This is a genomic window from Thauera chlorobenzoica (genome assembly GCF_001922305.1).
Lineage (GTDB): Bacteria > Pseudomonadota > Gammaproteobacteria > Burkholderiales > Rhodocyclaceae > Thauera > Thauera chlorobenzoica.
Map to the genome: position 1 here is coordinate 168017 of NZ_CP018839.1, position 228810 is coordinate 396826.

212 protein-coding genes, 1 tRNA gene and 7 pseudogenes (2 of these 220 only partly in view) are annotated in these 228810 nt (G+C 64.2%); 136 read left to right on the forward strand and 84 right to left on the reverse strand.

From position 1 onward, the window contains the following. From Tchl_RS00775 to Tchl_RS00795, 5 genes are all read left to right on the forward strand, one after another. On the forward strand, nucleotides 1–564 hold the final stretch of the coding sequence (locus tag Tchl_RS00775) for an Arm DNA-binding domain-containing protein (RefSeq protein ID WP_075146723.1). It extends 741 nt beyond the left edge of the window; only the last 564 of its 1305 coding nucleotides appear in the window; its start codon lies off the left edge, out of view; it ends in the stop codon at nucleotides 562–564. After that, entirely contained in the window at nucleotides 557–1519 is a 963-nt protein-coding gene (locus Tchl_RS00780) for an HD domain-containing protein (protein WP_075146724.1), read from the forward strand. The genes Tchl_RS00775 and Tchl_RS00780 overlap by 8 nt, the downstream gene beginning before the upstream one ends. Before the next feature lie 58 nt (nucleotides 1520–1577). Beyond that, nucleotides 1578–1916: a hypothetical protein gene (locus Tchl_RS00785; protein WP_146060797.1), complete on the forward strand. Its 339-nt coding sequence runs from the start codon at nucleotides 1578–1580 to the stop codon at nucleotides 1914–1916. Nucleotides 1917–2341: 425 nt separating this feature from the next. Beyond that, entirely contained in the window at nucleotides 2342–5008 is a 2667-nt protein-coding gene (locus Tchl_RS00790; protein ID WP_075146726.1) for a PD-(D/E)XK nuclease family protein, read from the forward strand. After that, entirely contained in the window at nucleotides 5005–7443 is a 2439-nt protein-coding gene (locus tag Tchl_RS00795; RefSeq protein WP_075146727.1) for a UvrD-helicase domain-containing protein, read from the forward strand. The genes Tchl_RS00790 and Tchl_RS00795 overlap by 4 nt, the downstream gene beginning before the upstream one ends. A 150-nt stretch (nucleotides 7444–7593) precedes the next feature. Here the strand turns inward: Tchl_RS00795 and Tchl_RS00800 are convergent, their stop codons facing one another. From Tchl_RS00800 to Tchl_RS00810, 3 genes are all read right to left on the reverse strand, one after another. After that, nucleotides 7594–8037 (reverse strand): DUF411 domain-containing protein, encoded by a 444-nt coding sequence (locus Tchl_RS00800; protein WP_075146728.1) that lies wholly within the window; start codon nucleotides 8035–8037, stop codon nucleotides 7594–7596. Between the two features lie 116 nt (nucleotides 8038–8153). After that, nucleotides 8154–9557: a heavy metal sensor histidine kinase gene (locus tag Tchl_RS00805; protein WP_075146729.1), complete on the reverse strand. Its 1404-nt coding sequence runs from the start codon at nucleotides 9555–9557 to the stop codon at nucleotides 8154–8156. Nucleotides 9558–9559: 2 nt separating this feature from the next. Continuing rightward, nucleotides 9560–10240, reverse strand: coding sequence for a heavy metal response regulator transcription factor (locus Tchl_RS00810; protein ID WP_002943434.1), 681 nt, complete (start codon nucleotides 10238–10240; stop codon nucleotides 9560–9562). 186 nt (nucleotides 10241–10426) lie between these two features. On the opposite strand from Tchl_RS00810, the gene Tchl_RS00815 reads away from it, so the two are divergent. From Tchl_RS00815 to Tchl_RS00880, 13 genes and pseudogenes are all read left to right on the forward strand, one after another. Beyond that, entirely contained in the window at nucleotides 10427–10876 is a 450-nt protein-coding gene (locus Tchl_RS00815) for a hypothetical protein (protein WP_012586273.1), read from the forward strand. A 371-nt stretch (nucleotides 10877–11247) separates the two neighbouring features. Then, nucleotides 11248–12660 (forward strand): TolC family protein, encoded by a 1413-nt coding sequence (locus tag Tchl_RS00825; protein ID WP_075146731.1) that lies wholly within the window; start codon nucleotides 11248–11250, stop codon nucleotides 12658–12660. A 17-nt stretch (nucleotides 12661–12677) separates the two neighbouring features. Next, nucleotides 12678–14081, forward strand: a complete 1404-nt coding sequence (locus Tchl_RS00830) for a multicopper oxidase family protein (protein WP_075146732.1) — start codon at nucleotides 12678–12680, stop codon at nucleotides 14079–14081. Between the two features lie 70 nt (nucleotides 14082–14151). After that, nucleotides 14152–14682: pseudogene (locus tag Tchl_RS18310) on the forward strand (cupredoxin domain-containing protein). Between the two features lie 63 nt (nucleotides 14683–14745). Next, a pseudogene (locus Tchl_RS00840) lies at nucleotides 14746–15092 on the forward strand (copper-binding protein). A gap of 135 nt (nucleotides 15093–15227) precedes the next feature. Beyond that, on the forward strand, nucleotides 15228–16535 hold the full coding sequence (locus tag Tchl_RS00845) for a TolC family protein (protein WP_075146733.1): 1308 nt from the start codon (nucleotides 15228–15230) through the stop codon (nucleotides 16533–16535). Nucleotides 16536–16549: 14 nt separating this feature from the next. Beyond that, a complete protein-coding gene (locus Tchl_RS00850) occupies nucleotides 16550–18088 on the forward strand; it encodes an efflux RND transporter periplasmic adaptor subunit (RefSeq protein WP_004357706.1) in 1539 nt (512 codons plus the stop codon). 1 nt (nucleotide 18089) lies between these two features. Then, the gene (locus Tchl_RS00855) at nucleotides 18090–21329 is read left to right on the forward strand and encodes an efflux RND transporter permease subunit (protein WP_269745430.1); all 3240 of its coding nucleotides are present in this window, start codon (nucleotides 18090–18092) and stop codon (nucleotides 21327–21329) included. A gap of 242 nt (nucleotides 21330–21571) precedes the next feature. Next, entirely contained in the window at nucleotides 21572–21820 is a 249-nt protein-coding gene (locus tag Tchl_RS00860; RefSeq protein ID WP_012586265.1) for a DUF2933 domain-containing protein, read from the forward strand. A gap of 1 nt (nucleotide 21821) precedes the next feature. Beyond that, on the forward strand, nucleotides 21822–22220 hold the full coding sequence (locus tag Tchl_RS00865) for a c-type cytochrome (RefSeq protein ID WP_004265696.1): 399 nt from the start codon (nucleotides 21822–21824) through the stop codon (nucleotides 22218–22220). Between the two features lie 24 nt (nucleotides 22221–22244). Beyond that, complete coding sequence (locus tag Tchl_RS00870; protein ID WP_075146735.1) at nucleotides 22245–24593, forward strand: heavy metal translocating P-type ATPase; 2349 nt, start codon at nucleotides 22245–22247, stop codon at nucleotides 24591–24593. 117 nt (nucleotides 24594–24710) lie between these two features. Further along, nucleotides 24711–24965, forward strand: a complete 255-nt coding sequence (locus Tchl_RS00875; RefSeq protein WP_002943399.1) for a DUF2933 domain-containing protein — start codon at nucleotides 24711–24713, stop codon at nucleotides 24963–24965. Nucleotides 24966–24982: 17 nt separating this feature from the next. Then, on the forward strand, nucleotides 24983–25612 hold the full coding sequence (locus Tchl_RS00880) for a methyltransferase family protein (protein ID WP_198158973.1): 630 nt from the start codon (nucleotides 24983–24985) through the stop codon (nucleotides 25610–25612). Between the two features lie 227 nt (nucleotides 25613–25839). Here Tchl_RS00880 and copK read toward each other — a convergent pair whose 3' ends face one another. Both copK and Tchl_RS00890 read right to left on the reverse strand, forming a co-directional pair. Then, the gene (gene copK, locus Tchl_RS00885) at nucleotides 25840–26118 is read right to left on the reverse strand and encodes a periplasmic Cu(I)/Cu(II)-binding protein CopK (RefSeq protein WP_075146737.1); all 279 of its coding nucleotides are present in this window, start codon (nucleotides 26116–26118) and stop codon (nucleotides 25840–25842) included. 112 nt (nucleotides 26119–26230) lie between these two features. After that, nucleotides 26231–26626 (reverse strand): CzcE family metal-binding protein, encoded by a 396-nt coding sequence (locus tag Tchl_RS00890; RefSeq protein ID WP_002943394.1) that lies wholly within the window; start codon nucleotides 26624–26626, stop codon nucleotides 26231–26233. A gap of 586 nt (nucleotides 26627–27212) precedes the next feature. Between Tchl_RS00890 and Tchl_RS00895 the strand changes: the two genes are divergently transcribed. From Tchl_RS00895 to Tchl_RS00935, 9 genes are all read left to right on the forward strand, one after another. Then, complete coding sequence (locus tag Tchl_RS00895) at nucleotides 27213–27566, forward strand: hypothetical protein (protein WP_075146738.1); 354 nt, start codon at nucleotides 27213–27215, stop codon at nucleotides 27564–27566. A 129-nt stretch (nucleotides 27567–27695) separates the two neighbouring features. Next, complete coding sequence (locus tag Tchl_RS00900; protein ID WP_075146739.1) at nucleotides 27696–28979, forward strand: TolC family protein; 1284 nt, start codon at nucleotides 27696–27698, stop codon at nucleotides 28977–28979. Then, nucleotides 28976–29605 (forward strand): hypothetical protein, encoded by a 630-nt coding sequence (locus Tchl_RS00905; RefSeq protein WP_075146740.1) that lies wholly within the window; start codon nucleotides 28976–28978, stop codon nucleotides 29603–29605. The genes Tchl_RS00900 and Tchl_RS00905 overlap by 4 nt, the downstream gene beginning before the upstream one ends. After that, the gene (locus Tchl_RS00910) at nucleotides 29605–30756 is read left to right on the forward strand and encodes an efflux RND transporter periplasmic adaptor subunit (protein WP_198158974.1); all 1152 of its coding nucleotides are present in this window, start codon (nucleotides 29605–29607) and stop codon (nucleotides 30754–30756) included. Before Tchl_RS00905 ends, Tchl_RS00910 begins: the two co-directional genes overlap by 1 nt. Nucleotides 30757–30771: 15 nt before the next feature. Continuing rightward, nucleotides 30772–33915, forward strand: a complete 3144-nt coding sequence (locus Tchl_RS00915) for an efflux RND transporter permease subunit (RefSeq protein WP_075146741.1) — start codon at nucleotides 30772–30774, stop codon at nucleotides 33913–33915. 78 nt (nucleotides 33916–33993) lie between these two features. Continuing rightward, the gene (locus Tchl_RS00920) at nucleotides 33994–34368 is read left to right on the forward strand and encodes a hypothetical protein (RefSeq protein ID WP_002937770.1); all 375 of its coding nucleotides are present in this window, start codon (nucleotides 33994–33996) and stop codon (nucleotides 34366–34368) included. A 212-nt stretch (nucleotides 34369–34580) separates the two neighbouring features. Next, nucleotides 34581–37289, forward strand: coding sequence for a cation-transporting P-type ATPase (locus tag Tchl_RS00925; protein WP_075146742.1), 2709 nt, complete (start codon nucleotides 34581–34583; stop codon nucleotides 37287–37289). Between the two features lie 75 nt (nucleotides 37290–37364). Further along, nucleotides 37365–37850: a phosphate-starvation-inducible PsiE family protein gene (locus tag Tchl_RS00930; RefSeq protein WP_002931390.1), complete on the forward strand. Its 486-nt coding sequence runs from the start codon at nucleotides 37365–37367 to the stop codon at nucleotides 37848–37850. Between the two features lie 3 nt (nucleotides 37851–37853). Then, nucleotides 37854–38744, forward strand: coding sequence for a mechanosensitive ion channel family protein (locus tag Tchl_RS00935; RefSeq protein ID WP_075146743.1), 891 nt, complete (start codon nucleotides 37854–37856; stop codon nucleotides 38742–38744). On the opposite strand, the gene Tchl_RS00940 is transcribed toward Tchl_RS00935, so the two are convergent. The 4 genes from Tchl_RS00940 to hpf form a co-directional block, all read right to left on the reverse strand. Next, the gene (locus Tchl_RS00940; RefSeq protein ID WP_031347445.1) at nucleotides 38741–39616 is read right to left on the reverse strand and encodes a universal stress protein; all 876 of its coding nucleotides are present in this window, start codon (nucleotides 39614–39616) and stop codon (nucleotides 38741–38743) included. The genes Tchl_RS00935 and Tchl_RS00940 overlap by 4 nt on opposite strands. 69 nt (nucleotides 39617–39685) lie before the next feature. Then, entirely contained in the window at nucleotides 39686–39994 is a 309-nt protein-coding gene (locus tag Tchl_RS00945; protein WP_002931382.1) for a P-II family nitrogen regulator, read from the reverse strand. Between the two features lie 76 nt (nucleotides 39995–40070). Further along, a complete protein-coding gene (locus Tchl_RS00950; RefSeq protein WP_002937764.1) occupies nucleotides 40071–40691 on the reverse strand; it encodes a hypothetical protein in 621 nt (206 codons plus the stop codon). Between the two features lie 16 nt (nucleotides 40692–40707). Further along, entirely contained in the window at nucleotides 40708–41067 is a 360-nt protein-coding gene (gene hpf / locus Tchl_RS00955; RefSeq protein ID WP_075146744.1) for a ribosome hibernation-promoting factor, HPF/YfiA family, read from the reverse strand. Nucleotides 41068–41100: 33 nt separating this feature from the next. Between hpf and nhaR (Tchl_RS00960) the strand changes: the two genes are divergently transcribed. Next, nucleotides 41101–42087: a transcriptional activator NhaR gene (gene nhaR / locus Tchl_RS00960; RefSeq protein WP_002937762.1), complete on the forward strand. Its 987-nt coding sequence runs from the start codon at nucleotides 41101–41103 to the stop codon at nucleotides 42085–42087. 269 nt (nucleotides 42088–42356) lie between these two features. Here nhaR (Tchl_RS00960) and dmeF read toward each other — a convergent pair whose 3' ends face one another. The 5 genes from dmeF to Tchl_RS00985 form a co-directional block, all read right to left on the reverse strand. Further along, nucleotides 42357–43349: a CDF family Co(II)/Ni(II) efflux transporter DmeF gene (gene dmeF / locus Tchl_RS00965; RefSeq protein ID WP_002937760.1), complete on the reverse strand. Its 993-nt coding sequence runs from the start codon at nucleotides 43347–43349 to the stop codon at nucleotides 42357–42359. A gap of 8 nt (nucleotides 43350–43357) precedes the next feature. Beyond that, nucleotides 43358–43636, reverse strand: a complete 279-nt coding sequence (locus Tchl_RS00970) for a metal/formaldehyde-sensitive transcriptional repressor (protein WP_002931374.1) — start codon at nucleotides 43634–43636, stop codon at nucleotides 43358–43360. A 113-nt stretch (nucleotides 43637–43749) separates the two neighbouring features. Then, complete coding sequence (locus tag Tchl_RS00975) at nucleotides 43750–45000, reverse strand: MFS transporter (RefSeq protein ID WP_002937759.1); 1251 nt, start codon at nucleotides 44998–45000, stop codon at nucleotides 43750–43752. Between the two features lie 39 nt (nucleotides 45001–45039). Continuing rightward, entirely contained in the window at nucleotides 45040–46386 is a 1347-nt protein-coding gene (gene chrA / locus Tchl_RS00980; RefSeq protein WP_002937755.1) for a chromate efflux transporter, read from the reverse strand. Further along, nucleotides 46383–47327: a chromate resistance protein ChrB domain-containing protein gene (locus Tchl_RS00985; protein WP_002931369.1), complete on the reverse strand. Its 945-nt coding sequence runs from the start codon at nucleotides 47325–47327 to the stop codon at nucleotides 46383–46385. Before Tchl_RS00985 ends, chrA begins: the two co-directional genes overlap by 4 nt. Nucleotides 47328–47384: 57 nt before the next feature. Here Tchl_RS00985 and Tchl_RS18215 point away from each other — a divergent pair, with 57 nt between their 5' ends. The 5 genes from Tchl_RS18215 to Tchl_RS01015 all read left to right on the forward strand — a co-directional run bounded on the left by Tchl_RS18215 (nucleotide 47385) and on the right by Tchl_RS01015 (nucleotide 52410). After that, nucleotides 47385–47756 (forward strand): HupE/UreJ family protein, encoded by a 372-nt coding sequence (locus Tchl_RS18215; protein WP_269745236.1) that lies wholly within the window; start codon nucleotides 47385–47387, stop codon nucleotides 47754–47756. Between the two features lie 674 nt (nucleotides 47757–48430). Further along, nucleotides 48431–49153 carry a UPF0149 family protein gene (locus Tchl_RS01000; protein WP_075146745.1) on the forward strand — a complete coding sequence of 241 codons (723 nt, stop codon included), beginning with the start codon at nucleotides 48431–48433 and terminating at the stop codon, nucleotides 49151–49153. 222 nt (nucleotides 49154–49375) lie between these two features. After that, a complete protein-coding gene (locus tag Tchl_RS01005) occupies nucleotides 49376–51076 on the forward strand; it encodes an IS1634 family transposase (RefSeq protein WP_075146746.1) in 1701 nt (566 codons plus the stop codon). 213 nt (nucleotides 51077–51289) lie between these two features. Continuing rightward, nucleotides 51290–51625 (forward strand): hypothetical protein, encoded by a 336-nt coding sequence (locus tag Tchl_RS17885; protein WP_075146747.1) that lies wholly within the window; start codon nucleotides 51290–51292, stop codon nucleotides 51623–51625. 293 nt (nucleotides 51626–51918) lie between these two features. Next, entirely contained in the window at nucleotides 51919–52410 is a 492-nt protein-coding gene (locus Tchl_RS01015; RefSeq protein ID WP_083945083.1) for a DUF6398 domain-containing protein, read from the forward strand. 60 nt (nucleotides 52411–52470) lie between these two features. On the opposite strand, the gene Tchl_RS01020 is transcribed toward Tchl_RS01015, so the two are convergent. From Tchl_RS01020 to Tchl_RS01050, 7 genes are all read right to left on the reverse strand, one after another. After that, nucleotides 52471–52794 carry a helix-turn-helix domain-containing protein gene (locus tag Tchl_RS01020; protein ID WP_075146749.1) on the reverse strand — a complete coding sequence of 108 codons (324 nt, stop codon included), beginning with the start codon at nucleotides 52792–52794 and terminating at the stop codon, nucleotides 52471–52473. Next, on the reverse strand, nucleotides 52772–53041 hold the full coding sequence (locus Tchl_RS18315; RefSeq protein WP_332307142.1) for a type II toxin-antitoxin system RelE/ParE family toxin: 270 nt from the start codon (nucleotides 53039–53041) through the stop codon (nucleotides 52772–52774). Before Tchl_RS18315 ends, Tchl_RS01020 begins: the two co-directional genes overlap by 23 nt. Continuing rightward, nucleotides 52938–56078: a site-specific integrase gene (locus tag Tchl_RS01030; protein WP_083945084.1), complete on the reverse strand. Its 3141-nt coding sequence runs from the start codon at nucleotides 56076–56078 to the stop codon at nucleotides 52938–52940. Before Tchl_RS01030 ends, Tchl_RS18315 begins: the two co-directional genes overlap by 104 nt. A 3-nt stretch (nucleotides 56079–56081) precedes the next feature. Next, the gene (locus tag Tchl_RS01035) at nucleotides 56082–58802 is read right to left on the reverse strand and encodes a hypothetical protein (RefSeq protein WP_075146751.1); all 2721 of its coding nucleotides are present in this window, start codon (nucleotides 58800–58802) and stop codon (nucleotides 56082–56084) included. Next, a complete protein-coding gene (locus Tchl_RS01040) occupies nucleotides 58799–59356 on the reverse strand; it encodes a hypothetical protein (protein WP_075146752.1) in 558 nt (185 codons plus the stop codon). Before Tchl_RS01040 ends, Tchl_RS01035 begins: the two co-directional genes overlap by 4 nt. Nucleotides 59357–59457: 101 nt before the next feature. Continuing rightward, entirely contained in the window at nucleotides 59458–59874 is a 417-nt protein-coding gene (locus Tchl_RS01045) for a DUF2442 domain-containing protein (protein ID WP_075146753.1), read from the reverse strand. Beyond that, nucleotides 59861–60073 (reverse strand): DUF4160 domain-containing protein, encoded by a 213-nt coding sequence (locus Tchl_RS01050; RefSeq protein WP_232311631.1) that lies wholly within the window; start codon nucleotides 60071–60073, stop codon nucleotides 59861–59863. Before Tchl_RS01050 ends, Tchl_RS01045 begins: the two co-directional genes overlap by 14 nt. A 662-nt stretch (nucleotides 60074–60735) precedes the next feature. On the opposite strand from Tchl_RS01050, the gene Tchl_RS01055 reads away from it, so the two are divergent. After that, a complete protein-coding gene (locus tag Tchl_RS01055) occupies nucleotides 60736–62118 on the forward strand; it encodes an FAD-binding oxidoreductase (RefSeq protein WP_075146755.1) in 1383 nt (460 codons plus the stop codon). A gap of 153 nt (nucleotides 62119–62271) precedes the next feature. After that, entirely contained in the window at nucleotides 62272–64536 is a 2265-nt protein-coding gene (locus tag Tchl_RS01060) for an OsmC domain/YcaO domain-containing protein (protein WP_075146756.1), read from the forward strand. Nucleotides 64537–64550: 14 nt separating this feature from the next. On the opposite strand, the gene Tchl_RS01065 is transcribed toward Tchl_RS01060, so the two are convergent. The 4 genes from Tchl_RS01065 to Tchl_RS01080 all read right to left on the reverse strand — a co-directional run bounded on the left by Tchl_RS01065 (nucleotide 64551) and on the right by Tchl_RS01080 (nucleotide 66123). Next, complete coding sequence (locus Tchl_RS01065) at nucleotides 64551–64931, reverse strand: type II toxin-antitoxin system PemK/MazF family toxin (RefSeq protein ID WP_198158976.1); 381 nt, start codon at nucleotides 64929–64931, stop codon at nucleotides 64551–64553. Further along, entirely contained in the window at nucleotides 64928–65179 is a 252-nt protein-coding gene (locus tag Tchl_RS01070) for an AbrB/MazE/SpoVT family DNA-binding domain-containing protein (RefSeq protein WP_075146758.1), read from the reverse strand. Before Tchl_RS01070 ends, Tchl_RS01065 begins: the two co-directional genes overlap by 4 nt. 353 nt (nucleotides 65180–65532) lie before the next feature. Beyond that, nucleotides 65533–65820: an addiction module antidote protein gene (locus Tchl_RS01075; protein ID WP_075146759.1), complete on the reverse strand. Its 288-nt coding sequence runs from the start codon at nucleotides 65818–65820 to the stop codon at nucleotides 65533–65535. A gap of 3 nt (nucleotides 65821–65823) precedes the next feature. After that, nucleotides 65824–66123, reverse strand: a complete 300-nt coding sequence (locus Tchl_RS01080; protein WP_075146760.1) for a type II toxin-antitoxin system RelE/ParE family toxin — start codon at nucleotides 66121–66123, stop codon at nucleotides 65824–65826. Between the two features lie 442 nt (nucleotides 66124–66565). Here Tchl_RS01080 and Tchl_RS01090 point away from each other — a divergent pair, with 442 nt between their 5' ends. From Tchl_RS01090 to Tchl_RS01100, 3 genes are all read left to right on the forward strand, one after another. Next, nucleotides 66566–66769 (forward strand): putative motility protein, encoded by a 204-nt coding sequence (locus tag Tchl_RS01090; RefSeq protein WP_075146762.1) that lies wholly within the window; start codon nucleotides 66566–66568, stop codon nucleotides 66767–66769. A gap of 100 nt (nucleotides 66770–66869) precedes the next feature. Further along, entirely contained in the window at nucleotides 66870–67214 is a 345-nt protein-coding gene (locus Tchl_RS01095; protein WP_075146763.1) for a hypothetical protein, read from the forward strand. A 20-nt stretch (nucleotides 67215–67234) separates the two neighbouring features. Next, the gene (locus Tchl_RS01100; RefSeq protein WP_075146764.1) at nucleotides 67235–67471 is read left to right on the forward strand and encodes a hypothetical protein; all 237 of its coding nucleotides are present in this window, start codon (nucleotides 67235–67237) and stop codon (nucleotides 67469–67471) included. 156 nt (nucleotides 67472–67627) lie between these two features. Here Tchl_RS01100 and Tchl_RS01105 read toward each other — a convergent pair whose 3' ends face one another. The 3 genes from Tchl_RS01105 to Tchl_RS01115 form a co-directional block, all read right to left on the reverse strand. Next, a complete protein-coding gene (locus Tchl_RS01105; RefSeq protein WP_075146765.1) occupies nucleotides 67628–68062 on the reverse strand; it encodes an Rrf2 family transcriptional regulator in 435 nt (144 codons plus the stop codon). Nucleotides 68063–68284: 222 nt separating this feature from the next. Continuing rightward, complete coding sequence (norV, locus tag Tchl_RS18350) at nucleotides 68285–70936, reverse strand: anaerobic nitric oxide reductase flavorubredoxin (RefSeq protein ID WP_075146766.1); 2652 nt, start codon at nucleotides 70934–70936, stop codon at nucleotides 68285–68287. Between the two features lie 408 nt (nucleotides 70937–71344). Then, entirely contained in the window at nucleotides 71345–72262 is a 918-nt protein-coding gene (locus Tchl_RS01115) for a LysR family transcriptional regulator (protein ID WP_075146767.1), read from the reverse strand. A 138-nt stretch (nucleotides 72263–72400) separates the two neighbouring features. Between Tchl_RS01115 and Tchl_RS01120 the strand changes: the two genes are divergently transcribed. The 9 genes from Tchl_RS01120 (at nucleotide 72401) to Tchl_RS01160 (ending at nucleotide 82640) form a co-directional block, all read left to right on the forward strand. Next, nucleotides 72401–72952, forward strand: a complete 552-nt coding sequence (locus Tchl_RS01120; protein WP_075146768.1) for a VOC family protein — start codon at nucleotides 72401–72403, stop codon at nucleotides 72950–72952. Further along, nucleotides 72949–73959: a fumarylacetoacetate hydrolase family protein gene (locus tag Tchl_RS01125; RefSeq protein ID WP_075146769.1), complete on the forward strand. Its 1011-nt coding sequence runs from the start codon at nucleotides 72949–72951 to the stop codon at nucleotides 73957–73959. The genes Tchl_RS01120 and Tchl_RS01125 overlap by 4 nt, the downstream gene beginning before the upstream one ends. Nucleotides 73960–73963: 4 nt before the next feature. Beyond that, nucleotides 73964–74608, forward strand: coding sequence for a maleylacetoacetate isomerase (maiA, locus tag Tchl_RS01130; protein WP_075146770.1), 645 nt, complete (start codon nucleotides 73964–73966; stop codon nucleotides 74606–74608). A 90-nt stretch (nucleotides 74609–74698) separates the two neighbouring features. Next, a complete protein-coding gene (locus Tchl_RS01135) occupies nucleotides 74699–76690 on the forward strand; it encodes an acetoacetate--CoA ligase (protein ID WP_075146771.1) in 1992 nt (663 codons plus the stop codon). A 150-nt stretch (nucleotides 76691–76840) separates the two neighbouring features. Then, nucleotides 76841–79093 carry a cytochrome P450/oxidoreductase gene (locus Tchl_RS01140; protein WP_075146772.1) on the forward strand — a complete coding sequence of 751 codons (2253 nt, stop codon included), beginning with the start codon at nucleotides 76841–76843 and terminating at the stop codon, nucleotides 79091–79093. A 42-nt stretch (nucleotides 79094–79135) separates the two neighbouring features. Next, entirely contained in the window at nucleotides 79136–80182 is a 1047-nt protein-coding gene (locus tag Tchl_RS01145; RefSeq protein ID WP_075146773.1) for a TRAP transporter substrate-binding protein, read from the forward strand. A 73-nt stretch (nucleotides 80183–80255) separates the two neighbouring features. After that, on the forward strand, nucleotides 80256–80744 hold the full coding sequence (locus Tchl_RS01150) for a TRAP transporter small permease (RefSeq protein ID WP_075146774.1): 489 nt from the start codon (nucleotides 80256–80258) through the stop codon (nucleotides 80742–80744). After that, nucleotides 80737–82038, forward strand: coding sequence for a TRAP transporter large permease (locus tag Tchl_RS01155; protein WP_075146775.1), 1302 nt, complete (start codon nucleotides 80737–80739; stop codon nucleotides 82036–82038). The genes Tchl_RS01150 and Tchl_RS01155 overlap by 8 nt, the downstream gene beginning before the upstream one ends. Nucleotides 82039–82136: 98 nt before the next feature. Continuing rightward, a complete protein-coding gene (locus Tchl_RS01160) occupies nucleotides 82137–82640 on the forward strand; it encodes a hemerythrin domain-containing protein (RefSeq protein ID WP_075146776.1) in 504 nt (167 codons plus the stop codon). Nucleotides 82641–82665: 25 nt separating this feature from the next. Here the strand turns inward: Tchl_RS01160 and Tchl_RS01165 are convergent, their stop codons facing one another. Continuing rightward, a complete protein-coding gene (locus Tchl_RS01165; RefSeq protein WP_075146777.1) occupies nucleotides 82666–83214 on the reverse strand; it encodes a chromate transporter in 549 nt (182 codons plus the stop codon). Beyond that, nucleotides 83211–83930, reverse strand: a complete 720-nt coding sequence (locus tag Tchl_RS01170; RefSeq protein WP_083945086.1) for a chromate transporter — start codon at nucleotides 83928–83930, stop codon at nucleotides 83211–83213. Before Tchl_RS01170 ends, Tchl_RS01165 begins: the two co-directional genes overlap by 4 nt. Before the next feature lie 251 nt (nucleotides 83931–84181). Between Tchl_RS01170 and Tchl_RS01175 the strand changes: the two genes are divergently transcribed. From Tchl_RS01175 to Tchl_RS01205, 7 genes are all read left to right on the forward strand, one after another. After that, entirely contained in the window at nucleotides 84182–85063 is an 882-nt protein-coding gene (locus Tchl_RS01175; RefSeq protein WP_075146778.1) for an alpha/beta fold hydrolase, read from the forward strand. After that, nucleotides 85060–86262 (forward strand): FIST signal transduction protein, encoded by a 1203-nt coding sequence (locus Tchl_RS01180; protein WP_075146779.1) that lies wholly within the window; start codon nucleotides 85060–85062, stop codon nucleotides 86260–86262. Before Tchl_RS01175 ends, Tchl_RS01180 begins: the two co-directional genes overlap by 4 nt. 103 nt (nucleotides 86263–86365) lie before the next feature. Beyond that, the gene (gene gmk / locus Tchl_RS01185) at nucleotides 86366–86980 is read left to right on the forward strand and encodes a guanylate kinase (RefSeq protein WP_075146780.1); all 615 of its coding nucleotides are present in this window, start codon (nucleotides 86366–86368) and stop codon (nucleotides 86978–86980) included. A 2-nt stretch (nucleotides 86981–86982) separates the two neighbouring features. Continuing rightward, nucleotides 86983–87198 carry a DNA-directed RNA polymerase subunit omega gene (gene rpoZ / locus Tchl_RS01190; protein ID WP_075146781.1) on the forward strand — a complete coding sequence of 72 codons (216 nt, stop codon included), beginning with the start codon at nucleotides 86983–86985 and terminating at the stop codon, nucleotides 87196–87198. Nucleotides 87199–87217: 19 nt separating this feature from the next. After that, nucleotides 87218–89425, forward strand: coding sequence for a RelA/SpoT family protein (locus Tchl_RS01195; protein WP_075146782.1), 2208 nt, complete (start codon nucleotides 87218–87220; stop codon nucleotides 89423–89425). Between the two features lie 59 nt (nucleotides 89426–89484). After that, nucleotides 89485–89676 carry a DUF3460 family protein gene (locus tag Tchl_RS01200; protein WP_075146783.1) on the forward strand — a complete coding sequence of 64 codons (192 nt, stop codon included), beginning with the start codon at nucleotides 89485–89487 and terminating at the stop codon, nucleotides 89674–89676. 82 nt (nucleotides 89677–89758) lie between these two features. Beyond that, entirely contained in the window at nucleotides 89759–91183 is a 1425-nt protein-coding gene (locus tag Tchl_RS01205) for an exonuclease domain-containing protein (protein ID WP_075146784.1), read from the forward strand. 28 nt (nucleotides 91184–91211) lie between these two features. On the opposite strand, the gene Tchl_RS01210 is transcribed toward Tchl_RS01205, so the two are convergent. After that, nucleotides 91212–91901, reverse strand: coding sequence for a Crp/Fnr family transcriptional regulator (locus Tchl_RS01210; protein ID WP_075146785.1), 690 nt, complete (start codon nucleotides 91899–91901; stop codon nucleotides 91212–91214). Nucleotides 91902–92161: 260 nt separating this feature from the next. Here Tchl_RS01210 and Tchl_RS01215 point away from each other — a divergent pair, with 260 nt between their 5' ends. The 11 genes from Tchl_RS01215 (at nucleotide 92162) to ccmI (ending at nucleotide 102043) form a co-directional block, all read left to right on the forward strand. Beyond that, nucleotides 92162–94057 (forward strand): HAMP domain-containing protein, encoded by a 1896-nt coding sequence (locus Tchl_RS01215; RefSeq protein WP_075146786.1) that lies wholly within the window; start codon nucleotides 92162–92164, stop codon nucleotides 94055–94057. A gap of 83 nt (nucleotides 94058–94140) precedes the next feature. Beyond that, a complete protein-coding gene (gene narL, locus Tchl_RS01220) occupies nucleotides 94141–94785 on the forward strand; it encodes a two-component system response regulator NarL (RefSeq protein ID WP_075146787.1) in 645 nt (214 codons plus the stop codon). Between the two features lie 79 nt (nucleotides 94786–94864). Continuing rightward, complete coding sequence (gene ccmA, locus Tchl_RS01225) at nucleotides 94865–95491, forward strand: cytochrome c biogenesis heme-transporting ATPase CcmA (protein WP_075146788.1); 627 nt, start codon at nucleotides 94865–94867, stop codon at nucleotides 95489–95491. Next, nucleotides 95485–96153, forward strand: a complete 669-nt coding sequence (gene ccmB, locus Tchl_RS01230) for a heme exporter protein CcmB (RefSeq protein WP_075146789.1) — start codon at nucleotides 95485–95487, stop codon at nucleotides 96151–96153. The genes ccmA and ccmB overlap by 7 nt, the downstream gene beginning before the upstream one ends. Before the next feature lie 63 nt (nucleotides 96154–96216). Then, the gene (ccmC, locus tag Tchl_RS01235) at nucleotides 96217–96993 is read left to right on the forward strand and encodes a heme ABC transporter permease CcmC (protein ID WP_075146790.1); all 777 of its coding nucleotides are present in this window, start codon (nucleotides 96217–96219) and stop codon (nucleotides 96991–96993) included. Continuing rightward, entirely contained in the window at nucleotides 96993–97220 is a 228-nt protein-coding gene (gene ccmD / locus Tchl_RS01240) for a heme exporter protein CcmD (RefSeq protein WP_075146791.1), read from the forward strand. Before ccmC ends, ccmD begins: the two co-directional genes overlap by 1 nt. Continuing rightward, a complete protein-coding gene (gene ccmE, locus Tchl_RS01245) occupies nucleotides 97217–97660 on the forward strand; it encodes a cytochrome c maturation protein CcmE (RefSeq protein ID WP_075146792.1) in 444 nt (147 codons plus the stop codon). Before ccmD ends, ccmE begins: the two co-directional genes overlap by 4 nt. 1 nt (nucleotide 97661) lies before the next feature. After that, nucleotides 97662–99644, forward strand: a complete 1983-nt coding sequence (locus Tchl_RS01250) for a heme lyase CcmF/NrfE family subunit (RefSeq protein WP_075146793.1) — start codon at nucleotides 97662–97664, stop codon at nucleotides 99642–99644. Between the two features lie 20 nt (nucleotides 99645–99664). Then, the gene (locus Tchl_RS01255) at nucleotides 99665–100258 is read left to right on the forward strand and encodes a DsbE family thiol:disulfide interchange protein (protein WP_075146794.1); all 594 of its coding nucleotides are present in this window, start codon (nucleotides 99665–99667) and stop codon (nucleotides 100256–100258) included. Between the two features lie 46 nt (nucleotides 100259–100304). Continuing rightward, nucleotides 100305–100826, forward strand: a complete 522-nt coding sequence (locus Tchl_RS01260; RefSeq protein WP_083945279.1) for a cytochrome c-type biogenesis protein — start codon at nucleotides 100305–100307, stop codon at nucleotides 100824–100826. Further along, nucleotides 100823–102043 carry a c-type cytochrome biogenesis protein CcmI gene (gene ccmI / locus Tchl_RS01265; RefSeq protein WP_075146795.1) on the forward strand — a complete coding sequence of 407 codons (1221 nt, stop codon included), beginning with the start codon at nucleotides 100823–100825 and terminating at the stop codon, nucleotides 102041–102043. Before Tchl_RS01260 ends, ccmI begins: the two co-directional genes overlap by 4 nt. Nucleotides 102044–102078: 35 nt before the next feature. Here the strand turns inward: ccmI and alr are convergent, their stop codons facing one another. Continuing rightward, nucleotides 102079–103140, reverse strand: coding sequence for an alanine racemase (gene alr, locus Tchl_RS01270; RefSeq protein WP_075146796.1), 1062 nt, complete (start codon nucleotides 103138–103140; stop codon nucleotides 102079–102081). A gap of 202 nt (nucleotides 103141–103342) precedes the next feature. Here alr and Tchl_RS01275 point away from each other — a divergent pair, with 202 nt between their 5' ends. After that, complete coding sequence (locus tag Tchl_RS01275) at nucleotides 103343–103615, forward strand: hypothetical protein (protein WP_075146797.1); 273 nt, start codon at nucleotides 103343–103345, stop codon at nucleotides 103613–103615. A 150-nt stretch (nucleotides 103616–103765) separates the two neighbouring features. On the opposite strand, the gene Tchl_RS01280 is transcribed toward Tchl_RS01275, so the two are convergent. Together Tchl_RS01280 and Tchl_RS01285 are read right to left on the reverse strand one after the other, a co-directional pair. Beyond that, nucleotides 103766–105037 carry a type II toxin-antitoxin system HipA family toxin gene (locus Tchl_RS01280; protein ID WP_075146798.1) on the reverse strand — a complete coding sequence of 424 codons (1272 nt, stop codon included), beginning with the start codon at nucleotides 105035–105037 and terminating at the stop codon, nucleotides 103766–103768. 17 nt (nucleotides 105038–105054) lie between these two features. After that, entirely contained in the window at nucleotides 105055–105378 is a 324-nt protein-coding gene (locus tag Tchl_RS01285; RefSeq protein ID WP_075146799.1) for a helix-turn-helix domain-containing protein, read from the reverse strand. Between the two features lie 235 nt (nucleotides 105379–105613). On the opposite strand from Tchl_RS01285, the pseudogene Tchl_RS01290 reads away from it, so the two are divergent. From Tchl_RS01290 to Tchl_RS01340, 12 genes and pseudogenes are all read left to right on the forward strand, one after another. Further along, a pseudogene (locus Tchl_RS01290) lies at nucleotides 105614–106203 on the forward strand (AbiEi antitoxin N-terminal domain-containing protein). Continuing rightward, nucleotides 106196–106429 (forward strand): annotated as a pseudogene (locus Tchl_RS01295) (nucleotidyl transferase AbiEii/AbiGii toxin family protein); the annotation flags it as partial. The pseudogenes Tchl_RS01290 and Tchl_RS01295, both read left to right, overlap by 8 nt. A 389-nt stretch (nucleotides 106430–106818) precedes the next feature. Beyond that, on the forward strand, nucleotides 106819–107598 hold the full coding sequence (locus Tchl_RS01300) for a type IV toxin-antitoxin system AbiEi family antitoxin domain-containing protein (RefSeq protein ID WP_232311634.1): 780 nt from the start codon (nucleotides 106819–106821) through the stop codon (nucleotides 107596–107598). Further along, the gene (locus Tchl_RS01305; protein ID WP_075146800.1) at nucleotides 107591–108517 is read left to right on the forward strand and encodes a nucleotidyl transferase AbiEii/AbiGii toxin family protein; all 927 of its coding nucleotides are present in this window, start codon (nucleotides 107591–107593) and stop codon (nucleotides 108515–108517) included. The genes Tchl_RS01300 and Tchl_RS01305 overlap by 8 nt, the downstream gene beginning before the upstream one ends. 512 nt (nucleotides 108518–109029) lie before the next feature. Continuing rightward, complete coding sequence (locus Tchl_RS01310; protein ID WP_075146801.1) at nucleotides 109030–109797, forward strand: hypothetical protein; 768 nt, start codon at nucleotides 109030–109032, stop codon at nucleotides 109795–109797. Nucleotides 109798–109816: 19 nt separating this feature from the next. Continuing rightward, a pseudogene (locus Tchl_RS18415) lies at nucleotides 109817–109867 on the forward strand (hypothetical protein); the annotation flags it as partial. A gap of 52 nt (nucleotides 109868–109919) precedes the next feature. Then, nucleotides 109920–110168 (forward strand): tyrosine-type recombinase/integrase, encoded by a 249-nt coding sequence (locus Tchl_RS01320; RefSeq protein ID WP_456300372.1) that lies wholly within the window; start codon nucleotides 109920–109922, stop codon nucleotides 110166–110168. A gap of 139 nt (nucleotides 110169–110307) precedes the next feature. Beyond that, a pseudogene (locus Tchl_RS18420) lies at nucleotides 110308–110493 on the forward strand (type II toxin-antitoxin system RelE/ParE family toxin); the annotation flags it as partial. Between the two features lie 20 nt (nucleotides 110494–110513). After that, a complete protein-coding gene (locus tag Tchl_RS18425; RefSeq protein WP_456300376.1) occupies nucleotides 110514–110696 on the forward strand; it encodes a type II toxin-antitoxin system RelE/ParE family toxin in 183 nt (60 codons plus the stop codon). Further along, the gene (locus Tchl_RS01330) at nucleotides 110680–110982 is read left to right on the forward strand and encodes a helix-turn-helix domain-containing protein (protein WP_075146802.1); all 303 of its coding nucleotides are present in this window, start codon (nucleotides 110680–110682) and stop codon (nucleotides 110980–110982) included. The genes Tchl_RS18425 and Tchl_RS01330 overlap by 17 nt, the downstream gene beginning before the upstream one ends. A gap of 76 nt (nucleotides 110983–111058) precedes the next feature. After that, nucleotides 111059–111823 carry a TIGR02391 family protein gene (locus Tchl_RS01335; protein ID WP_232311635.1) on the forward strand — a complete coding sequence of 255 codons (765 nt, stop codon included), beginning with the start codon at nucleotides 111059–111061 and terminating at the stop codon, nucleotides 111821–111823. A 13-nt stretch (nucleotides 111824–111836) separates the two neighbouring features. Next, nucleotides 111837–113120, forward strand: coding sequence for a hypothetical protein (locus Tchl_RS01340; protein ID WP_075146804.1), 1284 nt, complete (start codon nucleotides 111837–111839; stop codon nucleotides 113118–113120). 338 nt (nucleotides 113121–113458) lie between these two features. On the opposite strand, the gene Tchl_RS01345 is transcribed toward Tchl_RS01340, so the two are convergent. The 3 genes from Tchl_RS01345 to Tchl_RS17640 form a co-directional block, all read right to left on the reverse strand. Next, nucleotides 113459–115354, reverse strand: coding sequence for a nuclease-related domain-containing DEAD/DEAH box helicase (locus Tchl_RS01345; RefSeq protein ID WP_075146805.1), 1896 nt, complete (start codon nucleotides 115352–115354; stop codon nucleotides 113459–113461). Between the two features lie 68 nt (nucleotides 115355–115422). After that, a complete protein-coding gene (locus Tchl_RS01350; RefSeq protein ID WP_075146806.1) occupies nucleotides 115423–117036 on the reverse strand; it encodes a DUF4435 domain-containing protein in 1614 nt (537 codons plus the stop codon). Between the two features lie 94 nt (nucleotides 117037–117130). Continuing rightward, a complete protein-coding gene (locus Tchl_RS17640; RefSeq protein ID WP_146060814.1) occupies nucleotides 117131–117379 on the reverse strand; it encodes a hypothetical protein in 249 nt (82 codons plus the stop codon). A gap of 155 nt (nucleotides 117380–117534) precedes the next feature. On the opposite strand from Tchl_RS17640, the gene intI1 reads away from it, so the two are divergent. The 5 genes and pseudogenes from intI1 (at nucleotide 117535) to Tchl_RS01385 (ending at nucleotide 121766) form a co-directional block, all read left to right on the forward strand. Next, complete coding sequence (intI1, locus tag Tchl_RS01360) at nucleotides 117535–118548, forward strand: class 1 integron integrase IntI1 (protein WP_060920707.1); 1014 nt, start codon at nucleotides 117535–117537, stop codon at nucleotides 118546–118548. A 533-nt stretch (nucleotides 118549–119081) separates the two neighbouring features. Then, nucleotides 119082–119354 (forward strand): annotated as a pseudogene (locus Tchl_RS01370) (integration host factor subunit beta); the annotation flags it as partial. A gap of 431 nt (nucleotides 119355–119785) precedes the next feature. Further along, nucleotides 119786–120256: a hypothetical protein gene (locus tag Tchl_RS01375; RefSeq protein ID WP_200813025.1), complete on the forward strand. Its 471-nt coding sequence runs from the start codon at nucleotides 119786–119788 to the stop codon at nucleotides 120254–120256. Nucleotides 120257–120261: 5 nt separating this feature from the next. Beyond that, nucleotides 120262–121113 (forward strand): hypothetical protein, encoded by an 852-nt coding sequence (locus tag Tchl_RS01380; protein WP_075146807.1) that lies wholly within the window; start codon nucleotides 120262–120264, stop codon nucleotides 121111–121113. Further along, nucleotides 121110–121766, forward strand: coding sequence for a hypothetical protein (locus Tchl_RS01385; RefSeq protein ID WP_075146808.1), 657 nt, complete (start codon nucleotides 121110–121112; stop codon nucleotides 121764–121766). Before Tchl_RS01380 ends, Tchl_RS01385 begins: the two co-directional genes overlap by 4 nt. Nucleotides 121767–122185: 419 nt before the next feature. Here Tchl_RS01385 and ppk2 read toward each other — a convergent pair whose 3' ends face one another. Beyond that, the gene (gene ppk2 / locus Tchl_RS01390) at nucleotides 122186–123100 is read right to left on the reverse strand and encodes a polyphosphate kinase 2 (RefSeq protein WP_075146809.1); all 915 of its coding nucleotides are present in this window, start codon (nucleotides 123098–123100) and stop codon (nucleotides 122186–122188) included. Nucleotides 123101–123158: 58 nt separating this feature from the next. Next, entirely contained in the window at nucleotides 123159–123800 is a 642-nt protein-coding gene (locus Tchl_RS01395) for a hypothetical protein (RefSeq protein WP_075146810.1), read from the reverse strand. A 117-nt stretch (nucleotides 123801–123917) separates the two neighbouring features. Here Tchl_RS01395 and nhaR (Tchl_RS01400) point away from each other — a divergent pair, with 117 nt between their 5' ends. The 6 genes from nhaR (Tchl_RS01400) to Tchl_RS01425 all read left to right on the forward strand — a co-directional run bounded on the left by nhaR (Tchl_RS01400) (nucleotide 123918) and on the right by Tchl_RS01425 (nucleotide 129406). After that, nucleotides 123918–124835 (forward strand): transcriptional activator NhaR, encoded by a 918-nt coding sequence (gene nhaR, locus Tchl_RS01400; RefSeq protein WP_075146811.1) that lies wholly within the window; start codon nucleotides 123918–123920, stop codon nucleotides 124833–124835. A 132-nt stretch (nucleotides 124836–124967) separates the two neighbouring features. Beyond that, on the forward strand, nucleotides 124968–126341 hold the full coding sequence (locus tag Tchl_RS01405) for a metallophosphoesterase family protein (RefSeq protein WP_146060816.1): 1374 nt from the start codon (nucleotides 124968–124970) through the stop codon (nucleotides 126339–126341). A gap of 84 nt (nucleotides 126342–126425) precedes the next feature. Next, complete coding sequence (gene tnpA, locus Tchl_RS01410; RefSeq protein ID WP_075146703.1) at nucleotides 126426–126737, forward strand: IS66 family insertion sequence element accessory protein TnpA; 312 nt, start codon at nucleotides 126426–126428, stop codon at nucleotides 126735–126737. Further along, nucleotides 126737–127096, forward strand: coding sequence for an IS66 family insertion sequence element accessory protein TnpB (gene tnpB / locus Tchl_RS01415; RefSeq protein WP_083945075.1), 360 nt, complete (start codon nucleotides 126737–126739; stop codon nucleotides 127094–127096). The genes tnpA and tnpB overlap by 1 nt, the downstream gene beginning before the upstream one ends. A 29-nt stretch (nucleotides 127097–127125) precedes the next feature. After that, on the forward strand, nucleotides 127126–128742 hold the full coding sequence (tnpC, locus tag Tchl_RS01420; protein ID WP_075146702.1) for an IS66 family transposase: 1617 nt from the start codon (nucleotides 127126–127128) through the stop codon (nucleotides 128740–128742). Nucleotides 128743–128848: 106 nt separating this feature from the next. Then, nucleotides 128849–129406, forward strand: coding sequence for a metallophosphoesterase family protein (locus tag Tchl_RS01425; protein WP_075146813.1), 558 nt, complete (start codon nucleotides 128849–128851; stop codon nucleotides 129404–129406). 153 nt (nucleotides 129407–129559) lie between these two features. Here the strand turns inward: Tchl_RS01425 and Tchl_RS17645 are convergent, their stop codons facing one another. The 7 genes from Tchl_RS17645 to nhaR (Tchl_RS01450) all read right to left on the reverse strand — a co-directional run bounded on the left by Tchl_RS17645 (nucleotide 129560) and on the right by nhaR (Tchl_RS01450) (nucleotide 138877). Next, entirely contained in the window at nucleotides 129560–130171 is a 612-nt protein-coding gene (locus tag Tchl_RS17645; RefSeq protein ID WP_143069539.1) for a hypothetical protein, read from the reverse strand. A 34-nt stretch (nucleotides 130172–130205) separates the two neighbouring features. Next, nucleotides 130206–131021 carry an ion transporter gene (locus tag Tchl_RS01430; RefSeq protein WP_075146814.1) on the reverse strand — a complete coding sequence of 272 codons (816 nt, stop codon included), beginning with the start codon at nucleotides 131019–131021 and terminating at the stop codon, nucleotides 130206–130208. A gap of 849 nt (nucleotides 131022–131870) precedes the next feature. Next, the gene (locus tag Tchl_RS17650; RefSeq protein ID WP_146060771.1) at nucleotides 131871–133640 is read right to left on the reverse strand and encodes a cytochrome P450 family protein; all 1770 of its coding nucleotides are present in this window, start codon (nucleotides 133638–133640) and stop codon (nucleotides 131871–131873) included. Nucleotides 133641–134054: 414 nt separating this feature from the next. After that, the gene (locus Tchl_RS01435; RefSeq protein WP_075146815.1) at nucleotides 134055–134669 is read right to left on the reverse strand and encodes a tyrosine-type recombinase/integrase; all 615 of its coding nucleotides are present in this window, start codon (nucleotides 134667–134669) and stop codon (nucleotides 134055–134057) included. Nucleotides 134670–135080: 411 nt separating this feature from the next. Further along, nucleotides 135081–135569: an MgtC/SapB family protein gene (locus Tchl_RS01440; protein ID WP_198158977.1), complete on the reverse strand. Its 489-nt coding sequence runs from the start codon at nucleotides 135567–135569 to the stop codon at nucleotides 135081–135083. A 259-nt stretch (nucleotides 135570–135828) separates the two neighbouring features. Continuing rightward, nucleotides 135829–137826, reverse strand: a complete 1998-nt coding sequence (locus tag Tchl_RS01445; RefSeq protein ID WP_075149523.1) for an alkaline phosphatase D family protein — start codon at nucleotides 137824–137826, stop codon at nucleotides 135829–135831. A 142-nt stretch (nucleotides 137827–137968) separates the two neighbouring features. After that, nucleotides 137969–138877, reverse strand: coding sequence for a transcriptional activator NhaR (gene nhaR, locus Tchl_RS01450; RefSeq protein ID WP_075146816.1), 909 nt, complete (start codon nucleotides 138875–138877; stop codon nucleotides 137969–137971). Nucleotides 138878–139140: 263 nt separating this feature from the next. Here nhaR (Tchl_RS01450) and Tchl_RS01455 point away from each other — a divergent pair, with 263 nt between their 5' ends. The 4 genes from Tchl_RS01455 (at nucleotide 139141) to Tchl_RS01470 (ending at nucleotide 142469) form a co-directional block, all read left to right on the forward strand. Further along, entirely contained in the window at nucleotides 139141–139779 is a 639-nt protein-coding gene (locus Tchl_RS01455; RefSeq protein ID WP_075146817.1) for a hypothetical protein, read from the forward strand. A gap of 142 nt (nucleotides 139780–139921) precedes the next feature. After that, on the forward strand, nucleotides 139922–140566 hold the full coding sequence (locus Tchl_RS01460) for an exopolysaccharide biosynthesis protein (RefSeq protein ID WP_232311636.1): 645 nt from the start codon (nucleotides 139922–139924) through the stop codon (nucleotides 140564–140566). A gap of 77 nt (nucleotides 140567–140643) precedes the next feature. Then, nucleotides 140644–141048: a hypothetical protein gene (locus tag Tchl_RS01465; protein ID WP_075146819.1), complete on the forward strand. Its 405-nt coding sequence runs from the start codon at nucleotides 140644–140646 to the stop codon at nucleotides 141046–141048. 434 nt (nucleotides 141049–141482) lie between these two features. Next, nucleotides 141483–142469: an SdiA-regulated domain-containing protein gene (locus tag Tchl_RS01470; RefSeq protein WP_075146820.1), complete on the forward strand. Its 987-nt coding sequence runs from the start codon at nucleotides 141483–141485 to the stop codon at nucleotides 142467–142469. A 337-nt stretch (nucleotides 142470–142806) separates the two neighbouring features. On the opposite strand, the gene istB is transcribed toward Tchl_RS01470, so the two are convergent. The 5 genes from istB to Tchl_RS17655 form a co-directional block, all read right to left on the reverse strand. Then, entirely contained in the window at nucleotides 142807–143541 is a 735-nt protein-coding gene (gene istB / locus Tchl_RS01475) for an IS21-like element helper ATPase IstB (RefSeq protein WP_075146821.1), read from the reverse strand. An 11-nt stretch (nucleotides 143542–143552) separates the two neighbouring features. Further along, entirely contained in the window at nucleotides 143553–145091 is a 1539-nt protein-coding gene (istA, locus tag Tchl_RS01480) for an IS21 family transposase (RefSeq protein WP_075146822.1), read from the reverse strand. A 662-nt stretch (nucleotides 145092–145753) separates the two neighbouring features. Further along, the gene (locus Tchl_RS01485) at nucleotides 145754–148000 is read right to left on the reverse strand and encodes a PDDEXK family nuclease (RefSeq protein ID WP_075146823.1); all 2247 of its coding nucleotides are present in this window, start codon (nucleotides 147998–148000) and stop codon (nucleotides 145754–145756) included. Nucleotides 148001–148007: 7 nt separating this feature from the next. Further along, complete coding sequence (locus tag Tchl_RS01490; protein ID WP_075146824.1) at nucleotides 148008–148970, reverse strand: restriction endonuclease; 963 nt, start codon at nucleotides 148968–148970, stop codon at nucleotides 148008–148010. Between the two features lie 70 nt (nucleotides 148971–149040). Further along, on the reverse strand, nucleotides 149041–150189 hold the full coding sequence (locus tag Tchl_RS17655; protein WP_146060770.1) for a competence protein CoiA family protein: 1149 nt from the start codon (nucleotides 150187–150189) through the stop codon (nucleotides 149041–149043). A gap of 11 nt (nucleotides 150190–150200) precedes the next feature. Between Tchl_RS17655 and Tchl_RS01495 the strand changes: the two genes are divergently transcribed. The 24 genes from Tchl_RS01495 to Tchl_RS01610 all read left to right on the forward strand — a co-directional run bounded on the left by Tchl_RS01495 (nucleotide 150201) and on the right by Tchl_RS01610 (nucleotide 171982). Then, complete coding sequence (locus Tchl_RS01495; protein ID WP_146060769.1) at nucleotides 150201–151331, forward strand: hypothetical protein; 1131 nt, start codon at nucleotides 150201–150203, stop codon at nucleotides 151329–151331. A gap of 370 nt (nucleotides 151332–151701) precedes the next feature. Next, on the forward strand, nucleotides 151702–152295 hold the full coding sequence (pilL2, locus tag Tchl_RS01500; protein WP_075146826.1) for a PFGI-1 class ICE element type IV pilus protein PilL2: 594 nt from the start codon (nucleotides 151702–151704) through the stop codon (nucleotides 152293–152295). Beyond that, nucleotides 152292–152957 carry a hypothetical protein gene (locus Tchl_RS01505; protein WP_075146827.1) on the forward strand — a complete coding sequence of 222 codons (666 nt, stop codon included), beginning with the start codon at nucleotides 152292–152294 and terminating at the stop codon, nucleotides 152955–152957. The genes pilL2 and Tchl_RS01505 overlap by 4 nt, the downstream gene beginning before the upstream one ends. Before the next feature lie 14 nt (nucleotides 152958–152971). Further along, complete coding sequence (locus Tchl_RS01510) at nucleotides 152972–153703, forward strand: TIGR03759 family integrating conjugative element protein (RefSeq protein WP_075146828.1); 732 nt, start codon at nucleotides 152972–152974, stop codon at nucleotides 153701–153703. Nucleotides 153704–153735: 32 nt separating this feature from the next. Beyond that, nucleotides 153736–154299: a transglycosylase SLT domain-containing protein gene (locus Tchl_RS01515; RefSeq protein ID WP_456300373.1), complete on the forward strand. Its 564-nt coding sequence runs from the start codon at nucleotides 153736–153738 to the stop codon at nucleotides 154297–154299. Then, complete coding sequence (locus Tchl_RS01520; RefSeq protein ID WP_083945093.1) at nucleotides 154296–154871, forward strand: integrating conjugative element protein; 576 nt, start codon at nucleotides 154296–154298, stop codon at nucleotides 154869–154871. Before Tchl_RS01515 ends, Tchl_RS01520 begins: the two co-directional genes overlap by 4 nt. A gap of 4 nt (nucleotides 154872–154875) precedes the next feature. Further along, a complete protein-coding gene (gene traD, locus Tchl_RS01525; RefSeq protein ID WP_075146830.1) occupies nucleotides 154876–157077 on the forward strand; it encodes a type IV conjugative transfer system coupling protein TraD in 2202 nt (733 codons plus the stop codon). Then, complete coding sequence (locus Tchl_RS01530) at nucleotides 157074–157823, forward strand: TIGR03747 family integrating conjugative element membrane protein (protein ID WP_075146831.1); 750 nt, start codon at nucleotides 157074–157076, stop codon at nucleotides 157821–157823. The genes traD and Tchl_RS01530 overlap by 4 nt, the downstream gene beginning before the upstream one ends. Before the next feature lie 122 nt (nucleotides 157824–157945). Then, nucleotides 157946–158344 (forward strand): integrative conjugative element protein, RAQPRD family, encoded by a 399-nt coding sequence (locus Tchl_RS01535; RefSeq protein WP_075146832.1) that lies wholly within the window; start codon nucleotides 157946–157948, stop codon nucleotides 158342–158344. Continuing rightward, nucleotides 158341–158574: a TIGR03758 family integrating conjugative element protein gene (locus Tchl_RS01540; protein ID WP_075146833.1), complete on the forward strand. Its 234-nt coding sequence runs from the start codon at nucleotides 158341–158343 to the stop codon at nucleotides 158572–158574. Before Tchl_RS01535 ends, Tchl_RS01540 begins: the two co-directional genes overlap by 4 nt. A gap of 16 nt (nucleotides 158575–158590) precedes the next feature. Beyond that, the gene (locus Tchl_RS01545; protein ID WP_103893849.1) at nucleotides 158591–158962 is read left to right on the forward strand and encodes a TIGR03745 family integrating conjugative element membrane protein; all 372 of its coding nucleotides are present in this window, start codon (nucleotides 158591–158593) and stop codon (nucleotides 158960–158962) included. 10 nt (nucleotides 158963–158972) lie between these two features. Then, on the forward strand, nucleotides 158973–159371 hold the full coding sequence (locus Tchl_RS01550) for a TIGR03750 family conjugal transfer protein (RefSeq protein ID WP_075146834.1): 399 nt from the start codon (nucleotides 158973–158975) through the stop codon (nucleotides 159369–159371). Then, nucleotides 159368–160048 carry a PFL_4703 family integrating conjugative element protein gene (locus Tchl_RS01555; protein WP_075146835.1) on the forward strand — a complete coding sequence of 227 codons (681 nt, stop codon included), beginning with the start codon at nucleotides 159368–159370 and terminating at the stop codon, nucleotides 160046–160048. Before Tchl_RS01550 ends, Tchl_RS01555 begins: the two co-directional genes overlap by 4 nt. Continuing rightward, nucleotides 160045–160947, forward strand: a complete 903-nt coding sequence (locus Tchl_RS01560) for a TIGR03749 family integrating conjugative element protein (protein WP_075146836.1) — start codon at nucleotides 160045–160047, stop codon at nucleotides 160945–160947. Before Tchl_RS01555 ends, Tchl_RS01560 begins: the two co-directional genes overlap by 4 nt. Then, nucleotides 160937–162382: a TIGR03752 family integrating conjugative element protein gene (locus tag Tchl_RS01565; protein ID WP_075146837.1), complete on the forward strand. Its 1446-nt coding sequence runs from the start codon at nucleotides 160937–160939 to the stop codon at nucleotides 162380–162382. The genes Tchl_RS01560 and Tchl_RS01565 overlap by 11 nt, the downstream gene beginning before the upstream one ends. Continuing rightward, entirely contained in the window at nucleotides 162363–162800 is a 438-nt protein-coding gene (locus Tchl_RS01570) for a TIGR03751 family conjugal transfer lipoprotein (protein WP_075146838.1), read from the forward strand. The genes Tchl_RS01565 and Tchl_RS01570 overlap by 20 nt, the downstream gene beginning before the upstream one ends. Next, on the forward strand, nucleotides 162800–165682 hold the full coding sequence (locus tag Tchl_RS01575; protein ID WP_075146839.1) for a conjugative transfer ATPase: 2883 nt from the start codon (nucleotides 162800–162802) through the stop codon (nucleotides 165680–165682). The genes Tchl_RS01570 and Tchl_RS01575 overlap by 1 nt, the downstream gene beginning before the upstream one ends. Nucleotides 165683–165695: 13 nt before the next feature. Further along, on the forward strand, nucleotides 165696–166463 hold the full coding sequence (locus Tchl_RS01580; protein WP_075146840.1) for a DsbA family protein: 768 nt from the start codon (nucleotides 165696–165698) through the stop codon (nucleotides 166461–166463). 172 nt (nucleotides 166464–166635) lie between these two features. Then, nucleotides 166636–167133, forward strand: a complete 498-nt coding sequence (locus tag Tchl_RS01585) for a JAB domain-containing protein (RefSeq protein ID WP_083945095.1) — start codon at nucleotides 166636–166638, stop codon at nucleotides 167131–167133. A gap of 224 nt (nucleotides 167134–167357) precedes the next feature. Then, entirely contained in the window at nucleotides 167358–167750 is a 393-nt protein-coding gene (locus tag Tchl_RS01590) for a TIGR03757 family integrating conjugative element protein (RefSeq protein ID WP_232311637.1), read from the forward strand. Next, entirely contained in the window at nucleotides 167747–168688 is a 942-nt protein-coding gene (locus Tchl_RS01595; protein WP_075146842.1) for a TIGR03756 family integrating conjugative element protein, read from the forward strand. The genes Tchl_RS01590 and Tchl_RS01595 overlap by 4 nt, the downstream gene beginning before the upstream one ends. A 10-nt stretch (nucleotides 168689–168698) precedes the next feature. Beyond that, on the forward strand, nucleotides 168699–170099 hold the full coding sequence (locus tag Tchl_RS01600) for an integrating conjugative element protein (protein ID WP_075146843.1): 1401 nt from the start codon (nucleotides 168699–168701) through the stop codon (nucleotides 170097–170099). Beyond that, nucleotides 170096–170446 (forward strand): hypothetical protein, encoded by a 351-nt coding sequence (locus Tchl_RS01605; RefSeq protein ID WP_075146844.1) that lies wholly within the window; start codon nucleotides 170096–170098, stop codon nucleotides 170444–170446. The genes Tchl_RS01600 and Tchl_RS01605 overlap by 4 nt, the downstream gene beginning before the upstream one ends. Nucleotides 170447–170461: 15 nt before the next feature. After that, nucleotides 170462–171982, forward strand: a complete 1521-nt coding sequence (locus tag Tchl_RS01610; RefSeq protein ID WP_075146845.1) for a conjugal transfer protein TraG N-terminal domain-containing protein — start codon at nucleotides 170462–170464, stop codon at nucleotides 171980–171982. A gap of 11 nt (nucleotides 171983–171993) precedes the next feature. On the opposite strand, the gene Tchl_RS01615 is transcribed toward Tchl_RS01610, so the two are convergent. From Tchl_RS01615 to Tchl_RS01625, 3 genes are read right to left on the reverse strand one after another with little or no spacing between them, the layout of a single operon-like run. Then, a complete protein-coding gene (locus Tchl_RS01615) occupies nucleotides 171994–172359 on the reverse strand; it encodes a DUF3742 family protein (protein WP_075146846.1) in 366 nt (121 codons plus the stop codon). A 27-nt stretch (nucleotides 172360–172386) separates the two neighbouring features. Next, entirely contained in the window at nucleotides 172387–172845 is a 459-nt protein-coding gene (locus tag Tchl_RS01620; protein WP_075146847.1) for a type II toxin-antitoxin system YhaV family toxin, read from the reverse strand. Beyond that, nucleotides 172845–173162: a type II toxin-antitoxin system PrlF family antitoxin gene (locus tag Tchl_RS01625; RefSeq protein WP_075146848.1), complete on the reverse strand. Its 318-nt coding sequence runs from the start codon at nucleotides 173160–173162 to the stop codon at nucleotides 172845–172847. Before Tchl_RS01625 ends, Tchl_RS01620 begins: the two co-directional genes overlap by 1 nt. A 316-nt stretch (nucleotides 173163–173478) precedes the next feature. Here Tchl_RS01625 and mobH point away from each other — a divergent pair, with 316 nt between their 5' ends. After that, nucleotides 173479–175308 carry a MobH family relaxase gene (mobH, locus tag Tchl_RS01630; RefSeq protein ID WP_075146849.1) on the forward strand — a complete coding sequence of 610 codons (1830 nt, stop codon included), beginning with the start codon at nucleotides 173479–173481 and terminating at the stop codon, nucleotides 175306–175308. A gap of 212 nt (nucleotides 175309–175520) precedes the next feature. On the opposite strand, the gene Tchl_RS01635 is transcribed toward mobH, so the two are convergent. The 3 genes from Tchl_RS01635 to Tchl_RS01645 are packed head-to-tail and all read right to left on the reverse strand — an operon-like array spanning nucleotide 175521 to nucleotide 180082. After that, complete coding sequence (locus Tchl_RS01635; protein WP_075146850.1) at nucleotides 175521–176591, reverse strand: ComEC/Rec2 family competence protein; 1071 nt, start codon at nucleotides 176589–176591, stop codon at nucleotides 175521–175523. A 45-nt stretch (nucleotides 176592–176636) separates the two neighbouring features. After that, nucleotides 176637–178892 carry a Mov34/MPN/PAD-1 family protein gene (locus Tchl_RS01640; protein ID WP_075146851.1) on the reverse strand — a complete coding sequence of 752 codons (2256 nt, stop codon included), beginning with the start codon at nucleotides 178890–178892 and terminating at the stop codon, nucleotides 176637–176639. Continuing rightward, a complete protein-coding gene (locus tag Tchl_RS01645; RefSeq protein WP_075146852.1) occupies nucleotides 178889–180082 on the reverse strand; it encodes a ComEC/Rec2 family competence protein in 1194 nt (397 codons plus the stop codon). The genes Tchl_RS01640 and Tchl_RS01645 overlap by 4 nt, the downstream gene beginning before the upstream one ends. A gap of 89 nt (nucleotides 180083–180171) precedes the next feature. On the opposite strand from Tchl_RS01645, the gene Tchl_RS01650 reads away from it, so the two are divergent. Both Tchl_RS01650 and Tchl_RS01655 read left to right on the forward strand, forming a co-directional pair. Continuing rightward, the gene (locus Tchl_RS01650) at nucleotides 180172–181074 is read left to right on the forward strand and encodes a WYL domain-containing protein (protein WP_075146853.1); all 903 of its coding nucleotides are present in this window, start codon (nucleotides 180172–180174) and stop codon (nucleotides 181072–181074) included. Between the two features lie 6 nt (nucleotides 181075–181080). Then, nucleotides 181081–181869: a hypothetical protein gene (locus Tchl_RS01655; protein WP_075146854.1), complete on the forward strand. Its 789-nt coding sequence runs from the start codon at nucleotides 181081–181083 to the stop codon at nucleotides 181867–181869. A gap of 75 nt (nucleotides 181870–181944) precedes the next feature. On the opposite strand, the gene Tchl_RS01660 is transcribed toward Tchl_RS01655, so the two are convergent. From Tchl_RS01660 to Tchl_RS01695, 8 genes are read right to left on the reverse strand one after another with little or no spacing between them, the layout of a single operon-like run. Then, the gene (locus Tchl_RS01660; RefSeq protein WP_075146855.1) at nucleotides 181945–182664 is read right to left on the reverse strand and encodes a hypothetical protein; all 720 of its coding nucleotides are present in this window, start codon (nucleotides 182662–182664) and stop codon (nucleotides 181945–181947) included. After that, nucleotides 182661–184676, reverse strand: a complete 2016-nt coding sequence (pglZ, locus tag Tchl_RS01665) for a BREX-3 system phosphatase PglZ (RefSeq protein ID WP_075146856.1) — start codon at nucleotides 184674–184676, stop codon at nucleotides 182661–182663. The genes Tchl_RS01660 and pglZ overlap by 4 nt, the downstream gene beginning before the upstream one ends. Further along, nucleotides 184673–187501 carry a DEAD/DEAH box helicase gene (locus Tchl_RS01670; RefSeq protein ID WP_075146857.1) on the reverse strand — a complete coding sequence of 943 codons (2829 nt, stop codon included), beginning with the start codon at nucleotides 187499–187501 and terminating at the stop codon, nucleotides 184673–184675. The genes pglZ and Tchl_RS01670 overlap by 4 nt, the downstream gene beginning before the upstream one ends. A gap of 12 nt (nucleotides 187502–187513) precedes the next feature. Further along, entirely contained in the window at nucleotides 187514–188812 is a 1299-nt protein-coding gene (locus Tchl_RS01675; RefSeq protein ID WP_075146858.1) for a hypothetical protein, read from the reverse strand. Then, nucleotides 188809–191664 (reverse strand): DNA methyltransferase, encoded by a 2856-nt coding sequence (locus tag Tchl_RS01680; protein WP_075146859.1) that lies wholly within the window; start codon nucleotides 191662–191664, stop codon nucleotides 188809–188811. The genes Tchl_RS01675 and Tchl_RS01680 overlap by 4 nt, the downstream gene beginning before the upstream one ends. Nucleotides 191665–191712: 48 nt before the next feature. Then, nucleotides 191713–195441 carry a DUF6079 family protein gene (locus Tchl_RS01685; RefSeq protein ID WP_075149527.1) on the reverse strand — a complete coding sequence of 1243 codons (3729 nt, stop codon included), beginning with the start codon at nucleotides 195439–195441 and terminating at the stop codon, nucleotides 191713–191715. A 35-nt stretch (nucleotides 195442–195476) separates the two neighbouring features. Further along, nucleotides 195477–195938: a BREX-3 system P-loop-containing protein BrxF gene (brxF, locus tag Tchl_RS01690; RefSeq protein WP_019341817.1), complete on the reverse strand. Its 462-nt coding sequence runs from the start codon at nucleotides 195936–195938 to the stop codon at nucleotides 195477–195479. 4 nt (nucleotides 195939–195942) lie between these two features. Next, nucleotides 195943–196857 carry a WYL domain-containing protein gene (locus Tchl_RS01695; RefSeq protein WP_075146860.1) on the reverse strand — a complete coding sequence of 305 codons (915 nt, stop codon included), beginning with the start codon at nucleotides 196855–196857 and terminating at the stop codon, nucleotides 195943–195945. Between the two features lie 617 nt (nucleotides 196858–197474). Here Tchl_RS01695 and Tchl_RS01700 point away from each other — a divergent pair. Next, a complete protein-coding gene (locus Tchl_RS01700; protein ID WP_075146861.1) occupies nucleotides 197475–198401 on the forward strand; it encodes a LysR family transcriptional regulator in 927 nt (308 codons plus the stop codon). Here the strand turns inward: Tchl_RS01700 and Tchl_RS01705 are convergent. Then, nucleotides 198398–198799 (reverse strand): helix-turn-helix domain-containing protein, encoded by a 402-nt coding sequence (locus Tchl_RS01705; RefSeq protein WP_456300374.1) that lies wholly within the window; start codon nucleotides 198797–198799, stop codon nucleotides 198398–198400. The two genes, Tchl_RS01700 and Tchl_RS01705, sit on opposite strands and share 4 nt — an antisense overlap. Here Tchl_RS01705 and Tchl_RS01710 point away from each other — a divergent pair. Continuing rightward, nucleotides 198798–199424 carry a substrate-binding domain-containing protein gene (locus Tchl_RS01710; RefSeq protein WP_075146863.1) on the forward strand — a complete coding sequence of 209 codons (627 nt, stop codon included), beginning with the start codon at nucleotides 198798–198800 and terminating at the stop codon, nucleotides 199422–199424. The genes Tchl_RS01705 and Tchl_RS01710 overlap by 2 nt on opposite strands. Nucleotides 199425–199468: 44 nt before the next feature. Here Tchl_RS01710 and Tchl_RS01715 read toward each other — a convergent pair whose 3' ends face one another. The 5 genes from Tchl_RS01715 to Tchl_RS01735 form a co-directional block, all read right to left on the reverse strand. Next, nucleotides 199469–201376 carry a tyrosine-type recombinase/integrase gene (locus tag Tchl_RS01715; protein WP_075146864.1) on the reverse strand — a complete coding sequence of 636 codons (1908 nt, stop codon included), beginning with the start codon at nucleotides 201374–201376 and terminating at the stop codon, nucleotides 199469–199471. A 238-nt stretch (nucleotides 201377–201614) separates the two neighbouring features. Next, nucleotides 201615–201689 (reverse strand) — tRNA-Gly (locus Tchl_RS01720). A gap of 85 nt (nucleotides 201690–201774) precedes the next feature. Continuing rightward, complete coding sequence (ptsP, locus tag Tchl_RS01725; RefSeq protein WP_075146865.1) at nucleotides 201775–203505, reverse strand: phosphoenolpyruvate--protein phosphotransferase; 1731 nt, start codon at nucleotides 203503–203505, stop codon at nucleotides 201775–201777. Nucleotide 203506: 1 nt separating this feature from the next. After that, nucleotides 203507–203776 (reverse strand): HPr family phosphocarrier protein, encoded by a 270-nt coding sequence (locus Tchl_RS01730; protein WP_075146866.1) that lies wholly within the window; start codon nucleotides 203774–203776, stop codon nucleotides 203507–203509. 45 nt (nucleotides 203777–203821) lie between these two features. Next, complete coding sequence (locus Tchl_RS01735) at nucleotides 203822–204211, reverse strand: PTS sugar transporter subunit IIA (protein WP_075146867.1); 390 nt, start codon at nucleotides 204209–204211, stop codon at nucleotides 203822–203824. A 262-nt stretch (nucleotides 204212–204473) separates the two neighbouring features. Here Tchl_RS01735 and Tchl_RS01740 point away from each other — a divergent pair, with 262 nt between their 5' ends. The 3 genes from Tchl_RS01740 (at nucleotide 204474) to Tchl_RS01750 (ending at nucleotide 208863) form a co-directional block, all read left to right on the forward strand. Then, a complete protein-coding gene (locus Tchl_RS01740) occupies nucleotides 204474–206084 on the forward strand; it encodes a BCCT family transporter (RefSeq protein WP_232311638.1) in 1611 nt (536 codons plus the stop codon). A gap of 111 nt (nucleotides 206085–206195) precedes the next feature. Next, entirely contained in the window at nucleotides 206196–208073 is a 1878-nt protein-coding gene (locus tag Tchl_RS01745; RefSeq protein WP_075146869.1) for a DUF294 nucleotidyltransferase-like domain-containing protein, read from the forward strand. A 22-nt stretch (nucleotides 208074–208095) separates the two neighbouring features. Beyond that, the gene (locus tag Tchl_RS01750; protein WP_075146870.1) at nucleotides 208096–208863 is read left to right on the forward strand and encodes a 3'-5' exonuclease; all 768 of its coding nucleotides are present in this window, start codon (nucleotides 208096–208098) and stop codon (nucleotides 208861–208863) included. 83 nt (nucleotides 208864–208946) lie between these two features. Here the strand turns inward: Tchl_RS01750 and Tchl_RS01755 are convergent, their stop codons facing one another. The 3 genes from Tchl_RS01755 to flgA form a co-directional block, all read right to left on the reverse strand. Beyond that, nucleotides 208947–209396, reverse strand: coding sequence for a flagella synthesis protein FlgN (locus tag Tchl_RS01755; protein WP_075146871.1), 450 nt, complete (start codon nucleotides 209394–209396; stop codon nucleotides 208947–208949). Beyond that, nucleotides 209393–209689, reverse strand: coding sequence for a flagellar biosynthesis anti-sigma factor FlgM (flgM, locus tag Tchl_RS01760; protein ID WP_083945097.1), 297 nt, complete (start codon nucleotides 209687–209689; stop codon nucleotides 209393–209395). Before flgM ends, Tchl_RS01755 begins: the two co-directional genes overlap by 4 nt. 94 nt (nucleotides 209690–209783) lie before the next feature. Next, the gene (gene flgA / locus Tchl_RS01765; RefSeq protein ID WP_075146872.1) at nucleotides 209784–210512 is read right to left on the reverse strand and encodes a flagellar basal body P-ring formation chaperone FlgA; all 729 of its coding nucleotides are present in this window, start codon (nucleotides 210510–210512) and stop codon (nucleotides 209784–209786) included. A 266-nt stretch (nucleotides 210513–210778) separates the two neighbouring features. Between flgA and flgB the strand changes: the two genes are divergently transcribed. From flgB to flgL, 11 genes are all read left to right on the forward strand, one after another. Then, entirely contained in the window at nucleotides 210779–211183 is a 405-nt protein-coding gene (flgB, locus tag Tchl_RS01770) for a flagellar basal body rod protein FlgB (RefSeq protein ID WP_075146873.1), read from the forward strand. 26 nt (nucleotides 211184–211209) lie between these two features. Then, entirely contained in the window at nucleotides 211210–211614 is a 405-nt protein-coding gene (gene flgC, locus Tchl_RS01775) for a flagellar basal body rod protein FlgC (protein ID WP_075146874.1), read from the forward strand. Nucleotides 211615–211619: 5 nt separating this feature from the next. Next, the gene (locus tag Tchl_RS01780; protein WP_075146875.1) at nucleotides 211620–212306 is read left to right on the forward strand and encodes a flagellar hook assembly protein FlgD; all 687 of its coding nucleotides are present in this window, start codon (nucleotides 211620–211622) and stop codon (nucleotides 212304–212306) included. 84 nt (nucleotides 212307–212390) lie between these two features. After that, the gene (gene flgE, locus Tchl_RS01785) at nucleotides 212391–213701 is read left to right on the forward strand and encodes a flagellar hook protein FlgE (protein ID WP_075146876.1); all 1311 of its coding nucleotides are present in this window, start codon (nucleotides 212391–212393) and stop codon (nucleotides 213699–213701) included. A gap of 29 nt (nucleotides 213702–213730) precedes the next feature. Then, entirely contained in the window at nucleotides 213731–214489 is a 759-nt protein-coding gene (locus Tchl_RS01790; protein WP_075146877.1) for a flagellar basal body rod protein FlgF, read from the forward strand. A 22-nt stretch (nucleotides 214490–214511) separates the two neighbouring features. Next, nucleotides 214512–215294, forward strand: coding sequence for a flagellar basal-body rod protein FlgG (gene flgG, locus Tchl_RS01795; protein WP_075146878.1), 783 nt, complete (start codon nucleotides 214512–214514; stop codon nucleotides 215292–215294). Beyond that, a complete protein-coding gene (locus Tchl_RS01800; RefSeq protein WP_075146879.1) occupies nucleotides 215294–215989 on the forward strand; it encodes a flagellar basal body L-ring protein FlgH in 696 nt (231 codons plus the stop codon). Before flgG ends, Tchl_RS01800 begins: the two co-directional genes overlap by 1 nt. After that, a complete protein-coding gene (locus Tchl_RS01805; RefSeq protein ID WP_232311639.1) occupies nucleotides 215973–217124 on the forward strand; it encodes a flagellar basal body P-ring protein FlgI in 1152 nt (383 codons plus the stop codon). Before Tchl_RS01800 ends, Tchl_RS01805 begins: the two co-directional genes overlap by 17 nt. Then, nucleotides 217124–218308, forward strand: a complete 1185-nt coding sequence (gene flgJ / locus Tchl_RS01810) for a flagellar assembly peptidoglycan hydrolase FlgJ (RefSeq protein ID WP_075146881.1) — start codon at nucleotides 217124–217126, stop codon at nucleotides 218306–218308. The genes Tchl_RS01805 and flgJ overlap by 1 nt, the downstream gene beginning before the upstream one ends. 109 nt (nucleotides 218309–218417) lie before the next feature. Further along, on the forward strand, nucleotides 218418–220064 hold the full coding sequence (gene flgK / locus Tchl_RS01815) for a flagellar hook-associated protein FlgK (RefSeq protein ID WP_075146882.1): 1647 nt from the start codon (nucleotides 218418–218420) through the stop codon (nucleotides 220062–220064). Between the two features lie 19 nt (nucleotides 220065–220083). Continuing rightward, on the forward strand, nucleotides 220084–221322 hold the full coding sequence (gene flgL, locus Tchl_RS01820; protein WP_075146883.1) for a flagellar hook-associated protein FlgL: 1239 nt from the start codon (nucleotides 220084–220086) through the stop codon (nucleotides 221320–221322). 66 nt (nucleotides 221323–221388) lie between these two features. Here the strand turns inward: flgL and fliR are convergent, their stop codons facing one another. From fliR to fliI, 10 genes are all read right to left on the reverse strand, one after another. Continuing rightward, nucleotides 221389–222183: a flagellar biosynthetic protein FliR gene (gene fliR, locus Tchl_RS01825; RefSeq protein WP_075146884.1), complete on the reverse strand. Its 795-nt coding sequence runs from the start codon at nucleotides 222181–222183 to the stop codon at nucleotides 221389–221391. Nucleotides 222184–222195: 12 nt separating this feature from the next. Then, nucleotides 222196–222465: a flagellar biosynthesis protein FliQ gene (gene fliQ / locus Tchl_RS01830; RefSeq protein ID WP_075146885.1), complete on the reverse strand. Its 270-nt coding sequence runs from the start codon at nucleotides 222463–222465 to the stop codon at nucleotides 222196–222198. A gap of 22 nt (nucleotides 222466–222487) precedes the next feature. Then, the gene (gene fliP, locus Tchl_RS01835; RefSeq protein WP_075146886.1) at nucleotides 222488–223231 is read right to left on the reverse strand and encodes a flagellar type III secretion system pore protein FliP; all 744 of its coding nucleotides are present in this window, start codon (nucleotides 223229–223231) and stop codon (nucleotides 222488–222490) included. Next, nucleotides 223228–223620 (reverse strand): flagellar biosynthetic protein FliO, encoded by a 393-nt coding sequence (gene fliO / locus Tchl_RS01840; protein WP_075146887.1) that lies wholly within the window; start codon nucleotides 223618–223620, stop codon nucleotides 223228–223230. Before fliO ends, fliP begins: the two co-directional genes overlap by 4 nt. After that, nucleotides 223617–224117, reverse strand: a complete 501-nt coding sequence (gene fliN / locus Tchl_RS01845; RefSeq protein WP_075146888.1) for a flagellar motor switch protein FliN — start codon at nucleotides 224115–224117, stop codon at nucleotides 223617–223619. The genes fliO and fliN overlap by 4 nt, the downstream gene beginning before the upstream one ends. After that, nucleotides 224114–225148, reverse strand: a complete 1035-nt coding sequence (gene fliM / locus Tchl_RS01850) for a flagellar motor switch protein FliM (protein WP_075146889.1) — start codon at nucleotides 225146–225148, stop codon at nucleotides 224114–224116. Before fliM ends, fliN begins: the two co-directional genes overlap by 4 nt. 15 nt (nucleotides 225149–225163) lie before the next feature. Continuing rightward, a complete protein-coding gene (gene fliL / locus Tchl_RS01855; protein ID WP_075146890.1) occupies nucleotides 225164–225637 on the reverse strand; it encodes a flagellar basal body-associated protein FliL in 474 nt (157 codons plus the stop codon). 126 nt (nucleotides 225638–225763) lie between these two features. Then, entirely contained in the window at nucleotides 225764–227041 is a 1278-nt protein-coding gene (locus tag Tchl_RS01860) for a flagellar hook-length control protein FliK (RefSeq protein WP_075146891.1), read from the reverse strand. A 318-nt stretch (nucleotides 227042–227359) separates the two neighbouring features. Next, nucleotides 227360–227818, reverse strand: coding sequence for a flagellar export protein FliJ (gene fliJ / locus Tchl_RS01865; protein WP_075146892.1), 459 nt, complete (start codon nucleotides 227816–227818; stop codon nucleotides 227360–227362). Continuing rightward, nucleotides 227815–228810, reverse strand: the 3' portion of a protein-coding gene (gene fliI / locus Tchl_RS01870; RefSeq protein WP_075146893.1) for a flagellar protein export ATPase FliI. 420 nt of this gene lie beyond the right edge of the window; only the last 996 of its 1416 coding nucleotides appear in the window; the start codon falls outside the window, past its right edge; its stop codon occupies nucleotides 227815–227817. The genes fliJ and fliI overlap by 4 nt, the downstream gene beginning before the upstream one ends.

Sequence of the window (228810 nt, forward strand, 5' to 3'; positions counted from 1 at the left end):
GATGGTTTGCAGTGGAAGTACGTCGACTTCGAGAACCGCCTGATCTTGGTTCGCGAGACCGTGGTGGGTGGCGAGGAGGAATACACCAAGACCGACGGCAGCCAGCGCGACATCCAGATGAGCCAATTGGTCTTTGATGCACTCAAGGCGCAGTTCGAAGCCACAGGCAAGCTCAGCAAGTTCGTGTTCTGCAACCGGCTGGGGACTCCGCTCGACCACAAGAACGTCACGAACCGGGTGTGGTATCCGCTGTTGCGACACCTCAACCTCAAGAAGCGCCGCCCGTATCAGTGTCGCCACACCGCGGCGACGTTGTGGCTCGCCAGCGGCGAGGCGCCGGAGTGGATCGCCCGCCAGCTCGGGCACACCACCACCGAGATGCTCTTTCGCGTGTATTCGCGTTACGTGCCCAACTTGACGCGGCGTGACGGCTCGGCCTTCGAGCGACTCATCACGCAGACCTTGGGCACGACCTTGCCGGTGAAAACCGGGCAGGACGAAAACACCGTGCCGGAAACCGAGTCGGTCGCCGAACAGGCCGATGAAGGAGAGCATCATGACTGAACAGCACCTGCCCATCCCTTCCGCTGCTCCGGACAACGTGGTGGCGAAGCTGCCACCGATCTTTCGTGTGGAATCGATCAGCCGTTTGCCGCTCGATAATCACTATGCCCTGAACCGCGCGGTGCTGTTTCACGAGCGCGCCAGCCTGATGGTCGAGTGGCCTTCGCGCAAGGTCGACGCCCGGCTCGGCGTCGGCAGCCTAGTGTCGATCCGCTGGCTTGGCAGGCCCGAGAGTCTGGGGGGTGCGGTACGCATCAGCCGCCTCGCGGTGCTCGAGCGCCCAGAGGCGAGTGTCGATCTGTTCCAGACGATTCCGACAGCCTGGGTGCAGGAGCGCGCGCTGGTCAGTCGTGCCAGTGCGTTGTGGCATCGCTTGCCGCCACACTTCCAGCACTTGTTTAACGCCATCTTCTGGGACGCGTCGCGACTGCACCGCTACCTGCTCGGCGCGAGTTCGCTGAGAGGGCACCACAGCGGCGCGCACGGCAACCTCCGCCACACGCTGGAAGTGGCGGAGCAGGCGCTCAAGATGGCCGAAAACCAGGCGCTCGCCTGCCCGGACGTGCTCCTGATGGCGGCCTTGCTGCATGACGCGGGTAAAGCCGACGAGTACTGCCTCCGAGGTAGCGGCCTCAAGATGACGACACGCGGCAAGCTCATCGGCCACCGCCACACCATCATCGAGTGGATCGCGGCGGCCGTCGCCAGCGCGCGTATCTGCATCCCCGAGCCCCACTACGTCGGCCTGATCCACGCGCTCACGAGCGCACGCGGCGCACCGGAGTGGCTCGGGCTGCGCGAGCCCTGCACGCTCGACGCGATCCTGCTCTCAGCCGCGGATCGGCTCTCGGGGCAGATCGAGCTGATGGCGCGGCACTCGCCGGCCCAGGCAGGGTTCGGGCGCTTTCATCCCCACTTGCGCGGACAACCCTACGTGGTTGGGACAAGCGTCTGAATGAGCGCCTCCCGCTGGCAAAGAACGAGGCCAGCGAGTCATTGGAATGGAGCAGATCATGACCGAACAGCAGTCGAACAACGCATCACACCGGCCTTGGGCCGATCGGGTCTTCCCTCTTGCATTCGTGGGGGCGTTAGCCGTCGCCGTGCTGGCCGCCTGGTATGACATGCAGCCTGTCGATGGTCAGCTGATCCTGGCCGAAACGGCCTGTAGGGTGATCGAGTACCACGGAGGGAAGGTCGAGCGCATCGAGGGGGCGACGTTCTGCGTCATGCGTACCAGGTTTCGCGCGCCTGAGCACGGCAGGATGGCTCAGGTGACGATTGAAACCGACAGTGGTGCATACAAGGTCGAACTGGCGGCACCGCAAATCGTGAGTCTCGCCATCAGATGATTGCAGCCCGCCCCGCCTCGGCGGCGATCCGCCGAAGGCTCAGCCCGTGACGCCTCAACAGTTCGATTTCCACATACACCTCGTCTGTGATCACCCGGGCTCCAAATGGCCCGAGCTCCGGCTCTCGGGGCAGATCGAGCTCATGGCACGGCGCTCGCCGGTCGAGGCAGGCTTCGGGCGCTTTCACACACACCTGCGCGGACGGCCCTACGTAGTCGGCGCGAAGGACTGAAATCAAATCTGCGTTATGAACAAACCAGAACGGATGGGTATTGGGGGCGTCAAGCTAAAAACGGCAGGGGCTGCGAAGAAAGAGGGAGTGCACATCCTTCCGGGAGCTCAAAGCCCTGCAAGCTTGCAGTGAGACATGCCAGTGGCGGTCTTCATGCACAATGCCTTCATCGTCAGACGGGCATGCATGAAAGATGAAGATCACCGCTACCACGACCGTACAGCGCATCACCTTTGGCCTGTACCTGGATGGACAGCGCGGGGTGCCACCAGCCGACCGCCTTGGCGAGGCGGTGGTGGGCCCCTTGGGCCTGCTCGGCATCCTGGAGACGCAGCTCGGTCTGGTGGCGGTGCATCCTTCGGCAGTCGAGCGGACCATCCAGTATCGGGACTGCCTCAAGGGGCTCGATGCGCCGTCGCGGTTTTACCATCGCAGCTTCGTGCTCGATCCGCTCGGCACGGCCGCCTGCCTGTTGAGCTGGCGCGACGAGTGGGCGCTGCACAGGCACGCGGGCCCGCACTGGGAAGATGCGCTGCCGCCGGATGCGCCCTCGCGCCTGCATGATCTTGCCGCCGTCGAGCAGCATGCCCGTGTTGCGGTTGCGCCCAATATCGCCCAGCGCCTCGAGATGATCGAAGCTCGGCTGAAGGTCCGGACGCCGGACATCGAGTCGGTCCGGGTGATCGATCCCATCGATGTGCTGCCCGCACGCTGGCAGACCGTGCTGAATGCCTTGCCTATCGTTCTCCCACCGCCGGCAACTAGAGCGGGGACGGGCTTTCTGGGGGCGCTGCAGCAGCGCCTCGAACGCGCTGCGGCCGGTACGCAGTCGGATCCGCTCGCCTGGCAGGGTGACGGCACGGTCGTCGTCGTGCAGGCGGAAACCCGTGCCCTGGCGGCACACTGGGTGGCCTCGTGCATCGCTACGCCGGGAACCTTGCTGGTTGCCGGGCCGGATGGGGCGCTGCTCGATGCCCATCTTGCCGCACAGGGGCAGGCGCGCCAGGGCCTGAAGGAGATCAGCGCGTTCCGGCCCTCGATGCAGATGCTGTCCCTGGTCACCCAGTTGCTTTGGACGCCGCTGAACTACTATGCGCTGGTCCAGTTCCTCACCCATCCGGTGTGTCCCCTTTCTGGTTTCGCGCGTCGTCGCCTGGCCGAGAAGATCGCCGATGCGCCCGGAATCGGCGGTGCCAAATGGGAACAGGCGCTCGAAGAGATCGCCGCGAACGCGGGGCCGGAGCGCGCCCCGGATGTCTCGCAGCAGATCGCTTTCTGGGTCGAACATCCGCGCTTCGACCCCGAGACCGGGGCGCCGCTGGCCGCGGTCACCGAGCGGTTGGGGCGGCTGGTCGAGTTCTTCCGGCGCAGCCTCGGCGACACCGGCGAGGCCCAGCGTCTGGGCACCGTCGCGGGCTACGCGCAATGCCAAGACTGCCTGAACGCGCTGAACGCTCTCGTCGCCCAAGGTCATACCGTGATTCGTCCGCACCAACTCCAGAAGCTCGTAGCCCAGGCCACAGGCGCGGGGGTGCCGAACCCCCTGTGGCCGGCTGAAGTCGGTGCGGGCCAGGTGGTGAGCCAGCCCGGTGCAGCGACCCACCCGGCGGTCCGCGTGATCTGGTGGCAGCTGACCCTGCCCGAGCTGCCCGGGCCCTTGCCCTGGTCCGCCGCTGAGGTGCGCGCCCTGGAGCAAGCGGGAGTGTGCGTGCCGGCGCCTGCGCAGCAACTCGAACAGATCGCCCACACCTGGCTGCGCCCGGTCATGGCCGCGCGCGACCAGCTGGTTCTGGTGCTGCCACCGGCGGGTGAAGAGGTGCATCCGTTGTGGCAGATGATCGCGGCGGTCGTCGACGCCCCCAGGATCACGACCCTGGAGAACCTGCTTGCGTACGGTGGGGAGGGCCTGCACGCCGTCGCCCCCATGCCGCTCGCAGCGCCCAAACGCTGGTGGCAACTGCCAGCCGACGTAAGCGTGGCGCTGCGGCCCAGGGAGTCCTTCTCCAGCCTCGAACAGCTGCTCTTCAACCCTTACCAATGGCTGCTACGCTACGCGGCGGCACTACGGCGGTCGAAGCTCGTCAGCCTGGGTAGTGACTTCCTGCTGTTCGGCAACCTGGCGCATGGGCTCATCGAGCGCTATTTCCTGCGCGACGACGCGCTCACGATGGCGGACCATGCCTTTAAGCTCTGGTTTGCCCGGGCCTTCGACACCCTCATCGACCAGGAGGGCGCCTTGCTGCGGATGCCGGGGCGGGGCGCCGACCTGGCGCATCTCCGCTCCCGTCTGCTGCGCGCCCTCCACACGCTGCGCAGCCATGTCCGCCAGGCGGGGGTGGTGACCGTGGTGCCCGAGCAGGCGCTTGAGGGCCGTTTCGAAGGGGGAGAGCTGGCCGGCTTTGCCGATCTCGTCATGCACAAGACCGCGGGCCCGCCGGCCATCGTCGATATGAAATGGTCGGGCGGCAGGAAGTACCCGGAGAAGCTCAGGCTCAACCGCCATCTCCAGCTCGCCATCTACGCCGAGCTCTTCCGCCAGCAGACCGGGCAGCAGCCTGCGGTGGCCTATTACCTGCTCGACCGGGCGCGCCTGCTGGCTCCCGACGATCGCGGCTTCCCCGAGGCCGAGACCGTCGCGGCAGACGACGGCGAGAACACCGCCCAGCTCTGGCAGCGCTTCCTGGCGACCTGGCGCTGGCGCGCGGCGCAGATCGGTGACGGGCGCTTCGAGATCGTCCTCGAGGCGACGAGCGCGGCCGCGACCGAAGACTCCGAACCGCCGGAAGAGGCCATGGCCATCGAGACCCTCAACGAAGCCTACAACGACTACCGCGCGCTCGCCGGCTGGAGCAACGGATGACCACGCCCCTTAACGCCGACATCACCTTCATCAGCGCCGGCACGGGCAGCGGCAAGACGCATCGCCTCACCGAGCTGCTGCAAGAAGAGCTCACCGTCCGCGCCGCCCGTCCGGCCGGTGTGATCGCCACTACATTCACCCGCAAGGCCGCCGCCGAATTGCGCGAACGGGTGCGTGCCCATCTGCTGCAGCAGGGGCGCTTCGCGCTCGCCAATGCCATGGGGCAGGCGCGCATCGGCACGGTCAACAGCGTCTGCGACCAGCTCGTCGCGCGCTTTGCCTTTGAGGCGGGCCTGTCGGTCGAGCAGCAGGTGCTCGAAGAGGCGCGGGCCGCGCTCCTGCTCGACAAGGCGATCGACGCGGTGCTCGATGAAGCACAGCTGGACGCGCTGCTTGCGCTGGTCGAGCGTCTGGGCCTGAAGAACAGCTGGAACGGCGAGCAGGAAGAATGGAAGGCGGCGCTGCAAACCCTGGTCAATCAGATCCGCAGCAACGACATCCCGCTCGAGCAGCTCGACGATTTTGCCAAGGCGAACGCAGGCGCACTCCTGGCCCACTTTCCGAGCCCCGCGGACGAGGATCTGGATGCGGCCTTGCTGCAGGCGATCCGTGTCGCCATGCCCGAGATCGAAGCGCTCGCCGCGGCGGGCGACAAAAAGAACACCACCGCCTATCTCGCGCTCGTGAAGGATTTCAAGCGCGAGCTCGAGCGCAAGGCTGCGCCCTGGGGTACCTGGATCAAGCTCTCGAAATCGGCCCCCGAAGCCAGCCTGCGCGTCACCATCGAACCCATCTCCGCGCTTGCCAGCCGCGTCGCCGAGCATCCCGGGCTACACGCCGACCTGCGGGGCTATCTGGACCTGATGTTCGCGCTGGCTGGCCGTGCGCTGGTGTACTACCAGGCGGTGAAGCAGGAGATGGGCATGCTTGATTTCGCCGACCAGGAGCATCAGCTGCTGGGCATTCTTGACCACCCCGAAGTGGTGGCCGTGCTTGAGGACGAGCTCGACCTGCTGATGGTCGACGAATTCCAGGATACGAGCCCGATCCAGCTCGCGCTCTTCCTCAAGCTCGCCCGCTTTGCGAAGCGGGTGTATTGGGTCGGTGACATCAAGCAGGCGATCTACGGCTTTCGCGGCAGCGATACCGCGCTGATGCAGTCCATCCTCGCGGCGCTCCCTGCGCTCGGCGGGCGCAAGGAAGTGCTGCCAGCGTCCTGGCGTTCCCGCCCCGAGCTGGTGAAGCTCGTCAACGCCGTCTTCTCGCATGCCTTTGCCGGTACCCTCCCGCCCGAGGAGGTGGCCCTGAAGCCCACCCGTGACGATGATCTCCCCGGTGCGGTCCTGGCCAACTGGTTGCTCGGTGGCAAGAACATCGGCGAGGAAGGCAGCGCGCTGGCTGCGGGGGTGCGCAGGCTTGTCGACTCGGGCTATCTCATCCACGACAAGGTGCATAAGACGATGCGCCCGATGCGCTATGGCGACATCGCCCTCCTCGCCGCCTCGCACGAGCGCGTGAAGACCTGGGGCGCGGCGCTGTCGACGCAGGGCGTCCCGGTAGCGACTGCGCGGCCCGGACTGCTCGCCACCCCCGAAGTCACCCTGGCGCTGGCCTGCCTGCGCCGACTCAACGACCCGGGCGACACCCTCGCCAGCGCCGAGATCGTGTCACTCACCGACAGCGCGGACCCTGAGCAGTGGGTGGCCGACCGCTTGCGTTATCTCGCCACGGGTGCAGCACAAGATTCGTGGCGGGAGGTCGCCATCGACGGCCACCCCGCGCACCCGGTGCTGGAGACCTTGCGCAAGCTGCGCGCGGCGCTGCCGGTGCTCGCGCCCCGCGAAGCGCTGGCCACGGTGATGGCAGCGTGTGCGCTGCCCGAGAAGGTGCTGCGCTGGCGCAGCGCGCACGGTGCAGGTGCCGATGGTGCCCGCATGCGCCTGGCCAACCTCGAGGCCTTGCTCGCGCTCGCCGAGCAGTACGAAGCGCTGTGCCGCAGCGGGCAGCACGCCGCCTCGGTGTCGGGCCTCATCCTGTGGCTGGGCGAAGTCGCCGGGCAAGGCCAGGACCTGCTGGCTGAGCCCGCCATCGACGCCGTCAAGCTGATGACGCACCACGCCGCCAAGGGGCTGGAGTGGCCCGTCGTCGTGCTCACCGACCTGGCCAAGGACATCAAGGACCGGCTGTGGTCGATCTCCGCACACACGAGCGCGCCGTTCGATGCGCACCAGCCCCTGGCCGCGCGCTTCATCCGCTACTGGCCCTGGCCCTTCGGGCAGCAGCAGAAGGTGGCGGTTGCCGACGAGATCGCGCTGACCGACGCGGCGGCGGCGTTTCGCGCAGCAGCGATCGAGGAGGAGAAGCGGCTGCTCTACGTCAGCATGACGCGCGCGCGCGACCTGCTCGTTCTGGCCGTTATGATCAGCTATCCATAACGGCCATTTGCTGCCACACATGGTAGTAGCAGAATCGTCATTCCAGCGACCGGTGAGCTCCGGAACCAGCCATAGAGCGAGCTGAGGCCAACGTGGCTCGTAAGTTGGCCGGCACTGCGCTCTTGAAGCCGATGCTCACCAGCTCTGCCGTCAGTGTCGGGCAAAAACCGCCGCGCTTCCGTCAAGCCCGACCAGGAGTGTCTCATAGGGTTGCGGGGTCGACGTCTCCATCCCCGGCGACCCCTGCGGCATGCCCGGCGTAGCCAGTCCGATGGCCTTTGGGGACTCGGAGAGAAGCCGTCGGATGTCGTCCGCAGGGACGTGCCCCTCGACGGAGTAGGAACCTACCTTGGCCGTGTGACATGAGCCGTATTTGTCCGGCATGCCCAGTGCCTTGCGGGCTGCGGGGACGTCATCGACGTCTTTCGTCACGACATCGAAGCCGTTCTTTCTCAGGTGCTCGACCCATTTCCCGCAGCACCCGCAGTAAGCGCTCTTGTAGACCTCTACGCGTACGGGCCCCTGCGCAAACGCTGCGCCGCTCACGATCATCAGGCTTGCCAGGAGCCCGCCGAGCACAGTTTTCGTCTTCATGTTCGTCTTCCGGTTGATGGCGTCGAGGCAAAGTTTGGCACTTTGAGCCCAACGGTAAGCTGACCTCAAAATTACATTTCCGTCAGACAGCCGGGACCCCGGTCGACTTTGCAGGATCAGGAAGGCAATGAGGCTTCATTGCGAGGCAAGGTGATCGTGAAGCAGGTGACACCTTCAGCGGAGCGCGCAGTGATGTGACCCCCGTGGGCCTGCACGATGGAACGCGTGATCGCAAGTCCGAGCCCTGCGCCTTCACCGCGAGATTCGCGCTGGGCGCTACCGCGATGGAAGCGTTCGAAGATCCGTTCGATCTGATCGGCGGGTATCGGGTCGCCGACATTAGAGACGGCGAGACGGACGCCGGCTGCGTCCGCGTCAATCCTGATCGTGATCTGCCCCTCTTTCGGTGTGTGACGAAGCGCATTCGAGATCAGGTTCGACAGCGCGCGCCGCAGCATCAGGCGATCACCCTGAACGCTCGCTTGGCCCTGGCGCACGATGCGGACCTGGCGCTCGTCGGCCAGCGCCTCGTAGAAGTCGATCAGTGCGTCTGCCTCGCGGGCCAGGTCGATCGCCTCGCCCGCGTGCGCGAGGGTGTTCTCCTCAGCCTTGGCGAGGAACAGCATGTCGCTGACCATGCGCGCGATGCGCTCATATTCCTCGAGGTTCGAGGCCAGGATGTCCTGATATTCGTCGTTCGTGCGTGGTCGCGACAGCGCGACCTGGGTCTGGGTCATCAGGTTCGAGATCGGCGTACGCAGTTCGTGGGCGATGTCCGCCGAATAGTCGCCGAGGCGCTGGAAAGCGGCTTCGAGCCGAGCGAGCATGCCATTGAAGGCGTCGACGTGCTCGCGCACCTCCAGCGGGGCATCATCGATGGTGAGACGCTCGGCGAGTTGCCGTGCAGACAGCTTACGGGCGGTCTCGGTGACCTGGCGCAGGGGGGCGAGGCCTCGGTGCGCGGCAAACCAGCCCAATAGCGCCGCCGCCAAGGCCGCCACGACGACGCCCGCCCACGTCGCATTTCGCACCGACGCGAGGAAGTGGACGTGATGCGATAGATCGAGTGCGACCAGCGCCTCGATCGATTGGTCCCTCGACCCGAGGGTCGGTAGCGCGATGCTGACCTCAATCCCTCGATGGGGGCGCTCATCCACTGTCCAGTCGGCCAACGCGCCAGAGAGGCGTTCGCCTGCCCGCTGGGAGGCGGTGAAATGCTCGGGATGGATGATGTACAGGACGCGTCCCTCGACGTCGCGAACCAGGACACCGACACTTTCATGTCCAACGAAGGAGCGTTCGAGCGCCTCAATGCGTTCCGATCGCCCCCCAGTCGCATCAACACTTTGCAGCGCGTTGCGGATGAGCGTGACCTTGCCCTGCAACTCGTGCATGTCCAGCTCCTGGAAATGCATGTCCAACATGCGCCCAAAGAGCATCGCTGCCAGCACAAGCAGGCTCGCAGCGAGGACGGCAAATAGTGTTGCCAGTCTCGCCGTCAGCGAGTGAATGCGGATCATCGTCAGATCGGCTCCATCGCCTCAAGCACGTAGCCCATACCCCGCACGGTGTGGATCAGCTTCGGCTCAAAGGGGTCGTCGACCTTTACGCGCAACCTGCGCACGGCAACTTCGATCACGTTCGTGTCGCTGTCGAAGTTCATATCCCACACCTGCGAAGCGATGAGTGAGCGGGGCAATACTTCACCCTTGCGTCGCAGGAGCAGTTCAAGCAAGGCAAACTCCTTGGCGGTCAGATCGATGCGCTGCCCGCATCGGTTCACCCGGCGGCGAAGCAAATCGAGCTCCAGGTTCGCTGAGCGCAGGGTCTCCGGTTCGTGGTTTCTTCCCCTGCGCAGCAGCGTGCGAACGCGCGCGAGAAACTCGGAAAACGCGAAGGGCTTGACCAGGTAATCGTCGGCGCCGAGCTCAAGACCACGGACCCGATCCTCAACTTGGTCACGGGCAGTCAGGAACAACACGGGGGTCTCACGACTGCTGCGACGCAGTGTTTGCAGGATGCCCCAGCCGTCCAGCCTTGGCAGCATCACGTCGAGCACGACCAGGTCGTAGTCACCGTTAAGGGCGAGGTGGAGCCCATCGAGGCCATCTCTTGCAAGGTCGACGACGAACCCGGCTTCGGTGAGCCCCTGGCGGAGGTAGTCGCCGGTCTTCACTTCGTCTTCGACGATCAGAATTTTCATTGTTTCGCTCCTACGCGCTTCGTGCTGCCTGTGCCCGATTTTGCGCCCGGGGTGCTGGATAACCCCCGGGCTTACAGAAATGTAATTTCCAGGTCAGGCCAACGACAGGCAGGCGGGCGCAAGATGCTCTGCGTGGCACAGCGTTCCGTACCGCGACGGAACCCCGCGACCAATGGGAGATCGATCATGAAACTGCGTTTGTACCGTCTCGCCGGGCTCATGCCCGTCGTCGCTCTGGCTGCAGCCTTGCATGGCAGTCCGGTCGTCGCGCAGACGACCGATCCGGTGCAGGCCTGGCCGCCCGCAGCGAGTGTCCCCGCGCTTCAGGAACGTATGAAGTCGATCCGTGCCGAGACCAACCCGGAACGTCGCATGGCCCTGATGGAAGAGCAGGTCAAGGCCCTGGAGGCTGCATCGCAGGGCACGCCCACTGGTTGCCCGATGATGGGGGGGCAGATGGGGGCTGGTCCGATGATGAAGGGTGGTGGTCCTGGACCCGGGGCTGGACCCATGGGCGGCATGATGATGGATCCCAAGCTCATGCAGGAGCACATGAAGATGATGCAAGAGCACATGGGCATGATGCAGAACATGATGAAGATGCATCCGGCCGCCAAGCCGGCGATGCCCAACTGAGCATCGGGACGCGGAGCGGCGACCTCGTCGATCGCCCCGCGTCCGATTCATCACAAGACCAACAAAGAGACATTCCCCATGCAGAGACGACTCATCCACCTCGGTGGAGGATTGGCCGTCGCCGTGGCGCTCGTGTCGGGCGCGCAGGCCGAGCCCTCCTCTCCGTCTAATCCCGCTGACCACGCGCCTGCCGCGACCCAGTCTGGGTCACCCAAGCCACAGCGCGTGCCGGCGTATCGCTCGCCCCTGAACGAATATCGGCCCTACCGTGTCGATGAGCCCTTGCGGTCGTGGAAGGATGCCAACGACGAGGCTGGACGTCTCGGCGGGCACATGGGCCACCTCACGCCGACTTCGAAAGGGGGCGAGCGATGAGAGCCAGTCTCCCCATATCCTTGCTGGCCGCCACCGTGCTGACCGGGTGCGCCAGCGTTGCGATCGATGAGAACTTCGCTGAGGTCGAGCGCTTTGCGCGCGAGCAGACGGGTAGCGAGGTGCGCTGGCTGCGCTCGGACCCTGAGCGCGAGGCGATGCGCGCCGAGGTCGATCGCCTGCTCGCACAGCCGCTGGCGATCGACGACGCGGTGCGCATCGCGCTGGGCTACAGCCCGGCGTTCCAGTCCCTGCTGGCGGAAGCCGCCGTGGCCTCGGCGGATGCGACCGGTTCGGCCCGCATCGGCAATCCGGTGTTCACCTTCGAGCGGTTGTTTCGCTCGGGCGCCGAGGGGCGCGAACTCGACATCGGCCGTTCGCTCGGCATCTCGCTGTTCGACCTGCTGTTTCTGCCCGCGCGGCTGGAGCAGGCCGAGTTCCGCCAGCAGCAGACCCGGCTGCAGTCCTCGATTGCGCTGTTGAGCACCGTCACTGAAGTGCGCCAGGCCTGGGTCGATGCGGTCGCGGCGCGACAGGTCGCGCGCTACCGCGAGGAGGTGGCCACGGCCGCCGGGACCGCTGCCGAGCTCGCCCGTCGGATGCAGGCCACCGGCAACTTCAGCCGCCTGCAGCGCGCGCGCGAACAGGCGCTCGCCGCCGAGGAAACGGCCAACCTGATCCGCGCCCGCCAGAACGCCACCGCCGCACGCGAAACCCTGATCCAGCGTCTGGGCCTCACTCCGAGCCAGGCGCAGGCGCTGCGTCTGCCCGATCAGTTGCCGGCCTTGCCCGAGGCGCCGATGGACGAAGCCACCGCCGGTGCGGCGTTGCTGGAGAACCGGCTCGACGTGCGCATCGCCCGCACCGATCTCGACCGGACGGCGAAGAGCCTGGGCCTCACGCGGGTCACCAGCGTCGTCAATGGCCTGCATGTGGCCGGCGTGCGCAACAGCGAGACCGGCGAATCGACCCAGCGCGGCTTCGAGCTCGAGCTGCCCTTGCCGCTGTTCGACCTCGGCGACGCGGCGCGCGCCGGCGGCGAGGCCCGCTATCTCGCGGCCTTCAATCGCACGCTCGAGCTTGCCAGTAACGCCAGCTCCCAGGTCCGGGTAGCCTACGAGGGCTATCGCAGTGCATACGATCTCGCGCGCCACTACCGCAACGAGGTGGTCCCGCTGCGTCAGAACATCACCGAAGAGTCGGTGCTCCAGTACAACGGGATGCTGATCGGCGTGTTCGAGCTGCTTGCCGCCGCGCGCGCGCAGTCGGCGAGCGTGGTGCAGGCGATCGAGGCCGAACGCGACTTCTGGCGCGCCGAGGCTGGGCTCAAGGCCAGCCTGCTCGGCCAGCCGATCGCGCCGCTCAGCCTTCAATCAAGCGCATCACCGGCGCAAGCCGGTGGTGGCCACTGACCTATCCGGAGACGATCATGACCACCCGACGCAGCTTTCTCGCCGGGGCAGGCCTGCTGGCCGCTGCCGGAACCGTCAACCGCGCCGCGCTCGCGGCGCTGCCCGAGCCCGTGATCCAGACCAGCGCCGTAACGGCGGCCCCACTGTCGCCACCAGACGGACGCCCCTACGACCCGGTCGTCACCTTGAACGGCTGGACCGCCCCCTGGCGCATGCGCAACGGCGTGAAGGAGTTCCACCTCGTCGCCGAGCCGGTCGAGCGCGAGATCGCCCCCGGCATGGTGGCGCGGCTGTGGGGCTACAACGGCCAGTCGCCCGGGCCGACGATCGAGGTCGTCGAGGGCGACCGCGTGCGCATCTTCGTCACCAACCGCCTGCCCGAGCACACCACCATCCACTGGCACGGCCAGCGCCTGCCCAACGGCATGGACGGGGTCGGCGGCCTCAACCAGCCGCAGATCCCGCCGGGCAAGACCTTCGTCTATGAGTTCGTCGCCCGCCGCCCCGGCACCTTCATGTACCACCCGCACGCCGACGAGATGGTGCAGATGGCGATGGGCATGATGGGCATGTGGGTCACGCATCCGCGCGCGCCGCACCCGCACATCGCGGGCGTGGACCGCGACTTCTGCTTCCTGCTCAACGCCTACGACATCGAGCCCGGCAGCTACGTGCCCAAGATCAACACGATGCTCGACTTCAACCTGTGGACCTGGAACAGCCGCGCCTTTCCGGGCATCGACTCGCTCAATGTCAGGAAGGGCGACCGGGTGCGGGTGCGCATCGGCAACCTGACCATGACCAACCACCCGATCCACATCCACGGCCACGAGTTCGAGGTTACCGGCACCGACGGCGGGCCGACGCGGCCGGAGTCGCGCTGGCCCGAGGTCACCACCGACGTCGCCGTCGGCCAGATGCGCCAGATCGAGTTCATCGCCGACGAGGAGGGCGATTGGGCGATGCACTGCCACAAGTCGCACCACACCATGAACGCGATGGGGCACGACGTGCCGACCATGATCGGCGTCGACCATCGCGGCCTGGTCGAGGGCATCCAGAAGCTGGTGCCCGATTACATGCTGATGGGCGAGCGCGGCATGGCCGACATGGGCGAGATGGAGATGCCCCTGCCCGACAACACCCTGCCGATGATGACCGGGCAGGGGCCGTTCGGCGCCGTCGAGATGGGCGGCATGTTCACCGTGCTCAAGGTGCGCCGCGAGCAGCAGCGGGGCGACTACCGCGACCCGGGCTGGTTCAAGCACCCGAAGGGGACGGTGGCCTACGAGTGGGCGGGCGCGGCGCTACCCGAACCGGCGCGCAGTGCTGCAGCCGGACCCTCGAGCATGCCGCGCACCGAGCCTGCGCGATCGGTCGAGATGACGGTTCGCAAGCCTGCCGGCCATCAGGGGCATTGAAGTCGATCGCCTCGTAATCAGCCCCCACGACAACACCAACAAGATTCAACCCACAGAGAAGGAGATTCCCATGAAAAGTCGTCGCCGATTTCTGGCCACCAGCCTTGCCGCCGGTGTGCTTGCCGTTCACCGCAGCGCGTTCGCCCATGGCAATGCCGAGCATGCCGCCAAAGCCGCGTCCGCGCCCCCAGCGAGCAGCTGGACTGGGGGATTGCGGGCGACGGAGATCGGTCTCGCGCACGATCGCCATCGTGATGACCGATGAAATGCGCTTCGTACCCGGCCACATCGAGGTGCGCTGGGCGAGACGATCCGCTTCACCCACGAGAATCGAGGCGCGGTGATGCACGAGATGGTGGTCGGCACGCCGCGACGCTTGCCGAGCACGCGGAGCTGATGCAGCGCTTCCCGGGATGGAACATGACGAGCCGTGGATGGCGCATGTCGCGCCAGGTGGGCGCGGAGAATGATCTGGCACTTCAACAGTGCGGGGGAGTTCCAGTTCGCCTGCCTGATTCCCGGCCATTTCCAGGCCGGGATGATCGGCACGATCAAGGTGGCTGACGGAAATGTAATCCCTGCGTCAGCGTCCCGTCGGTGAGCGCTTCGCATAATGCGCCGACGTTCGAATCCACCAGAATTTCAACCCTGGAGAAAGCCGATCATGAAAAAGACCCTCATCACCACGCGCTCCTGGCCTTGCTCGGTGGCGCCGCTCCGATTGCGTTGCGCACAGGCCGATCACAGCGCCATCACGGCGGGGCGAGCGCCCCGAGCCGAGGCTGACGCCAAGCTGGCCGACGGCACGGTGAAGAAGCTCGACAAGCGGCTGGCAAGCTGACCATTGCCCATGGCCCCCTGGAGTCGCTCGGCATGCCGGCGATGACCATGGTGTTCCGCGCGGCCGAGCCGGGCATGCTTGATCAGGTCAAGGCGGGCGACAAGATCCGGTTCGCGGTCGAGAAGGTCGGCGGTGCGCTGACCGTGACGTCTCTCGAGCCCGCCCAGTGACGCCTATCCCGCAGGTGCGTCGCGTTCCACTCTGACCAGCCCGCCGTGGGGATGCCCCACTGAGTGGCTGAACGACGAGGCGGGTGGCGAAGGGCCTGCGCATGCACTTCGACCGCCTGCCGGAATCGTTTCTCGATGAAATCCCCGTTCGCAGTACCCTCATCTCACCTGCTACGTCCTGCAGCGCTTGCACTGGTGGTCGCGCTCACGCTGGGAAGTGGCACCGCCTGGACACAGGGTTCGCCCGACACTCCAACGCTCGGCTCGAGCCCCCAGGCGCTGATTGAATATGCGCGCCACAGCAACCCCGGCTTTGCCGCTGCCCGCGCGGAAGCGTCCGCAGCGCAGGAGCGCGTGACGCCCGCCGGTGCGCTGCCCGACCCGACGTTCGAGGTCGAGCTGATGGACGCCACCAACACCATGAGCGGGCGCTCGGCGTCGTTGCTGCCCGGCCAGGTGGGCGAGACCCGCTACCGCATCACCCAGCCGCTACCCGGGTGGGGCAAGCGCGAGCTGGCGGTGAAGGCCGCCGAAGCCCAGGCGACCCAGGCTGATGCGATGCGCGATACCTCCTGGGCTGAGCTCGCGGCAAAGATCGAGACGCTGTGGTTGCGCTACTACGCCGCCGACCGCGAACTCGTCCTCAACCGCGAGGGCTTGACCTTGCTGAAAAGCCTGGAGGAACTCAGCCTGGCCCGTTACGAGTTGGGTCTGCTGCCGCAGCAGGCGGTGCTGCGCATGCAGCGCGAAATCACTGCCCAGCGCCTCGCGCTCGTGGAGGTCGAACAGCGGCGCAAGGGCCTGGCAGCGGGGCTCAACGGCCTGCTCGGCCGGGCGCATGATGCGCCGCTCGCCGCACCCGCAGATCCAGCCCCCTTGCCCGAGCAGCTGGAGGCGGGCGCCCTTTTTGAGGCGGCGGCCAGTGCCAACCCGGACGTGAATGCCGCCGCCTACGGCATCGACGTGGCACGTGCCGAGCGCGAACGAACGTATCAGGACCGCTTGCCGGACTTCGCCGTTGGCGTGCGCAACAACCGCCCGGATGAAGGCAAGGCGTCCTGGGACGTGATGTTCGAGGTGATGATCCCGCTGCAGCAGTCCAGCCGTCGCGCCAGGGAGCGCGAAGCCGAGTACATGCTGATGGCGGCCGAGGCGCGGCGGGAGGACGCCCGCGCGCGCGCGACCGGCGAGCTCGGTATTGCCTGGTCGATGTATGCGCAAGGCCGCGAGACCTTGCGCCTGCTCGAACATGCGTTGCTGCCGCAGGCCCAGGCCACCCGGGATGCAAGTCAGGCCGCGCTCAGCAGCGGCACGGTCGACTTCGACAGCGTGATCGAAGCCGAGCGCCAGCTCATCGACATCCGGACTCAACGCTTGAAGACCGAGCTCGACACGCGCCTGGCGCTGACAGAAATCAAGAAACTGACAGGGGATCTGAAGTGAGCTCAGCCGTTCGAATGACGGCGATCGCTGTGGGCGTGGCGATTGCCATAGGTGCGGGGTACTGGATTGCGCACCTGCAAAATGCTGGAAATCCAGTTCCGCTGATCACCGAAAGCCAGGCGCAAAGCGATAGCGCAGCCCCGGCCGACGGCGAACGCAAGATTCTCTACTACCGCAACCCGATGGGCCTGCCCGACACCTCGCCCGTGCCGAAGAAGGATTCGATGGGCATGGACTACATCCCCGTCTATGCCGACGACAAGCCGGACGACAGTGGCGCAGTGGTGGTCAGCCCCGCGCGCATCCAGACCCTGGGGGTGAAGACTGCCGAGGTTGAAGTGCGCGCCGTGGATTCGGCGGTGCGCGCGAGCGGCCGGATTGAGCTCGACGAGCGCAGGCAGGTGGTGGTGGCACCGCGCTTCGAGGGCTGGATCGAGCGCCTGCATGTGAATGCCGTGGGCGACGTGGTGAAGAAGGGCCAGCCGCTGTTCACCGCCTACAGCCCCGAGTTGCAATCGACCGGCGAGGAGCTGCGCATCGCCGAGCGCCTGGCCAGCCAGAGCGCGGCCCATGATGCGCTGGCGAGCGAATCCGCCCGCCGCCTGGCCGAGGCGACGCGCGCGCGCCTGCGCAACCTGCAGGTCGCCGGCCAGGCCGGTGCGCGCCAGGTCTTCCACGCCCCGGCGAGCGGCGTCGTGTTGGAGAAGATGGCGGTCGAAGGCGGGCGCTTCATGCCGGGCGAGGCGCTGTTCCGCATCGCGGACCTGTCCCGGGTGTGGATCATCGCCGACGTCTATGAGCAGGACCTCGCCCGCGTGCAGGTTGGCCAGGGTGCGCAGATCACGCTCGACGCCTGGCCCGGGCGCAGCTTCGCGGCGCGCGTCGACTACCTGTATCCCACGCTCGACCCGGCCACGCGCAGCACCCGGGTGCGCCTGGAACTGGACAACGCGCAAGGCCTGCTGCGCCCCGGGATGTTTGCTCAGGTCTCGCTCGCGGCGGGCGACGCCAGCCCGAGGACGGTGGTGCCGAGCTCGGCGATCATCGACGATGGCGAACGGCGGGTCGTGCTGATTGCGCTCGGCGAAGGGCGCTTCAAGCCGCAGCCGGTGAAGCTGGGCGAGCGCGGCCGCGAGGTGGTCGAGGTGCTCGAAGGCGTGGCGACGGGCGATCGCGTCGTGGTGTCAGCCAACTTCCTGATCGACTCGGAAAGCCAGCTCAAGGCGGCACTCTCCAACTTGGTCGAGCCCGATGCCGGCGATCAGTCCCAAGCGAGCCCGACCCGTTACGAAGCGCAAGGGACGTTCGATGCACTCGACGCCGAAGGCGGCAGCGTGACGATGACGCATGGCGAGATCCCGGCCCTCCAGTGGCCGGCGATGACCATGGACTTCATGATTGCCGATCCGGCGCTGGTGAAGAGCATCGCCCCAGGCTCGCCGGTGCGGTTCGTCTTCGAGGCGGGTGAGCCAGGCGAGTACATCATCACCGGGATCGAGCCGGTTGCAGGCACTGCGCCTGCACCGAGCGCCGGCGGTCACGGGGGGCACTGAGATGCATGCCCCTGTGACAGACTCTTCGAACGTCGTGCCAACCGACGCGGCAGCCAGACCGGCAGCACCCGGCCTGCTCGACCGCGTCATCGACTGGTCGGCGCGCAACGTCTTCCTGGTACTGCTGGCCACGCTGTTCCTGATCGGGGGTGGCGTGTATGCGGTCAAGCACACGCCGCTCGACGCGCTGCCCGACCTGTCCGACGTGCAGGTGATCGTCTACACCGACTACCCCGGCCAGGCGCCGCAGGTGGTCGAGGACCAGGTCACCTATCCGCTCACCACCTCGATGCTGGCGGTGCCGCGGGCGAAGGTGGTGCGCGGCTTCTCGATGTTCGGTGCCTCCTATGTGTATGTGATCTTCGAGGACGGCACCGACATCTACTGGGCGCGCTCGCGCGTGCTCGAGTACCTGAGCTCGGCCGCCGGCCGCCTGCCGCAGGGGGTGTCGCCGCAGATCGGGCCGGACGCCACCGGCGTGGGCTGGGTCTACCAATATGCGGTGCTCGGCCGCGACATGAGCCTGGCCGACACCCGCAGCGTGCAGGACTGGTACGTGCGCTACCAGCTCACCAAGGCGCAAGGCGTGTCCGAGGTGGCGAGCCTGGGCGGCTTCGTGCGCGAGTACCAGGTCACCGTCGATCCGCTGCGCCTGGCCGGCTACGGCATCACCCTCGATGCGGTGACGCAGGCGATCCGCGCCTCCAACCGCGACGTCGGCGGCCGGGTCGTCGAACTCGCCGAAAAGGAATACATGGTGCGCGGGCGCGGTTACCTGCGCAGCGTGGAAGACATCGCCGACATCGTGTTGAAGGCCGAGCGCGGCACCCCGGTGCGGGTGGGCGACGTCGCCCGCGTCGAGCTGGTGCCGGCCGAGCGGCGCGGCATCGCCGAGCTCAACGGCGAAGGCGAGGTCGCCTCCGGCATCGTCATGGCGCGCTTCGGCCAGAACGCGCTCGACGTGATCGCCAACGTCAAGGCCAAGATCGCCGAGATCGCTCCCGGCCTGCCCGCGGGCACCGAGATCGTGCCGGTGTACGACCGCTCCGAGCTGATCGAGCGTGCAATCGCCAACCTGAAATGGACCCTGCTCGAGGAGAGCCTGATCGTCGCCGCGGTGTGCGTGATCTTCCTGCTCCATGTGCGCAGCGCGCTGGTGGCGATCATCACCCTGCCGCTCGGGATCCTGTTCGCCTTCATCGCCATGCGTTCGCTCGGCCTGGGCTCGAACATCATGAGTCTGGGCGGCATCGCGATCGCGATCGGGGCGATGGTCGATGCGGCGATCGTGATGATCGAGAACGCGCACAAGCACATCGAGCGGCTGCCCGCAGGCGCGACCCAGAAGCAGCGCGGCGCCGCGATCGTGCTCGCGTGCAAGGAGGTCGGGCCGGCGCTGTTCTTCTCGCTGCTGATCATTACCGTCTCCTTCCTGCCGGTGTTCGCGCTCGAAGGCCAGGAGGGGCGGCTGTTCTCGCCGCTCGCCTTCACCAAGACCTTCGCCATGGCCGGCGCCGCGCTGCTGTCGGTGACCCTGGTGCCGGTGCTGATGCTGTTCTTCGTGCGCGGGCGGATCCTGCCCGAGGCGAAGAACCCGGTGAACCGCTTCCTGATCTGGGTGTACCGGCCGATCATCCAGGGCGTGCTGAGGTTCAAGCTCGTCACGCTGGTGCTGGCCGTGCTGGCGATGGCCGCGACCCTGGTGCCCGCACGCCAGATCGGCTCGGAGTTCATGCCGACCTTGAACGAAGGCACGCTGTTCTACATGCCGGCGGCGCTGCCGGGGATGTCGGTGACCGAAGCCGGGCGCCTGCTCGCTACCACCAACCGCATCATCAAGACTTTCCCCGAAGTGGAATCGGTCTACGGCAAGGCCGGCCGCGCCAACACTGCGACCGATCCGGCGCCACTCGAGATGTTCGAGACCGTGATCAACTTGAAGCCGCAGGACCAGTGGCGCCCAGGAGTGACGACCGACACCCTGATCGCCGAGATGGACGCCGCGCTCAAGTTCCCCGGCCTCGCCAACTCGTGGACGATGCCGATCAAGGCCCGCATCGACATGCTCAGCACCGGCATCCGCACCCCGGTGGGGGTGAAGGTGTTCGGCAAGGACCTGGAGACGCTGGAGAAAGTCGCCCAGGCGGTGGAAGCGGCGGTGCGCAAGGTCCCCGGCGCGAGCAGCGCCTACGCCGAGCGCGTGGCCGGCGGCTACTACGTGGACATCGTGCCGCGCCGCGACCAGCTCGCGCGCTACGGGCTCACCATCGACAGGGTGCAGGACGTGATCGCCACCGCGCTCGGCGGCGAGATGGTGACGACCACGGTCGAGGGCCTGGAGCGCTACGGCGTGTCGGTGCGCTACGCGCGCGGCCTGCGCGACGATCCGGCACGCCTTGCGTCCGACGTCTATGTGCCGACGATGAACGGCCCGATCCCGCTCGGCCAGGTCGCCGAAGTGAAGCTGACCCGCGGCGCGCCCGGCATCCGCACCGAAAACGCGCTGCTCGCGGCCTATGTGTATGTCGACACCCGCGAGGCCGACCTCGGCGCCTTCGTCAAGCGCGCGCAGCAGGCGGTGGCCGAAGCAGTCGCCTTCCCGCAGGGCTACTACGCCACCTGGAGCGGTCAGTTCGAGAACATGGAGCGGGCCAAGGAGAAGATGAAGGTCGTCGTGCCGGTGACCTTGATGCTGATCTTCGTGCTGCTGTACCTCAACTTCCGGCGGCTCACCGAAACGCTGATCGTGATGCTGTCGGTGCCCTTCGCGCTGGTGGGCGGGGTGTGGCTGATGTGGTGGCTGGACTACCAGATGAGCGTGGCGGTGGCGGTCGGCTTCATCGCGCTCGCCGGGGTGGCCGCCGAGACCGGCGTGATCATGCTGATCTACCTCGATCACGCGTGGCAAGAGGTCCGTGCGCGCTGCCAGGCTGAAGGCCGCGCGGCCGGGGTCGCCGATCTGTACGAAGCGATCATGGAAGGCGCGGTCGAGCGCGTGCGGCCGAAGATGATGACCGTGGTCGCGATCATGGCCGGCCTGTTGCCGATCATGTGGAGCAGCGGCACCGGCAGCGAGGTGATGAGCCGTATCGCCGCACCGATGGTCGGCGGCATGGTGTCCTCGACCGTGCTGACGCTGGCGGTGATTCCGGCGCTGTATGCGCTGGTCAAGCAGTGGGAGTTGCGCCGCAGCGCCAAGACAGCACCCGCGCAGGCGCTGGTCACGGTGTCGAATTTGTAATGCACCGGTCAGCGGCGCGACAGCATCGGGGGCGTAGCCTGTTTCCAAGGCCCCGTTCCCGAGGCTGCCGCTGAACGTGACGAGGAGCAGTGCGATGCTTGCGTGGCTGAAATCCCTCTGGCAATCCTTCAGGAATTGGTGTCGCGAGAACGAGCGAGCCCACCGGGATGCCCCGCTCTCGCCGTGCTGCTCGAAGCCGCCCGCAGCCGTTCGCCATTCGCCGACCCGCAAGGTATGAAGCCATGAACACAAAGCCTGCTCATGATCCTGGACTCCCTCGATCTGTCGCCTGGTATCGCTCCCCCGGCGTCATCGCCGGCCTGATGCTGGCGGCGATCGCACTGTTCTTCCTGTTGCGCGAACACTGGGCGCATGTGTCGGGCAACTGGGTGTATCTGATCCTGTTGCTGTGTCCCCTGATGCACCTGTTTGGCCATGGAGGACATCACGGCGGGCACCGCAGCAACGACACCGATTCGGAGAAGCGCTGAGATGTCGATGACAGGGGCGTGCCTTGGCCGTGGCGTCGTCATCGCGGCGCTTTCGGGCGTCTTGATTTCGAGCGCAGCGGCGCAAGGCTGGAAGATCCCGCAGCCCTCTCCGGGGCTGATGCCCAATCCGGCGCAAGGAAAGGGACTCTACGCACAGCACTGTGCCGCTTGCCATGGGACCGACCTCAAGGGCTCGGACAAGGGGCCGCCCATGCTCCATAAGGTCTACGAACCCAGTCATCACGCCGATATCGCCTTTCAGTTGGCGGTAGCGAACGGTGTGCGCGCCCACCACTGGCAGTTCGGCGACATGGCACCTGTTCCCGGCCTGACGTCGGACGAGGTCGCTCATGTCACGGCATTCATCCGTGGTGAACAGCGCAAGGTCGGCATTCGATAACAACAAACGCCGGGGAGAAGCATCATGACCCACGAACATTCGCAGGGTGGCCATTCCGGCCACACTCATCGCCACGATCATGCATCGACAGGCAATGACACCGATCCGGTCTGCGGCATGACGGTAAAGCCCGACTCTCCGTATCGGGTCATTCACGCCGGACACGAATACCGGTTCTGCAGTGCGAAGTGCCAAGGCAAGTTCGAGACTGATCCGGCGCGGTATCTGGCACCGGAGACAAGTCAGCCTTCAACGGAACCCGCACCGGTGCCCGGCACGGAGTACACCTGCCCGATGCATCCGGAGATCCGCCAGATTGGACCGGGCACCTGCCCGAAATGCGGTATGACACTCGAGCCGGTGATGCCGGGTCTTGAGGATGAGGACAATCCCGAGCTCGCCGATTTCCGCCGCCGCTTCTGGTGGACGCTGCCGCTGACGGTGATCGTCACCGCGATCGCCATGTCCGGTGGCGTCTTCGATCCGATGCTGGGTGCGGCGCGCCCCTGGGTCGAGCTGGCCCTGGCGACACCGGTCGTGCTCTGGTCCGGTTGGCCGTTCTTCGTGCGCTGCGCGCAGTCGATCGGCAACCGCAGCCCGAACATGTGGACGCTGATTGGACTGGGAGTTGGGGCGGCCTATCTATATAGCGTCGTCGCTACGGTTGCGCCCGAAGTGTTTCCGGCCTCTTTCCGCATGGGCGAACACGTGGCGGTGTATTTCGAGGCAGCAGCGGTGATCATCTCGCTGACGCTGCTCGGCCAGGTGCTGGAGCTGAAGGCGCGCTCGGAGACCGGCGCCGCGATCAAGGCGCTGCTCGGCCTCGCGCCCAAGACCGCGCGGCGCATTCGCGCGGATGGCACCGAAGAGGATATCCCGCTGACCCACGTCCATCCTGGCGACCGGTTGCGCATTCGTCCGGGCGAAAAGGTGCCGGTCGATGGTTCCGTTGCCGAAGGCGAAAGCGCGGTCGATGAATCGATGCTGACCGGCGAGCCGATCCCGGTCACCAAGCGCCCCGGCGACAAGGTGATCGGCGCGACGCTCAACACCAGTGGGGCGCTGGTCATGGTCGCCGAGAAGATCGGCGCACAGACCATGCTGTCGCAGATCGTGCAGATGGTCGCGCAGGCCCAGCGCTCGCGCGCGCCGATGCAACGCCTGGCGGATGTCGTCGCGGGCTGGTTCGTCATCGTCGTCGTGCTCATCGCCCTCACCACGTTCGTGGTGTGGGGGCTCTTCGGACCCCAGCCGAGCTGGGCCTATGGCCTCATCAACGCGGTGGCGGTGCTGATCATCGCCTGCCCCTGCGCACTGGGCCTAGCCACGCCGATGTCGGTGATGGTGGCGACCGGCAAGGCCGCCACCCAGGGCGTGCTGTTTCGCGATGCGGCGGCGATCGAGTCGCTGCGCAAGGTCGACACCCTGATCGTCGACAAGACCGGCACCCTGACCGAAGGACGCCCCGCCTTCCATAGTGTGGTGGCGGCGCCGGGCGGGACGGAGGCCGACGTGCTTCGCATCGCAGCCAGCCTCGATCAGGGTAGCGAGCACCCACTCGCCCAGGCCATCGTGAGCGAGGCTCGCGAGCGCGGTCTCGCGCTCAGCACACCGGACACCTTCGAATCCTCTTCCGGCATCGGCGTGCGCGGCACAGTCGATGGCCAACGTGTGGTTCTGGGGAACACCGCCCTGATGGACGATGAGCGCATCGATTGGCGCGGGCTCGCGGAACGCGCCGAGGCTCTGCGCCTTGAGGGCGCAAGCGTGATGTACCTCGCCGCAGAGGGCGTGCTCGTCGGCCTCATCGCCGTTGCAGATCCGATCAAGGCTTCGACCCCGGAAGCGCTCGATGCGCTGCGGGCGAGCGGGCTCAGGATCATCATGGCCACGGGCGATGGGCTCACCACGGCGCGTGCGGTCGGTGCCCGCCTGGGCATCGACGAGGTCTATGGCGAAGTGAAGCCCGCCGACAAGAATGAGCTCGTCGGCAAACTGCAGGCCGAGGGGCACATCGTCGCCATGGCCGGCGACGGCATCAACGACGCGCCGGCGCTCGCGCGCGCGAATGTGGGTATCGCGATGGGCACGGGGACCGACGTCGCGATGAACAGTGCCCATCTGACTTTGGTCAAGGGTGATCTCCGGGGCATCGCCACCGCACGCAGCATCTCCGTCGCCACCGTGCGCAACATGCACCAGAACCTCGTGTTCGCCTTCCTGTACAACGCAGCGGGTGTGCCGATCGCAGCCGGGGTGCTCTATCCAGCGTTCGGGCTGCTTCTTTCACCGCTGATTGCCGCCCTGGCGATGAGCTTCAGTTCGGCGTCCGTGGTCGGCAACGCGTTGCGCCTCGGACGGAAAAGGATCTGATCGACCTCAATCCGCCCGCACGGAAAGCTGGGCAGACGAACTGCGTGACGGGTACTTCGTTCGTTGGGAGGCATGCCGGCGTCAGCGTGTCGATGTTTGCGCACAAGGAGCTGTCTCATGAAAGCCGAGACGGAAGCCGAGCCCCGTCCATCCGGTCGGGCTGAATCGAACTTAAGGGTTCGCCGCGTATTTCCGGTCTTCGTCGTACTGGCGGCCGTTCTCCTTATCGCCGAGCACCGGCTCCATGTGCTCGGCTACCTACCGTGGCTCATCTTGCTTGCGTGCCCCCTGATGCACGTCTTCATGCATCACGGTCACGGCCACAAGGGAAAACACACGCCGACTGAAGACCAAGGTAACCATGATGCGTAATGCCACGGGAGATCGAGATGAATGAGACGTCGAGTTACGGCTTGTGGTCACTGGTCATCATCAACTCGCTGTTCTTCATCGCCTTCGCCTTCAGCTTCACGCGTCCCCGCACAAGCCGGGACTGGCGATCCTTGGGCGCTTACTCGGCCTTCATCCTGGCGCTCTTCACCGAGATGTACGGCTTTCCGTTGACGATCTACCTGCTCTCGGGGTGGCTGTCTTCGAAATTTCCGGGAATCGATTTTTTTGCCCACGACTCAGGGCACCTCTTGGAGGTCATGTTCGGATGGAGCAGTAACCCGCACTTCGGCCCGTTTCACCTCTTGAGCACCTTGTTCATCGTCGGTGGCTTCTGGCTCCTGGCAAAGGCCTGGCCCGTACTCCTCGAGGCTCAGCGCACCCGCCGCGTCGCCGACAGCGGCCCCTACGCCCGCATTCGACACCCGCAATACGTCGCGTTCGTTCTGGTCATGTTCGGCTTCTTGCTGCAGTGGCCGACCTTGATCACGCTGATCATGTTCCCGGTTCTGTTGATCGTGTACGCCAGGCTCGCCCGCCGGGAAGAACTCGATGCGATCGAGGCATTCGGTGATGCCTATCGCTCATACCGCGACCGCACGCCGGCGTTCATTCCTCGCCTGCGGTAGTTCGACGGATCGTTTGGTCCAGAGCGCCGCTTGCGAAGTAGAGGGAGATGCCGACGCGCAGATTCCTCATTGCCTGCAAGCAAGGCGCCTTTGAGTTTGGGGCACCATGCATGCGCGCGGGGCAGAGTGAGTTTGATCAATCAAACCCGCCGATCCTGAAAAAGGTCGACAGAAAAGCCCCCGGGATCGACACCGGGGGCAAGTTCATCCTGAAACGTGCGAATCAGTTACGGACGGGTGTCGTGGCGAAGGATGCTGTCGAGACGCATGACCTCGTCGCCGTGCATCATGATCTTCTGTCCATCCTTGGTCTCCATCACTTCGCCGTGTTTCATCCTCACCGCACGGCCCATCTTGTCCTCCATGCCCATTTTCCCATCCTTGAAGATGTAGACCGTCGAGCCATCCTTCATGGGGATGGACTTTTCGACCCGCTCGACATCGACCGCGAAGGCCGATGTGGTGGCAATCCCAAGTGCCGCGACCATTAGTGCTTTCTTCAACATGCTCGTCTCCTTGAATCAACTACAAATAATTGCTGAACATTGCATCAGGCCTCTTCCATAGAAGATTGCCCGATGCCTTACCCGCCTTGGTTCCTGGGGAAGCTTGGTGCTATCAGGAGCCGCTGCGGTAAAGGGGGCTTTCTTCGAGATAGACAGTCACCTTGTCGCCCCCTTGGACCACCTTCGAAAGCGGAAAGCTGTTTGTGCCGAGGGTGTCGAAGGTCCAGTTGACCGTCTTGTCACCGACCTTCAGGGCAACCGTCTCGAGCCGCGTGACGTTGATGTAGCGCGTGTCCGCATTGACGATCACGGTGCGGGAGGGCGTGGCGTTGCTCGCGTAGCCATATGTGGCCAGCTCTCGCTCAGTCGGGCTCGAAGCGCGTGCCTGGACATGCTCGAGCCAGTGCAGCGCACCGCCCTCGGAATAGTCTTCGTGTGCGAACGCAGCGGAAGATCCAAGGGTGCTGATGGCCGAGACGGCGAGAACGGCGATGATCGACTTTTTCATGATGGGCTCCTTGTCCAGATTGGCTGCTCATGCTTGAGCAACCATGGACTCGATCATAGGAGCCAGCGACTGACAGGGCAGTGACCCTGCAATTACGTTTAAGTCATAAGAATGAAAGGGTACGGTCAGGGTTGGCGGGCCGGGTTTCGTCAGTCCAAGGCCTTGACCGAACGGCAGACGCGTGAACGAAGCACCAATTTCACGTCCCCCAACATGTCATGCGAGGTGACGGCTTCACTCGGTTACTTGCCGTTCGCACCACGAAGAGCCCGACGGCTGGATTGGGTCGGGTCGAGACGGACGGAGGCCGTCGGCCTTGCCGCATCACTGGCGGAGGTCTCAGTCCGGCCGTCAGCCGTCTGTCAATCTTTGCGTGCCTCGGTCATTCGAGCGTCGGGTTGGCCCGGCAAGCTGCCGCTACGACCAAACCCATACTGCGGGGACCCACGAACCTTGCCTACGTCGCCGTTGGTAGTGTTCCGAGGGATGTGCAGTACCCCGGACGCGCTCTGGATCGTCACACGCCCCCTGTGAGTGAAGAGAAGTGAGTACGCGTGCGAAATCGGCCGTGTTAGGATTCGCGGCCATGCGCCGGCTTCTTGTCCTTTTCGTCACGCTGATTTCCCTGCTTTGCCAGTCGATGGCAGTGGCGCGCGTGGACGCGGCCAACAGTTTGCCATCCGATCCGGAGCACGCAGCGCTGCACTGGCAGGCGACGGGTCACCATCACCACCACGACGGTTCGTTCCACCAGGATCAATCGGACGAATCGCTGCAACACGTCTCCGGCGACCACGTTGGCGGTCACGTCGAGTTGCTGTGCTCGATCTCTCACGTGCTCCCGCCTACAGGCTCGGTCCTGCCGTCCGAGTGGCACGATGCTGCCGTTCCCGGCCCCTTCCCGGACGGCCTGCTCAGGCCGCCTAGTCTGCGCTCCTGAAACCCTGCGTGGCAGGCGTCCCCCCCACGGACCCTGCCCCTGAACCAGCCAGCTCGCACCGTCCCGCTTTCCATCGCTGCGGGCGCGTTCGCGTGCTTGGCTGACCCCCACGCAACTTTCAGGATCATCGTGAGACCATCTTTCTGGCTATCTGCCTGCGTCGTCGCCGGCAGCATGGTCGGTGGGCCTTGCTGGGCCCAGCCGAGTGCTTCCGTGCACGACCGCCCCTTGGCGGCCACCTCCCCCGAGCCTTCCCTTGCGGCCGAGCGCGTGCCGCTGCGTGTCGCACTGGATGCTGCCTGGCAGCGCGCCGTCGTGGCCCGGGAAGCCGAGGGGCAGCTGCGTCGCACCGACGCCGAGCGCCTCGCCTCCCAGTCCCTGTGGGCAGCCCCGCCGTCGCTCACCCTGAGCCATCGCGACGATCGGCTCCAAAGCAATGATGGCGCCCGCGAGACCGAGCTGGGCGTCGCCTTGCCACTGTGGCTCCCCGGCCAGCGTGATGCGCACCAGGGCGTGAGCGCTGCGGCCTCGGCGCAGGCGGCCTCTGCCGAGCAGGCGGCGCGACTGCAACTGGCGGGCGAGTTGCGCGAGCAGGCATGGGCATGGGCCAGCCTCGCGGCCGAGGTCGCGCAGGCCGAGGGCCAGGTCCAGTCCCTGCAGCGGCTTGCGGACGACGTCGGGCGCCGGGTGCGCGCCGGCGAACTGGCCCGCGCCGATGCGCTGGCCGCACAGGCCGAGCACCTGGCGGCCGGGACCGCCCTGACCGATGCGCGGCAGCGCCTGGACGCTGCTCGCGTACGCTGGGTGCAACTGACCGGCCTCACGGCGGCGCCGGACCTTGTCGCCGACGCCGTGCCCGAGCCGACGGCCGAGCCTTCGATGTCTTCGCATCCGGAACTGCAGTCGGCGACCCAGGCTACCGAGCTGGCGCAGCGGCGGGTCGAGCTGATGCGGCACTCGCGCCGCGACGCGCCGGAGCTGACGATCGGCGTCCGCCAGGACCATGCCGGGTCCGGTGCGTCTTCCGAAGGCAGCGTCGTGGTCGGTCTGCGCCTGCCCTTTGGCGGCGACGCACGCAATCGACCGCTCGAATCGGCTGCGCTGGCCGAGCTGGATGTTGCACAAACGCGCTTGCAGCGGCTGCGCGAGCGCCTGGAAAGCGACGTCGCCCTGGCGCGCGAGGCCGTCCGCGCCGCCGAGGTGCAGCGCGAGGCCGGAACCACGCGTGCCCGCCTGTTGCGCGAACGTGCCGAGCTGATCGGCAAATCCTTCGATGTCGGCGAAACACCGCTGCCGGACCTGCTGCGTGCGCTGGCCGCCGCTGCCGAGGCCGATGCTGCGCTCGCCCGCCATACCGCCGCGCTGGGCCTCGCCCGCGCCCGTCTCCAACAAGCGCTCGGATTGCTCCCATGAACCCATCCATCCTCAACCTGCGCCGCCGGCTGCTGGCCGTGCTGACCGTGGCGGCCCTGTCGCCCATGATCAGCCTGGCCGCCCCCGGGGCGCACGGTCCCAACGGCGAACATCTCGACCAACAGCCGGTGGTCGCCGGCGGCGCGAGCCTGCCCCGTGTCGAAGCCAGGTCGGAAGGCTATGAGCTGGTCGCCAGCCTAGAGGCTGGCCAGCTCGTCATCCTGGTCGATCGCTACGAAACCAACGAGCCCGTGCTCGGCGCCCGGCTGGAGGTCGAGTCGGGCGCGCACAAGGCCGTGGCCGCCTTCCGCCCGGACAGTGGCGACTACGCCGCAACCGATGCGGCACTGCTCGAGGCGCTCGCCGCGCCGGGCGAGCATGCCCTCGTCTTCACGCTGGCCAGCGACAACGACGCCGACCTGCTGGACGGCACGCTGGTCACCGGGCCGCTTGCCGGCGCCGCCCGTGCGGGAGGCGGTCACGGCGTCGACGACCACGGCCATGCGCATGGTCATGCGCTCGAGCGTGCAGCCCTGATCGGCGGTGGCGTTCTCGTGCTCGGGGCGCTTGCGGCTGCCGCCTGGCGCCGCCGGCGCACCTCGAACCTCGCCACGGGGGTGAAGTGATGAACGCCATCCCCCCCCTTCATCGGCTGCGGTCCGCCTGGCTCGCGGTGGCGGCCTTGCCGGCCTGGATCCTGTTCACGCCGGCCGTCCACGCGGCGCCGGGCGCGCATGGTCCCAACGGCGAACACCTGGACGCGCCCGCTGCCACGGCCAGCCCATCCGGGCTGGCGCGCTTGCCCGACGGCAGCGTCAATGTGCCGAAGGCCGCGCAACGCCGCATGGCGATCCGCACGCTGCTGGCGGCGGAGTCCGAGGCTGCGGCCACGGTCGAGCTGCCTGGACGGGTGATCGCCGACCCCAACGCCAGCGGCCGCGTGCAGACCGTGCATGGCGGCCGCATCGAGCCCGGCCCCAGGGGGCTGCCGCTCGTCGGGCAGCGGGTGGCGCAGGGCGAGTTGCTGGCCCATGTTCGCCATCACGCCGACCCCTATGCCCAGGCGGGCCAGAAGGCCCAGCTGGCCGAGTTGCGCGCGCAGCGCCAGATCGCCGAGCAGCGCGTCCGGCGCCTCCAAGGCCTCGAGGGTACGGTGCCACGCAAGGACATCGACGCCGCGCGCACCGAAGCCCGCATGCTCACCGAGCGCGAGCGCAGCATCGGCGCCAGCCTGGAGGCGCGCGAGTCACTGGTCGCGTCGGTCTCCGGCGTGATCGCTCGCGCCGACGTCACGGTCGGCCAGGTCGTCGCACCGAACGACGTGTTGTTCGACGTGGTCGACCCGTCGCGCATGCTGGTCGAGGCCGTCACCGCCGATCCGGCGCTGGCCGCCAGCGTCGGTGCGGCATCGCTTCAGGGCGTGCCCGAGGCGAGCTTGCAGTTCGTCGGCGGCGCGCAGATGCTGCGCGACGGTGTGCTGCCGCTGATCTTCACCGTGGCACCGGGTGCGCCACTCCCGCTGGCGATCGGCCAGCCGGTGACCGTGATCGCGCAGTCGAACCAGCGCGTCAAAGGCATCGTGCTGCCGGCCCAGGCCGTGGTGCGCAACGCGACCAACGAGCCGATCGTCTGGATCAAGTCGGGGGCCGAGCGCTTCATCGCGCAGCCCGTCCGGCTCCAGGCGCTGGATGCGAGCACGGTGGTGATCACCCAGGGCCTTGGCGCGGACAACCGCGTCGTCGTCCAGGGCGCAGCGCTGATCGCTCAGATCCGCTGAACGGGAGTCCCCCTCATGTTCAACTGGATCGTTCGCTACAGCCTGCACAACCGGCTGTTCGTGCTTGCCGTGGCCGCGCTGCTGATGGTCTACGGCGCGATGACCGCCTGGCGCACGCCGGTCGACGTCTTCCCCGACCTCAACAAACCCCTCGTCACGGTGCTGACCGAGGCGGGCGGGATGGCGCCCGAGGAGGTGGAGCAACTGGTCACCTTCCCGCTCGAGACCGCACTCAACGGCATGCCCGGCGTCACCCGAGTACGCAGCACCTCGGGCGTGGGTCTGTCCATCCTCTACGCCGAGTTCGATTGGGGCACCGACATCTACCGCAACCGCCAACTGGTGGCCGAACGGCTGGCACTGGTGCGCGAGCAGTTGCCCGGCGACATCACGCCCGTCATGGGCCCTGTGTCGTCGATCATGGGCGAGGTCATGCTGATCGCGCTGCCGCTGGGCGCCGGTGACGGCCAGACGCCAGCCGTCAGCCCGATGGCGGCGCGCGAGTATGCCGACTTCGTGCTGCGCCCGCGCCTGCTGTCGATTCCCGGTGTGTCGCAGGTGATCCCGATCGGGGGCGAGGTGCGCACGCTGCGCGTGGCGCCCGACACGGCCCGCATGGCGCAGTTCGACGTGTCGCTCAACCAGCTCGAGAAGGCGCTCGAGGGCTACGCCGGGAACGCCGGGGGTGGCTTCATCGACCTCAACAGCCGCGAGTACCTGATCCGGCACCTGGGGCGCAGCAACCGCATCGAGGACCTGGCCGGCATCGCGGTGGCCTGGAAGGACGGGCGCTCCATCCTGCTCGAACAGGTGGCAGCCGTCTCGTTCGCGCCGGGGCTCAAGCGCGGTGATGCGGGTTACGGTGGTTTGCCGGCGGTCGTGATCAGCGTGCAGAAACAGCCGCAGGCCGACACGGTGGCGCTCTCCGCGCAGATCGAGTCGGCGCTGGCCGAGCTCAGGCCCGGCCTGCCCGCAGGCCTCGCCGCGCCCAGGGTGCTCTTCCGTCAGGCCGACTTCATCCAGGCCTCGATCGGCAACGTGGCCGAGGCGCTTCGCGACGGGGCCATCATGGTGGCGATCGTGCTCTTCGCCTTCCTGCTCTCGGCGCGCACGACGGTGATCTCGCTGACCGCGATCCCGCTGTCGCTCGCGGTCACGGCATTGGTGTTCCAGTGGCTCGGGCAGTCCATCAACGTGATGACGCTGGGCGGGCTGGCGATCGCGATCGGTGAGCTGGTCGACGATGCGGTGGTCGATGTCGAGAACATCCTGCGGCGACTGAAGCAGAACCGCGCCGCGCGCGACCGGCTGCCCGTTCTCGAGGTCGTCCGCAGCGCCAGCGTCGAGGTGCGCTCGGGCATCGTCTATGCGACGGTGATCGTCGTGCTGGTCTTCGTGCCCCTGTTCGCGCTGCCGGGCATCGAGGGGCGGCTGTTCACGCCGCTGGGCATCGCCTACATCGTGTCGATCGGCGCGTCGATGCTGGTATCGATGACCGTCACGCCGGTGATGTGCTACTACATGCTGCCGACGATGAAACGCCTCGATCACGGCGACAGCCCGCTGGTCGCCTGGCTCAAGCGCCAGGACACGAAGCTGCTGCACTGGTCCTTCGGGCGCGCGAAGCTGCTGATCGTGGTGGCTGTGCTGGCAGTGGCGGGCGCCGCCTCGACGGTGCCATTCTTTCCGCGCGCCTTCCTGCCGGCCTTCAACGAGGGTTCGCTGGTACTGGGCCTGGTGATGCAGCCCGGCACGTCGCTGGCCGAAGCCAACCGGATCGGGCGCGAGGCCGAACTGCTGATCGGCCAGGTCCCCGAGGTGACCCAGGTCGGCCGCCGCACCGGCCGCGCCGAGCTCGACGAGCATGCCGAAGGCGTGCACTCGGCCGAGATCGACGTGGACCTCAAGCGCAGCGGGCGTGACCGCGAGGCCATCATGGCCGACATCCGGGACCGGCTATCGGTGCTGCCGGCGCAGGTGGCCATCGGCCAACCGATCAGCCACCGCCTCGATCACCTGCTGTCGGGCGTGCGCGCCCAGGTGGCCGTGAAGATATTCGGCGACGACATCGACACGCTGCGCGGCCTGGCCGAACAGATGCGATCCGGGCTGAGCGGGGTGCCGGGCCTGGTCGACCTGACGGTCGAGAAGCAGGTGCTGATTCCGCAGATCACCGTGCGGCTGGACCATCGCAAGGCCGCTCAGCTCGGGCTGTCGCCCGGCGAGGCGATCCGCGTGCTGCAGGCGCTGACCGACGGCGCCCACGGCGCGCAGATCGTGGACGGTCCGCGCCGCTACGAGCTGGTGCTGCGTCTGCCCGATGAGCGGCGCAGCCCGCAGGATCTGGCGCGGATGCTGATCGACACCCCTGCCGGCCGCGTGCCGGTGTCGGCCATCGCCAGCGTCGAGGAGACCGATGGGCCCAACCAGGTCGGACGCGAGAACGGCCGTCGCCGCATCGTCGTCTATGGCAACACCGATGGCAGCAACATGAGCGAGGTGATCGCTGCCGTGCGCGGCGTGATCGCCGGGCAGGCGCTACCCACCGGCTACTTCATCAGCCTGGAAGGCCAGTTCCAGGCCCAGGAGCAGGCTACGCGCCTGATCGCGGGCCTGTCGGTGGTGTCGCTGGTGATGATCTTCCTGGTGCTGTACTCGCGCTACCAGTCGGTGGTGCTGGCCGGCATCGTGATGGCCAACATCCCGCTGGCGCTGATCGGCTCGGTGATGGCGATGTGGATCGCCGGGGTGCAGTTGTCGGTGGCATCGATGGTGGGCTTCATCACGCTGGCGGGTATCGCCACCCGCAACGGCATCCTGAAGATCAGCCACTACATCAACCTGTGCAAGTTCGAGGGCGAGACTTTCAGCCAGGCCATGATCGTGCGCGGCTCGCTCGAGCGGCTGACGCCGGTGCTGATGACGGCCCTGGTTGCAGCCTTCGCACTGACGCCGCTGCTGCTGGCCGCCGATGCCCCGGGCAAGGAGATCCTGCACCCGGTCGCGGTGGTGATCTTCGGTGGTCTGGTCAGCTCGACGCTGCTGGACACCCTGCTCACCCCGGTCATGTACTGGATGTTCGGTCGCAAGCCCACCGAGCGGCTGCTCGGCAAGGATGCGCAAACGCCGGCAGTGGCCGACGCGCGCGAGGCTTTCTGAGTGCGCGCTCGTTAAAGAACCAGGCACTCGCGGTGCCGCCTGCGCCAAGCGCACCGCGTTTCCAAGGAGAGATCACCCATGATCACCAAGTTCCTCGCAGCTGCCATCCTGGCCTGCTCCACCCTTGCATCCGCCCCGGCACTCGCGCATGGCGGTGCCGCCCCCAAGCACGGCGGCGTCGTGCAGACCGCAAGCGACCTGTCGTTCGAACTCGTTGCCGGCGAGGGGGCTGCCATGCTGTATGTCGAGGATCACGGCAAGCCCATGGTCCCGACCGGCATGAGCGGCAAGCTGACTGTGCTCAACGGCACCGAGAAATCGGAAGCCCCGCTGGTCGTGAGCGGCGACAAGCTCGAAGCCAGGGGCGTCACGATCGCCAAGGGGGCAAAGGTGGTGGCCGCAATCAACACCGCCGACCAGAAGGCCATTACCGTGCGTTTCACCGTGCGCTGAGCGCTCAGCGCGCCGGCAGTCGCAGCGGAGGGGGGCGGCGGCGACACCCCCACCGCTGGGGAGTCGCGCAGCGCCCAGACGCCTTGCCGGCCAACGGGCTGGCGGCGCGTCAAGCGCAGGCCAGTGCATGAGTTTGACCGGCCCGCAGAGTGACGCGGTAAAATCCCACTCATCCATCTGCCTGCGGCCGCAATTCGAATGAAGGATCACAAGTGAGCGACCCGAAGCAGAAGCACTGGCACCATCTGACCGGCGAACAGGTGCTGAGACTGCTTGCCACGAATGGGCAGACAGGCCTGGATCGGGTTGCGGTAGAAGAGCGACAACATCAACATGGACCAAACTCGCTGGCCAGGCGAGTTGGCGATGGACCCTTGTTGAGGTTTCTGCTGCAGTTCAATCAGGCGCTGGTCTACATTCTGCTTATTGCAGTGATCATCAAGCTCTCTTTGGGGGCCTTCGTCGATGCAGCGGTGATCTTCGGCGTGGTGCTGCTCAACTCGATCATCGGATTCGTGCAGGAGGGTAAGGCGCTCAATGCGCTCGAGGCGCTGTCGCGCACCTTGAAGATGGAGACCACCGTATTGCGGGCCGGAGAAAAGCAGCGCATCGACGCAGCCGGGCTCGTACCAGGTGACATCGTCCTTCTCGCCTCCGGCGATAAGGTGCCCGCAGACCTGTTTCTGTTGCGCAGCCGCAGCCTGCAAATCGATGAGTCGGCTCTGACTGGTGAATCAGTGCCGGTGGACAAGTTCCCTGGCATTCTGGAACTCGAGACGCCACTCGCCGACCGCACGAACCTGGCATATTCCTCAACCCTGGTCACTTACGGTACAGGGGTCGGCGTCGTTGTCGCCACCGGGGACAGCACCGAGATCGGCCGCATTTCGGAGCTCATAGCCAGCGCCGAGGTAATCGCCACACCGCTGACGCGCAAGATCGCCCACTTCAGCAGGCTGCTACTCTACGCGATCCTGGGGCTGGCTGGCCTGACCTTTGCCGTGGGCCTGTGGCATGGGCAGTATTGGGTGGACCTCTTCATGGCCGCCGTTGCCTTGTCGGTTGCGATGATCCCGGAGGGGCTGCCCGCAGTGCTCACCATCACACTTGCCATTGGCGTAGCGCGCATGGCAAAACGCAACGCGATCATCCGTCGCCTGCCTGCGGTCGAGACGCTCGGCAGCACTACCGTGGTGTGCTCGGACAAGACAGGAACAATTACTCGCAATGAGATGACGGTCCAGCGACTCTGGGTCGACGGACAGTCGTTCGAGCTCAGCGGCATCGGCTACGCGCCGGAGGGCGAGTTGCGACTTGATGGCGAGCGTCACTCAGCCGCCGAGCACGGGGTTGTGCGCGAGTTGCTGCGTGCCGGCCTCCTCTGTAATGACGCGGTGCTCAAGCGTGACGGTGATGCCTGGCGAATCGAGGGTGACCCCACCGAGGGGGCGCTGCTGGTCGCGGCCAGCAAGGCCGGTCTCGATGCTAGGACCGAAAACGCTCGTGCCGCCAGGCTGGAGACGATTCCGTTCGAATCGCAACATCAATACATGGTCACCCTGCACGGCGGCGACAACCCGGTCGTCTATCTCAAGGGGTCGGTTGAAAAGATCCTCGAGCGTTGCACGGTCATGCTCGGAGTAGACGGTTCGGTGGGCGCGCTCGACGCTGATGAGGTCCTTCGTCAGGTCAATGCAATGGCCGGTCACGGACTACGGGTGCTGGCGTTTGCCCGGATGGCCGTAGCGCGCGGGACTACCGACATCGATCATCAGGATGTCTGCGACGGCCTCACCTTTCTGGGTCTGCAGGGCATGATCGATCCGCCACGCGAGGAGGCGATCCACGCAGTGCGAGCCTGCCAGGAAGCGGGGATCAAGGTCAAGATGATCACGGGCGATCACGCCGCGACCGCCGCTGCCATTGCCGGCCAGATAGGCTTGTTGCACACCTCGGGACATGCGGGGGTACTCACTGGGCGCGCGCTCGAAGAGATCCCTGATGCCGACTTGATCGACGTTGCCGCGCACACGGCGGTGTTTGCACGCGTGACGCCCGAACAGAAGCTGCGCTTGGTCGAGGCCTTGCAGGCACGCGGGGAGGTGGTCGCGATGACCGGCGATGGCGTAAACGACGCGCCGGCGCTGCGAAGGGCCGACATTGGTGTCGCGATGGGCATCACCGGCACGGATGTCTCGAAGGAGGCCGCGGACATGGTGCTCACCGATGACAATTTCGCCACCATCGAAGCTGCTGTAGAAGAGGGCCGCGGCGTATTCGACAACCTGATCAAGTTCATCACCTGGATCTTGCCGACCAACGCCGGTCAGGGACTGGTGATCATCGCTGCGGTGATGGCGGCGCAGCCGCTGCCGGTGCTGCCGGTTCAGGCGCTGTGGATCAACATGACCACGGCCGTGCTACTTGGCCTCACCCTGGCTTTCGAGCCACGGGAGCGGGACATAATGAGTCGCCCGCCAAGGTTGTCCGCGGCACCGATCCTCAACGGCGAATTGATCAAACGCATCCTGCTGGTCGGCCTGCTGCTTCTCGTGGGTAGCTTCGGCCTGTTCGAATGGGCGTTGTATAGCGGGCGCAGCGAGCAGGAGGCGAGGACGATCGCAGTGAACGTCTTCGCGGTCGGGCAATCATTCTATCTGCTCAACTGCCGTTCGCTGCGGTACTCCATGTTCCGTCTCGGGCTGTTCAGTAATCCTTTGATCTGGGCAGGCATCGGGGCGATGATGGCTGTGCAGTTGCTGTTCACCTATATTCCGCTGATGAACAAGCTTTTCCACACGGCGCCGATCGGCTGGATCGACTGGGGGCTGATCGTTGCCGTCGGCCTCGCCATTTATCTGGTGATCGAAGGCGAGAAGGCTTGGAGAAGACGTGGCGCAAGCAGCACGGTAACGCACTGAAACCGGCGGCTCGCGCGGGCCGGCCGAGTAACGGTGCGCACCCCCTTGGAATCAAGTTATTTCACGCAGGCGTAGATGAATACAAGCAACGAGAAGGGCGTTAAGCAAGAGACCATGGGGGGCACGATCCCTTTACTGAACTGGATCATCGGGCGGGTTGCCCGCGTGCTGGCGGTAATCATGGTTCTGGTGATCATCTGGGGAGTCGCCGACGTTCTTTATGTCTTGTATCAGAGGTTGATGTCGCCGCCATTCATGCTGCTCGAGATCAAGGACATACTGGCGACCTTCGGGGCCTTCATGGCGGTTCTGATAGCGATAGAGATCTATCACAACATCATCCTTTACGCCGAGAGTGACAAAAGCCACCACCTTGCGGTGGAGATCGTGCTTGGAACTGCGCTGATGGCGATCTCACGCAAGGTGATCATTCTCGACTTCAACGACGTCGAACCCAGCTATCTCTACGGTACCGCGGCGATCACATTCGCCCTCGCAGTTGGCTACTACCTGATCGTGATCAGACCGAGAAAGCACAAAGTAGTCTGCGGAGAAGGGTGACGCATGCCAATCGATAGCCTCGAGCGCCTCTTCATTGCCATTCCTGGTCAATGGGAGAGGGCGATCGCAACCGTCCTTATGGTTTTGGTGGGCGCCACGCTGACACATCTTTGGGCTCGCTACCTGGCGCGCGGAGAGGTCATCTCCAACGAGAAGCGTCGGGTTCACCTGGTGTGGGTCCGCAACACCATCTGGTTTGTCGTATTGTTCGTGATCATTTCGGTCTGGGCGTCAACGATCGCGGGCTTTGCCTTGTCACTCGCTGCGGTCGCGGGTGCTATGCTGATCGTCAGCAAGGAACTGCTGATGTGTGTGCTCGGCTACCTCTATCTGACACTGGTCCGGCCTTTCAAGGTAGGAGACTTTATTGAATCCAGCCTGTTCAGCGGCCGAGTCGTCGATATCGACATGTTCGCGACCACCTTGGCCGAGTATGGCCATGCAGGGCAAGTCACGGGGAAGGTTGTCGAGTTTCCCAACGGCCTGCTGCTGACCACACCGGTCAAGAATGTATCGCCCACCGGCGAATACGTGCTGCACCTGATGAGGGTTCCCGTTCCGGCTGCGATGGTGTGCGACCTTGTCAGCATCGAAGACACCGCTAGAACGGCTGCAGAACTTGCGACCCGTGAATGGCAGGAGCAGGCTGAAGCGCACTTCCGTAAACTCGCGAACGAGGACTTCATCTCCTACTCGTCAGGCCGGATCAAGGTGCTCTGGGATTTTGTTGATCCTGAGCATCTCATGCTCATCATCCGTATAACCTGCCCGGTCGCAATGCGACTGAAGGTCGAACAGTCGGTGTTCAGAGCGATCTGGCTCGAAGTCAGTCGGCAACGTTCTGATTTAGGGGCAACTGGATGGGCTGCGCCGAGCTTGATGACTGATAACTAGACCACCAGCACGTCGCAGGGGGCGTAATAGGCAAGAAAGCGCGGAACGCTCCCGATCAAGGACTCGCGAATACGGCCTCCCCCGTGTCTGCCAACAACGATCACGTCCGCGCCGAGTGCGCGAGCCGCATCTGGCACGACCGTATTGGGTTTTCCGTGTGAGAGTTCGCTCTCAATGTCGATCCCGACCAGCTCCGGGTCAGCAAGGAGGGCATCGAGGTTGCGCTGGGCAACAAGGAACTCCCTTTCCGCCAGACGCTTGATTTCGGTTTCTGGGAAGCGCTTGTTCCGCAACTTGGCCTCGAATGGCGCAGCGTAGGCATGAAGCAACTTGACCCCGGCGTGCTTCGCCACGATCAAGGCCGCGCGCAACACCGCCTCTGAGCGTGGGCCCAGGTCCACCGCAGCCAATGCACGACGATAGTCTCCTTCGACCGCCCTGCGCGTGACCAGTACCGGACACGAGGCCTTGTTCAGAATGTGCGCTGCTGTACCGCCGAGCAGGAACTGTTGTAACAGACCGCTGCCGTGCGCTCCGATCACCCAAAGGTCTGGGCGAAAGATGTCAGAAGTCTCCGCCAGCACACGACGCGCGGAGCCGGTCAAGATCTCACCGCGAGCACGAGTCGCACCGCAACTTTGCGCCGCTTTGATCTGCGCAGCGAGATTTTCCTCGGCTAGGGCACGCATCCGATCCTGAAGGTCGTGTTCGCCGGCAAAGACGGCGTCAAACGCACTCTGCCGGGGGAACGCGTGGGTCACCAGCAATTCCGCATCCTCGCGTGCTGCGATGATCGCTGCTCGACGCACTGCTTCGTTACCCAGCTCAGAAAAATCGGTTGCTGCGTGGATCCGTTTTATCGCACTCATCATGATCCCCCCCCATGAATGCTGTTGTCTGGACAACCCCGTCTCCGAACATTCGGTGCCGATGGGGCATGGTCAGAACTTGTCGAGGCGAATGACCTCTACGTCCTGCACGAATGCGACCATCGCGTAGTTGGCATAATAGTGTTTGTGCAGGAACTCGAGCACGCGTTCGGCAAGTTCGCGAGTGCAAATGACTTCGATTCGGATGTTCGCGGTCTCCCCCCAAGCAGCATCACGCACGCCGCGGTTGCCTTTGCCGCGGGCGTCAGAAATGGTGTAGCCACGAACGCCCAAGCGATCTAGCTCGCGCAGCAAGGGCTGTTCAAGCGTCGCTTCGGTGATCACGGTAAACAGAACGCGTTTTTCGGTTGCCAGAATCACAGGTTAGCTCCATCTGGTTGCGCGGCCTGCCGATCACAGGGGGAGCGGCCGGTCGCAATATGTGGTGGCACAAGCTTCAACTCATCCGGGTGTTTCGCTGCGCACCAGGACGTGAGAGGTCTGCGGTGGTCAGTGTTACTCCAATCCTTCCGTCTTCGAGGCGCTCTATCGCGAACTCAATTTTCTCGTCATCCTTCGTGAATACATGCCTTTCCGCTTCCATTGACGCCGAGAGCACCTCTTGAGTGAAACCTTGCCCGACAAAGCCGGTGCGGTAATGATCAAGTACGGACGCATGGACTGCACGGCCTTCGTAGCGCACTGTAATGCGCGCACCTTCGCGTTGCCACTCTGTGCGGACGAGACCGGGAAAGCGGATCACCGGGCCGATATCGCTCCCCGACACGTCAAGCGCTGGTGTAACGGTGGCGCCGGGGATCACCTCACGCAGGGTCTCGCCGATCCGCGGTGACACCTGCTCGACCTGAGCCGTGACCGACCGCGCAAGCTCCGGGGCGGACCCTATCAGTGGCTGTACCGTTCCCCACATCCAGCCCAAGAGCGCGATTCCCGCCCAGATCAGGAGGGCGAAGACGATCAATCCCCCGCCGGCGAAGCCCATGAACAACCCGCGTCGCCTTCGGAGCAAGCCGGATGCACCGCTTTGAAGCAGTTCAAGCCAGAGCATCTTTTGCATTATCGATCCCCAATCGTCAGTCAGAATCCCCAACCACGAGCGACTCGCGGTCGCGGCGTGCCACGCCCGCGTGCTCACGTAGCTGGGCGAGCCTGCGGTCCAACAGTCGGCCAATGCGCTCTGATGCGCGGTCAATGGCGACGTAGATGTCATCCTGCACGTCCTCGACGATCAGGTCTGCTGCACCTTTCATTCGTACTTCAATCGCGCAACTCTTGTCTACGCCTCCACGCAAACCATTCACATCTGTGAGGCGTACCGATGTGCGCGATACAACATCTTGGCCGTGATTCAACGCGTACGCCAGACGCCGAGTCACATGCGCGCGCAGCGCTTCGGTCAGGGAGAAGTCTTTGGCATGGATCTGAATGTTCATGAAGCCTCCGTCAGGTAAATTGTCAGAGCAAGTGTGAGGCCTGCAAATAATCGCGACAAGCAGATAAAGATCTGGCTTATCATCGAAAAAATCTACGATCTAGAATATGGCATAAGAGTGCTTAACTACAAACATCTTCATTATTTTCAGTGCGTTGCGCGCGCTGGAAGTGTCGTTCGTGCCGCCGAGCGCTTACATTTGACTCCGCAGACACTTTCCGGGCAGCTTTCGCAGTTCGAGGCGCGTCTCGGGATTACCCTGTTTAATCGGGTTGGGCGCCGCTTAGAACTGACGAAGACGGGGCGTCTCGCCCTGTCTTATGCGGAGGAGATTTTTCAGGCTGGCAGTGAACTCGAAGATTTGCTCAAGGGTGGTGCGGAGGAGCGTTTCATCACCTTTCGGGTGGGTATTTCTGATGTGGTGCCGAAGTTCGCGGCTTACCGCTTCCTGTCTCCGGTGTTGTCGCTGCCGGAGCCAGTCCGACTCGTGTGCGAGGAGGATCGGCTCGATCGCTTGCTGGCCGAGTTGGCGATTCATCGTCTCGATATCGTGCTGGCCGACCGTCCGATGCCTCCGGGAACGGAGATTCGGGGCTTCAGTCACCCGCTCGGTGAGTCGGGGGTCGCCTTCCTCGCCGCACCCGCCCTTGCGGCGGAACTTGCCCCAGGCTTTCCGAAAAGCCTCGATGGCGCGCCTCTGTTGCTTCCGGGGCGGGACAGCGCGCTTCACGTGGCCTTGCCACGCTGGCTCGAGCGGCAAGGGCTTCGCGTTCATGTCGTCGGCGAGTTCGCTGACAGCGCCTTGATGAAGGCCTTTGGAGAGGCTGGTGCAGGGGTTTTCCCTGTGCCTGCTTCCGGCGTCGCCGATGTGATTGAGCACTATCGCCTTGATTACGTCGGCGAGACGGCCGAGATTCGCGAGCGCTTCTTTCTGATCTCCGCCGAACGGCGCCTGTCGCATCCCGCGGCGCGGGCGGTAAGCGAATACGCGCGCTCGGTGTTCCCCCCGGCCGCCCGATGATCCACTTTGGCCAGGGGTCGTGCCTTCGTCCCCAAGCCGCTCGGATTCGTGAAGGCATTTTTCGCGCAGCCCGAAGCTCGGAATGGTGCAGTGCATTGGGCGACGCCAGGATGACGACGGCGCTGCTGGATCGGCCGTGTGGCTCGGAAGGACCTCGACTGCGATCGGGCCCCGTCACTCGCACACAATAGGCCAATGACCATCTGCGGGTTATCGCGCTTACCGTCGCGAAAATTCTCCTGCGGCAGCCAACGGGCAACAGCGCGGGGTCAGCCAGATAGCGGGTCCGCTCGCGAGGGAACGGGTTCGTCGGGATAGAGATGGATCTCGATCGTCGAATGGGCGATTTCCTCGTGCACCGACAAACGGCGCCGCACGCGCTCTGGCGTGAGCGTCGGGTCGCGAGTCACCACCGACAGCGCACACGAATACGACTGCTTGCCGACCCGCCAGACGTGCAGGTCGACGAGCCGGGTATCGCCTGAAGCGCTCGCGCCCTCGACGACGTCACGGATCTCGTCAACCACCGGGTGATCCATCTCGCGGTCGAGCAGCACCTTGCTGGTGGCGATGATCAGGCCTTTGGCCCAGATGGCGACCAGCACCGCACCGACGATCCCCATGGCCGGATCCAGCCATCCCCAGCCGTACATCCAGCCGCCGAGCAGGGCGACGATGGCCAGTATCGAAGTCGCCGCATCGGCGATGACATGAAGATAGGCGGATTTCAGGTTGAGATCGTGATGATCGTCGTGATCATGTGCGTGGTCCTGACCCTGGTCGTGCGAATGACCGTGATCGTGATGGTGCGCCTTGCCGAGAATCAGTGCGCACACCACATTCACCGCCAGCCCGAGGATGGCGACCAGGATCGCCTCGCGGTACTGGATGGGTTGCGGCGAGAAGATGCGCTCTACCGACCCGACCACCATCATCACCGCGACGCCGAGCAGGAAGATGGCGCTTGCGAAGCCGCCCAGGATCTCGATCTTCCAGGTGCCGAACGCGAAGCGTGGATCGGTCGCGTAACGCCGGGCGGCAGCGTAGGCCAGCGCGGAGGCGCCGATCGCGAAGGCGTGCGAACTCATGTGCCAACCATCGGCCAGCAAGGCCATGGAGTTGAACCACCAGCCCGCACCGATCTCGATCACCATCGTCACCGCAGTGATCCACATCACGAGCCACGTACTGCGTTCGGCAGCAGCGTTGCCGTTATCGAAGACGTGCTCATGAGTCCAGTTGGACAGGTTCTCCAGATGCATGGCGGTTCTCATTTGATGTAGGTGCGCAGCACGGCGATCAGTTCCTCGGCCCCCAGCATCCGCGCTGCGTCGCTGGTGATCGCGGGGTCGGCGACGTGAGTGCGGACGTGCTCCTCGAGGACTTCCGCCATCAGTCCGTTGATGGCGCCGCGTACCGCAGCAATCTGGTGCAGGATCTCGGCGCACCCCTTCTCGGCCTGGAGCGCGCGCTCGAGCGCCTCCATCTGCCCGCTCATGCGGCGGACCCGCGCGAGCAGCTTCGATTTGTCACGAACGGTATGGCTCATGGCTTTTCGCTAAATACAATAGGGGGGTAGGGTATATCGCAGATGAAAGAGACGCAACCCGTCTGGGGCATGACTGAGCTCGACGCCCGTCGTTCGGTCCGTGCTGCGACAGGCTAGAGAGCTCCTTGGTCGTGTTTGCCCTCGCGGGACGCTGCCTCGGATCGCCGAAACGTACGCCACAGCATCAGGTCATAGGCGATCTTGAGCAGCCCGCAGGCCACCAGCGGTGTCGCAAGCCATCCGGCGTCGAAAAGCGCGCCACCGATCGCCGGGCTCGCCGCAGCCGCGAGACTCCTGGGCACGGCAGTGAAGCTTGCGGCCGCAGCGCGCTCCTGCGGTGTGACGACAGCCATGACGAAGGCCGAGCGCGTCGGCACGTCCATCTGCGACAGGGCGCTGCGCACGAACAGCAGCGCGAGCGCCGTCGGCAGGCTCTCGGCGAAGGCCGCCAGAATCAGGCAGACGCTCGACGGGATGTGGGTGAACACCATCGTGTTGATCAGGCCGATTTGCCGTGCCACCCAGGGCGCGGCCAGTTGCGAGGCCGCCGAGAGCAGCCCCGCCCAGAAAAAGAACTGGCCGGCGGCGGCGAGCGAGAGCTCGAAGCGTTCGAACAGCCAGAGCGCGAGCAAGGTATTGACGATCAAGCCGCCGGCGAAGGCGTCAACCGAGAACAGCGCCGCCAGCTTGATCACGACGCCGCGCGACGGCCCCAGGGCTGCGGGCGGTCCGGCCTGGTCTTGTCCGGATGAATCCGGCAATGCGCGATACAGGAAGAAGATCGCCACGCCGGCGAGCCCGTAGGCGACGAACATGAGGCGCAGCGCGTCGAGCTGGGATACGCCGGCCGTTGTCAGGACCTCGGGGAAAGCCGTCGCCAGCGAACCCAGGGCCGCACAGCACGCGCCAACGAAGGTGTAGCGTGCGAAGAGGAAGGTGCACGCCTCCCCCTGCGCCGAGGCCGCCAGCCGGGCATGCTCCAGCGGCAGGAACACGCTGACATCGCCGGAGCTGGGGTTCATCGTGCCGACGAAGGCGACGATCAGCAGCGGCCAGAATGCGCCAATGCCACCCATGCCACCGAGACCGGCCAGCACGAGGCCGGTCGCGGTCATCAGTCCGGCAGCAGCCAGCAACAAGCGGCGCTGGATGAAGCGATGGCCCCACTGTCCGATCGCCAGGGTCGCGAGCGCGGATCCGAGCAAGGTGGCCGAACTGATCAGCCCGACTTCCCACTTGCCGAGCCCGAGCGCGAGCAGATAGACCGGCAGCAGGATGGCGACGAAGCCGTCGGTGAACGCCCGCAGCGCCCGCCCGAGCAGCAACAGGCGCGCCTCGGGCGCGGCGCCGGCGGGGAGCAGCATCACTGTCTGTCCTCCAGCCTTGGGAAGTTGCTGAAGCCGTCAGCGCAGATAGGTGAAGACAAGGCCGATGGCGCCGCAGGCAGCGATCACCTTCATGATGTCCTGCTTGTACTTCCACAGCGCGATGAAGGCCGCCAAGGAGATCAGCGCGTAGAACCACTCGAAGCCACCGGCGAACGGCGCGGCTTCGGTTGCCCTCGGAAAGATGACGTGCCAGCCGAAGAACAGGGCCAGGTTGAGCACCACGCCCACCACGGCGGCGGTGATGCCGGTGAGCGGCGCAGTGAACTTCAGGTCGCCGTGGGTGGATTCCACCAGCGGGGCGCCTGCCAGGATGAACACGAAACTGGGGAGGAAGGTGAAGAAGGTGGCCACCGTGGCACCGGCCATGCCGGCGAGCGCCAGCGCATCCGCCCCGAAGATCTCCTTGGTCCAGGCGCCGACGAAGCCGACGAAGGACACCACCATGATCAGCGGCCCCGGCGTGGTCTCACCGAGCGCCAGGCCGTCGATCATCTGCGTGCCGGTCAGCCAGCCGTAGGTTTCCACGCCGCCCTGATAGACGTAGGGCAGCACGGCGTAGGCACCGCCGAAGGTCAGCAGCGCTGCCTTGGTGAAGAACTCGCCCATGTCGCGCAGCACGGGATCCTCCAGCATCGCCATGGCCCCGACCCAGAGTGCCAGGGCCGCAATCAGCAGCGTGACGAGGTAGGACCAGCGGAACCGGGTGTGGGCCATCGGCGGGGTGTCGTCGTCGATGAGCGCCGGGCCGTAGTCCTTGTCGCTGGCCCCGTGCCCGCCGCCCGCCCGGAACTTGTCCGGCATCACCCGGCCGCCGATGTAGCCCAGGATGCCGGCTACGAGCACGATGTAGGGGAAGGGGACGCCGAAGACAAAGATGGCGACGAAGGACGCTGCCGCCAGCGCCCAGAGCACATTGTTCTTCAAGGCCCGCGAGCCAATTCGCCAGGCGGCGAAGACGACGATGGCCACCACCGCCGGCTTGATGCCGTTGAACACCCCCTGCACGAAGGTCAGGTCGCCGAAAGCCAGATAGACGTAGGTGAGCGCCGCGAGGATGAAAAGCGAGGGCAGCACGAACAGGACGCCGGCGACGATGCCGCCCCAGGTGCGATGCAGCAGCCAGCCGATGTAGATGGCGAGCTGCTGCGCCTCGGGACCGGGCAGCAGCATGCAGTAGTTGAGCGCATGCAGGAAACGGTGCTCGGAAATCCAGCGCCGTTTTTCCACCAGCTCCTGGTGCATGATCGCGATCTGCCCGGCGGGGCCGCCGAAGCTGATGAAGCCGAGCGTGAGCCAGTAGAGGAAGGCCTCGCGGAAAGAGGGGTGGGCAGGTCGCGCCTGGGTTGGGGGCGAGGTGTTCACGTGGTCTTGTCCTTGTAGTTCTGCAGCAGCCAGTCGAAGATCTCGCACGCACGGCCGAGCAGCACGTCGTCGTCGGGCTCGGATGCCCGCAAGCCGGCGAGCAGCGCTTCGATGCCTGGCGCCTCCGGCACCGGCAGCCCGCCGGCGTCCAGGCAATGCACCAGCTCGCCCAGCCGCAGCAGCGCGGGCTCCGCCTCCAGCCCGAAGCTGGCCAGCAAGGTCTCGAATGTGACCCGGGCGCCCACGTGGCTGAACGTCGCGCCGTCGAAATCGAAGCCGAGCCAGTCGGCCTGGCAGTCGCGGGGACTCGCCAGCCAGACGATGCGGGCCTTCGGGTCGATGAAGCGGCGGATGAGCCAGGCCGTGGCCAGCCGGTCCACCCACGGACGTGCGCGCGTGGCCCAGATGCGGCCCTGATAGTCGGCGCGTGCGCGTCTTGGAATGTCGGCCTGGCGGGCAGTCGGTTCGTCGGGAGCCATGCGGCGGATGAGCGCATCGCGCAGATCGTCGAGCAGGCTCAGGGTCTGTCGCTGCGCCTCACCGGGGAAGAAGTCGATGCGTATCACCTGCTCGAAGCGGCGCACGAGCGCTTGGAGCTTGCGCGCGGCGACGGCGCCGTCGAGCGATGCCTGGATCCGCCCGAGGTCCTTGATATCCCCGGCGATGTTGGCGTACTCCTCGCCCCGGTCGAAGAGGGCGCGCAGCGCGTCTTCTCGTGCCTCGTCGCACCCCGACAGACGGTAAATCTCGCCGCTCCCCCCGGCCGCCACCGCTTGCCCGGCCACCTCGTCCAGCACCGCAGCGCTGTCGGCCGAGTCCGGTAGCAGATACACCCCGTCGCGCAGCGTCGCGCAGCCCAAGGCCTTGACCGAACGCCAGACCCGCATACGGTCGGTCGCGGCCTTGGTGGGCAGGCTGACGAAAAGGGCGAGATAGCTCAAAGGCAGACTTCCTGGGCTGAGCGGGGATGCCGTAGCGTCTGAACTGTAACCTGACGTTTGAACTACTACAAAGCGCTGTGTGCGATCCATCCCCGGCGTCCGAACGGGGTTGCGCTCACCCGCTGCTGCACGCTTTCACTGGCGCGCTGCTCTACATGTTCCCTACCGCGCGCGCACGCCCATGGCGTGGCCGAGGGCGACAAGGACTACATCCAGGAGATCTCGTGCACTCACCTGCAGCCCTTCACCGACCTTGGCGCCAAGCACATGGTCACCGGCTACGACCATCTGCTGTTCCTGGCAGGTGTGATCTTCATTCTCTACCAGCTCAAGGGCATCGCGCTCTACGTCAGCCTGTTCGCGGTCGGGCACTCGGTCACCATGGTTTATAGCGTCTGCGCCGGGTTGAACGTCAATGCCTACCCATGACGAACACCACCAGCACGAACTCGACTTCGCCTGGAACAGTAAAGAGCCACATGAACATCGGCACCGCCACGAGGCACTGGCCTACAGGCACCCGCACTTTCCGGACATCCACCACCGGCATTTACATTGATTGAACGAAGCACCAACTTCGCCTCCCGAATACCTCATGCGAGGCGGCGGCTTCACTCGGTTACTTGCCATTCGAACCACGAAGCGCCCAACGGCTGGTGTGGGTCGGAAGCGGAAATTCTGGGTTCCAGCAACCGGGATTTCGATAGCATATATTCGAGTGGGATTGACCGAGCTCAGGGGTTACAAGCCTCTTCAATCGTCACATCGGCATTCGGCGGCAAAGTCCATATTCATCCCGCCGCTACCCGATTCGCCCTCCATGTTGAACACCACACGCGTGCCCCGATGCCCTGCAGTTCGCCCGTGGTGTTTTGAGCGTTGACATCGTTCTCACGCGCGGTGATGGAGCACGCACTTTTCACACAAACCTTGTCCCCAGCCGATGGGGACAGGGATGTGAGTGGAGCTGTGGATAAGTCTTTTCGGGACCTATGGCGTCTGGCGGTGTGGCATTTGCCTACAAATGAGGCAGTGCCTCGTGTCGGCACGCTGATCGACCTCGACAGTAGAATCGGTGCCCGAACAAGCAATCGCCCCCGACGATGACAGAAACCGAACTCGAAGAACTGGATGCCTTGCTGTCGTCTGTCGAGGGGGTGAGCGCCTCGCTCCCGGTCGACGGCCTGCATGGCTTTCTGACGGCGCTGGTCATGAGCGGGGGGAAGCCGCGGGTCGAACCGATCTTGCCGTGGATTCTCAAGCCGATGCCGGGCTTGCCACTGGATCTGGAAGCTGTCCCTCAGGCCCGGCGCGTGGGCGAGTTGGTCGGCAAGATGATGACCCGCATCGACATCGAACTCGACGACCCCGAGTATCTCTTCGCGCCGATGGTGCGGGTGTACCCACATCGGGATGAGGAGCGCTCGGACGGCAGCGTCTGGTGTGCGGGGTTTCTGCGCGGGATCGCGCACGCGTGGGACCGCTGGGGGCCTTTGTGCGATGCGCCCGACATACAGACCCTGCTGTGGCCGGTCCATCAACTCGCCGCCGCGGCCCGGGAGCCCGCGCTCGAGGTCGATCAGAGGTTTCGCCATGCCGTGCCGAACAGGCCGCTGAGCCCGACACAGTGTGAGGCCCTCACCGATGCGCTGCCTCAAACTTTGGAGGCCATTGCCGACCGGATCACCGAGCATGAGGTCAGGAGCGCGATGGCGGCGATGGCGCGCGGGGAGGAGACTCCGGCGTGGCAGGAGGACGCGCCCTGTCCGTGTGGGAGCGGACGAGGCTTTTCGGTGTGCTGCGGCGGGAGCCGGGTGCTGCACTGAAGCGGCCTGGATGCCCGCTGGGAGTAAGCCCGATCCCGCATCACCTGACGACATCGTGGCCACCGGGGTTCGACACTTCACTCCGATTTTCGCCCCTTTTCGGAAAGTGCCTCCAGCACCGGCGCGGGTTTGAAGGCGACGATCGCAAAAGTGTCGTGGTGGCACGTTTGTAACAGTCACTCTCAAACTTGACGGCGCTTTGTAGGTCGATAAAGTGGCGGCATGCACGTCAAGCTCACCACCTCCGGAGGCCGCCGCTACGTCCAACTCGTCGAGTCCTATCGCGACGAAGCGGGACGAGTGAAGAAGCGCACCGTCGCCACGCTCGGCCGCGCCGAGCAGGTCGATGGTTCGCTCGACGCAGTGATCAACGGCCTGTTGAAGATCACCGGCCGCGAGCCGATGGGCGCCAAGCCGTCGGCGCCGACGGTGTCGTTCGAGTCGGCGCGCGCGCTCGGTAACGTGTGGGCGCTGACCGAGCTGTGGAAGTCGCTCGGGTTCTCGGATCTGCGCCGGGTGTTTCGCCGCACGCGTCGCACCACCGACGTGGAAGCGCTGATCCGCCTGATGGTGCTCAACCGCCTGTGCGACCCCGAATCCAAGCTCGGCGTGCTGCGCTGGGTGCAGACCGTGGCGCTGCCCGACTTCGGGCCGAAGGCGGTCACCCACCAGCAGTTGCTGCGCAGCCTCGATGCGCTGATGGATTATCAGGACGAGGTCGATGCGGTGGTCGCCGGGCTGCTGCGCCCGCTGATCGACCAGGATCTGTCGGTGGTCTTCTACGACCTCACCACGATCCGCAGCGAAGGGCTCAGCCAGCAGGCCGGCGACGTGCGCCAGTACGGCATGGCCAAGGAGGGGCTGATCGCCCGCCAGTTCATGCTCGGCGTGGTGCAGACCGCCGAGGGGCTGCCGATCTACCACGAAGTGTTCGACGGCAACACGGCCGAGACGCGCACCCTGCTGCCCACGCTCACCAAGGTGCTCGAGCGCTTCCCCTCGGTGCAGCGCCTGGTGCTGGTCGCTGACCGGGGGCTGCTTAGCCTGGACAACCTCGAGGCGCTGAAGGCCGTGCGCCTGGCCAGCGGCAAACCGCTCGAATTCATCGTCGCGGTGCCGGGCCGGCGCTACACCGAGTTCATCGAGCTGCTCGAGCCCTTCCACGAACAGCAGTGTGTCACCGCCACGCAGGAAGTGATCGCGGAGCAGGCCTGGAACGCGCTGCGGCTGGTGGTCGCGCACGACCCGGTGGCTGCGGCCACCAAGACCGAGCAGCGCAACGAGCGTATCGACGCGCTGACCCGCCAGGCGGACCAATGGACGGGCAAGCTCACGGAGCAGGATGAAGGTGTGAAGCACCGAGGGCGCAAGCTCTCGGACAGCGGCGCCAAGGCGCGCTTCTACCATGCGGTCAGCGAAGCGCACCTGTCGCGCATCCTCAAGGTGGATCTGGCCGAGGAGCTCTTCAGCTACCACATCGACGAGAAGGCGAAGCGCCTTGCCGAAATGATGGACGGCAAGCTGCTGCTGGTCACCAACGCCGAGGGCCTGTCCGCACAGAACGTGATTCAGCGCTACAAGTCGCTCGCCGACATCGAGCGCGGCTTCAAGGTGCTCAAGTCCGAGATCGAGATCGGCCCGGTGTATCACCGCCTGCCCGAGCGGATTCGCGCGCACGCGTCGATCTGCTTCATGGCGCTGATCCTGCACCGGGTGATGCGCAGCCGACTCAAGGCCGCCGACGCGGGTTACACGCCCGAGCGGGCGCTCGAGCAACTGCAGCGCATCCAGCATCACCGCGTGCGCCTGAACGGCGGCGAGCCGGTCGCGGGGGTGTCGACCATCAGCACGGAGCAGAACGAGGTGCTTCATGCCTTAGGAATCGCAAAACCAGCGACGCCGGAGCAGTTGGCGCTGTTGTAGTGGCATTTTTGAAAGTGCGCTCTAGCAAAAACAATCACTTGCGAGCGTAACTGTCGAACTCGAGTGGCCATGTGTTTGCAGAATCATGCTCCCGCGTCACAATACCCCCGGGTCCAGGGCCTTCATTGCTCCCCTCTTACTCATGAGCGAAACCGGTTCGGCTTGAACCGGACGTGCTCGCTCATCCCTATTTCACGTAAGAGGAGTCGGACCATGTACAAGATCAAAGCCATGCCAGAGCGGGTGTGCATCTGCGACCGCTGCGGGCGCGTGATGCGCACGCAAGACCACGACGAGAACCAGGAACGGATTTCCATCGACTTCACGGCCGGCTACGGCAGTGTTTTCGGTGACGGCAATCGGGTCCAGGCCGATCTGTGCCAATACTGCGTCAGGAAAGTACTCGGGCGCTGGCTGCGCGTGACCGAACCCACTCCGCAGACACCCCATCGGGCCTTTCAGCCGCATCAGCACCCGGACTGGCACCGCCGCCGCTTGAGCAGGCCCGGCGTACGTAGCCTCTTGTCGGGGCTTGAAAACGACGGCTGAGAAAGCGCGTTCCAACTTCGCGACCACACCGACCTCTGCCCTGCCGACGATGTGCATGAGGGGGTGTGGTGTTCGATTGTTCGAAGCCCCCCGGCACACACATCCCCGGCCATGATCAGGGGGAGAGACCGTGTGCGCCACGCTCACGCTGGACGACGCGTTGCTGACCACGTTTCTGCTCCTCGGTCCCCGCCCGTGCCGACCCGTTGGTATGGACCGGTCAATCTGTGAGAATGCGACGTCTCTCCCACTTTGCAGTCACCATGGTCACATCCGAGCGAATCCCCAAAGTGATGGCCGAGAAGTTCGCCGCCATCACCGCACAGACTGACGCGTTCTGCGCACAGCACCTCAACGAGGAATATCGTCAGATGATCCACCGCGTCGTCGGTGCGCTCGCCCGCAAGCGTCCTTCGCCGCTGTCGAGCGGCAAGGAGAGCGTCTGGGCGGCGGCAGCCGTGCATGCGGTCGGCCGGGTGAATTTTCTCGACGATGCCTCTCAGACGCCGCACTGCAAGCCGGAGGCCATCTATGCGTTCTTCGGGATCGCCGAGAGCACCGGGCAGAACAAGTCGAAGGCGATCCGGGATGCGCTGAAGATGGGGCCGTTTTCACACGAATGGACCCTGCCCAGCCGCCTCGCAGACAACCCGATGGTGTGGATACTGCAGGTCAATGGCCTGATGATGGACATTCGCACCGCGCCGGTCGAACTGCAGCGCCTTGCCTACGAGAAAGGCCTGATTCCCTTCATTCCTGCGGAACAGGGAGAGACGCCCGATTGAGTCAAGTCTCGGCCGACGCCGTGGCGAAAGCGCGCCCCCGTTTGCATCATCGCAAGGCCTTCAGATCAATGCTTCAAGGCCTTTGCGCTCAAGCAGGTTGAGCAGTTTTTGTGATGGACCACTGGGGTGCTTGCCGCCCAACTCCCACTGGCGCACCGCTGACGGACTCGTGTTGAGCAGCGACGCCAGGACGGTCTGGCTGATCTGATAGCGGTCGCGAAGGGACCGAATCTTCTGGGCGTCATAGTCGGGAATCGGGTCCAGACACAACGCGTCGTATTTGCGCATCTTGCGTTGGTCGATAAAGCCCAACCGGCTCAGATCCGCCGCCGTCTCGTGCACAGCCTCCAGGATTCGGCTCTTAGCCTTCGTCTTTGTCGTCATCGCAACCACCGCCGAGATCCGCGTCGATCAGCCCCTGAGCCATCTCGCGTACTGCGCCACACAGGGCCTCGTCAGTCAGTTCTGTCTTTCGCATCCAGCGGCTGAAGTGGCGAGTTTTGAAGACGCGATTCATCGCCGAACTATCACACTTGGTGATGGGTATCAGAAGGCTCTCTGAGCGTCGTCTCAAGCGCGAGCGTGCCCAGCATGCAGGCGATCCCAGCCAGGTGACCCAGCCCGCTACCATTCGGCTCGGTGAGCTGGATACCCAGCCACTTGGCGTAGCTCGACGCCTTGGCGAGTGAGGGTGGGCCGATGCGGCGGATGCGTACGGGAAGCTGAGCCTTGAGCGTGGAAGGAACCCAGGCCGGAGGACGGGCTTGGCCGTCCTGGGTGCGCAGCACGCACTGAAACTCCGACTCCTTGATCCCGAGTTCGCCCAGGAACTGGATATAGCTTGCGAGCGCATCGCCATGCTGGGGCCCGGTGAACACGACATCATGCTTCTGGCGATTGAAGTGCTTCAGGTGAAGTTGCAGGCCAGCACGGCACAACGCCGGTGATTTGCGTGCGAGCACCGCCAGACGCGCTTCGAAACTGGCCAGAAACGCGAGCTCGGCTGGCAAGCGCGGCCGGGGCAGCTTGGGCACGTTCGTGTCCGTGAGCGCGAGCCCCAGCAAGGGGGCATAGACCGGTGCTTGTGCGAGGATCGAGGCCACAGCGGCTGGCGCCATCTGCAACTGCTCGGCAATCTGGGCCTGTGAGAGGTCGGGCAACGCGGCCAGATGCAGGACGGCCCGGACCTTGTCGAGTGCAAGCCAGTGCGCGCTCAGGTGGGGTGGCGGTGCCTTGGGGCGCCCTCGGGGACGCTGGCAGGGGGCAGGCACCATGGGCGCCGTCGGCTCGATGGGTTCCTCGACTAAGGGCGCCGGCAACTGGGGTAGTCGCGCCAGCGTGCGCGCGACCAGTGCCAGGGCAGACGACTCGAGGTAGCGCATCGCCGTGCTCAAGGGCAGACCCGATGCGGCGGCGAGCACAGTGTTGGGCAGCGCACGCAGTTCGCGATCGGTGAGGGCGGCCATCACGATCTCGGTGCCATGGATATAGTGTCCCATCGACACGGTGGGGCTCGAATGCCCGAGCAGCCGCGCGACGGCAAAGCCATACACTCGGCTCGGCGCGCTGACATGGCCGAGCAACAGCAGGCGCGCTCGACGCCCGTTCGCAAGCCAGCGCGCGGTGGCGGGGTGCGCTGCGAAGAATTCCGGGATTTCGGGCGCATCGGGTGCGCGAAGACGCAGCATCGTCCACGTCGCAAACGCGTGCCGCAAGTGGTGAATGAACAGCAGCCGGTCTCCGGTTGCGCGGCGCAGCGCCGCATAGACACGGTCCGAGATGCCCTCGTAGGACACACTGGTGCGGCCCGTCTTGACGCTCGCCAGGAGCAACGCGGAGCGTGTCACCCCCGATTCGACCGCGGCCGCATCTTCTGCTTGTCGCCTGCGAACCCAGGCTCTCAGCATCGTGCGCTCGCCCGGTGCAAGCAAGGCGTGAGCGGGGAGGATCCGTTTCGAGTTCTCGGTTTTGAGGCGATGGCCGGGATAGTCGCGGACCAGCACCGTGAGGCCGCGCCCGTGCAGGTGGACGTCCTCGATGCGTAGCCCGAAGATCTCCATCGCACGCAGGCCCAATCGAAAGGCCATCATCAGGACGAGCTTGGCGATGCGCACGAGGTCGGGTGCAACCCCGCGGGCGAGTTCCTGATCTAGGCACGATTGCGCTGCCCAGTACTCGTCGATGGTGACCAGGTTGGCGTCGACCGGCATCAAATGGGCATCATCACCGAGCACGAGGTCCAGCCGCTGGATGTGGGACAAGCCATGTTTGCGCACGAGGTAAGCGTGAAACTCGCGCAGGCCCGTCTTGAGTGCGAGCCGGGCCGACTCGATGTCGCACTCGTTGCTGATCTCCGCGTAGAGGGCTTGCAGGTCCTCGAGCGGCATCCGTGTCGGATCGGCCGGCCCGAGGTGAGACAGCAAGCGGCGAAGAGATTCGGTCACCCGGTGACGAATCGTTGATAGGGCCAGCGGCTTTCCGGTCGCGCTGTTGCCGTCGACGAGGAACTGGATGAAACCGAGATAGCAACGGGCGAGTGGCTCGTGCGGGTGACGCGCCATCAGGGCAGTGATGGCCGCGAGGGCGGTCGAGTGCTGATCGGTTTCCAGAGCGGCCAGCGCAGGCTCGAGCCACGGATACATTATCGACAGATTCTCTAGCAGGTCCGCGTAGTCGGCGTCTGCGTCTTCGGGTGAGACGTAGGCGCTGGATCGCAGCCGCGCCGCGAGTGAGGACTGCGAAGCGCCAAAAATCCGCTGCCAGCTTCGGCGGTGAATCGCATGCGCTGGGAGCGCGCGTGTCATCACGCCGACGTCGAGCGAGGACGCATGAGCCCGCCACCAGGTGCTGGCGGATTCGATCAGGTCCTTGACCCCGGTCGGCTGTCGTTCGCGCGAGAGGCCTTGCGCGGTGAGGAAGCGCCGGATAGCGACCTGAGCCTTCAGAGCAGAGGGTGGCGCTGAAGCCGCCACGCCGGCCTGACGCTCGATGAGGCGGATGAGCAGAAGCGCGGTCAGTGCATCCGGAAACCAGCGCTGCAGATGCAGGTTCCCGAGTCCCTGGTGGGGGAGGTCGAACTCGAGGTAGCAGCGGGGGACGGTGCCGTGGAACCGGCCGCCTTGGCTGATGTGTTCGATCAGCCGGTTGAGCTTGACTGAATCGAGCAGCGCGCCGTGCAAGACCGCCGAAAGGAGGGTTGCGCCCCAGACTTGAAGGGGATCAATCGGGTTGCTACCGAGTGATTCGATCCCGCGATGAAGTGCTTCGCGCCATGCCGCGGTGCGCGCCGCGGCGGCCATGCTCGGTTCAGAAAACGGGCTGGGCGTGCTGGGCAGGGCCGCCGGTAGTCGTGTCTCGGCGACGATCACCCCCGCAGCTTGCAGATTCCGGATGACCAGATACAGGATGCGCAGCCAGTCGGCCGCCTCAGCGCTTTGCAGCTCTTGTGTGCGGATATGTTGAACAATTCGCGCCTCGAGCGTTCGCGCGCTTGCTAAGTCGGGCGCGGCGGTATCGTCTTGCGACTCGCGACCGCTCAACAGGCGTGCGTGCGGATTTTCAAGCTGCGCCAGGAATCGCTTGAGCCCGGGCATCCGCTGGCGCGTGCGCGGTGACAGGCTCCGTTCCGTATCCGACCACGCCGTCTCCAGCGTTGCATCCCGGTTCATCGACTAACCCCGCCGGTCGAGGTGGTGAAGGAGTCGGCTCTTGATCGGAACGAGCTCGAGCGTCTCGTGCAGGGACTGCAAGGCCGGAATCAGCTGGGCGCGATGCAAGCCGTAGTCAAAACTTGAGAACCTCCCAAACGGGGACTCGCCTTCGTTGAAATGTCCCAAGAACGCGTCGATCACCTCGCCGGTGACGCCGCGGGCGAGAAGCTGCGTGCGCAGAAATGCGCGATGGAAGTTGGCCGGCAGTGGCGCGCCACGCGCGGCAAGCTGACCGGCGACCCACGTGGGCGTCAGCGGCGCGAGCCGGCGGCGTTCATCGAGCACGACGAAGGGCTGCCAGTCAGCAGCCTGTTTGCGATCGATCTGCGGCTGCAGCCGCTGGAGCAGGTTATCGACATGGTCGCGGTAGTTCTGCAACTGAAGGCACAGCGACGCATCAACGATTGCCAGCCGTGCGCGGCTGCTGCGTTCGTCATCCTTGTCTGACAGTGCCGCGTCGAATGCATGCACCGCGTCATCTTTGCCCGCGAGAAAGAGCGTATTCGCGCGCGGGCTCGTCAGCGCGCGCATGCTAGTCGAGAGGGCCGCGTAGAGCCATGTGTAGAGGGTGTAACTCGCGTGATACGCAACGAGCAGTGCGCCAAACAGCGGCGTGCGGCGGGAGGTGCGGATCTCGGCGCTGAGGGTCCTGAGCAGGTCATGGACGACCCCGAGCGGTGCGACGAACCGGGCGCCGACCCTCATTCCCTGATCGCTCGTGATGGCCTCAGCGGGCACGCGTGGCAAGGCGGTTGCGGGTGTAATGCCGAGCTGCCGTGCGAGTCGATGACTGGCGCGCCCGTGCAAGCGAATGAGCGTATCGACACGATATTGGGTATAGAACATGCGCGGCTCATCGCCGCGGTCGGTCTCCGCGCAGAGCAGCCACGTGGCAGGGGCATCGGCCCCGAGGTTGCGCAGAAGGGTTGGCAATGTGCGGGAGACGCGCATGGGTGTGAGTCGCTCGAGCCCAGGCGCGCTGAGCAGCTGCATCACCGCCTGCTTTGCAGTGCTCGGTTCGATGCCGAACACGCGCTTGTTCGTTCGATGCTCGCTTCCCAGAAAGCGTGTTAGCAGGACGCCGATACCCAAGCAGTCGGGTAGCAACAAACCGGGGGCCAATGGTGGCTCTTGCATCTTGCTCAGTGCCTCGGGCAAATCGGTCTTGTAGCTGGGCCCGATGGCTGGAATCCAGAACCCTCTAGTGAGCACCGCAGGTGCGCCCAGGGCGGCACCGAGCCCTGCTCCTGCGTTGAGAATGAGCGTGGTGTGTTCAGTTCTTAGCGACAGTTGCTCAGAGGGTTCCATCACCTCGAATCGCAACTCCCGCACCCGGCGCAGGGGTTGGCCGAGCGCAAGCATCGTGAGCAGGATCAGCGCGCCGATACACTCAAGCCTTGCTTGGGCCCGGTTTTTTGCGTTTCCGGCCAAGTGACGCTCGACGCGCCGCAATAGAAGCCTATGGAGCGTGCGCAGTTCAACCGGGGTGGGTGTCGCATAAAAGAAAGGCAGCGGCTGTGCTTGCGTCTCGATTGCAAGCTGCTGTCTGCGCAACTCAGCGAGCTTGGTGCCGATTTCCTGGCTGGCATAAAGCTGAAACGTCGGCTCAAGGGATTCGGCGGGCGAGAGCCCTGCGGCCTCCAGCGCGCTCGTCTCTTCGTCTTCTTCAAGTCCGATGTCGATAAAAACCGTCGTCGCCTCAAAATGGGCAAAGTCGTCGAGATCTTCATCGAAGTCGGGTGCCTGCTGATGCTGCATAAAGACGCCGGCGACATCAGGCAGATTCACATATCCGGGCCGACGCTGTCGCCCGCCCGTGTTGTAGCGTTCGGAGCGTGCGCGACGGTACAGCCGGAACACGACACCCTGCGTCAACAGGTTGGCGTATCGCGCGAAGTAGCGTTTGAGGGAGCCGAGGTAACGACCGATCCGGTCGGGTTTGCCGTCCGCGCCCTCCCAGGCTGAGAGGTCGATGTCAGCCATGGCTTTCGCATAGTCCTGCGCCGTTTGCGCCTCCGGCAGAAGCGACACGACTTGGTCATGCTCAGCCAGGCTCAGTTCGCGAATCGCGAGCCCGACATCCGAGGTGGGGGACGGCGCGATCGGCCATTCGCGCGGGCCGTCGTAGTGTTCGAAGTGCTCGAGTCCGGCGTATCCAGTCCCCGCCCGGGTCTGGTCATAGGTAAAGCGAGCCTGCATGTAACTCGCGAGGGTTTGCAGCTGAAGCTGAAAATACCGGAGCGCGGCGATCGGACGGCGCTCATCCGGTGGGTAGTCGAGCGCTGCATGATGGCAATTCCATAATGCAGCGACGAGGCCGTGACGTGATACGCCGTGACGCAACAGCGGATGGTCGTGCTCGTGCTGGGGTTTGCGGTCCAGGAGCGCCAGTGCGGGGGCTTGGGAGAGCGCGGAGCGTCGCTCGCTGATCCAACGGCACAGCTCGATCCATTGAGGCAATTCGTCCAGCAGCGCTTGCTCACGAAAAATGCCGGGCATCGATTGCGCCGATGCGAGCAACGCCCCCACATGCTCGAAAACTTGCGCGTGCGCGACCAAATCAGGGTGGGCATTGATGAGCCAGAGCAGCCGGCGCAGCGCCATCGGATCGAACCCGGCATCGGTACAGGCCGCGATCAGACTCTGGTGCGCTGGGGCCTGGACGGGGGCGCTGAACTTCACAGAGCGGGTTCGCTGTCGGGTTCATCGAACCCCTGTCGCTTCTGTCGCGGCAGGACTGCATCCAGGCTGTAGCCCGTGGCGATGGCAAAGCGCTTGGCGCTGGCAGGGCCGTATGTCTTCGTCTTGGGATCGGTTTCCGCGATCGCAATGAAGCCAGCGTCGGCGATTGCCTGATGCAGGCAATAGAGCTGGTGTGGAAGATGCGGGCGCGTGCGGGCCAGGGCGTGATGGATGATCAGGTCAGCCGCCAGGATCTGGAGCTTTTGCGCCTTACGCAGACGGCCGCTTTTGATCCGGAGCACCACCACGGCATCCTCCGGGCCGTACAGCTGCTGCGCGAGCCAGTACGCACGACCTGCGCCCAGGACATCGTAGCCCTCCTTGCGCCGGATCACGGTCATCGGGTTCATCGCGTAAGCGAGTTCCAGGAGTGCTCGATCGTGATGGCGAACCGCAAAACCGAAGTCCGGAACCACCCAGTGCTGCTCCATGAACGCTGCAAGGTCTGCGTCCAGCCCGAGTATCTCGGCGAAAGGGAGGGTGATGTGCTCCATCGCCGGCAGTGCAGGGGAGGTCGCGCTTGATTGGGTCATATCCGTGAGGCGCCGAGCTGGGACGGTCAGTATGCGGTGTGAGGGGGCTGGCGCCCTCTCGACTACGTTGTCGTGGCCTTGCGCGGCCGCCCTCCAAGCCGTCCGTTGGCGCGCGCCGCGGCCGCCTTGGCTTCCGAGGTCTGGCGTCCCCCGGCTCGCCCTGCTTCTGCGCTCATCCAGCGGCGGGAGCCGAGCATGCCTTCAAGCAGGGCAGGCAGGTAGAGGTCGGCATCGAGCTGCGGGAAGTGCAGGCCGAGCCCTGAGGGGCTGATCTCGATTTCGCTCAGCGCTTGCGGTGCAGCTTGGCCGAGGCCCTCGGCCAAGCGAGGCTCGAACGACACCTCCAGCCCGGAGCTCAGCACGATCACGACGCGGCCACGAAGCGCATCAAAATGCGCCTCGGTCGCCACGGGGCCTTTTGCGCGGCGGTCTTGTCCGCGGCGGTTGGCCCGCTCGAATTCGGTCTCAGAAATCGTCATGAAGGTGCTCCCATTCATCACACAGCTTGCCCAACGCCTTCGTCAGGGCGGCGCTGAATTCGCTCAGGTCCTTTCGGGTGAAGCCGAAGTTCTCACGCAGCTCGGGCGGCCCGTCGGGACAACGAAGCTTGAAAACTGCCTCGCATCCACCCCCGATCACATGGACGTGGGCGGGGCGGTGATCGTTCGGATAGATCACAACCCGGGCGCTGGCGAGTCGCAGGATAGTAGGCATTATAGCAATTAACCCAAGCTACTTAGGTTTAATCCCTCGCGTGAGGGTAGGGGTCGTCTAGGTAGGACCATGTTACGTTTACATTTTAACCATATTTTTTGTATTTACTAGGGTTAGATCGTGGCCGGATGGTTTGTCAAATTTCGCCGGATGCCTGACGAAAGCCTTGTAGATAATGAATAAAGCCGATTGTGACCAAGGAAGACCTGGAGGCGCCGGTAGACTGGGCTAGACTCCGAAGGCGGACGTTCGAATCGTCTCGGGCGCGCCAGATACCGAAAGGCGCTGATTTCATGAAGGAATCAGCGCCTTTTTCACATCTCCCGCGCCGGTCAGAGGTCGAGCCAGCCACCTTTGGCGAAGCGGCGATAGGCTTGTCCTGCGCGATGCGTTCTTCTCCTCCAAAACGCAGTGACGGCGGTCGTGATTTTCCGCAGAGATTTTCCTAGACTGCGGTCGTGAGGCGCGCGCGTTCGCGCCCCGCAAACCCGGTCGCCCCGACGGGCACCCCCCGGATCCGGATCCCTTTCTTCCGCCCCCGCGCGGCAATCTCCGTTCGATGGCGGCCGCACGCCAGTCGTGCCGGCTTCGCACAACTGTTGCCGACGCCGGCAGAGGAGATACGGATGAATGCGTTATCCAAGGAACAGGCCGCGCCGCTCGCGGCCGCCGTCACCGGCCGGGTGGTCTGCCCGGACGCCCCCGAATTCGATGAACTACGGAAAGTCTGGAACGGAATGGTCGACCGGCGCCCCGCCGCGATCGTGCAGTGCGCGAGCGCGGACGACGTCGCCCCAGCGATCGCATTTGCGCGCGGGTGCGGGCTGACGATCTCGGTCCGCGGCGGCGGGCATCACATCGCGGGCAATTCGATTGCCGATGGCGGGCTCGTCATCGACTTTTCCGCGATGCGCGCGGTCCGCGTCGATGCGGCGCGCCGGAGCGCGGCCGTCGAGCCCGGGGCGACGCTCGCCGACTTCGACGCGGCTGTGCAGCGCCATGGTCTCGTCGTGCCGGTGGGCATCAACTCGACGACCGGGATTTCGGGGCTTACGCTCGGCGGCGGCTTCGGCTGGCTGACGCGCAAGTACGGGCTGACGATCGACGCACTGCGGTCCGCAGAAGTCATTACCGCAGACGGCGAGAAGCTGTGTGCGAGCGCGAGCGAGAATGCAGACCTGTTCTGGGCGCTGCGCGGCGGCGGCGGAAATTTTGGCGTCGTTACGCGCTACGAGTTCGAATTGAGTCCGCTCGGCCCGAACATCGTCGCCGGCCTGATCGTCTATCCGTTTGCGCAGGCCAAGCAGGTGCTGACGCGCTACCGCGATTTCGTCGCGGGTGCGCCGGAGGAACTGACGGCGTGGATCGTGCTGCGCCATGCGCCACCGTTGCCATTCCTTCCGGCCGACGTGCACGGGACGAAGGTCGTCGTCGTCGCGCTCGCGTATTGTGGCGACGTGTCGCAAGCGGAAGCGGTGGCCGCACCGCTGCACGTGCTTGGCGCGGCGCACGGCGCGCATGTCGGCGAGATGCCGTACGTCGACTGGCAGAAGGCGTTCGACCCGCTGCTCGCGCCCGGGGCGCGGAATTACTGGAAATCCCACAACTTCACTGAACTGAGCGACGCGGCCCTCGGCACGAAGATCGAGTACGCGGGCAGGCTGCCCTCGCCGCAGTGCGAGATCTTCATCGGCCACCTCGCGGGTGCGCCGAACCGGGTTGCGCGGAACGCGACGGCGTATCTCGCGCGCGACGCGAAGTTCGTAATGAACGTGCACGCGCGCTGGGACCACTCCGCGCAGGATGCGGAGTGCATCCGGTGGGCGCGCGACCTTTTCCGCGCCTCCGCACCCTATGCATCCGGTGGCGCCTACGTGAACTTCATGACGGAGGACGAAGGCGAGCGCGTCGCCGCGGCGTATGGCGAAAACTACGAGCGGCTCAGGGAGATAAAGCGCCGGTACGACCCGCAGAACGTGTTTCACATGAACCAGAACATCAAGCCGTGAAGTCGTCCAGCGCCCGCAACCTCAGGGGCGGAGGTACGCGTCCCTGAGGTCGGCGTTACGGCCGATGAAGCTCCCGCGGCCACGCCCCGGGAGCGCGAGAAAACGGCGACAATGGCGGCCAACCCGGTTTGAACGCCATTTCAGGATTCTCCTATGGAAATCAAGGTTAATTTTCTCGACAAGCTTCGTCTTGAAGCCAGATTCGATGACTTCACGGTGGTGGCCGACCAGCCTGTCCGCTACAAGGGCGACGGCTCGGCGCCGGGTCCGTTCGACTACTTTCTGGCTTCGTCGGCACTGTGCGCGGCTTACTTCGTGAAGCTCTACTGCGAAACGCGCAATATTCCTACCGATAACATCCGCCTGTCGCAGAACAACATCGTCGATCCGGAGAACCGCTACAAGCAGATCTTCAAGATCCAGGTCGAGCTGCCGGAGGATCTCTCCGCCGCCGACCGCCAGGGCATCCTGCGCTCGGTCGAGCGCTGCACGGTGAAAAGGGTGGTGCAGACCGGGCCCGAGTTCGTGATCGAAGAGGTGGACAATCTGGATGCCGATGCCCAGGCCTTGCTGGCGCTGAATCCGGAACCCGAAGCAAGCACCTACATTGCGGGCAAGGACCTGCCGCTGGAGCAGACCATCGCCAACATGTCGGGGGTCCTGGCGGACCTGGGCATCAAGATCGAGATCGCCTCGTGGCGCAATCTCGTGCCCAACGTGTGGTCGCTGCATATTCGCGATGCGCATTCGCCGATGTGTTTCACCAACGGCAAGGGCGCGAGCAAGGAAAGCGCGCTGGCGTCGGCCTTGGGCGAATATATCGAGCGGCTGAATTGCAATCACTTCTACAACGACCAGTTCTGGGGCGAGGACATCGCCGACGCGGCGTTCGTGCATTACCCGAACGAGCGCTGGTTCAAGCCCGGCCCCGGCGATGCGCTGCCGGCGGAAATTCTCGACGCGTACTGCCTGCAGATCTACAACCCCGAGGGCGAGTTGCGCGGCTCGCATCTGTACGACACCAACTCCGGCAATATCCAGCGCGGCATCTGTGCGCTGCCCTATGTGCGTCAGTCGGACGGCGCGGTGGTGTATTTCCCCACCAACCTGATCGACAACCTGTATCTCAGCAATGGCATGAGTGCCGGCAACACGCTGGCCGAAGCGCAGGTGCAATGCCTGTCGGAAATCTTCGAGCGCGCGGTCAAGCGCGAAATTCTGGAAGGCGAGCTCGCCCTGCCCGACGTGCCGCCCGAGGTGCTGGCGAAATATCCCGGCATCGTCGCCGGCATTGAAGAACTGGAGCGCCAGGGCTTTCCGGTGCTGGTCAAGGATGCGTCGCTGGGCGGGGCGTATCCGGTGATGTGCGTCACCTTGATGAACCCGCGCACCGGCGGCGTGTTTGCCTCGTTCGGGGCGCACCCGAGCCTGGAGGTGGCGCTGGAACGCAGCCTGACCGAGTTGCTGCAGGGGCGCAGTTTCGAAGGCCTGAACGATCTGCCCCCGCCCACATTTGAGAGCAACGCGGTCACCGAGCCGAACAACTTCGTCGAGCATTTCATCGATTCCAGCGGCGTGGTGTCGTGGCGTTTCTTCAGTGCCAAAGCCGACTTCGATTTTGTCGAGTGGGACTTTTCCGGCCACGGAGAGAATTCCAACATCGTGGAAGCCGCAACCCTGTTCGGCATCCTCGAAGATATGGGCAAGGAAGTGTACATGGCGGTGCATGACCAGCTCGGCGCAACGGCCTGCCGCATCCTGGTACCGGGGTACTCGGAGATCTATCCGGTGGACGACCTGATCTGGGACAACACCAACAAGGCCTTGTCGTTCCGTGCCGATATCCTGAACCTGCATCGACTGGACGATGCCGGTCTGGAGGCGCTGCTTGAACGGCTGGAACACAGTGAGCTCGATGATTACACCGACATCATTACCCTGATCGGCATCGAGTTCGACGAGAACACGGCCTGGGGCCAGCTGACGATTCTGGAATTGAAGCTGCTGATCCATCTCTCCCTGCAGCAGTTCGAAGCGGCGAAGGAGCGGGTGGAAGCCTTCCTGCAATACAACGAGAACACGCTTGAGCGCGGACTGTTCTATCAGGCCCTGAATGCGGTGCTGGAGGTGCTGCTGGACGACGACCTGGAACTGGACGACTACGAGGCCAATTTCCGCCGGATGTTCGGCAACCCGCGGATGGAAGCGGTGATCGGCTCGGTAAACGGCAGCGTGCGCTTCTTCGGCCTGACCCCAACGAGCATGAAACTGGAAGGGCTCGACCGGCACCAGCGCCTGATCGACAGCTACCGGAAACTGCACACGGCGCGGGCCACGGTGGCGGATTTATCCAGTCGGGGTACGGGTCGGGGCAGGGTCGGCCACCAGGCTGAGCGGGTGGCTTCCACAAGAAACTGATGCCGCCGCAGCCCTTACGCGAACTGAACGATCTGGTTCAGCACCGCGCACGCCTCGCGGAACTGCGCATCCGGCAGTCGCTTCATCGGGTGCGGCGCCGCATCCCGCATCCGCCAGTCGAAGGACTTCGGCTGGTGGCACAGGACGTAGCTGGTCTTGCCGGCGCGGCGCCCGCCCGCTAAGCCGGCCGCAACCGCGAACGGATTGTCGGCGTTGTACTCCGCGGTTGTCATCGGCATGCCGATGACCAGCGATGTACGGTCATTGAAGGCGCGGGGCGACAGCACCAGAAAGGGATGCCGGTCGCGCATCTCGCGGCCGGCCTGCGGGTTGCAGTCGATCCAGATGATCTCCCCGCGGTCCGGCACCCATGGCGCCTTGCCGCGCGCGCTCACCACCGCTCGGCCCCGACGCTCGGGCTGGCCATCGCCTCGCCGCCGTGCCGTGTCGGGTCAAAGCCTGCAAGGCGCTGTTCGAGACTCAGGCTCTCCTGCACGATGGGTGTGATCACCACGCGGCCCTCTTCGACGGTGATCCGGACCTGCTGATCGGCATCGAGATGAGCCTCTCGCGCTACTGCGGCGGGCAGGCGTACGCCGAGGCTGTTGCCCCAGTGCTTGATGGCAAGAATGGCTTCGGTCATGGTATCTCTGCTCCGTGTGTTTAAACGCAGTATAGACGTCGCGGTGCAGTAGACCAAGGAACCGCAGCCGCGGCGCAGGCGTGATCTTCGCGGACGCCAGGCAACGTCGTTCGCCCTGAGCGAAGAAAGCCCGATGCCCTTACACAGCCAACCGAGAGAACCGCCACTCCCGTCCGCCCTGAGCCCGTCGAAGGGCGTTTCCTGGCAGTGCCTTCGGACAGGTTTCGACAAGCTCAGCCCCGACTCCCATGCGGAGAGGGTGACCCCATCCCCACCCAAGCTCGTGCCCGGAAACCCGCCTATGCAGACCTACCCAAACGGATTGCACAGGTACATGCCCGTCACCGCAAGGCTCACGAATGCGCTGGTGTCGCGGAAATCTTCACGCCCAGCGCATGAAGCAGTTTGAGCACGGTGTCATAGCGTGGCTTCGCGCCGGGCGTGAGCGCTTTGTAGAGGCTCTCACGGCCAAGACCAGCATCCTTGGCGAGCTGCGCCATGCCACGGGCGCGCGCTACGTCGCGGACGGCACTTAGGAAGACATCAGGGTTCGGGTCTTCCAGGGCGGCCGTCAGATACTCTGCGATGGTTTCCTCATCGTTCAGGTAGTCGGCAGCGTCAAAGGTGGCAGTCTTGACCATCGTTCACTCCTTGTCCAAAGTCCGCGCCATCTCGATGGCGCGCTTGATGTCGCGCTTTTGCGACGACTTATCCCCGCCCAGCAGAAGCAGATAGATCACTGCTCCACGTCGCGTGTAGTAAGCGCGGTACCCAGGGCCGACGTGGATGCGCATTTCCGAAACGCCCTCACCCACCGGCTCGCAGTCACCGAAATTGCCGTGTTCAGCAGAGCGGATACGGTGGATGATGCGGGCTCGTGCCACGTTGTCTTTCAAGCCTGCAAGCCAGGCGTCGAACTCGTCCGTACGCAGGAAGGTGTTCATGGCGGCAGTGTATCCGTATGGATACGCTGCCGCAAGGGCGAACCGGTAGCGAAGACCGAGAGATCCAATCCTGCACATCGGGCGGCAGAAGTTGCCCGGCAGTAAGCTCTGGGCATCTTCCCCGATAGCCGCCGGCCGCCACGAGTTCAAGAATCAGGCTCCGATCAACAGCAAGGAGCCGATCATGGGAACCCGCGAACACCGGGAAGTCTGGAACAAGGAGCATACTTCAGCGGGGCTTGCACGAGCGCCATGGTCTGGGCCGGACGGCCCGGCATCCACGGCGCCTTGCCGCGCGTGCGTACCATCGCCCGGTGCCGGCGTTCGGGCTGACCGTCGTCTCGCTGCGGTGCTTTTGCTTTCAGTCCAGGTGCCGGCGAGCCTTCGGCAATGAGGACATTTGTGATGTATCCTCGAGCGCTTCGCCCCGTAAGGAGTTGTCATGGACGTTGCAGTCAGTAGCCTGGTCAATGTCGCCGTGCAGATGCAGCAGGCGAATGTCGAGCATGAAAAACAGGCCACGATCCTGAAGAAGGCGCTGGACGCGCAGTCCTCGGCGACGCTGCAGCTGCTGCAGGCCGTCGCTCCGCCTCCCGCACTGGCCACCGAAGGCGTGCAGGGCACGCAGATCAACACCTACGCTTGAGAACGGGGTCGGGAAAAGAGGCGCTGATTTCCGCCTTTCCCGCTGACTTGGCCGCGCCGGGAGTGCGGGCATTTCCGCCAGACCCTGCCGAAAATCGACCATGTCCTTCGACAACACCATCCCCCTGCGAACGCTGATCGACGAGGTGATGCCCCAGCTCGCAGCGGCGGAAAAGCTGCTGCACAACACCCTGCGCTCGATCCTCGCCGTCACCCGCGATCCCGCCCAGCGCACCCGCTGCGAGCAGCAGCAAGAGGCGCTCGACCTGGAGCTGTTCCGCATCCGTCTCAACTTCGACAGCCTGCTCCGGCGCCATGCCGGGGCCGTGGCGGCAATGGCCGGTGGCGGTGCCCGCGATGCCGGCCCGGTGCTGCAGCTGGATTCTGCCGAGGCCGAAGCGGTGCGCAGCGCCCGCCGGTTGTGCGAGCAGATCAAGGCGCTGTGAGCGGGCCCGCCCGACCCCCGATGACCCCCGCCGAGGCGCAGCGCGTGCGCGCCGAATTCGACATCCTGCTCGCGCACATTGCCGGGCTGATCCGGCGCTTCGAGGCGAGTGGGGGCGATGTGGCGATGCGCGACGACTACCTTGCGCTCCACCGTCTGCAGGCCCGGACCCTGATCCAGCGCCAGGAGTACGCTGTCGACGAAGCTCCGGGGGTGATGCCGCCGGGAACGAGTGCCCCGCCCGGCGAGCTGCACTGAGCAACGGCCCTTCGCGCCAGGCGAAGTGGATCGATTCGCCCCAAGGCATACCGGACCGGACCTCGACCGTCGCGGCGGTATGTGCGCCTGCACCCCGCCCAGCGTGCCGACGCCGATTCTGCTACCTGAATGGCATCGGACCCAGCGGCATCGGGCTCAGGCCGGCGTCCACCTGAGGAGCTTTTCGAGGCGCTGCGGTTCTTGCTGCAGATCGCTGAGGGTGTATTTGCCGAGCACGGCGAGGAAGGCTTCCTGCGCCTCGAGCATGATGTGGTTCAGCCGGCATGAGGGAAGGATCCGGCAGGTCGGCTCGTGGCAGTTGATCGGGGTCAGCGTTTCCTCGACGGCTTCGACGACGCTTCGCAGGTTGATTTTGGTGGCCGGGCGGTTGAGGCGGATTCCGCCGCCCTTGCCGCGGATCGTTTCGACATAACCCAGCCGCGCCAGGTGGTTCACGATCTTGACCAGGTTGTTGCGGGGGATGTCGAAATGCTCCGACACGATGGAGATCGTGACGAGTTCGGCCGGCTTCTGCAGTCCGAGAAAAATCAGCGTGCGAAACGCGTAGTCGGTGTATCGGGTCAGCTGCATCGCGCTCTCTCGGCATGTCTCGGGGGCTGGTGTTGCCCCGGTTTCCGCTCCTGGCGGTTCGGCTCATGGGCCGGGTAGCCGGAGTCGCGCGCAAGCGTACCACGGGCGCTGAAATAGGTGTATTTCGGACGCACCTTTATGCCGCAGGCAGGGCGCGCCGGCCCCGCCTTTGGTGCATTGCCCCCCGCCGGTCGGGTGGATCGGCGGGGGGCCGGGGGCAGCTCAGAGCAGTGCCGGCAGCTGTTGCAGCAGGGCTGCGCCATTGCCCAGATGGACTCCGGTAACGACGTAGCCGACCAGTTCGCCGTCGCCGTTGTGTGCCTTGCCGGTGAGGCCGCTTTCATCGCCCTCGACGGTCCAGTTCAGGCCGTCCGCGACCGTGCGACCGCCGACCTGGATCGGCAGGGCGGGCGTTTTGACGACGGTCGGCATTGCCGGCAGGCATACCGGGGTAGGCTCGCCGGCAAGCGTTTTTGCGAGCGCCTGGGCGGACAGCGCCAGCGGTTGCATGAAGGGCAGCACGAGCCCTTCGATTTCGGCGCAGTCGCCCAGGGCGTAGATGTGCTCGGCGCTGCTTTGCAGATATGCATCGACCTGGATGCCCCGATTGATCCTGAGCCCGGCCGCGCCTGCAAGCGCCGTGCGGGGACGCAGGCCTGCGGCGGCGATGACGGTGTCGACCTCGACGGTCGTCCCGTCCGAGAGCTGCGCCGCAATGGCGCCGCCGCTCGAGTCGAGGGCGGTGACGCGGTGCCCGAGGTGGAGGCGGCAACCTTTCTGCGCCAGCGTTGCTTCGAGGTGCCGGCTGACGAATTCGGGCAACAGCTTGGCGAGCGAGTGCGGCGAGGAGTCGGTCAGCCAGACCTGCTGCCCGCCCTCGGCGAGATCCAGCGCGATCTCGGTGCCGACCAGGCCGGCGCCGATGACCAGCACGCGCTCTCCGGCGCTGACGTGGCGCAGGTAGTTTTCGTAATCGGCGAGGTTGTTGAGGGTGATCATCCGATCGGTGGCGTTGCCTTCGAGCGGAGGAATCCAGGGGTTGGCGCCGAGGGCCAGGACGAGATCGCGGTAGGGCAACGTTTCATCGCCGATCCGTACCGTTTTCCGCTTCCGGTCGATCGCGTCCACCCGGGTATGGGTCCGGACCGTGATGCCGAACTCATGGGCCAGTTGTGCCGCCGTGCGCTCGACGAAGTCGGCGGCACCGAGCCTGCGGCTGAAGCCATGGACCAGCTGCGGTTTGGAATAGTCGGCGCCGTCGTCGGCGGTGACGACGACGACCGGTGTGTGCGGATCGAGGGCGCGGAATGCGCGCACCAGCTGGTAGGTCGCGCTGCCGCCGCCGACGATCACGACGGGGGCGGACTGCGATGCCGCGGCGGTGGTCGCGCCGGCGCCGCTCGGCATGCGGCGCAGCGGCTCGAACACGGATTTGCCGAGGAAGCACTCCGGGCAGAGGAAGGTGTCGGGGATGTCGGACCACGGGGTGCCGGCAGCGATGCCTTGTGCCGGGGTGCCTTGCGCGGGGTCGTAGATCCAGCCGCAGACCCGGCATCGCATCGCGCTTGCGCTCTCCGGAAGGGTATTCCTGACCGCCGCGGCAGCAGGTTTCGGGGCGGGGCGTGCCGGTGCCGGCTGCGCCGCGGCTGCTGTGCTCTCGATCACATTTGCCGGCTCCGGGCTGCCGCGCCATTCCTGCGCGATGCGCTGGCCGAAGGCGACGCAGTCGGCGAGGGCGTCCTCGGTTGGTTTCCACAGTGCCTTGATGCCGCTGGCGACATTGAAGCCGGCCTCTTCGAGGCGTTCGCCGATGCGGTCGACGGCGCCGCCGCTCCAGCCGTGGCTGCCGAACGGGGAGGCGTATTTGCCGCGGAAGCGCAGCCCGCGCATTTCCTCGAGCAGCGCCGCCACTTGCGGGAGCATGCCGTTATTGACGGTGGGCGAGCCGATCAGCACGCCTTTCGACTTGAACACCTGGGTCAGGACGTCGTTCTTGTCGGAAAGGGCGAGGTTGAACATCTTGACTTCGACCGCCGGGTCGGCGGCGCGGATGCCGCGGGTGATCGCTTCCGCCATGTGGCGGGTGCCGTTCCACATCGTGTCGTACACCAGGGTGATCTGGTTTTCCTGGTAATCGTCGGCCCACGCCAGGTATTGCTCGACGATCTGCGCCGGATTGTCGCGCCAGATCACGCCGTGGGCCGGGCAGATCATGTCGAGCGGCAGGTTGAACGACAGCACTTCCTTGATTTTCGCCGTCACCAGCGGGCTGAACGGCGTCAGGATGTTGGCGTAATACTTCAGGCACTCGGCGCGCAGCTCGTCCTGGTCCACGAGGTCGTTGTACATCTTTTCGCTGGCGTAGTGCTGGCCGAACGCGTCGTTGCTGAACAGCACCGCGTCGCCGCTCAGATACGTCAGCATGCTGTCCGGCCAGTGCAGCATCGGCGCTTCGACGAATACCAGCTGCTTGCCGTTGCCGAGGTCGAGCGTGTCGCCGGTCTTGACGATGCGGAAGTTCCAGTCCTTGTGGAAGTGTCCTTTGAGCGATTTGACCCCATTCTCGGTGCAATAGATCGGGGTGTCGGGAATCCTCGCCAGCAATGCCGGGAGCGCACCGCTGTGGTCGATCTCGGCGTGGTTGGCGATGATGTAGTCGATCCGCTCGAGATCGATTTCCTTTTCGAGGTTGTCGACGAACTCCTGGGCGTAGGGACTCCAGACGGTATCGATCAGTGCGACTTTTTCCTCGCGCACGAGGTAGCTGTTATAGCTCGATCCTTTATGCGTCGAGTATTCCGCGCCGTGAAACTCACGCAGCTCCCAATCGAGCTTGCCGACCCAGGTAATGTTGTTTTTGACCACGAAAGACATTCCACGCTCCTTATCCGGTGAGGACTCTTGCAGGGCCTTTCGCGGCACAAGAGTCTAGTACATGTATATAAGATGAAACTTTTACGGCTGTTCTGTGCAGCTTTCCTGCTTTGCCGCGAGATATCGCGCCAAATGGATGGGGTTGGAACGAAGCCTGGAAACCCGCTCGAACCCTGTAAACAGTGCCTTATCGGTCGATTGTGGCGATCGAGTGCACGCCTTGCTGCAAGGGATGAGTCAGTCGGTAACTAGCGGGTAGCCCGGAATCGATGGTTGAAGGCTAACAGAAGATGCATTTAAAAAGCAACTATAAAATGTTCGATGTTCAACTGTTTGGGTGGAAGCGGTGTCCGGTCGCGATGCCGGGATGCGCCGGGTGCGGCTCCGCCGCCGCGGCATCCATGCTTTTTACGTATCCGCGGCGGAGAAGATGGCGTGCTCTGCGATGTATCGTGACAAATGATCGCGGAACGCCGCGGCGGCAGGCGAGAGCGAGCGGCCGTTGCGGGTGAAGATGTAGAAGCGGCGGAAGACTTCAGGGGCAACGAGCGGGCGCATCCTCAAGCCATACAGGCGGACGAGCGAAGCGGCATAGGGAATGCAGATCGTCGCCCCGAGTCCGACCGAAACCATGCTCAGTGCGGTGGACATGAAGGTCACGGTCGCGTTGGGGTTGAGGTCGAGTTCGCGCATCGCGTTGTGAAGATCGGTCGACAGGCGCTCGGTGAACTGACCCTGCAGGGTGATCAGCGGGTAGCTGGCGAGTTCGGCCCAGCGCACCGACCCGGCGTTCGCCAGCGGGTGGTCGCGGTGAAAAACCGCATGGAAGGGCAACTCGAAGAGCAGCGCGGCGTCGATGTCGGAATTCGGGTCCCGCTCGGGGCCGACCCCGAGGTCCACCTCCCCGGAAAAGACCCGTGAGGTCACGCTCTCGACCGCGCAGTCGATGAGCCGGATGGTGATGTCCGGATGGTCGCGCGCAAACGCAGCGATCACGTCCGGCAGTAGCGTGCAGGCCATCAACTGGGGGGCCGCGATGCGCACCACACCCCGTTTCAGTGCCTTGATGTTTGCAACCTCGTCGAGCGCACCGTCGAGGTCGACGAGGATCTTCTCGATGTGCGGATAGATCCCGCGGCCGACCTCCGACAACTGGATCCGCCGTGTGCTGCGGTCGAACAAGCGAACGCCCAGGACCTGCTCCAGTTCCTTGATCAGCCCGCTGAGGGCCGACTGCGTGATGTAGAGGCTCTCGGCCGCGAGGGTGAAACTCCCGGTCCGGGTGACGGCGAGGAAGGCGCGGAGCTGGCGCAGCGTTACATTCATTTGCTTATCCGATAAGTCGATATGAAAAAGTCGTTTGAATGATAAAACGGTTTCGACTTTAATGGCGTTGTGACTTATGCGGCAATAAACGCAACACCCCCTTGCCGAGGGGACGTTTACCAGAGAGAGGAGACTGCAATGACCCCGATCGTGAAAAAGATCCACCACGTGGCCTACCGCTGCAAGGACGCGCTCGAGACCGCGCGCTGGTACGAAAAGCATCTCGGCATGAAGCTGGTGCTGTCGATCGCCGAGGACGCGGTGCCTTCCACCGGCGAGCCCGATCCCTACATGCACATCTTCCTCGACGCCGGCATGGGCAACGTGCTCGCTTTCTTCGAGCTGCCCACCTGCACGCCGATGGGGCGCGATCAGAACACCCCGGCATGGACCCAGCACCTGGCGCTGCAGGTCGAGTCGATCGAGGTGATGATGGCGGCCAAGGCCCGCCTCGAGGCCGAAGGCATCGAAGTCGTCGGCCCCACCGACCACGCCCTGTTCCAGTCGATCTACTTCTACGACCCCAACGGCCATCGCCTCGAGCTTGCGGCCAACACCGCCTCGCCGAAGATGTACGAGGCCCTCGACCAGGTGAAGTGGGCGATGCTCGAGGAGTGGGCGCAGACGAAGAAGGCTCCCAAGCATGCCGCCTGGATGCACGACGGCAGCTACAAGGAGATGTTCAAGTGAAACTCGCCACCCTCAAGCACGGCGGCCGCGACGGCACCCTGGTCGTCGTCAGCCGCGACCTCACCCGCTGCCGTGCGGTGCCGGCGATCGCGCGCACGCTGCAGGCCGCGCTCGACGACTGGGCGGTGTGCGAGCCGCAGTTGCGCCAGGTGTACGAGGCGGTCAACAGCGGCGCGGTCGACGCGCAGCCCTTCGACCAGGCCGCCTGCGCCTCGCCCCTGCCGCGCGCCTATCAGTGGGCCGACGGCTCGGCCTACCTCAACCACGTCGAACTGGTGCGCCGCGCGCGCAACGCCGAAGTGCCGGCGAGCTTCTACACCGACCCGCTGATGTACCAGGGCGGCTCGGACAGCTTCATCGGCCCGCGCGACGCGGTGGTGGCCGACGAGGCCTGGGGGATCGACTTCGAGGCCGAAGTCACCGTGGTCACCGGCGACGTGGCGCTGGGGGCGAGCCCGGAAGAGGCGGCGCAGGCGATCCGGCTGGTGATGCTGGTGAACGACGTATCGCTGCGCAACCTGATCCCGAATGAGCTCGCGAAGGGCTTCGGCTTCTTCCAGAGCAAGCCCGCTTCGGCCTTCAGTCCGGTGGCGGTGACGCCCGACGAGCTCGGCGCGGCGTGGAAGGACGCCAAGGTGCACCTGCCGCTGGTGGTGCATCTGAACGACAAGCTGTTCGGCAAGCCGAACGCCGGTGTGGACATGACGTTCGACTTCGGCCGGCTGGTCGCCCACGTGGCGAAGACGCGCGCGCTCGAGGCCGGCTCGATCATCGGCTCGGGGACGGTGTCGAACAAGCAGGGCGACCTGTGGGGCTCGTCGATCGAGCACGGCGGTGTCGGCTACTGCTGCCTGGCGGAGCTGCGCACCTACGAGACCATCGAGCAGGGCAAGCCGGCGACTCCGTTCATGGGCGACGGCGATACCGTGCGCATCGAGATGTTCGATCGCGAGGGCCGCAGCGTGTTCGGCACGATCGAGAACCGGGTGGCGGCGCTCGGGGGCTGAGGCGATGAAGCTCTACACCTACTTCCGCAGCTCGGCCGCCTACCGCGTGCGGATCGCCCTCCACCTCAAGGGGCTGGACTACGAGGCGGTCCCGGTTCACCTGACACGCGACGGCGGGGAGCAGCGTCGGCCCGAGTATCTGGTGCTGAATCCGGCCGGCCTGGTGCCGGCGCTGGAGGATGCGGGGCGGGTGCTGACGCAGTCGCTCGCGATCATCGAGTATCTGGACGAGACCCATCCGCAGGCGCCGCTGTTGCCCGCGCAGGCGCTCGATCGGGCGCGCGTGCGCGAGATCGCCCAGATGATCGCCTGCGACCTCCACCCGATCAACAACCTGCGGGTGCTGCAGTACCTCGGGCGGGAGTTCGGCGCCACCGAAGCGCAGCGCAATGCGTGGTACCGGCACTGGGTCGAGCTCGGCCTCGCCGCGGTCGAGGCCCGCCTCGCCGGCGACGGGCGCAGCGGGGCATTCTGCCATGGCGACCGCCCCGGCCTGGCCGACTGCTGCCTGGTGCCCCAGGTGTTCAACGCCCGGCGTTTCGACTGCGATCTCTCGGCGATGCCAACGGTGCGCGCGATCGCCGCCCGGTGCGAGGAGCTGGAGGCGTTCCGGCGCGCGGCACCGGCGGCGCAGCCCGATGCCGAGTGAGGCCCGGCCGGGCGGTCCGGTAACGGCCGCGTCCGGCGCGCGCGGGCAGGCGCGCCCTGAATCGCATACGCATACGAATGAGTGGCATCGATGAAGACTGATCAACCTCTCTGGACCCCCTCCGCCGAGCGCGTGGCGAACGCCACCGTCACCGCCTTCCGCCTCGCGGCGGAGAGGCGCTGGGGCGTGTCCCTGCCCGACTACGGTGCGCTGTACGCCTGGTCGGTGGCGCAGCCCGAGCAGTTCTGGGTCAGCATATGGGACGGCATATGGGACGGCGAGGGCAGCGGCGGCGTCATCGGCGCGCGCGGCGCGCGCGTGCTGGTCGACGCCGATCGCATGCCGGGGGCGAAGTGGTTTCCCGATGCGCGGCTGAACTTCGCGCAAAACCTGCTGCGCGCGCGCGACGACCAGGATGCGATCGTGTTCTGGGGCGAGGACCGGGTGCACAACCGCCTCACCCGCGCCGAACTGTACCGGGCGGTGGCCCACTTCGCCGCCGCGCTGCGCGAGCAGGGCGTGGTCGCCGGCGACCGGGTCGCGGCCTACATGCCGAACCTGCCCGAGACGGTGATCGCGATGCTCGCGGCGGCGAGCATCGGCGCGGTGTTCACTTCGGCCTCGCCCGACTTCGGGGTGCAGGGCGTGCTCGACCGCTTCGGCCAGACCGCACCCAAGGTGCTGCTCGCCTGCGACGGCTACTACTACAACGGCAAGACCGTCGATGTGCTCGGCAAGCTGGGCGAGATCGTCGGCGGGCTGCCCTCGGTCGAGCGCGTCGTCGTCGTCCCCTACGTGCATCACCGCGACGACCTCGCCGGGGTGCCCCATGCGCGCTCGTACGCCGACTTCGTCGCCCCGTTCCGCCTCGTTGACGACATCGAGTTCGCCGCGCTGCCCTTCGACCACCCGCTCTACATCATGTACTCCTCGGGCACCACCGGCGTGCCCAAGTGCATCGTGCACGGCGCCGGTGGCACCTTGCTGCAGCACCTCAAGGAGCACCGCCTCCATGCCGACGTCAAACCCGGCGACCGCGTCTTCTACTTCACCACCTGCGGCTGGATGATGTGGAACTGGCTGGTGTCGGCGCTCGCCGCCGAAGCCACCGTGCTGCTCTACGACGGCTCGCCCTTCGCCGGCGCCAACCGGATCCTGTTCGACTACGCCGATTCGGAGCGCATGACCCACTTCGGCACCTCGGCGAAGTTCCTCGACGCCGCGGCGAAATTTGGCCTCAAGCCCCGGGAAAGCCACCGCCTCGATACGGTGCGCGCGCTGCTGAGCACCGGCAGCCCGCTGGTGGCCGAAGGCTTCGACTACGTCTATCGCGAGATCAAGGCCGACCTCCAGCTGTCGTCGATCTCGGGCGGCACCGACATCGCCTCCTGCTTCGTCCTCGGCTCCCCGGTGCGGCCGGTGTGGCGCGGCGAGATCCAGTGCCGCGGCCTGGGGATGGCGGTCGAGGTGTGGGACGAGGACGGCCGCCCGCTGCGCGGGGAAAAGGGCGAGCTGGTGTGCACGCGGCCGTTCCCGGCGATGCCGGTCGGCTTCTGGAACGACGCCGACGGCAGCAAGTACCGCGCCGCCTACTTCGAGCGCTTTCCCGGAGTGTGGTGCCATGGCGACTTCTGCGAGCTCACCGCGCACGACGGCGTAGTGATCTACGGGCGCTCGGACGCGACCCTGAACCCGGGCGGGGTGCGCATCGGCACCGCCGAGATCTACCGCCAGGTCGAGCAGCTCGCCGAAGTGGTCGAATCCCTGGTGATCGGCCAGGACTGGCCGCCGCAGAACCCCAACGACGTGCGCGTGGTGCTGTTCGTCAAGCTGCGCGAAGGCCTCGTGCTCGACGAGGCGCTCGTCGAGCGCATCCGGCGCACCATCCGCGAGCACACCACGCCGCGCCACGTGCCGGCGAAAGTGCTGCAGGTGGCGGACATTCCGCGCACCAAGAGCGGCAAGATCGTCGAACTGGCGGTGCGCAACGTGGTGCACGGCCGTCCGGTGAAGAACCAGGAAGCGCTCGCCAACCCCGAGGCGCTGGCGCACTTCCGCAATCGTGCCGAGCTGCAATCCTGAATGATCGGGGTGGATTGCCAACGCTTCGGGATGGTTTGTTTCCTATAACTGAACCTGTCAGGAAGAGACGTCGTGACGATCGAGAACTCAACTCAACCGCAGCCGGCGCGGGGCGCATGCCCTGTCCGTCATTCCGAGGGCGCTTGTCCGGTGTCCGGGCTGGCCGCCGCCTTCGACCCCTTCGAGGGGCCGTACCAGGTCGATCCGGCCGAGGCGCTGCGCTGGTCGCGCGATCAGCTGCCGGTTTTCTACAGCCCCAAACTCGGTTACTGGATCGTCAGCCGCTATGACGACATAAAGTCCGTGTTCCGTGACAACGTGCTGTATTCACCGCGCAATGCGCTGGAAAAGATCACTCCGGCGACGCCGGAGGCGATGAAGGTGCTCGCAAGCTATGGCTATGCGATGAACCGGACGCTGGTCAACGAGGACGAGCCCGCCCACATGGAGCGCCGCCGCGTCTTGCTCGACCACTTCATGCCCGAGAACCTCGAGGCCAAGCAGGAGATGGTCCGGCGCCTGACACGGGAGAAGATCGACGGCTTCATCGACCGTGGCCGCGTCGACCTGGTCGAAGAAATGCTGTACGAGGTTCCGCTGACGATCGCGCTGCACTTTCTCGGCGTGCCCGAGGACGAGATCGAGCGCATGCGCAGCTTCGCGGTCGCGCATGCGGTCAACACCTGGGGGCGGCCGACGCCGGAGCAGCAGATCGAGGTCGCCCATGCGGTGGGCCGTTTCTGGCAATACGCCGGCGAAGTGATCGAAAAGATGCGGGCCGATCCGGACGGTGAGGGCTGGATGCACTACACCATCCGCAAGAACGCCGAGATTCCCGAGATCGTCACCGACAGCTATGTCCATTCGATGATGATGGCGATCATCGTCGCGGCGCACGAGACCACCTCGCTGGCCTCGACCAACATGTTCAAGACGCTGCTGACCCATCGCGACGCCTGGGAGGACGTGTGTGCCGACCCGTCGCTGATCCCCAACGCGGTCGAGGAGTGCCTGCGCTATGCCGGATCGATGGTGGCCTGGCGGCGCGAGACCACCGCTCCCGCGCAGCTGGGCGGCGTGGAGCTGCCCGCAGGCGCGAAGCTGCTGATCGTTCAGGCCTCGGGCAACCAGGACGAGCGCCACTTCGAAGACGGTGACAAGTTCGACATCTACCGCGACAACGCAGTCGAGCATCTGACGTTTGGCTATGGCAGCCACCAGTGCCTGGGCAAGAACATCGGCCGCCTGGAGATGCGCATCTTCCTCGAAGAGATGAGCCGCCGCCTGCCCCACCTTCGCCTCGCCGAGCAGGAATTCACCTACCTGCCGAATACCTCGTTCCGCGGCCCCAACAACCTGTGGGTGGAATGGAACCCCGAGCAGAATCCTGAGCGCGCCAACCCGGCGCTACGGCGCGGGGGCGTTCATTTTCCCGTCGGTGCGCCGCTGCGCAAGGAGATCGCGCGCAAGGTCCGGGTGACCGCGGTCCGGCGGGAGGCCGACGGTGTTCTCGGGCTGACGCTGGAGGATGTCAGGGGGCGGCCGCTGCCGCGCTGGAGCGCGGGGGCGCATGGCGAACTCTGCCTGGGCGAATATGAGCGCAAATATTCGCTGTGCGGGCGGCCCGATGCGCCCGGCTACGATGTCGCGATCCTCCTCGAAGAGCAGGGACGCGGCGGGTCCCGTTATCTCCATGAAGTCGTGCGCCCGGGGACGGAATTGAAGTTGCGGGGGCCCAACAACTTGTTCCGCCTCGATGAAAGCGCCCGCGGCTACGTGCTGGTTGCGGGCGGAATCGGGATCACGCCGATCCTGGCGATGGCGGACCGGCTGAAAATGCTCGGCCGTGATTACGTGATCCATTACGCGGGTCGCTCGCGCGCCTCGATGGCGTTCCTCGCCCGACTCGAATCCGATCACGGTGGCCATGTCCGGATCTATTCAAAACAAGAGGGCGAGCGCGTCGATCTGCCGGCCATCGTCGGTTCCTTGGCGGAAGGCGCGCAGATCTACGCTTGCGGACCGGCGCGGATGATTCGCGCGCTGGAAGACCTTAGCGCTGAATTGCCGGGCAATACGCTTCATTTCGAACATTTCTCTGCACAGGGCTCCGGCCTCGATCCGGAGCAGGAGAGTGCCTTCGAGGTGGAGTTGATGGATTCCGGCCTGACCGTAGCGGTTGCCGCCGATACGACGCTGCTCGAAGCGATCCGGGCGGTCGGCATCGACCTCGCCAGCGATTGCTGCGAGGGGCTGTGCGGGAGCTGCGAGGTGACCGTGCTGGAGGGCGAGATCGATCACCGCGATCTGGTCCTGACCCGCTCAGAACGGGCTGAAAACCGGCGCATGATGGCGTGTTGTTCCCGCGCCAAAAGTGGAGGGCGGATCAAGCTGGCGCTGTGATCCCGCGAGTCGTAGCCAAGAAGTTCACACAGGAGAGACAAAATGAAATCCAAGCGTAATGCACTCATCGGTGCCGCACTGTCGGCGGTGATGGCTCTGGGTATCGCGAACGACGCCGAAGCCCGGACCAAATTGAAGCTCAGCCACTATCTGCCTTCGGTGCACGGCATCCATACCGATTTCATCATGCCGTGGACCAAGCAGGTCGCGGAGTGCTCCGGTGGCGAAGTCGAGTTCGAGGTGTTCCCGGCCGGTACCCAACTGGGCAACGTCGCGCGCCAGCAGGAGCAGGTCGTCGCTGGCGTGGTCGATATCGCCCACGGCCTGCACGGCATCCCGCGCGGCCGCTTTCCGCGGACCTCGCTGATCGACATGCCCTTCCTGACCGATGACGCGGGCGCGGCGACGCATGCGCTGTGGCAGCTGCTGCCCGGGGTACTGGCTGAAGAGTACAAAGGCCTGAAGGTCCTGGCGCTTCATGCGCATAACGGCGGCTTGCTGCACACCCGCGGGAAGAAGGTCGAGACCATGGAGGACATGAAAGGGCTGCGTATCCGCACGCCGAGCCCGGCGGTTTCGGACATGCTGTCCTTCCTCGGCGCGACGCCGCAGGGCCTGCCGCCCGGCGAAGTCTACGAGAACCTCCAGCGCGGCGTGCTGGACGGCACCGTATTCCCCTGGGATCCGGTCAAGTCCTTCGGCCTGAACGAGGTGTTGAGCAACCACCTCGATCTCGGCGCCTACACCGTGTCGTTCTTCTTCGTCATGAACGAGCGCTCGTATGCGCGGCTCAGCCCGAAGGCGCGCGCCTGCATCGATCAGCACTCGGGGGACGCGCTGGTCGCCAAGTTCGACGCCTGGTGGGACGCCTGGGACAAGCCGGGGCGCGACGAAGCAGTTGCCGCCGGCCATGTGGTCACCGAGCTGTCGGATGCCGAGCGTGAACGCTGGCGCAAGGCGCTGCAGCCGATGATCGAGGCCTACGTCCAGAAAGTGAAGAACGAAGGCGTGGACAATGCCGAGGAGATCTACCGCCTGATGCAGGAAAAGGTCGCCGCATTCCAGGCGGCGAAACAGCAAGGACGTTGAAGTCCTGGCCCGGACCGGTCCGTGCGGCAGCCGTGCCCGGACCGGTCGCTCACCTCTGATAGGAGACAACCCGGTGACTCGAGTGCATAGCCTCGCACGTTCCCTCGTGACGGCCCTGGCCGCATTGGGCGTCGCCGCATACGGCGGTGCCGCGCTGGTCACGGTGGCCGATGTGATTGGACGGAACTTCGACCTGCCCGTGCAAGGGGTGGTCGATCTGGTGCAGTTGCTGGTCGTCACCGGCGCCTGGCTGGTGATGCCGTTCGCGTTCATGACCGGTGCCCATGTCGGCGTGGACTTCGTGGTCAAGTCCCTGCCGGGCGCGCTGAGGGCTCCGTTGCGGCTTTTCGTTGCGGCGGTCGCGCTGGCGCTGGTGGGCTTGATGCTCTGGTACGGCTTCGAGACCTTCGACGTCCGTTCGGCTTACGGCGATCGCTCGCAGCAGCTCGGCATTCCGGTGGCGTGGTACTGGTACCCGCTGCTCGCCGGGCTCACCCTGTCGCTGCCTGGAGTTGTGCTGGAGGTGCTTGCCACCTCGCAGAAGGGGACCCGCAATGAGTGATGGATTTCTCGGCCTCGCAGGTTTCGTCGCCGCGCTCGGGTTGATCGCGCTCGGGATGCCGGTCGCCATCGCCATGGGGATCATCGGCGTACTCGGCTACTGGTGGCTGAACGGCTGGGCGGGCACCGCCTATATCCTTGGTTCGAGCCCCTTCGAGTCGATCTTTCCTTATTCCTTCAGCGTCATTCCGCTGTTCGTGATGATGGGCGTCTTTGCCTCCCATGCGGGCTTGTCGCGCTCGCTGTTCAACGCGATCAACAGCTTCGTCGGCCATCGGCGGGGCGGGCTCGCGGTGACCACGGTCGGTGCCTGTGCCTTTTTCGGGGCGATCTGCGGCAGTTCCCTCGCTACGGTCGCGACCATCGGCCGGGTCGCATTGCCCGAGATGAAACGCGCCGGTTACGACGACTCGCTGGCCACGGCCACGGTTGCCGCCGGCGGCACCCTCGGCGTGCTCATCCCGCCGTCGGTACTGCTGGTGATCTACGGCCTGCTGACGCAGAGTTCGATCGGGCAGCTGTTCATTGCCGCGCTGATTCCGGGAATCCTCGGTGCGGTTCTGTATGCGCTCGCGATCGTGGTCCGGGTGAGGCAGAATCCCGGCCTCGCCCCGTCCTCGCCGCGCACGGGGTGGGCCGACCGCATCCGTTATCTCGGGCAGATCTGGCCGGTGGTGGTGCTGTTCGTGACGGTGATCGGTGGCATCTATGTGGGGTTGTTCACGCCGACCGAAGCGGCTGCCGTGGGTGCGGTCGGCGCGTTCCTGCTGGCCCTGAGCTCGGGCAAGCTGAGCGCTCGGGCGCTGCGTGAGTCGGTCGCCGAGACGGCTGCCTTGACCGGGATGATCTTCTTCATCCTGATCGGCGCGGCGCTGTTCAATTTCTTTCTCGAGAACACCGGGCTGCCCCAGTTTCTGATCAGCCAGATCGAGGCTTCCGGCCTCAGCCCGCTGGCCGTGATGGTGCTGATCCTGGTTTTTTACCTGATCCTGGGCTGCTTCATGGACTCCATGTCGATGATCCTGCTGACCGTGCCGCTGCTGGCGCCGGTCGCGCTGCAACTCGATTACAGCCTGATCTGGTTCGGCATCGTCGTCGTCACGGTGGCCGAGATCGGTCTGATCACCCCGCCGATCGGCATGAACCTTTTCGTCGTCCAGGCGGCGACGCGCGGCGTATCGTCCGGGACGGTGGTGCGTGGGATCCTGCCCTTCATCGTCGCCGACCTGTTGCGGCTGGTGCTGCTGCTCGCTTTTCCGGTCCTGGTCCTGTGGTTGCCGGGGGCAATGTCGTGAGCGGGCGATTGCGGCCGGATGCGTACCCCAAAGCGGTCAAAAATTGAAAGGATGCCAACCGTGAGCGAAAAGAGTTCTGCCGGAGGGGCGAGACCCCCATCTCCGATTTCTCCAAGTGCCATGTGGGGATTCTCAAAGAGCTGGAGGCCTTCTCCGAACTGCCGGCGCTTTTATCGGCGGCCGAGCGTGCCAGGCTGGTCGCGCAGCGGGTGGTGGAGATGTTCGGTCAGGCCGTGATCGAGCACCATGCCGAGGAGGAGGAAGAGCTCTTCCCCGCGGTGCTGGCGAGTGCCTTGCCCGGCGAGGAGCTCGAACTCGTCAAACAGCTCGTCGGGCGGCTGGTACGGGAGCATCGCGAAGCGGAAGCCATCTGGAAGCGTCTCGCCCCCGCGGTAAAGAAAGCGGCCAAGGGCCAGAGCGTCCAGATCGATTTCGCCGAAGTCGAGCGCCTGCTGCGCAAATATGCCGAGCATGCCTCCTTCGAGGAAGCGGAATTCCTCCCCCTGTCGGAGCGGATCCTCCGGCGCAATGCGAACCACATGGCTGCGCTGGGCCTCTCGCTGCACATGCGTCACCTGCCCTTCCACACCCGCAACATCTGACCGGCGCGCTTCGGCGCGCGCACGCCTACACCCAGCCGAGCGCGCCTGCGAGCGCGCCGACGGCGATCATCCACATCGGCGCGAGGCGGGTTTTCAGGGTGACCAGGGCGGTGGCGCCGATCAGGGCAAGGGCGCCGAGGCGGTGCTCCGGCGCGCCGACGAAGGGCAGGGCGAGCAGCCAGCCAGTGGCGAACACCAGGCCGACCGTCACCGGCGCCAGCCCGGCGGTGAAGGCGCGCACGCCGGGGGTGTTGCGGCGGCTGGCGCCCCAGCGGCTGACGCCGAGCGAGAGCAGGGTCGACGGCAGCAGGATGCCGACCAGCGCGGCGGCGGCACCGATCACGCCGGCGACCTGGAAGCCCAGCACCGGCACGAACAGCACGTTCGGCCCCGGTGCGGCCTGGGCGAGGGCGATCGCGGTGGTGAAGTCGGCGTCGGCCAGCCAGCCGCGCTCGACGACGAAGTAGCGATGCATCTCCGGCGCGGTCGACATCGCGCCGCCGATCGACAGCAGCGACAGCATCAGGAAATGCAGGAACAGGTCGGCGAGATCGGCCGCGGGGAGTGCGCTCATTGCTCGGCCTCGGGCGGGGAACGGGTAGCGGTGGTGCCTGCGGCGATCGCCCCCGGGCGCTGCGGTCCGGCTCCGGGCGAGGCGGCAGCGTTGCCGGGTTGCGCTGGCGGGCCTCCGCTTTGGCGCATGATGCAGACGCGCGCCAGGCTCCAGCCGGCGAGGCCGAGGCCGATCACGATCCATGCCAGCGGCACGCGGAACACGACCACCGCGATCAGCGCGGTGAGCCCGAGCAGGGCGCACAGCCACGGCCCCATCAGGTTCTTGCGCAGGGTCAGCAGCATCTTGCACGCCATCGCCAGGATCAGCCCCGCAGCCACCGCGCCCATGCCGCGCAGCGCGCCCGCCACCGCCGGGTAGCCCGCCAGCTGCTGGTAGCCGGCGGCGGCGGCGAGCACCAGCACGAGCGGCGCGAGGAGCATCCCGGAGATGGCGGCGAGCGCGCCGCGCCAGCCGAAGAAGCGGTCGCCGACCATCAGCGACAGGTTGACGACGTTGGGCCCGGGCAGCAGCTGGGCCAGCGAGTAGGCTTCGATGAACTCGTCGCGGCCGAGCCAGCCGCGGCGGTCGACGAGCTCGCGCTGTGCCACCGCGAGCACGCCGCCGAAACCCTGCAGGGCGAGGAGGGTGAAGGCGACGAAGAGTGCTCCTGGCGAACGCGGATGGTTGCGGGCGGCGCTGGCGGGCGGTGGCGTGACGCGGGGGACGGAAGTCAAGGCGGACTCGGACAGGCTGGCGGAAAGAACGGCGGCGGAAAAGGATGAGGTCGCGGATGCGCTCGTGCGGGCCGGGGGCCGGGGGCCGGGCGCAGGGGCGAGGCGGGCGGCCCTTCGGACCGCGTCAAAGGCACCGATTATAAGCGCTGCCCCGGCACAGGCCAGGTGCCGGCCGCCGTGTGCGGCGGGTACGGCCGCCGTGCGGAGGCTAGAATGAAGGCAGGATCCTTACTGCTGTCTTCCATTTTTGTATGCGCCACACCATCTCCACCACCGAACAACTCGATATCCGCGGCCTGCAGTACAAGGTCCGGCGCTGGGGCGCGGCCGATGCGCCGCGACTGTTCCTGCTCCATGGCTGGATGGATTCGTCGGCGACCTTCCAGTTCGTGGTCGAAGCCCTGCGCCACGACTGGCAGGTGATCGCACCCGACTGGCGCGGCTTCGGCGGCAGCACCTGGCTCGGGCGGCCGTACTGGTTTCCCGACTACTATGCCGACCTCGACGCGCTGCTGGCGCACTACGCCCCCGGCGAGCCGGTGCGCCTGGCCGGCCACAGCATGGGCGGCAACGTCGCCGGCATCTACGCCGGCCTGTACCCGGAACGGGTGAGCCAGGTGGCGATGCTCGATTTCCTCGGCCTCAGGCGCCCGCCCGACGCCGAAGCGCCGGCGTTGCTGCAGAAGTGGATCGCGGCGCAGGCCGAGCCGCCGCGACTGCGCGTCTATCCCGACCATGGCGCGCTCGCCCGCCGGCTGTGCGCGGCCAATCCGCGGCTGACGCCGGAGCGGGCGGATTTTCTCGCCCGCCATGTCGGCCGCGTGCGCGGCGACGGCCAGGTCGAGATGGGCTGCGATCCGTGGCACAAGCTGCCTTCGCCCTTTCCCTACCGGGTCGAGGACGCGATGGCGTGCTGGCGTCGGGTGCGTGCGCCGGTGCTGTTGCTGATCGGCGACGAAGGCTTCGTGCTGGAGCGCTTCGGTGACGATCCGGCCGAACTGCAGCGGCGTGCGGCGTGTTTTGCCGACGTGCGCCAGGTCACGATTTCCGGCGCCGGGCACAACGTCCAGCACGACCAGCCCGAACAGGTTGCGGCCGCGCTGGAGTCCTTCTTCCTTCGGGAGCCGACATGATCCGCGCCCGCTTCGCTTCCGCCCACGCCGCGAACCCCGACTGGCACGTCGCTCTGGCCGAGGCGTTCGATGCGCTGATGCACGATGTCCATGGCGCCATCGCCCATGCCAGCGACATCGAATACACCTTCGGCCTGTGCTACTTCACCGACCACTTCGCCGCCGCTGCCGAGGAACTGCTCGCCGAACTGCAGCGCCGCCTGCCCGGCGTCCATTGGGTGGGCACGGTCGGAGTCGGCGTCGCCGCCACCGGCGCCGAGCATTTCGACGAGCCGGCGCTGGTGCTGATGCTGGCGCCGCTGGCGCGCAACAGCTTCCGGGTGTTTTCCGGGCGCCAGCCGCTGCGCATGGACAGCGAAGGCTTCCATGCCCACACCGCGCTGGTCCACGCCGACGGGCGCACGCCCGACCTGCAGGAGCTGCTGCCCGAACTGGCCGCGCGCACCGCTTCGGGATATCTGTTCGGCGGCCTGTCGGCCTCGCGCCGGCGCGCGGTGCAGATCGCCGATGCGGTGTTCGACGGTGGCGGCCTGTCGGGCGCGGCATTCGCCGAAGAGATCACGGTGATCTCGCGCGTCACCCAGGGCTGCCAGCCGATCGGCCCGCGCCGGCGGGTGTCGCGCGCGCAGGACAACCTCGTCGTCACCCTCGACGGCCGCCCCGCGCTCGCCTGCGCCCTGGAAGACCTCGACCTGCCGCAGGACATGGCCGCCGAGCCGATCGCGCGCGCCCTGTCGAGCACTTTGGTCGGCCTCCACCGCCGCGCCGACGATGACATCGTCGCTCCGGCGGCGTTCGGTGCCGACATGCTGGTGCGCAACATCGTCGGCATGGACCCGCGTGCCCGCGTGCTGGCGATCGCCGACGAGCTCGAGACCGGCACCTGGCTCGCCTTCTGCCGCCGCGATCCGCAGGCGGCGATGGCCGACCTGCGCCGCGCCGCGCGCGAGATCCGCGACCAGCTGCTCGACTGCGAGCAACTCGCCGCCGGCGCCGTGTATGTCAGCTGCTCGGGGCGCGGCGGCCCGCACTTTGGTGCCCCGGCGGCCGAACTGCTGGCGATCCGCGACGTGCTCGGCAATGTGCCGCTGGCGGGATTCTTCGCCGCCGGGGAAATCGCCCACAGCCGGCTCTACGGCTACACCGGGGTGCTGACGGTGTTCGCGATGGCGCGCGCGCCGGGCCAGTTCCCGCGCTGAGGGGCGGGCTGCGGGCCGGCGGTGGAGCGCGCGCCTGGCCCGCTGCTGGCGATGGCGGCGGCGGCGATGGCAGAATGCGACGCTCGACCACGGAGCCGACCCCATGCCCGGAACCCTTTTCATCGTCACCGCGCCTTCGGGCGCGGGCAAGACCACCCTGGTGCACGGACTGCTGCAGCGCGATCCGCGCGTGCAGTTGTCGATCTCCTTCACCACCCGCGCGCCGCGCCCCGGCGAACAGGATGGGCGCGAGTACCGCTTCGTCGACGTGCCCACCTTCCGCGCGCTGCGCGATCGCGGCGAATTCCTCGAGTGGGCGGAAGTGCATGGCAACTACTACGGCACCTCGAAGGCCTGGCTCAGGGAACAGATCGCCGCCGGCCGCGACACCTTGCTCGAAATCGACTGGCAGGGCGCGCAGCAGGTGCGCAAGGCCTTTCCCGGTTCGATCGGGGTGTTCGTGCTGCCGCCGTCGGTGGAGGCGCTCGAGGCGCGCCTGCGCGGACGCGGCACCGACAGCGACGAAGTGATCAGCCGCCGCCTGCTCGGCGCGCGCGGGGAAATGCGCCATGTGGGCGAATTCGACTACGTTATAATCAACGATGAAATCGATGCCGCGCTCGATGACCTCATCGCCGTGGTGCGTGCCTCGCGCCTGCGCTACGAGTGCCAGCACCAGCGGCATCCGCAATATTTCAATTTTCTCGAACAGGACTGAACATGGCCCGCATCACCGTCGAAGACTGCCTCAAACGCATCCCGAACCGCTTCCAGCTCACCCTGGCGGCCACCTACCGTGCCCGCCAGCTGACCATCGGCAGCACGCCGCAGATCGAACTCGACCCCAACGACAAGGACAAGCCCACCGTGATCGCGTTGCGCGAAGTGGCGGCAGGCAAGGTCGGCCTCGAGATGCTCAATCGCGGGCAGGCCTGACCCGCAGGGCGGGGCGAGCATGGCGACCAGCGACGTCGGCGTCCCCCTGCCTCCTTTCCGGCCGCCGGCCTCGAGCGTCCTCGCGCTCGATTTCCAGCAGCTCAAGACCAAGCTGCTCGGCTACCTCAAGGCCGAAGACGTCGGCCGCATCGAAGCGGCCTACCATTTCGCCGCCAACGCCCATGCCGGGCAGTTCCGCATCAGCGGCGAGCCCTACGTCACCCACCCGGTGGCGGTCGCCTCGCTGGTCGCCGACTGGCGCCTCGACCCCCAGGCGCTGATCGCCGCGCTCCTCCACGACGTGATGGAGGACACCCACATCACCAAGGCGGAGATCGCCGAGCGCTTCGGCAAGGTCGCCGCCGAACTGGTCGACGGCCTGTCCAAGCTCGACAAGATCGAATTCCGCTCGCAGGAAGAGGCCCAGGCCGAGAACTTCCGCAAGATGCTGCTGGCGATGGCGAGCGATCTGCGCGTGATCCTGATCAAGCTCGCCGACCGCCTGCACAACATGCGCACGCTGGACCACGTCCGTGCCGCCAAGCGCCGCCGCATCGCCAGCGAGACGCTGGAAATCTACGCCCCGATCGCCAACCGCCTCGGCCTCAACGACCTCTACCGCGAGCTGCAGGAGCTGGCGTTCCGCAACAAGTATCCGCTGCGCTACGCGGTGCTGGCGAAGGCGATCCGCGCCGCGCGCGGCAACCGCCGCGAAGTCGTCGGCCGCATCCGCCACAGCATCGAGGAGCGCCTGCCGCAATGGGGCATCTCGGCCGAGGTGCAGGGGCGCGAAAAGCACTTGTACGGCATCTACCGCAAGATGGTCGAGAAGCACCTGAGCTTCTCGCAGGTGCTCGACATCTACGGCTTTCGCGTCATCGTGCGCGACGTGCCCAGTTGCTACCTTGCCCTTGGCGCGCTGCATGCGCTGTTCAAGCCGGTGCCGGGCAAATTCAAGGACTACCTCTCGATTCCCAAGGCCAACGGCTACCAGAGCCTGCACACCACCCTGATCGGCCCCTTCGGCATGCCGGTGGAAGTGCAGGTGCGCACCCGCGAGATGCACCACATCGCCGAGAGCGGCGTCGCCTCGCACTGGCTGTACAAGGAAGACGAGAAGACCCTCACCGAACTGCAGCAGCGCACCCACTCCTGGCTCCAGTCGCTGCTCGAGCTGCAGTCCACCTCGGGCGAGGCCACCGAGTTCCTCGAGCACGTCAAGATCGACCTGTTCCCGGGCGAGGTCTACGTGTTCTCGCCCAAGGGCACGATCTTCTCGATGCCGAAGGGCTCGACCCCGGTCGATTTCGCCTACGCGGTGCATACCGACATCGGCAACCGCTGCGTCGCCTGCCGCATCAACGGCGACCTGATGCCGCTGCGCAGCGAACTGCGCAACGGCGATCAGATCGAGATCATCACCGCCGCCCACGCCAACCCCAACCCGGCCTGGCTGTCGTACGCGCGCACCGGCAAGGCGCGCTCGCAGATCCGCCACTTCATGAAGAACGCCCAGCAGGACGAGTCGGTGGCGCTCGGCGAGCGCCTGCTCAACCAGGCCCTGCGCCCGCACGGGCTCACTCTCGGCCAGGTGTCGACCTTCGCCTGGGACCGCTTCCTGCGCGACCGTGGGGTGCGCTACAAGAAGGAAATCTTCGCCGATCTCGGACTCGGCAAGCGCCTGCCGGCGATCGTCGCCCGCCGCCTCGCCGAAGTGCAGGATCTGGAATCCGGCCGTCCCGACGTGATCAAGCCCAAGCCCGCGGGGGCGATCACGATCCGCGGCTCGGAAGGCATCGCGGTGCAGCTGGCGCGCTGCTGCCGGCCGATCCCGGGCGACCCGATCATCGGCACCCTGCGCAAGGGCCAGGGGCTCGAAGTCCACACCCACGACTGCCCCAACGTCGCCAAGCTGCGCGGCGACCGCGGGCGCTGGGTGGATGTGGACTGGGAGCGCGGCAGCGACGAGCGCCTGTTCGATGTCGCCATCCGCGTCCTCAGCCGCAACTCGCGTGGCGTGCTCGCCCGCGTCGCGAGCGCGATCGCGGAAGAGGACTGCAACATCCAGAGCGTCAGCATGGACAGCGAGCAGGGCACCTACACCGCGCTCCACTTCATCCTCCAGGTGCGTGACCGCATGCACCTGGCGAAGGTGATGCGGTCGGTCCGCCGCCAGTCCGACGTGGTGCGCATCGGCCGCGTCAAGGGCGACGGCCGCGTGGGCTGAACGCCGGCAGCGCTGGTAGAATGCCGCCCCTGTACCGATGATCCGTGGAGCGAATCCGAATGGCGATGTACGAATCCGAACACACCCGATTCATGCGTGAATGGATGGAAAAACATCCCGAGCAGCGCGAGCAGCAGCAGACGGGGCGCGCGTTGTGGTGGGACAAGCCGCAGGACGTCGCCGAACAGCAGCGCCTGGCGCAGGCGCGGGTGCCGGTCAAGCCCTACTACTACGACGTCGGCGGCCATTGAGCGCTGACCGGCGCCGCGCTGCCCGCGGCAAGGACGGCCGCCCGGTGCGGCACCACGCCCGTGCGCTGACGGGCGCGCCCCGATGAGCCTGCCGCGCCGCCTCGCCTTCATCGACGTCGAGAGCACTGGCGCCCACCCGGTGCGCGACCGCATCACCGAGATCGCCATCCTCCGTGTCGAGGACGGCGAGGTCGTTGCGCGCTGGGACAGCCTGGTCGACCCCGGGCAGCCGATTCCCGCCCTGATCCAGGGCGTGACCGGGATCAGCGACGCCATGGTCGCGGGTGCGCCCGCGTTCGAGGCCGTTGCCGACACCGTCGCCGGCCTCCTCGAGGGCTGCGTCTTCGTCGCCCACAACGCCCGTTTCGACTACGGCTTCATCAAGAACGCCTTCGCCCGCTGCGGGCGCGAATTCGACGCCCCGGTGCTGTGCACGGTCAAGCTCTCGCGCGCGCTGTATCCCGAGTATCACCGCCACGGCCTCGATGCCTTGATCGAGCGCCACGGCCTGGTGTGCGCCGCGCGCCACCGGGCGATGGGTGACGCCGAAGTGTTGTGGCAGTTCGTCCGGCTCGCCTGCGCGGGCTTTGCTGGCGAAGTGCTCGAGAAGGCGGTGGCGCGGGCGATGAAGGCGCCGCAGACCCCGCCCGGCCTGCCCGAAGGCCTGCTCGAAGCGCTGCCCGACGTGCCCGGCGTGTACCTGTTGCATGCCGAGGCCGAGGCGCCGCCGCCCGGGCGCAGCGACCGCCCGCTCTATATCGGCCGCGCGGCGAGCCTGCGTGCGCGGGTCAAGGAACATTTTTCCGGGGTGCCGCGCAAGGGCCGCGACGCCGGCCTGGCGGCGCAGGTGCAGCGCGTGGAGTGGCGCGAGACGGCCGGTGAGCTGGGTGCGCAACTGCTCGAGCACACGCTGTTGTGCGCCTTGCGCCCGAGCGCCAATCGCGCGCCCGAGAGCGGCGCGGAGGCCTTCGCCCTGCGTCTGCTGGAAAACCGCCGGCGCGCACCGATCTGGCAGCGGGTGAACATCGCCGGTACCGATCCCGGCAGCTGGGACGGGCTCTACGGCGCGTTCCGTTCTCCGCGCGAGGCCGACAACCTGCTGCGCGAGCTGGCCCTGCTGTACCGCCTGTGCCCGCGCCGGCTCGGTCTCGAAGCGGGCGCTACGGGGCCGTGCACGGCCCATGCCGCCCGGCGCTGCGCCGGAGTCTGTGCCGGGCGGGAAACGCCGGCCGCGCACGACGCGCGCCTGGCCGCCGCGCTCGAGCCGGTGCGCATCAAGCCCTGGCCGTGGGCCGGCGCGGTGATCATCGGCGAACACCATGAAGGCAGCGGGCGCGAGGCTTTCCACCTGTTCGCGCACTGGTGCCACCTCGCCAGCGCGGACTCCACCGATGCGTTACTGGCGGCGGCCGCCGGCCGGACGCCGGCGTTCGATCTCGACACCTGGCGCATCCTCAGCCGCTGGCTCGCGGCGCCGGGCAATCTTGCCCGCGTGCGGCCGCTGTGAGTGCGCTCCGGCGCCCGCCGCGGGCGCGCTAATGCGCGGCGCAGGTGCGCAGCTGCGACAGCTTGCTCAGCACCATGCCGCGTCGGCCACGGGGCCGGATCAGGCCTTCGCGGACGAAGTGCGCCAGCACCCGCGACAGGGTTTCCGGGGTCAGGTTGAGCTGGGCGGCGATGGTCTGCTTGTCGGTTTCGAGGTGGATTTCGCAATGCTCGGCATCTTCCGGCGCGAGCCGGGTCAGATAGTGGGCGACCCGCTGCGTGCTGCTCAGCTGCAGCTGCAGCTGCAGCGTCGACATCAGGTCGTGGCTGGCGGCAGCCAGGTGCAGGCCCATCGCCGTACAGAAGCGGTGCGAGGCGTCCATCGCCGCGCGCAGCGCCGCGGTCGGCACCAGCAGCAGCTCGCAGGCACGCATGGCCTGCGCATTGACCACGTGGGGGCGATCGAGGAGGGCGGCATCCTCGCCGAAGAAAGCGCCGCTGCCGGCGATGCGGACGATCTTCTCGCTGCCCGAGGGAGACAGCACGAAACACTTCACGTCGCCGTCGACAACGAGGTGGACGCCGCGCGCACGGTCGTCGCGCTGCACCAGCAGCTCGCCGCGTGCGGCGTGGATCGGGCGGACGCTGGCGGTGATGCGCTCGAGCGCCGGTGGCTCGAGCAGGTCGAAGGGGGCGAAATCGGAAAGAAGGGGGGGCGTGCGTTGTTGTTTGGCTTTCATGTCGTACTCCATGACCAGCCGCAGCAGGCTGTGGCGGGTTTGTACACTAGCCTCCCGGCCCGGGCGATCGATCTCCAGGGGGGTGCGGAAACGTCGCCGGGAGGTGCTGCATATACCTCCGAGGAGGTATTGGATGATCGTGATGCGCTGGTGAAGGATATTGAATATATTGGGTTTTTAAAGTTTTACGGGGCGCCAGATGGGAAAACGGGATATGTCCACGTTGTTGCCGGCGGCACCGGCGTGACGGACGCATGCGGATGAACATGCAGCTCCCGCCGCCGGTGCGGCGGCGCTCGATCATGCTGCTGGTGACGGTGGCGATGCTGACCCTGGCGCTGATCGGCCTTGCCGGGATGAGCGCCTCGGTGCTGGTCGTCGAGCGCGCACGCAGCAGCACCGAGGCGATCAAGGTCGCCGGCAGCCTCCGCCTCTATGCTCAGCGCATTCCGAGCCTGGCCGCGGTCGACAGCCTGGGGGGGCGCGGCTTGTCCGCGCGCGGGATGGCGGTGAGCGGCGACTTCGAGCGCCAGCTCGAACACCCGGCACTGGCACAGGCGATCGCGCGCGCGCCGCAGGCGCCGTTCGCCGTGGCCTACCGCGGGGTGCACGCGGCGTGGCGTTCGAGCCTGCAGCCGCGGTTCGAGGCGCTGTCCCGCGAGGGGGCATTGTCGGCCGCCGGAATCGAGCAGCTGCTGGCCGAGGTCGATGCCTTCGTCGAGCAGATCGATGTACTGGTGGCGGCGCTCGAGCACGACAGCGAGGCCCGCATCCATCGCCTGCACCAGGCGCTGGCACTGGCGATGGGGCTGACCCTGATCGTCGCCGTGATCGCGCTCGGCCTGCTCTACCGCGCCTTGCTGCGTCCGCTCGGTGGCCTGCTCGAGGCGGCGCGGCGCATCGCCGGCGGCGACTTCAGTGCGCGCGTGCGCAACACCGGCGAAGACGAGATCGGCCGTGTCGGCACCTCGTTCAACCTGATGGCGGGGGAACTGGAGAAGCTGTACGGCAATCTCGGGCGCCACGTTGCCGAGAAGACCGCCGAGCTGCAGCGCAGCAACCGTGCGCTGGAACTGCTCTATCACGCGATCACCCGCCTCTACCACAGCCCGACCGCGCCCGAAGCCTACGCGGCCACACTGCGCGACATCGACCGGGTTGCCGGGCTGAGCGGCAGCTTCGTGTGCATCGAGCCCCAGGCCGCGGCCGCGGCGACGGTGATCGCATCGACCTTCGGCGTCTGCCCCGAGCGTATCGCCCGCGGCGAGGATGCGTGCGCCGCCTGCCGCATCAGCATGGCTCCGGGCAACGGCGATCTGCTGCGCTTTCCGCTGCGCGACCGCGAACATCACTACGGCATGCTGCGTCTGGCGTTGCCGCCGGGGGCGAGCCTGGAGGACTGGCAGCGCCAGCTCGTCGAGGCCTTGTCGCGCCATATCGGCATGGCGCTGGGCGCGGCGCGGCGCGGCGAGCAGGAGCGCCTGCTCGCGCTGCAGGAGGAACGTTCGGTGATCGCGCGCGAACTGCACGACTCGCTGGCGCAGGCGCTGTCCTACATGAAGATCCAGGCCAGCCTGCTGCAGCGCGTGGCCGGCGATCCGGCGCGCGCGGCCGAGGCTGGGCCGATTCTGGTCGACCTGCGCGCCGGGATCAATGCCGCCTACCGCCAGCTGCGCGAATTGCTGGTGTCGTTTCGCCTCGGTCTTTCCGGCGACCTGGACCGCCTGCTCGGCGACGCGGTGCGGGAGTACGGTGCGCGTGGCAAGCTCGAGGTGACGCTCGAGTTGCGCCTGGGCGACTGTGTGCTGAGTCCGAACCAGGAAGTGCATGTGCTGCAGATCGTGCGCGAGGCCTTGTCGAACATGGTGCGCCATGCCGGTGCGCGCCGGGCCCGGGTGGCGGTGCTCGGCGAGGCCGGCGGCGAGGTCAGGATCGAGGTCGAGGATGACGGCGTCGGCCTTGGCGCCCCGCCCGAGGATGCGCGCAACCACCACGGGCTGTCGATCATGCGCGAGCGCGCCCGCAGCCTCGGCGGCGAGATCGAAATCGGCAACCGTGCGGAAGGCGGCACCCGGGTCCGGGTGCGCTTTGCCGCGGCGCGGGTGGTGGCCGGCGGCGCCTTCGGCGGCAAGGCCGGATTCCCCGCGACCGACTGACGGCGGGCGGGCAGGCCCCGACCGCCTGCTGCACCGAACCCGACTGCCTCAGGGTGGAACTTCAAGCCGGAGCTGCTTTGACAATGAACGAAATGCAATCGGTCCTGATCGTGGATGACCATCCGCTGTTCCGCAAAGGGCTGGCGCAGCTGCTGCAGACGGTGGACGGTTTCAGGCTGGCTGGCGAGGCCGCCAGCGGCGAGGAAGGACTCGCCATGGCGCGCACGCTGCTGCCCGATCTGGTCCTGCTCGACCTGAACATGCGCGACATGAGCGGACTGGAGGTACTGCGCAGCCTGCGCGGTTCGCGCATCGGCGCACGCGTGGTGATGGTGACGGTATCGGACCAGGGGGAGGACGTGGTCGCGGCGCTGCGCGCCGGCGCCGACGCCTACCTGCTCAAGGACATGGAGCCGGAAGAGATGCTCGGCGCCCTCGCCGAAGTCGCCGCCGGGCGCGTCGTGATCCCGCAGCAGCTCAACCACCTGCTCGCCGCCGCGCTGCGTAGCGAGGGCCGGCCACAGTCGGTCGCCGCCGCCGGGCTCACCGAGCAGGAAGTGCGCATCCTCGAAAAGATCGCCGCCGGGCTGTCGAACAAGCACATCGGGCGCGAACTCGACATCGCCGAAGGCACGGTGAAGGTCCACGTCAAGCACGTCCTGCGCAAGCTCGACCTGCGTTCGCGGGTCGAGGCCGCGGTGTGGGCGGTCGAGCATATGCGCGGCTGAGCGCTCCGCTGCCGCCCGCGACCGGCCCGGCTGCGGTCGGGATGGCGCAATGCAGCATGCTGTGGTTCAATCCTCCCCCATGCTTGAAACCCGAGATCTCGCCTGCCTGAAGGGCGATCGCCTGCTGTTCCGCGGCCTCGCCTTCCGCCTCCAGGCGGGCGGGCTGCTGCGCGTGGCCGGTCCCAACGGCGTGGGCAAGACCAGCCTGCTGCGCCTGGCTACCGGGCTGGCCCTGCCCGAGGCCGGCGAGATCCGCTGGCGCGGCGAATCGATCCGGCGTGCGCGTGAGGCTTTCCACGGCGAGCTGCTCTACCTCGGTCACGCCGCTGCGCTCAACGACCTGCTGAGCCCGCTGGAAAACCTGCGCTTCGCCTGCGCCGCCGCCGGTGACGCGGTCGACGAGAAGGCCTGCGCCCACGCCCTGGAGCGGATTGGCCTCGCGCGCCAGCTCGACCTGCCGGCGCGGGTGCTGTCCCAGGGCCAGCGCCGGCGCGTCGGCCTGGCGCGCCTGTTCCTGTCCGCTGCGCGGCCGCTGTGGGTGCTCGACGAACCGTTTACCGCGCTCGACGTCCATGCCGTGGCCGATCTCGCCGCCACCTTGTCGGCGCACTGTGCCGACGGCGGCATGGTGATGCTGACCACCCATCAGGATGCGCCGTTCGCGACGCCGCCGGCGGTGCTCGACGTCGGGGCCTTCGCATGCTGAGCACCTTCTTCGCCGTGCTGCGCCGCGACCTGCTGCTGGCCTGGCGCGGCCGCGCCGACGTGCTGGTGACGCTCGCCTTCTTCATCATCGTGGTCTGCCTGTTCCCGTTCGGGGTTGGCGCCGAACCCAACCAGCTGCGCGCGATCGCCCCCGGCGTGCTGTGGGTGGCGGCGCTGCTCGCCTGCCTGCTGTCGCTGCACCGGCTGTTCGCCCAGGATTACGTAGACGGAACCTTGGAGCAGCTTCTCCTGTCTAGGGAACCGGCTGCGTTGTGGGTGACGGCCAAGGTGCTCGCGTTCTGGCTCAGCACCGGCCTGCCGGTGGTCGCGGTGGCGCCGGCGATGGCCCTGCTGCTTGACCTGGAGCAAGGTGGTCTGCCGGTGCTGGTAATAAGTTTGATGCTCGGCACGCCGATCCTGGCCTTGCTCGGGGCGGTGGGCGCGGCGCTGACCCTGGGCCTGCGTGGGGGCGGGATGCTGCTGGCGCTGCTGGTGCTGCCGCTGTTCGTGCCGGTGCTGATCTTCGGCGCCGGTGCAGTGGAGGCGGAGCTGTCCGGCTCCGGCGCGGCGGCCCACCTGCTGCTGCTGGGAGGCGGACTGGCCGGCGCGCTCGCGCTTGCACCCGTGGCGTGCGCGGCAGCGCTGAGGATTTCGACTGATTGATGACACCCTGCGGAGGCCTTCCCGAAGAGGGCTCCGCCAACCTGTAAAGCGACTTTTCAGCGCATGAACAAACCCGAACGCGCTCGCAGCTTGTTCCGCTTCGCCGCCCCGCAGAACTTCTATCCCCTCGCCGGCCGGCTCGCGCCCTGGTTCGCGGTGGCGGCAGCGGTGCTCGGTGTGGCCGGCCTGTGGCTGGGCTTTTTCGTCGCCCCCACCGACGCCACCCAGGGCGAGGTGTACCGGGTGATCTTCATCCACGTGCCGGCAGCCTGGATGTCGATGTTCATCTACCTGGTGATGGCCTTCTGGTCGGCGGTCGGCCTGGTCATGAACACCCGCCTGTCCTTCCTGATGAGCCAGGCGCTGGCGCCGACCGGGGCGCTGTTCTGCGTCGTCGCCCTGTGGACCGGGGCGCTGTGGGGCAAGCCGACCTGGGGCGCGTACTGGGTGTGGGACGCGCGCCTGACTTCGCAGCTGCTGCTGCTGTTCCTGTACTTCGGCTTCATCGCCCTCACCCGCGCGATCGAGGACCCGCGCCGCGCCGATCGCGCCGGGGCGATCATCGCCCTGGTCGGCGCGGTGAACGTGCCGATCATCTATTTCTCGGTGCAGTGGTGGAACACCCTGCACCAGGGCGCCTCGGTGAGTCTGACCAAGGCGCCGTCGATGGCCGCAACCATGCTCGCCGGGATGCTGGTGATGGCGCTGGCGTCCTGGGCCTACACCCTGGCCGTGGTCCTGTGGCGGGTGCGGCCGATGATCCTCGAGCGCGAGCGTCATACCGAGTGGGTGGGGGCGGTGCTCGAACAAGAGCTGCGAACCGGCGGAGGGCGTGCCTGATGCTGTGGCAAAGCTGGTCCGCGTTCTGGGACATGGGGGGCGCAGCCTTTTACGTGTGGGGCAGCTACGGCCTCGCCCTCGGTATGGTGGCGCTCGAGCTGATGCTCGTGTTCCAGCGCCGCAAAGACACTTCGCGCCGGCTGCTGCGCTGGCGGCGCGCGCTCGGCAAGGATGCCGGCAGGCAAAACGGCGGTGAGCCCGAACCCGCTACGGAGTCGGAAAGATGAAAGCCCGTAACAAACGTCTGATCCTCGTCGGCAGCGGCGTCGCCCTGCTGGTGGCGGCGGTGGCCCTGGTGCTGAGCGCCTTCCAGCAGAACCTGGTGTTCTTCCACACCCCGTCCGAAGTGGCCGCAGGCAAGGCGCCGACGGGCAAGACCTTCCGCATCGGCGGGATGGTCGAGGAGGGCTCGATCGCGCGCGAGGCCGACGGCCTCACCGTGCGCTTCGCGATCACCGATACCGCGAAGATCATTCCCGTGACCTATCGCGGCACGCTGCCCGACCTGTTCAAGGAGGGCAAGGGCGCGGTGGTGCAGGGCCGCCTCGAAGACGGCGTGTTCCGTGCCACCGAGGTCCTCGCCAAGCACGACGAGAACTACATGCCGCCCGAAGCCGCGCACGCCGTCGAGCAGGCGCAGAAGGCCGCACAGACGGTGAGCCAGTGACATGATTCCCGAACTCGGACATTTCGCCCTGATCCTCGCCCTGGTGCTGTCCCTGGTGCAGGCGGTGGTGCCGCTCGTCGGCGCCCGCCGCAACAGCCTGGCGCTGATGGCGGTCGGCCGCCCCGCGGCGCAGGGACAGTTCCTCTTCATCCTGGTCAGCTACCTGTGCCTGACCTGGGCCTTCGTCAGCAGCGACTTCTCGGTGCAGCTGGCGGCGTCCAACTCGCATAGCGCGACGCCGATCTTCTACAAGATCACCGGCGTGTGGGGCAACCACGAAGGCTCGCTGTTGCTGTGGGCGATGTCGCTGGCGCTGTGGACGGTGGCGGTGACGGTGTTCTCGCGCCACCTGCCCGAAGCCTTCCTCGCCCGCGTGCTCGGGGTGCTGGGCTGGGTCAGCGCCGGCTTCATCTCGTTCATGCTGGTCACCTCCAACCCCTTCGACCGCCTGCTGCCGGCGGTGGCCGACGGGCGCGACCTGAACCCGCTGCTGCAGGATCCGGGAATGATCATCCACCCGCCGCTGCTCTACATGGGCTACGTCGGCTTCTCGGTGGCGTTCGCCTTCGCCATCGCCGCGCTCCTCAGCGGCCGGCTCGACGCCGCCTGGGCGCGCTGGTCGCGGCCGTGGACGACGGTGGCGTGGGTGTTCCTCACCGCAGGCATCGCGGTCGGCTCGGGCTGGGCCTACTACGAACTGGGCTGGGGCGGCTGGTGGTTCTGGGACCCGGTGGAAAACGCCTCCTTCATGCCCTGGCTGCTGGGCACCGCGCTGATGCATTCGCTCGCCGTCACCGAGAAGCGCGGCGCCTTCCGCAGCTGGACGGTGCTGCTGGCGATCGGCGCGTTCTCGCTGTCGCTGCTGGGCACCTTCCTGGTCCGTTCGGGCGTCATCACCAGCGTCCATGCCTTCGCCACCGACCCCAAGCGCGGCCTCTACATCCTCGCCCTGCTGGTGGTGGTGATCGGCTTCTCGCTGCTGCTGTACGCAGTGCGTGCACCGAAGCTGGCCGGTGGCGGCAGCTTCGGCTTCGTCTCGCGCGAGACCACGCTGCTCGGCAACAACGTGCTGCTCACCGTGGCTTCGGCTTCGGTGCTGCTGGGCACGCTGTATCCGCTGTTTCTCGATGCCCTCAACCTGGGCAAGATCTCGGTCGGCCCGCCCTACTTCGAAGCGGTGTTCGTGCCGCTGATGACGCCGGTGGTGGTGCTGATGATGTTCGGCCCCTTCCTGCGCTGGAAGGACGATGACCTCGCCGCGGCGCTGCGCAAGGTGGCCCCGGCCTTCATCGCCAGCGTTGCGATCGGGATCGGGGTCGCCTTCGCCGTCGATCACCTGACCTGGCGCACCGCGCTCGGCCTGGCGCTCGCCGCCTGGGTCGGGCTGGCCAGCCTGCAGCTGCTCCATGGCCGGCTGCGGGAGCGCGCCGGCGCCTCCGCCGCCTCGCGCCTGCGCGCGATCACCGCATCGTGGTGGGGAATGTGGTTCGCCCACCTCGGCGTCGGCGTGTTCATCACCGGCGTCACCCTGGTCGGCAGCCTGGACCAGCACCTCGACGTCCGGATGCAGGCCGGCCAGCATGCCGAGCTCGCCGGCTACACGTTCACCTTTCGCGGCGCGGTCGACGCCGACGGCCCCAACTACGACGCCGAGCGCGGCATCGTCGAGGTCGCCCGCGACGGCCGCGCGATCGCCACCCTGACCCCGGAAAAGCGCCTGTACTGGGCACAGGGCATGCCGATGACCGAAGCGTCGATCGACATCGGTCCGTTCCGCGACGTCTATGTGTCGCTCGGCGAGCAGCTCGAGGACGGCGCCTGGATCGTCAGCCTGTACTACAAGCCCTTCATCAGCTGGGTCTGGCTCGGCTGCCTGCTGATGGGGCTGGGGGGCGTGTTCGCCGCCGCCGATCGCCGCTACCGCCGCCTGGCCGCGCGTGACGCTGCCGCCGGGGCCGACCAGCGCATGCCGGCCCCGGTCTGAGCGGGGGCTCAAGGACTCTCATGAAAGCCAAGTTTCTCGTTCCCCTCGCGTTGTTCTTCGGCCTCGCCGGCTTCCTCGCCTTCGGCCTGACCCTCAATCCGCGTGAAGTGCCTTCGCCGCTGATCGACAAGCCCGCGCCCGGTTTCAGCCTCGCCCGCCTCGACCAGCCGGAACAGCGCTTCGCCCTCGAGGAGATGCGCGGCGAAGTGTGGCTGCTCAACGTCTGGGCGTCGTGGTGCGTGGCCTGCCGCCAGGAGCACCCGGTGCTGGTGCGGATGGCGCAGCAGAAGCTGGTGCCGATCGTCGGCCTCAACTACAAGGAAGTGCGCGGCGACGGCGCGATCAACGTCCGCGGCATGGCGCCCGAAGCCGAGACCGGGCTGGCGATCGAGCGTGCGCGGCGCTGGCTTGCCGATCATGGCGACCCCTATGCCTTGTCGGTGCTCGACATCGACGGCCGGGTCGGGATCGACTTCGGCGTCTATGGCGTGCCCGAGACCTTCCTCATCGACCGCGAAGGCCGGATCCGCTACAAGCACATCGGCCCGATCACCCCGGACAGCCTGAAGAACGAGCTGCTGCCCCGGATCGAGGAGGTCCGCCGTGCCGGTTGAACGCCTGTCCGCCGCGCCCGGACGGCGCTTGTCCGGTGCTTTCGGCATGCTCGCCCTGGCCTGCGCGCTGGGACTGGCGCCTGTCGCGCAGGCGGCTGACGCGCCGGCCGCAGCGATCGACCCCGGAGTGGCGCCGGCGGTGGTCGCCGATCCCGCGCTCGAGGCCGACGTCATGGCGCTGGCGCACAAGCTGCGCTGCCTGGTGTGCCAGAACCAGTCGATCGCCGAATCCAACGCGCCGCTCGCGGTCGACCTGCGCAACCAGGTGCGCGAGCAGCTCGCCGCCGGCAACAGCAAGGATGAAGTGGTCGACTACCTGGTCGCGCGCTACGGCGACTTCGTCCTCTACGAGCCGCCGTTCAAGGCCACCACCGCCCTGCTGTGGGGCGGGCCGCTGCTGCTGCTGCTCGGCGGCGCCGGCTGGCTCGCTTACCGCCTGCGCCGGCGCCAGGCCGAAACTGCCGCGGCAGGCGCGCTGAGCGCGGCCGACCGCGCCCGTGCCCGCGCCCTGCTCGCCGGCGGCGAAGCGCCAGCCTCCCCCCCTGAATCCCCGGAGTCCCGTTCGTGACCGTCTTCGTCCTGTTTGCCTGCCTGCTGCTGGCGGGCGCACTGCTGTTGATCCTGCCACCGCTACTGGGGGCGGGCGCGCGGCAGCGGCGGGCGCAGGCCCGGCAAAGCGCGATGGCGCTGACCGTGTTGCGCGAGCAGCTCGCTGAACTCGATGCCGAACTGGCCGCCGGCCACATCGACCCCGCCAGCCACGCCCAAAGCCGCGAGGAACTCGAACGCCGTGCCCTGGAAGAAGGCGAGGCCGCTGCGGAAGCGGCCGGGGCGGCCGATTCCCGCCCACGTCGCGGCTGGGCGCTGGGATTGGCGCTGGGCGTGCCGGCGCTGGTGGTGGCCGGCTATCTGGCGCTCGGCGAGCTCGAGGCCCTCGATCCGCAGAACGTCGCCGGCCAGCAGGGTTTCACCCAGGCGCAGGTGGCGGAGATGGTCGGCGCCCTCGAAGCACGCCTCGCGCAGGAGCCCGACAGTGTCGAAGGCTGGAGGATGCTTTCCCGCACCTATCTGGTGCTGCAGGACTACGCCAAGGCCGAGGCGGCCTACGCCCGCCTTGACGGGCTGGTGCCGAACGACCCCGACGTGCTCTCCGACTGGGCCGACGTCGTTGCGATCCAGCGCGGCACCGTTGCCGGAGAGGCTGAAGCACTGGCACACAAGGCACTGGAGGCGGCGCCGACGCACCCGAAGGCGCTCGCGCTGGCCGGCACTGCGGCCTACCAGCGCGCCGACTACGCTGCCGCCGCCGGCTACTGGGAGCGCATCCTGGCGCAGATTCCGGCCGGTGAGGAGGTCGCCAGGGGCGTGCGCGCCAGCGTCGATGAGGCCCGCGCCAAAGCCGGCCTCGCTCCGCTCGCCGCCGATGCGGGCGGCGCTGCGCCGGGGGCGACGCTGGCGCTGAGCGGCCGGCTGGAAGTCGATGGCGCGCTCGGCGCGCAGGTCGCACCCGAAGATGCGGTGTTCGTCTTCGTGCGCGGCGATGACGGCGGTCCGCCGCTGGCGGCGCTGCGCTTCAAGGGCAGCGAGCTGCCGGTGGATTTCCGCTTCGACGGGGCGCCGATGATGGGGGCCGAGTTTCCGGTGCCGGCGCGCGTGGTGGTGGCGGCGCGCGTTGCCAAGGGCGGCGACGCCACCCCGCGCAGCGGCGATCTCGAAGGTGCGAGCGCGCCGGTGGCCGCCGACGCGCGCGATGTGAAGGTGGTGATCGACCGCGTCCGCGACTGAGCCGCCGAGCCGAGGCCCGCAGCTGCCGCCGCGGTTCAGCCGCAGTACTCGAAGCGCACCCGCTTGACGTTGCACAACAGCTCGTAGGCGATCGTTCCGGCGGCCTGGGCGACCCGGTTCACCGCGACCTCTTTCCCCCACAGCTCGACCCGGCTGCCGATCCCGGCGCCAGGCAACGCGCTCAGGTCCACGGTCAGCATGTCCATCGACACCCGGCCGATCAAGCGGGCGGGAGCGCCGTCGATGCTCACCGGGGTGCCGTCGGGCAGCGTTCGCGGATAGCCGTCGGCATAGCCCAGGGCGACCAGGCCGACCCGGATCGGGCGCTCGGCGACGAAGCGCCCGCCGTAGCCGAGCGCCTCGCCCGGCGCGATTTCGCGCACCGCCATCACCGCGCTTTCCAGCGTCATCACCGGCTGGAGGCCGCCGTCGGCGTCGGCGAGGGGGGAGGCGCCGTAGAGCAGGATGCCGGGGCGGGCCCAGTCGCGGCGGGCCTGCGGCCAGCCGAGAATGGCGGCGGAGTTGGCCAGGCTGCGGGCGCCGGGCAGGCGCGCGGTGGCGGCGTCGAAGCGGGCGATCTGCTCGGCGGTGGCGATGACCTGCGGCTCGTCGGCACGGGCGAAATGAGTCATCAGGGCGATCTCGCCGACCTTGCCGCAGGCGCGCAGGCGCCGCCACGCGGCTTCGACCGCGTCGGGCAGGAAGCCGGCGCGGTTCATGCCGGTGTTGAGCTTCAGCCAGACGTCGATCGGTGCGGCGAGCGGCGTCGTCTCCAGCATCCGCAACTGGGCCTCGTGGTGCACGACCAGCCACAGGCCGTGGGCGGCGGCTTCGTCCAGCTCGGCGGCTTCGAACACGCCCTCGAGCAGCAGGATCGGGCCGACGATGCCGGCTGCGCGCAGCTCCAGTGCCTCTTCCAGGAAGGCGACGGCAAAGCCGTCGGCTTCGCCGGCGAGCGCCCGCGCGCAGCGCACCGCGCCGTGGCCGTAGGCGTTCGCCTTGACCACCGCGAGCGCCCGGCTGCCGTGGCGCCGGCGGGCGAGGCGGTAGTTGTGACGGAGGGCGGCGAGGTCGATCAGGGCGCGGGCGGGGCGCATGGTGGGGTACGAGAGCGGCAAACAGGCATGGTGGAGTGAAACCGGCAGGATCGCAACATGCGCGGGCGGTGCCGTGCCACGACCCGTACCTGACTGGCCCCGCCTCCTTGCGCGGGCTAAGCTGTAAGCGAAAGCGAAAGCGCAGCGCCCGCCGCAGAGGCGGGCGGATACCAGCACAGTGGGTTCTGCCGTGGAGACATGCATGAGTACTGAATCGGACCGCGGGCAAAAAGATGCCTCCACGCTGAGCCTGCGGGAGGCGGCGCAGTTGCTGAGTGACGAGGGGCTCGGGGTGCACGAGGCCGAGATCCTGCTGGCGAGCGCGATCCAGCGCTGTGAGCTGCACGCCGACGTGATGCGCTGGGCAACCGAGCAGTGGGACGGGCGGCATCTGCCGGGCAACATCAACGGCCGCCAGACCCGCATCGAGCGTGCCGACTTCGACGCTTGGCGGAGCAGCCGGGCGGCGGGTTGAAGAGACGGGCACGTCCCCTGGAAAGCAAAAAGGCCAGTCCGTGAGAACTGGCCCAAGTGCTTGAATCCGTGTGGAGCGGGCGAAGGGGATGGCAAAGGGGGTGGTGCCCAATTCCCAACTCGTTGGTTGATGCGAACTTCGAGGGCTTGGTCACCTCAGCAGTGCGGCGGCCGCCGCCATTTGCTGGTGCTCGAAGGCCGGTGCGAAATCTTCCAGCTCCTGCGGTCGTAGTCCGATCTCCCGATCGAGCGCGAGCTGTCGCCAGTTCGATACCGCTGCATACACCTCGGCCAGGACGGCCAGTGCTTGATCCGTGTCCAACGCGAACCGGGCCGCGCGGGCCAGCAGCATCTGCACGTCGGTGATCGGCCCGTCTTGCTCGGACAGCCAGGTCTTGGACTCCCGGTCCTTGTCCGGGAATGGGTTGAGGTCGAAGGCTGGCGCCAGGCGCCACAGCCCTCGCGCCACGTGGAGGAAACCGTGGTTCTGCAGGTGGTCGTCCACGTTGGTGATCAGCAGGTTGAATACCAGGCGGCGCCAAAGTTGCTGTGTGTCCTGGGTGGGCGCTTGGCTGTGCGTACGGATGGTGTCGGCGATCTCGGTATAGCTGCGATCCTCTTCGCGTGATGCCTGCAGCAGGGAGGCGGCCGACTGATAGGGAATCCGGCCGTCTTCGCCATCCCGGTCGAAACGGCGGATGACAGCAACCGGCACCCCGTCCAGTTGCACGATGCGCGCGGGTGCGGTGTCGATGCCGGCCTGGGCCGCGAGCCGTTGGGCCAGCACCTCCCCGCGGGTGACGCTGCGTGCGTCGCCCACGCTCGGGAACTTGCCGATGGCGAGCCACCCGTCCGCATCTACCATCGTGCACTTGGGCCGCATGCCGCCCAGCGAGGTGCCCTTGCCCTGCAGATAGCGCAGGTCCTCGGTCGTTTCCTGGCCCATCTCCACTGCCCGGCTGGCCAGGAAGATCCGCTCCAGTTCGATCGACGGCGGTGTGCTGCGCCGACCTTCGGTCGCCGTTCGCAGATAAGGTCCTTCCGGGTCGCGCAGGCGCAGTGCCCCCACGCGACTGAAATCGTCGACCGCCAGCAGATAGTCCATCTCGGTCAGTGCGGGCAGGTGCGGATCTTCCCTGCGACGCTTGGCGTGGTCGCGGGCGATCACCCGCCGGCCCCAGGCGTCCGGTGCGGTGTCGGCGATCGCACCATGAAAGACCGAGTCGTGTGGCGAGGCGGCCTTGTGGGGCTGGTAGCCCAGCGCGAGTTGCAGGTCGGCGGAGATATTGAAACGCTCCGGATGGGTCAGCCAGGTTTCGTGATAGGCGATTGCACTGTTCTCGCGCCGACCCTGTCGGACATACACGAGCGAGCCAACCTGCCAGCCGGACTTGCCGATGCAAAGCTCGACCTGGCGGCGCATCGGCGCTGCGGCGGTCCTCACAGCGCCCCCGGGGGGCGAGGCTTGCTGCGCACCCGCTTGGGTAGTCGCTCGTCCATCAGCGTCAGGCCGATATCGTCCCTGGAGGTGTCCAGCAGGCGCTCCAGCGCCTGGATCTCGCCGAAGACGTGCAATGCGCGGCCGAAGAAGTGGATGGGGACGCGGACATCGCCTTTTTCCATGCGCCGGACGGTGGACAAGGATGCGCCCATTCGTTCGGCCAGTGACTCCTGGGAGATGTAGCGTCGCCTGCGCGCGAGAGCGATGTCACTGCCGAGCTTGCGGATGGCGCGTTCGACGGGCAGAGGGAGGGGGTGGTCCATGATAATCGCCTTCAAGAGAGATTTAATGTCTTTTTAAAGCTCCCATGAGATTCATTATGCCGATGTGCCCGGAACAATCAATTAATACCCCTGTAGGAACCGTTAGGGCATCTAAAAATTCCAACGGGAGTGATAAGATCGGATTCTGCATGATAAATCAAACCTTATGCTACGTTCCCTGCACGCTCTTGCAATGGCTCCAGGGGCTGATTGGATTCCGTGCTATTTTTACAGCATGGATGAAAATTCCATGCATCAGGTAATCAAGCGGCTGCAGGCGGGACTCCCCCGCGGGGCGCCGTTCGACCTTGCCACCCTGAGCAGTTCGGGGTGTCGCCCCAGCTCGCCGCCCACTATGCCGACGGCGGGTGGCTCGTGCGCCTGGCCCATGGCGTCTATGCCTTCCCGAACGATGAGTTCGGGGTCTACGGTGCGCTGAAGTTCCTGCAACAGCGCGTGCCCGGCCTGCACGTCGGCGGCAAGAGCGCCCTGGCCCTGCAGGGCGTGCGGCACAACCTGGGCAGCCGGGAGACGCTGGTGCTGCGGGGGGCGGTCGCTTCGCGTTGCCGGCCTGGTTCACCTCGCGCTTTCCGGCCCGCAACATCTTTGATGGACTGCGTTCCCCCGCAAGGACTTGCTCGGGCAACTGCTGTCCTGCTGCACCAGCGTGAAGGCCGTGCGCCTGTTCCTCACCTGGGCGCGCAAGACCAGTGCCTCGTGGATGTCGATGCCCTCCTGGCGCACCCGGTTCGCACCGGCAGCAACACGCGCTGGATGAGCCGGCTCGATGACGGCATCCTGCGGAGCCTGAGACCTCATGGATAAGACCTGTGCGGACACCGTTCGCCTGCTGCTGGCCGTCGCGCCTGGCGTGTTCGCCAACGGCATCTTCGCCATGAAGGGCGGCACGGCCATCAACCTCTTCGTGCGGGATATGCCGCGCCTGCCGGTGGACATCGACGTGGTGTACCTCCCGTGGCATACGCCGCGCGTCGACCGCTACACCATGGCTACACGGGTCCAGAAAGCAAAAAGGCCAACCCGGAAGGCTGGCCCAAGTGCTTGAATTCATTTGGAGCGGGTGAAGGAATCAGAACATTGAGACCAACCTATTGATTCACAGAGATTTTTCCCGCATGGCTTACAGCCATAGTACCGCATTATGTACCACCGCCGCACACCAGGCAACGAGTCCTAGTCCACCAAGGTCTGAGTAACGCCAGCGACTGCCACGGAACGCTGTGCCGAGCCGGTCGACAGACCGCTCCGCTGATCCAGCTGGGACAGCCAGACGTGCCGCAGCTCGGAGCCTCGCCACAGCCAGTCATCATCCTCGCTGGCGAGGAGGTTCCCCTTGCGTTTGATTAGATTGATGCAAGATATTCAACCCTGATGCTATTTTTCAGGCACCAACTTATCTTCGGCCTACGCAATGATTAGATGGTGTTGTATATTTATCTCATGAGTAGAACTACAAGGCATCAGGTAATCAAGGGTCTGCAAGCGACGCTCCCCCGCGGAGCACCGTTCGACCTGCCTGTGCTCCAATCTTTTGGCGTCTCCCCCCAACTGGCTGCCCGCTACGCGGAGAGCGGGTGGCTGGTGCGCCTGGGACACGGGGTCTATGCCTTCCCCAACGATGCCTTTGACGTGAACGGGGCGCTGCTTTTCCTACAACGGCGCGTGGCCAGCCTGCATGTCGGCGGCAAAAGCGCGCTGGCCTTGCAGGGGGTGCGCCACAACCTGGGCGTACGCGACACGCTGGTGCTCTGGGGCGAGGCCCGTTTCGCGCTGCCCACCTGGTTCACGGAGCGTTTCCCGGCCCGCTATGTGAATGCCCGGCTGTTCGATTGGTCCGACCCCGACTTGGCCGAAGCCACCCTGCACACCCCGCCCGGACAAACGCAGGGGCTGCGCGTGGCCGTGCCTGAGCGTGCCACGCTGGAACTGCTGTACGAGGCTGGCACCGGGCAAAGCCTGGAGGAAGCGCGTCATCTGTTTGATGGCCTGCGCTCGCCTCGCAAGGCGTTGTTGGGACAATTGCTGTCCTGCTGCACCAGCGTGAAGGCCGTGCGCCTGTTCCTCACCTGGGCGCGTGAGACCAGCCTTCTGGATGTCGATGACCTGCTGCAACAGTACCCGGTACGCACGGGCAGCGACAAGCGCTGGATGAGCCGCCTCGATGACGGCACCTTGCTCAGTCTGAAACCCTATGGATAAGCACTACGCAGACACGGTTCGCCTGTTGCTGGATATCGCTCCTGAGGTGTTCGCCAACGACATTTTTGCCATGAAGGGCGGCACGGCCATCAACCTGTTCGTGCAGGACATGCCTCGTTTGTCGGTGGACATCGATGTGGTCTATCTGCCTTGGCAGGAGTCCCGAGAGCAGGCGCTGCAGGCGATCAACCAGGAACTGGCTGCGATTGCCGAGCGGGTGGCATTGCTGGGGGTGCAGACGCGCCTTATCCGCAGCAAGGACTTGGGGGACACCAAACTGGTCGCGGAGAACGAGATCAGCCAGGTGAAGGTTGAGGTCAATGTCGTGTTCCGGGGCAACGTGCTGCTGGTCGTCCGCCAGCCATTGAGTGCCAGACCCCGCGATCTGTTCGGGGTGGAGTTTGCAGTGCCAACGCTGGACACCGCGGAGCTCTATGCTGGCAAGCTCGTTGCGGCGCTGGATCGGCAGCATCCGCGCGACCTGTTCGATGTCTGTTGCCTGTTTGAGACCGGCGAGATGACCGACGCGATGGTCGAGTGCTTCGTCGTCTATCTGGCCGGACACAACCGGCCCACCCATGAAGTGCTGTTCGGCAACGACAAAGACATCACCGCCGAGTACGAGCGAGCCTTCGTTGGGATGACGGAGCTGGAATGTCCGCTGGAGTACTTGCTGAAAACACGCAGGCGGCTGAGGCACGAACTGCCACGGCGTCTGAGCGCGGCCCACCGTCAATTCCTGAGTGGCCTGGCACGCGCGCAACCCCAGTGGTCACTGCTGCAATGCACGCATGCAGAGCAACTTCCGGCACTGCGCTGGAAGCTCGCCAACCTGGAGACCTTTCAGAGGCGCCGACTACGTGATTTCACCGCACAAGCGGATGCGTTGGACGCGGCGCTGGCTGAGACTCAACCATAGGCGCTCTTGGCTGCCCACGGCCGCCTTGATGTCATCACAGCCCCAGAAGGCAGGAGCTTCTTTTCAAGGCGAGCACATGTCGTGCTTGTTTCTATTTCCGTCTCACGCCATGCGCCAGCGGTCTAAGCGCTGGCTCGATACGATCCAAAACTTCTGGGAATACTCTCGTCCGCAGTGATGCAGCAACCCCGGAGTAGCTGTCGATAGACCCGTGACGGCATAGCTGATCTGCAGCAAATCTTGCCAAATGGGTAAGCCGCGAATAAACCTTGCATGCGCGCACCAAAATCGCGTGTTGAGCGAATTTTCGCACCGAGATTCATCATGTTTCGTGTGAAAAATTTTTACACGAAACCAGGATTTGAGAATTGCACGGTAGCAAGAAACTGCTGAACAGGCACGAACTGGAAGCAGCTTCTTTCTTCCGCCGCTGAATACCCATGATGCAGGACCAGGAAGCCCATGGATTTGAGGAATTTTGAATGTAGCGGTTTTCTTATAGGAGATGGCGCATGACCGACAGTCCACCAAGTTCCAAGGTCTATTACCGGCCTATAGAAGCTGCCATACGATGGGCGGGCCTGCTGAAGTTCGAGAAGGAGATTGTGAGTCTCATCCCAACGCCGATCAATCTTCCCCCAAGAATAGACTGCTGCCCTCGCTGGTCTGAGCTTCGCCTCTACACGGAACGCATTTACGATGCGATCTTCAACAAGGAGCTTCCATACGGCAGCAATGGCATCACACAGTACGACGAGTCACTTTGGGGCTCGCCTGACCTGACGATTCGACACGTCGATCTCAAGAAGTGGATGCGAGATCACTACCCTGAACACCGGCCTGGATTTCTTTTCAGTCGTGCCGAAAGCATTTCCCATCCGGTAATCACGCTGGAGACGGGACAAGCCTTGCTGATTGAACGGCAAGCGTTGAAAACCGAGCTGGATTACTATAAATGCCAATTCCATGAATTGCAGGAGCAGCATCAGGGGTTGCTGAAGCAATGCGAGCAAATTCCCGCCTGCAAGGAATGCCTCATCACGGATCGGGCAGAAGCCACCTACCAAAACATCATTGGCGCGCTATTGGCCTTGCTGCTGAGTCAATCTCCCGGAGGCGTGCCTTATTCGAGCTTCCGCACCCAGGAAGCCATTGTGTCTGCACTTGTCGCGCATTATGGCGGGATCATGGGCATCACCGAGCGCACGCTCAACGGCAAGTTCGCGCTGGCGCGTCGGCGGATGCGTGAGGCGGCCACAGAGACGATCCCAACACAATGAAGTGTGCAACACGGCGGCGGTGATTCTGTCGCACAACCATCTGAGCGGAAATCCCGAACCGAGCGAGGCTGACAAAGCGCTGAGACCCTGCAGTTCCAGAGTGCGCTGGCGATTGCTGGATCATGTCTGTCATGGCTGCCGGAGGCAGCGTGGGCACGCATGGCATCCGCCACCGCTCGGCTACGGACATCGCCAATTCGGGCATCCCGGTCAAGGTCGGCATGGCGCTGACCGCCCACAAGACCGTGGCGATGTTCATGCGCTACGTCCACACCGAAGACAACCCGGTGCGTAAGGCGGTCGAGTTGGTGGCGAGCCGGCGGAAGTCAGTCGTCGGCACGCGCCAAGAACCGAAAGAGGTGACCACATGATCAGTGACCAGCGCCCCGCCATGTCGGCCCCAATCGTCGTGTCGCCCTCACGCCAATCGGCTCGGCGGCCTTCCCCGCCCGTGCAATGCGCTGGGGTCTGGAAAAGTGTACCCGTTACGGGTATGGTTTGGAGGTCAAGATGGCCCGCGTCCTCAAGCGGAAGGACTTTGGGCGGTGGCAGGCGGGTGAAAAGCTGCCTGATGCCGTCTTTTGCAAGGCGATTCAGGAGATGGAAAGCGGTCTGCTTGACGCGGACCTGGGTGGCTTCCTCTACAAGAAGCGGGTTGCCCGTCCCGGCGGCGGCAAGAGCGGCGGCTACCGCACGCTGCTGTCGGCCCGGATCGGATCGGTAGCCGCTACGTGTTCCTGCATGGGTTCCCCAAGAGCGACAAGGCGAACATCACGCAGGACGAGAAGAAGGTGCTGCAATTCGCCGGCAAGGTGTTCCTCGAGCTGTCCGCCGAGGCTTCGTCGAAGGCGTTGCAATCGGGTGTGTTATTGGAGGTGCGTTGTGAGCAAGATCATTGAATCCCTGCGGGGTGATCTGGCCGCGCTCCACGAAGTGGGGGCGATCAGCAAGGTGACGATGCGCGAGTTCGGCGCGATCTGCCCGCCGCCGGTGCGGGAGTTCAGTGCAGCCGACATCAAACGCCTGCGCGAAACCTTGAAGTTCAGCCAGCCGGTGTTCGCTCTTCATTTGCACACGTCGGCCTCGACCGTGCGCAAATGGGAGCAAGGCGAAACCCATCCCACCGGGCCAGCCCTCAAGCTACTCAACGTCATCGCCGACAAGGGCTTGCAGGCCATCATCTGATGCCTGACGAGGGAGGCAGGCATTGGCAACGCGAATTGACCCTTTCAGCTCACAGCATCTTGAAGCTGCGTGCCGCGTGCTCGCCGATACCGAGCGCGGTCTGAGCGGGACGCAGATCGAGCGGCTGCTGCAAGAGATTGCGATTGCCGACACGTCGCCCGGCATGACCAAGTGGAAGCGGTTGTTCAATGCGCTGGCCGGCGCACAGAACCAGCATCAGGTCGGCAACCATCTCATCATGTTCATCAATCGTGCGATGAACCCAGTGAGCTACGCCCGCGATCCTGCGACGTTCGCCTGGCGGCGCGACGAACTCAATGTCGTCCTGGCCTTCTCCGGTTTCTACGTGCGCGAAGACGGCAAGGTCAGGCACGCCGACAAGGCCACGACGCTCGATGCCGCGCGCGCCCGCGCGGGACGACTCAAGGCCGCGCTGGAAAGCCGCGTCGTCCACGCGGAAGTGCTCATCTACTGCCGTGCCGAGCTGCTGGACGAAAACTATTTCCATGCCGTTTTCGAGGCAACGAAAGGCGTTGCGGAGCGGATTCGCCTGCTGTCGGGTCTGAACGGCGATGGCGCTGATCTGGTGAACAAGGTATTCGCGGGCCAGCAGCCCGTTCTGGCCTTGGGGCCGCTCACCACCGAGTCCGAAAAGAGCGAGCAGAAAGGCTTTGCCAACCTGCTGATCGGCCTGTTCGGCGCCGTGCGTAATCCGCTGGCCCATGCACCCAAGACGAATTGGCCCATGTCCGAACAGGACGCACTGGACATCCTGACGCTGGTATCACTGATTCACCGCAAGCTGGATGGCGCCACGAAAGTAGTTGCCGTATCGCCATAAGGGAAAGACAAGAATGGACGAGGCGATCGTTGTCTTCTCTCGGAAAGGGATTTTCCAGACCACGATCGCCGCGCGTGACGTTCGCAGCCGGGAACATGCGCGCAAGCTGTGGCCCCTGGTGTCTCCCAGCGCATCACGGCAGATGGTGACATGGGTCAGCCCCTCCTTCGAGAGCGGAAAGTTGCGTCGGCGATCGCACTTCCGCGTGCTTCCTGCCCAGCACACCTTTAATCCCAAAGCGCACTTCGACGATGAAGAAGCCAGCCGGTGGCGCGCTGTGCAGGAAAGCCCCGAACACCGGCAAGCGAAAGAACTGGTCGCGGCCGAACTCTCCCGACGCTTGAACGCCGGGCTTGCGATGCCGTGGGCGTTCAAGGACGCGGATGCGTCGGACTATCCGCTGGAAGGTAACTTGTTGCTCGGCGCCGACCAGGTGGTAACCGAGCATCCGCTGGAGACGCCATTCGGCAGCAAATTCCGGCTCGACGTTGCAGTGCTCGGACCACCGGTTCAGGCCGAACCGATGGTGCTGGGCGGCGTTGAAATCGAACTCGGCCACGCCTTCGACGGACGCAAGGCGCTGATTGGGAAGTCGCTCGGGTTCCCGCTCATCTCCATCGACGTCACCGAGATGACGCTGGCCGAACTCACACCCGAATGGGCACAGCAAGTATTGACTGCGACCACGCAGAGCCACGAGCAAGGACGCCGGCAGACCTACATCTATCTCCACGACCTGCTGTACCCCCTCTATGCGCAATTGCCAGCGTTTCTTGACGACGAGCAGCGCCATCAGTTCCTTGTGTTTGCCAACGATGTGGCCCTGAGCAAACTGGTGCGCTGGATGAACTTGCTCGCCGAGAAGCTGGAGTACCCGAGGGGTACGGTCGCCGTTGCCTTGGTCAACGGCAAGAATGAGCAGTCGCGCAAGATGCTGGAACGCGCGGGACAGGTCGTCGGTCCCGACTGGAGTGAGTTCAACGGCCAGAGATGCCTACGGTTGACCCTACCGCGCCCCAAAGGCCCGGCGGATCTCCAGGCCCATCGCTTCCACATGACGATGGCGCGCATCCTGTTGTCGCACACCGATGCGCTTGTTGGCTACAAGTATTGCAACGGCGTGGACAACAACCACCCCGAAGAAGATGTGTGGGTTTCGCACCGCTGGAACGCCGACCTGAAAACCCATACCCAACACCGCGTATTGCCGAAGCGGCTGGCCGAACCGATCAACAGGTTGATGGCGATCGTCTCGAGCTTGCATCGCAATCACGCGACAACTAGCCAAGATGTGTGACTACATTGACGTCTTCGCCCCTGTGACGCCTTGCGCTGCGCCGTGCTGGACCCGATACCAGGCAATTCCAACTGAGCAACCGGAGCACGATTATTTGGCTATTTGCATTCTGAGGTTGGAAGGCGGAGATTTCCAAGTCCAAACCGGCCGGATGCTGAGGTTGGAATGAACGTCTTGGGCGCAACCTCACCTCAACTTCAACTGGTTGGAATTGAGCATGATGAGGCTATGGCTGCTTTGAGGCTGTAAGCCGACGGTGATGTTTCGCAGGTCACTGACGGCAACCGACCCAATGCCGCCGCAGACCTTTTGGGAAAGCTGTCGTTCAACGTTCAAGCTCAGGGACGCTGCGCGGCTTTATCGCGCAGCGTCCCTTGGAGCGCAGGGTTAGGCCGATTTTTGTTTATGAAGTCTGGCCAGCTTTTCCCATACTCGGCCAAATTTGGCTCCCCACAAACAACGGTCAGGAAACTTCCGGACGGATGTTGTTTTAGGCGTGTGAGTCCTGCATATAGCAAAGCCATAGCCCTTTTGTCTTTTGCATGTTCTATGCATATCAGAAGAGCGCGGGCCTCCCACCCTTTGAAGCTGTGAAGAGTGGTTGCCTTGATCCTTGCATCGCCCATGAAAAAAGCAAGCTTCTTCCGGCGACTCTGTCTTTTGTCTTTCTCGAAGGTGTTGACGCAGCGAGCACCTTGTTCTCCAACGAGTGAGACGATACTTTGACCCAGTTCCTGACTATCAACGAGCACAGTCATATCGGACACCGAGAGCCCTTCGTCGCCATGAGATTTCATTAGTTGCCAAATCTCTTCAGCGGTAGTGAATGCTGCCTGTCCGGGACAAACTTGAACCCAACGAAGCTGACAAGGATTGATGTTCAGTTCCATCTGTCGTATCGGCGGAAGGTCTGCGTTCTCACGAGGAAGAAACCGTCTGCCGTAATCCAAGACAAAATCAATCAATCCCGACGGTAGGCGATAGCTTATGTTCAGCTTCGTCCAATTACCGGCAAAACCGGCACCCTTCATGGCTCCGTCCGTCCAAGAATTTGCGGTTCCATACACATCCTGAGTTGCATCCGAGGCGAGCAGCATCTCCCCCCCCGGTTTGCATACTTTGCGAAGCAACGCCCACCAGTTTGGCTGGAAATCTTGGCCTTCATCGACAAGCACAGCGTCGTAACGCTGTACCAAGCCTTCATGATCGCTTTCGATTATCGATTCAACGAGGGAACACAAATCCTGGTCTGGAAAGTGCCCTTCGACACTCCAGAGTGCGCGGTATTCTTCGGCATGGTCTGTGTCCTCACAGACGCGTTTGCACCAATGGTGGAAATTCAACCAAGTGGCTGCCTTGCGCGCTGGCGGATGATTCCTTACGGCAGCGTCTGCGAGATAGTTGAGTAGCGTGATGTTGAAAGCGACGACAAGAACGTCTTTTCCTTCAGCAATGAGTTTCGCTGCACGCGCCGCCAAAACAACTGACTTCCCTGACCCGGCCGGGCCAGTAATTCTTCGGTAGCCCGACTTGGTGCGAGAATTGGCGAGTCGCCGTTGTGTCTCGTCAAGTTCCAGAGGCGTGCGCTGAGTCTTTGGGGCATCCGGTTCCACCAACCAAAGCCGAAGATCAGCGGCAAGTTCCGGGTTCATGAATTTTGATTGGGTTCTTTTGGCTTCTGGAAACACACGCAATAGATCGCCGCGCTCTAATGCGTTTCTTCCCGATATCGGGTTGTATTGAAACCACTCCTGCATTTGCCGATACTCGCGGCAAGGCATCAATAGCTGAGATACCCGGTCGTCGTCTGCGGAAGGAAAAATAATTCCGGCGGTTACGACGGCGAGCCCACTGCGTTGATCTATACGCGGGCAATATAGGTCTTGTATTTCTTGCTTGTATCGAAAGACTTTCTCGACTGGGTTATCACTTTGCAGTGAGAATGTCTTCCCATCCCTACGACCTTTCAGGATTGGTGGCTTATTGGGGCGCGCCTCTACCCAACGCTCGACTGCATCCAAGTCCCAATTCTTCACCTCGAAAACTGCGATTCCCACATCGGGGTGCAGTAATACGAAATCCGGCCGCAAGCCATTCAGGTGAGGCTGAATGTATATCTCCCACTTCTCGGGGAGGTGCGCATCGAAGAATTCAAAGACGCGCCATTCACCTTCCTCCAGCGGTTGCCGGAGAGATTTTAGGTCCCCTCTCGGAGGCGATATGGTTCGTGTCACGTCAGCGGCTCCGTTGGCCTAACGTTGGAATTCAGCGGCGCGCGAAGCGCGTCCGCTGCAATGACTTGTTATGCCATATAGGGAGCGAAGTTGCCAAAATACTTCTTTAGCGATTGCGTAATTTCATTTCGACATTCGCCTTTCGCGAGCCGAACTATAAGCTCGGGAAGTTCTCCATTGGCAAGGCCGAGCGCTGAGCTTGCTTGAGTAGATAGAGATTTGCGATTGTATAGTGATAGGAGGCCTTCATAATTCTTCGCAGACAATACCAAATTTAATTCTGAAAGCGCTTGATTGTAAATGGCGCCTGCGTCAATTTTTCCCGCTAGCGACTCTAGCGCAGAAGTTAGTGCAGCAGCACCTTTTGCTTTTTCATCAAACATATTTAGTTGAAATTTTATTTCGCTTGCGGCACGGAGTGAGACCTGAGTTTCTAGCTCACTTTGCAGCCTCTTAAATATAGCGGAAGAAACAGATAAAAAATCAGCATTTTCATCACGGGCCAGTCGTGTACTGACCAATGCTAATAGTTCCTTGGTGCAAAATAGATTCTCTACCTCAGCGACCGAAAGAACGAATATTGAATCTTGCTCTAGCTTCTGGATTTCAGCGGGAACTCTTCTGTCTCGATCAATGATGCCAAATACGTTAAGGTGGTGAAGTTGCGGATTAGCTTTCAATGCTTTAACTGATTGTACTACTTGACTACAATTGCCTACTGGTATGACTAGGTAGTTGCTAAGAATTGAGGTGTATAGGGCTGAATCAAAACTTCCTGCAACACCCTCTACAAACACAACTGGTTTCCTACTGCCCAATACCTCTAGCAATAAGTCTTCCGGGATAGCCTCATCTTGTTTAATTAACTCCCAATCCCAGCGATTTCCATTAAATGATTTTAACCAAATCTTAGTTGTCTCTTCCATTGCCGCAGCAAAGTCAACGTCATGGGTTAGATATATAAACAAGCAGTCAGGTCTGGATTGCTCTATTTGATCCCAGAGAGGGGCTTGGACTGATTTATGGAGATGTAGTTCTGGCTCGTCAACGACAATAATTGCACTGGACGGGGCGGCCAAGCATTGCCCAATAAGATAAAAAATAACCCGCTCGCCATCACTCATATCCGAGGAATTATAGATACTTTGTTGCGAGTCCTTTGTTTTTGTTTGGATTCGAAGGCCGCCAATCACAAGTTCTCTATGGGGAAGTATTTTTTCCCAAATTTCCTTAACTACATCTAGCTTTGTTTTAGGTGGCTCTACTCTACTGGTTGTCAGTTTTGATGCTGAAAGGTATTTGGCGCTTTCCTCAGTATGGTCTGAAAAAAGAAATACCATTAACTGGTGATAGTCGTTCAGAGGGCTAACCGCTGGCTTACTTTGCCACCTGTGCCCTTGTTTGTATCCCTGGATATTGTTCTGCTCGATAGCTCGCTCATAACCCGTCCATAGTTCGGATGTTGCCAAGTCAATCGACTTTGGTGTCGTTGAGTCGGGCATTGCTAGGGATTTCTGAGCGGATATCCGATGTACTTTATCGCGATCTGGTGAATCAAACTCTATCCAAGTTCCTAGCCTGGTTTTACCGGAACCATTGGCGCCTACGACAAGCAGGCTTCTTGATGATTCGACGACCGATAACTCAGCACTGTTTGGTGGTAGATGCACATTCATTTTCATAATTTGACCATCACACGGAGATAATTTTATAGGGCATAACGGACAAGGTAAGCGGCCCGCAGAATGCGGGTCCGCTTGAGCGAATTGTTAGCCACTAGCTATTGAGAACAGAATGGTATTCAACATCTGAAGAGCTCCATTCCCCGCCGTTTTCATCGACGTAAATCGATTGCCCATTTACTTTCTTTGGAGGTGATGGATGCATTTCTTGGAGAATAACATCTCTTACCAGTAGTTTTGAATCGTACATAAAAACTACAGGGCAAACAGTTCCGTCCTCCAATAAGAGTCCTTTGATATCTCCATTGTTTGGAGAGATAAGTTTGATCTCTTTTGCAGACATAGTTTCTCCTCTCGGCTAACTTTGTTTTAGGGCGACTGCCCTGCTGCGTAACATCGTTGCTGCTCCATAACATCAAACATCGACCCACGGCGTAACGCGCTTGCTGCTTGGATGCCTGAGGCATAGACTGTACAAAAAAACAGTCACAACAAGCCATGAAAACCAGCACTGCACCGTTACCACCGCTGCGTTCGGTCAAGGTTCTGGACCAGTTGCGTGAGCGCATACGCTACTTGCATTACAGCTTACGAACCGAACAGGCGTATGTCCACTGGGTTCGTGCCTTCATCCGTTTCCACGGTGTGCGTCACCCGGCAACCTTGGGCAGCAGCGAAGTCGAGGCATTTCTGTCCTGGCTGGCGAACGAGCGCAAGGTTTCGGTCTCCACGCATCGTCAGGCATTGGCGGCCTTGCTGTTCTTCTACGGCAAGGTGCTTTGCACGGATCTGCCCTGGCTTCAGGAGATCGGAAGACCTCGGCCGTCGCGGCGCTTGCCGGTCGTGCTGACCCCGGATGAAGTGGTTCGCATCCTCGGTTTTCTGGAAGGCGAGCATCGTTTGTTCGCCCAGCTTCTGTATGGAACGGGCATGCGGATCAGTGAGGGTTTGCAACTGCGGGTCAAGGATCTGGATTTCGATCACGGCACGATCATCGTGCGGGAGGGCAAGGGCTCCAAGGATCGGGCCTTGATGTTACCCGAGAGCTTGGCACCCAGCCTGCGCGAGCAGCTGTCGCGTGCACGGGCATGGTGGCTGAAGGACCAGGCCGAGGGCCGCAGCGGCGTTGCGCTTCCCGACGCCCTTGAGCGGAAGTATCCGCGCGCCGGGCATTCTTGGCCGTGGTTCTGGGTCTTTGCTCAGCACACGCATTCGACCGATCCACGGAGCGGTGTCGTGCGTCGCCATCATATGTATGACCAGACCTTTCAGCGCGCCTTCAAACGTGCCGTGGAACAAGCAGGCATCACGAAGCCCGCCACACCGCACACCCTCCGCCACTCGTTCGCGACGGCCTTGCTCCGCAGCGGTTACGACATTCGAACCGTGCAGGATTTGCTCGGCCATTCCGACGTCTCTACGACGATGATTTACACGCATGTGCTGAAAGTTGGCGGTGCCGGAGTGCGCTCACCGCTTGATGCGCTGCCGCCCCTCACTAGTGAGAGGTAGGGCAGCGCAAGTCAATCCTGGCGGATTCACTACCCCTGCGCGAAGGCCATCGGTGCCGCATCGAACGGCCGGTTGCGGAAAGTCCTCCCTGCGTCCGCTAGTGGCCGAGAGTGTGAGGTCACGAACGGCAGCTTCCCGGAAGCGAAACTCGCGGGAGGCCCGTCTGGCTGATCGGCAGCTTTGCGGAAATCTCTATGACTGCAACGGGTCGATAGGGTGAGCTCGAGGTATCGGAGACCTGCCGTTCAACCTCGTTTGCGCGCTCGGCGACCGGTGTCGTCGGCATTGCCGCCGCTCGCTGGGCACAAGCTGAACGGCCCCTTCGGCCGAGTTGCTGAAGTAGATCATCCGGCAGGTTTTAGAGTGAAGCAGCCCGTCAGGCGTCTGATCTGGAGAGCATGTCTCCGTCAGCTCTTGGCTAAATTGTACGCATGCAGCATCGGGCTTGAAGACATCCGCCCGTTTCCCCAACGCAACCGATAATGGTCACCGTCTAACCTTCCCCCTTGCGCACAAGTTGCTAAACTTCTTCCATGGTCAAGTCAGAACTCATCCGTTGCATCGCAGAGCGATTCCCGACGCTGACGGCAGCTGATGCGGACGCGGCAGTGAGTCTCATTTTGGAACAAATGACCCAAACGCTCGCGGTCGGTGACCGGATCGAGATCCGTGGGTTTGGTAGTTTTGCACTGAACTACCGTCCGCCGCGTCAGGGACGCAATCCCAAGACCGGCCAAAAGGTCGAGATCCCGGCCAATCATGTCCCGCATTTCAAGGCGGGGAAAGAATTGCGCGATCGAGTTGATGCCACCGTTGCGCCGGATACCAAGCAGCAGCGCAAATACACCCTCGACAAGTTGCTGGCCCAGTGCAAATCAGACGCCCCGTCGCCGCGGGTATCCGGCTGGGACGACATGGCGCCGCTAGGAAAGGAGCTCCTGTAAGTTGCTTTGGCGAAACGGCATTTGCGTCGCGGAGCATTATCGGCGACCGCGGGAGAACAATCAGACGCCTTATCGGTTGCTCGGTGTCTGATTCGATGGCGCCCCCATCCGGAGATGGACATTGGATGACTTCTGCCTTCCTTGGTCAGCGGCATCGTGCGACACGACTTGATTGAGAGGCATCGGAAGATGACAGAAATCCTTGGCTGTCTCACCCCGGCTGGTGTCCCGCATGAGGCTGACCGCCGTCGACCGCTGGGTCATCTGCCGGATACACGAAGGGCGGACGCCTGATGGGAATCTCGAGCCGCAGGTTTTTGCTGGATCAGGACGATCGCCTGTACCAACTGCCCCACTCAACGTACGAGCGGATGCGGCAAGACCCGGGCAGTCACCCTATTACCCGCTTCGCAAGTCAGCGCGTACGCATGGCAGACCTGCTGGTTGAACTTGTGGATCGTCAGCCGATTCGCGTCGTTCGCTGTGCCTATGGCATTTTTACCTTCACTGCAGATGGGTGTTTTGACCCAAGCACGTTCGAGCGCCAGCAATGGGCGCGTGCCGAACAAGCATTGGCGCCGCTGTCCGCCAAGTTTGACGGCACATCAACCGTCGTCGACGCCAAAACGCGCTTCGTCGCCCAAGGGGGGCACTGGACCCCATCGCAGACGTTGGCGTCTCGAATCCGCGATGCTGCGCTGGAGCAAGGGGATTACACACGATTGGTCGTGAGCCCTTCGCGGCCTGCGCCTTCCGTCCGGTGAGTCCCATGCAGGAATCACCTGAACAAGCGATCAAGCGTTACGTGCAAAGCGGTGAGTACGACACGCACTTCCGGGCATGGTCAGGGGACAGCTACCTCGGCCGCGTCCAGCACGGGGATGCGGCCCTGCGTAAGGCGCTGAAATCGGCGGTCCACGAGCGAGCCACGTGCGCCTCCGCTCCAGCGGCCCTGGACGAATTGGATGTTGCCGCGCTCACCCGCCGGAAGGTACTCCCCATGGTTCAGGGACTCTTTCCCCGCCACGAACAGGCGTGCGTCCTCGAAATGCTCGAGCGTTCGGTGGTCTTTCTCACGCCGGTGATGATTGATCAGGTGCTCGAACAGAGTCAGTGGCTCCACACGGCTTGGACTCTGGCAAACCTCTTTCTCGCCGGCGTCAAGGCCGAAATCCTTTCCGACGATGCCCCCTACCTTGTGGGTCTGAGCGAGGAGACGACCTGCTACCTCTCGGCAGCATACTTCGACGCATCGGGGCGCTTCGACGACTTTCTGGTGCACGAGGTGGCCCATATTTTTCACAACTGCAAGCGCCGCACCATTGGGTTACGCGAGACCCGGCAGCGTGAGTGGCTGCTGGAGATCGACTACGCCAAGCGCGAGACCTTCGCTTACGCCTGCGAGACTTACAGCCGCATTCACCCGTTGGGCAAGGGGCCACGAGCACGACAGATGCTGCTTGCGGAATATGCGCAGGGGCCAATGCCGGCAGACGACCGGGTGGATATCGCCGAGTACCTCGATATCCTCGGCGAGGCCGTGGTCGCGCGCAATGGCTGGAAACGCATCCTGACGCGCTGCGCGCCGCCCCGACATCGGCAAAGCTCGATACCTCAATGACTGACCTGACAGAACTGCGGACCGAACTGCGCGGGCTGCGCCGCTGCGACCTGCTGATCATTGCTGAGCGCGCCGCCGAACTCGTGTCCAAGGCCAATCTAAAGCCACTTTTGAGCGACTTCATGCATGTCGATGTCCTGGTTGTGCCAGGGACAAAGCCAGTTCCTTTGATCGAAGAAATCCAGAAGTTCTACAGCGAGAGCTGCGACGGCCGGTACTTCGAGCAGTGTGAGGCCAATGCCAAGAACTACAAGGAACACTCAAGGGGTACGGACGCGTTTGTTGCCGAACTCGACCGCTTACTACGCAAGTGTGTCCAAGCAGTCGGGCGGCAACCGGGCGCCTCAGTACGCGAAGCGTTCGAGTTCCTCTTCCGGCTGCTACGTCGTATCGATGAAGCACCCGATGATGTGGTCTACTTCGCCGAGGAAGCCGGCTCATGGCAGCTTGGCGTCAACTGGCAAGTGGTATTCCCCGCCTACTTTCGATGCTTGGCTGAGATGGCATCCCCCGAAGAATTCGCGAGAACCATTGATCAGATGATCCGTGCCTTCGCTGAGCATGAGCGGCCACTGCATCTGAGAACGGCACACCAGGTGGCGTCGGCCGCGCAGCAGGCCAAACTTCGAGCATTGAGCGGGACGGGTGGATGACAGCCATAGTCATTAGAGGAGGTCGATCGGCGAAAGCCAGCAGAGATTTGCGTTGGACCACCGAAAGTCGCGCGCTGGGGGATGCGTCAGGTTTCGGCCACCTGCTGCCGTTGGGCTTTCCCGGTTCAACGTCAGGAGCAGACTGATTGCTGTCGCTCAGGCTTCGGGGCCGGCTGAGTTTTCTCGACCCAATCCGGACTTTGTGCGTCAGACCGGAATATGGCGGTAATGAGCCAGACAGCCGCCACTCAACTGGCTTCAATCTTACTGGAAGCGGTGTGATTCAGCTGGCTATTGAAGGAACGCATAGACCGCTGGCGGATCGCTGCGGCATCGTCGGTTGCCATAGGCACTGCAAGCATTCGCTGGAAAAGCCGTCTGTCAGCCAGTGCGACCGCCGCGCCTTTGTCAAGGCTGGCTCAGTATCGCTTCGGAACGTACAACTCCGGCGGCATCACGCTTCGTTCGTAGTCCGGGTTGAAAACCCGATCGGGCAGAACGACAGGGGTTTGTGGAACGTCCTCGTAGGGGATGTGCTCAAGCAGGTGTGAAATGCAGTTAAGGCGGGCGCGCTTCTTGTCGTTGGCCTCGACGATGTACCACGGTGCCTCGGGGATGTTCGTCCGTGCGAGCATGTCCTCCTTCGCCTTCGTATAGTCCTCCCAGCGAACACGGGATTGCAGGTCCATCGGACTGAGTTTCCATTGTTTCAGCGGATCATGAATGCGCATCAGGAAGCGCAGCTGTTGTTCCTCGTCGGCAAGGGAGAACCAGTATTTGACTAGACGAATGCCTGAACGCACGAGCATGCGCTCGAATTCGGGAACGTCTTCGAAAAACTGTTGCACCTCGTCCGGTGAAGCGAAGCCCATTACGCGCTCGACGCCAGCACGGTTGTACCAAGAACGGTCGAAGAGGACGATCTCTCCAGCAGCGGGCAAGTGAGGTACGTAGCGCTGGAAATACCACTGGGTCATTTCCCGCTCGGTTGGCTTGGCTAGTGCCGCCACGCGGCAGACGCGTGGGTTCAGACGTTGGGTGATGCGCTTGATGACGCTTCCCTTGCCTGCCGCGTCCCGGCCTTCGAAGATCACCACCACTTTTTCGCCGTGGTGTTCAACCCAGTCCTGCAGCTTGATGAGTTCTGCCTGCAGCTTGATCAGCTCAGTGAAGTATGTGCGACGGTCCAGAGTGTCGGCATGCTGCTTCTTGTAGACCTTGCGCAGTTCGAGTGACAGGACAGATTCCGAGAGTTCGAGTTCGAAGTCTTCGTCAGACTCATCGTCGAGTTCGGCTTTCAACCATTCCAACGCACCCTTGTGGGTTTCCGACATGTCGATCCTCTAATCATTGTCCTCACGAGCCTGCGCCCGCGTTCCCTACTACGAAACTTCAAGAAGCGGGGGCAACCAGATCGACCGTGATCTGATTCCGATTCTGAATGGAAACGATCAAACCGAAGCGTGCTCCATCCTTGAGGTATTCATGACGTTCCTCCGTGGTTGTGGCTGACAGGAGGTTCTGCTGATAGCCCTGTGCGGCGAAGCCTCCCGCATAATGGCCGATGACTTCAGGCAGCGCAGCCTGACCTTGATAACGTACCTGAACATGCTGGTCGGTACGCAACCACTGGACCCGGACCAGACCCGGAAAACGAGCGACGGGTCCCGGGTCGGTTCCCGATACGTCGCTGGTTGGCAGAGTGTTCGCGGAAAGCGCCGGTAGCAATGCCCCCAGCGTTTCCTGGGCACCCGGAATGATCTGCTCGACTTGCGCCGTCGCCGACCGCACGGTCTCCTGGGCTCCTGGCATGAATTGCTCGACCTGGGACGAAATCGACCGGACCGTCTCGGGTGCGGCATCCACGCCTTGCTGCGCCATCCCAAAAAGCCAGCCAGCGATGCTGATCGCTGCCCAGGCGAGGAGTCCCATCAACAAGAGCAGGAAGGCGGCGATGAGAATCCAGGTTTTGCGACTGATGGAAGACAGGCCGCTCAAAAGGTTACGAAATAGCGGGTGTGCGAATGCGTTCATTGCTGTGACTCCATCTTGAACAAAGGGTTGAAACAGGCGCCCACCTTAAAGCGTGCCCGGGTTTTGATAAAGACGAATTATGGTTAATAATATTTCGGATAATTCCGATAGGTTGATATGAACCTCAAGCATCTTCATGTGTTCTGGACGGTTTCCCGTCTCGGAGGAGTCAGCCGGGCGGCGGATCAACTCGGTCTCACGCCACAAACCGTCAGTGGTCATCTTCGTCACCTCGAAAAGGAATTGGGGGCCGTTCTGTTTCGTCCGGCCGGTCGCGGTCTGGAACTGACCGAGGCCGGGCACCTTGCCCTGTCTTACACCGATGAAATCCTGAAGCTCGGCGGGGAAATGAAGCAGGCCTTGTCCGCGTCGCTGCAAAGTCCGATGCCGGTGCTGCGTTTGGGGATCACGGATGTCGTTCCCAAGTCGTTTGCCTACCGCTTGCTGGCACCCGTGGGCAAGTTGCCGGATCCGGTGAGACTGGTTTGCCGGGAAGGCAGTCTGGACGTGTTACTGGCCGAGTTGGCCTTGCAGCGAATCGACATGGTCGTGGCAGACCGTCCGATGCCGTCCGGTTTGGCGATTCGGGGTCATAGCCACAAATTGGGCGAGAGTGCGCTGGCTTTTTTCGGGACCGACTCGCTGTGCAATGATCAGGGTGAATTTCCGGGCTGCCTGAATGGCGCGCCGCTGCTCCTTCCCGGATCGCACGCCGCGATTCGTGGTCATATCGATTACTGGTTAAATGACCAGCGTTTGATGCCGCGTTTGATGGGTGAGTTCGACGATAGCGCACTGATGAAAGCCTTTGGGCAGGCCGGCGCCGGGTTCTTTCCGGCACCCGCCATCCTTGCTGATGAAATATGCGCGCGCTATGAGGTCCGATGCATCGGCCGGGTCGATGACCTGCATGAAGTATTCTGGGCCATTACCGCCGAACGAAGGATCAGTCACCCCGCGATCATGACGGTGATGGAATCTGCCCGTGTGGCGTTGTTTCCCGGGGCGAATCACGCAACAGATCAACTTCCCTGATCAGAAGGCATCATGCAGTCAGACAAACAACGGATTCACAGAGCACTACCATCAATCACCTGGAGCGCGATTCTTCTTGTCTGGAATACGTGCTGATGTTTCGTGACCTCAAACTTGGCGTGGAGTTGAACCATGATCGATGAAGGGTCACCCATTCCGTGGGTCTTGGCAGGCCCGATCCTGCGACAATGCGCGCCGACTCGGCTGGTGTGCTGGCTGGCGGTGCGCGAGCCGGTCCGTTTGCGCATTCGTCTCGATCCCGACGAAGGGGCGTCACAAGAACGGGTGCTCGTTCCCGGTGCACCGGGTTGCCGGTTGCTGACCGCCGGAACGCACCTCCACTATCTGTTGATCGACCTGCACTTCGATACCCCCTTGCCGCAGGATTGCTGGATCGGCTACACGGTGGCACTGCAAAGCCTGACGGCGGTCGATGACGCGTGGCTTGAGCATGTGGATTGGGCGACCGAGCTGTGTTACCCCGACAAACAGTCCCCCGGCTTCGTGCTGCCCTCGCGCATTCACAGCCTGCTGCATGGATCATGCCGCAAGCCGCATCATGCCGGCGGTGATGGTCTCATCGAGGCTGATCGTCTGCTGGAAGATCTGCTTGCGCGGAAGGTGTCGCCGACAGACGGCGCCGCGCCGTCGGAAGCGCCCGATGCGCTGCCCGTCTGGCCGTCGGTGTTGATAATGACCGGCGATCAGGTCTATGCCGACGATGTAGCCGGCCCGATGCTGCACGCGATTCATCAGGTGATCGCGCGACTCGGCCTGCCCGATGAGCCGCTGGCCGGCGGTGAGCTGAGCGGCGCCGACAGCGCGCAGGCGCTTTACCGCCATCCGGCTGGATTTTACCGTCGCGAAACCCTGTTGCCGCGCCATGCGCGCAACTACGCACTGGTCGAGGTGTTGTTCGGCGGCGTGGAGAAGCCGGTGTTCACCACCGACAGCGCCCACAATCATCTGATCTCGCTCGGCGAGGTGCTGGCAATGTATCTGTTGGTGTGGTCGCCGGCCCTGTGGTCGCAGATCGACCTCACGCCGCCTGCCCATCTGGATGCCGACTCCCTGAAGCGCTACAACGCGGAGCGTGACGTGATTGAGGCGTTTGTCGCAGGGTTGCCGGCGGTGCGGCGGCTTTTTGCCCATTTGCCGACAGCGATGATTTTCGATGATCACGACATCACCGACGACTGGAACCTGAGCCGCGAGTGGGAGGAGGTGGCCTACGGTCATCCGTTCTCACGGCGGGTGATTGGCAACGCCGTGTTCGGCTACCTGATCAATCAGGCCTGGGGCAATCACCCGGACGCTTTCGATGCACAACTGCTGGATCAGGTTCAGGTCAGCCTCGAGACGCCCGGAGCCGAAGCACATGACGCGCTGATCGAACGGTTGTTGCGCTTCGACCGCTGGCACTACACCTGGCCTACCCAGCCGCCGCTGGTGGTCATGGATTGTCGCACCCACCGTTGGCGATCGGAGTCTGCCGCCCGCAAGTAACCGGTAACTGAGCGGCGTCCTTCTCGCGGCGTAGCGATCGTTGAATAATTCTCGCCATGTTCAACGACGACGGGATTGGCAGTGATGGCATCGACGGTGAGGAGCAAATGGCGGCGACGCGGCCACGAGGAATGGCGGGCGGTGTTCGATCGCTTTGCGGCAAGCGGTCTGAGCATCCGGCAGTTCTGCGACAGCGAGGGCTTGAGCAAGTCGAGTTTCGAGCGCTGGCGCGGCCTGCTGGCCGGTGAGGCGTCGAGCGTCGCCGATCGCGGCGATGCGTGCGCTCGTGCGGGCTTTGTCGATGCGGGCCTGGTCGACGTTGGCGGCGGTGCAGGCCGGCTCGAGCTCAAGCTCGATCTGGGTGGCGGTGTCGTGCTGCATCTGGTGCGCGGCTGATGTTCTTCCCCGAAGGGGCGGTGCGGGTGCATGTCTATGGCCGCCCGGTTGACATGCGCAAGTCCTTCGATGGGCTGTACGCGCTCACCCGCCACGCACTTGGGTGCGATCCGCTGTCGGGCGAGCTGTTCGTGTTCATCAACCGGCGCGGCACGCAGATGAAGGTGCTGTACTGGGATCGCAGCGGCTTTTGCGTGTGGGCCAAGCGCCTCGAGCAGGGACGGTTCGTGTCCGACTGGTCGCGGGTGCTCACTCGCCAGATGGACTGGACCGGGCTGAAGCTGTTGCTCGAAGGCATCGAGCCGGCGCGCTTCAAGCGCCGTTTCAAGCTCCCGGAAGTGGCCGCCAAGCCCGCATGAATGCTGGGTTTTACGGTAAAATTCCGGCCATGACGACGCCCGTTTCGCTGACCGTTCCGACGCCCGCCGAGGCCGCCCGCTGGGCGCCCGAGCAAATCGTCGCACTGGCCCAGGCGAACGCGGCCGCCGCCCGCCAACTCGATGCCCTGCAGCTCGAGTTCCAGGCGATGAAGCATCAGATCGAGTGGTTCCGGCGCCAGCTCTTCGGGGCGAAGAGCGAGAAGCGCATCGTCGATGCGAGCCCGCATCAGATGAACCTGGGCGAGTTGCCGGTGCCCGAATCCTCGCCGCCGCCCCCTGCCAAGGACATCGCCGCCCACACCCGCCGGGCCCGCACCACCGATTACGCGGCGGGCGACGCATCGGCGCTGTTCTTCGACGAAGCCCGCGTGCCGGTCGAGACCATCGCCGTGGCGAACCCGGAAATCGACGGGCTCACCGCCGACCAGTTCGAGGTGATCGGCGAGAAGGTCAGTCACCGCCTGGCACAGCGCCCGGGCAGCTACGTGATCCTCAAGTATGTGCGTCCGGTGATCAAGCGCCTCGACACCCAGGCGATTTCCTGCCCGGCGGCACCCGAGGGGGTGATTCGCGGCAGCCGCGCCGATGTGAGCTTCGTCGCCGGGCTCATCACCGACAAGTTCTGCTACCACCAGCCGCTGTACCGCCAGCACCAGCGGCTCGGGGACAACGGCATCAAGGTTTCGCGCCCGTGGCTCACGCAGCTCACTCACGGGGCGCTGTCGCTGCTCGAACCCATCTTTACGGCCCAACTCGACTCGATCCGCGCGAGCCGCATCAAGGCGATGGACGAGACCCCGATCAAGGCCGGCCGGGCCGGCCCGGGCAAGATGAAGGGCGGCTACTTCTGGCCGGTCTATGGCGAGCGTGACGAAATCTGCTTCGCCTATCACGAGGGGCGCAGTGGCAAGCACATTGCGCAGACCCTGGGCACCGACCCGCCGCCCGAGGGGGCGGTGCTGCTTACCGATGGCTATGCGGCCTACGAACGCTACGCGGAAAAATGCGGGCTCACGCACGCGCAATGCTGGGCGCACTCGAGGAGGAAGTTCTTCGATGCGCAGGCGCTCGAGCCCGAGCGTGCGGGCCAGGCGCTGGAGATGATCGGAAAACTGTACGCGGTGGAGAAGCACATCCGCGAGGCCAGGCTCGTCGGTGAGGCACGCCGCGCGCATCGGCTCGCGCAGGCCAAGCCCGTGCTCCAGCAGTTCTTCGCCTGGGTCGACGCCCAGTTCGAATCCCAGGGCCTGTTGCCCAGCTCACCGCTCACCACCGCCATGGCGTACGTGCGCGAGCGCCGGGCCGCCCTCGAGGTGTACCTCTCCGATCCCGAGGTGCCGATCGACACCAACCATCTGGAGCGGGCGCTACGCGTGGTGCCGATGGGCCGTCGCAACTGGCTCTTCTGCTGGACCGAGGTCGGGGCAAAGTACGTGGGCATCGCGCAGAGTCTGATCGCCACCTGCCGCCTGCACGACATCGACCCCTATACGTACCTGGTCGATGTGCTCCAGCGCATCGGCCAGCATCCGGCCGCCAACGTGGCGCAGCTCACCCCAAGGCTGTGGAAGCAACACTTCGCGGCCAATCCGCTGCGATCCGATCTCTTCGAAATCTCGAAGTAGGCAAGGACGCCGGGCAGTTACCGCTTACGCCCGCAAGCCTTCCGGCCTGCTGGACTGGGAGGCGCTGACCGATCTGCAGCAGACCATAAAGGGATTACCAGCGGTATTGCTGGTGTCGCCGGCGCCGATCTTCGGCGTCAAGCTGATCGAGTCGATTCAGCGCGTGTTCTCCTGGTTCGGCCAATCCCTGATGGTCGACGCCGAGAACTGGATGGCCCACCCGGGGGCGGGCAACGCCATCCTCAACATCTTCCGTCACCCGAAAACCCCGCAGCACTTCGTGGTGCTGTCGGGCGATGTTCACTACTCCTTCGTCTATGACGTCGAGCTGCGCGGTCGGGTGCGCGGTCCGGACATCTGGCAGATCACCAGCAGTGGGCTGCGCAACACGTTTCCGCCCCGTCTGCTCGATGTGCTCGACCGCAGCAATCGCTGGCTGTACTCGCCGCGTTCGCCACTCAACTGGCTCACGCGCCGTCGTCACATGCGCGTCATCCCGCGCAAGCCCGACGGGATCGCGCACGGTCGCCGCCTGCTCAACGGTAGCGGTATCGGCCTGGTCGAACTCGACGCGGAGGGCGTGCCGTGGCGCATCCGACAACTTCTCCATGATGGCCGGAACGTCAACTTCTCGCGCCGTGAGGCGGAGTCGCGTTGGGATTGAGCGGTCTGGCGCACTGGCGTCACCCGGAACAGCGGTGAAAAAATGGTGTGCCATCCCTTCAAGGATGCGTGACCCATTGGCCGAAACCGTCACGTCAAATGTGAACTCGCGGAAGTTGATGAAATAGAGTTGGCGTTGATTGACGTTCGCCTCCTATCTCGGATCCCGGCAAGCAGAGACCAGCGCGGCGCGAAGGTGAGGTCGGTGGGTGTCAGGCACTTTGAAGATACGTGCTCGACCCGGTTTTGCAACCATCGACAGGAATCGTTCGGCAGTCCAATACCAAGGGCGGTAAAGATAATCGTCGAAGAAAATGGTTGTGCCAGGTTGGGCGTAGTAGGCCGTGGCCAAAGCGCATGCCAGCCGGAATCGCCCGTCAATCAAGACCAGATCAGGTTGATGTCCCGCCACCCAGGGGCGTGATGGGTAGCGCAGCCAACGGCGCATGCTTTTTAACTGCAAGGGATAGCCAAGCGGTCCGACACGCCCAATATCGACGTGAATGGGGTGCCAGTCCAGGTTTGGCGAATCCCTTTGAATGCAACCATCTACAGCGTTGAGAAAACGGACATCGGATTCGACCGAGATCAAGGATTTGACCTCATGAGCGGCAGCGAAACGCGTAGATCCGCCCGCCCCATACTCTAGGAAGCAACGACTGTCTTGCAATAAACGACCCAGCGCATGAATGCAGGTCTTGGTCATCCACGGTGTGTCGCCAATCAAGGGTTCAGCGCGATAGGTCTTGGAAGTCTGGGTCGCCATAGTCATTTGTCAAAAAGTGAATGATGTTGTGGTGTCACGTCGTGTGACTGCTATTTTGAGCCGGGAACTGCGCGGCGCGTAAGACCGCGAGTTCGGCGCGAATCGCCTGAAGCTCGCTCATCACTGCCTGGTGCTCCTCGACCACAAGTGTTCGCGTTTCTTCTTGCTCTACATGTTCCGTGGCACTCATCGCATCCACCATGATCGCGATGAACAGGTTGAGCACGGCGAAGGTCGTGAGCAGTATGAAGGTGATGAAGAAGATCCACGCGAAGGGATGAGCCTCCATGACCGGGCGGACGATGCCCATCGACCAAGACTCCAGGGTCATGATCTGGAACAGGGTATAGAGCGAGGCGCCAATCGAACCAAACCAGTCAGGAAAATCAGCAGCGAATAATTTCGTCGCCATGACCGATGCGATATAGAACAGTAACAGCAACAGGCTCACCACCGAACCCATGCCCGGGAGGGCGCGCAACAATGCGCTGACGACCTTGCGCATCGACGGCAGCACAGAAATCAGGCGAAGTGCGCGCAGGATGCGCAGGGAGCGCAGTACCGCGAGTCCCTCATCGACCGGCGCGACGGTGATCGCCACGATGGTGAAGTCGAAGACGTTCCATCCGCTACGAAAAAAGCTCGCCCGATACACCACCAACTTCAAAACGATCTCCACGACGAAGATTGCGAGGGCGATCTGATCGAGGGCGAGGAGCAACGACCCTGCATGTGCCATGGCGGTGGGCCAGGTTTCCAGGCCCAGCGTGATGGCGTTGACCACGATCACCGCGATGATGAAGTTCTGGAATGCTCGCGATTCCACAAAATGCTGAAGTTTGATGATCATGATTTCGATCCGATGAGCGCAGGAAATGCCTGCCGGACGCCGCGATAAGGATGGATCACGCTGACATTGGCGATCGCGGGCTCAAGTTTTCGGATCCATAGCCATGAAGTCATTTCACGCTCCAAACAAACAAAAAGGGTCTGATCCCGATGGGCACAGACCCTTGATGCTGTTTGCGAGCACGGACCTTGCCTAGCGGCAAGGTCTCGCTTGCAACGGTAATTTCCGTCGCTTCGGGCACCGGGCGGCGATCTGATGATCGGTCTGCCGTGATGACGATACCCGAACGGATGAAGCTACTCCCCTTGATGCTGGGAAGTCTATGAGATGCTGAAACAAAGTCAAGTGAAGCGAAAATTAATGCTTGAATGAACCCGTCCGTTCTGGAGATACCGGTAGCGCGCGCCAACGAACGGCGACCTGCGGTTGCACAAGTAGCCGACGAAGGTTTACGGCTGAGGCCATATTGTTGGTATCAACAATCAGGTCGGCTTCAATGTGGCCGCGACACTGAGTATGCCTTTGTCACCGGGCAACAAGAAGTCTGGTCCTGACGTTCAGTCGGGAAAGCCAAATGACGACTGATGGCGGGGTGCTGAAATAGGATTCCCGAAGGCCCATGGCCGCAAACGCTGCATTGCTGGCGTAGAGGCTGAGAAAAGCTACTTCAGCTTTGGGTCGGGTTGCGACCGACACCCACTCGGATTCATCGCCGTAAAGCCGCCGGTTTGGGTTCGCTACCCATAAGCTGCCGCTCGCCGAGGAGTGGTTTGGACCTTTAGCGGTTGGCCGAAAAGTCAGAGGTTTACGGGCGGGTGTCCGAGTCAAGCTGTCGCGCCCATACTATCTTTATGCTGCCAAAGCATCCTCAATCAACCGAGCACTTGCCAATAAACTATCTGTCAGTCGATCGTAAAGTGCGTCTATTGCATAGCCCCACCCCGTCGTGGTTGCGGTCACGTCAATCCCAAACACTGCTGCACCCGACGAAATTTTCGCTTCCCTTTCGGCACCAGGAGTGTGTGCCTGACTGGATCGCAATCCGTTGAGTGCAAATAGCGTCCGCAGCTCTGGTAATTCTGTCTTGGGGTTCCATTGTGGCACTACAACATCAGCATCTTCAGTCAATGCAAGGCCTTGCCCTAATGAAATTGTTGCCAACTGACAAACGCAGGCAAGCAGCTTGAGCGACGCAAATTCCTTGATCTGTTCCTTCGGTACTCCCAACTGCCGGGCCATTGCCCTCAGCGGTGCTGGCTTGAGTAGCTCCAAGAGTTTGAACAGGCTGACTGCGCGGTCAAGAAACTGTTCCCGACTTGCCGCTATAGGCGCAACGGCGAACAGAGGACGCATTACCTCGAACGACCACCACCCTCGATAGGCAACCTCTTCAGTCGATAGAACGCCAATATCATCCTGCGTATAGTTCATTCCGATTTGATCTGACAGATACGCCAGGTTTGCCGTCAGCGTCAAATACGCATCCAGAACATCCTTTGCCCGAATGGCGATATTGCGATTGCCATGGGTCACCCGATCATGTTCGGCAACCGACTCCTGAACGGAATAGCGGTGCCAGTGCGAAATGACATGAGGAGGACATCCCTCATAGAGCTGTTTCAGCTCGATACGAATGTGATTTCGCCCGACACGATATGTTCTGGCCGTTCCCCACCAACCGCTGTAGCTCACCCCTCCTGATTCGGGGTGAATCCTATACTCCGGGTGAGCCTCATACTCCAGCAGCACCTCGTCACGAATGTGCCCATACACCCACTTGGCCGCCGCACGTTGATAGTTCATTGGCTCGGTGTCATCAGGCCATGTCAATTCCGGGTCAGTCGCGTCAGTAACCGGTCGTGACCGTGGAATCAGGATCAAGCGTGCTCCCCACACTCTGGACATCTGAGGTGCCAAGGAGTGGTACTTGTCATTCAGCACCGCCATGCCAAGCAAACGTCCAGGTAATTCGAACTGGTCACCTTCTTGGCCTTTCAGGACGGCGACGAAAGAGTCGTCTTCCGAAGAAAAGCGCTCTTCGTAGTAAACCGCTACGGCGGCGCAGTTCTTCAGGTGACAGAAATCTTCAAGGTATTCGCGGCGAATCGTGATCAAGCCCAAGGGATTGTCTTTTTTGTCACCATGGTTTACATGCGACTTCACACGCAGTACGTCGTAAACCGGGCCTCGTGGATCGTCCCAACACACCGTTCCGTCATTGAGGTGGCGAGGCGTCAATCCATACGTCATCAGCAAAACATTGTCGGGAAGAATGACTTCCCTATCATGGTAACTCCAGGAATTAATAATGGTCTGGAAGCGCTCATTCTTGCCCTTGCGTCCGTCAATCCAGAAGCTCGTCTCATAGACTTGGCCTTCGCCTACACAAGGGACTGGCCCCCATGAGCGTACCTCGTAGCCGATACCTCCAGGAGCACTCAGTACCTCATCAACCACCTCAAGCGGTACCAGGGCAGTACGAACAAGACGAAGCCCCTTATAACCGTTCTGGGGAGCTTCATTGATTTCCGCGACAACAACGTGATCAGAAATCCTGTTGTCGTAGGGCTCCCTCAAATGCTGCACTGCTTTGGGCCAGTAGTCATGAAGATCACTCATGTCGCAGGACTCTTGACGGAAGTCTCGTTAATGTCGCACATTTCAGAATACAAAAATGGGAACAGAGTGCAGGTTTAAGACCTGCCTATGGAATGTCACTGATGCTATCAGTATCCGGCCTGACGGTCCGCTCAGGCCGAATTGCTCGCGTAGGCCGTCCGGCAGATTCTTGCGTGAAGTGGCCGCTCGAATGGCTGGTAGATGTAGATGGTGACCGGCAGGATATGGCCGGGTCGAGCCAAGACGGGGTTCAAGTTGGCCGCCGTAAACCGGGCATCCAAGACGATCCAGCGAGGCAAATCCTGGCCGGATCTCCAACGGCCGGTTCTGGCCGATACGACCCTTCCAGCAACGCGCCGGAAAGCAGCCGCCCGTCGCGTCGAAGGCTTTCGGCGGGCGGCCGTCGGGGCACTGTCAGATTTCTATCTGCTCAGAGATCTCCAAGGCATCGTCGACCTCGATGCCGAGGTACCGGACTGTCGATTCCAGCTTGGAATGACCAAGCAAGAGCTGGACGGCTCTCAGATTCTTTGTCCGCTTGTAGATCAGTGTCGCCTTCGTGCGGCGCATCGAATGCGTACCGTAGGCTGCGGGATCCAAGCCAGCCGACGCCACCCATTGCTCGACGATCCTCGCGTACTGCCGGGTGGATACGTGCGGCGATTCGTGCAGCCGACTTGGAAACAGAAAGTCTTCCGGCCTCAGCTTTGCCTTCTCGATCCACGCAGCCACCGTCGTTCGCGTCGGCTCGGTCAGTTCGAACTGAACCGGCCGCTGCGTCTTCCGCTGGATGACCATTGCCCGCGACAGCACTTGGTTGCCGTGGGTTACGTCGCGAACGCGCAGGCTGACGAGATCGCACCCGCGCAGCTTACTGTCGATGGCGAGGTTGAACATCGCCAGATCGCGCACGTGGTGAGCGTTCTGAAGGTGGATGCGGATCGCCCAGATGTCCTTGGGCTTCAGCGGCGCCTTCTGGCCCACCAACTTTCCCTTGTTCCAGGGTTCCCTATGCTCGTAGGATTCCATGCCAGACTCCTTGGCTGTTGATCGGAGTCTGATTATTCGCCAGGAACCGTCCGGCAGCTTTACGGAAGGCAGATGAAATCGTGCTATCGGCCACAACCGGCCGGTCGGCATCTCTCAACCACCATCATCCGAGCGGCAGTTTCACTCCGAAACCTGCTTGACGAGCTACTTCGGGACGTCGGCCCGAGCGGTCGTGCTCAACGCCAACTTGGTCCGCAATGGAACGGCTAACTGCCGGGACACTGCGAAGCTTCGTCGTCGGCGGGTATCCGATTTCCGCTACTTCCGGATCCGACCCTGAGCTGACTATCGAGGCTAGGGGGAGCAGGGCTCTCAACGTTCAAATTGCGGGGCGCGCCACTTCTGGCGTGTCCCGCTCGAATGCAGGCGGATTTCACTTTGCCGCCCACTTCACTTTTTACTTTTTATGCAATCTCGTACGATCCAAGGAACTACGGAAAGGACGAATAGGGCTACAAGAGTGCTCAGGACGGCAGTCGATTCCCTCCCCATTCCTGCAGCCACGCCGATCGCTGCCGTTACCCATATGCCTGCCGCCGTAGTCAACCCCTGGGTCTCCACTTGTTTGGTTCCCAAAATTATGGCTCCGGCCCCAAGGAACCCCACCCCGGCGATCAGGCCCTGCAACACCCGAGTTAAATCTGCGGTTGATGCCCCGGCTTGTTGGGGAATGAGGACGAAGAGTGCCGCCCCGATAGCAACCAGCATATGCGTTCGCACCCCCGCACTCTTGCCTTGGGACTCCCGCTCGTACCCCAGTAAACCGCCAAGGGCCGCAGCAACCAGAAGGCGAAGTGTGATACGTGTAATCTGCGTCGCATCTGGGATATCGGAGAATTCCGACAGGACGGTATTCCATACCTCTTGCCACATGCTCATAGCCCTCGCTGTCACTTCTCGTTTTCTGTGCTTTGTCCAGTTCCTTCACGAGCCCGCCTAACTTTCCATTCTGGCTACAGTTACTCGTCATGAAATCAGGGCACCAGACAATATGTTCTGCAGGTTAAATTTTAAAAAATGCAAACTACGCGCAATCCAAAATAAGGCAACATAAAGACTATCGACCGCCGGGATACTGGGGCGATCTGACCCATGTGTCACGTAGGCAGATAAATCTCATGCCAGCGCGGTGAACCGTTCAGTCCCAACGTGACTCTTCCTCACGGCGCGAGAAGCTAACGATCTGCCCGCCGCTGAGCAGCTCGCGAATGCGCCAGGGAACGCCTTCCAGGTCGAGTTCGACCAGACCGATACCGCTACCGTTGAGCAGCCGACGACCGTGTGGGATGCCATCGGGCTTACGGGGAATCACCCGCATATGACGACGCCGTGTGAGCCAGTTAAGCGGCGACCGAGGCGCGTAAAGCCAGCGGTTGGCACGGTCGAGCACGTCCAGCAGACGGGGTGGAAAACTGTTGCGCAGCCCACTGCTCGTAATCTGCCAGATGTCCGGTCCACGCACCTGACCACGCAGTTCGACATCATAGACGAAGGAGTAGTGAACATCGCCGGACAGCACCACGAAGTGCTGCGGTGTCTTGGGGTGGCGGAAGATGTTGAGGATCGTGTTGCCGGCCCCCGCATGGGCCATCCAGTTTTCGGCATCCACCAGTAGGGATTGTCCGCACCAGGAGAACACCCGCTGAATCGACTCGATCAGCTTAACGCCGAAGATCGGTGCCGGCGACACCAGCAACACCGCGGGCAATCCCTTCAGGGTCTGTTGCAGATCGGTCAGGGCTTCCCAGTCCATCAAGCCTGAAGGCTTGCGGGCTGCCGACTCCGAACGCCAGCGATGGGTGCGACCGTCGATGACCACGAGCGGTGGTTGAGTTGGCCAAGAGTAGTGCCAGCAGTCGAAGCGCAACAGGCGGTCGATCAGCGCTTCGTGCGCCTCCGCTCCTGGGGTATCGAGGCTACTCTGAACCTGATCCATCAGCTGCCCATCGAACGCATCCGGGCGATTGCCCCAGGCTTGGTTGATCAGATACCCGAACACGGCGTTGCCAATGACCCGCCGTGAGAATGGGTGTCCGTAGGCCACCTCCTCCCATTCGCGACTCAGGTTCCAATCGTCGGTGATGTCGTGATCGTCAAAGATCATCGCCGTCGGCAGATGGGCAAAAAGCCGTTGAACCGCAGGCAAGCCTGCGACGAACTCCTGAATCACATCCAGTTCGGTGTGGTACAGCTTCAGCGCGCCGGCATCCAGATTTGCGGGCGGCGTCAGATCGATCTGCGACCACAGGGCCGGGGACCAGACCAGCAAATACATCGCCAGCACCTCGCCGAGCGAGATCAGATGGTTGTGGGCGCTGTCGGTCGTAAATACTGGCTTTTCGACACCACCAAACAGCACCTCAATCAGTGCGTAGTTGCGCGGCTGACGCGGCAACAGGGTATCGCGACGGTAGAAACCGGCCGGATGGCGGTAAAGGAGCTGCGCGGTGGGAGCTCCAATCAGCTCGCCACCGGCCAGCGGTTCATCGGGCAGGCCGAGCCGGGCGATCACCTGCTGAATCGCGTGCAACATCGGGCCGGCCACATCGTCGGCATAAACCTGATCCCCGGTCATCATCAACACCGATGGCCAAGCGGGCCGCGCGTCTGGCGCCTCCGATACCGGTACCTGCCCAGTGCACAGCGTATCCTGAGCGAGCAAACTTTCGAGCAACTGGTCGGCCTCGATCAGGCCATCCCCACCAGCATGATGTGGCTTGCGGCACGATCCATGCAGCAGGCTACGAATGCGCGATGGCAGCACGAAGCCGGGAGACCGTTTACCGGGGTAGCACAGGTCGGGGGCCCAGTCCGCGCACTCAAGCCACACGCCGTCGATAACCGACAGTCCTTGCAGCGCTATGGTGTAGCCGATCCAGCAATCCTGTGGCAAGGGCTCTTCGAGTCGGAGATCTATCAACAGATAGTGCAGATGCATCCCGGCCGTCAGAATCCGGCAGCCCGGCTCACCGGGGGCCATCTTCAGATCACGTGACTTACCGACTTCCGGATTGATCCGGATCCGCAGTAGGGCGGGCTCACGCACCGCCAGCCAGTACACCAGCCGTGTCGGTGTGCATTGCCGCAGGATGGGGCCGGCCAGCAACCAGGGTATGGAGGGGAGGGCATCAGCCATGTCTTGGCTCGCCGTTAAGCCCAGAATCACACGGTATCACGTCGTTTTTTAGTGGCACGCAGATTCAACCCAGTTCATTCGTTGTCGTATTCGGTGAATCCATTGTTCATCAAACTGCAGAGCGACTTCCGACTGGGCAAGATCAATCTGTCGGTTGAGTAGCACCGGGAAACAGCGCCACGCGGGCAGAGTCCATGACCGTCATGATTGCAGGGTGGCTGATCCGTCGTTCAGCGGTAATTGCCCAGAATACCTCATGAAGGTCCTCAACCTGGCCGATGCGTCGGACCTGGTAACGCACACAAATTTCATCTGCAAGTATGGCGGGAGCCGGAAAAAATCCGGCGCCGGCCTGCCCAAAGGCTTTCATCAGTGCGCCATCATCGAACTCGCCCATCAGACGCGGCGTCAGGCGCTGGTCGTTCAACCAGCAGTCGATATAGCCACGAATCGCCGCGTGAGATCCAGGCAATAGCAGCGGCGCATCGTTAAGACAGTCCGGAAACTCGCGCAGGTCATCGCACAATGACTCAGCCCCGAAGAAGGCCAGTGCACTTTCACCCAATTTGTGGCTATGGCCGCGAATAGCCAAGCCGGATGGCATCGGGCGGTCTGCCACGAGCATATCGATCCGCTGTAAGGCCAGTTCGGCCAGCAGCATCTCCAGACTACCTTCTCGACATACCAGTCTGACGGGGTCCGGCAACTTCCCGACCGGTGCCAGCAAGCGGTAGGCAAATGACTTCGGGACAACGTCCGTAATCCCCAAGCGCAGAACAGGCATTGGACTTTGCAGACTTTCAGACAGAGCCCGCTTCATTTCTCCACCGAGATGCAGAATCTCATTAGCGTAGGACAGTGCAAGACGCCCCGCCTCTGTTAGCTCCAGGCCACGACCGACCGGGCGAAACAGGACTGCCCCCAAATCCTCCTCGAGGTGTCGGATATGTCCACTGACGGTCTGAGGGGTGAGACTGAGTTGCTCCGCCGCCCGGCTGACGCCACCGAGGCGGGAAACGGTCCAGAACACATGGAGGTGTTTAAGGTTCATAAAAACATATCGGATTTTTCCGAGATATTGTTAACCAGAATTCGTCTTTATCAAAGCCCGCGCAGCCCTTAACTTAAGCGTGTGTTCATCCTCAACGGGGCGGGTAATGGAAAATGGTGGAAACGACAAGCGCTGCCCACTGCACATCCCCTTGTCGCGGGCGCACGATGTGGTCAGGGACAAGGTTGCTGCCGATCTGGAACGCCGCCTGTCCAGACCAAGAGCGTTCCGCCCGACCCCCCTAATCCAGCCGGAGATATAAAGTGAGCTTGATCACGAACCCCCTGTTGCGCAGCCTGTTGAGCGGCGTCTCTTCCATCAGTCGCCGAACCTGGATCTTCATCACGGCCACTTTGCTTGTGCTTATGGTGGTGATCATGTGGGCAATGGTCAGCGCTGCTGGTTGGCTTTTTGGCATGGCGCGGGAGGGTGTTGTTGCGGCGCCAGAGACGGTTCGGTCGGCCACCGCACAAGTCGAACAGATCATCCCAGGCGTTCAGGAAACCGTTCGGTCGGCCAATGCCCAAGTCGCACAGATCATTCCTGGCGTCCAAGAAACACTGGGGGCACTGCTGCCGACGCTCACGCCCGATTTACCTTCCCGCGATGTTTCGGGAACCGATCCGGGGCCGGTTGCCCGCTTTCCTGGTCTGGTGCGAATCGAGTGGCAACGTGCCGAACAGCAAATTCAGGTGCGCTACCAAGGCAGGGCTAATTTTACGGATGTGATCGCGCACTATGCGGAAGCGTTTGCCGAGCAGGGCTATCAGCAAAACCTTCTGTCAGCCACATCCACGGAGGAGCGTCACGAGTACATCAAGGACGGCGAGCGCTTCAGCTTGATTTTTTCAGTCCAGGAGCGCGATGTTGTCACCGTCGATCTGCGCGCACTCTCTGCATGAAAGTGCACACCTTGCACGGGTAAGTGACCGCACCTCATGTCGTCACTAAGCTTGTGGGCGAAGGCAGGCACAGTGCCCTATTGATAGCGGGTTGCTCCCGATCAGTACATGGTCACTTCTGCGAAACAAGACCATCAAACCAATGATCAAGTCGGAATTTCTGAAGCACAGACGACGGGCTGCCGTTGAACGGATTGCCAGGGCGCACCTGACATCGATGGACGGTACGATGGCTGATGCCGTTGGCCAGTGCAACCGGCAACGGCTGGTCTGGCTGGGTTTGCTGGCAATGCCGCTGCTTTTTCCGGTCGCACTACCCGGCATGGCTTCAGTGGTCGGTGCTTTTTGCCTGTTGATCGCTTTCGGGCTGTGTAACGGTGAGCCGGTGCGCTTGCCGGGTTGGCTCGCCAACCGGGAAATCAATGGTCGCGCCACGATGCTGCTGAAGGGCATGATTAACCGGGCCATCAACATCATCGCGTTGGTGGGGCGTCCCCGCATGCTTTCCTTGAGCAACAAGCCTGCCCGAGTGCTGAACGGGTTGGTGCTTTCCGCCGCAGGACTATCAATGATGGTTCCGGTCCCCATCATCAGCTTTGACAATGTACTGCCTGCGCTGGCCATCGTCTTGATCTCCTGGGGTCTGCGTCTCCGAGATGGCCTGATGCTGCTGGTCGGCTATCTGGTCACTCTAGCGGCTGTCGCTTCGGTGATACTGCTCTGGTGGGGAGGCACCCTGGCCGCTACCGAATTACTCTCGATGGCAGGGCTCACTTCCAGTCGGTAGTCGCCAGAACTTTAGCTGCGGATTTGAAACGAAGAACGAAAACTCCAGAACCAACCTCGATAGAGAGCATCACCGACATGAAAACGATTATCTGGTCCCTATTCATCCTGATTCTGGCCGTCTGGACGGGGATGACATTGCTCACTGTGCATCTCGTTGACTGGATAGCACAGAGCTTTGGCGCCACTCTGCCAAACGATCTCGGCGCAGTGCTTAACACCATACCGGTACCGCCCTTGTTAGCGCTGTGGATTGATGCCGCCTGGATACAATCGATTCACGCCGGTCTTGTCGCCTTCATCGAAGCGTTAACCCAGACCGTGCCCTACTTTGCCTCGGCCATCGATTGGCTCAGCCCACTGATTTGGGCAATCTGGGCTTTGGGTGCGATTGCCTTGCTCATTCTTACGATTGTCGGGCACTGGCTGGTGGGTTCGTTGCTTACGCCAAGCAGAACTAACCAACGCAGCGAAGCGAGCTGACCCTCAACAGTTTAAGCCCAAGGTTTCTTGAATGGCAGAAACTCATAGAGACTCGCCTGGGCTATAGCTCAAGCAGACTGGTTCAAAGGACGAGGAGCCCGAACTACCCTTTCGGCTGGTTGCGAAGTTCAGCAGTCGATCAGATGGCAGCTTCCTGAAATCGTCGAACGATAGCTGCTACTGCTCGCCATCGAGGCCGACACGCCGGCGGAAATAGCCCCCCTGCAAATGCTGGCTGCACGAATGGGGCTTGAGTCGTCGCTGGCCAACGTAGTTCACGCTTCGGTGGCGGCAGGCTGATCGACGGACGCCCCGTTTTAGCAACTGACAACCTCAAGGGTGCTCGGTCAACTGGAAGCCGCCGATGCTTTGGCCGAGGCGAACAATGCGAGCGGGTTAAACGGGCGCCCGTCGACCATATTTTTGGCGTTGATATGATTCCGAGAAAGCGCTTGAACATATGTGCGCCGCGCCGCCTGATAGGCGCGATTGCATTGCTTTTGCTCCTTGTCGTTGGTGTGGGGGCCTGGCAGACCAAAACGCTGGCCCTGGCGTGGTTTTGGGTCCAAACCCGTGCCGAAGCCGAGCACTGGCGTGAGCATGGCGTCTGGTTGCCTGATTACTGGGCAGTCGTGGACGGGCTTTCCATTGAAGGCATATCCGATAACGCGTCCGGTCTGACATGGAGCAGCGCGACAAACACGCTATTTACGGTCATCAATGGACCGCCGGCAGTGGCCGAACTCAGCGCCGATGGCGTGCTGTTGCGCAAGATACCGATCGAGGGAGCTAGAGACCCGGAAGGAATCACCTATGTTCGCGACAACGTTTTCGTCATAACCGAAGAGCGTGATCACAAGTTGTACAAGGTGACAATTGACAACGATACGACTCATCTCGATATACGTGAGGCGCCTCATCTTGGTATTTCGATCGATCGGAGCCGAAACCTCGGTTACGAGGGTGTTTCCTGGGACGATGCGGGTGGTCGCTTGTTCATTGCCAAGGAAAAATCGCCGATGCGTGTCCTCATCGTCAGCGGTTTTCCGGACATAGTCGCGGACAGCCCGTTCCAGCTTCGGATATCGGAATGGAAATCGCCAGGGGCGAGTACGTTGTTCATGACCGACCTGTCCTCCCTGACCGTGCATGAGCCGACTGGCAACATTCTCCTGCTGAGTGACGAGTCTGCGCTGATCGTGGAGTACACCGTAGAAGGCAAGCCGGTGAGCGTATTGCCAATCTGGCGCGGCCGTCATGGTCTATCGCGTCGCGTACCGCAGGCTGAGGGGCTGGCGGTGGGGCCGAACGGGGACATATTTGTGCTTTCCGAGCCAAATTTGTTCTACCGATTCGAGCGCAAACACCCTGCAAGATGGGTACAGATCGGCAAACCGGCGTCATCTGACAACGTGGAGTGAGCACTTTGGGGATCGATCTTTCTTCGAGTTCTGAGCGGCGCGTGTAGGCAGTGCGTATTCCAAGCAAACTGGACAGCCATTCCACGTCAAACTGGACACGCATTCCACGCCAAACTGGACAGTCGGCGCGTAGCGACGCGGGGGTGATGGGTTTTACTCCGGGCATCCCATTCGGGTCAAGCGCCGGACCTGCCGACGCTCATGCCTTTGGTCTTTTTGGTCGCCGGTTCGGCGTGCGCTGCAGCGTTATCCACGGTCGCCCGCCAGACTGCGGCTCGTTCATAAGCAGGCAGGCTGGCGGGCGACGGTGGGTAACGCGTCGGGTGGGGCACGGCGCTCATTGCGGCTTGCCGTTCTTGCGCAGTGATTCGCCATCGAGGTCCAGGGTATGGGCCTGATGCACCAGACGGTCGAGGATGGCGTCGGCCAGGGTCGGCTCCCCGATGGACTCGTGCCAGTGCTTCACCTTTAGCTGGCTGGTGATGATGGTCGAGCGAGCGCCGTGGCGGTCATCAAAGATCTCGAGCAGATCCCGACGACCTTCATCGGTCAGCGGGGCCAGGGCCCAGTCGTCGATTACCAGGACATCGGTCTTGGCCAACTGCGCGAGCGACTTCGCGTAGCTGCCGTCGCCACGCCCCATCGCGAGCGCCGGCAGGAGCCGGGGCAGGCGCACGTAGAGTGCGCTGTGGCCTTGCCGGCACGCCTGGTTGGCCAGTGCGCAGGCAAGGAAGGTCTTGCCGACGCCGGTCGGGCCGCAGATCAGGATGTTCTGGTGCGCCCCCACCCAGTTGCCGCTCATCAGGCGCGCGAACAAGGGCCGGTCGAGCCCGCGTGGATGGCGCAGGTCCACGTCCTCCGGGGTGGCGGCTTGCTTGAGTTTGGCGCGCTTCAAGCGCGCCGCATTCTGGCGTGACTCGCGCTCTGCCGCTTCGCTGTCGACGAGCAGGCCGAGACGTTCGTCAAACGAGAGCTGGTCGATCTCGGGGCTCTGTGCCTGCTGGGCCAGGGCGCGGGCCATGCCCGAGAGGCGCAGTTGATGGAGTTTGTCGACGGTCGGATGATTGAGCATGGTGCGTGCCTTCAGTGGTAGTAGCCGGGGCCACGCACATTGGCGTGATCCAGGGGTAAATTGGCTTGGGCCGGGGCGCTTGCGACCCGCTTGTCCAGACCGTTCTTGAGGATCGATTTCAGGCTGCTGTAGGAGGTCGCGCCGATGGCAACGGCGCGTTCGCAGGCCGCCTCCAGGCGGTCATCCCCGACGCTTTTACCCAGGCGCAGGATGCCCAGACAGGCCCTGAACGCCTGCTGTGGGTGGTGGCGCTGATGCAGCAAGCTTTGCACGACGGCCTTGGCATAAGGCCCGATCCGTTCGGCCCATTCGATCAGGCGCGGCGCGCTCCAGCCCTGGACTGCCTGATGGGCCGGGGTCATGTGGGCATCCACAGTGGTGTGCCGGCCGCGCAGATCGGTGCGCACATGGCTGGCGATGCGCGCACCGCGGTGAAACAACTCGACCGTGGTGGCGGTGAGGCGCACATCGATCTTCTCGCGGGCAAAGCGGTACGGCACCGAGTAGTAGTGGCCGACGACCTCGACGTGATAGTCGATGCCGACCTTGGCCACTTTCCATTCGGCGAACTCGTACCGGGTCGCCGGCAGCGGACGCAAGGCGGGCCGGTCCAGTTCGGCAAAGGCCGACTGCCGGCAGCCGGGCAGCTTCTTGAAGGCGCGCGTGTTCAGATCGCTCATCAGCTCGGCGATGGCCCGGTTCAGTTCGCCCAGACTGAAGAAACGCTGATGACGCAGGCGGGCCAGCACCCAGCGCTCGACCACGAGCACGCCCCCTTCGGCCTTGGCTTTATCCTTGGGGCGACGGGGCCGCGCGGGGAGCACCGCCGTGCCGTAATGGCGGGCCAGGTCGCGGTAAGTCGGGTTGAGCTCGGGATCATAGAAGCAGGCGGTGGTGACGCCACTCTTCAGATTGTCCGGCACCAGCAGGGCGGGCACGCCCCCCAGATACGCGAGGGTGCGCACATGGCTGCCGATCCAGTCGGGCAGGCTCTGGCTCCAGGTGGCTTCGCAGTAGGTGTAGTTCGACGCCCCCAACACGGCGACGAAGATGGCGGCCCGATGAATTTCGCCGGTCATCGGATCGATCACCTCGACGGTGGGACCGGCGTAGTCGATGAACAGCTTCTCGCCCGGGGCATGGGTCTGACGCATGCTCACCGAGAGCCGCCCGACCCAGCGCCGGTAGTGGTCGCAGAAGCTGCTGTAGCGGTAGCCGTCCGGGTGCTCGGCCTTGAACTCCTGCCACAGCAAATCGAGGGTGACGCCCTTGCGCCGCAGCTCGCGATGCACCGCGGGCCAATCGGGCTCGGGACGCTTCTGGCTCGACGGCGCGGTCGGCGCATACAGCAGCGCCTCCAGCCCGGCCTCGCTCATGCCGGCCGGTACCGGGTAAGCGAGCCCACATTGCCGGGCGCGGCGAAGGATCTCGCCGACCGTCGTCGGCGAGGTTCCGACGACCCGGGCGATCTCACGATGGCTACGGTCGCCCTCGTGGTGCAGCCGTAGGACTTCAACAATCTTGCGCATGGGTAACCTGCTATTGGCCATGTGGTCCTCGGCAAACTTGCCGAGGGTGCCACGGTTACCCCGCGCGCTACGTTATTACGTTTGACTGTCCAGTTTGCGCTGGAATCAGTGTCCAGTTTGCCGTGGAATCACTGTCCAGATTCGCGTGGAATCACTGTCCAGTTTGGTCTGGAATACGCAGGCAGCACTGTTATCGCTCAATCGGCGCCTCTTCCTAGCCTTAAGCCATGGCTCAGCAATACTCACTCAGCACCCGATCTGTTCGACTCCTCCACTCAGAAACCTGCCGCTGATTCACCGATACGACGAATGTCTCTTGTGGGTCGATAGGGTGAGTTCGGGGTATCAGAGACCTGCCGTTCAACCTCGTTTGAGCGCTCGGCGACCGGTGTCGACGACATTGCCGCCGCTCGCTGGGCACAAGCTGAACGGCCCCTTCGGCCGAAGCCCGGTCATCGGCGCTTGCCGACCGAATCGGAGCGCAGCCCCAAGGTCCGCTCCGACCGAGAAGGAGATGCTCGGTGATCAATGAGACGCCTCGGTTTTATGCAAATATAGTAAGCGAAAGTGCGCCTCGGTATCCGACGTAAAAGCGGCCGCTCCCCAACTCGTGTGGTTCGGGGCAAACAAACTACCGAACGGGAATACATGATTGCCCGCGGCGTGCAGCGGTGCATGCCCCGTTATGCGCACACATCCTCCCACACCCTACCATTCTCGATTACTTCGACAAAACCCGACGCTTCGAAACCGCCCGGATAGAGCATCGCACGGCTTGCCGCCTGGGTCGCTTCCAGCGCCCCCCCGAGTTTCGCCCTCTCAAGGATGCGGCTCGGGTCATTTAGCAAATGACGATCGTCCCGGAGCGCAATGAGAACCTCTTCCAGCGACACCTTCAGGAAGCCGTCGAACCGTTCGTGGTCGCATTCGATCGAGGTATCGACGATCCAACCGATGATCGAACCAAGCTCGCTTGATTCGGCGACACCCAACAGTTGAGTCAGATCGGAAGTTCGTTCCAGCGCTGCACGAACCGCAACGATCTTCCGGCGAAGTTGCTGACCCGCTTTTCTCAGGGTTGTGGTCGCGTGCAGCCACGCGTCACGTTGTGATCGACGCAGGTAACTGGACTTCACCTCCATGACAATGACCACACCCTCGCGAACACAGATCAGATCCACTTCTCCGGGATTGTCCGTGCCCTCAATCGGCGGATGCCAGTTAGCAGCGACCCTGAATCCTTTCTCGGCCAGCAGCTGGCCCAGCCGCTCCTCGATTCGTCTCGTTTCCGCCTGCGCCTCGGCCCGCCGTGCGCCCAGGCGGCGCAGACTGTTGATCGCCGCAGTGCTGTTGTTCTGAATGCCAACAACCCACGGCAGCTGAACCAGAATTTGCCCCTGCTTGATGAACGGACGCTCCAAAAGCTCCGGCTGGAGGAGCGATTCACCGCTTCGAAGGCGCCTGCCCACCGCGCCCCAGTCGATCGTCCAGAAATCTAGGATCGCCGCGGCCATGTGCGGGTTTCCCTTTGGAGATTCAGGGGTCACGGTCCAGCCAACGATATTGGCGATCTTCGCTGCGCGGTCGGACCAGGTCAGCGGAAACCGATTCTGGAACCCACCGGCCAGCCCCTCCAGAGCCATCAGCCTGAGGGCCTGGAGGCAATGCCCCGACCTTTCCAGATGGCCCACATAAGTCAGCAGGAAATCTCGCTGAAAGAACGCCGACGTCAGTTCCAACGACAGTAATGCCTGGAAAAGGTTGACCCGCGCCCCCGACTCGGCCGTCACAAATTCTTCTAGTCCGTACGCCTCGGTAAGTCGCAATCGGGTCCGAATCGCCTGGATGTAGGCGAGCTGGTTGGCTGCCTGGTTCTCGAGACGCCCCATTGGTGCCTCCGCCATACCTGACGCAACAAACTCGTCCAGCGCACGATAGAACCAATAACCATGCAGACGCTCGAGTTTGGCGCCATCCCTCCACCATGCAGCCCGCCGATCGGGATCGACCACTTCGATTTCCAGATGATCGCCACACCGAACAAAACGGATCGCGTCATCGTAGCTAAAGGCATCCGCGGAGCGGGAGATAAAGCTGTTCAGCTCTACCTGGTCCAGGAGCAAGCGCTCAAACGCTTCCCGCAGGTCATGCCTTGCTACCATTCCCGAATGCGACGGGAAGAGGAATGGCGCCAGATGCATCGCTACGGAGGCATGTATATGGTCTTCGGTCATCGCCAGTGCCGAGTCGGGGGCCGTTTTCAGTTTCCAGTGCAGTAGGTCGTTGATGGCATCCCACACCTCCTGAGCGGATGCTGTCTCTTCTGTCCTCGCATCGGCACCAAGCTGCGGCAGGTGCGGCACGAGGTGCTCAAAGGCATAGAGACTCGCATAGATCAACATCTCGAACGGCAAGAGCTCATCCAACATATGCTTGCCCATTTCAACTGCGGCAAGACGCTGTCTGTAGGCGAGATCAAAAATATCGAGGACGCGGCACAATTCGGCAATGTCCGGCGACGATGCAGCCAACTGATCGAGTTCCGAGCGTCGCGGCGAATGCTGTCGCAGAACGAGGCCGGAGTATCGGACCGCATTGCAGATGGCCTCGGGTGCCGACGACGCGAGTTCCGCTAACAATGCCGTGTTGGCCGTCCGCTCTTGCGTGAAGTATCGAGACAACGCCAGCGTGAAGGTCTTTGACTTCCACGATTCGAGCGGTATCGCTTGGACGAGGTGGCTGCTCCAGAACGCTAGGTTTCGGTCGGCACCGGTAAGTCGCGTCTTCTTGTCTCGCTGACGCGGCTTGCCGTCGAGGTAGTCCTCGACCACGGCGAGCGCTGCGATCTCCGACGACTGTCCGTGCTCGGTCAGGCGCGCGTAGAGCTTGTCGTATAAGTTAAGCGCCGTGTCACGATCCGCCGTTGTCATCGTCGCCTCAAGCGGTAGATTGGGCCGACGCCGCGCGCATCGGGATCGTCGCGCGACACTTCGGGTAGCGGATGCAGCCCCAGAATCTGCCGCGCGCGCTGTCACGGGCAGCCATTTTCACCCCGCAGCTCGGGCAGGTGGGGGTCGTCCAATCGCCCTCCGTCGCGAACGCCAGCAAAGCCTGTCGCCCCGCCTCCGGAAGGCGCTCCAGCATCGCAAAGATCAGCTTGCCATTAAGGAGGGTGATTCCGTTCTCCGCCGCGAATGTCCGAGCATCGTCAGTAAAGCCATTCGGCGCCATGAAGAATCCTTTCTCGACCTTCTCGTGTGCCATCACGCCGCGCAGCTCCCGCACGGGCTTGACGCCGACGGCCTGACTCCACGCCTTGCATTGAACCACCGTGGTACAACGCGTCGGTTGAGACTCATCCTGAAACAGGCGAATGTCGACGCCGCCGTCAGCACCGAGGCGGGTTGTTTCGGCGCGAATGCCCTTCACAAGATAGAACTTGCAACACAGATCCTCGAATCGCTTCCATTCCATCATATCGATGACTTTGGGCGACCACACCGTAGGCTTGACCTCCGAAGATGATGGGCATTGCGGCGACAGGGTAACGGCGAGGAGCGCTTTATCCAGCGGCGACAGCGGCGGGCTCGTACGCGCGCTCGGCTCAGCACGGCGCGACGCGGCGGCGGGTTGATCGGGCACCATCGAGGAATCCGGCCGTTGCTTCATATAGCGCAGCAGGGAGATGCCGCCAAACACGGCTGCCAACAACCAGGCGAGCGATTTGAACATGGTCATCAGCGGAACCAGCACGGGTTTTCCCCCAAGAAATCCGGGGATGATCAAACTGGCGAATAACACGCACACACCAGCCATGCCGGCCGAAAGCTTCCAGTCGGAAGTCAGTGCGAATTCGAGCAGGCCGGGGGAGCGGCGGGATCTACGGGAGCGACGAGTCATGATGTGATGGTATTTGATACACGGATTCAAGGGACAGGAAGATACATGACAGCTGCACAGTGCGGCAGCGCTATAGATCAGACGCAGGTAGACCCTCCGCTGCAGTGCTGCGCGCCAACGCCGAAAAAAAGCGATCCAACTGCTCATGACACTGCGGGCCACGCACTTCACGGGTTCCGGCGATCGCGAAATCGACGCAATGCAGCCCGGCAGAACGGGCGAACTCAGACAGTGCTGCGTCATAGGCACTTTTGCGGCCGCCCGGACTGCGCCCACCAATGGTCACCCAACACGACCCATCGCCGTGCGGATGCCGCCGGAGAAATGCGACCGCACCGGACAGTTCGTATCGCGTCGGCTCCGGATAAACCTGCGCGATAAAGGCAAGCCGCTTGGCGGGATCTCGCGGAATCAAGCCCATTGCCGGGTCAAATACCAGCGGTGCCCAATCCATGGCCTTCGATCCAGCGCACCCGCTAAGCACAGGGTCCGGCGCTTCTCCCTCGTGATCGTGCGCAACGCCAGTCCATGGCACTTCCATACGGGTAAGGGGGCGCGCACTCGCCTCGCTATCTTCGCGCAGTTGCCGTCTAAGCCTCGCCTCTTCAACGTGATACGCCCAGCGCTGGATCCCGACGTCGGTCCTCAACGCATGCTCAAGCGTCGCAAGGGTCCAAGAACCTTCGCGATGCATCCCCGCCAGGTCAAACTCCAAGGTTGATATCGCGTGCCGCCCAAGCCGAGCGCGCTTCGAATCACCAACTGCATGCGTCACCAGAATTTCAGCCCAGATTGTTTCGCCTTCAGCATGCATTACGACATCCGGACGCACCCGATCGCGCCCCCAGTAAGTGGCGCCGCGCATGTCGTCAGGCAACTCGCTCGACCGGATCGAGATCACGCGCCCCGGGATCGACGCCCGTCGGCCTGCCTCCTCGACCAATAGCGCAGGCAGTTCAATCGTGCACCACCCAGCAACGAGCTGTCTCGCTGCCGCATGCAATGCGCTCTCGCGTCCACCGCCGCACAGCCCTGTGGCGCGACCGGCAACGTAATGGGCAAAGTGGTGGCGGTTTTTACGCCCCTTTTTTGCCTGCAGCAGGGCGCCGCAGTGGGCGCAGACGCAGTCGCATGCCAATCCCCGTGCGACCATCGTGACATCGACCATATGGCCGGTCTTGCGGGATAGGGCAAAATCCAAACCTTCGTCATTTTTCATTGGAATGCTCCATGAGTGCCAAGGACACACCCATGCTCCATGCCGAGCACCAGACAAACGAGGGAAGACTCTGGGAAGAGTCCGGAGAGATCCCGGAAGGTGATGAATCTAAGCCACTTTTTTCGCAGGCGGCGTTACTGTCTTACGCCGCTCAGGTCGGCGCACAGGCGGCTGCCGATTGTCGCGAAAGCGGCTGGAGAGGCGATTGGCTGGTGTTGCTGCAGGCGCTGTGCGCCCTGACGGCACGACATGCCGAATCCGGCAATCCTGCGCCGACGTTTACTGCTGAGCGTCTTCGCGAGGAGATCGCGCAGATTGTCGGGACACCTGAGACCCAGTGGTGGCTCGGTGACACGGACTCGGCGCGAAAGAAGTTCACCAACGCATGGAAGACACTCGCCACCGATTTCCCACGTTTGGGTGAGAACCTACGCGGACGCGCCATCAAAGGCGGCGTGCCCGGGATGATCACATTGGCAGAGCCCGAACGGCTCGGCACGACCAACGCAATGGGGTACGGACTTGCGGTCTTGGCGCTGGACCTCCCGGTGACAAGGGCCAAGCCAGCCACCTCGCCGTCCGCGCAACCAGTCAGCTTGGCGGGCACACCTGCGTTTGAGATCGACTATCAGGAGGAAATGGAGGTCTATCCGATTCCAGGTGTTCGACGCCCACTGAGGATTTCGCTCCCCGGCTGGCGTGGGATGCTTGTCGTGGCGCCCCTTTTCGGGGCACTAGTCGTAGGCGGTTTTCTCGCTTGGCTGCTGTTTACCCTGTGGATGTCCAATGAACCGCCGCGCGTCCTGTTCCAATGGACCATTCTCACCGGCATCATCGGTGCGATGTTGGCCTGGTTCTGCCACCCGTTCCACACCCTGCTCAATAACCGCATCGTTCGCGCGCCGACCGTGCTTGAGGCAATGCTGCCCCTGGGTCACGTCCTGGTGCTGCGTCGCGAGGCGGACGACCGTGTGTTGCGGATGGTGCGCTTCACCGCGCATTGCCCGATCTGTGAAGGCGAGATCACCATCGAGAAAGGCCGACGACAGCACCGGGGACGTCTGGTCGGCGAATGCGGCCGCAATCCAGTGGAACACGTTTTCAGCTTTGACTTTGTGACGGCAAAAGGGCGACAGCTATGAGGTCTTTACGGGCAGCGCAGCGTTAATTGCCCATGGCCATGAATTGAATCATTTCCCCGCATCACAGCCGCCCCGGTTCCGCCATCAGCGATTCATCCGCACACGGACGCAGCAGGACCCGCATGCCGTCCGCGCTGTCGGCATCCAGCCAAACGTCCAGCGCATGGCCGTGCCCACAGGGGCAACAGGCCGAAGGTGCCGACGACGCAGGACCACCCGCCCCCATCGGGCGGCTTGTAGATCAGCGGCGCGGGGCTCCCAGGGTACCTGACCGGCTCAAGGAATCAGATCCAGCGCATTTCACATTCTTTGCTGTCCCCGTTGGGGCATGCAGCGAAGGTATCGGCTCATCGCAACAGAGAGCCGACCCATGCCAGCACTCCACCTCTTTCGACGCCAGGTTGCCAGCGGTCTGCTGGCCGCAACGGCGGCAATTAGCGGCTGCGCCTCCATCGGCGAGCCGGTCGTCCTGCCCGATGTTCAGGAGGCGGACACCGCACCACAGACGCCCACGCATGAATTTATTCCGGTCGTGCGCTACGGGCGCTACACCCTTGTGGAGCTGGTCGCAACGGCGGCGCAGCGCGACTTGCTGCTGCAGGTGGTGGAGGTGGTCATGCCCGAGGATGCCCGCACCACGGTTGCCGACGGCCTGCGCCACGTGCTCAAGCGCAGCGGCTACCGGCTTTGCGAGCCGACACCAGCCATTGCCGACCTGTACGCGCTGCCAATGCCTGCGGCGCACCTGCACCTCGGCCCGCTGACCCTGCGCGATGCGCTGCTGACCCTGGCTGGCCCGGCGTGGGACGTGAACGTGGATGACCGGGCACGTCAGGTCTGTTTCGCCCACACAGGCGAAGCACCCGACAGCCCGGCTGCGGACGCGGCCGCCGTTGCACCAGTCACCGCGCCCACCGCTGGGGCGGCTCAAACCTTTCCCCTTGCTTCGGGAGAACAGCCATGAACGCGCTTTTCCCCGGCACGCCGCGCTCGCGTGCGGTGGCCGTGTTTCATATCGTTCTCTGCACGTGGCTGATCGGCTTGAGTGTGTTGGTATTCATCAGCCTGCGGATGACGGACAGCCTGGCGCAGCAGGATCAACTCGATCTAGCGCAGCGGCAGCAGCAACTGCTGGAGACCCGTCTCACGGCGCTGGCCGAGAACCTCCAGGCGCTTCGCGCACTGCCGCAAGCCGCCACGGTGACGGTGCTGCAAAGCACCCGCGAATCATTGGAGGCACGTTTGGCCGCCGTGGAGCAGGCCGTATCCGCACTGGCGACGGCTGATGACGTGGCGGTATTGCGTACGGCAGTGGAACAGATCAATGCTCGGCAAGCGACCACTCGAACCTCGACCAAAGCCCGGCCCCGCGCCGCACGGCCTGTGGTCACGGCTCCCAAGGATGAGCCGCTGCCGTTCCGGGTGATCGCCGCGGAGTTGCGGGCAGGACAGCGCAGCGTCTCGGTGGCCCCCTTGGCGACATCCCCCTCGGGGCCACTGTCCGCCGACCAGCTTCAACCTGTGTTGCCTGGCGAATCGGTCGGCGCTTGGCGTCTCGAAGCCATCGAAGACCAGACGGCGGTGTTCCGCTCAGGTGAGCAGACACGCCGCCTGGCGATTCCTTGAGCGGAGGCCGCTCCATGAAACAACTGATTACCTTGGCGGCGGCCCTCCTGGCCGCGTTACCGTTTGCGGCGGTGGCGCAGCAGGCATCAACCGCACAGTCCCGCGTTGCGCAAAGCCAGATCGAGCACAGCCAGGAAGAGCGCCTGGCGCACGAATGGGGACTGCGCACCGAAGAGTGGGCGCGCTACCAGCAACTAATGCAGGGGCCGCTGGGCATTTATTCGCCCAATCTCGACCCGCTTTCCGCGCTCGGCGTGGAGGCGCGTTCGGACGAGGAGCGCCGCCGTTATGCGGAACTCCAGGTGCAGGCCGAAGCCCGCCGAGTCGAGAAACTGCTGGCCTACCAGCGTGCCTATGACGACGCCTGGCAACGGCTGCAACCTGGTGCCCAGCGGGTGAACATGCCCGATGCCTCGTCGGGACGGGCTAGCAGCCCTGCCAACAGCGGCGTGGCGGGCAGCGGACGAACGGCGGTCTTTGTGCGCGACAACTGCGCGCCATGCGAGCAGGCCGTGCAGCGCTTGCAGGCGATAGGCAGCACGTTCGACATCTACGTCGTGGGCAGCCGCGCCGACGATACCCGTATCAGGGACTGGGCACGTCGCAGCAAGATCGACCCCGCGCGGGTGCGCACCCGCACGATCACCCTCAATCACGATGGCGGACGCTGGCTGTCCCTCGGCCTGCCCGGCGAACTGCCCGCCGTGGTGCGTCAGGTCAACGGTCAATGGCAGCGCCAACCGTGACCCTGCCGCGCCCGCTGGCAGCAGGCACGTCGATGGCACTGCTGGCCGCCAGCCTGGCCGCTGGCAGCGCGCACGCACAGGAAACCCCGCCACCGGCCTACCAGTTGGCCGCCAAGCGCGCAGGCATTCCTTCCTCTGTGTTGTACGCAGTGGCCCTGCAAGAAAGCGGTGTGCGCCGGGATGGTCGCCTCATCCCCTGGCCGTGGTCGCTCAATGTCGCCGGGCAGTCGCGCCGCTACGTCAGTCGTGCTGACGCATGCGCGGGGCTGCACCAGGCGCTGCGGCAGGTGCCACCCACCCGCGTCGATGTGGGCCTGGGGCAGATCAATCTGGGCTACCAGAAGCATCGCTACACCCAGCCCTGCGATGTGCTCGACCCCTACGCCAACCTGGCCATGGCCGCCGAGATTCTGCGCGAGCAGCACACCCCGGGCGAGGACTGGCTGTTGGCGATAGGCCGCTACCACCGCCCGGCAGGCGGCGAGCCCGCCGCGCGCTACCGGCGCAGTGTGTCTCAGCACCTCGACCGGGTGCGGGGCACGGGCCGAACGACACACCACGTCCTGCAAAGCAGCCACAACGAGACCGCGCCATGATTCCTTTCCCCCAGATCGCCCGCCGCTGGATCATCCGTGCCCTGCCGGCCCTGTGCGCCTTGGCTGCGCTGCCGGTGCCGGCCGCCGAACCGCTTATCGTGGTCGAAGATCACGGCGGCACTTCGGCGTTGCCGTACTACGAGGTGCTCAACCTGCAGCCACGCCCGGCTGGCGGTGGCAAGCCATCCTTCGCCTTTCCTGCGCAGACCTCACCGATGCCGCCCATCACCCCCAGGCAGGCCAGCGAAGCGGACATGCTGCCAGTGCGTAGCGCCAGGCTGACACCGGGCACCGTGGTCCGCCGCGTGATCGAAGCGCCGGGACTGCAAGCATTCTTCCTGGTCGGCGATGACGAGGCGTCGCACGCCTGGCTGCGCCGCCATGCGGCATCCCTGCGCGAGCGCGGTGCGGTGGGTCTGGTGGTCAATGTCGCCAGCGCCGCTGCGCTCGCGCGTCTACGGGCGGCAGCGCCCGGCCTGCAACTCGCTCCCGTTGCCGCCGACGAGCTGGCCGAGCGCCTGGGCGTACGCCACTACCCCGTGCTGATCACCAGCACTGGCATCGAGCAATGAAGCCATGGCGCAGACCCAGCCGGTTGAAGTTCTGTTGCGCCCAGCGGTGGAGCTATACACCGCTGCGGTTTGCGCCGGCGCCGCGTTTCTGTCCGTGGTGGCCCCATGGGCGCTCGCGCTGAATCCGGTGCTGGGAATCGGCAGCGCGCTGGCATTCTCGCTGTTCGGCAGCATTCGCCTGCACCAGGCGCTGGGAATTCTTCGCTACCGCCGCAACATCCGCCGCTTGCCGCGCTATGTGATGACCAGTCGCGACGTGCCGGTCAGCCAGCAGCGCCTGTTCATCGGCAGGGGCTTCCAGTGGGAGCAGAAGCACACGCACCGGCTGATGCAGACCTACCGGCCCGAGTTCCGGCGCTATGCCGAACCGACCCCGGCCTACCTGCTGGCCCGGCGCCTTGAAGAGCGGCTGGAGTTCGCACCGTTTCCGCTGTCGCATTTGACCCGGCTCACGAGTTGGGATGTGGCTCTCAATCCCGTTCGACCCTTACCGCCCGTGGGGGGACTGCCGCGCCTGCACGGTATCGAGCCTGACGAGGTCGATGTCAGCCTGCCATTGGGCGAGCGGGTCGGGCATTCCCTGGTGCTGGGCACCACGCGCGTGGGCAAGACACGGCTGGCCGAGTTGTTCATCACCCAGGACATTCGGCGCAGGGATGTCCTGGGCGAGCATGAGGTGGTGATCGTGTTCGACCCCAAAGGCGATGCCGACCTGCTCAAACGCATGTACGTCGAGGCCAAGCGGGCTGGGCGTGAGCGCGAGTTCTATGTGTTTCACCTGGGCTGGCCAGATATTTCCGCACGGTACAACGCCGTGGGGCGCTTTGGGCGCATCTCGGAGGTTGCTACACGGATCGCGGGGCAGCTTTCGGGGGAAGGCAATTCGGCGGCGTTCCGCGAGTTCGCCTGGCGCTTCGTCAACATCATTGCCAGGGCGTTGATCGAGCTGGGGCAGCGGCCCGACTATCTGCTGATCCAGCGGCACGTCATCAACATCGATGCGCTGTTCATCGAATACGCCCAGCATTACTTCGCCAAGACCGAACCCAAAGCCTGGGAAATCATCGTCCAGCTCGAAGCCCGACTAAACGACAAGAACATCCCCAGGAACATGATCGGGCGCGAGAAGCGCGTGGTCGCCCTGGAGCAGTACCTCTCGCAGGTGCGCAACTACGACCCGGTGCTCGATGGCCTGCGCAGCGCCGTGCGCTACGACAAGACCTACTTCGACAAGATCGTGGCATCGCTGCTGCCGCTGCTGGAGAAGCTCACCAGTGGCAAGATCGCCCAGCTTCTGGCCCCAAACTACGCCGACTTGGCCGATCCGAGACCGATCTTCGACTGGATGCAGATCATCCGCAAACGCGCGGTGGTCTATGTGGGCCTGGATGCGCTGTCCGATGCCGAGGTCGCTGCGGCTGTGGGCAATTCCATGTTCAGCGACCTGGTGTCGGTGTCCGGGCACATCTACAAGTTCGGCATCGACGACGGCCTGCCGGGTGCCCGCGCCGGGGACAAGGTGCCGATCAACCTGCACGCCGACGAGTTCAACGAGCTGATGGGCGATGAGTTCATCCCCATGATCAACAAGGGCGGCGGTGCGGGTATCCAGGTCACGGCTTACACCCAGACCCTCTCCGACATCGAGGCGCGCATCGGCAATCGGGCCAAAGCCGGTCAGGTGGTGGGCAACTTCAACAACCTGTTCATGTTGCGCGTGCGCGAGACTGCCACCGCCGAGCTGCTGACGCGGCAGCTTCCGAAGGTGGAGGTGTACACGACCACGGTGGTCAGCGGCGCGACCGACAGCTCGGACATTCGCGGGGCGACGGATTTCACGTCGAATACGCAGGATCGCATCAGCATGTCCAGCGTGCCGATGATCGAGCCGTCGCATGTGGTGAGTCTGCCCAAGGGCCAGTGCTTCGCGCTCATCCAGGGCGGTAACCTCTGGAAAGTCCGCATGCCGCTGCCCGCGCCCGACCCGGACGAGGTCATGCCCAAGGATTTACAGCAACTGGCCGGATACATGCGCCAGAGCTACACCGAAACCGGTCAGTGGTGGGACAGCATCGCAATTCCTGGCCTGCAAGAGCAGCCCTTGCCTGCGGATTTGCTGGATGCCTCGGAGCACGATGCGACCCCCGACCAGGATGAAGCCGCTGCTTCCGCGCCGCCAAATCCGCCTGATGAGGCGCAGCCATGAGCGATACTGCCTCCACGGCCAAGCATCAGCAGGCCCAGCGCCCTGGCCTGATTCTGAGCATGCTCACCATGCCGTTCCGCTTGTTCGGGGTGCTGGTCGGGTCATTGCTGATCTCCATCGTGTTCGAATGCGTGGGCATGCACCTGTTCTGGAAGGATCAGGGCTGGCGTCATTCCCAGGCCATGCTGCAATACGAGTTGTCGCATCTTTCGGGCCACTTCACCCGCAGCGTGGTCGTGCAGGAGCCAGGGCGCACGGCACACCATCTGGTGGATACCGGCTACCGCTGGGTGTTCGTGAAGACGGGGCTACTGGAGCGGGTGAACCGCACCGCAGAGCAGGCCAGAGCGCCCAGCCAGGGCAGCGGGCGGGACTTCCGGTACTACATCAGCCAAGCCTACGTGTGGGCCGAGAAGTACCTGATCGCGACGGCCTTCACGACACTGACCTTTCTGGTCAGGCTGCTCGTGCTGATCCTGACGCTGCCGCTGTTTTTCATGGCAGCCTTCGTCGGCTTTGTCGATGGGCTGGTGCGCCGCGATGTTCGCAAGTTCGGCGCGGGCCGGGAATCCGGCTTCGTCTATCACCGGGCCAAAGCCTCGCTGCTGCCGCTGGCCGTGCTGCCGTGGGTGGCGTATCTGGCCTTGCCGATCTCAATGCACCCGCTGCTGATCCTGCTGCCCAGTGCGGCGCTGCTGGGGCTGGCGGTGAATCTGACGGCAGGCAGCTTCAAGAAGTATCTGTAACGCCTCTCGTACCGCAATGGCGATGCCATCAATCCGGGCCGCCCTGAGTTCCTATTGTTTGCAGCACGCACCGCTGACCCTCGCCACGATCACGCCATTGCTGATCTGACGAGGAAGGTGCGATGGAGCATTCACTTCGATCCCGCGCCGCCGGCCGTGGCGCGCTGATCCTTCCGTTGCTGGCCTTTGCGGGGACGGTGGGCGCGCTGCCTTTGAACGCATGGGCCGACACGCCCATGCAGCGCCAGGAACTGAGCGCCGCCCTGCGGCAGGTTCAAGCTCTGGAACGCCTGATTGAGACGAGTGCCGCATCTACGCCTGGCGAACCCGGCCAGCGCTACCACTTCGACTATCCGCGCCTGCGTGCCGATCTCGAACGTGTGCGCGCCGGATTGCAGGACTACCTCACGCCGCCCCGCGCCCAGCCCCGAGATCCGGCAGAGCTGGCGGGCCAATACCGCCTGGAGCCCGGCGCTGCCCACGAAACGGCAGCGGAGGCAAAGGCGGGGGAGCGGCCATGAACAGCGCCCAGCTCATAGCCTTCCAGGCCAACAGCGGCATCACGCCCTCCGTGATGGCGACCGCCCTGGTCGGCGTGGTGTTCGCCGTGCTGCTGCTATGGGGCGTCTGGGCCATCCGCACGGCCTACGTCGGCTGGGCCGAGAACCGCATCAACCAGCGTCAGTTCCTCGGGGTCATCGTGCGCTTCCTGGCGATGTACGTGGTGCTGACTTTTTTCCTCCTCTCCTGACCTGAAGGACGCGACCATGAAGACCCACCTTGATTCCCGCTTTGTTCCCCAGCGCCTTGCCAACCGCATGGTGCTTGCCGCCAGCGTCTTCGCGCTGCCCGCACTGTCGTTCGCCCAGGGTTTGCCCACCCTGGAGAACCCCTCCCGTGGTACGGGCAGCGGCATCATGCAGACGATCCGCAACTACGGCTACGACATCGTGCTGCTGGTTGCGCTGCTCGTGGTGGCCTCCATGTTCGTCGGCGTGTGCTACCACGCCTATGGCACCTACGCGGAAATCCATACCGGCAAGAAGACCTGGGGCCAGTTCGGCCTCACCGTGGCGATTGGCGCGGTGTTGCTGGTGATCGGCATCTGGCTGCTCACCGAAGCGACCGGCATCCTTTGAGGTCGCGGCCATGTCCGAGCATCAGCATGTCCGCGCGGACGGCACGGTGTCCTTCCTGCCGCACCGGCTTAACCGTCATCCGGTGGTCGTGCGCGGTCTGACCGCTGACGAGTTGTGGGTGTGCTGCGGCCTGTCCGCTGCGGTCGGGCTGCTCATCGGCGCACCGCTGTCCTGGGTGTTCTCGACCATTGCCATTGCGCCCACCTGCATCGTGTTTGGCATCGCCCTGGGCGTGTTCGTCGGGGGCGGGATTTTGCGGCGGCACAAGCGCGGCAGGCCCGATACCTGGCTGTATCGGCAGTTGCAGTGGTGGCTGGCGATGCGCCATCCCTTGCTCGCGGGCTGGACGGGCGGGCAGGTGCTGGTCACACGCTCCGGGCGCTGGTCGGTACGGAGGGCCACGCCATGAGCCGCTTCAAGAACGAGGTCACGCACCTGCAGGCCCACATCAAGACGTTGCGCCTGGGCACGGGGGCGCTGTTGGTGGTGGCGCTCGTCATGGGCGGCGGCTGGTGGAGCGCCCCGCGCGACCTGACCATCCACGTTCCACCGGATCTGCGCTCTGGCAGTACGCGCAAATGGTGGGAGGTGCCGCCGGAGTCGGTTTACACGTTCACGTTCTACGTCTTCCAGCAGCTCAATCGCTGGCCAACCGACGGTGAAGCCGATTATGCCCGCAACCTGCATGTGCTTTCGCCGTACTTCACCCCGGCGTGCCAGGCATTTCTGCAATCGGACTACGAGTTTCGGCGCAATGCCGGGGAGTTGCGCCAGCGCGTGCGGGGCATCTACGAGATTCCCGGTCGCGGCTACGGCGACAACCCCGGCGCACGGGTGCAGGTGGTCTCGGATCGCGATTGGCTGGTGACGCTGGATGTCAGCGCCGACGAGTACCACGGCTCCGAGCGGGTCAAGCGCGCCTTGGTGCGTTATCCGATCAAGGTGGTGCGGGCCGATGTCGATCCCGCCCGCAACCCGTTCGGCCTCGCGCTCGACTGCTACGAGCAAGCGCCGCAGCGCATCGCCACGCCTGCCCCGCAAGCGCCTGCCCGTGGCGGTCTGGGTTCCCAAGGAGACGCCCCATGAAAACCCTTTCGTTGGCCGGCCTGGGCGCGCTGCTGGCACTCTCCGCATTGCCTGCCCATGCTGTGGAAATCCTGCGCTGGGAGCGCCTGCCGCTGACCGTGCCCCTGGTGGTTGGCCAGGAGCGCATCGTGTTCATCGACCGCAACGTCCGGGTCGGCGTGCCTGCCAGTCTGGGTGAGCGGCTGCGCATCCAGAGCGCAGGCGGCGCGGTGTATCTGCGCGCCAGCGAGGCCATCGAGCCGACCCGGTTGCAGCTTCAGGACGCGGACACGGGGGCGCTGATCCTGCTGGACATTGCCGCCGAACCGGCGCGTGAAGGCATGGCTCCCCTGGAGCCGGTTCGTATCGTCGAAGGCCAGGCCACCGCCGCACGCTATGGGGAACGCGAGAACCCTTCTGATGCCGGGGCCACCCGTGACCAGCCTCGCCAGGCCCAGCGCGAAACGCCGATCGCCGTGGTGCTGACCCGCTACGCGGCGCAGAACCTGTATGCGCCGCTGCGCACAGTGGAGCCCGTTCCGGGCGTCATTCGTGTCAATCTGCGCCGCGATCTGGCGCTCGATACGCTGTTGCCCACCTTAGCTGTGCGGGCCACGGCATTGGCGGCCTGGCGGCTGGAAGACCAGTGGATCACCGCCGTGCGGCTGAACAACTGCAGCGCGGGCTGGATCGGCCTCGATCCGCGTGCGCTGCAGGGCGACATCCTCACTGCCACGTTCCAGCACGCCAGCTTGGGGCCGCAGGGCACCGCCGAGGACACCACCGTGGTGTATCTGGTGACGCGCGGACGTGGCCTGGCGCAGTCGCTGCTGCCCGCCATCCACCGGTTCGACCCTGCGGCTCACCTGTCGCAGGCAGGCGCCCACCACAGCGCCAAGGAGGCCGATCATGCGCAGTAACGGCTTACTCAAGTGGCTGATGATCCCTGTGGCGCTGCTGGTGCTGTTTGTCGGCATCCGACTGTTTTCTGGGGGTGGCAACGACGCTGCGCCCCGAACCCAGACCGCAAGCGCGCTCACGCCTGACGAGATGAAGGCGCTGGGCATTGAGGGCGACACCCCGAACGACACCGTTGCCACGCTGGTGGCGCAGGTCAAGCAGTTGCGCACCGAGTTGCAGACGGCCATGACTGACAGCAAAGCTCAGCGTTCCGAGAATGAGCGCCTGCGTCAGCGCGAAGCCGCCATCGACCAGCGCATCAGCACCGCCCTGGAGACCGAGCGTGCCAACCTGCGCCGCGATCAGGAGCGTCTGGCCAGCGACCGGCAACAGGCCGAGGGCTTGCTGGAGGACATCCAGCGTCGGCTGGAGAGCATCGGCAACCGGGGCGAACATGCCGACCTGCCGGTGGGGCTGGGTCTGCGCGAGGGTGATGCCGAAGGAATGCCCGGCACGGGCATCGCTGGCATGCGCTGGGTCGAACCCGACGATGCCCGTGCCAGCGACGCCCGCAGCGGCGCGGGAGCCCAGCTCAGTTTCCCGACCCGTTTCGGCCCCGCGCAGCGAACGCTGGACAACACGATCGAAACGGTCGCCGATGCCGGAACCCGCGCTGGTACGGCAACCGGTGTGGTGGGCGCGGCGGGCCCGTACAGCGCCAAGGCGGTCTATACGGTGCCGAGCAACTCCACCCTGATGGGGTCGGTCGCCATGACCGCGCTCATTGGCCGGGTGCCGATCGACGGGACGGTGAATGACCCGTACCCGTTCAAGGTGCTGGTCGGTCCCGACAACCTGACGGCCAACGGCATCGACCTTCCCGATGTGGCCGGGGCTGTCTTCAGCGGCACGGCGTCTGGCGACTGGACGCTCTCATGTGTGCGTGGCCAGGTGCGTTCCATCACCTTTGTTTTCAACGACGGCACGATCCGCACCCTCCCCGAAGACCGTGACGGCAGGCAGCAAGCCAACAACCAGCAGGAAGGCCTGGGCTGGATCAGCGACCCGCACGGCATTCCCTGCGTCAGCGGCGAGCGCCGCAGCAATGCGCAGCAGTACCTCGGCACACAGGCGCTGATCACGGCAGCAGGTGCTGGAGCCGCATCCCTCATCAAGTCCGACAGCGGGCAGATGTCCTATGTCGGCTCGGACGGCTCCATCGGCACGGTCGGTATCAGCGGCAACGAGGCCATGGGCCGCATCCTGGCCGGTGGCGTGCAGGAAATGTCGCAGTGGGTCAACAAGCTCTACGGCCAGGCGTTCGCAGCGGTGTACGTGCAGCCCGGAGCCCAGGTGGCCGTCCACCTCGAAAAACCGCTGGCCATCGACTACGACCCCGAAGGCCGCAAGGTCGATCACCGCGCAGGAGAAACCCATGCCCTGGAACTGGACTAAACCCCTGATGCTTGCCCTGCTGGCGGTCACTGCCGCCGGTTGCGCCACCAACAAGGAAGAACTGCTCACCCACGGCGGCCGCACCATGCAGGACATCTGGCGGCAGGAAGCCGGGGATGGTGGCAGCGGCGGCAATGTCGCCGGCCGGCAACTGCTCGATGCCCGCCAGAGCCTGCGCCGCCCGCTCATCAAGGCAGACGAGCAGGCCGCGGCTGCCCAGCAGGCCCGCTACACGCGCACAGCCGCCAATGAAATCCAGCGCCAGTTCCACCGCCTGCCCAATCCCGACCTGGTGATGTACGTGTTCCCCCACCTGGCGGGCAGCGATCCGGTGCCCGTGCCGGGTTACTCGACGGTGTTTCCGCTGTACCAGCGCGTGCAATACGCCATGCCCGGCGAACGGGTGGAGGACTACTGATGGCCTGGTCATTGCCTTGGCGCAAGAGCCCCGATGCCCATGCTGCATCTTCTGCTTGCGATGACACTGCCGACGGCTGGGGTGAATACTTGCGGGCGCTGCAGCAGGCGGGCCTGCCCGAACCGGGCGAAGCCGTGCAAGGCGCCCGTGCCGCCACGCTGGCCGACGAACAGGCCCTGTATGACGTAGCCCCTTCGCTCGTGGCCTTGCTGCCCTGGGTCGAGTTTCTGCCGCATTCCCAGACAATGCTACTGGAGGATGGCCAATCGGTGGCCGCGTTCTTCGAGGTGACGCCCCTGGGCACAGAAGGGCGCGAAGCCACCTGGCTCGCCCAGGCCCGCGATGCGCTGGAAAACGCCTTGCAGGACAGCTTCGACGAGTTGGATCAAGACCCCTGGGTAGTGCAGCTCTATGCCCAGGACGAAGCACACTTCGATCAATACTTGGAGACGCTGCGGCGCTACATCCAGCCACGTGCGCAAGGCTCGCGCTTCACCGACTTCTATCTGCGCTTCTTTGCCCACCACCTGCGCGCCGTCGCCAAACCCGGCGGCTTGTTCGAGGACACCGTCGTGACCCGGCTGCGCTGGCGTGGGCAAAGCCGCCGCGTGCGGATGGTGGTGTACCGCCGTACCAGCGGCCCCAGCAGCCGCCGAGGGCAAACGCCCGAGCAAGCTTTGAACATGGTCTGCGACCGACTGGTCGGCGGCCTGGCCAATGCCGGCATCCAGACCCAACGCCTGGATGCCGCCCGCATCCACGACTGGCTACTGCGCTGGTTCAACCCGAACCCCACCTTGATCGGCCACGAGGCAGAAGACCGCGAACGCTTCTACACCTTGGCACGCTATCCCGAGGAGACGGAAGAGGGCGAGATTGAACAGGCCAGCGGGCGGGATTTCAGCCAGCGGCTGTTCTTTGGCCAGCCGCGCTCGGACGTGGGCCAGGGGCTGTGGTACTTCGACGGCATGCCGCACCAGGTCATGGTTACCGACCGACTGCGCACGCCGCCCGCCACCGGCCACCTCACGGGCGAGACGCGCAAGGGCGATGCGATCAACACCTTGTTCGACCAGATGCCCGAGGACACGATGCTGTGCCTGACCCTGGTGGCCACGCCGCAGGACGTGCTGGAGTCGCACCTGAACCACCTCGCCAAGAAGGCCGTGGGCGAGACCCTGGCCTCCGAGCAGACGCTCAAGGATGTACAAGAAGCGCGCTCGCTGATCGGCAGCGCCCACAAGCTGTACCGGGGCACCCTGGCGTTCTTCCTGCGGGGCCGGGACGAGGCCGAGCTGGATCAACGCGGCTTGCAATTGGCCAACGTCATGCTCAACGCCGGGCTGCAACCCGTGCGGGAGGAGGATGAGGTCGCGCCGCTCAACAGCTACCTGCGCTGGTTGCCCTGTGTGTATCACCCGGCCCAGGATCGCAAGCAGTGGTACACGCAATTAATGTTCGCCCAGCACGCGGCGAACCTGTCGCCCGTGTGGGGACGCAGCCAGGGCACGGGCCGCCCCGGCATCACCTTCTTCAACCGGGGCGGCGGGGTCATCACCTTCGATCCATTCAACCGGCTCGACCGGCAGATGAACGCCCACCTGTTCCTGTTCGGGCCGACCGGCTCGGGCAAGTCGGCCACGCTCAACATCATCCTCAACCAGGTCGCGGCCATCTACCGCCCGCGCATGTTCATCGTCGAGGCGGGCAATTCGTTCGGCCTGTTCGCCGAGTTCGCCCGGCAGTTGGGCATGACGGTGAACCGGGTCAAGCTGACCCCCGGGTCGGGCGTGAGCCTGGCCCCGTTCGCCGATGCGCGCCGGTTGATCGAAACGCCCAGCGATGTGCAAACGCTCGATGCCGATGCGCTGGACGAGGAGCAGCCGGCCCCTGCCGAGGCCAGCGAGACGGATGAGCAGCGCGACGTGCTGGGCGAACTAGAAATCACCGCCCGACTGATGATCACGGGCGGCGAGGACAAGGAAGAGGCCCGCATGACCCGCGCCGATCGTTCGCTGATCCGCCAGTGCATTCTGGATGCCGCCCAGCGTTGTGTGGCTGAACATCGTACGGTGCTCACGCGGGATGTACGCGACGCGCTGCGCGAGCGCGGCCGCGATGCCACGCTGCCGGAGATTCGGCGCACCCGCCTGCTGGAAATGGCCGATGCGATGGACATGTTCTGCCAGGGCACAGACGGCGAGATGTTCGACCGTCCCGGCACACCCTGGCCGGAGGCCGACATCACCATCGTCGATCTGGCGACCTACGCCCGCGAAGGCTACAACGCCCAACTCTCGATCTCCTACATCTCGCTGATCAGCACCGTGAACAACATCGCCGAGCGCGATCAGTTCCTGGGGCGTCCCATCCTGAACGTGACCGACGAAGGCCACGTCATCACCAAGAACCCGCTGCTGTCGCCCTATGTGGTCAAGATCACCAAGATGTGGCGCAAGCTCGGTGCGTGGTATTGGCTGGCCACGCAGAACGTGGACGATCTGCCCAAGGCCGCCGAGCCCATGCTCAACATGATCGAGTGGTGGATCTGCCTGTCCATGCCGCCGGATGAGGTCGAGAAGATCGCCAAATTCCGCGAGCTGTCTCCGGCCCAGAAGGCGCTGATGCTGTCTGCGCGCAAGGAGGCGGGCAAGTTCAGCGAGGGAGTCATCCTCTCGAAAAGCATGGAAGTGCTGTTCCGGGCCGTGCCGCCCAGCCTGTACCTGGCGCTGGCCCAGACCGAACCGGAAGAGAAGGCCGAGCGTTTCCAGTTGATGCAGCAGCACGGCATCTCCGAGCTGGAAGCGGCTTTCAAGGTGGCCGAGAAGATCGACCGTGCGCGTGGCATCACGCCGCTGACCTGCGACGACGTGTTTGCCTGACCCCGGAGCCGCCATGTCCACGACACCATCCCAAGCTTTGCGCCTGGCCCAACACCAGCGGCGCTGGCGGGCCTTCGCCGCCGCTGCCGCCATGGTAGCTGTGGCAGCGTGCCTCATCGTACTGAACCTCCAGCGCTCCCAGGATCACGCACAGCCTGCCGGACCAAGCCCATCGGCAGACTTGCCACATCCCTCCGGCCCGCCCTGGCGCTACGGCCCGGGCGCAGCCCGGTTCACGGTGATCGTGTATGCCGATCTGGAGTGCCCGTTCTGCCAGTCCTACACCCCGGAGCTGCAGCAATGGATAGCCTCTCAGCATGATGTGAACCTGCAATGGCACCACCTGCCGCTTAGCATCCACCAGCCCGCAGCCACGCAACAGGCGCTCTGGATCGAATGCGTGGGCGAAGCGATCGGCCATGCGGGGTTCTGGGATGCTGTTTCCTGGGTGTATGCCCACACGCGCAGCGACGGCCTGGGCCTGCCACCGGGCGTGGCCTATCCGGAACACGGTTCACCCGAGCAGCAGCAGGCCGTGCGCGCCTGCCTGGCGAGCGAGCGGCCCGCCGCCGTGGTCAGCGCCCAAGCTCAGGAAGCCCGTCAGGCGGGCGTGGACGCCACACCTTCGCTGCGCCTGATCGACCATTCCAGCGAACGCTCGATGCTGTTGAGTGGCCCGGTGATTGGCGATGCGCTGTTGTCCGCGCTCGATCTGCTGTCATCTCCCGAAGCCACCGCCGCTGAATTGTCCGCTGATGTAGTCAGCGACATGCCCAGGTAGTCAGCGATCCACAAGGCTACGGCGCGGCACTCGCCACGCTGATCGCACCCAGTCCGCTTCACATCCCATGCGCGGACGCCTGCCGTTTCGACGGCAGCGGATGTGCCATTCATCAACCACCCAGGAGGGTTTCCCTCCTGGGGAAAGCCTCCCATTCATCAGGAGGCTCACCATGAGTACCGCTCTTGTCGCCCAGGACAGCGCTACGCTGTTTCAGATGCTGGATACCCAGCACGAAGACTGGATCATCGCCCGCGCGATGGAAATCATCGAAAGTCGCGTCTTTTGCCATAGTGACGCCTTGACCGGCCCCGATCTGGTCAAAGCCTTCCTGCGGGCCAAGCTCAATGGCGAACGTCGCGAGGTTTTCGCCGCCATCTTTCTTAACAGCAGTCATCGTGTGCTGGCCTATGAGGCGCTCTTTTGGGGCACCATCGACCAGAGTGCGGTCTATCCACGGGTGGTCGTGACCAAGGCGTTGGAGCACAACGCAGCCGCTTTGATTCTGGCCCACAACCATCCTTCCGGCATGACGGAGCCCAGCGCTGCCGATAAGGTGCTCACCACCCAGCTCAAGACAGCATTGGCGCTCGTCGATGTCCGGGTGCTGGATCACATGATCGTTGGCGAAGGACCGCCGTATTCCATGGCAGAGCATGGATTGATCTGAGCCTGCCTGAATCATCCACCAGTGACCACCTATCATGGGTGGTCATATTTTTCCAGACGGCGCAACGCTCGCTGCCGTGCGACCCCGGGCAAATGAGGACACGCCACGATTCGCATTGTTCGTGGCCTGCGACTGCGCAATGGTTTGGACTACCGGGGTCACCCACATCCTGACACAGCGCCATCCCGACCATGCCCACGCTCTCTTGTTCGCGCCGATCCGCATTGGCACTCCTGGTTGGCATCGTCTGCTCGGGCGCTGCCGCCGCTCAGGAGGTCTGGGTCATCACCGAATCCGGGCAGCCGATGCAGGGCACGCACAAACCCGCGCGCGTCATTGAACTGGATGCCCCTCAGCGCATCGAGGCCGAACTGACGACGGGCTTGCCCGGCGATCCACAAAAGGCTGCGCCCATCGTGCGCCAGCGCCTCAAGGACGGGGGAGCGTCTCTGCAACAGCGCATGCAGACCGCGTACCAGGGCGTCACCGATGCCTGGAGCATGGGCATCACCACGATACCCGCCGTCGTCGTGGATCAACGCTATGTTCTCTACGGCGAAACCAACATCGACCGGGCGCTTGCACGCATCGCGCAGCACCGCAAGGAACGGCCATGAAATCCCGCATTCCCCGCCGACTGCGGCTCGGTGCCGCTATTGCGCTCTTGTGTGGCGCCACCTCGAGCTTGGCCCTGAACACCGCCAGCATCGTGGCCTCGGCCTTGTCGCCGGATTGCCTGGAATACCGGGTGGTCGGCATCTGCTACTGGCTGTATTGCACGTGGGGTGGCTGTTCGGTGCGCACCTCGATCAAGGTGCGGCACTACGTTCCTGACGCGGTGGTGTCCAGCTACACCAACACGGGCGAAAACCCGTGGATCGAGGTGCGGGCCGTGAGCATGCCGAATCCCACGGCACAGGCCGGAGGCGATGGCACGACCAATCACGACAACGAGAACAACCTCGCCAAGTTCAAGAACGCGGACGTGATCGGGCACCCGGCCACGCTCGCCTTCAGCGAGTTCGCGGCCAGCTTCGGCTACTCCTGCGAAGGGGCGGGATCCGCCTACATGCCGTACCTGCTCAGTACACTCGACACGCTGGCCTGGCGCTACAACATCCCTGAGGCCGTCTATCCCGAAGCCTTGACTCCGGGCATGCGCGAGATCGGCGCACGCACCACGCGGAACCTGTGGGGGGCCGTCTATCCACGCGGCGGCTTTTTGCACCAGACCGACGATCACAAGGCCGGGGCCGTGGTGGCCCAGCGCGCCGGGGATGTGGTCACGCGACGCGGCCAGCTGCATGTCTATCAGCCCTTGCTCGCCAGTTCCCGCGATGGTTACTGGCCCGCTGGCGCACTGATGGAGACCGATGCCTCCACCGGCAAGTGGCAGGAGCTGACGCCGCGCATGTCGTCGTCCTGCACGGTCTTCCCGCGCAACGGTTTCCTGACCCAGGCTCAGCAAGGCGACTACGCCTGGGCGTTGTGGCGTCCGTATAGCTGCTGCCGGCGCCGGGGACAGGTGTTCCTGGGTAGTGTCGATTTCCTTTGAGGGTCAAACCATGAAGCATCCTGACAACCCCACTTCCATTTTGCGCCGCTGGCCGATCCGCAGTCATTCCGCCATCCTGGTGAGCGCCTTGGCATTGGCCAGCGGCTTGGCATTGGCCCAAGGTTCCAATCTCCAGACCAGCGGCAGCGTGATTGGCGATGAGGTCATGTATTCGATTGGCGGCGGCAATGCCGTGTCGATGAGCCATGCGGCGGGCATGCGCTCGATTGGCGTGGGGGTGGGCTGGAACAGCAATCTGATCTGCGGCGACATGAGCATCAGCACGACGATCAGGAACCAGCTCAACGGCCTGACCAACGGTTTCCAGAACATCATGAGCAGCGTGATCCAGAGCGCCACCAGCGCGGTGGCCTCGTTGCCTGCACTCATCATCCAGCGCGCCGATCCGGGCCTCTACAACCTGCTGACCAATGGCGTGCTGCAGGCCCGGCTGGACTACGACCGCTCCAAGCTCACCTGCCGCGCGATGGCCGAGAAGATGGCCGACATGGCCGGCGGCCAGATGGGCTGGAACCAGATTGCCGATGGCATGGCCCTGAGCCAGGCCGTTGCCAGCACCGATGCCGTCTCGGCCATCGAGCAGGCTGAAGCCAGCCGGGGCAACGATGGCGTGCCCTGGGTCGGCGGCAACAATGCTGGAGGCGCGGGCCAGCCGGCCGTCAAGGTGGTGGGCGATGTGACTCGCGCCGGGTACAACCTGGTCAATGGCCGTGGAGTGACGGACACCTCGGCGATCAGCGCGGCAAGTTGCAACAGCCTGGCCTGCCAGACCTGGCCGTCACCCCAGGCCGCAGTCGAATGGGCCACGCGGGTATTGGGAGAGCGAGAGCAGCGCACCTGCGAGAGCTGCATCAAGACCGCCACGGTGCCCGGCGTCGGCCTCACGCCGCTGATCCAGGAGGAGTACGAAACCAAGCTGCAAGCCCTGCAGGAACTGATCGCCGGCAGCCGCAACACCACGTTCGAGAACCTGCGCACGGCGGGCAGCACCTCGCTACCCATCACCCGTGGCGTGATCGAGGCGCTGCGTGACGAGCCCGACCAGGACATTCTGGCCCGCCGCCTGGCCTCGGAGGTGGCCCTGTCCTCGGTGCTGGAGAAGGCATTGTTGCTGCAACGCACGCTGCTGACCGGTAAGAAGGAGCCCAACGTCGCGGCCAACCAGTTGGCGGTGGATGCCGTGAACCACGAAAGCGACACCCTCGACCGGGAAATCATCAACCTCAAGACCGAGCTGGAACTGCGGCGCGAGCTGGCGAACAACTCACCCATGGCGATCATCCAGCGCCATGGCACACGGGCCGCTGGCTCTCGTGGCGTGTACGAAGGCGACCCGGTGCCCAACCGTCTCAACCAGCTCCAGCGCCGCACGCCGGGAGGCACGCCATGAATGCAGACCGGCTCCGACTGCGGTGGCTGTTCAACCGCCGCACACGCCGGGCGCTGCTGTGGACGCTGATCCTGCTGACCCTGGCCGTGGCCGCCAACGTGGCGGGCATCTACCTGATGGGGAGCGTGGCAGGGTGGGAGCGCTGGATGGCGCAGGCCAGCGGCTACTTCCTGCTGTGGCGGCTGTGCCTCTACGGTGCAACGGCTTACGGCTGGCTGTGGATGCGTCGCCGACTGCTGGCGCGCGAGCCGGGCGAGGAAGCCAGGCGCCGCCTGATCCGCGCCGAGGTGGCCGGAGCCGTCGCGATGGTGGCATTGGAGGCCAGCCTGTTCCTACAGGCCGCATGACGGGGGACCCGAGACATGACGCTCTTCACCACCGACTATCTGGAGTACTACCTCACACTTGTGGGGTGGATCGTCCATAACGGCATCTGGGCCGTGCTCGTCTCCAGCGGCGTGTTCGCCTTGCCATTTGTGGCCATCATCATCCAGGAGTGGCTCAAGGCCCGCGCCGAGGGGGCCGACGAGGGCAATAAAGGTGTGCTGTCCTCGGTGCGTATCGAAAACCGCGTGTGGGTGGCCATCGTGGTGGTGATGTTCGCCGGCATACCGTTCATCGACGTGGATCTGAGCATGATCCGCTTCGACACTTCACGCTCCGCGCAATGCCAGGTCAGCGTGGCCCAGCCTTCCGACACCGGCTGGAGCCAGTCCTTCACCACGCTCAACAACCAAAGCGCCAAGGTGCCGGTGTGGTGGGCATTCATGCACACAGTTTCCAGGGCGGTAACAGGGGCGTCGATTGCAGCAATCCCGTGCGGCACCGACCTGCGGCAGATGCGAATCGAGGTCGATGCCACGCGCATCGATGACCCGGTTCTGGCCCAGGAAGTGGCCGACTTCACGCATGACTGCTACGGCCCGGCCCGCGCCAAACTGTTCATGAGCCGGCCCGCGCTCGACGAGGCCCAGATGCACGACGTGACCTGGATCGGTTCGCGCTTCTTCCTCGACTCTGCCGGGTATTACGACACCTACCGCGCCAATACCCCGCGCGACGGCTGGCCCTACGACAGCAACCGGGATGCGGGACTGGCCCAGGTGCCCAGCGGGGCAGGCTACCCCACCTGCAGGCAGTGGTGGAGCGCCGGCGGCAACAGCCTGCGCGCGCGCCTGCTTGGCCAGGTCGACCCTGGCCTACTGACCCGGCTGGCTGGCTGGGCAGGCTTCATGAGCCGCACCGAGGTGGATGATTCGGTGATCCGAGCCATTGCCTCGCCCCGCCAGCAAAAACTCAACCAAGGTGCGATTTATGCCGATTACGGGGGGGAGATCGAAAAGACTCTCCCAAACATCGTGACCCGCGCAGCAGGCGACGTGGGGTTGGCGGTGGGTTCGCTCGGCTTCTTTCCCGCCATGGACGTGGTTCGTCAAGCGCTGCCGATGGTGCTGTCGCTGCTCAAGATGGCGCTGGTCATCTGCATTCCGCTGGTGCTGGTGATCGGCACCTATGACCTGAAGACGGTCATCACGGTCAGCGTGGTGCAATTCGCCTTGTTCTTTGTGGACTTCTGGTTTCAGCTTGCCCGCTGGATCGACAGCACGATCCTCGATGCGCTCTACGGGTGGGGATGGGGCTGGAATCGGCCGCATTCCAACTTCGACCCGATCATGGGCCTGAACAATGCCTTTGGGGACATGCTGCTGAACTTCGTGATGGCGACGACGTTCCTGGTGCTGCCGGCATTTTGGCTGGCGAGCCTAACCTGGGTCGGGATTCGGGCCGGACATACGATCCAAGGACTCTCAGATGGCAGCAAAAGTGCTGGCCAAGCAGGTGGCAAGGGTGCAAGTGCGCTCACCGGCGGCAAGCTGAAATAGCGCGGAGGCCGTCAATCGTCGGTGTACAACTCGTGTGACGTGTCGTTGTACAGATTGGGATCGTAGCCGGGCGATTTCCGCAACTCGGTGAGGTCGGTGAAAGGCCACTCTTCCTCATCAGGGGTGTTGGCGGCAGCAGCCCATCCTGCCACCGCCACACCCAGCAGCAATACTGCCGCCCAGAAAGCCACGTAGAGCAACAGCCCCAGGGCGACAAGTTTGGTTGCCCACAGCAGTGCGGCGGCGACAGCCACTGGAAGCCCCTTGGAGTCCAACCAAACCAACACCCGCCGCTCGCGGCACGCGTAGCCCCGCCAGCCGCGGCCGAGCCAGCGGCCCAGGCGTTCTGCGGCGCTGATATGGGTTGTCGTGTTCATGGCTGTCTCATGCTACATGAGGAATACCTATTCCAGTTTGCACCAATCCTGCTTGCTGGCCAGCATCAGTGCGTTCCAGTCATCGGGTGGGTTGCCCCGGCCCAGCATCTTCTCGAATACCGCATACGGGTCGGATTTACTACCTGCCGATCGCAGCGTCTGTTCATCGTTGACCCAGGCATAGACGATCACCTTGGCCTTCGAGTCATAGCGGAAGAACAGCCGGTACCGCCTTCCGAGCTTGGCCCGCCGCCAGTGGCGGTAGGCCGTCCCCAGCGTGTTGCCCTGGCGGTATTCGTCCCGCGCAGGGTCGCTCGGCACTACGTCTTGCATCAACTGGACCAAGGCCCGGAAGAACTTGACGTTGGCATTGGACTCGAAGCCCGCGGAGTCGTTCTCTTGTGCACGCAGCACGGCCGCGCGCAGTTTCATCAACTGTTCGATCAGGTTGTCGTGGAACAGCAGCGTCCAGCCATGCTGTTGCATCAGATTTCCACGTCCTCATCGAAGTCGTCGCCCAGGTTCACCTGGTGGCCCGCATGCTCCAGCATCGTGCGAGCCAAGTCTTCCGGCAGACCCCGAATGTTCCGGCCAGCCTCGATATCGCGAGCCAGCACGGTCAAGAACGCTGCAATGGCGGGGTCTTCATGTTCGGCATCGGCACGGCTGACGACAACTTCGCCGCCGCGCAAGTCGAACGCAACTTTGCCGCCGGTATCCACCCCCAGCGCCTGCCGGATGGACTTGGGCAACGTGATCTGGCCTTTGGAGGTCAGCGTGGCAACTTCGTGGATGGCAGGCATGGCCATTCTCCTGATAGCAACGCCTACAGGGTAAGGAAAATCCCTTACCTCGTCAATATGGGGCATCATTGCGTCCTCCCGAATCCAATAAGCGGACCATCGTAGGGCCGGAACAGCCAGCCTTCCCGCATCAATCCGACCTTGGTCCATCCCGCATTGACTGTGGACGGCCGTTGCCCGTTGCCCTATATCCAAAGGCTTCCAAAGGCCAAAGGGCTGAAAGGGGCAAAGGGCAAGGGAATGGGGCACAAGGGGAAAGGCCCTACCTGAAAAGGCCAAAAGACTCCCCCGGTCCGCTCACCATTCGGGATTGCCCATGCTCTCGCTGTTCCAGTGCAAACGGGTGTTGCCTGCCGCCATCGCGACACCAGCCCCCACCGCCGAAGCGCCCAAAGGGATGATGCGGCCCGAGCGGGCCGCATCACTGCTGGCGACACCACGGCGCACGAAGCTGCTGGAACACATCTGGCAGCGCACCTCGTTGTCGCGCAAGCAGTTCGCGCTGCTGTACCAAGCCCCACTCGAGCACTATGCCGAACTGGTGCAGCAGTTTCCCGCATCAGAAGCCCATCACCACGCCTATCCAGGGGGGATGCTGGATCATGGTCTGGAGATCGTCGCCTACGCGCTCAAGCTGAGGCAGTCCCATCTGCTCCCGGCTGGGGCCACACCTGAAGACCAGGCTGCCCAAGCCGAAGCCTGGACAGCAGCGGTCGCCTACGCCGCGCTCCTGCACGACCTGGGCAAGATCGCGGTCGATCTGCATATCGAGTGCGCGAATGGCTCCGTGTGGCATCCGTGGCACGGCCCACTGACGCAGCCGTACCGCTTCCGCTACCGAGAGGATCGGGAGTACAGGCTGCACAGCGCTGCCACCGGTTTGCTCTATCGCCAGGTTCTCTCTCCGGCGATTCTGGACTGGCTCAGTCAATACCCGCCACTGTGGTCTGCGCTCCTGTATGTGCTGGCCGGGCAGTATGAGCACGCTGGGGTACTGGGCGAACTGGTGGTGCAGGCAGACCGGGCATCCGTGGCGCAGGAACTCGGCGGAGATCCGGCCAAGGCCATGGCCGCGCCCAAACATGCGCTCCAGCGCAAACTGCTGGACGGCCTGCGCTACTTGCTTCGGGAGGAACTCAAGCTGAACCAGCCGCAAGCCTCGGACGGATGGCTGACCCAGGATGCGCTGTGGCTGGTGAGCAAAACGGTCTCGGACAAACTACGCGCCCATCTGCTGGCCCAGGGCATCGACGGCATCCCATCCAGCAATACCGCGGTCTTCAACGTGCTGCAGGAGCATGGCATCGCGCTGGCCACGCCGGACGGCAAGGCGATCTGGAAGGCCACCATCACCAGCGACGCGGGCTGGTCCCATACCTTCACGCTCCTGCGTCTCGCCCCCTCCCTGATCTGGGAAGGCAATGAGCGGCCTGCGCCGTTCGCCGGCACGGTGGCGGTAGTGCAGGAAGATGGGGAGCCAACCGTTCCTGTGCCCTCGCCAGCCGCGGCGGATTCGGCCGCATCCGAGCCTTTGCCGGTGCAGTCGGCCGGCGATGGCGTCGAAGCACTTCTGGATCTGCTCGGCACTTCCGACATGGCGCCGACGGATCTCTCGTCAACCACCAAACTACTTCCGCCAACCATGAAAGAGCCGCTCCTCGAATCCGTTGAGTCAAGGGCGCCAGTCGACTCGATGACGCCGGCTCTCATAACGACTCCAGGATTGGAGGAAACGCCGTCAGGTGCGCATTTTGTCGCCTGGCTGCGTCGGTGTATGGAAGAGCGTCGGCTCATCATCAACGACGCCAAAGCGCTGGTGCATACGGTCGACGACTCCGCTTATCTGGTCAGTCCCGGAGTATTCCAGCGCTACGCTCAGGAACATCCCGAGACCGCCGTCCTTGCCAAGCAAGACCAGCTAGCCGACTGGCAATGGGTGCAGAAGCGCTTCGAGAAGCTGCAACTCCACCGCAAGCAGGAGAACGGTCTGAATATCTGGACCTGCGCAGTCACGGGGCCGCGGAAGTCGCGGCGTCTCCATGGTTACCTGCTGGAAGACCCGCGCGTTCTGTTCATCGATTTACCACCGAACAACCCTTACCTGTCTCTATCGCTCTCCACTGACTCCGTGCGCCAGCCTTCGTAGAAGGGTGTGGTTGAGGTGGTCGCCGACCGTCCCAGGCGGCCAGTGTCTTGAACTGCTCCGCAGTCCCCTTTGCCCAGGACTGCAGCCGCGCTGACACTTGCGTCAGCTTCGCTTTCGCCTGCTCGGCATGGGCATGCAACCCGCGAGCCCGCCGGGACGCACGCAATATTGTCAGCAGGAAGTTGAAAAGCAGTGCTGCCCCTTAACCACACTCAACTTTCTTGATCTTCGGGATACGCCGCTTGGGGAACCGGTACCCAGCCATCGCGGGTGATGCCTGCCCCGATGCGTATGTTCTTGCTTTCGGTGGCCGCCCAGTGCCCACCCCGGTGCAATACAGCGCGAATCACCGATTTCCGTGGATGATCCTCATCCGCCTTAGCAGAACTGCATATGGCATTCCAAGTATGCTTGTCCGGCATACTGTCCCACCGTGGACCAACCAGTTGATCCAGAATTTCAGTCGAAACATTGTGCCGCCCACCATGGTGAGGCACCTGGAAATACCGAATACCTGGCAGCGCGAGTCCAGCAAAAGGCGCGTAGTCGATCACCTCTTTCAGCGCTTCACGCCCGGCATCGCCAGTAAGCATGATGCGATGGCCGTTTAAGACAGTCGTCTGCACCACACTCATTTCATTTTCACGACTGGTCGGCTCAGGCGGAAAATACTCCTCCCCCCACAAGGACTTGATGTAGGCGGTCGCGGCCTTCACTACCCGGAATATGCTGCTCAGCGCGCTATCCAAAGCACTTTCTTCAACAGCTTCCGGTGTCTTCGCGGAGTCCACGATCAGGTCGAAGTAGCGCCCTAGGGTTGGTGCCATCACCATGAAGGGACCGATGCTCTGCCCCTGAAGAGGGGCATGGATTGGAATTCCCTTCTCCACCGCAATATCCTCAAGAATTGCCGTGGCGTCATAGATGGAGCGCAACTTCCGTCTCAGTGCTTCAACTGATTCATAGTTCTCGAATCGATCAATCAACTGATCTGCGTATATCCACGGCCTGTTGATCCAAAGATTTCTGACCGTGCATTGCTCCAGGACTTTTCTCAGCCCGTTGGCGTGATCGCGATCAGGGTGCGTGAGGATCACATTGTCGATGACAGTTGTTCCATAGTAGGTCTTCAGGTGCTCGACAATCTGATCTCCCGTATCCAGATACCCACCGTCAACGACGTGCACGCCCTCAGTGCCATTCACCGAATAGCGCAGCGTGATCGCATCCCCGCTTTTCGCTGTTTCGACGCCAAGAAAATCGATCTCGAAGTAGTCAGCCATACATCCCTCTTGTTTTATGCCAACAAAGTGCCGGTGGCTTTGCACCTACCAGCGATCCACCACACATGTGAGTCCTGTCGGAGTCCATACCAACGACACGGCGGGAAGCCCACCAGCATCCTCGGCGATGCCGCGCAATGTTTTTCGGTCTATACCCGAATGTGCGCCGCCTTTCGGGTGGCTGTGCCAAGTGCCGATGAAGGCGAGATATCCCAAAGAGGCAGCATTTGCAGCGCGCAAATTTTGAACAAGCCCATTGGTTCCGAGGACGAAGCGAGCGGCCTCTCGAACGCTGTCAGGCGGTGCGTCAACAAGGCCCGCAATGGTGATGGTTCGATTTTCAAACGAGATGCGGCCGACCAATGCGCCGCCTGTCTCCAGAGCGCCCCAGCGCAGCGCATCAGCATGGATCGCTTGCGCGACCGGGTGCAGAATCCGAATGTTCCAGCCACCATCGTCTGCTACATCGAGCACAGTGGTCAGGCCAAGGCTGGCGTGGGTCCATGCCATGCCGAGGCCTTCGGCATCCGAGATCCCAGCGCAAAGCGTCCCTTCCTTCGGAAGCCCGTCAACGAGCCAGCGTTCCAGTTGCAGCCCCGCCAGTGACGCAGACCGCGAAACAACGGCGTCAGACATTGGCATGGTCAGTGATCGGCAGTTGTCACCCACAAAAATGCGCGTTGGCTCAGACGTATCACCGGCAATCGACGCACGCAGTTCCGGCACAAACCGGCAGCACTCGAACAAGAATGCCGTGAGGTCGTCAACCCGACCGGCGCGACCAGGTCCTTCAAGCAAAACCGCGACACAGCGGCCCTGACCATACATCGCGATCCGTACCAGCCGGGCAGGGGATTGGTCCAATACTGCCGATTGTGTTTCTGCGGCCAGCACCTGAAGCGAAGCCGTTGCGTCCACGATGAGCGCCGCATCCTGCGGAACGGTTGTGGTGAACTGTGCTGGATCGACCAGGAGGGTCACTGCGTCGGCGTCGAACGCGCGCGATTGAAGATGCGACAGCTCCTCAAAGGCCGTCTTCATCAGCGCCGACTTCCGAGGTGGGACCAGCACCGATGCCCGCTCAATGAGTGCATGCCGCGCTGCGTTGTGAGGCGACATGGATTCGTTGTCGACGAAAGTCATTGAGCCGAAACCGGCTCGCCCCAGGTGCATCGCGATTTTCGATCCTACGCTTCCGCAGCCGAGAATAACCAGCGGCTGCGATGTGGCCGCCGACGGAATGCCGGACGTCCTTGCCAGCAGTTCGGGAGACAACGCATGCGCGTGAAAGGCTGGGTGAACCGTGGCGTTTCGCTCCAGGAGCGATTGAGCGTTGAGTTCATAGCGCACCACGTAGGGCAATACCTCGACACTTCTCCCAGGTGAGCCCACAAGCGACGCTGGCCTTTGTACAGTCAGAATAACAATCGCGTACAAACCATGCATCCAGCCACGCGAGTCCTGCTGCATATCCAGGATCGAGCGTCCGTAATAACCATCCAAGCTTTGGGCCAAAGCTTCGCAATCGATGCCGAGTTCCACTGCTCGATCAAGCAGCGTTGCGAGATCGACAACCGTCTCCGGTTGATAGCGTCCGACCACATGCGGGTGTTCGCCGGTCATTGGAGCCCGTGCAATGAAGGCCGCAGTATGGCCGTTTCCCCATTTACCCAGCTTGTCGTTGTGAACGTCCTGGTAAAACACAGGATCGACTTGCGCGGTCAGTTCGGCATTGATGATGGCGTACAGACCGCCATCGATCGTCACGTAGCCTGCGGGAACCACCAGAATCGTGCCGTCAGCGGGAGCGGCGGCAGCGACCTTCTCGGCACTGAATACTACGGTCGAAGGACAACTGTCTCTCCGCGTCGGCTCCCACCCCTGTTCAAGGTCAAGCAATGTCCCAGCTGCGGCCTTGTGCAGCCAATCGATCAACTGATCGACAATGGCGTCCAGACCAAACCGATGCAGCAACTCGTCCAATGACCCCTCGAACAGGCAAGGCGAGACCAGCTCACCTTCGCAATGGGGATTGATGTGCGGCAAGTTGAGCGGAAAGTCCGCGCGTAGAAATACCTTCGGCGCGGTCAGGGGCCAGTCAGAGCCGAATACCAGAACGCATGTCTCGACCGAGCGCACTCCAGTTTCGGATACGCCGTTGCGCCGAGACCTGTTCGGCAGTTGGACAGCAACATCGACGTCAATCTGCGTCGATTCACCACTTGCCCTTGGCTCGCCAACGCGGATCAGGCCTCTATGCCGCTGAAGTTGATGCAGTGCGTCTGCGATGGTGCCCGTCATGATGCCCCGTGCGGCATGGGAGTGCGCGCAGAGGTCACCACGGCAGCGGTCTTCGATCCGGACTCCTTCTTCGAGGGAGGCTGCACACCCTGAGCGGTTACGGTGAAAACGAGTGGCTCCGCGGATTTTTCGCTCGGGTACTCGCCCGTGCAGTAGAACTCGCCTTTTGCTTCGTCCACGATCGCCACGTACTCACGCTTCGCGCGGATGCAGGGCGGATCGCTGTCGTCGTCTGCAATCAGCTTGCAACTGGCGACGATGACGGCACCGTCACGGGTCTGCGAAAGCGCCTTGCGGGCGTCGGCATCGAGTTTGGCCTTTTCGCCGTAGTCGGACCAACTGTCATAGGACAGCGAATGCCAGGAACAGTGATGCGGTGCCTGCATGATGTCGTATTCAAGCACATCGGCTTCGGCCTTGTGGCGCTGCCACTGCCGGTTCCAGATGAATACCTCAGCATCGCCACTAGTAAGGAATTTCGCGCCATCCGGCGTCTGTGCATCAGCTGCCAATGTGATGTTCAGGATCACGCTGGACTGGTTCTTGACCAGGCACTCTTCCTCTTCCTCGTCGTCCGGGGCATCCAGAGGGGCCAGAAGAAACGCGGAGAAGAATGCGGAACTCTTGCCATTGATCGTCGAGAAGCTCGTGTCCACCTTCCGCACAATGGAGGTGAGATCATCGGTTTTTCCGTCGATGTCCTCGCCCATGATCTGAATGCGGTCACCGTTCCCGACGGCGAAATTCTTGTCGCGGTTCAGTTGTACGCGTCGACGCGCCTCCGTGTTGAATGCCTTGGCGTCTTCGCTCAAGGTGTGCGTCTTGCTGGCGCGTCGAAACACGATCGGGGAGGACCACATCTCGCGGATCACGATCTTTTTGTCCTTGTCGTCCTTCTTGTCATCCGGGTACTTGTCCAGCGACCCCAAGTGGAAGTGCCGCGTCAGGCCTCGGCAATGGTCTTGATCCGGGTGGCTCAGCAGGAACGCATCGACATACGGCCTGCCGTTCTCGTCCTTCTTCAGTCGGTCGCGCAGGTCCTTGGCGACATCGCGCGCCTCCCCGTCAGGGTCGTCGGCGTCTTGCCTGATGTTTACGTCGATCAGCAGGGTGGTTGCGTCGAGATCGCCGAACTTGATGAGGGTCATGTCCCCGTTGTCGACGGGGAAAAACGTGATGGTTGTGGTCATTGGGGTCTCCGGGTAGACGACCGAAGGATGATCGCGTATAGTTAATGTACGTCTATTTTTTATATTAGTCTATTTTTTAGGCGCAACTGATGCAAGAACCCCCTGTCACTGCCACCGATCCTGCTGAGCCCAAGGGGCTAAGTTGGGGGTTGGAGAGCAGACTTCAATTCATCGATTTCCGTTTGCGCTGGGAGCGGCGCATCAATCGAATGGATCTCACTGAGCACTTCGGCATATCGGTTCCCCAGGCGTCACTGGACATCGCCAAGTACACGGAGTTGGCGCCGAGCAACCTGACTTACGACCGCAGTTCCAAGACCTACACGGCGGCGCCGAGTTTTCATCCGCTTTACCAACGAAGCTCGGCGCAACGCTATCTAGCGGAGCTGCTGGCGACCAAGATGGGAGTTGTCGAGCCGGCGGCCAGCTTTATCGGCTCCGCGCCGGAGACAGATTGGGCGCCTTCCCCGTGGCGCACGATCAATGAGCAGACCGTCGAAGCAGTGGTCCGGGCAATCCGGCAACAGGAAGCTATTCGGGTGAGCTATCAGTCCATGACTTCCTTGGACGAATCGATTCGCCTGCTGTCCCCGCACGCCCTTGGCAACGACGGTTTTCGCTGGCACGTGCGCGCGTTTTGCCACAAGCGCCAGCGTTTCAGCGATTTCGTCCTTGCCCGAATCCTGCGTATCGACGGTTTCGAGCCGAGCCAAGTGGACTTCAGCCAGGATGCGCATTGGCATACTGTGCTGATGCTGGTCCTTGCGCCGCACCCTGATTTGCCCGCGGCCAAGAAACGAGTCTTGGAGCTGGACTACGGCATGGAAGACGGACAGATCAAACTTCCATGCCGCCAAGCGTTTCTGTACTACACGCTGAGGCGTTTGGGCTTGCATACCAAGGAAGCGCCAGACCCTCTCGCGCAGCAGATCACGCTGAAAAACCGCGATGAAATCCAACCCTACATTGATGCCTTGACAGCACAGGCTTGACTTCCCATGACAACAATTTTTGAACTGGTCAAGGACCCCTACGAGCGCAAGGCACGCGTTGTTCCTGGACTTCTTGTGGCCTTGCCGGTACTGGTGCCGCTGTTGTGCGTCTATGGGGCAAAGCATCCTGTGCTTACAGGTGTGATCGGCCTGCTTGGCGGCTGCGGTGCCATTTATGCGCTTGCGAGTGTGGCTCGCGGGCGCGGGAAAAAGCTTGAAGAGATCCTGGTTGCAAAGTGGGGCGGCATGCCCACAACCATCGCTCTACGCCATCGTGACAAGTTTCTCGATAGTGTCAGCAAGCAGCGCTACCACACGGCGATCACGGCCAAGCTGGGTATTGTCATGCCGACGGCAGAGGAAGAATCAACAAGCCCCGACAAGGCAGACGACATCTACGTCGGTGCAACCAAACGGCTTCGAGAACTCACGCGTTCTAACAAGCAGCTCTTGCTGAAAGAGAACATTGCATATGGGTTTCACCGCAATATGCTGGCGATGAAGCCAGTCGGCATCGTATCGTGCGTCCTTGGTATCCTCTACGGATTGTTGATTGCAAAGGTTCTCCAGGTAACACCTCCCCACTTTGACCCTTTGCACTTTGCCGATCCGGGGCTCGCCGCAGGCTTGACGCTGCTCATTTCGCTGGCGCTACTTGCCGCTTGGCTACTGTATTTCGATCAGAGCGCGGTCAGGCGCATGGGATTCGTCTATGCGGAACGCCTATTTGAGTGCTTGCCGTCATTACCGTCTTCAGCCTCACGGAAAAAGCCGCTGGCCGCACAGCGCCCTTGACGGCACGACGCCGAAAGCGTTCTACATTCGCCAATGTGCCCGCGCTGCAGAAAGCGGCGTAGAAATGACCAATGACTACCTCTGACGCAAAGCGACGAACTGGTTACTCGGGCCTTCCGACCGGAGGTCGAGGCTCGGGCTGTTCGACACCACGTAGGCCAGGGGCCGCGTCAAGTTGAACGGGAACAGCACGGGCAGCGACTGCAGACTGGGTACTGAAACGGGCTTACCCGCGTAGCGCACAGCAGCTTCGATCAGCCAAGCAGTGAGCGCATCGTTGTCGATGCTCGTCTGTGGCAAGCGAATGACGCGCTTGCCTTTCTCGACCCGCTCCACGGCGCCCCAGCTCGCCTGGCTCTGGATGACCATGTTGGTCATACGCCGGGTGCCTTCGCGCTCCCCATAGGTTTCACTCATGCGCCGATGGACCTCGGCGGACGCACAGTCACCCTGAATGGCGGACAGGCGGCCCACCAGCTCGGCCACCTTGCCAAAGAACGGGTACGTCGCCACGGACATGCCCCAGCACAGCGCTGAGACGGGAATGTCCGGCTGCGTCTTGTGGATGGCCACGCCGCGATCCGCGTAATCGACCAGTTCGGCGCGTGGCTCCAGCCACAACCGATTCAGTACGGTGCGTGTTTTTTTCTTGGCTTCCACGCCAAGTTCGGCTGCATCAAGCAGTGCATTCAGATCATCTAGCCCAGCCACGCCTGCACGAACATTCAGTGCCGCAGCCGCCCAATCAAGCTGAATGAACCGATCAAAGCCGATTTGAGGGGCTAATGAATTCATTCGGTACAAATCACATAACTGACTTTCACAAAGGGCACGATCAACTCTTCGACCGACACCCCGCCGTGGACCACCACCTGCTCGCCCTCGGGCACAAAGGCGGTTCGTCCGCCTGCGAATAGGGGCATGAAGTTCGCGGGCAGTCCAGCGATGTCCAACCTGACTGTGGTGGGATAGGCCGCAGCGGAATCGGCCAGCAATGGCTCACTCCGGTAGACCCGAACACGCTCTCCGCGCGTCTCGGCAATCACGCCCTGGCTGGGCCTACCGACGCCGGTGGACTCAACGTTGCCGTGGTCCGCCGTGAGATAGATGTGGTATCCCTTGTCCAGCAGCAGCGAGAACAGCCGGTCGACGAAACCGGTCGTCAGCCAGTTCCCGATCCACATCGCCACGTCCTTCTTGGACCGCTCCTTGTGGAGCCGATCGTCCACCTCATCGATGACCAGGCCCACCACTTTCGGTCGACGGTCATTCAAATCCGCTTCCAGTGCGTCGAGCTGATGGGTCTGACGCAGCGCGCGTCGATACATCACCTCATTCGAATTGACGCCTTCGTTCTGCCAGAACGTCTTCCACAAGGATTCCTCCTTGTCCGTCCTGTCGATGGAGTCGTCGAACTCTCGCGGTTTCAGCCCGGAGAACAGCGCCTGACGCGACACCGACGTCACGGTCGGCAGCCATGCAAACGCGGTTCCCTCGTCGAACGCGAAACGTTTCGTGGTGGCGATCAGGCGCTCGCGGATTTGCACCCACTGGTCGAAGGCCAGCCCGTCGAATACCAGCAGAGCCACCTTGGTTTCCCCTGCGGACCGCCGATGCCGCAAGAAGCGCGGCACGTGGTGCACCATCACCGGACCTTTGGTCACCGGCTGCAGGATCAGGTCGGCGTAATGCTTGGCTGCGACCCAGGCTCGCAGACCCTCGTCTGATTGCGCATGCAAGGTCTTGATCCGCTCTCGAATCACCGGCAGGTGTTCGCTGCCTTCCGTACCTGGCAGACCATGCGTGCGGGCCAGGATCTCACCGTAGCGTTTGGCGAACTCGCTCCAGTCCTTGTGCGAAGAGGCCGCTGTTGGGGTCGTCTCGATCAGGCCATCGATGCCTTTGAGCACCAATGCCTGCAGTGCCGCCGGGTCCTGAACAATGCCAGCCTTGATCCAACTCGGCATCCCCGCCGGAACACTGTGAACCGCGAGCGGATGCAAGCTGCCGTCGAGAAACATGGAATCGACCAGCACCTGCACATCGGAGTGGTCGAACGGAATCACGATCTTCGCGACGTAGTCCGGTGGCGGCGGCTCGCCTGTACGCGTGCCATCCAGCCCCAGGGTCGTCAGGTAGCGATACCACGCATCCTGCACCACACGCAGCAGCGCGCTCTTGGACGCCAGCCATGTGGCGACGGGAAGGTCCAGGAACAGTCCCTTGCCCTGGATGATGCCTGCCGCGTGCTGGGCAAACAGGGGTGGCAACGAGCGGTTGGCGAAGTGCATTCGCAGCAGCTCACGCCAGAAGTCCACCGGGTTGCGAATCGACCTCGGCGCCAGTTGGCAGACGTGCTCGAGGATGAAGTCCTTGGACTCGTTCTCGCCGCGCGCGGACTGCAATTCGGTCTGGTGGGCATGAAACAGTCCAGCAAAATGCTCCGGCTCGACTTGCTGTACCGCGCTGTATGCCAGTCTGGGGAAGAGCTCCGCAAGGCTCAATCGAACCACACGTCCGTGGTGCACGATGTCCCAAGGCAGCGCATTCGCGTCGGCGCTGCGCAGATGCAGAACCAGCGAAGGCGCTGGCCCCGGCTCACCGCAATCCCAGGCTGCGCGATAGCGTTCCTCGTATTCAGCACGGAAGGCGAACGGGTCTTCGTACAGCATCACCTCGAAGCCGCGACCGCGCAGTTCGGACAACAGCTTTTCGTCCAGCAGCACATCGTCGGGGTCGCACGCCACCCACAGCCGGGTGAGATCGGCCGTAAAGTGGCTGAGAATACGTTCTGACCACTGGCTCATCCCACCTGTCCTCCGGGCATCACATCGCCGGAGACGCGCACCATCATCACGGCATTCAAATCCGGCACGCTGGCCTCCATGTCGTCCAGGGCGGCCATGCGTGCATCGTGTTCTTGTTGCAGCCGCTTGCGCCGGTGCTCACGCACGGCGGGTAAGCCAATGCGCCCAATGGCCTGACCTCGGGCCTCGAACGCATACAGCGCACGCTCGCGTTCTTCCTTCAGCCGGGCGCGGTGTTCGGTCAGCAATTCGGTGAAGATCCGTTCACCCTGGGTACTGGCAGCCGCATGCGATGCATCGAACCACTTCGCCGACTCCTCGGCACCCGTCACGGCATGCACGTCTACGGTCTCAGTGAGCAGCAGATCCCAAACGCGCTTGGCGGTCGGCACGAAGGGACGGCCTTCCTCGTTGATGAACACCGGCAGGAAGCGCTTCCGGCTCAAGCCTTCAGCCGCCAGACTGATCTCCCATAGCGACCAGATGCCGCGTACCGAATCCGGCAAGCCGGTCACGCGGATCACCGGTAGTGGCTGTCCGGCGACAAAGCGTGGCAGCTCACTGATCACAGCCCGGGCGCGTGGGTCTTCCATCGTGACCCATTCCAACTCCGGGTTCTCATCCGCCGTGCGGGCGTCAAAGCAGGCCTGTGCCGACTCACTGCCGTCTGCCCACTTCACCCGCCACGCATTGCCAATCTTCGTTGCCGAGCCGCCGCGCGCAGCCAACCCGCTGGTGATGGCGCGCTCCAGCCAGAACTGCGCCGGGTGGTCGCGCCACTTGCGGGCATCATCGGCGTCCAGATCGTGCTCCGTGGTGAGCAGATCGCTGTTCTTCTTCGACTCCGCCAGGGTGGATCGAAGCTGCGACACCACCGCGTCGCACTCCTGTTCGATGGCATCCGGGTTCTGCAGACCATGCACGAACAGCTCGTCGAAGATCGGGTCGGCCTCGACCGAATCCATCACGTCGGCCGCCTTGTCGACGCCAAACTCCTGCGCGATGACCTCAAGCTTTGCCTCCAACACCTGGCGCACGCGATGCTCCACGGTGTCTTCGAGCACAAAGTTGATGGCGCGAACCACGTGCTTCTGTCCGATGCGGTCCACCCGGCCAATGCGCTGCTCGATCCGCATCGGGTTCCACGGCATGTCGAAGTTGACGATGACATGGCAGAACTGCAGGTTCAGGCCTTCACCACCGGCATCGGTCGAAATCAGCACGCGCACATCCTTGGAGAACACCTGTTGTGCCCGCGTGCGCGCTTCCAGGTCCATGCTGCCGTTGAGCGTCGCCACCGAGAAACCCCGGCTTTCGAGGTAATCGGCCAACATCGCTTGCGTCGGCACGAACTCGGTGAAGATCAGCACCTTCAGAGCCGGGTCACCTTCCTCTTGCTGCAGCCTGTAGATCAGCTCCAGCAGTGCCTCGGCCTTGGCATCAGTACCCGCCGCCTCCGTTTCCCGCGCCAGCTCCAGCAACATCTCGACTTCGGACTTCTCCAGCTCCCAGCCACTGGACTGCATGGCCAGATCCACCTGGGACTGGCCATCGAGATCGGCCCACTCGTCCTGGCTGGTGTTCTCAAAGAGATTCGCTTGGGGCTGTGGCGCATCAAGCAGGGCCTGGCGCTTCTCCAGCGTGGTGCGGATGGCTGCCGTACTGGACGTTACCAGCCGCTGCATCAAGATCATCAAGAAGCCGATGTGGCGCTGCTTGGCGGCCATGGCCTGGTTGTAGCCGTGGCGCACATAGTCGGTCACCGCCTCGTACAGCCGCTGCTGCGACCCGTGCCGCGCTTGCCATGCCACAGCTTGCAGCCGGGTGACACGCGGCTTGAACAGCGGCTGACCTTCGGCGTTGATCGATGCGCGCTTTTCGGTGCGGATCACGAAGGGGCGCACCCGGTCGCGGCTGACGCTGCTCTCGTCCGGGAAGGCTTCGCGATCCAGCAACTGCATCAGCCGCATGAACTGGTCGGTCTTGCCCTGGTGCGGTGTGGCCGACAGCAGCAAGAGATAGGGCGATGCCTCGGCCAGTGCCGCACCTAGTTTGTAGCGGGCCACCTGTTCGGTGCTACCGCCCATGCGGTGGGCTTCGTCGATGATGACCAGATCCCACGACGCTGAGATCAGGTCCTCGAAGCGCTCGCGGTTGTAGGTGTTGAGTTGCTCCAGGCTCCAGCCGCGACGACTCTCCATCGGCTTCACCGAATCGAGCGAGCAGATCACCTGGTCGTGCATGCGCCACAGGTTCTCTTCCTCGCCCGCGCCGCCACTGCGCCACTGGCGGAAGGCCGCCAGCTCGGACGGCTCGATGAACTGGAACTTCTCGCCGAAGTGCAGGCGCATTTCGGCCTGCCACTGGCGCACCAGTCCCTTGGGCGCCACCACCAGGATGCGCTTCACCCGGCCACGCAATTTCAATTCGCGCAGCACCAAGCCGGCCTCGATGGTCTTGCCGAGACCCACCTCATCGGCCAGCAGGTAGCGAATGCGGTCGCGGCTGATGGCGCGGTTCAGCGCATAGAGCTGGTGCGGCAGTGGCACCACGCTGGACTGGATGGGCGCCAGCAGCAGGTTGTCCTCCAACGCATCCAGCAGCTTGGCCGCCGCCGTGGTGTGCAGGATCTGCTCCACGCTTGGGCGCACGCTTTCCAGCGAGGCCAGATCTACCGATCGAGCGCGCACCACCGCGTCCTTGGCAGGTAGCCAGACGCGGTAGGCCACCTCACCCCACACGTCCTGCCGCTCGATCACCCGGCAAGGCGATGCCTGCCGAGTGAACCAGCACCAATCGCTTACGTTAAACGGTTTGCCATTCATGCGGATCAGCTCTCAGGAACGACTGACATTGACTTGGCCGTCTACTGCCTTGGCCGCATCAAAGTCATGGTTCCAGTCGCCCATCTGCTTGCGTTTGGCGGCTGGCAAGGCCTTGTCAACCTTCGCGCGAAACTCCGGGTTTTTCGTTTGCTCGTAGGTCACATCCTTGAACACGAGCTTCACCTCAGGCACCTCATCTTTGGTCCGATCCAGACTTTTCTGAATACTGTCCCGCAGTTGTTTCTCATCAAGCTTGGACCCCGTCCGAGCTGCGCGCTCGGCGATCAGCTTGGCAGCTTCATCGATGATCTTGCCCGCCTGCGCGTCCAGTCGCTGCCGAATCGCCTCGGAATAGGCTTCCAGCTGAACGCGGTAGGCTGCGACCAAACGCTCCAAGTCTTGCTTGTCGTCCTTGGCGATCAGGCGGCCGAAACCCGGCACATTGAACAGGTAGCGGCGCTCCAGCTCATTGCGCTGCCTTTGCAGGGACGCTTCGCTGACCTTCTCCATCAGCCGTTTCTGGCTGCTGTCGAACACCTCATTGCCGTTGTTGAACGCCGGCACTTCAACTTCCTCGTCCCGAAAGTCGCCAAATGCGCGCAATCTGGATTCCACCAGGCCCTTCAGCTCGCCCTGGATATCCGCGTTCATGTAGTCGTTGGAAACCTTCAGCTCGCGCTTGGAAAACTTCGCGCCCTTCACCGTGAACTCGGCGAACTGCAGCTTGGTGCTGAATACACGGGTAATGCGCGCCAGATCCACCGGAATCGGTGGATTCTTGGCCAGACCGTCCAGTGTCTTTTGCACCCTCTCTTTGGTGACCACCTCTACGCCGACCTCCGCATCGAATGGGAGCGTATCGGTGCCGGCGGCCGACACCGCATGCGCCAATTGCTCGCCAGGATTGGCGCCAAGCAACAGGCCGTTGGGCGATCGTTCGGTTGGGGAGGCAGCGTTTCCGAGCGGGGCTGCTTCCACCGAGCGCGGTGTAGGCGACCACACCAAGGTGACGTCATCCACCAAGAGCACGCCAACCCGAAGCCCCGGCTGCGCCATCAACGCGAAGCTCTGGCGCTCGGCGTAACTGCTCAACAACTCAAGTCCCTTGGCATCGCCGTAGCCAATGCGGCATACATCCTCATCCGGATCGATCACCACCGTGACCTGAAGTCGATCGACCTCGGCCAGTCGCTGCCCAAGCGCCTCCGCAACGGTCTGATGCACGCCCGGCGCGACAAACACCACACGTTGCTGCGCCTCGCCGATGAGTTTGATCAGCGATGCATCATTGACCTCCTGGAAGGTGCTCATGCCCCGTCCTCGGTACGGGTCAGCGCGAGGTCATAGAGGGTGAGAAGCTTCTCGTCCTCTTGAAGTGTGGCATCGGGCAATTTGTCGGCAATACTGATGATCGTCGCGTAGTCCTTGCTGGCCCACGCAGCGCGGAAACCAGCACGCAGCACCTCCAGACGCGACTCCTTGATCTTGCGACCAGTGAACGACCGATAGGCCTCGAACTCCTTGAGCAGCGCCTTCTCGCGTTTCTTCTCCAGGTCCTGTGCCTTGTTCGGGTCGGGCACGTACCAGCGATCTTTCGCTTTGGCCATAAGCGCTGGACTGTTCTTCTCTAACCCGCGTAGATCCTTGTGGTTGCTTGAAAGGTAGCTGTGAATCTGGCTTGGTACATCGCCAACCCCGTCGTACTGGATAAAGTTCAGCTCCAACAGCGAAGACAACTCAGGCTTTGCCTCGTGCTTTTTCCATCCCGCTCCAAGTTGGCTGATGAACTCTGGGTGTATTTCTTGATATGTAGACGGGCGCTGCTTCAAAAAGTCTGTCAGCCAATCAATTGCACTACGCTCGTCTGTAACGAACATCTCCATCTGAGGCGCTTGCGATGCCAACGCACGCTTTCTGTCATATTCGGCAACCTGCTCCGGGAGAAAAATCATTCCATCACGTGTGATAAACCTCTGCGCAAGTCCTGATTGAAACTCCTGTGACGACATGGGTACTGGAACGTTATGCCGAAAGAACCATGCAACCATGCGATCGAAAATGATCCTAGGCTCCCGTTCGACAACAAACTCTAATTCCCTTCCGTTTAGCTTAACGGTTGGCAGATAAGTCAAGTGCGTTCGCACAAAATCCCAGGCAGAGTCCTCTGATCCTCCACTCCTGGAGAATCGATCCTCGAGACCGCCATTTGGCTTGTATGCGGATATGACTAGATCCTGCTTGACCGCAGTGGTAGTCGTTACAGCCTTAAAGCCTTTGTGTGTTTTCTCTAGAACAGAAACGTTGCCAACAACGAAGCCCGCCTCCTGTAGCGAGGTCTGAATCGCGTTCCAAACACTTGCCTTTGTGTTTGAAAATTCGACCGTCATCCATCTCCCAGGCTTCAAGACTCTATATGCCTCTAGGAAGCACCCCAGCATCAGACGCCTGTAGTCATCGACAGATTTATTCTGAGTTCTATTTTCTATCGCTTCCTGCTTTGAATTTGTCGTTACCTTTAACCAGGACTCCCAAAGAAAATTAAGCTCCGAGTACATGATGTTTGATCCAAACGGAGGGTCAATAAACAGATAGTCAACCGAGGCAGAGGGAATGTTGGTGACAGCTGCACTACCTGTTGAAACGATCGCCTTGTTTGACGGCGCCGTGAAGGGAACAGAGGATATGCGCAGCGAAAATCGTTCTAATGGATTTGTTTCGACCGCGATAGAGCTGATATAAAGAGTTCCTTGGAGGGTCTGGCCGATTACGCCACCGCCACCTCCGAAGTAATTTGATGCCAGCAAGCGGTTAAGGCGATTTGTCCATGCGAGGGTGGAAGTAAACCAAAGTCCAAGAGCCGGCATGGAATGCATTTGAGAAAATATCTTCGCCCGAATATCAGCAAGAACAAGCAATGTTCGATGTGTGTAGAAGTGATGCGCATTAGTGACGCCAATTCGCAGCGGCTCGCCTGTTTTATCGCCAATCATTAGCTCATTGGCGGGGAACCAGGATACAGGCGTCTCTTGCAGCGATTTCTTGAACAATTCAATGTCGGCCGCATCCAAAGACTTCTCAAATCGCTTTTTCCCGACCGTATAGTTTATTGCGACGGGAACCTGCTTTGTCTGTCGATGTGTTTTCCCGAGCGCATTGTCGAATGCACTTGTCCACGCTCTGTCGATGGATCGTTTTGATAAGCTTGCCCCACAACCAGTGCAGCCGAACTCATCCATTACCTTGCCGGCGTCTCTGTCTACAGCTGCGTCCCAGAAAACAACCTCCTGCGAACACTCTGGGCAAACAAAGACATCAGACCAAATTAAGAAATTTACCCACCCCACCTGGCCGACTTGTTTCAAGTCAGGCTTGCCCTCTTTCTCAATCAACCGCACTGCAGAATTGAGCTGATCTGGCGTCGGCTGGTGAAGGGTTTGATACATCCATCCATGGTTCTCCTCGACTGATTTCAGTATCTCCCTAGCGCGACGTTCAAAGTCGTGCGCCTCAACAGGGGAATTGAAATTATGAGCAATGAAGCTCGCTGCAGGAGCAAGATCGTTTAGGACCGGCATTCTCGGTCCAAGCCTCGAAAATGGCTTCCACTCAACGCGACCATCTTGGTCTTGGCGATCATAGATGACACCATCCTGATCGACTCGGTAACCTAGGGATTCGACTTCCCTCCTATCCCCACAAAGCTGTGCAGCGACGCCGCTCATGCCTGTCCCACAGAACCCGTCAAATAAAACATCACCAGGCTGCGTGTAATGCAGGATGTATCGCATCACAGCCTTATGAGGAACCTTCGTGTGATAACTGTGCGCGTTATAGATGGGTGCATTCTTGCCTTCGCTCACGTCGGCAGTGAACGGCTCTTTGCTATAAGGGACCGACGAATCGTATGGTTTGCCGTAATGCCGAATGAAGTCCTCGATGAATGGATTCGGACATGCCGTGTAGTACGGCGGGTCAGAAAGCGCCAAGATGTCTTCGTCCGAGCCAATAGGAAAACCTTCGATCTTCCGGAACGCGGGATCTTTGAGCTTCTCCGCAAGCAGCTTCAGGTAGTGCTCGCGACGCGCCTCATCATTCGGGAACGTTTGCCCGAGGCATTCAACGGGGCCGGATTTGGCCGCGAGGTTCTGGAAAAGATCATTCATCAGTCGTTCCTCTAATTCCTTTTGTCATGGTCGGGTGATCACGTTGTGTCACTCGATCACGAAGCGCAGCTTGGTGGCATCCTTGCCCTTGCAGCGCTCGTTCATGAATGTGTCGAAGCGCTTACGCAGATCGTCCGGCGTGGCCGGTGAGCCGCCTTGCAGCAGCGCCTGCTTGATCTCGTCGCCCTTGACCGCGATCTTCTCCAGCCCCGACAGCGCCTCTTGCACGGCATTGGCGAACTCGGTGGTCATCGGGTCCGGCAGCTTGCGCGAGGCCAGGAAGGCGTCGATCAGTTTCTTGGACGCGGGCGGCAACAGGCCCAGGCTGTCCTGCGTGAACGGGTCTTCCAGGTTCTCCAGCAGGGTCTGCTGCCAGTTGGCCACCAACTGATCCAGGTCGTCGTCCAGCTTGTGCAGACGGTTGGCCGCCGGGATCAGCTCCAACTGCTCGGCAGACGGGCGGAACTGGCAGTGCGGGCATACCGCCGCTGTCGTCAGCGTGGGCTCGTCCAGCGACGAACAGCTCTTGAGGCCGTTGAGTGACTCCTCGAAGGCAGTGAGTTGGCTGGTGGGCATCAGCGACACGCCGGCCAACACGCGTAGCGCCAGCAGGCGGTCGTCTTTGCGCAGGGCGTTGCGGGTCTTGTCCTCGGCCACGCCCAGCCGCGCCTTGCTGTGGCTGGCGATGTAGGCTGTGATGTAGTCCTTCTTGAGCTGGTTGAGCGTCTGCCGGTATTCGGCGGCGTGCTCGGCTGTGCGGTCCTGGCTCAGCTTCTCCTGTAGCGCCTTGCGGGCGGTCTCGGCCTGCTTCACCCACGGGTGCTCGGCGGGCAACACCATTTCGGCCTGCGAGAGGTAGGACGCCGTGCTGCCCAACTCCACCACCAGTTCGAGCAGACGCTCGACGGCGGCCAGGATCTCCAGATTTTTCTTCTGGCCGTCCAGGTCTTCCTGGGTGACGCGCAGATTCTTGAGCTTGCCGACGGTGTTGTAAGGCGCCAGCGACTCGGTGAACTTCTTCAGCGAATCGAGCCGGGCGTGCCAGTCTTTGGCTTCTTCTTCGCGCAGCAGGTTCTGGCCCCAAAAACCGAGCTTGCCTTGCTGCAGGTCGGAACCGGCCTTGAGGACGCGCGGCACCAGGCCGCTGACTTTCTCCTGCAGTTTGATGACCGGCTCGGTATCACCCTGACTGGCCTTCTGGGCCAGGCCGGAAGGCAGGTCGAACAATTCGAACAACGCACGCAGCACCGCGAGGTTGATCTCCTTGGGTGCCTCGACGTGCTTGAACTGCTTGAGTTCCTCCAGCGAGCGTTCTGCCAGTTGCGCCAGCTTGCCGGAATCGATCTTGTCGCCGGTGATCGACAGCACGATGTCGCCGGAGTAGACGAGGCCGCCCAGCACGGTGACCAGCAGGTCGGGTTCCAGCCGGTACTTGATCGGCGCGAAGTACTCGACGTCCGAGGTACCCGACAGCAGTTCGCTGCGGTTGAGCACCTGGCCGTGGCCCTTGGCCTTGAGGCGATTCAACACCTCCTGCGCGTAGCGGGAATTGGCCGGCTCGACGCGGTCGCCATCGAGCAACTCCAGCGCATCGAGCACGGCGAGCGCATCCTTGGTGCGAGTACCGCCGGCCAGTGCGCGCAGCGCGTTGCCGATCAGTTGCTTGCGGTTGGCCTCGGTGACCAGCACTGAGAAGGTGGGGTATTCCGGCGAGAGATCGACGAAACGCTGGCCCAGCACCAAACCTGAGATGACGTTCACCACGTCGCGGAAGTTGATGCGCTCGTCCGCGCCCAGTCGCGCCCGGTCACGCAGCGACACGCCTTTGGCCCATTCCTGCAGGTTCTTTTTCTTGCCCTGGTAGGTGACCTCGAAGGCGGTCATCTGCTTTTCCTGCAGCCACTTGCTCATGGCGCGCAGGAAGTCCTGTGCCTTGGACAGGTAGATGGCCTTGGCACCGCCACTGGCGGTGGATGCCAAATCGAGCGCCGCCGCGTAGGACGACAGGTGCCGCTTGAGATCGTCGTCCAGGCCTGTGAGGCGGAAGAACACCTCGTCCGACAGGTTGTTATCGGCGAACTTCGGCTTGTCGAAGGGCTGGATGAAGTAGACGTAGAAGTCGCGCTCGGGCTGGGCTGTGGGGCGATCGTTCGGCGCCCCGAAAAACAGGTAGCCCATGCGTTCGACACGGCGCTCCTGCCATTCGAGCTGGTACTGCCAGATCTGGAAGCCGGGGTAACGCAGGTCGTCGCTGCATTCCATCAGCGCTTTGACGGCGCTGTAGTAGGCGCGGTCAAGTGCGTCGTCTGACAGGGCTTCGGCGCGTTTTTCGATCTGCGCGTCGTAGTCGATGTCCTTCTTGAGGTCGAGGTAGTACTGCTCGGTGTCCGGCGCCTTGGAGATGAACTGGCCGTTGACGGTCTTCAGCACTTCCCGCATCACGGTCTGCACCATCGACAGCAGGTTCTCGGCCGGATCGCCCGGCATGTCCTCCACGCCCGGCTGGAACAGGCACAGAGCGTCGCGCAACTCGGCGGCAGTGGGGCCGATCGGAATGTGAATGTCCCCACCCGTGGTCAGACGGTGCACGGCCAGCGCGTTGATGACGCGCAGCGCCATCGGCTTGTAGGTCGGGCGCGTGAATGCTTGCTGGACCCGCGACTCCAGTACTTCGGAGACGCGCATCACTTCCTTGATGTTGGGGTCGGCGCGCAAGACCGAGTTGGTCTTGATGGTGTTCCAGAAGCTCTCGTAGCTGATGAACAGCGGCTTGTCGGCGGGCACGTCCTGGTCAAGGATGGCCAGCATGGCGGACTCGATAGTCTTGAGTGCGCCACGCTTCTCGGTGAAGTGGATCTGCTCGAAGGTCTTCAGGTAATCCGGGTGAACGGGGAACAACCGCACGTACTCGTCCATGCGCTCGTTCATGGAGCCGTAGAACTTGGCGAACGGCGTGAGGTATTCGCGGATCTTGTTCTGCTGGTCGACAGTCTTCTTGAGCAGGCGCGCGGAGACGACGAAGCTGACGTCCTGGCGGTCGATCAGGATCTGGGTGAAGCGCTCGTTGACGCGGCGCATGCTGTCGGCAACGTGCTGGAAGCGCACGCTGTCGAAGATGGCTTCCTGCACACCGGCCACGAAGCGGAACTTCAAGTGCTTGGTGACTTCGCCGATCTGACGCAGGATGGCCAGGTCCTGCACCAGTTCGTGATCGCGACGGGACTGCAGGTATTCCAGGAACTCGTCGACAACCAGCAGCACACCCTGGTCCGGGAATTTCTCCGCGAACGCGGCCATCATCTCCTCGAAGGAGTCCTTGTTGTTGAGCTCTTTGTCGGCGGTCGGGAAGGTGTAGTCGACGCCGATCTTTTCCAGGAAGCGCTCAAGCTGCAGGGTGATGATCTGGCGCAGCGGCATCTGCAGCCCGCCCACCTCGATGCGCAGCACCTTGAAGCGGCCAGCGATCGGGGCAACCGCCTCGGCGACCTTGGGGTGGCGGATCATCGGTGCGTAGGCCGCATCCTCGGCCACCAGCGACAGCACCGACATCAAGTGCGACTTACCGGTGCCGTAGTTGCCGACGATCAGCACGCCCTTGTGATCGACTGAGTCGTCGAAACTGAGCTGAGGAACCATGAGCTTGGAGATCCGCTCGGCCATGTCGTCGGAGATGACATAGGTCGCGACGAGCTTCTTAGCCTCGTCCGGGCGCCCGGCATCGAGCAGCTGAATGACTGACTCGATCTGCTCGAACTGGATCAGATCTCCGTATTTCATGTTCTTGGCCATATGGTTCTCTCTTCCCCGTAGCGTCAAATTTCGAGTACGACCACGCCGTCACGGCTGTAGTCACGATGTTCTGGATGGCTCATGTCGGCGTACACCAAGCGATCACCACGCAGCTCGCCAGGCCAGACGGCCACGACGCGCTTGGAGTGAGCCAGCCGCCTGACGAGGTCAAGCGGGTTGATCTGCAAGCCCGGCTCGAACAACAACTCGAGGTTGTCGAGCAGCAGCGGGTCTTCAGTTCGTTCCTTGTCCGCAATTTCCCGCAGCAGTTCGCCTGCCGAGAAGCCGCGCTTGTTATTCGGCGTGGCGGCCAAACGGCGCCCCAACTCCAGGCCGACGTTGAGCGGCTCGATGTTGAGCTTGGCGCTGAGTTGGCGCAGCAGTTGGGTCTTGCCACTGCGGCTGGGACCGACCAGCAGGATCAACTTGCTGTTGAGGTCGCCGATTTCGCCGATGAGTCGTTCGAGTTTTGCGAGCATGCTCATCCCCTCAGTCCGACTCGGCTTCAAGCCGCTGTTGATCGGGGGAGCGGTAACCCGGCGCCAGCACGGCATTGCGCACACCGTAGATGGCAAGGGGGTCTTTCAACCAAAGCCGGTACTCATGGCCGCGCAGGCTGTGGTCCGGGGAGCAGTCCACACTCCATTTGCGCAGGATGTATCCGGCCGTGGCGGCGCGCAGCTTCATCCGCAGCAGGCCGTCGCGCATGCCGTAATCCATTTCGGTGATCTCCGGCCGGGGTTGATCCGGGTGCGGCACCAACTCCAGCTCGACGATCCGGGTCCACTGAATGTCTTGATCGCTCGCCTCGTGGGGCGCCACTGGCTGCCCCTTGAGCACCATGGGGCGCTTGATCCGGGTGATGACGAAATCCCGGAACTCCTGGGACTTCCGGTCGAAAGCGCGGACGTGCCAACGGAGGCCGTTGTCGATCAGCGCGAACGGGACGATCTCCCGCTCATTGCGGCCACTGGAGATGGAGTGGTACTCGACGCCGAGCGGACACTCCTGGTGAATCGCACGGGTCACGCTCGCCAGCACATCCAGATCCGGGTGCGTGAGCCGGGATGGACTCTCACTGGCCACCCACGCCTTGAGCCGCATCGGCTCACCATCGCCAAAGCCCTGGGTCAGCCACGACAGCACACGCTCTGGGGGAAAGTCGAATACGGGCCGGAAGTCCGGCCCCAGGACGTAGGACTTGCCTTTGGCGTCGTAGTCGATGTTGCCGGGGGCCAAGTCCTTGTACAGCGCCAGATCCCTTGAAGCAGCGGCGGACTGGATGCCAAACCGCGTCACCAGGGCCTGACGGCGTATCTCCCCAATGAAGCGCACGCGCAACTCCACGAACGCGAGCCGATCGCGTTGTGGCTGGGTTAGATCTGCAAGCTGTTCGTTCGACATCCTGGCTGGCTCATTCGGGTTAGCGAATGCTTATACGGGTTATTGCGGAAAGTATATGGTCTCCCATAGAGCCCGTCCATTAATCTATTTTGATTTGTGTATTCGTCGCTTTGTGATAACCACTACACTGTTTCGGCAAGATGGTCTCTACGGACACCATGCAGAGCTTCTGCCGAGCGTCACCTCGAGCCGAGGTCCCTGGCGCGGCGCAGGTTGCCAGACATTCCGTACCACGTTCCGGCTGCCGATATGCAGTCGCTCTGCGCGCGAAATCGTGTTCGACCATCTTGGTGCTGTTCCGGGTTTGCCCTTCGGCCACCTAATGCAGCCTGGAAGAGCCTCCTGGGAGGCCTCGCAGATAGTGACGAACTTTGGTCTTTCACCGCGCGCTGGCAGACGACATGGGGCCAGGAAGAGCTTCGAGAACGATATGTTCTGGTCCGAAACGGCAGCCCTGGCGATCGCTTCCTGACGGTGTGGAAGGATCTTCCAGGGGAGGAAGGAACACGTGTGAACTTCACAGGGATGGATCGTTGAACCAATGGTAATGAAAGATGACTATCCAGTTGCGATCATAGGGTAGCCATGATCTCATCATACGATTGGGGGGACAGCCTATGGAGCTGCGACACCTTCGGTGCTTTACTGTTCTGGCTGAGGAACTTCATTTCACCCGGGCCGCCGAACGGTTGCATATTGAACAATCCCCTCTGTCCCGCACCATCAAGGAGCTGGAAGAGGATTTGGGCGTTTTACTATTTGATCGAGACCGGCGCGGCACCAAGTTGACCCAAGCAGGCTCCGTTTTTCTACAAGATGTTCGTCGGGTCTTTACGACGCTGGAACAAGCGCGAGAAAACGTCCGGGCCATAGCAGCCGGATATCACGGCTCTTTGCGCATAGCAGTCTCTGACGGAGCCGCAGGCCCAAAATTGTCCGCATTCCTTGCTCGCTGTCGCGAGGATTTGCCAGAAGTGGAAGTCCGCATCAGCGAAACACCTCTCTCTGAACAGTGCCATGGATTGCGCAATGGGAGTTTACATCTGGGATTTGCTTATGCGGATGAAGTTGGCGTGGATATTATTGCCGAACCGATTTGGCAAGAGCCGCTGGTGCTGGCTATTCCGTCCCGCCATCCTTTGCTTGCGTTCAAGAGCGTACCTCTTGAGGAGTTGGCTCGCTATCCGTTGCTAATGTGCGATACGAACGAATGTGAAAGCTTCAATCGCGCACTTCAACGTATTCTGCGCAAGATTGATGTAGAGCCTATTGTTGCTGAAACCGTGATATCCAGGGACATGATGTTCACTTTGGTTGCCGCCGGTTATGGCATCGGCTTCACCACAGCAACCAAGCTTGCCGTTTGCGGGCATCTCGACGTCATTTCTCGGCCTTTGGATACAGACGCCGCTTTCATCACGACATACCTGCTGCGTTCCGAAAGCAGCAGCACTCCGACCTATCTGGATGAATTTGTCGCTCGTCTTCATGCACTTACTGAGACTGAGGACGACACAAGTGCCCCTGGAACTTCTGCGCTCTAGTTTTCCGTCTTTGAACGAAGATTCGATTCGGTCACAGCCATCAAGTCAGCAGCCGAAACATCCAACGCCGCCGCGATCTTCAATATCAATGCAAGCGTCGGCATGTGCTCTCCACGCTCGATCTTCCCCATGTGAGAACGCTCGATACTAGCCAAGGCTGCCATCTCTTCCTGGGCAATACCTCGCTCTGCTCGCAATGCTCGAACGGCCTGACCAAAAGCGATCGCAGGCTCTGCTTGGAAGGTGGTTGATCCGGCGGGGCGACCTCGCTTGACTGTGTGCTTTTGCATCAGCAAAAGCGTCGTTCGGCAGCCCAATCTAAACCACGTTAAATTTAACTCTTGATAAGATGAGGCGTTAGTTTCTCGACCAACCGCACCCGTTGAGAGGGCATGCATGTCCGCTTCCAAGCCAGCCACAGTCATCAAGCTTGCTGTCACTGAGGGAGTGCCTTCTGCCAGCCTGGCCAAGCTGTTGGCATGGCAACGTGCTGAGGAGCCTCAAACGCCTGTCGAACCTCTTTTGGTATCGGCGGGTGAGTCGCTTTCAGGACTTCAAGATGGTCGCTACGATCTCGGGATCTCCCTGCAGGAGAATGTGCCGTTACCGCTACACGGACTGCCGCTGTGGCGTGCCAACCTGGCTGTGGCACTGCCTCCTCAATCCCCCCTGGCGAGTCACAAGCCTATCGCGCTGGATGAACTGATCGATGTTTCTTTGCTGCGCTGGCAGGGCGAGCCGTGCGCAGCTTTGGATGAGCGAATTTCTATGGCCAGAAGGAGGTTCTCCATCCAGGTCGTCACCTCATTCGAGATGATGGTCATGATGGTTGTGGCAGGACTCGGTGTGGGGATTTCCACTCATTCGCGCATCACCCAGGCGCAGGCGTGGGGAATCTGCCTGCGCCCATTGGCGGATGGGCCCTATGAGGTCGTGGCCCACTTGCTCAGGCCCACCGGACATCTCCATCCAACGACAGAGCGATTCGTACAGAGGGTGCTTCGGGTGGCAGTGAACGTCTGAGTCTGGCGACACTCCCATTCCCCCCGTTACTGGCTCACCATGCTTTATTGGGCATTTGCCACGATGGCATTTTGAACCAGCCGCTGCACGCTTTGCTGGACCTGAGTCTGATAGTCCTCAGGCGCTGGTAGCGCATCCTGCTGCAAGCATTGTTCGAGCACGACGCGCACCGCGGTCGCCATGTTTCCGTGCGTCACCGCATCGAGCGGCGAGAGGTTGCCAAGCGATTCATGGGGACGCTGCAAGGCATGATAGATCTCCCAGGTGTCCACGCCGCGCGGGGTTTGCCGAAGAATGCATTGGATCAGTTGGCGCTTGAGCGGCTCAAGCTGCCAGACCGGAACGCGCTGCCCCTTGTTGCCCAACTGGATGGACAGTAGGTTGCCTGCCTGAATTTCGTAGGTGATCCAGCGCCGCGATTTACCGACCAGCTTGGCGTAGTCCGCCACCACCAGGTTGTCCGGCCCCTCGAAGATGTCCAGTAGCTTCAAATGTTCACGTTGCAGATCGGACATCTTGGGCTGCGCGTATTCCGGCGTCTTCACGGCAGACAGCCGTTGGGTTGGACTTGCTTCCGTCGGCATTTCCTGCCCATTGGGCGCAACCAGCATGATCGGGGCGTGCTGCCCCGGCGTTGGCAGTGGCGTGGTCTGCTGCCCGGCGATCGTCGGCAGCCCTTGCAAGTGAATCGTCAGGTGCATGCTGGCGACCTGTACTTGGCCTTGCTCGAACAAGTCGAGGCGGTCGGCCCAGTCCTGCATCATCACCCGCCGCTGTTCAACGTACTCCGCATGGTTGTAGGTGGCACTGATGCGATTGGGGTCAGCGTGGGACAGTTGCGAGTCCACCCATACCTTCGGATATCCCAGCTCGTTGAGCGCTGTCGAAATCGTGGCCCGGATGCCATGACCGGTCAGCCTGCCGTCGTAACCCAGACCCTTGATCGCAAAATTCACGGTGTTCTCGCTCATGCGGTCCGTGACGCGCTTGACGCCAGAGAACAGGTATTTCTGGGCAGGCTTGAAGTCATCCAGCATGTGCCGAACGATCTCCACCGCCTGGACGGAGAGCGGGACGATGTACGGCGGGATGTCGGTGACGCGCTTGCGCTTCTTGCGCGTGAGCATCTTGCGCTGCTTCAGCGACAGCACCGGGATGATCCACAGCCCCCGATCGAGATCGAACTGTTCGGGAGTTGCCAGACGCAGCTCGCCGGTACGGACGCCGGTCAGCAATAGCAGCCGGATCGCCAGTTGCGTCTTCAGCATGCCCCGGTATTTGCGCAGCCCCTGCAGGAACAACGGCAGCTCGGCCATGCGCAGGAAGGGGTTGTGCTCGACCGGCGGCAGCGGGATGGCCACCACATGCAGGTCGGTAGCCGGGTGGGTTTCCATGGACGGGATCACGACCATGGCGTAATCGAACAACTGCTTGAGCCAGGTGCGCATTTTTTCCGCGACAGACAGCGAGCCCCGCTTTTCGATGCGGGCGATGACTTCCAGCAGCAGCGGGCGGGTGATCTCGTATATGGTCAGCCGCTTCAAGTGCGGGAAGACATCGTTCTTGAAGGCGCGGCGGATCTGATCGAGCGAGCTTTGACGGCCCTCTTCAAGGGTGAGCTGCCTATGCTCCAGCCACTTCTCATAGACCGCCATGAAGGTGTTTTCGCCTGCCAGCTTGATGGCTTGGCGCTTTTGCTTGCGGTCGCTACGGGGGTTGATGCCCTTGGCAAGCAAGGCACGCGCTTCGTCCCGCAAATTACGGGCTTCACGCAGCGACAGCTCGGGATAGCTACCCAAAGAGATGCGAGCGCGCTGGCCAACCCATGTGTACCGAAAGTGCCAGAGTTTGGCACCGTTGGCCGATACGAAGAGTGAGAGGCCGTCGAAGTCTGCGATGGTGTAGGGCTTGCCGGTGGCCTTGGCCTGCCGAGCCATCATGTCGGTGAGCATGTTTCCAACTCCTCAGAGATGAGTTGGACCCAATGTTCGATACCGTCGCCTGGCTCCTCCAGCAACAATGCGGCACGGGGGCTGACCGCATTGGATGTACCACTTTATGTACCGAAATGTACCGGTAGTCAGTGGATTTCGCTGGATGTCACTGGATCGAGATTCTGTAAAATTCTCAATCGTGACAATAACTTATGACGCTCCCTGGATTTCCTTGGAGGTCCTTGGAAAGTCATCGTGGAGCGGGTGAAGGGAATCGAACCCTCGTCATCAGCTTGGGAAGCTGAGGTAATAGCCATTATACGACACCCGCGAGGGCAGCCAGCGCTGCCGGCCGCCGTGCGACAGGGCGCCATTCTACTGGTGCAGCGGGTTGGAGCGCAACGCTGTCGGTGGCGTCAGGTGGCGAGGCGCTCCACGGCTTCGCGGATGCGCGCGGGTTCGTCCATCTTCAGGATGCGCTGGACGCGGGGGGCGAGCTCGCCGAGCGTGCTGCGCAGCACCTGCTGCTTGATCTCCAGGATGTTGCCCGGATGCATCGAAAAGCTGCGCAGCCCCATGCCGAGGAGCAAGGCGGTGTACTTGGAATCGCCCGCCATTTCGCCGCATACCGCAACCGGCAGGCTGTAACGGGCGCCGGTGGCGATGGTGCCGGCGATCAGCTTGAGCACGGCTGGATGGAGCGGGTCGTAGAGATGGACCACCGCTTCGTCCGAACGGTCGATCGCCAGCGTGTACTGGATCAGGTCGTTGGTACCGATCGACAGGAAGGACAGGCGGCGGGTGAACATGCCCAGCGACAGCGCGGCGGCGGGGACTTCGATCATGCCGCCGATCTGGATGCCTTCGTCGAACTTGATCTTTTCCGCGCGCAGCTCGGCCTTGGCCTTTTCCACCAGGGCCAGGCTCTGGTCGATTTCCTGGGCGTGCGACAGCATCGGAATCATGATCTGCAGCCGGCCGTGCGCCGAGGCGCGGAGCAGGGCGCGCAGCTGGGTCAGGAACATCTTCGGTTCGGCCAGCGAGTAGCGCACCGCGCGCAGGCCGAGCGCGGGGTTGGGTTCGATGCGGCTGTGGCTGCCGTTGAGTGCCTTGTCGGCGCCGACGTCGAAGCTGCGGATGGTGACCGGCTTGCCCGGCATCGCCTTCACCACGGCGCGATAGGCTTCGTACTGCTCTTCCTCGTCGGGCAGGGTGTCGCGGCCGAGGAAGAGGAACTCGGTGCGGTACAGGCCGATGCCGTCGGCGTTGGCGGTCTTCGCCGCGGGCAGGTCCTTGGGGCCTTCGATGTTGGCGAGCAGGTGGATGGTTTCGCCGTCGAGGGTGGCGGCGTGCGCGTCGCGCAGGCGGTTGAGCTTGGAGCGCTCGATCTCGAGCTCGCTGCGGCGCAGGCGGTATTCCTCGACGATGCGCTCGTCGGGGGCGACGATGATCAGGCCGCGGGTGCCGTCCACGATGACCAGTTCGTCGTCCTCGACCAGGTCGCGCACGCGGTGCAGGCCGACCACCGCGGGGATCTTCAGGTTGCGCGCGACGATCGCGGTATGGCTGGTTGGGCCGCCGACGTCGGTGACGAAGCCGGCGATGTTGTGGTCGCGGAAGCTGATGGTGTCGGCCGGCGACAGGTCGTGGGCGACGATGATGGTGCCCAGGCCGTCGCGGCGCTTGGGCGGAAGATGGCCTGGGTGGCCGAGGAGCACCTTCACCAGGCGCTCGACGACCTGCACGACGTCGGCCTGGCGCTCGCGCAGGTAGGGGTCTTCGATCTGGCGGAACTGCTCTACGAGGAGCTCCATCTGTTGCACCAGCGCCCATTCGGTGTTGCAGCGGCGCGACTCGACGAGCTCGCGGGCGGCGTCGATCAGCAGCGGGTCGGACAGCATCATCAGCTGGAGGTCGACGAAGGCGCCGACTTCGCTGTGGGTGTGGCCGGAGGTGGCGGCCGCCTTCAGCCCCATCAGCTCGCCCTGGACGGTGGCGACGGCGTCGTCGAGGCGGAGCAGCTCCTCGGCGAGGTATTTCTGCGCGACGTGGTAGTGATTGACTTCGAGCAGGGCGCGCGAGACCAGATGCACGTGGCCGATCGCGATGCCCTGGGAGACGGCGAGGCCATGGACGGTGAACGGCATCTCATTCCTCCTCGCCGAAGCGCTCGGCGATCAGCTGCTGCAAAGCCTGCAGGGCTTCCTCGGCGCGTTCGCCGCGCGTGTCGATGGTGATCGCGCTGCCCTTTGCTGCGGCCAGCATCATCACTCCCATGATGCTTTTTGCATTGACGCGGCGGCCGTTGCGCTCCAGCCAGACCTCGCACGGGAAGCTGCTGGCGAGCTGGGTGAGCTTGGCCGATGCGCGGGCGTGCAGGCCGAGCCTGTTGATGATCGGGGCTTCTGCGGTGGGCATCGGGGTGTCCTTTTTCCGGTCGGGTGCGGCGGCGCGTTCCGGCTTTTAGTTGGTGCGGACCTGCATCACCCCATCGCAGCCTCCGGCGATGGCGCGCGCGAGCAGGGTGGGCAGGGTGCGCTCGCGGTAGGTGAGCACGCGCAGCAGCATCGGCAGGTTCACCCCCGCGATCAGTTCGATGCGTCCGGGTTCGCGCAGCTTGGCCGCGACGTTGCAGGGCGTGGCGCCGTAGATGTCGGTGAGCATCAGTACGCCGTGGCCGTCGTTCACCCAGCCGAGCATCGTGCGCGCGGTGGGGAGGATGTCGAGCGGGTCGTCCTGGGCCGACAGGCCGAGCTGGGCGATCTGCGGTGGACGCTGGTTCAGCACGTGGCAGGCGCACTGGATCAGGGATTCGCCGAGGGTGCCGTGGGTTATCAGGAAAATGCCGATCATGTCCTCTCTCCGCCGGACATGATTCTAGCCGAGTCGCCGGCGGCCGTGCCGAAGTGGCGAGCGCGGCGCATTCACGGGGCCGGCGCAAGCGCCTGCTCAATGACATCGGGTTTGGAAATGGAGGCGCGGGGCAAGGTGTGCCTCCATTTGCGTAAAACATATTTTCAGAAATGATAAAATCTACGGCCCGATCGCCTGCAGCCCCGCGCTGGTGCGGGTGCCGAAACGACAAGGAGCCGAGATGGCAGAGAGCAGGGATCCGATGTCCCCTGACGGCGCGGTCAACCCGATCGACACCGACTACAAGGTTGGCCAGGACAACATCATCGTCAATGTCGGCCCCTTCGGGCTCGACATCCACAACCGCGTGTTCGCGATCTCCGGCCTGCTGGTGGTTGCCTTCGTCGTCCTGACGCTGGCGTTCCAGAACCAGGTCGAGCCGCTATTCACCGCCATGCGCGGGTGGCTGACCTCGAACCTCGAGGGCTTTTTCATCGCCTCCGGCAACCTCTTCGTGCTGGTCTGCCTGGGCCTGGCCATCTCGCCGCTCGGCAAGGTGCGTCTGGGGGGCACCGAGGCGACGCCCGACTACACCTACCTGGGCTGGTTTTCGATGTTGTTCGCCGCCGGCATGGGGATCGGCCTGATGTTCTTCGGCGTCTCCGAACCGCTGTCGCACTTCGGCAGTGCGTTCGGCGGGACGACGGTCGAAAACGGCGTGCGCACCGACTGGGCGCCGCTCGGTGCGGCGGCGGGCGACGCCGCGGCGGCGACCCGCCTCGCGATGGCGGCGACGATCTACCACTGGGCGCTGCATCCGTGGGCGATGTATGCCACGATCGCGCTCGGCCTGGCCTTGTTCTCGTTCAACAAGGGCCTGCCGCTGACCGTGCGTTCGGTGTTCTACCCGCTGCTCGGCGAGCGCGTGTGGGGCTGGCCGGGCCACGTCATCGACATCCTTGCAGTGCTGGCGACGCTGTTCGGCCTGGCGACCTCGCTCGGCTACGGCGCGGCGCAGGCCAGCTCCGGGCTGCACTTCCTGTTCGACGTGCCGCTCGGCAACACCACCCAGATCGTGCTGGTGATCGGCATTACCGCGATCGCACTGTTTTCGGTGGTCGCCGGTCTCGACGCCGGGGTCAAGCGCCTGTCCGAGATCAACATGATCCTGGCCGTGCTGCTGATGCTGTTCGTGATCGCGGTCGGTCCGACGTCGGACATCCTCGGCGGCTTCTTCGCCAACCTCGGCGCCTATGTCCAGCACCTGCCGGCGTTGTCCAACCCGGTCGGGCGCGAGGATGCCAACTTCTCTCAAGGCTGGACCGCCTTCTACTGGGCGTGGTGGATCTCGTGGTCGCCCTTCGTCGGCATGTTCATCGCGCGCGTGTCGCGCGGGCGCACGGTGCGTGAGTTCATCCTCTCGGTGCTGATCGTGCCGTCGCTCGCCTGCGTGCTGTGGATGACGGTGTTCGGCGAGACCGCGATCCTGCAGTTCGTGCGCGACGGCTACGCGGCGGCCACCGAGGCCGAACTGCCGCTGCAGCTGTTTACCATGCTCGATGCGCTGCCGCTCGCCTCGATCACGTCCTTCCTTGCGATCGTGCTGGTGGTGGTGTTCTTCGTGACCTCGTCGGACTCCGGCTCGCTGGTGATCGACGTCATCGCCGCCGGCGGCAAGGTCGATGCGCCGCTGCCGCAGCGCGTGTTCTGGTGCGCATTCGAAGGCCTGGTGGCGATCGCGCTGATCCTCGGCGGCGGCCTGGTGGCGCTGCAGGCGATGGCGGTGTCGACCGGCCTGCCGTTTACCATCGTGCTGCTGATGTCGGCGGTGGCGGTGATCAAGGGCCTGGCTTCGGAGCCGCGCGCAGGCTGAGGCCAGCGGGCGGTCGCAGAGCCGTCGCCGGCGCGGGGCTGCGCGCGGGAGCGGAGCTGGCGCATCATGCGCGGGGGCGCCGCCGCTTCACCGACAACCGGAACCGCAGCCATGCAGGTCGAACAGCTCGAAATCCTCGATTTTCTCCGTGCCCACCCGCCCTTCGACGAGCTCCCCGAAGAGGTGCTGCAGCGCGTGGCTGCGGCGGTTGATGTGCGCTACTACAAGGCGGGTGAGCAGATCGTCGAATTCGGCCAGGTCGCCGAATTCTGGCACGTGGTGCGCAGCGGCGCGGTGGAAGTCTTCCGCCGCAACGGTGCGCTCTACAACCGCCTCACCGCCGGCGGCTATTTCGGCGAGTTCGGCCTGCTGCGCAACGGCCGGGTGCGCTTTCCGGTCGCGGCGCTGGAAGACACGCTGCTCTACCTCATTCCGCGCGAGCTGTTCGCCGAGCTGTTCGACCAGCACGAGCGCTTCGCCGACCTGGTCGAGGTCGAGGACCGCACCCGCTTGCGCCAGGTGATGTCGCGGCGCGAGGACGCCAACGATCCGCTGTCGGCCACCGTCGCCACCCTGGTCGGGCGCCCGGCGGTGACGCTCGCCAGCACCGCCAGCGCGCGCGAGCTGGCGCAGCGCATGAGCGAGGAGGGCGTGTCCTCGTTGCTGGTCCTCGACGCCAACCCGGACGTACCCGAGCTGCCGCTGCTCGCCGGCATCGTCACCGACCGCGACCTGCGCACCCGCCTGGTCGCCCCCGGCCTGCCCTACGACACCCCGGTGGCGGAAGTCATGTCGCGCGGGGTGGTCGCGGTGAACCACAACCAGCTCGTGTTCGAGGCCATGCTGGCGATGCTGCGCCACAACGTGCATCACCTGCCGGTGCTGAAAAACCAGCGTCCGCTGGGGGTGATCGCGCTCTCCGACATCATCCGCTACGAGTCGCGCAACAGCCTGTTTGTGGTCGGCAGCATCTTCCGCCAGCCGTCGGTGGACGAGCTCGTCGCCCTGGTGCCCGAGGTGCGCGCCTGTTTCGTGCGCATGGTCGGCGAGGACGCCAGCTCGCACATGGTGGGCAGTGCGATGGCGGCGATCGGGCGCAGCTTCAAGCAGCGCCTGCTCGAACTGGCCGAAGCCGAGCTCGGCCCGCCGCCGGTGCCGTACTGCTTCCTCGCCCTGGGCTCGATGGCGCGCCAGGAGCAGATGATCGTCACCGACCAGGACAACGCCCTGGTGCTCGACAACCGCTTCGACCCGGGGCAGCACGACGCCTACTTCAAGGCGCTCGCCGCCTTCGTCTGCGACGGCCTCGCGCGCTGCGGCTACACCTACTGCAGCGGCGGGGTGATGGCGACCAACGCGCGCTGGCGCCAGCCTTTGCGCGTGTGGGAGCGCACCTTCAGCGACTGGATCGAGCGTCCCACGCCGGAGTCGCTGCTCGACGCCGGCATCTTCTTCGATCTCGACGGCGTGTGGGGGCGCATCGAATGGGCGGTGCGCCTGCGTGAGCTGATCGCGCGCAAGGCCAGGGGCGATTCGCGCTTTCTTGCCTGCATGGCGCGCAATGCCTTGCTGCGCACGCCGCCGCTGGGCTTCTTCAAGGACTTCGTGGTCGAATCCGACGGCCGCCACACGCGCGCGATCAACATCAAGCGCCGCGGTACCGCGCCGCTCGCCGACCTGGTACGGGTGCATGCGCTGGCGATCGGGTCGCAGGCGCTGAACTCCTTCGAGCGCCTGAAGGACATCATCGACGCCGCGATCCTGCCGCTCGGGCGCGGGCAGGATCTGTACGACGCGCTCGAATTCATCTCGATGGTGCGCGCCCGCCATCAGGCCGAAGACCTCGCCGCCGGAGTCGAGCCGGACAACGGCATCGACCCCGAGAACCTGTCCGAATTCGAACGCAAGAGCCTGCGCGACGCCTTCCTGATCCTCGGCAACGCGCAGAAATTCGTCAAGTACCGCTACCAGCCCGGGCGGGTGGGGTAGGCGGCGGAAGGGACGGGCATCGATGCTGCATCTGGGCGACCTGCGTTCGTTGCAGGGCAAGCGAGAAGGCGGGCGCAGGACGGATGCGCAGGGGCCGGACTGGTCGCGGCGCTTCGCCGGGCTTGCCGCTGCGGCGCGCGACCCCCGGCTGCGCCGCTTCTATGCCGAGAGCCTGCCCGCGGCCGCCACGCCGATGGGCGAGGTGCCGATGGTGGCGGTGGATATCGAAACCACCGGGCTCGACCCGCGCCGCGACGGGATCGTCAGCATCGGGGCGATCCCGATGCGGCTCGACCGCATCCAGTCGAGCGCCTCGCACTACTGGGTGCTGCGTCCGCGTGCCAGACTCAATCCGGAGTCGGTCGTCATCCACGGGATCACCCACGCGCAGATCGAGGCGGCGCCGGATTTCGGCGCCATCCTCGGCGAGCTGCTGGCGGTCCTGGCCGGTCGCGTCGTCGTCGTGCACTGCCGCGAGATCGAGCGCGCTTTCCTGGACGCGGCGCTGCGGGCGTGTATCGGCGAAGGGATCGAGTTTCCGGTGATCGACACCATGGCGCTGGAGTCGCGTCTGCAGCGCCGGCCGCCGGCTGCTTGGCTGGCGCGCGTGTTCGGGCGCAGGCCCGCGCCGCTCTCGGTGCGCCTCGCCGACTGTCGCGCGCGCTATCGCCTGCCGCGCTATCGCGCCCACCATGCGCTCACCGACGCACTGGCCACCGCCGAGCTGCTGCAGGCGCAGCTTGCCCACCACTTCGGGCCCGAAGCCGCGGTGCGGACCTTATGGCAATGAGGATGCGGGCTGGCCGTCGTGTGCGGCACCGGCCGCAGCCCGGTGTCTGACGGGCTTACACGCGCGCGCCCGGGGCGGAGCGTTCAGGCCGAAACGTCGACCCGGCCCGGGCGTCGGCCGGGCTGGCCGTCGGCGCTGTAAGGCGTCTTTTCGGCGAGTTCGCGGATGAAGTCGAGGATGCGCTGGTTGCCGCGCATGCGGATCTGCAGCAGCTGTCCGCCCAGGGCGTTGAGGCGGGCGGCGTGCGCGGCCCGCTCCTGGAGGGCGAGCCAGTCGGCTTCGCAGCCCGCTTCCCGCGCCGCTTCGAGGGCACCGTCGAGCCCGGCGCCATAGCCCAGGTGCTGCTGCACGGCCTGGCGCCGTGTCTCGGTCCGGCCGAGAGGTTCGAGCACCGCCTGCTTGGCGCGGGCGAGTTCGACGATCCGCTCGCCGTCGACCTGCTCGGCGGCGAGCGCACGCTGCTCTTGTTCGAGCAGGGCGATCAGGGCGTCGACGCGCTGGCGCTGGTCGACGAGAAGGCGCTGCAGGCTCACGCCCCGCTCTTGCCCTGGAGAAGTTCGCTGACGCTCTCGAGCAGGCGGTCGGCGATGCGCGCGGGGTCGATCGCGAGGCGGCCTTCGCGGATCGCTTCGCGCAGTTCGGCGACGCGGACGGGGTCGATGTCCTGGCGGCCGTCGGTGGCGCGCTGGCTCAGGTGCGAGATCGCGGCCGGGGTGCCGGCCTCGCGCGGCGCTGCGGCCGCGGCGCCGCGCGGGCGCGCCGCATCGTCGGCCGGCTGTACGCCCTGGCCGCCGCGGACGAGTGGACTTTGAGTATTGATCTTCACGATGAAGCCTCGTAATTCGCAGTGTTGTCGATCTTGATCATCGGCAAGGCGCCCTCGAACTTTAGGCGATCGCCGCGGCCCGTGCCAGTGGGGCTCAGTGGGGCGTCTGGAAGCTGATCGCCAGCACGCCGGCGCCGATCACTTCGGCGTGCACGATTTCGTCCTTGCCGAAACGCACCCGCACCCGTTCGCCGTGCCCACCCGGCTCGAGCGCCGTGCCTTCGCGGCGGACGTGAAAGCGCTCGCCCCGCGCCTCCACGACGACGCGCTGGCCGCGTTCGACCAGCGGCACGGTGCGGAACTGGTGCGCCTGCAGCGGTGTGTCGGCGGCGAGCCGGCGCTGGGCCTGGCGCCCGACAAGCTCTGCGGCGATGCGCACGATGTCGCGCGGCAGCGCCGACAGCTCGCCGCGCTGCTCGCGCAGGGCGTCGGCGGCCACGATCTCGCCGGCGGCGATGTCGCGGGCGGCGACCCAGTAGCGGCCGTTGATCCGCACTTCGGCCTGCAGATAGCGCACATGGCGCGGCTCGCCGTCGCAGCGCACACCCACCGCGACCCGTCCGAGCACGCGCTGCGCGGGGGCGGACAGGAACGGCTCGGGGGCGGTGCAGGGCGGCAGGCTGGCAGCGGAAGCAAAGACCTCGACCTCGACCTCGTCGCCGTCGACCGCGGCGCGCTCGGTCAGGAAGGCCTGCACCCGGGCGTGGAGGACGTGCTCCGCGCCCGGGTCTTGCGCCACCGCGCTGGTGCACAGCGCGAGCGCGGTCACCAGCCCCGCCATGCGCCGCATCGGGCGCAGGGCGGGATGCGTGCGGAGGGGCATCGGCGGTTCGGACGATCGGGCGGCAGGCGGGTGGGGCATCGGCCAGGCGGCACGGGGCGGGCGGGAGCGTCTGGGTGACGAGAGTCCGCGCGGGCGTGCCGGAATGTGGGGCAGGGAGGAAAACAGACCGCCATTGTGCCAGCCGCGGCGGCGGATGCAAAAGCACCGAACTGCTCCTGCAAACCCCGGCTGTTCCCCTCTTTGGGTTGGCGCTGCGGCGGCTATTCTGGCCCGACTGGAATTTTGTGCAACGTGGGGATCCCGTCGTGACCGACCGCCTGGAAGAAGCGCTCAACCACCATCGACAAGCCCTGTCGTTGCGCCACGAGCGGCAGAAGATCCTCGCCGCCAACATCGCCAACGCCGACACCCCCGGGTTCAAGGCGCGCGATATCGACTTCCGCACCGAATTCGCCGCCGCCCTCGGGCGGCGCGGCGGGCGCCTCGAACTCGCCGCCACCGCGCCCGGTCACCTTGCCCGCCGCGGGGCGCCGGCGGCGGTGGGCGAAGTGCTGTACCGGGTGCCCGACCAGGCCAGCCTCGATGGCAACACCGTCGATATGGACCGCGAGCGCAGCGCCTTCGCCGACAACTCGGTGCGTTACCAGGCCGCGCTGACGTTGCTCAATCAGCGTATCCAGGGCCTCAAGGGCGCGATGGCGCCCGAATGAGATCAACCTAGAGGGGAATCGTCGCCATGACGATGTTTTCGATATTCGACATTTCCGCTTCGGCGCTGTCGGCCCAGGCGAAGCGCATGAACGTGTCGGCGAGCAATCTCGCCAACGCCGACAGCGTCACCGGCCCCGACGGCCAGCCCTACCGTGCCCGCCAGGTCGTGTTCGAGACCGTCGCGGCGCAGGCCGGGGTCGGCGGCGTGCGCGTCAAGGAAGTCATCGACGACCCCTCGCCGATGCGTATGGAGTACCGTCCGGAGCATCCGCTGGCCAATGGCGAAGGCTACGTCACCATGCCCAACGTCGATCCGGTGCATGAAATGGTCAACATGATCTCGGCTTCGCGCGCCTATCAGGCGAACGTCGAAATCATGAACACGAGCAAGCAGCTGATGCTCAAGACCCTGACCCTGGGCGAGGGCTGATTCCCATGAGCACCACCATCGACACTTCCGTCCTGAGCACGCTCAACCACAGCGCAACGGCTGCCGCCCGTCAGTCCGCGGAGCTGCGTGACAGCTTCATGACGATGCTGACCACCCAGCTGAAGAACCAGAACCCGCTCGACCCGATGGACAACGCGGAGATGACTTCGCAGCTCGCGCAGATCAACACCGTCAGCGGCATCGAGGAGCTCAATCGCACCCTGGAGCTGATCTCCACCCAGATCGAGGCCAGCGGCATGCTCGAAGCGGCCTCCCTGATCGGCAAGGGCGTGCTCGTGCCGGGCGACCGCGTGCTGCTCGATCACGACGCCGATGGCGTCCCGGCGTCCACGCCGTTCGGCATCGAGCTGGCCGGGCCCGCCGACAATCTCGCCGTTTCGATCATCGATGCGGGGGGGCAGGTGGTCAATCGCTACGAACTGGGCGCCGTCGATGCCGGGATGGAAACCTTCACCTGGGACGGCCTCAACAGCCAGGGAGCGGCGGCGGCGCCGGGCGCCTACCGGGTGCAGGTCGAAGCCCTGCAGGGCGACAAGGCGGTCGAAATCAGCACCTTCAACTACGCGCTGGTCGGCGGCGTGGTGCCGGTGGGCGACAAAGGCGGCTTCCTGCTCGATCTGGGCGCCATCTACGGTCAGGTCGAATTCGGCGCGGTCAAGCAGATTCTCTGAAGCCGGTCTTTTTCATCAATGCAGTCGGGGACGGGGCGGCGGCCCATGGATGGCCAGCCGGTTCTCCGCATCGAGGAGCGATAAATGGGTTTTTCGCAGGCTCTCAGCGGCTTGAATGCCGCATCGGCCAAGCTGGACGTGCTCGGCAACAACATCGCCAACACCCAGACGGTGGGCTTCAAGTCGAGCTCGATCACCTTCGCCGACATCTTCGCCGGCGCCGGCAGCAAGATCGGCCTGGGGACCCAGGTCGGATCGACGGTGCAGGACTTCAAGACGGGCAACCTCGAAACCACCGGCCGCGGCCTCGACGTCGCCATCGCTGGTGACGGCTTCTTCCGTTTCCAGCTCTCCAGCGGCGAAATCGGCTACTCGCGCAACGGCCAGCTGCAGATGACCGCCGACGGCTACCTGGTCAATTCGCAGGGCGCGAAGATCATGGGCTACGGGCTCAACGACCCGAACGACGCGTTTTCCGAGCCGGCCACCGGCGGCTCTCCGGTAGCGCTCCGGATCTATCCGGACGACATGCCGGCGGCAGCAACGACGAATGTCAGTGCGACCTACAACCTCGATGCGCGCATCGACCAGACCAATCCTGATCTGCTGAGCCAGGCGCGGGTGGCGACCACGACCACTCCTGACGATCCGGCGACGCCGGCGGACGAGTCGGCAAGCATCGACCTGGACTACAACTACTCGAACAGCTTCACCGTGTTCGATTCGCTCGGAACGGCGCGCAACGTCACCGTCTATTATCAAAAAACCGGTGCTAATGCGTGGTCGGCCAAGGTGGCGATCGACGGTTTCTATAAAGCAGCTAACGACTTCACGCTCGCGTTCGACAGCAGCGGCAAGCTTGTGGATATCGTCCATGCCTCCGCTGCCGGCACTGCTGACGACAAGGTCGAGATCGGCTTCACCAGCGCCGAACTGGGTGGCGAGCCTAGCGATTTGAGCTTCGAATTCATCCTCAAGGGTTCCACCCAGTTCTCCAACACCTCGACGCAGAATGCGCTGACCCAGGACGGCTACACCTCGGGCACGCTGGTCGGCCTTTCGATCGAGGCCGACGGCACGGTGATGCGCAAGTACTCGAACGAGCGTTCCGCCTCCGCCGGGCAGATCGTGCTGGCGAGTTTCCGCAATGCCGAAGGCCTGTCGCCGATCGGCGACAACATGTGGCAGCCCACGGTGAGTGCCGGTAGCGAGCTCGTCGGCATCGCCGGTTCCGGTTCGCTCGGTGCCCTGCAGGCGGGTGCGGTCGAAACCTCCAACGTCGATCTGGCCAAGCAGCTCGTCGACATGATCGTCACCCAGCGCGCCTACCAGGCCAACTCGCAGACGATCAAGACGCAGGACGAGCTTCTGCAGACTTCGATCAACCTGCGCTGACGCGCACGCGACGGGGCCGGGCGCACGCCATGGACAGAATCCTCTACACCGCGATGAGCGGCGCCAGCCAGACGATGGCGCAGCAGGAAGTGGTCAGCCACAACCTCGCCAACGTGTCGACCAGCGGCTTCCGCGCCCAGCTCCACGCCGCCCGTGCAGTGCCGGTCGAAGGCGTCGGCACCCTGCCGACGCGGGTGTCTACGGTGGCGTCGACGCCGGGCGCGGACTTCCGCGCCGGGCCGATCACCCGCACCGGGCGCGCCCTCGACATCGCCCTCGAAGGTGAAGGCTGGATTGCGGTGCAGGCGGCCGGTGGCGGCGAGGCCTACACCCGCCGCGGCGACCTCCAGCTCGACGGCGCGGGCATGCTCACCAGCAACGGCCGCCCGGTGGTCGGCGAAGGTGGGCCGCTGATGGTACCGCCGGGGGCCGACACCTTCATCGGCAGCGACGGCACGGTGAGTGTGATCGGCGTCGGCGAAAATCCCAAGGCGCTGGTCGCGGTCGGGCGCATCAAGCTCGTCGATGGCCGCGGCGCCGCCCTGCAGCGCGGCGACGACGGCCTGTTCCGCCCGCCGCCCGATGCCGAGGGCAACATCGCCCCGCTCCCCGCGAGCGACAGGCAGCGGCTGATCAGCGGCGCCCTCGAAGGCAGCAACGTCTCCGCGGTCGAAACCATGGTGTCGATGATCGATCTCGCCCGCCGCTACGAGATGCAGATGAAGGTCATCGGCACCGCCGACGAAAACGCCCAACGCGCAAACAGCCTGCTGTCCCTGCAGGGCTGAGGACAGAACAGGAGCATTCACCGTGATCAAATCCTTGTGGACGGCCAAGACCGGCCTCGAATCGCAGCAGGTCAAGCTCGACGTCATCGCCAACAACCTCGCCAACGTCAGCACCAACGGCTTTAAGCGCTCGCGCGCGGTGTTCGAGGACCTGCTGTACCAGAACCTGCGTCAGCCCGGCGCCCAGAACGATGTCCAGAACCGGCTGCCTTCGGGGATGCAGGTCGGCACCGGGGTGCGCCCGGTGGCCACCGAGCGCCTGCACACCCAGGGCGGCCTGCAGCACACCGGCAGCTCGCGCGACCTGGCGATCAATGGCCAGGGTTTCTTTCAGGTCCGCCTGGTCGACGGCTCGGCCGCGTTCACCCGCGACGGCAGCTTCCAGCTCGACGAAAACGGCCAGATGGTCACGGCCAACGGCTATCCGCTCGAACCCGCGATCTTCATCCCGGAAAACGCCTTGTCGGTGTCGATCGGCGAGGACGGCATCGTCTCGGTGACCCAGCCCGGCATCACCGAAGCCAACCAGGTCGGCCAGATCACCGTCTCCACCTTCGTCAACTCGAGCGGACTGGAGAGCATCGGCGGCAACCTGTACCGCGAAACCGCGACTTCGGGCGCGCGCAACGACACCATCCCCGGCGTCAACGGCGCCGGCCGCCTGTTCCAGGAATACGTCGAAGTCTCCAACGTCAATGTGGTCGAGGAAATGGTCAACATGATCGAGACCCAGCGTGCCTACGAGATCAACAGCCGCGCGGTGAAGACGAGCGACGAGATGCTGGCCCGCCTCGCCCAGCTGTGATGGCCGCGCTGTTGCTTCGCGCCCGGCCACGGCGCCCCGCCGCCCTGCCGGCGCTTCTCGCCGCCCTCGCGCTCGGCGCCTGTGCCCAGCTGCCGCGCCCTTCGGTGGTCGGCGATCTCCAGCGCACGCCCGCCACCCCGGTCGTGGCGGCGCCCGCCAACGGCGCCATCTTCCAGTCCGCGCACGGCTTGCAGCCGCTGTTCGAGGATCGCCGTCCGCGCCGCCCGGGGGACATCCTCACCATCGTCCTCGACGAGGAAGTCAGCGCCAGCAAGAGCTCCAGCGCCAGCGCCAACCGTAAGGGCGGTGCCGACTTCGTCCCGGCGCAGGTTCCCGACAAGCTGAAAAAACTCACCGATTTCGGTTTCGACCTGTCGGGCAGCAACGACTTCGAAGGCAAGGGCGCGGCGAGGGCGAACAACAAGTTCGTAGGCACGATCACGGTCTGGGTCGCCGACGTCGAACCCAACGGCAACCTGCGCGTGCAGGGGGAAAAGCGCATCGCGATCAACCAGGGGGTCGAATTCATCCGCTTCTCCGGCGTCGTCAATCCGCGCACCATCACCGCCCAGAACACCGTGGCCTCGACCCAGGTCGCCGACGCCCGTATCGAGTACATCGGCGATGGCTACATCAACGAAGCCCAGACGATGGGCTGGCTGCAGCGGTTTTTCCTGAATGTCACTCCTTTCTGAACTGCCCGGGTACCGGCTGATGCGCCGACTGTGCCGCGTCGCGGCGGCCCTGCTGTGCCTGTCCGCGCTGCTCGGGGCGCTGCCGGCGCAGGCCGAAACCATCCGCGAACTGGCCAGCTTCGCCGGCGTGCGCGACAACCAGCTCGTCGGCTACGGCCTCGTCGTCGGCCTCGACAACAGCGGCGACCAGACCACCCAGGCCCCGTTCACCACCCAGAGCCTGGCCAACATGCTGTCGCAGCTCGGCGTCACCGTGCCGCCGGGGACCAACATGCAGCTGCGCAACGTCGCCGCGGTGATGGTCACCGCCGAGCTGCCGCCGTTCGCCCGCCCCGGCCAGCGCATCGACGTCGTCGTGTCCTCGATCGGCAACGCCCGCAGCCTGCGCAACGGCACCTTGCTGATGACGCCGCTGAAGGGCGTCGATGGCGAGATCTACGCCATCGCCCAGGGCAACCTGCTGGTCGGCGGGGCTGCTGCCGCCGCCGCCGGCGGCAGCAGCGTGCAGGTCAATCACCAGGCGAGCGGGCGCATCGCCCGCGGCGCGACGGTCGAGCGCGAGGTCGCGCTCGCGCTCGGCGGTGACGACGGCCGCCTCGAGCTCGAACTGCGCGAGGCCGACTTCGGCACCGCGCAGCGCGTGGTCAACGCGATCAACATCGAATTCCGGCGCGTGGTCGCCTCCGCCCGCAACAGCCGCGTCATCGCCCTCGAAGGCCCGCTCGAGGACGATGACCGGGTGCGCTTCATCGCCCGCATCGAAAGCCTGCGGGTGACGCCGGGCGATGCCCCGGCGCGGGTGGTGATCAACTCGCGTACCGGCTCGGTGGTGATGAACCGCGCCGTGACCCTCGGCCGTGCCGCGGTGGCCCACGGCAACCTGTCGATCGTCATCGACACCGAAAACCGGGTGTCGCAGCCGCCACCATTCAGTGGCGGACAGACCGTGGTCGTGCCCGACAGCAAGATCAGCATCGAACAGCAGCCCGGCACCCTGCGCCTGGTCGAGGGCGCGGAGCTGGGCGAAGTGGTGCGTGCGCTCAACGCCCTCGGCGTCAATGCGCAGGACCTGATGTCGATTCTCGAAGCGCTGAAGGCGGCCGGCGCGCTGCGCGCCGAGCTCGAGGTGATCTGATGAGCCTGTCTGCCGATCGTGCCTCGCTGGCCCTCGACGTGCACGGCCTGCAGCGCCTGAAGCGGACCGCGCGCGAGGACTCGGCCGCGGCGGTCGACGAAGCCGCGCGCCAGTTCGAGGCCTTGTTCGTGCAGAAGATGCTCGAAGGCATGCGGGCGACGATCCCCGAGTCCGGCCTCTACGACGAGCGCAACGGCCGCTTCTACACCGCCTTGCTCGACCAGCAGCAGGCGCAGGGCATCGCCGGCCGTGGCATCGGCCTCGCCCGCATGCTGAGCGCCCAGCTCCAGGCTCAGCTCCAGGCCCAGCGTCCGTCCGGTGCGCCGCCCGCGGCCGACGCCGGCCCCGGCGCGGTGGCCGGTGCCGCGCTTGCGGCCGAACCGCGGCGGCTCGACGCCCGCCTCCAGGCGCCGCTTCCGGCCCCCGTGCCGGCCTCGATCCCGGCCGCGGGGCCTGCCTCGGGCGCGGTGCCGGGCGCCGGCGCCGCAGCCGACACCAGCGATCGCGCGCGCTGGCGCGGCGGCGAGCGCCTCGTTCCGGCGATCGATCCGGCGCCGGCGCCCCCGCCGCGCTATCCGACCCAGCCGCAGGCCGCCCTTGCACCGTGGGCGCAGGGTGGCGACCCGATGCCGTCCGCGGCCGCAGCGGTTGATTCCTTCGCCGCGCTGCCTGAACATGCGCGTGAGTTCGTCAGCCGGATCGCCGCCCCGGCACGTGCCGCCGCCCGTGCCAGCGGCGTCCCGGCCGAGCTGATCATCGCCCAGGCCGCGCTCGAAACTGGCTGGGGGCAGCGCCGCATTCCCGCCGCCGACGGCCGCGACAGCCACAACCTGTTCGGGATCAAGGCCGGGGCGGAGTGGAAGGGGGCGGTCACCGAAGTGCGCACCCACGAGTACATCGACGGCAAGCGCCAGGCGCAGACCGCCCGTTTCCGCGTTTACCCGTCCTACGAGCAGGCCTTCACCGACTACGCCCGCCTCATCGCGCGCAGTCCGCGCTACGCCGCGGTGCGCAGCGCGCCCGACGCCCATGCCGCGGCCCACGCGCTGCAGCAGGGCGGCTACGCCACCGACCCCGCCTACGCCGACAAGCTCGGCGCGATCCTCGACCGGATCGGCCCCGGCCTGGCCGCGCGCCGTGCGCCACTGGCCGCGCTCCGCCCGGGAACGCTCCCGGGCGGTTGAGCGCGCGGGCACGGCGCGATCCCGGCAGCCCGGTAGGGCCGGATCCGCGAAAGGCTCAAGAAGCCTGGCGCACGGCCGATAGCTTCAACCAAGACTTTGGGACACAGCGATGGACATTCAATCGATCGGCATCACCGGCCTGCGTACGGCGCAAATCGCCCTCGTCGCCACCAGCAACAACGTCAGCAACGTCTATACCCCGGGCTACAACCGCGAGGTCGTGAGCTTCGCCGAGACCGGCAGCGGCGGCGTCAAGGTCGGCGACGTCGAGCGCCAGTTCGACCAGTTCGTCGCCACGCAGCTCAACGGCACGGTGTCCTCGGTCAACGCGCTGCAGGCCTATCAGACCCAGATCGCGCAGATCGACAACCTGCTCGCCGACCGCGACGCCGGGCTCGCGCCGCTGATGCAGAACTTCTTCTCGTCGCTTCAGGATCTGGCCGCCGCGCCCTCCGATCCCGCCGCGCGCCAGGGCGTGCTCGGCACGGCCAATACCCTGACTGCGCAGTTGCGCGGCTTCGACGGCTACCTGCAGGACATGCAGGAGGGCGTCAATGGCATGGTCCGCGACGAAGTGTTCCAGATCAACAACCTCGCCGAGCAGCTCGCCACGCTCAACCGCGAGATCGCGCTGGCGCGCGCGCGCAACGGCGAGGCCCCCAACAGCCTGCTCAACCAGCGCGACCACATGGTGGCGCAGCTCGCCGAGCGCCTCGACCTGCGCCTGGAAATCCAGGACGGCACCACCTACAACGTCAGCCTCGCCAACGGCCAGCCGCTGGTGGCCGGCACCCGTCATTACGGGCTCGAGGCGGTGACCTCGAAGACCGACCCGCAGCGCCTCGCGGTCGCCTACCGCGATGGCGGTGGGGGGCTGTCGGTGCTTCCCGACGACGTCATCACTGGTGGCAGCCTCGGCGGCGTGCTCACGTTCCGCAGCGAGACCCTCGACCGCACCCAGAACCAGCTCGGCCAGCTCGCCGTGACCCTGGGGCTCGCCTTCAACAAACAGCATGCCGCGGGCGTCGATCTCAACGGCGCTGCGGGGGGCGATTTCTTCACTCTCGGCGCCCCGCAAGCCTATGCCGATGCGCGCAACAAGGGCTCGGCCGAGATCGTCGGTGCCGCCTATGTTGAAGACGATTACACGGCGCTGCGTGCGACCGACTACACTGTCCGGGTCACCAACGCTGCGACGCCCGACTTCACCGTGGTGCGCCGCGACACCGGGGCCTCGCTCGACGCTATCGAAGTGCAGTACGACGCGACAGGAAAGACGCTGAGCTTCGGCGGCATCACCTTGACGTTCGACGATCCTGCCCTCCTGCAGACCGGCGACCGTTTCGAGATCCAGCCGGTGCGTCGTGGCGCCGGCAACATCAACGTCGCGATTGCGGACATCGACCAGATTGCGGCCGGCCTGCCGGACGCGGCCGGCAGCGGCGACAACCGCAACGCCCTGAAACTGCAGGATCTGCAGAGTGCCAGCATCGTCGGCGGTCGCGCCAGCGTCACCCAGGCCTATGCCGCGATGGTCGGCGACGTCGGCAACCGCGCCAACGTGGTCAAGGTCAACCTCCAGGCCATGAGCGGTCTCAGGGAGCAGCTCCAGGGCCTGCAGCAGGCCGAGTCGGGGGTGAACCTCGACGAGGAGGCGGCCAACCTGATCCGCTACCAGCAGTATTACCAGGCCAACGCCAAAGTCATCGAAACCGGCACCACGGTGCTCGACATCGTCCTCGGCCTCAAGGCCTGATCCCCACCGGAGCGCCGCCATGCGCATCAGCACCGTCACCGTCTACGAACAGAGCGTTTCGTCCATGAACCGGCAGCAGGCCGGCTTCCTCAAGACCGGCCAGCAGATCGCCAGTGGGCGCCGCGTGGTCAATCCGTCGGACGATCCGCAGGCCGCTTCGCGCGCGGTCGGGGTGTCGCAGGCGAAGGCGGTCACCGAACAGTATGCCGACGCCCGCGTCGGCGCGCGCAACGCCCTGGCGCAGACCGAGAGCGTGCTCGACAGCCTGAGCAGCGTCCTCGAGCGCACCCGCACCCTGCTGGTGCAGGCTTCGAGCGACACCCTAGGCGATGCCGACCGCCAGTCGGTGGCGAGCGAGCTGCGCGGCCTCTACGAAGTGGCGATCGGCCAGGCCAACGCCACCGACGGCAACGGCCGCTACCTGTTCGGTGGCTATCAGGACGGCAGCCCGCCGTTCCAGAAGGACGGCAGCGGCAACATCGAATACAACGGCGACAGCAACGCGCGCGCGCTGCGCATCGACGCCTCGCGCCTGATGCAGGTCGCGGAAAACGGCGAGAACGTGTTCCTCAGCGTGCCGGGGACCGCCGGCCATCTCGCCTGTGCCGACGAGGGGAATGCCGGCAGCGTTACCTTTACCGGGCCGAGCGTGGTCGATGCCACTGTAGGTGAACACCGTGACCGGCACCGGGTGGCGTTCGCGATCGATGCCGGCGGCGCACAGACCTATACAGTGTCGCGTTACGATGAGGCCACCAGCAGCTGGGCCGCCGTGCCCGGGCTTGAAGACCTTACCTACGAAAGCGGCAAGCCGGTCACCTTCGCCGGCCTGAGCATGGTCTTCGCAGGCGACCCCGCGGACGGCGACCGCTTCGAGGTCGCCCCTGCGCAGAAGATGGACCCCGATATCTTCCGCAGCTTCGAGCAGGTTCTCGCCGTGCTCGAAACGCCCGCCGACACCCCGATGGCCAAGGCCGCGCTGCGCAACACCCTGAACACGGCGATGCGCGAGTTCGCCAACGCCCAGGACAACGTCCTAACCGTGCGCGCTTCGGCCGGGGCGCGCCTGAACGAACTCGACGTCGTCGACTCGGTCGGCGCCAACCGCATGCTCAACTACGAGCAGACCCTGTCCGACCTGGTCGATCTCGACTACGTCCAGGCCGCTTCCGACTACAGCCTGCGCCAGGTCGGCCTGCAGGCGTCGTACGAAGTGTTCACCACGATGAAGACCATGTCCCTGTTCAGCCGCATGTAAGGGGACTGAACGAAGGGCGGGGGCCGGACAGAGGGACATCCTTCCCGCCCCCCCGGCGGGGACGTTTCACCCTGCCAGCGGGGCGAGCAGGTCGAGCAGTTCGCGCAGGAAGCCGAGCACGGCGCTGAAGTGCGACTGCACGAAGCGGCCGAGGTCGAGCATCAGCACCGCCAGCAGCACCAGGCCGACGCTCAGCGAGGCCGGCAGGCCGATGTTGAACACGGTGAGCTGGGGTGCGGAGCGGTTCAGGATGCCCAGCGTCAGGTTCATGATCAGCAGCGGCGCCACCAGCGGCAGCGCCAGCAGCAGGCCGCTGGCGAAGATCGTCGCGCCGTAGCGCGCCAGCATCGCGAACGCGCCCGGGTTCAGGCCGCCGAGCCCCACCGGCAGGGTGGTGAAGCTGGTGGCGAGGATTTCCAGCACCACCAGGTGGCCGTCGAAGGCGAGAAACAGCAGCAGCGTCACCATGTGCAGCAGGCGCGACAGGATCATCGTGTTGGTGCCGGTGTCGGGCGAGAAGAAGGTGGCGAAGGCCAGGCCCATCTGCAGGCCGATGAATTCGCCCGCTGCCTGTACCGTGGCAAAGGCGATCTGCATCACCAGGCCGATCGCCACCCCGATGACGATCTGTTCGAGCAGGATGCCGGCGCCCGCCCAGGTAAACGGCCCGGCGTCGGGCAGCGGCGGCAGGGTGGGGGCGACCAGGATCGACACCAGGACGGCGAGGCCGATCTTTGCCTGCGTCGGCACGCTGCTGTGGCCCCACAGCGGGGATGCGGCGAGAAACCCGGTGATGCGCGCGAACGGCCACAGGAAGGCGGTGATCCAGAGTTCGAGCTGGGCGGCGTCGACGGTGAACATCGGCGGGCGCGTTCAGCGCACCAATGTCGGCAGGCTGGTGAGCAGCTCGCGGGTGTAGGTGGTGATCAGCTCGAGCAGCCAGGGCCCGGCGAACACCAGCACCGCGAACACCGCCAGGATCTTCGGGATGAACGACAGGGTCATCTCGTTGATCTGCGTCGCGGCCTGGAACAGGCTGATCAGCAAGCCGGTGAGGAGGGCCATCAGCAGCATCGGCGCCGCCAGCAGGACCGCGGTCTGCATCGCCTTGTAGGCCAGGGTCATCACCATTTCCGGGTTCACGCGCGCGTCTCCTGGGGGCGTTTCAGACCTGGAAGCTCGCCGCCAGCGAGCCGATGATGAGCTGCCAGCCGTCGACCAGCACGAACAGCATGAGCTTGAACGGCAGCGAGATCGTCGCCGGCGGCACCATCATCATGCCCAGCGACATCAGCACGCTCGCCACCACCAGGTCGATGATCAGGAACGGCAGGAAGACCGTGAACCCGATCTGGAACGCGGTCTTCAGCTCACTGGTCACGAACGCCGGCACCATCACCTGCAACGGCACATCCTCCGGCCCCTGCATCGGCCCGGTGCCGGCGAGGCGGGCGAACAGCGCGAGGTCGGGCTCGCGGGTCTGCCCCATCATGAACTCGCGGAACGGCCCCTGGGCGATGCGCAGGAACTCGCCGAAGTCGATCGTGCCCGCGGCCAGCGGCTGCCAGGCGCTGTCGTAGACCTGGGCCAGCACCGGCGACATCACGAACAGGGTGAGGAACAGCGCCAGCCCGAGCAGGACCTGGTTCGGCGGCGCCGACTGGGTACCGATCGCCATGCGCAGCAGGCTGAGCACGATGACGATGCGGGTGAAGCCGGTCATCATCAGCACCAGCGCGGGGAGGAAGGCCAGGCTCGACAGCAACAGCAGGGTCTGCAGCGGAATCGACCACTGCTGGGCGCCGCCGCTCAACGGCTGGCTGACGAGGCCGGGCAGCTGCTGGGCGAACAGCGGCAAGGGCAGGAGTAGGGCCAGCGCCAGCAGCCCGCCGGCGGCGAAGCGCTTCACCGCGCCTCCGGCGGGGGCGTGCCGATGCGCGCGCGCAGCTCGGTGGCGAAGCTCCGCGCCGGCGCCGCCGGTGCCGTCGGCGCGGGCTCGATGCGCTCGAGCAGGCGCACCCCGCCCGCGCCCACGCCCAGCACCAGCCAGCGCCCCTCCACCTCCACCACCTCGACGCGCTCGCGCCCGCCCAGCGCCAGCGTGCCGACGCGGCGCAGGCGGCAGCCGGCGCCGGCTACCCGTGCGGGGCCGAAGCGGCGCAGCAGCGCGGCGCAGGCGAAGATCAGCACGAGCACGAGGGCCAGCGCCGCGGCGCTGCGGCCGAACAGCGCCAGGCCGAATAGCGAGTCGGCGGCGCCGGCCTCGAGCGCGGCGGACGCGGCGGGGCTGGCGCTCATCGCTGGTTGAGTTTCTGCACGCGCTCGGAAGGAGTGATGATCTCGGTGATGCGGATGCCGTAGCGGTCCTCGATCACCACCACTTCACCCTGGGCGATCAGGTAGCCGTTGATCAGGATGTCCATCGGCTCGCCGGCGAGGCCTTCGAGCTCGACCACCGAACCCTGGGCGAGCTCGAGCAGCTGCTTGATCGTGATCCGGGCGCGGCCCAGCTCGACCGTCAGATGCACCGGGATGTCGAGGATCATCTCGAGATCGCGTGCCTGGGTGGCGCCGGTGCCGCCCTGGGCGAGCGGGCGGAACACGTCGTCGCCGGCGCTGCGCGCGTTCGCTGCCGCTGCGGGGGCGGCGGCGGCGGGCTCGACCGTGCCTTGCTGCTCGGCGAGCGCCGCCGCCCACGGATCGTCGTCGGTGGCGGCCGGGCCCTGTTCCTGCTCGGCGAGGGCGGCGGCCCAGTCGTCGTTGGGGTCCGGTTGGGAGGGATCGGGCTCAGTCATGCTTGGCTTTCCTTGGGTTTCGATGCGGCAAGGCCGGCCAGCGGGCCGGCCTGCGGGCCGTCGGGCACATGGTCGATCAGGCGGCGCACGCGCAGCGCGCGCTGGTCGCGCTGGCGGCCGTATTCACATTCCATCACCGGCACGCCGTCGACCTTGGCGATGATGGTTTCGGGGAGCTCGAGCGGCAGCACGTCGCCGGCCTTCAGCCCCAGCACCTGGGCGATGTGGCTCGACAGGGTGGCGAATTCGGCGACCACTTCCACCTGCGAGTGGCGCAGCTCCCCGGCCAGGCGCTGGCGCCAGTTGCCGTCGCCGGTGCGGGCGTCGTTGAGCGGGTTGGTCAGCAGGTCGCGCAGCGGCGTGATCATCGTGTACGGCATGCAGATGTTGAAGCTGCTCGAAAGGTTGCCGACCTCGATGTTGAACACGGTGTTGACGACGATCTCGTTGGGCGAGTTGGTGATGTTGGCGAAGCGCGACTGCATCTCCGAGCGCAGGTAGCTGATCTCGAGCGGATAGACCGCTTTCCAGGCTTCGCCGTAGGCCTCGATGGCGAGCGCCAGGATGCGCTGGATGATGCGCTGCTCGGTGTTGGTGAATTCCCGCCCTTCGGACTTCGCCAGGAAACGCCCGTCGCCGCCGAACAGGTTGTCGACCACCATGAACACCAGGCTGGGCGGAAACACCATCAGCGCCGAGCCGCGCAGGGGCTTGAGCGCGAGCATGTTGATGTTTGCCGGTACCGGCACGTTGCGCGAGAACTCGCTGTAGCTCAGGTAGCGGACGCTATCCACGGTGATGTCGACGGTGCGCCGCATGAGGTTGAACAGCCCCATGCGGAACTGCCGCGCGAAGCGCTCGTTGATGATGTCGAGCGTGTGCAGGCGGTCGCGCACCACGCGGTGCTGGGTGGCCGGGTCGTAGCGGCGCAGGCTGGTCGCGGCGGGGCTGGGGGTGGCCTCGTTGTCGCCGCTGACACCCTTGAGCAGGGCGTCGATCTCTTCCTGCGACAGCAGATCGTCCTGTGACATGGTGGGCGGCCGGGCTTACTGCACGATGAATTCGGTAAACAGCACATCCTCGATGGCCGGTGCGGCATGGCTGGTCGAGAACGGGGCCTGCAGCACCGCGTGCATTTCGGCGAGCAGCGACTCCTTGCCGCCGGGTGCGGTCAGTTCCGCGGCCTTGCGCCCCGGGAACAGCATCAACAGGCGGCTGCGCACCTGCGGCATGTGCTCGACCAGGGTCTGGCGGCTGCGCTCGTCGGCGACTTTGAGGCTGAGGCCGGTGTACAGCAGGCGCGGGCCGTAGTTGTCTTCGGGAAGATTCACCGTGAACGGCTCGATGCGCACGAAGATCGGCGGCAGCGGCGGTGCTTCGGGTGTGGTGACGACGGCGGCTTCGCTGCTGCGCGCGCCCATCAGGACGTACAAGGCCATGCCGGCGCTGGCCAGCGCCAGTGTCGCCAAGACCAGCACGAGCATCAGCATCTTGCTCGAGCCGAGCTTTGTTGCACTCATCGGATTCCCTTGATCATGTCTGGATCAACTCGGCAGTATCGCGTGCCGGAGCGCGCGACGATGCCCCGAACAGGGGCACTGCAGCCGCCGTTCTTCCCGGTTTGCCCGGCCGCTGCGGGCGAACGCTCACACATGGATATCGACCCGTCCGGCGGCGAGCAGTGCTGCCGTGGCCGCGGCTTGCTCCGCGGCGCCGGCTTCGCCGCCGTCATCGGCCGACGCTTCACCGCCGGTGCGGTTGCCGGCGGTGAAGCCGGCGCTGCCCTGCGGGTCGCCGCGGCGGTCGCTGACGCCGGCTTCGCCGAGGGTGATGCCCTGGCTGGCGAGCGCTTCGCGCAGCTGCGGGATGGCCTGTTCGAGCGCTTCGCGCACCTGCACGTGGTGGGCGACGAACTGCAGCTGGGCGCTGCGCTCGGTCATCGACAGGGTGACCGACAGCGGGCCGAGCTCGGGCGGGCTCAGGCGCAGTTCGATCTGGCGTGCGCCGTCACGCCCGTGCACCAGCAGCTGCTGGCCGAGTTCGGCCGGCCATTGGGCACTGCCGGGCAGATGGTGGAGGGTCGCGCTGGCCGGTGCCGCGGACGGGCCTGCAGGGGCCGCGCCAGCGACGGAGACACCCGGGGAGGCGGGCGGCGGGGGAGCCGACACCGCTTCGGCTGCGATCGAGCCGAATGCAGTGGGGGCGGCCGGGGTAAGGGACTGGGAAGGCGCGTCGGTGGCCGGTGGTGCCGTCGCTATCGGGGTTGCCATGGCAGGCGCGGTGGTGCGGGAGGCGGATTCGTCCGCTGCTGCGGTCGCAAGGGCTGCGGCTGGCAGGACAACTCCGGCCGGGGCGTTGCCGGTGGAAGCCGCTGTGCGGGCTGCCGCCGTTTCGCCGATGACGGGCGCAGTGCCGGGTAGTCCCGGCGCTGCGCTGTCGGCGCCGGCGGGGGCAGCGGCGAGGTTCGTGGTGATGCGGGTTGCGGGAGTCGTGCCGGGCAGCGCCGCCGCCGTGGTGGTGCTGGCTGCGCCGCGGTCGGCCGACGCGACAGCGGCGGCAGGATCGCCGGGGAGTCCCGGTGCGGCCGCCGCCGCTGCCAGCGCTCCCGCCGCGTCCTGCCGAAAGCTATCGCCTGCCGCCGTGGCGAGCGGAGTGGCTTCTTGGTGCAGGGAAACGTGTCCGGACGGGAGGGGCGGCACGGCCGGAAGGGCGGCGGAAAGCTGCGACAGATCGGTTGTCGCGTTGTCGCTATTTTCGTCCACGGGCGCTTCCGGAAGGAGGGAAGCGGCCGCCAGCGGATCTTCCGCCGCGGGCAGGCGGGTTTCCCCCCCGGTTCCGGGCGTGACTGCGCCGAGCGCGGCCTGCAAGGCGGCGGCGAGTGCCGCCCGGCCGTCCTGGAGGGCGCCGCCCGGTACGGAAGGCATGGAGGGAATGGATGGCGCTGCGGCCGGCGGCGCGCTTGGTGGGGTCGGGCTGCGGCCGGCGAGCGCTGCGCTCATTGCGCTGGCGAAAGTCGCGGGTGCCGCGCTGTCACCGCTGCTGCCGCTAGGAAGAAGGGAAGCAGGGACTCCGTTGACGCCCTGAGTGGGGGGCATGCCGAGCAGAATGTGAAGATCGATCATCGCCATGGTTGTCCTGCTCCGCGTGCTGGGCCGCTCGCCCGCAGGCGGCGGAAAATGCTGTGGCTGCGGGGGTCGAGTCCGCATTGAAGTCCGGAAACGAGGCAGGTGCCGTACACCGCGTCAGCTCCCGCGCTGCGCCTGGCGCCGGGCCAGGCGTCCGGCCGCCTGCTCGTCGCTGGCGCGGAGTTCGGCGCGCTGTTCCAGCACCGACTGCTGCAGTCCGCGCCGGGCTGCCAGGGTGTCGTAGGAGGCGACCCGGCGGCGGGCATTGTGCCAGTGGCGGATTTCGCCCTCCACCTTTTCGTGCTGGGCGGCGAGCGCGCTGCGGGCGCCGTCGAGGGCGCTGTCGAGCGAGGCCAGGAAGCGCCGGTAATTGTCCACCAGCACCGGATCGATGCCGCGCGCCATCGCCTGCTGCAGGCGTTCGAGGTATTCCTCGCGGTACTGCTCGAGGGCGCCGATGCGCGCCTCGATCTGCTGCGCGCTGCGGCGCTCCTGGCGCAGGGTGTCACCGGCGCGGTCGCGGGCGCTGCGGGCGAGCTCGAGCAGGGTGTCGAGGGTGGTGGATGGCTTGCTCATCCGGCCTGTTCTCCGAACAGCGCGGCGAGCGCCTGGTGCGAGCCTTCGAGCGCGGCGCAGTCGTCGATGCCCTGCTGGAGGAAGGCTTCGAGCGTGGGAAAGCGCGCCACCGCCTCGTCGAGCTGGGGGTCGTGGCCGGGGGTGTAGGCGCCGACCCCGATCAGGTCCTGGTTGCGCCGGTAGCGCGAGAACAGCTGCTTGAAGCGGCGTGCGCGGGCGAGATGGGCGGGGGGCACGATCTCGGTCATCACCCGGCTGATCGAGGCTTCGATGTCGATCGCCGGGTAGTGGCCGGCTTCGGCGAGCGAGCGCGCAAGGACGATGTGGCCGTCGAGGATCGCGCGCGCCGAGTCGGCGATCGGGTCCTGCTGGTCGTCGCCTTCGGTGAGTACGGTGTAGAACGCGGTGATCGAGCCGGCGCCGCGGCGGCCGTTGCCGGCGCGCTCGACCAGCGCCGGCAGCTTCGCGAACACCGACGGCGGATAGCCCTTGGTCGCCGGCGGTTCACCGATGGCGAGGGCGATCTCGCGCTGGGCCATCGCGTAGCGCGTCAGCGAGTCCATGATCAGGAGCACGTCGCGGCCTTCGTCGCGAAAATGCTCGGCGATGCGGGTCGCATAGGCCGCACCCTGCAGGCGCTGCAGCGGCGAAGTGTCGGCCGGTGCGGCCACGACCACGGCGCGGCGCCGCCCCTCTTCGCCGAGGATGTTGTCGATGAAGTCCTGCACTTCGCGGCCGCGTTCGCCGATCAGGCCGACGACGATGACATCGGCGCGGGTGTAGCGCGCCATCATCCCGAGCAGCACCGACTTGCCGACCCCGGAACCGGCGAACAGGCCCATGCGCTGGCCGCGGCCGACGCTGAGCAAGGCGTTGATGGCGCGGATGCCGACGTCGATCGGTTCTTCGATCGGCGCGCGCGCGAGCGGGTTCAGCGGCGGCGCCGACAGCGGTGCGCGGGCGATGCCGTCGAAGGCGGGGCCGTCGTCGAG

Coding starts and splice junctions, on each gene's coding strand:
- Tchl_RS00780 (WP_075146724.1), top strand. CDS start 557: ATGACTGAACAGCACCTGCCCATCCCTTCCGCTGCTCCGGACAACGTG.
- Tchl_RS00785 (WP_146060797.1), top strand. CDS start 1,578: ATGACCGAACAGCAGTCGAACAACGCATCACACCGGCCTTGGGCCGAT.
- Tchl_RS00790 (WP_075146726.1), top strand. CDS start 2,342: ATGAAGATCACCGCTACCACGACCGTACAGCGCATCACCTTTGGCCTG.
- Tchl_RS00795 (WP_075146727.1), top strand. CDS start 5,005: ATGACCACGCCCCTTAACGCCGACATCACCTTCATCAGCGCCGGCACG.
- Tchl_RS00800 (WP_075146728.1), bottom strand. CDS start 8,037: ATGAAGACGAAAACTGTGCTCGGCGGGCTCCTGGCAAGCCTGATGATC.
- Tchl_RS00805 (WP_075146729.1), bottom strand. CDS start 9,557: ATGATCCGCATTCACTCGCTGACGGCGAGACTGGCAACACTATTTGCC.
- Tchl_RS00810 (WP_002943434.1), bottom strand. CDS start 10,240: ATGAAAATTCTGATCGTCGAAGACGAAGTGAAGACCGGCGACTACCTC.
- Tchl_RS00815 (WP_012586273.1), top strand. CDS start 10,427: ATGAAACTGCGTTTGTACCGTCTCGCCGGGCTCATGCCCGTCGTCGCT.
- Tchl_RS00825 (WP_075146731.1), top strand. CDS start 11,248: ATGAGAGCCAGTCTCCCCATATCCTTGCTGGCCGCCACCGTGCTGACC.
- Tchl_RS00830 (WP_075146732.1), top strand. CDS start 12,678: ATGACCACCCGACGCAGCTTTCTCGCCGGGGCAGGCCTGCTGGCCGCT.
- Tchl_RS00845 (WP_075146733.1), top strand. CDS start 15,228: ATGAAATCCCCGTTCGCAGTACCCTCATCTCACCTGCTACGTCCTGCA.
- Tchl_RS00850 (WP_004357706.1), top strand. CDS start 16,550: ATGACGGCGATCGCTGTGGGCGTGGCGATTGCCATAGGTGCGGGGTAC.
- Tchl_RS00855 (WP_269745430.1), top strand. CDS start 18,090: ATGCATGCCCCTGTGACAGACTCTTCGAACGTCGTGCCAACCGACGCG.
- Tchl_RS00860 (WP_012586265.1), top strand. CDS start 21,572: ATGAACACAAAGCCTGCTCATGATCCTGGACTCCCTCGATCTGTCGCC.
- Tchl_RS00865 (WP_004265696.1), top strand. CDS start 21,822: ATGTCGATGACAGGGGCGTGCCTTGGCCGTGGCGTCGTCATCGCGGCG.
- Tchl_RS00870 (WP_075146735.1), top strand. CDS start 22,245: ATGACCCACGAACATTCGCAGGGTGGCCATTCCGGCCACACTCATCGC.
- Tchl_RS00875 (WP_002943399.1), top strand. CDS start 24,711: ATGAAAGCCGAGACGGAAGCCGAGCCCCGTCCATCCGGTCGGGCTGAA.
- Tchl_RS00880 (WP_198158973.1), top strand. CDS start 24,983: ATGAATGAGACGTCGAGTTACGGCTTGTGGTCACTGGTCATCATCAAC.
- copK (WP_075146737.1), bottom strand. CDS start 26,118: ATGTTGAAGAAAGCACTAATGGTCGCGGCACTTGGGATTGCCACCACA.
- Tchl_RS00890 (WP_002943394.1), bottom strand. CDS start 26,626: ATGAAAAAGTCGATCATCGCCGTTCTCGCCGTCTCGGCCATCAGCACC.
- Tchl_RS00895 (WP_075146738.1), top strand. CDS start 27,213: ATGCGCCGGCTTCTTGTCCTTTTCGTCACGCTGATTTCCCTGCTTTGC.
- Tchl_RS00905 (WP_075146740.1), top strand. CDS start 28,976: ATGAACCCATCCATCCTCAACCTGCGCCGCCGGCTGCTGGCCGTGCTG.
- Tchl_RS00910 (WP_198158974.1), top strand. CDS start 29,605: ATGAACGCCATCCCCCCCCTTCATCGGCTGCGGTCCGCCTGGCTCGCG.
- Tchl_RS00915 (WP_075146741.1), top strand. CDS start 30,772: ATGTTCAACTGGATCGTTCGCTACAGCCTGCACAACCGGCTGTTCGTG.
- Tchl_RS00920 (WP_002937770.1), top strand. CDS start 33,994: ATGATCACCAAGTTCCTCGCAGCTGCCATCCTGGCCTGCTCCACCCTT.
- Tchl_RS00930 (WP_002931390.1), top strand. CDS start 37,365: ATGAATACAAGCAACGAGAAGGGCGTTAAGCAAGAGACCATGGGGGGC.
- Tchl_RS00935 (WP_075146743.1), top strand. CDS start 37,854: ATGCCAATCGATAGCCTCGAGCGCCTCTTCATTGCCATTCCTGGTCAA.
- Tchl_RS00940 (WP_031347445.1), bottom strand. CDS start 39,616: ATGATGAGTGCGATAAAACGGATCCACGCAGCAACCGATTTTTCTGAG.
- Tchl_RS00950 (WP_002937764.1), bottom strand. CDS start 40,691: ATGCAAAAGATGCTCTGGCTTGAACTGCTTCAAAGCGGTGCATCCGGC.
- hpf (WP_075146744.1), bottom strand. CDS start 41,067: ATGAACATTCAGATCCATGCCAAAGACTTCTCCCTGACCGAAGCGCTG.
- dmeF (WP_002937760.1), bottom strand. CDS start 43,349: ATGCATCTGGAGAACCTGTCCAACTGGACTCATGAGCACGTCTTCGAT.
- Tchl_RS00970 (WP_002931374.1), bottom strand. CDS start 43,636: ATGAGCCATACCGTTCGTGACAAATCGAAGCTGCTCGCGCGGGTCCGC.
- Tchl_RS00975 (WP_002937759.1), bottom strand. CDS start 45,000: ATGCTGCTCCCCGCCGGCGCCGCGCCCGAGGCGCGCCTGTTGCTGCTC.
- Tchl_RS01000 (WP_075146745.1), top strand. CDS start 48,431: ATGACAGAAACCGAACTCGAAGAACTGGATGCCTTGCTGTCGTCTGTC.
- Tchl_RS01005 (WP_075146746.1), top strand. CDS start 49,376: ATGCACGTCAAGCTCACCACCTCCGGAGGCCGCCGCTACGTCCAACTC.
- Tchl_RS17885 (WP_075146747.1), top strand. CDS start 51,290: ATGTACAAGATCAAAGCCATGCCAGAGCGGGTGTGCATCTGCGACCGC.
- Tchl_RS01015 (WP_083945083.1), top strand. CDS start 51,919: ATGGCCGAGAAGTTCGCCGCCATCACCGCACAGACTGACGCGTTCTGC.
- Tchl_RS01020 (WP_075146749.1), bottom strand. CDS start 52,794: ATGACGACAAAGACGAAGGCTAAGAGCCGAATCCTGGAGGCTGTGCAC.
- Tchl_RS18315 (WP_332307142.1), bottom strand. CDS start 53,041: ATGGTAGCGGGCTGGGTCACCTGGCTGGGATCGCCTGCATGCTGGGCA.
- Tchl_RS01030 (WP_083945084.1), bottom strand. CDS start 56,078: ATGAACCGGGATGCAACGCTGGAGACGGCGTGGTCGGATACGGAACGG.
- Tchl_RS01040 (WP_075146752.1), bottom strand. CDS start 59,356: ATGGAGCACATCACCCTCCCTTTCGCCGAGATACTCGGGCTGGACGCA.
- Tchl_RS01045 (WP_075146753.1), bottom strand. CDS start 59,874: ATGACGATTTCTGAGACCGAATTCGAGCGGGCCAACCGCCGCGGACAA.
- Tchl_RS01055 (WP_075146755.1), top strand. CDS start 60,736: ATGAATGCGTTATCCAAGGAACAGGCCGCGCCGCTCGCGGCCGCCGTC.
- Tchl_RS01060 (WP_075146756.1), top strand. CDS start 62,272: ATGGAAATCAAGGTTAATTTTCTCGACAAGCTTCGTCTTGAAGCCAGA.
- Tchl_RS01070 (WP_075146758.1), bottom strand. CDS start 65,179: ATGACCGAAGCCATTCTTGCCATCAAGCACTGGGGCAACAGCCTCGGC.
- Tchl_RS01075 (WP_075146759.1), bottom strand. CDS start 65,820: ATGGTCAAGACTGCCACCTTTGACGCTGCCGACTACCTGAACGATGAG.
- Tchl_RS01080 (WP_075146760.1), bottom strand. CDS start 66,123: ATGAACACCTTCCTGCGTACGGACGAGTTCGACGCCTGGCTTGCAGGC.
- Tchl_RS01090 (WP_075146762.1), top strand. CDS start 66,566: ATGGACGTTGCAGTCAGTAGCCTGGTCAATGTCGCCGTGCAGATGCAG.
- Tchl_RS01095 (WP_075146763.1), top strand. CDS start 66,870: ATGTCCTTCGACAACACCATCCCCCTGCGAACGCTGATCGACGAGGTG.
- Tchl_RS01100 (WP_075146764.1), top strand. CDS start 67,235: ATGACCCCCGCCGAGGCGCAGCGCGTGCGCGCCGAATTCGACATCCTG.
- Tchl_RS01105 (WP_075146765.1), bottom strand. CDS start 68,062: ATGCAGCTGACCCGATACACCGACTACGCGTTTCGCACGCTGATTTTT.
- norV (WP_075146766.1), bottom strand. CDS start 70,936: ATGTCTTTCGTGGTCAAAAACAACATTACCTGGGTCGGCAAGCTCGAT.
- Tchl_RS01115 (WP_075146767.1), bottom strand. CDS start 72,262: ATGAATGTAACGCTGCGCCAGCTCCGCGCCTTCCTCGCCGTCACCCGG.
- Tchl_RS01120 (WP_075146768.1), top strand. CDS start 72,401: ATGACCCCGATCGTGAAAAAGATCCACCACGTGGCCTACCGCTGCAAG.
- maiA (WP_075146770.1), top strand. CDS start 73,964: ATGAAGCTCTACACCTACTTCCGCAGCTCGGCCGCCTACCGCGTGCGG.
- Tchl_RS01135 (WP_075146771.1), top strand. CDS start 74,699: ATGAAGACTGATCAACCTCTCTGGACCCCCTCCGCCGAGCGCGTGGCG.
- Tchl_RS01145 (WP_075146773.1), top strand. CDS start 79,136: ATGAAATCCAAGCGTAATGCACTCATCGGTGCCGCACTGTCGGCGGTG.
- Tchl_RS01155 (WP_075146775.1), top strand. CDS start 80,737: ATGAGTGATGGATTTCTCGGCCTCGCAGGTTTCGTCGCCGCGCTCGGG.
- Tchl_RS01165 (WP_075146777.1), bottom strand. CDS start 83,214: ATGAGCGCACTCCCCGCGGCCGATCTCGCCGACCTGTTCCTGCATTTC.
- Tchl_RS01175 (WP_075146778.1), top strand. CDS start 84,182: ATGCGCCACACCATCTCCACCACCGAACAACTCGATATCCGCGGCCTG.
- Tchl_RS01180 (WP_075146779.1), top strand. CDS start 85,060: ATGATCCGCGCCCGCTTCGCTTCCGCCCACGCCGCGAACCCCGACTGG.
- gmk (WP_075146780.1), top strand. CDS start 86,366: ATGCCCGGAACCCTTTTCATCGTCACCGCGCCTTCGGGCGCGGGCAAG.
- rpoZ (WP_075146781.1), top strand. CDS start 86,983: ATGGCCCGCATCACCGTCGAAGACTGCCTCAAACGCATCCCGAACCGC.
- Tchl_RS01195 (WP_075146782.1), top strand. CDS start 87,218: ATGGCGACCAGCGACGTCGGCGTCCCCCTGCCTCCTTTCCGGCCGCCG.
- Tchl_RS01200 (WP_075146783.1), top strand. CDS start 89,485: ATGGCGATGTACGAATCCGAACACACCCGATTCATGCGTGAATGGATG.
- Tchl_RS01205 (WP_075146784.1), top strand. CDS start 89,759: ATGAGCCTGCCGCGCCGCCTCGCCTTCATCGACGTCGAGAGCACTGGC.
- Tchl_RS01210 (WP_075146785.1), bottom strand. CDS start 91,901: ATGAAAGCCAAACAACAACGCACGCCCCCCCTTCTTTCCGATTTCGCC.
- Tchl_RS01215 (WP_075146786.1), top strand. CDS start 92,162: ATGAACATGCAGCTCCCGCCGCCGGTGCGGCGGCGCTCGATCATGCTG.
- narL (WP_075146787.1), top strand. CDS start 94,141: ATGAACGAAATGCAATCGGTCCTGATCGTGGATGACCATCCGCTGTTC.
- ccmA (WP_075146788.1), top strand. CDS start 94,865: ATGCTTGAAACCCGAGATCTCGCCTGCCTGAAGGGCGATCGCCTGCTG.
- ccmB (WP_075146789.1), top strand. CDS start 95,485: ATGCTGAGCACCTTCTTCGCCGTGCTGCGCCGCGACCTGCTGCTGGCC.
- ccmC (WP_075146790.1), top strand. CDS start 96,217: ATGAACAAACCCGAACGCGCTCGCAGCTTGTTCCGCTTCGCCGCCCCG.
- ccmD (WP_075146791.1), top strand. CDS start 96,993: ATGCTGTGGCAAAGCTGGTCCGCGTTCTGGGACATGGGGGGCGCAGCC.
- ccmE (WP_075146792.1), top strand. CDS start 97,217: ATGAAAGCCCGTAACAAACGTCTGATCCTCGTCGGCAGCGGCGTCGCC.
- Tchl_RS01250 (WP_075146793.1), top strand. CDS start 97,662: ATGATTCCCGAACTCGGACATTTCGCCCTGATCCTCGCCCTGGTGCTG.
- Tchl_RS01255 (WP_075146794.1), top strand. CDS start 99,665: ATGAAAGCCAAGTTTCTCGTTCCCCTCGCGTTGTTCTTCGGCCTCGCC.
- Tchl_RS01260 (WP_083945279.1), top strand. CDS start 100,305: ATGCTCGCCCTGGCCTGCGCGCTGGGACTGGCGCCTGTCGCGCAGGCG.
- alr (WP_075146796.1), bottom strand. CDS start 103,140: ATGCGCCCCGCCCGCGCCCTGATCGACCTCGCCGCCCTCCGTCACAAC.
- Tchl_RS01275 (WP_075146797.1), top strand. CDS start 103,343: ATGAGTACTGAATCGGACCGCGGGCAAAAAGATGCCTCCACGCTGAGC.
- Tchl_RS01280 (WP_075146798.1), bottom strand. CDS start 105,037: ATGCGCCGCCAGGTCGAGCTTTGCATCGGCAAGTCCGGCTGGCAGGTT.
- Tchl_RS01285 (WP_075146799.1), bottom strand. CDS start 105,378: ATGGACCACCCCCTCCCTCTGCCCGTCGAACGCGCCATCCGCAAGCTC.
- Tchl_RS01300 (WP_232311634.1), top strand. CDS start 106,819: ATGGTGTTGTATATTTATCTCATGAGTAGAACTACAAGGCATCAGGTA.
- Tchl_RS01305 (WP_075146800.1), top strand. CDS start 107,591: ATGGATAAGCACTACGCAGACACGGTTCGCCTGTTGCTGGATATCGCT.
- Tchl_RS01310 (WP_075146801.1), top strand. CDS start 109,030: ATGACCGACAGTCCACCAAGTTCCAAGGTCTATTACCGGCCTATAGAA.
- Tchl_RS01320 (WP_456300372.1), top strand. CDS start 109,920: ATGTCTGTCATGGCTGCCGGAGGCAGCGTGGGCACGCATGGCATCCGC.
- Tchl_RS01340 (WP_075146804.1), top strand. CDS start 111,837: ATGGACGAGGCGATCGTTGTCTTCTCTCGGAAAGGGATTTTCCAGACC.
- Tchl_RS01350 (WP_075146806.1), bottom strand. CDS start 117,036: ATGAAAATGAATGTGCATCTACCACCAAACAGTGCTGAGTTATCGGTC.
- Tchl_RS17640 (WP_146060814.1), bottom strand. CDS start 117,379: ATGTCTGCAAAAGAGATCAAACTTATCTCTCCAAACAATGGAGATATC.
- intI1 (WP_060920707.1), top strand. CDS start 117,535: ATGAAAACCAGCACTGCACCGTTACCACCGCTGCGTTCGGTCAAGGTT.
- Tchl_RS01375 (WP_200813025.1), top strand. CDS start 119,786: ATGGGAATCTCGAGCCGCAGGTTTTTGCTGGATCAGGACGATCGCCTG.
- Tchl_RS01380 (WP_075146807.1), top strand. CDS start 120,262: ATGCAGGAATCACCTGAACAAGCGATCAAGCGTTACGTGCAAAGCGGT.
- Tchl_RS01385 (WP_075146808.1), top strand. CDS start 121,110: ATGACTGACCTGACAGAACTGCGGACCGAACTGCGCGGGCTGCGCCGC.
- ppk2 (WP_075146809.1), bottom strand. CDS start 123,100: ATGTCGGAAACCCACAAGGGTGCGTTGGAATGGTTGAAAGCCGAACTC.
- Tchl_RS01395 (WP_075146810.1), bottom strand. CDS start 123,800: ATGAACGCATTCGCACACCCGCTATTTCGTAACCTTTTGAGCGGCCTG.
- nhaR (WP_075146811.1), top strand. CDS start 123,918: ATGAACCTCAAGCATCTTCATGTGTTCTGGACGGTTTCCCGTCTCGGA.
- Tchl_RS01405 (WP_146060816.1), top strand. CDS start 124,968: ATGATCGATGAAGGGTCACCCATTCCGTGGGTCTTGGCAGGCCCGATC.
- tnpA (WP_075146703.1), top strand. CDS start 126,426: ATGGCATCGACGGTGAGGAGCAAATGGCGGCGACGCGGCCACGAGGAA.
- tnpB (WP_083945075.1), top strand. CDS start 126,737: ATGTTCTTCCCCGAAGGGGCGGTGCGGGTGCATGTCTATGGCCGCCCG.
- tnpC (WP_075146702.1), top strand. CDS start 127,126: ATGACGACGCCCGTTTCGCTGACCGTTCCGACGCCCGCCGAGGCCGCC.
- Tchl_RS17645 (WP_143069539.1), bottom strand. CDS start 130,171: ATGGCGACCCAGACTTCCAAGACCTATCGCGCTGAACCCTTGATTGGC.
- Tchl_RS01430 (WP_075146814.1), bottom strand. CDS start 131,021: ATGATCATCAAACTTCAGCATTTTGTGGAATCGCGAGCATTCCAGAAC.
- Tchl_RS17650 (WP_146060771.1), bottom strand. CDS start 133,640: ATGAGTGATCTTCATGACTACTGGCCCAAAGCAGTGCAGCATTTGAGG.
- Tchl_RS01435 (WP_075146815.1), bottom strand. CDS start 134,669: ATGGAATCCTACGAGCATAGGGAACCCTGGAACAAGGGAAAGTTGGTG.
- Tchl_RS01440 (WP_198158977.1), bottom strand. CDS start 135,569: ATGAGCATGTGGCAAGAGGTATGGAATACCGTCCTGTCGGAATTCTCC.
- Tchl_RS01445 (WP_075149523.1), bottom strand. CDS start 137,826: ATGGCTGATGCCCTCCCCTCCATACCCTGGTTGCTGGCCGGCCCCATC.
- nhaR (WP_075146816.1), bottom strand. CDS start 138,877: ATGAACCTTAAACACCTCCATGTGTTCTGGACCGTTTCCCGCCTCGGT.
- Tchl_RS01460 (WP_232311636.1), top strand. CDS start 139,922: ATGATCAAGTCGGAATTTCTGAAGCACAGACGACGGGCTGCCGTTGAA.
- Tchl_RS01465 (WP_075146819.1), top strand. CDS start 140,644: ATGAAAACGATTATCTGGTCCCTATTCATCCTGATTCTGGCCGTCTGG.
- Tchl_RS01470 (WP_075146820.1), top strand. CDS start 141,483: ATGATTCCGAGAAAGCGCTTGAACATATGTGCGCCGCGCCGCCTGATA.
- istB (WP_075146821.1), bottom strand. CDS start 143,541: ATGCTCAATCATCCGACCGTCGACAAACTCCATCAACTGCGCCTCTCG.
- istA (WP_075146822.1), bottom strand. CDS start 145,091: ATGGCCAATAGCAGGTTACCCATGCGCAAGATTGTTGAAGTCCTACGG.
- Tchl_RS01485 (WP_075146823.1), bottom strand. CDS start 148,000: ATGACAACGGCGGATCGTGACACGGCGCTTAACTTATACGACAAGCTC.
- Tchl_RS01490 (WP_075146824.1), bottom strand. CDS start 148,970: ATGACTCGTCGCTCCCGTAGATCCCGCCGCTCCCCCGGCCTGCTCGAA.
- Tchl_RS17655 (WP_146060770.1), bottom strand. CDS start 150,189: ATGAAAAATGACGAAGGTTTGGATTTTGCCCTATCCCGCAAGACCGGC.
- Tchl_RS01495 (WP_146060769.1), top strand. CDS start 150,201: ATGAGTGCCAAGGACACACCCATGCTCCATGCCGAGCACCAGACAAAC.
- pilL2 (WP_075146826.1), top strand. CDS start 151,702: ATGCCAGCACTCCACCTCTTTCGACGCCAGGTTGCCAGCGGTCTGCTG.
- Tchl_RS01505 (WP_075146827.1), top strand. CDS start 152,292: ATGAACGCGCTTTTCCCCGGCACGCCGCGCTCGCGTGCGGTGGCCGTG.
- Tchl_RS01510 (WP_075146828.1), top strand. CDS start 152,972: ATGAAACAACTGATTACCTTGGCGGCGGCCCTCCTGGCCGCGTTACCG.
- Tchl_RS01515 (WP_456300373.1), top strand. CDS start 153,736: ATGGCACTGCTGGCCGCCAGCCTGGCCGCTGGCAGCGCGCACGCACAG.
- Tchl_RS01520 (WP_083945093.1), top strand. CDS start 154,296: ATGATTCCTTTCCCCCAGATCGCCCGCCGCTGGATCATCCGTGCCCTG.
- traD (WP_075146830.1), top strand. CDS start 154,876: ATGGCGCAGACCCAGCCGGTTGAAGTTCTGTTGCGCCCAGCGGTGGAG.
- Tchl_RS01530 (WP_075146831.1), top strand. CDS start 157,074: ATGAGCGATACTGCCTCCACGGCCAAGCATCAGCAGGCCCAGCGCCCT.
- Tchl_RS01535 (WP_075146832.1), top strand. CDS start 157,946: ATGGAGCATTCACTTCGATCCCGCGCCGCCGGCCGTGGCGCGCTGATC.
- Tchl_RS01540 (WP_075146833.1), top strand. CDS start 158,341: ATGAACAGCGCCCAGCTCATAGCCTTCCAGGCCAACAGCGGCATCACG.
- Tchl_RS01545 (WP_103893849.1), top strand. CDS start 158,591: ATGAAGACCCACCTTGATTCCCGCTTTGTTCCCCAGCGCCTTGCCAAC.
- Tchl_RS01550 (WP_075146834.1), top strand. CDS start 158,973: ATGTCCGAGCATCAGCATGTCCGCGCGGACGGCACGGTGTCCTTCCTG.
- Tchl_RS01555 (WP_075146835.1), top strand. CDS start 159,368: ATGAGCCGCTTCAAGAACGAGGTCACGCACCTGCAGGCCCACATCAAG.
- Tchl_RS01560 (WP_075146836.1), top strand. CDS start 160,045: ATGAAAACCCTTTCGTTGGCCGGCCTGGGCGCGCTGCTGGCACTCTCC.
- Tchl_RS01565 (WP_075146837.1), top strand. CDS start 160,937: ATGCGCAGTAACGGCTTACTCAAGTGGCTGATGATCCCTGTGGCGCTG.
- Tchl_RS01570 (WP_075146838.1), top strand. CDS start 162,363: ATGCCCTGGAACTGGACTAAACCCCTGATGCTTGCCCTGCTGGCGGTC.
- Tchl_RS01575 (WP_075146839.1), top strand. CDS start 162,800: ATGGCCTGGTCATTGCCTTGGCGCAAGAGCCCCGATGCCCATGCTGCA.
- Tchl_RS01580 (WP_075146840.1), top strand. CDS start 165,696: ATGTCCACGACACCATCCCAAGCTTTGCGCCTGGCCCAACACCAGCGG.
- Tchl_RS01585 (WP_083945095.1), top strand. CDS start 166,636: ATGAGTACCGCTCTTGTCGCCCAGGACAGCGCTACGCTGTTTCAGATG.
- Tchl_RS01595 (WP_075146842.1), top strand. CDS start 167,747: ATGAAATCCCGCATTCCCCGCCGACTGCGGCTCGGTGCCGCTATTGCG.
- Tchl_RS01600 (WP_075146843.1), top strand. CDS start 168,699: ATGAAGCATCCTGACAACCCCACTTCCATTTTGCGCCGCTGGCCGATC.
- Tchl_RS01605 (WP_075146844.1), top strand. CDS start 170,096: ATGAATGCAGACCGGCTCCGACTGCGGTGGCTGTTCAACCGCCGCACA.
- Tchl_RS01610 (WP_075146845.1), top strand. CDS start 170,462: ATGACGCTCTTCACCACCGACTATCTGGAGTACTACCTCACACTTGTG.
- Tchl_RS01615 (WP_075146846.1), bottom strand. CDS start 172,359: ATGAACACGACAACCCATATCAGCGCCGCAGAACGCCTGGGCCGCTGG.
- Tchl_RS01620 (WP_075146847.1), bottom strand. CDS start 172,845: ATGCAACAGCATGGCTGGACGCTGCTGTTCCACGACAACCTGATCGAA.
- Tchl_RS01625 (WP_075146848.1), bottom strand. CDS start 173,162: ATGCCTGCCATCCACGAAGTTGCCACGCTGACCTCCAAAGGCCAGATC.
- mobH (WP_075146849.1), top strand. CDS start 173,479: ATGCTCTCGCTGTTCCAGTGCAAACGGGTGTTGCCTGCCGCCATCGCG.
- Tchl_RS01635 (WP_075146850.1), bottom strand. CDS start 176,591: ATGGCTGACTACTTCGAGATCGATTTTCTTGGCGTCGAAACAGCGAAA.
- Tchl_RS01640 (WP_075146851.1), bottom strand. CDS start 178,892: ATGACGGGCACCATCGCAGACGCACTGCATCAACTTCAGCGGCATAGA.
- Tchl_RS01645 (WP_075146852.1), bottom strand. CDS start 180,082: ATGACCACAACCATCACGTTTTTCCCCGTCGACAACGGGGACATGACC.
- Tchl_RS01650 (WP_075146853.1), top strand. CDS start 180,172: ATGCAAGAACCCCCTGTCACTGCCACCGATCCTGCTGAGCCCAAGGGG.
- Tchl_RS01655 (WP_075146854.1), top strand. CDS start 181,081: ATGACAACAATTTTTGAACTGGTCAAGGACCCCTACGAGCGCAAGGCA.
- Tchl_RS01660 (WP_075146855.1), bottom strand. CDS start 182,664: ATGAATTCATTAGCCCCTCAAATCGGCTTTGATCGGTTCATTCAGCTT.
- pglZ (WP_075146856.1), bottom strand. CDS start 184,676: ATGAGCCAGTGGTCAGAACGTATTCTCAGCCACTTTACGGCCGATCTC.
- Tchl_RS01670 (WP_075146857.1), bottom strand. CDS start 187,501: ATGAATGGCAAACCGTTTAACGTAAGCGATTGGTGCTGGTTCACTCGG.
- Tchl_RS01675 (WP_075146858.1), bottom strand. CDS start 188,812: ATGAGCACCTTCCAGGAGGTCAATGATGCATCGCTGATCAAACTCATC.
- Tchl_RS01680 (WP_075146859.1), bottom strand. CDS start 191,664: ATGAATGATCTTTTCCAGAACCTCGCGGCCAAATCCGGCCCCGTTGAA.
- Tchl_RS01685 (WP_075149527.1), bottom strand. CDS start 195,441: ATGAAATACGGAGATCTGATCCAGTTCGAGCAGATCGAGTCAGTCATT.
- brxF (WP_019341817.1), bottom strand. CDS start 195,938: ATGAGCATGCTCGCAAAACTCGAACGACTCATCGGCGAAATCGGCGAC.
- Tchl_RS01695 (WP_075146860.1), bottom strand. CDS start 196,857: ATGTCGAACGAACAGCTTGCAGATCTAACCCAGCCACAACGCGATCGG.
- Tchl_RS01700 (WP_075146861.1), top strand. CDS start 197,475: ATGGAGCTGCGACACCTTCGGTGCTTTACTGTTCTGGCTGAGGAACTT.
- Tchl_RS01710 (WP_075146863.1), top strand. CDS start 198,798: ATGTCCGCTTCCAAGCCAGCCACAGTCATCAAGCTTGCTGTCACTGAG.
- Tchl_RS01705 (WP_456300374.1), bottom strand. CDS start 198,799: ATGCATGCCCTCTCAACGGGTGCGGTTGGTCGAGAAACTAACGCCTCA.
- Tchl_RS01715 (WP_075146864.1), bottom strand. CDS start 201,376: ATGCTCACCGACATGATGGCTCGGCAGGCCAAGGCCACCGGCAAGCCC.
- ptsP (WP_075146865.1), bottom strand. CDS start 203,505: ATGCCGTTCACCGTCCATGGCCTCGCCGTCTCCCAGGGCATCGCGATC.
- Tchl_RS01730 (WP_075146866.1), bottom strand. CDS start 203,776: ATGCCCACCGCAGAAGCCCCGATCATCAACAGGCTCGGCCTGCACGCC.
- Tchl_RS01735 (WP_075146867.1), bottom strand. CDS start 204,211: ATGATCGGCATTTTCCTGATAACCCACGGCACCCTCGGCGAATCCCTG.
- Tchl_RS01740 (WP_232311638.1), top strand. CDS start 204,474: ATGTCCCCTGACGGCGCGGTCAACCCGATCGACACCGACTACAAGGTT.
- Tchl_RS01745 (WP_075146869.1), top strand. CDS start 206,196: ATGCAGGTCGAACAGCTCGAAATCCTCGATTTTCTCCGTGCCCACCCG.
- Tchl_RS01750 (WP_075146870.1), top strand. CDS start 208,096: ATGCTGCATCTGGGCGACCTGCGTTCGTTGCAGGGCAAGCGAGAAGGC.
- flgA (WP_075146872.1), bottom strand. CDS start 210,512: ATGCCCCTCCGCACGCATCCCGCCCTGCGCCCGATGCGGCGCATGGCG.
- flgC (WP_075146874.1), top strand. CDS start 211,210: ATGACGATGTTTTCGATATTCGACATTTCCGCTTCGGCGCTGTCGGCC.
- Tchl_RS01780 (WP_075146875.1), top strand. CDS start 211,620: ATGAGCACCACCATCGACACTTCCGTCCTGAGCACGCTCAACCACAGC.
- flgE (WP_075146876.1), top strand. CDS start 212,391: ATGGGTTTTTCGCAGGCTCTCAGCGGCTTGAATGCCGCATCGGCCAAG.
- Tchl_RS01790 (WP_075146877.1), top strand. CDS start 213,731: ATGGACAGAATCCTCTACACCGCGATGAGCGGCGCCAGCCAGACGATG.
- Tchl_RS01800 (WP_075146879.1), top strand. CDS start 215,294: ATGGCCGCGCTGTTGCTTCGCGCCCGGCCACGGCGCCCCGCCGCCCTG.
- Tchl_RS01805 (WP_232311639.1), top strand. CDS start 215,973: ATGTCACTCCTTTCTGAACTGCCCGGGTACCGGCTGATGCGCCGACTG.
- flgJ (WP_075146881.1), top strand. CDS start 217,124: ATGAGCCTGTCTGCCGATCGTGCCTCGCTGGCCCTCGACGTGCACGGC.
- flgK (WP_075146882.1), top strand. CDS start 218,418: ATGGACATTCAATCGATCGGCATCACCGGCCTGCGTACGGCGCAAATC.
- flgL (WP_075146883.1), top strand. CDS start 220,084: ATGCGCATCAGCACCGTCACCGTCTACGAACAGAGCGTTTCGTCCATG.
- fliR (WP_075146884.1), bottom strand. CDS start 222,183: ATGTTCACCGTCGACGCCGCCCAGCTCGAACTCTGGATCACCGCCTTC.
- fliO (WP_075146887.1), bottom strand. CDS start 223,620: ATGAGCGCCAGCCCCGCCGCGTCCGCCGCGCTCGAGGCCGGCGCCGCC.
- fliN (WP_075146888.1), bottom strand. CDS start 224,117: ATGACTGAGCCCGATCCCTCCCAACCGGACCCCAACGACGACTGGGCC.
- fliM (WP_075146889.1), bottom strand. CDS start 225,148: ATGTCACAGGACGATCTGCTGTCGCAGGAAGAGATCGACGCCCTGCTC.
- fliL (WP_075146890.1), bottom strand. CDS start 225,637: ATGAGTGCAACAAAGCTCGGCTCGAGCAAGATGCTGATGCTCGTGCTG.
- Tchl_RS01860 (WP_075146891.1), bottom strand. CDS start 227,041: ATGCCTTCCGTACCGGGCGGCGCCCTCCAGGACGGCCGGGCGGCACTC.
- fliJ (WP_075146892.1), bottom strand. CDS start 227,818: ATGAGCAAGCCATCCACCACCCTCGACACCCTGCTCGAGCTCGCCCGC.